General features: G+C 72.1%; 216 protein-coding genes, 1 tRNA gene, 1 pseudogene and 1 riboswitch (1 of these 219 running past the window's edge). Of the genes and pseudogenes, 135 read left to right on the plus strand and 83 right to left on the minus strand.

Annotated elements, in window-relative coordinates; genetic code table 11:
* Window positions 1-331: 331 nt before the first annotated feature.
* The 7 genes from ASG70_RS20260 to ASG70_RS16260 all read right to left on the minus strand — a co-directional run bounded on the left by ASG70_RS20260 (window position 332) and on the right by ASG70_RS16260 (window position 10495).
* Window positions 332-3208 (minus strand): LuxR family transcriptional regulator, encoded by a 2877-nt coding sequence (locus ASG70_RS20260; RefSeq protein ID WP_162253932.1) that lies wholly within the window; start codon window positions 3206-3208, stop codon window positions 332-334.
* A 260-nt stretch (window positions 3209-3468) separates the two neighbouring features.
* Window positions 3469-4131, minus strand: coding sequence for a DUF4386 domain-containing protein (locus ASG70_RS16230; protein WP_056884904.1), 663 nt, complete (start codon window positions 4129-4131; stop codon window positions 3469-3471).
* A 59-nt stretch (window positions 4132-4190) separates the two neighbouring features.
* On the minus strand, window positions 4191-5189 hold the full coding sequence (locus ASG70_RS16235; RefSeq protein ID WP_235531552.1) for an NAD(P)-dependent alcohol dehydrogenase: 999 nt from the start codon (window positions 5187-5189) through the stop codon (window positions 4191-4193).
* Between the two features lie 64 nt (window positions 5190-5253).
* Window positions 5254-6057: an ABC transporter permease subunit gene (locus ASG70_RS16240; protein ID WP_056884905.1), complete on the minus strand. Its 804-nt coding sequence runs from the start codon at window positions 6055-6057 to the stop codon at window positions 5254-5256.
* Complete coding sequence (locus tag ASG70_RS16245; RefSeq protein WP_056884906.1) at window positions 6054-6953, minus strand: ABC transporter ATP-binding protein; 900 nt, start codon at window positions 6951-6953, stop codon at window positions 6054-6056. Before ASG70_RS16245 ends, ASG70_RS16240 begins: the two co-directional genes overlap by 4 nt.
* Window positions 6954-7119: 166 nt before the next feature.
* Window positions 7120-7920 carry a DUF4386 domain-containing protein gene (locus tag ASG70_RS16250; RefSeq protein ID WP_200949313.1) on the minus strand — a complete coding sequence of 267 codons (801 nt, stop codon included), beginning with the start codon at window positions 7918-7920 and terminating at the stop codon, window positions 7120-7122.
* Between the two features lie 1624 nt (window positions 7921-9544).
* The gene (locus ASG70_RS16260) at window positions 9545-10495 is read right to left on the minus strand and encodes a helix-turn-helix transcriptional regulator (protein ID WP_235531553.1); all 951 of its coding nucleotides are present in this window, start codon (window positions 10493-10495) and stop codon (window positions 9545-9547) included.
* A gap of 313 nt (window positions 10496-10808) precedes the next feature.
* Between ASG70_RS16260 and ASG70_RS20155 the strand changes: the two are divergent.
* The 6 genes and pseudogenes from ASG70_RS20155 to ASG70_RS20235 all read left to right on the plus strand — a co-directional run bounded on the left by ASG70_RS20155 (window position 10809) and on the right by ASG70_RS20235 (window position 16294).
* Window positions 10809-12119 (plus strand): annotated as a pseudogene (locus ASG70_RS20155) (MFS transporter).
* On the plus strand, window positions 12116-12904 hold the full coding sequence (locus ASG70_RS16270; protein WP_056884909.1) for a flavodoxin: 789 nt from the start codon (window positions 12116-12118) through the stop codon (window positions 12902-12904). Before ASG70_RS20155 ends, ASG70_RS16270 begins: the two are co-directional and overlap by 4 nt.
* A 112-nt stretch (window positions 12905-13016) precedes the next feature.
* Complete coding sequence (locus ASG70_RS16275) at window positions 13017-13895, plus strand: aldo/keto reductase (protein WP_056884910.1); 879 nt, start codon at window positions 13017-13019, stop codon at window positions 13893-13895.
* A gap of 35 nt (window positions 13896-13930) precedes the next feature.
* Window positions 13931-14674, plus strand: coding sequence for an SDR family oxidoreductase (locus ASG70_RS16280; protein ID WP_056884911.1), 744 nt, complete (start codon window positions 13931-13933; stop codon window positions 14672-14674).
* A gap of 32 nt (window positions 14675-14706) precedes the next feature.
* On the plus strand, window positions 14707-15696 hold the full coding sequence (locus ASG70_RS16285) for an aldo/keto reductase (RefSeq protein ID WP_056884912.1): 990 nt from the start codon (window positions 14707-14709) through the stop codon (window positions 15694-15696).
* Window positions 15697-16162: 466 nt separating this feature from the next.
* Complete coding sequence (locus ASG70_RS20235; RefSeq protein WP_255353862.1) at window positions 16163-16294, plus strand: hypothetical protein; 132 nt, start codon at window positions 16163-16165, stop codon at window positions 16292-16294.
* A gap of 621 nt (window positions 16295-16915) precedes the next feature.
* Here the strand turns inward: ASG70_RS20235 and ASG70_RS16295 are convergent.
* The 8 genes from ASG70_RS16295 to ASG70_RS16330 form a co-directional block, all read right to left on the minus strand.
* Window positions 16916-17686 (minus strand): DUF4386 domain-containing protein, encoded by a 771-nt coding sequence (locus tag ASG70_RS16295; protein ID WP_056884914.1) that lies wholly within the window; start codon window positions 17684-17686, stop codon window positions 16916-16918.
* A gap of 313 nt (window positions 17687-17999) precedes the next feature.
* Window positions 18000-19109 (minus strand): sensor histidine kinase KdpD, encoded by a 1110-nt coding sequence (locus ASG70_RS16300; protein ID WP_056884915.1) that lies wholly within the window; start codon window positions 19107-19109, stop codon window positions 18000-18002.
* Window positions 19106-19783: a response regulator transcription factor gene (locus ASG70_RS16305; protein ID WP_056884916.1), complete on the minus strand. Its 678-nt coding sequence runs from the start codon at window positions 19781-19783 to the stop codon at window positions 19106-19108. The genes ASG70_RS16300 and ASG70_RS16305 overlap by 4 nt, the downstream gene beginning before the upstream one ends.
* Entirely contained in the window at window positions 19776-20201 is a 426-nt protein-coding gene (locus ASG70_RS16310) for a hypothetical protein (RefSeq protein WP_082590938.1), read from the minus strand. The genes ASG70_RS16305 and ASG70_RS16310 overlap by 8 nt, the downstream gene beginning before the upstream one ends.
* Entirely contained in the window at window positions 20198-21367 is a 1170-nt protein-coding gene (locus ASG70_RS16315) for a molybdopterin-dependent oxidoreductase (RefSeq protein WP_235531554.1), read from the minus strand. Before ASG70_RS16315 ends, ASG70_RS16310 begins: the two co-directional genes overlap by 4 nt.
* Window positions 21364-22077 (minus strand): class I SAM-dependent methyltransferase, encoded by a 714-nt coding sequence (locus ASG70_RS16320; protein WP_056884917.1) that lies wholly within the window; start codon window positions 22075-22077, stop codon window positions 21364-21366. The genes ASG70_RS16315 and ASG70_RS16320 overlap by 4 nt, the downstream gene beginning before the upstream one ends.
* Window positions 22074-22757, minus strand: a complete 684-nt coding sequence (locus tag ASG70_RS16325; protein WP_056884918.1) for a DUF2064 domain-containing protein — start codon at window positions 22755-22757, stop codon at window positions 22074-22076. The genes ASG70_RS16320 and ASG70_RS16325 overlap by 4 nt, the downstream gene beginning before the upstream one ends.
* Complete coding sequence (locus ASG70_RS16330; RefSeq protein WP_056884919.1) at window positions 22754-23413, minus strand: glycosyltransferase family 2 protein; 660 nt, start codon at window positions 23411-23413, stop codon at window positions 22754-22756. Before ASG70_RS16330 ends, ASG70_RS16325 begins: the two co-directional genes overlap by 4 nt.
* A 111-nt stretch (window positions 23414-23524) precedes the next feature.
* On the opposite strand from ASG70_RS16330, the gene ASG70_RS16335 reads away from it, so the two are divergent.
* The 3 genes from ASG70_RS16335 (at window position 23525) to ASG70_RS16345 (ending at window position 27479) form a co-directional block, all read left to right on the plus strand.
* Window positions 23525-24946, plus strand: coding sequence for a hypothetical protein (locus tag ASG70_RS16335; protein ID WP_156400065.1), 1422 nt, complete (start codon window positions 23525-23527; stop codon window positions 24944-24946).
* A gap of 11 nt (window positions 24947-24957) precedes the next feature.
* On the plus strand, window positions 24958-26004 hold the full coding sequence (locus ASG70_RS16340; RefSeq protein WP_056884921.1) for an NAD(P)-dependent oxidoreductase: 1047 nt from the start codon (window positions 24958-24960) through the stop codon (window positions 26002-26004).
* Between the two features lie 200 nt (window positions 26005-26204).
* The gene (locus ASG70_RS16345; RefSeq protein ID WP_056884922.1) at window positions 26205-27479 is read left to right on the plus strand and encodes a hypothetical protein; all 1275 of its coding nucleotides are present in this window, start codon (window positions 26205-26207) and stop codon (window positions 27477-27479) included.
* A 116-nt stretch (window positions 27480-27595) separates the two neighbouring features.
* On the opposite strand, the gene ASG70_RS16350 is transcribed toward ASG70_RS16345, so the two are convergent.
* From ASG70_RS16350 to rocD, 3 genes are all read right to left on the minus strand, one after another.
* Complete coding sequence (locus tag ASG70_RS16350) at window positions 27596-28399, minus strand: DUF2182 domain-containing protein (protein ID WP_056884923.1); 804 nt, start codon at window positions 28397-28399, stop codon at window positions 27596-27598.
* 5 nt (window positions 28400-28404) lie between these two features.
* Window positions 28405-29007, minus strand: a complete 603-nt coding sequence (locus ASG70_RS16355; protein WP_056885310.1) for a DUF1326 domain-containing protein — start codon at window positions 29005-29007, stop codon at window positions 28405-28407.
* Window positions 29008-29075: 68 nt separating this feature from the next.
* Entirely contained in the window at window positions 29076-30341 is a 1266-nt protein-coding gene (rocD, locus tag ASG70_RS16360; RefSeq protein WP_369818941.1) for an ornithine--oxo-acid transaminase, read from the minus strand.
* Window positions 30342-30440: 99 nt separating this feature from the next.
* On the opposite strand from rocD, the gene ASG70_RS16365 reads away from it, so the two are divergent.
* The 5 genes from ASG70_RS16365 to ASG70_RS16385 all read left to right on the plus strand — a co-directional run bounded on the left by ASG70_RS16365 (window position 30441) and on the right by ASG70_RS16385 (window position 34075).
* Window positions 30441-31826: a cyclic 2,3-diphosphoglycerate synthase gene (locus tag ASG70_RS16365; RefSeq protein WP_056884924.1), complete on the plus strand. Its 1386-nt coding sequence runs from the start codon at window positions 30441-30443 to the stop codon at window positions 31824-31826.
* Window positions 31827-31831: 5 nt separating this feature from the next.
* Window positions 31832-32644, plus strand: coding sequence for a polyphosphate kinase 2 (gene ppk2 / locus ASG70_RS16370; protein ID WP_056884925.1), 813 nt, complete (start codon window positions 31832-31834; stop codon window positions 32642-32644).
* A 131-nt stretch (window positions 32645-32775) separates the two neighbouring features.
* Entirely contained in the window at window positions 32776-33144 is a 369-nt protein-coding gene (locus ASG70_RS16375; protein WP_200949316.1) for an MmcQ/YjbR family DNA-binding protein, read from the plus strand.
* 149 nt (window positions 33145-33293) lie between these two features.
* On the plus strand, window positions 33294-33719 hold the full coding sequence (locus ASG70_RS16380) for a VOC family protein (RefSeq protein WP_056884926.1): 426 nt from the start codon (window positions 33294-33296) through the stop codon (window positions 33717-33719).
* 2 nt (window positions 33720-33721) lie between these two features.
* Window positions 33722-34075 carry a VOC family protein gene (locus ASG70_RS16385; RefSeq protein ID WP_056884927.1) on the plus strand — a complete coding sequence of 118 codons (354 nt, stop codon included), beginning with the start codon at window positions 33722-33724 and terminating at the stop codon, window positions 34073-34075.
* 46 nt (window positions 34076-34121) lie between these two features.
* On the opposite strand, the gene ASG70_RS16390 is transcribed toward ASG70_RS16385, so the two are convergent.
* Both ASG70_RS16390 and ASG70_RS16395 read right to left on the minus strand, forming a co-directional pair.
* The gene (locus ASG70_RS16390) at window positions 34122-34970 is read right to left on the minus strand and encodes an ABC transporter permease subunit (RefSeq protein WP_082590940.1); all 849 of its coding nucleotides are present in this window, start codon (window positions 34968-34970) and stop codon (window positions 34122-34124) included.
* The gene (locus tag ASG70_RS16395; protein ID WP_200949317.1) at window positions 34967-35869 is read right to left on the minus strand and encodes an ATP-binding cassette domain-containing protein; all 903 of its coding nucleotides are present in this window, start codon (window positions 35867-35869) and stop codon (window positions 34967-34969) included. The genes ASG70_RS16390 and ASG70_RS16395 overlap by 4 nt, the downstream gene beginning before the upstream one ends.
* A gap of 195 nt (window positions 35870-36064) precedes the next feature.
* Between ASG70_RS16395 and ASG70_RS16400 the strand changes: the two genes are divergently transcribed.
* The gene (locus ASG70_RS16400; protein WP_056884929.1) at window positions 36065-36994 is read left to right on the plus strand and encodes a hypothetical protein; all 930 of its coding nucleotides are present in this window, start codon (window positions 36065-36067) and stop codon (window positions 36992-36994) included.
* Window positions 36995-37050: 56 nt separating this feature from the next.
* Here ASG70_RS16400 and ASG70_RS16405 read toward each other — a convergent pair whose 3' ends face one another.
* The 4 genes from ASG70_RS16405 to ASG70_RS16420 form a co-directional block, all read right to left on the minus strand.
* A complete protein-coding gene (locus ASG70_RS16405) occupies window positions 37051-38592 on the minus strand; it encodes a phosphatidylserine/phosphatidylglycerophosphate/cardiolipin synthase family protein (RefSeq protein WP_082590941.1) in 1542 nt (513 codons plus the stop codon).
* Between the two features lie 150 nt (window positions 38593-38742).
* Window positions 38743-39558 carry a DUF6299 family protein gene (locus ASG70_RS16410; protein ID WP_162253933.1) on the minus strand — a complete coding sequence of 272 codons (816 nt, stop codon included), beginning with the start codon at window positions 39556-39558 and terminating at the stop codon, window positions 38743-38745.
* Window positions 39559-39750: 192 nt separating this feature from the next.
* Window positions 39751-40173 carry a nuclear transport factor 2 family protein gene (locus tag ASG70_RS16415; protein WP_082590942.1) on the minus strand — a complete coding sequence of 141 codons (423 nt, stop codon included), beginning with the start codon at window positions 40171-40173 and terminating at the stop codon, window positions 39751-39753.
* A gap of 54 nt (window positions 40174-40227) precedes the next feature.
* Window positions 40228-41355: an acyltransferase gene (locus tag ASG70_RS16420; protein ID WP_082590943.1), complete on the minus strand. Its 1128-nt coding sequence runs from the start codon at window positions 41353-41355 to the stop codon at window positions 40228-40230.
* A gap of 196 nt (window positions 41356-41551) precedes the next feature.
* Here ASG70_RS16420 and ASG70_RS16425 point away from each other — a divergent pair, with 196 nt between their 5' ends.
* Complete coding sequence (locus ASG70_RS16425; RefSeq protein WP_162253934.1) at window positions 41552-43144, plus strand: alkaline phosphatase; 1593 nt, start codon at window positions 41552-41554, stop codon at window positions 43142-43144.
* Here the strand turns inward: ASG70_RS16425 and ASG70_RS16430 are convergent.
* Window positions 43137-45233: a hypothetical protein gene (locus tag ASG70_RS16430; protein WP_156400066.1), complete on the minus strand. Its 2097-nt coding sequence runs from the start codon at window positions 45231-45233 to the stop codon at window positions 43137-43139. The genes ASG70_RS16425 and ASG70_RS16430 overlap by 8 nt on opposite strands.
* A 182-nt stretch (window positions 45234-45415) precedes the next feature.
* Here ASG70_RS16430 and ASG70_RS16435 point away from each other — a divergent pair, with 182 nt between their 5' ends.
* The 15 genes from ASG70_RS16435 to ASG70_RS16505 all read left to right on the plus strand — a co-directional run bounded on the left by ASG70_RS16435 (window position 45416) and on the right by ASG70_RS16505 (window position 59020).
* Window positions 45416-46159 carry a GntR family transcriptional regulator gene (locus ASG70_RS16435; RefSeq protein WP_056884935.1) on the plus strand — a complete coding sequence of 248 codons (744 nt, stop codon included), beginning with the start codon at window positions 45416-45418 and terminating at the stop codon, window positions 46157-46159.
* Between the two features lie 99 nt (window positions 46160-46258).
* Complete coding sequence (locus tag ASG70_RS16440; RefSeq protein ID WP_056884936.1) at window positions 46259-47437, plus strand: mandelate racemase/muconate lactonizing enzyme family protein; 1179 nt, start codon at window positions 46259-46261, stop codon at window positions 47435-47437.
* Window positions 47434-48312, plus strand: a complete 879-nt coding sequence (locus ASG70_RS16445; protein ID WP_082590946.1) for an SMP-30/gluconolactonase/LRE family protein — start codon at window positions 47434-47436, stop codon at window positions 48310-48312. The genes ASG70_RS16440 and ASG70_RS16445 overlap by 4 nt, the downstream gene beginning before the upstream one ends.
* A 70-nt stretch (window positions 48313-48382) precedes the next feature.
* A complete protein-coding gene (locus tag ASG70_RS16450; RefSeq protein WP_056884938.1) occupies window positions 48383-48850 on the plus strand; it encodes a nuclear transport factor 2 family protein in 468 nt (155 codons plus the stop codon).
* A gap of 63 nt (window positions 48851-48913) precedes the next feature.
* Window positions 48914-50293: an ABC transporter substrate-binding protein gene (locus ASG70_RS16455; protein WP_056884939.1), complete on the plus strand. Its 1380-nt coding sequence runs from the start codon at window positions 48914-48916 to the stop codon at window positions 50291-50293.
* Window positions 50294-50356: 63 nt separating this feature from the next.
* Window positions 50357-51253, plus strand: coding sequence for a carbohydrate ABC transporter permease (locus ASG70_RS16460; RefSeq protein ID WP_056884940.1), 897 nt, complete (start codon window positions 50357-50359; stop codon window positions 51251-51253).
* On the plus strand, window positions 51250-52140 hold the full coding sequence (locus ASG70_RS16465; protein WP_056884941.1) for a carbohydrate ABC transporter permease: 891 nt from the start codon (window positions 51250-51252) through the stop codon (window positions 52138-52140). Before ASG70_RS16460 ends, ASG70_RS16465 begins: the two co-directional genes overlap by 4 nt.
* A gap of 2 nt (window positions 52141-52142) precedes the next feature.
* Window positions 52143-52889 (plus strand): sulfite exporter TauE/SafE family protein, encoded by a 747-nt coding sequence (locus ASG70_RS16470; RefSeq protein ID WP_162253935.1) that lies wholly within the window; start codon window positions 52143-52145, stop codon window positions 52887-52889.
* Window positions 52886-53917, plus strand: a complete 1032-nt coding sequence (locus tag ASG70_RS16475; RefSeq protein WP_056884943.1) for a dihydrodipicolinate synthase family protein — start codon at window positions 52886-52888, stop codon at window positions 53915-53917. The genes ASG70_RS16470 and ASG70_RS16475 overlap by 4 nt, the downstream gene beginning before the upstream one ends.
* A gap of 62 nt (window positions 53918-53979) precedes the next feature.
* Window positions 53980-54681: a GntR family transcriptional regulator gene (locus tag ASG70_RS16480; RefSeq protein ID WP_056884944.1), complete on the plus strand. Its 702-nt coding sequence runs from the start codon at window positions 53980-53982 to the stop codon at window positions 54679-54681.
* Window positions 54681-55496: an SDR family NAD(P)-dependent oxidoreductase gene (locus ASG70_RS16485; protein WP_056884945.1), complete on the plus strand. Its 816-nt coding sequence runs from the start codon at window positions 54681-54683 to the stop codon at window positions 55494-55496. Before ASG70_RS16480 ends, ASG70_RS16485 begins: the two co-directional genes overlap by 1 nt.
* Window positions 55493-56167 (plus strand): SDR family NAD(P)-dependent oxidoreductase, encoded by a 675-nt coding sequence (locus ASG70_RS16490; protein WP_082590948.1) that lies wholly within the window; start codon window positions 55493-55495, stop codon window positions 56165-56167. The genes ASG70_RS16485 and ASG70_RS16490 overlap by 4 nt, the downstream gene beginning before the upstream one ends.
* Window positions 56168-56203: 36 nt before the next feature.
* Window positions 56204-57067, plus strand: coding sequence for a fumarylacetoacetate hydrolase family protein (locus tag ASG70_RS16495; protein ID WP_056884946.1), 864 nt, complete (start codon window positions 56204-56206; stop codon window positions 57065-57067).
* A 41-nt stretch (window positions 57068-57108) separates the two neighbouring features.
* Window positions 57109-57618 (plus strand): metallophosphoesterase, encoded by a 510-nt coding sequence (locus ASG70_RS16500; RefSeq protein WP_056884947.1) that lies wholly within the window; start codon window positions 57109-57111, stop codon window positions 57616-57618.
* Window positions 57619-57748: 130 nt separating this feature from the next.
* The gene (locus tag ASG70_RS16505) at window positions 57749-59020 is read left to right on the plus strand and encodes a PP2C family protein-serine/threonine phosphatase (protein ID WP_056884948.1); all 1272 of its coding nucleotides are present in this window, start codon (window positions 57749-57751) and stop codon (window positions 59018-59020) included.
* Here the strand turns inward: ASG70_RS16505 and ASG70_RS16510 are convergent.
* Both ASG70_RS16510 and ASG70_RS16515 read right to left on the minus strand, forming a co-directional pair.
* Entirely contained in the window at window positions 59017-60267 is a 1251-nt protein-coding gene (locus ASG70_RS16510) for an NAD(P)/FAD-dependent oxidoreductase (RefSeq protein ID WP_056884949.1), read from the minus strand. The genes ASG70_RS16505 and ASG70_RS16510 overlap by 4 nt on opposite strands.
* A gap of 45 nt (window positions 60268-60312) precedes the next feature.
* Window positions 60313-61098 carry a DeoR/GlpR family DNA-binding transcription regulator gene (locus ASG70_RS16515; RefSeq protein WP_082590949.1) on the minus strand — a complete coding sequence of 262 codons (786 nt, stop codon included), beginning with the start codon at window positions 61096-61098 and terminating at the stop codon, window positions 60313-60315.
* Between the two features lie 148 nt (window positions 61099-61246).
* On the opposite strand from ASG70_RS16515, the gene ASG70_RS16520 reads away from it, so the two are divergent.
* From ASG70_RS16520 to ASG70_RS16565, 10 genes are all read left to right on the plus strand, one after another.
* A complete protein-coding gene (locus ASG70_RS16520) occupies window positions 61247-62176 on the plus strand; it encodes a PfkB family carbohydrate kinase (protein WP_056884950.1) in 930 nt (309 codons plus the stop codon).
* Window positions 62177-62271: 95 nt separating this feature from the next.
* The gene (locus ASG70_RS16525) at window positions 62272-63159 is read left to right on the plus strand and encodes an aldolase (RefSeq protein WP_304437986.1); all 888 of its coding nucleotides are present in this window, start codon (window positions 62272-62274) and stop codon (window positions 63157-63159) included.
* The gene (locus ASG70_RS16530) at window positions 63156-64622 is read left to right on the plus strand and encodes a hypothetical protein (RefSeq protein ID WP_056884951.1); all 1467 of its coding nucleotides are present in this window, start codon (window positions 63156-63158) and stop codon (window positions 64620-64622) included. Before ASG70_RS16525 ends, ASG70_RS16530 begins: the two co-directional genes overlap by 4 nt.
* Window positions 64619-65926: an ABC transporter substrate-binding protein gene (locus ASG70_RS16535; protein ID WP_056884952.1), complete on the plus strand. Its 1308-nt coding sequence runs from the start codon at window positions 64619-64621 to the stop codon at window positions 65924-65926. Before ASG70_RS16530 ends, ASG70_RS16535 begins: the two co-directional genes overlap by 4 nt.
* A 9-nt stretch (window positions 65927-65935) precedes the next feature.
* Window positions 65936-66892 (plus strand): carbohydrate ABC transporter permease, encoded by a 957-nt coding sequence (locus ASG70_RS16540; protein ID WP_082590950.1) that lies wholly within the window; start codon window positions 65936-65938, stop codon window positions 66890-66892.
* 12 nt (window positions 66893-66904) lie between these two features.
* A complete protein-coding gene (locus ASG70_RS16545) occupies window positions 66905-67720 on the plus strand; it encodes a carbohydrate ABC transporter permease (RefSeq protein WP_056884953.1) in 816 nt (271 codons plus the stop codon).
* A 2-nt stretch (window positions 67721-67722) separates the two neighbouring features.
* Window positions 67723-70038 carry a TIM-barrel domain-containing protein gene (locus ASG70_RS16550; RefSeq protein ID WP_056884954.1) on the plus strand — a complete coding sequence of 772 codons (2316 nt, stop codon included), beginning with the start codon at window positions 67723-67725 and terminating at the stop codon, window positions 70036-70038.
* Window positions 70031-71122: a Xaa-Pro peptidase family protein gene (locus tag ASG70_RS16555; protein WP_056884955.1), complete on the plus strand. Its 1092-nt coding sequence runs from the start codon at window positions 70031-70033 to the stop codon at window positions 71120-71122. Before ASG70_RS16550 ends, ASG70_RS16555 begins: the two co-directional genes overlap by 8 nt.
* Window positions 71123-71190: 68 nt before the next feature.
* Window positions 71191-72618 carry an NAD-dependent succinate-semialdehyde dehydrogenase gene (locus ASG70_RS16560; RefSeq protein ID WP_056884956.1) on the plus strand — a complete coding sequence of 476 codons (1428 nt, stop codon included), beginning with the start codon at window positions 71191-71193 and terminating at the stop codon, window positions 72616-72618.
* Window positions 72619-72628: 10 nt separating this feature from the next.
* Window positions 72629-73351, plus strand: a complete 723-nt coding sequence (locus ASG70_RS16565; protein ID WP_056884957.1) for a TSUP family transporter — start codon at window positions 72629-72631, stop codon at window positions 73349-73351.
* A gap of 27 nt (window positions 73352-73378) precedes the next feature.
* Here ASG70_RS16565 and ASG70_RS16570 read toward each other — a convergent pair whose 3' ends face one another.
* On the minus strand, window positions 73379-74017 hold the full coding sequence (locus ASG70_RS16570) for a polysaccharide deacetylase family protein (RefSeq protein WP_255353872.1): 639 nt from the start codon (window positions 74015-74017) through the stop codon (window positions 73379-73381).
* A gap of 64 nt (window positions 74018-74081) precedes the next feature.
* Between ASG70_RS16570 and ASG70_RS20160 the strand changes: the two genes are divergently transcribed.
* Both ASG70_RS20160 and ASG70_RS16575 read left to right on the plus strand, forming a co-directional pair.
* The gene (locus tag ASG70_RS20160; protein ID WP_235531556.1) at window positions 74082-74318 is read left to right on the plus strand and encodes a hypothetical protein; all 237 of its coding nucleotides are present in this window, start codon (window positions 74082-74084) and stop codon (window positions 74316-74318) included.
* Window positions 74319-74492: 174 nt separating this feature from the next.
* Entirely contained in the window at window positions 74493-75887 is a 1395-nt protein-coding gene (locus ASG70_RS16575) for a GAF domain-containing protein (RefSeq protein WP_056884959.1), read from the plus strand.
* 9 nt (window positions 75888-75896) lie between these two features.
* On the opposite strand, the gene ASG70_RS16580 is transcribed toward ASG70_RS16575, so the two are convergent.
* Together ASG70_RS16580 and ASG70_RS16585 are read right to left on the minus strand one after the other, a co-directional pair.
* Window positions 75897-76814, minus strand: a complete 918-nt coding sequence (locus ASG70_RS16580; RefSeq protein ID WP_056884960.1) for a class I fructose-bisphosphate aldolase — start codon at window positions 76812-76814, stop codon at window positions 75897-75899.
* On the minus strand, window positions 76811-77026 hold the full coding sequence (locus ASG70_RS16585; RefSeq protein ID WP_056884961.1) for a hypothetical protein: 216 nt from the start codon (window positions 77024-77026) through the stop codon (window positions 76811-76813). Before ASG70_RS16585 ends, ASG70_RS16580 begins: the two co-directional genes overlap by 4 nt.
* A 145-nt stretch (window positions 77027-77171) precedes the next feature.
* On the opposite strand from ASG70_RS16585, the gene ASG70_RS16590 reads away from it, so the two are divergent.
* The 15 genes from ASG70_RS16590 (at window position 77172) to ASG70_RS16660 (ending at window position 91482) form a co-directional block, all read left to right on the plus strand.
* Window positions 77172-77636 carry a hypothetical protein gene (locus tag ASG70_RS16590; protein ID WP_056884962.1) on the plus strand — a complete coding sequence of 155 codons (465 nt, stop codon included), beginning with the start codon at window positions 77172-77174 and terminating at the stop codon, window positions 77634-77636.
* A 38-nt stretch (window positions 77637-77674) separates the two neighbouring features.
* Window positions 77675-78646: a hypothetical protein gene (locus tag ASG70_RS16595; RefSeq protein ID WP_156400067.1), complete on the plus strand. Its 972-nt coding sequence runs from the start codon at window positions 77675-77677 to the stop codon at window positions 78644-78646.
* The gene (locus ASG70_RS16600) at window positions 78633-80138 is read left to right on the plus strand and encodes a V-type ATPase 116kDa subunit family protein (RefSeq protein WP_200949318.1); all 1506 of its coding nucleotides are present in this window, start codon (window positions 78633-78635) and stop codon (window positions 80136-80138) included. Before ASG70_RS16595 ends, ASG70_RS16600 begins: the two co-directional genes overlap by 14 nt.
* Window positions 80132-80584, plus strand: coding sequence for an ATP synthase subunit C (locus ASG70_RS16605; RefSeq protein WP_056884964.1), 453 nt, complete (start codon window positions 80132-80134; stop codon window positions 80582-80584). Before ASG70_RS16600 ends, ASG70_RS16605 begins: the two co-directional genes overlap by 7 nt.
* Window positions 80581-80826, plus strand: a complete 246-nt coding sequence (locus ASG70_RS16610; protein WP_056884965.1) for a hypothetical protein — start codon at window positions 80581-80583, stop codon at window positions 80824-80826. The genes ASG70_RS16605 and ASG70_RS16610 overlap by 4 nt, the downstream gene beginning before the upstream one ends.
* Entirely contained in the window at window positions 80823-81368 is a 546-nt protein-coding gene (locus tag ASG70_RS16615; RefSeq protein WP_056884966.1) for a hypothetical protein, read from the plus strand. Before ASG70_RS16610 ends, ASG70_RS16615 begins: the two co-directional genes overlap by 4 nt.
* Window positions 81353-83086, plus strand: a complete 1734-nt coding sequence (locus ASG70_RS16620) for a V-type ATP synthase subunit A (RefSeq protein WP_056884967.1) — start codon at window positions 81353-81355, stop codon at window positions 83084-83086. The genes ASG70_RS16615 and ASG70_RS16620 overlap by 16 nt, the downstream gene beginning before the upstream one ends.
* Window positions 83083-84492: a V-type ATP synthase subunit B gene (locus ASG70_RS16625; protein WP_200949319.1), complete on the plus strand. Its 1410-nt coding sequence runs from the start codon at window positions 83083-83085 to the stop codon at window positions 84490-84492. Before ASG70_RS16620 ends, ASG70_RS16625 begins: the two co-directional genes overlap by 4 nt.
* Window positions 84489-85133: a V-type ATP synthase subunit D gene (locus ASG70_RS16630; RefSeq protein WP_056884968.1), complete on the plus strand. Its 645-nt coding sequence runs from the start codon at window positions 84489-84491 to the stop codon at window positions 85131-85133. Before ASG70_RS16625 ends, ASG70_RS16630 begins: the two co-directional genes overlap by 4 nt.
* A 54-nt stretch (window positions 85134-85187) precedes the next feature.
* Window positions 85188-87023 carry an acetate--CoA ligase gene (acsA, locus tag ASG70_RS16635; protein ID WP_082590953.1) on the plus strand — a complete coding sequence of 612 codons (1836 nt, stop codon included), beginning with the start codon at window positions 85188-85190 and terminating at the stop codon, window positions 87021-87023.
* Complete coding sequence (gene pdhA / locus ASG70_RS16640; RefSeq protein ID WP_200949320.1) at window positions 87020-88078, plus strand: pyruvate dehydrogenase (acetyl-transferring) E1 component subunit alpha; 1059 nt, start codon at window positions 87020-87022, stop codon at window positions 88076-88078. The genes acsA and pdhA overlap by 4 nt, the downstream gene beginning before the upstream one ends.
* A complete protein-coding gene (locus ASG70_RS16645; RefSeq protein WP_082590954.1) occupies window positions 88075-89127 on the plus strand; it encodes an alpha-ketoacid dehydrogenase subunit beta in 1053 nt (350 codons plus the stop codon). The genes pdhA and ASG70_RS16645 overlap by 4 nt, the downstream gene beginning before the upstream one ends.
* On the plus strand, window positions 89120-90514 hold the full coding sequence (locus ASG70_RS16650) for a 2-oxo acid dehydrogenase subunit E2 (RefSeq protein WP_056884969.1): 1395 nt from the start codon (window positions 89120-89122) through the stop codon (window positions 90512-90514). Before ASG70_RS16645 ends, ASG70_RS16650 begins: the two co-directional genes overlap by 8 nt.
* On the plus strand, window positions 90511-90765 hold the full coding sequence (locus tag ASG70_RS16655) for an acyl carrier protein (RefSeq protein ID WP_082590955.1): 255 nt from the start codon (window positions 90511-90513) through the stop codon (window positions 90763-90765). The genes ASG70_RS16650 and ASG70_RS16655 overlap by 4 nt, the downstream gene beginning before the upstream one ends.
* A 75-nt stretch (window positions 90766-90840) precedes the next feature.
* Window positions 90841-91482, plus strand: a complete 642-nt coding sequence (locus tag ASG70_RS16660; RefSeq protein WP_056884971.1) for a GyrI-like domain-containing protein — start codon at window positions 90841-90843, stop codon at window positions 91480-91482.
* A gap of 46 nt (window positions 91483-91528) precedes the next feature.
* Here ASG70_RS16660 and ASG70_RS16665 read toward each other — a convergent pair whose 3' ends face one another.
* The 7 genes from ASG70_RS16665 to ASG70_RS16695 all read right to left on the minus strand — a co-directional run bounded on the left by ASG70_RS16665 (window position 91529) and on the right by ASG70_RS16695 (window position 97585).
* The gene (locus ASG70_RS16665) at window positions 91529-92707 is read right to left on the minus strand and encodes a DUF2157 domain-containing protein (RefSeq protein WP_056884972.1); all 1179 of its coding nucleotides are present in this window, start codon (window positions 92705-92707) and stop codon (window positions 91529-91531) included.
* Window positions 92686-93012, minus strand: a complete 327-nt coding sequence (locus tag ASG70_RS16670) for a hypothetical protein (RefSeq protein ID WP_056884973.1) — start codon at window positions 93010-93012, stop codon at window positions 92686-92688. The genes ASG70_RS16665 and ASG70_RS16670 overlap by 22 nt, the downstream gene beginning before the upstream one ends.
* An 88-nt stretch (window positions 93013-93100) precedes the next feature.
* Window positions 93101-94792 carry an FAD-dependent monooxygenase gene (locus tag ASG70_RS16675; RefSeq protein ID WP_156400068.1) on the minus strand — a complete coding sequence of 564 codons (1692 nt, stop codon included), beginning with the start codon at window positions 94790-94792 and terminating at the stop codon, window positions 93101-93103.
* Window positions 94768-95415 carry a hypothetical protein gene (locus tag ASG70_RS16680; protein WP_200949321.1) on the minus strand — a complete coding sequence of 216 codons (648 nt, stop codon included), beginning with the start codon at window positions 95413-95415 and terminating at the stop codon, window positions 94768-94770. Before ASG70_RS16680 ends, ASG70_RS16675 begins: the two co-directional genes overlap by 25 nt.
* Window positions 95416-95426: 11 nt before the next feature.
* Window positions 95427-95942 carry a DsrE/DsrF/DrsH-like family protein gene (locus ASG70_RS16685; RefSeq protein ID WP_056884974.1) on the minus strand — a complete coding sequence of 172 codons (516 nt, stop codon included), beginning with the start codon at window positions 95940-95942 and terminating at the stop codon, window positions 95427-95429.
* A gap of 38 nt (window positions 95943-95980) precedes the next feature.
* Window positions 95981-96295 carry a TusE/DsrC/DsvC family sulfur relay protein gene (locus ASG70_RS16690; protein ID WP_056884975.1) on the minus strand — a complete coding sequence of 105 codons (315 nt, stop codon included), beginning with the start codon at window positions 96293-96295 and terminating at the stop codon, window positions 95981-95983.
* A 6-nt stretch (window positions 96296-96301) separates the two neighbouring features.
* Window positions 96302-97585: an NAD(P)/FAD-dependent oxidoreductase gene (locus ASG70_RS16695; protein WP_056885324.1), complete on the minus strand. Its 1284-nt coding sequence runs from the start codon at window positions 97583-97585 to the stop codon at window positions 96302-96304.
* Window positions 97586-97689: 104 nt separating this feature from the next.
* Between ASG70_RS16695 and ASG70_RS16700 the strand changes: the two genes are divergently transcribed.
* Together ASG70_RS16700 and ASG70_RS16705 are read left to right on the plus strand one after the other, a co-directional pair.
* Window positions 97690-98151 carry an SRPBCC family protein gene (locus ASG70_RS16700; protein ID WP_056884976.1) on the plus strand — a complete coding sequence of 154 codons (462 nt, stop codon included), beginning with the start codon at window positions 97690-97692 and terminating at the stop codon, window positions 98149-98151.
* Window positions 98148-99185 carry an FUSC family protein gene (locus ASG70_RS16705; protein ID WP_082590956.1) on the plus strand — a complete coding sequence of 346 codons (1038 nt, stop codon included), beginning with the start codon at window positions 98148-98150 and terminating at the stop codon, window positions 99183-99185. The genes ASG70_RS16700 and ASG70_RS16705 overlap by 4 nt, the downstream gene beginning before the upstream one ends.
* Here the strand turns inward: ASG70_RS16705 and ASG70_RS16710 are convergent.
* Entirely contained in the window at window positions 99167-99601 is a 435-nt protein-coding gene (locus ASG70_RS16710; RefSeq protein ID WP_056884977.1) for a hypothetical protein, read from the minus strand. The genes ASG70_RS16705 and ASG70_RS16710 overlap by 19 nt on opposite strands.
* 195 nt (window positions 99602-99796) lie before the next feature.
* On the opposite strand from ASG70_RS16710, the gene ASG70_RS16715 reads away from it, so the two are divergent.
* From ASG70_RS16715 to ASG70_RS20165, 3 genes are all read left to right on the plus strand, one after another.
* Window positions 99797-100498, plus strand: coding sequence for a GAF and ANTAR domain-containing protein (locus ASG70_RS16715; protein WP_056884978.1), 702 nt, complete (start codon window positions 99797-99799; stop codon window positions 100496-100498).
* A 95-nt stretch (window positions 100499-100593) separates the two neighbouring features.
* Entirely contained in the window at window positions 100594-101061 is a 468-nt protein-coding gene (locus tag ASG70_RS16720; protein ID WP_056885325.1) for a GNAT family N-acetyltransferase, read from the plus strand.
* Between the two features lie 4 nt (window positions 101062-101065).
* Window positions 101066-101215 (plus strand): hypothetical protein, encoded by a 150-nt coding sequence (locus ASG70_RS20165; RefSeq protein WP_235531557.1) that lies wholly within the window; start codon window positions 101066-101068, stop codon window positions 101213-101215.
* Between the two features lie 124 nt (window positions 101216-101339).
* Here the strand turns inward: ASG70_RS20165 and ASG70_RS16725 are convergent, their stop codons facing one another.
* Genes ASG70_RS16725 through ASG70_RS16735 form a run of 3 tightly spaced genes read right to left on the minus strand, consistent with a single transcriptional unit; the run spans window position 101340 to window position 104838 of the window.
* Window positions 101340-101867, minus strand: a complete 528-nt coding sequence (locus tag ASG70_RS16725) for an HPP family protein (RefSeq protein ID WP_056884979.1) — start codon at window positions 101865-101867, stop codon at window positions 101340-101342.
* Window positions 101864-102325 (minus strand): hypothetical protein, encoded by a 462-nt coding sequence (locus ASG70_RS16730; protein ID WP_056884980.1) that lies wholly within the window; start codon window positions 102323-102325, stop codon window positions 101864-101866. Before ASG70_RS16730 ends, ASG70_RS16725 begins: the two co-directional genes overlap by 4 nt.
* The gene (locus tag ASG70_RS16735; RefSeq protein ID WP_056885326.1) at window positions 102325-104838 is read right to left on the minus strand and encodes a molybdopterin oxidoreductase family protein; all 2514 of its coding nucleotides are present in this window, start codon (window positions 104836-104838) and stop codon (window positions 102325-102327) included. The genes ASG70_RS16730 and ASG70_RS16735 overlap by 1 nt, the downstream gene beginning before the upstream one ends.
* 282 nt (window positions 104839-105120) lie before the next feature.
* Between ASG70_RS16735 and ASG70_RS19750 the strand changes: the two genes are divergently transcribed.
* From ASG70_RS19750 to ASG70_RS16760, 5 genes are all read left to right on the plus strand, one after another.
* Entirely contained in the window at window positions 105121-105522 is a 402-nt protein-coding gene (locus tag ASG70_RS19750) for a hypothetical protein (RefSeq protein ID WP_200949322.1), read from the plus strand.
* An 80-nt stretch (window positions 105523-105602) separates the two neighbouring features.
* The gene (locus ASG70_RS16745) at window positions 105603-106277 is read left to right on the plus strand and encodes a DUF6766 family protein (RefSeq protein ID WP_056884981.1); all 675 of its coding nucleotides are present in this window, start codon (window positions 105603-105605) and stop codon (window positions 106275-106277) included.
* Window positions 106278-106327: 50 nt separating this feature from the next.
* Entirely contained in the window at window positions 106328-108034 is a 1707-nt protein-coding gene (locus ASG70_RS16750) for an alpha-amylase family protein (protein WP_056884982.1), read from the plus strand.
* Between the two features lie 48 nt (window positions 108035-108082).
* Complete coding sequence (locus tag ASG70_RS16755) at window positions 108083-109117, plus strand: SDR family oxidoreductase (RefSeq protein ID WP_056884983.1); 1035 nt, start codon at window positions 108083-108085, stop codon at window positions 109115-109117.
* A gap of 39 nt (window positions 109118-109156) precedes the next feature.
* Window positions 109157-110662, plus strand: coding sequence for a carboxylesterase/lipase family protein (locus tag ASG70_RS16760; RefSeq protein ID WP_056884984.1), 1506 nt, complete (start codon window positions 109157-109159; stop codon window positions 110660-110662).
* Window positions 110663-110683: 21 nt separating this feature from the next.
* Here ASG70_RS16760 and ASG70_RS16765 read toward each other — a convergent pair whose 3' ends face one another.
* The gene (locus ASG70_RS16765; RefSeq protein ID WP_056884985.1) at window positions 110684-111364 is read right to left on the minus strand and encodes an alpha/beta hydrolase; all 681 of its coding nucleotides are present in this window, start codon (window positions 111362-111364) and stop codon (window positions 110684-110686) included.
* Window positions 111365-111538: 174 nt separating this feature from the next.
* Between ASG70_RS16765 and ASG70_RS16770 the strand changes: the two genes are divergently transcribed.
* Window positions 111539-111718: a hypothetical protein gene (locus tag ASG70_RS16770; RefSeq protein ID WP_056884986.1), complete on the plus strand. Its 180-nt coding sequence runs from the start codon at window positions 111539-111541 to the stop codon at window positions 111716-111718.
* 10 nt (window positions 111719-111728) lie between these two features.
* On the opposite strand, the gene ASG70_RS16775 is transcribed toward ASG70_RS16770, so the two are convergent.
* The 5 genes from ASG70_RS16775 to ASG70_RS16795 all read right to left on the minus strand — a co-directional run bounded on the left by ASG70_RS16775 (window position 111729) and on the right by ASG70_RS16795 (window position 118462).
* Window positions 111729-112718: a YafY family protein gene (locus ASG70_RS16775; RefSeq protein WP_056884987.1), complete on the minus strand. Its 990-nt coding sequence runs from the start codon at window positions 112716-112718 to the stop codon at window positions 111729-111731.
* A 40-nt stretch (window positions 112719-112758) separates the two neighbouring features.
* A complete protein-coding gene (locus ASG70_RS16780; protein ID WP_056884988.1) occupies window positions 112759-113103 on the minus strand; it encodes a hypothetical protein in 345 nt (114 codons plus the stop codon).
* On the minus strand, window positions 113100-114635 hold the full coding sequence (locus ASG70_RS16785; RefSeq protein ID WP_056884989.1) for a DUF4389 domain-containing protein: 1536 nt from the start codon (window positions 114633-114635) through the stop codon (window positions 113100-113102). The genes ASG70_RS16780 and ASG70_RS16785 overlap by 4 nt, the downstream gene beginning before the upstream one ends.
* A gap of 86 nt (window positions 114636-114721) precedes the next feature.
* A complete protein-coding gene (mgtA, locus tag ASG70_RS16790; RefSeq protein WP_082590959.1) occupies window positions 114722-117391 on the minus strand; it encodes a magnesium-translocating P-type ATPase in 2670 nt (889 codons plus the stop codon).
* 129 nt (window positions 117392-117520) lie between these two features.
* Entirely contained in the window at window positions 117521-118462 is a 942-nt protein-coding gene (locus tag ASG70_RS16795; protein ID WP_056884990.1) for an acetamidase/formamidase family protein, read from the minus strand.
* Window positions 118463-118555: 93 nt separating this feature from the next.
* Between ASG70_RS16795 and ASG70_RS16800 the strand changes: the two genes are divergently transcribed.
* The 3 genes from ASG70_RS16800 (at window position 118556) to ASG70_RS16810 (ending at window position 123832) form a co-directional block, all read left to right on the plus strand.
* Complete coding sequence (locus ASG70_RS16800; protein WP_056884991.1) at window positions 118556-118843, plus strand: DUF1905 domain-containing protein; 288 nt, start codon at window positions 118556-118558, stop codon at window positions 118841-118843.
* A 67-nt stretch (window positions 118844-118910) separates the two neighbouring features.
* Entirely contained in the window at window positions 118911-121346 is a 2436-nt protein-coding gene (locus tag ASG70_RS16805; RefSeq protein ID WP_082590960.1) for a glycoside hydrolase family 31 protein, read from the plus strand.
* 83 nt (window positions 121347-121429) lie between these two features.
* Window positions 121430-123832, plus strand: coding sequence for an excinuclease ABC subunit UvrA (locus tag ASG70_RS16810; protein ID WP_056884992.1), 2403 nt, complete (start codon window positions 121430-121432; stop codon window positions 123830-123832).
* A 273-nt stretch (window positions 123833-124105) separates the two neighbouring features.
* On the opposite strand, the gene ASG70_RS16815 is transcribed toward ASG70_RS16810, so the two are convergent.
* Window positions 124106-124933: a hypothetical protein gene (locus tag ASG70_RS16815; protein ID WP_156400069.1), complete on the minus strand. Its 828-nt coding sequence runs from the start codon at window positions 124931-124933 to the stop codon at window positions 124106-124108.
* A gap of 242 nt (window positions 124934-125175) precedes the next feature.
* Here ASG70_RS16815 and ASG70_RS16820 point away from each other — a divergent pair, with 242 nt between their 5' ends.
* Window positions 125176-126081, plus strand: coding sequence for an NADP-dependent oxidoreductase (locus ASG70_RS16820; protein ID WP_056884994.1), 906 nt, complete (start codon window positions 125176-125178; stop codon window positions 126079-126081).
* Window positions 126078-127046, plus strand: a complete 969-nt coding sequence (locus tag ASG70_RS16825; protein WP_056884995.1) for an aldo/keto reductase — start codon at window positions 126078-126080, stop codon at window positions 127044-127046. The genes ASG70_RS16820 and ASG70_RS16825 overlap by 4 nt, the downstream gene beginning before the upstream one ends.
* Here the strand turns inward: ASG70_RS16825 and ASG70_RS16830 are convergent.
* Together ASG70_RS16830 and ASG70_RS16835 are read right to left on the minus strand one after the other, a co-directional pair.
* Window positions 127016-128077 carry a hemolysin family protein gene (locus ASG70_RS16830; protein ID WP_056884996.1) on the minus strand — a complete coding sequence of 354 codons (1062 nt, stop codon included), beginning with the start codon at window positions 128075-128077 and terminating at the stop codon, window positions 127016-127018. The genes ASG70_RS16825 and ASG70_RS16830 overlap by 31 nt on opposite strands.
* Window positions 128074-129462: a hemolysin family protein gene (locus ASG70_RS16835; protein ID WP_056884997.1), complete on the minus strand. Its 1389-nt coding sequence runs from the start codon at window positions 129460-129462 to the stop codon at window positions 128074-128076. Before ASG70_RS16835 ends, ASG70_RS16830 begins: the two co-directional genes overlap by 4 nt.
* A 252-nt stretch (window positions 129463-129714) precedes the next feature.
* Between ASG70_RS16835 and ASG70_RS16840 the strand changes: the two genes are divergently transcribed.
* Window positions 129715-130887 carry an acyl-CoA dehydrogenase family protein gene (locus ASG70_RS16840; protein WP_156400070.1) on the plus strand — a complete coding sequence of 391 codons (1173 nt, stop codon included), beginning with the start codon at window positions 129715-129717 and terminating at the stop codon, window positions 130885-130887.
* Window positions 130888-130961: 74 nt separating this feature from the next.
* Window positions 130962-131183, plus strand: coding sequence for a hypothetical protein (locus ASG70_RS16845; RefSeq protein ID WP_056884998.1), 222 nt, complete (start codon window positions 130962-130964; stop codon window positions 131181-131183).
* Between the two features lie 125 nt (window positions 131184-131308).
* Here the strand turns inward: ASG70_RS16845 and ASG70_RS16850 are convergent, their stop codons facing one another.
* Genes ASG70_RS16850 through ASG70_RS16860 form a run of 3 tightly spaced genes read right to left on the minus strand, consistent with a single transcriptional unit; the run spans window position 131309 to window position 132782 of the window.
* Window positions 131309-131854, minus strand: coding sequence for a hypothetical protein (locus ASG70_RS16850; protein ID WP_056884999.1), 546 nt, complete (start codon window positions 131852-131854; stop codon window positions 131309-131311).
* 52 nt (window positions 131855-131906) lie between these two features.
* Window positions 131907-132344, minus strand: coding sequence for an SRPBCC family protein (locus tag ASG70_RS16855; RefSeq protein ID WP_162253936.1), 438 nt, complete (start codon window positions 132342-132344; stop codon window positions 131907-131909).
* A 30-nt stretch (window positions 132345-132374) separates the two neighbouring features.
* Window positions 132375-132782 carry a nitroreductase family deazaflavin-dependent oxidoreductase gene (locus ASG70_RS16860; protein WP_056885001.1) on the minus strand — a complete coding sequence of 136 codons (408 nt, stop codon included), beginning with the start codon at window positions 132780-132782 and terminating at the stop codon, window positions 132375-132377.
* 245 nt (window positions 132783-133027) lie between these two features.
* On the opposite strand from ASG70_RS16860, the gene ASG70_RS16865 reads away from it, so the two are divergent.
* The gene (locus ASG70_RS16865) at window positions 133028-133699 is read left to right on the plus strand and encodes a hypothetical protein (protein ID WP_056885002.1); all 672 of its coding nucleotides are present in this window, start codon (window positions 133028-133030) and stop codon (window positions 133697-133699) included.
* Window positions 133700-133714: 15 nt separating this feature from the next.
* Here ASG70_RS16865 and ASG70_RS16870 read toward each other — a convergent pair whose 3' ends face one another.
* Window positions 133715-135952: an ATP-binding protein gene (locus ASG70_RS16870; RefSeq protein ID WP_156400071.1), complete on the minus strand. Its 2238-nt coding sequence runs from the start codon at window positions 135950-135952 to the stop codon at window positions 133715-133717.
* A 205-nt stretch (window positions 135953-136157) separates the two neighbouring features.
* On the opposite strand from ASG70_RS16870, the gene ASG70_RS16875 reads away from it, so the two are divergent.
* Entirely contained in the window at window positions 136158-137852 is a 1695-nt protein-coding gene (locus ASG70_RS16875) for a glycoside hydrolase family 13 protein (protein ID WP_056885329.1), read from the plus strand.
* A gap of 189 nt (window positions 137853-138041) precedes the next feature.
* Complete coding sequence (locus tag ASG70_RS16880; protein ID WP_156400072.1) at window positions 138042-140108, plus strand: SpoIIE family protein phosphatase; 2067 nt, start codon at window positions 138042-138044, stop codon at window positions 140106-140108.
* Between the two features lie 10 nt (window positions 140109-140118).
* Here the strand turns inward: ASG70_RS16880 and ASG70_RS16885 are convergent, their stop codons facing one another.
* Entirely contained in the window at window positions 140119-141099 is a 981-nt protein-coding gene (locus ASG70_RS16885; RefSeq protein WP_056885005.1) for a universal stress protein, read from the minus strand.
* A 144-nt stretch (window positions 141100-141243) separates the two neighbouring features.
* Between ASG70_RS16885 and ASG70_RS16890 the strand changes: the two genes are divergently transcribed.
* The gene (locus tag ASG70_RS16890; RefSeq protein WP_056885006.1) at window positions 141244-141879 is read left to right on the plus strand and encodes an HPP family protein; all 636 of its coding nucleotides are present in this window, start codon (window positions 141244-141246) and stop codon (window positions 141877-141879) included.
* 186 nt (window positions 141880-142065) lie between these two features.
* Here ASG70_RS16890 and ASG70_RS16895 read toward each other — a convergent pair whose 3' ends face one another.
* Complete coding sequence (locus ASG70_RS16895) at window positions 142066-142662, minus strand: hypothetical protein (RefSeq protein ID WP_056885330.1); 597 nt, start codon at window positions 142660-142662, stop codon at window positions 142066-142068.
* A gap of 138 nt (window positions 142663-142800) precedes the next feature.
* Window positions 142801-143280 carry a hypothetical protein gene (locus ASG70_RS16900; protein ID WP_056885007.1) on the minus strand — a complete coding sequence of 160 codons (480 nt, stop codon included), beginning with the start codon at window positions 143278-143280 and terminating at the stop codon, window positions 142801-142803.
* A 92-nt stretch (window positions 143281-143372) separates the two neighbouring features.
* Between ASG70_RS16900 and ASG70_RS16905 the strand changes: the two genes are divergently transcribed.
* Together ASG70_RS16905 and ASG70_RS16910 are read left to right on the plus strand one after the other, a co-directional pair.
* Complete coding sequence (locus ASG70_RS16905) at window positions 143373-145106, plus strand: GAF domain-containing sensor histidine kinase (RefSeq protein WP_056885008.1); 1734 nt, start codon at window positions 143373-143375, stop codon at window positions 145104-145106.
* A gap of 64 nt (window positions 145107-145170) precedes the next feature.
* Window positions 145171-145830 carry a response regulator transcription factor gene (locus tag ASG70_RS16910; RefSeq protein WP_056885009.1) on the plus strand — a complete coding sequence of 220 codons (660 nt, stop codon included), beginning with the start codon at window positions 145171-145173 and terminating at the stop codon, window positions 145828-145830.
* Between the two features lie 64 nt (window positions 145831-145894).
* Here the strand turns inward: ASG70_RS16910 and ASG70_RS16915 are convergent, their stop codons facing one another.
* Entirely contained in the window at window positions 145895-146401 is a 507-nt protein-coding gene (locus tag ASG70_RS16915) for a pyridoxamine 5'-phosphate oxidase family protein (RefSeq protein ID WP_056885010.1), read from the minus strand.
* Window positions 146402-146492: 91 nt separating this feature from the next.
* Window positions 146493-147365, minus strand: a complete 873-nt coding sequence (locus ASG70_RS16920) for a universal stress protein (protein ID WP_056885011.1) — start codon at window positions 147363-147365, stop codon at window positions 146493-146495.
* Window positions 147366-147517: 152 nt separating this feature from the next.
* Between ASG70_RS16920 and ASG70_RS16925 the strand changes: the two genes are divergently transcribed.
* Together ASG70_RS16925 and ASG70_RS16930 are read left to right on the plus strand one after the other, a co-directional pair.
* Window positions 147518-147955, plus strand: a complete 438-nt coding sequence (locus tag ASG70_RS16925; RefSeq protein ID WP_056885012.1) for a pyridoxamine 5'-phosphate oxidase family protein — start codon at window positions 147518-147520, stop codon at window positions 147953-147955.
* Window positions 147952-148371 carry a hypothetical protein gene (locus ASG70_RS16930; protein WP_056885013.1) on the plus strand — a complete coding sequence of 140 codons (420 nt, stop codon included), beginning with the start codon at window positions 147952-147954 and terminating at the stop codon, window positions 148369-148371. The genes ASG70_RS16925 and ASG70_RS16930 overlap by 4 nt, the downstream gene beginning before the upstream one ends.
* A 12-nt stretch (window positions 148372-148383) precedes the next feature.
* On the opposite strand, the gene ASG70_RS16935 is transcribed toward ASG70_RS16930, so the two are convergent.
* Window positions 148384-149676 (minus strand): acetyl-CoA hydrolase/transferase family protein, encoded by a 1293-nt coding sequence (locus tag ASG70_RS16935; protein WP_056885014.1) that lies wholly within the window; start codon window positions 149674-149676, stop codon window positions 148384-148386.
* 159 nt (window positions 149677-149835) lie between these two features.
* On the opposite strand from ASG70_RS16935, the gene ASG70_RS16940 reads away from it, so the two are divergent.
* The 4 genes from ASG70_RS16940 to ASG70_RS16955 all read left to right on the plus strand — a co-directional run bounded on the left by ASG70_RS16940 (window position 149836) and on the right by ASG70_RS16955 (window position 155320).
* A complete protein-coding gene (locus ASG70_RS16940; protein WP_056885015.1) occupies window positions 149836-150753 on the plus strand; it encodes a slipin family protein in 918 nt (305 codons plus the stop codon).
* Window positions 150754-150875: 122 nt separating this feature from the next.
* Complete coding sequence (locus tag ASG70_RS16945; protein ID WP_156400073.1) at window positions 150876-153707, plus strand: hypothetical protein; 2832 nt, start codon at window positions 150876-150878, stop codon at window positions 153705-153707.
* A 105-nt stretch (window positions 153708-153812) separates the two neighbouring features.
* Window positions 153813-154817, plus strand: coding sequence for a patatin-like phospholipase family protein (locus tag ASG70_RS16950; protein ID WP_235531558.1), 1005 nt, complete (start codon window positions 153813-153815; stop codon window positions 154815-154817).
* 116 nt (window positions 154818-154933) lie between these two features.
* The gene (locus tag ASG70_RS16955; protein ID WP_056885017.1) at window positions 154934-155320 is read left to right on the plus strand and encodes a hypothetical protein; all 387 of its coding nucleotides are present in this window, start codon (window positions 154934-154936) and stop codon (window positions 155318-155320) included.
* Between the two features lie 59 nt (window positions 155321-155379).
* Here ASG70_RS16955 and ppdK read toward each other — a convergent pair whose 3' ends face one another.
* Window positions 155380-158148, minus strand: a complete 2769-nt coding sequence (gene ppdK, locus ASG70_RS16960) for a pyruvate, phosphate dikinase (RefSeq protein WP_082590962.1) — start codon at window positions 158146-158148, stop codon at window positions 155380-155382.
* Between the two features lie 257 nt (window positions 158149-158405).
* Here ppdK and ASG70_RS16965 point away from each other — a divergent pair, with 257 nt between their 5' ends.
* On the plus strand, window positions 158406-159422 hold the full coding sequence (locus tag ASG70_RS16965) for a universal stress protein (protein WP_082590963.1): 1017 nt from the start codon (window positions 158406-158408) through the stop codon (window positions 159420-159422).
* A gap of 48 nt (window positions 159423-159470) precedes the next feature.
* Here ASG70_RS16965 and ASG70_RS16970 read toward each other — a convergent pair whose 3' ends face one another.
* From ASG70_RS16970 to ASG70_RS16980, 3 genes are all read right to left on the minus strand, one after another.
* Entirely contained in the window at window positions 159471-160841 is a 1371-nt protein-coding gene (locus ASG70_RS16970) for an MBL fold metallo-hydrolase RNA specificity domain-containing protein (protein ID WP_056885019.1), read from the minus strand.
* A 118-nt stretch (window positions 160842-160959) separates the two neighbouring features.
* Window positions 160960-163608: a cation-translocating P-type ATPase gene (locus ASG70_RS16975; protein WP_200949323.1), complete on the minus strand. Its 2649-nt coding sequence runs from the start codon at window positions 163606-163608 to the stop codon at window positions 160960-160962.
* Window positions 163609-163727: 119 nt separating this feature from the next.
* A complete protein-coding gene (locus ASG70_RS16980; RefSeq protein WP_056885021.1) occupies window positions 163728-164282 on the minus strand; it encodes a hypothetical protein in 555 nt (184 codons plus the stop codon).
* A gap of 190 nt (window positions 164283-164472) precedes the next feature.
* Window positions 164473-164713: riboswitch (cobalamin riboswitch) on the plus strand.
* Between the two features lie 125 nt (window positions 164714-164838).
* Between ASG70_RS16980 and ASG70_RS16985 the strand changes: the two genes are divergently transcribed.
* The 3 genes from ASG70_RS16985 (at window position 164839) to ASG70_RS16995 (ending at window position 168574) form a co-directional block, all read left to right on the plus strand.
* Window positions 164839-167241, plus strand: a complete 2403-nt coding sequence (locus ASG70_RS16985) for a ribonucleoside-diphosphate reductase subunit alpha (RefSeq protein WP_056885022.1) — start codon at window positions 164839-164841, stop codon at window positions 167239-167241.
* The gene (locus tag ASG70_RS16990; protein ID WP_056885023.1) at window positions 167238-168293 is read left to right on the plus strand and encodes a ribonucleotide-diphosphate reductase subunit beta; all 1056 of its coding nucleotides are present in this window, start codon (window positions 167238-167240) and stop codon (window positions 168291-168293) included. Before ASG70_RS16985 ends, ASG70_RS16990 begins: the two co-directional genes overlap by 4 nt.
* A gap of 83 nt (window positions 168294-168376) precedes the next feature.
* Complete coding sequence (locus ASG70_RS16995; RefSeq protein ID WP_056885024.1) at window positions 168377-168574, plus strand: hypothetical protein; 198 nt, start codon at window positions 168377-168379, stop codon at window positions 168572-168574.
* On the opposite strand, the gene ASG70_RS17000 is transcribed toward ASG70_RS16995, so the two are convergent.
* The 7 genes from ASG70_RS17000 to ASG70_RS17030 form a co-directional block, all read right to left on the minus strand.
* Window positions 168559-169542 carry a CorA family divalent cation transporter gene (locus ASG70_RS17000; RefSeq protein ID WP_056885025.1) on the minus strand — a complete coding sequence of 328 codons (984 nt, stop codon included), beginning with the start codon at window positions 169540-169542 and terminating at the stop codon, window positions 168559-168561. The two genes, ASG70_RS16995 and ASG70_RS17000, sit on opposite strands and share 16 nt — an antisense overlap.
* Before the next feature lie 7 nt (window positions 169543-169549).
* Window positions 169550-169978 (minus strand): OsmC family protein, encoded by a 429-nt coding sequence (locus ASG70_RS17005; RefSeq protein WP_056885026.1) that lies wholly within the window; start codon window positions 169976-169978, stop codon window positions 169550-169552.
* Window positions 169979-170012: 34 nt separating this feature from the next.
* Window positions 170013-170780, minus strand: a complete 768-nt coding sequence (locus ASG70_RS17010) for an SDR family NAD(P)-dependent oxidoreductase (RefSeq protein WP_056885027.1) — start codon at window positions 170778-170780, stop codon at window positions 170013-170015.
* Between the two features lie 53 nt (window positions 170781-170833).
* Window positions 170834-171367: a flavodoxin family protein gene (locus tag ASG70_RS17015; RefSeq protein WP_056885028.1), complete on the minus strand. Its 534-nt coding sequence runs from the start codon at window positions 171365-171367 to the stop codon at window positions 170834-170836.
* Between the two features lie 67 nt (window positions 171368-171434).
* A complete protein-coding gene (locus tag ASG70_RS17020; RefSeq protein ID WP_056885029.1) occupies window positions 171435-172085 on the minus strand; it encodes an FMN reductase in 651 nt (216 codons plus the stop codon).
* Window positions 172082-173239, minus strand: a complete 1158-nt coding sequence (locus tag ASG70_RS17025; protein WP_056885030.1) for a CE1758 family FMN-dependent luciferase-like monooxygenase — start codon at window positions 173237-173239, stop codon at window positions 172082-172084. The genes ASG70_RS17020 and ASG70_RS17025 overlap by 4 nt, the downstream gene beginning before the upstream one ends.
* Window positions 173240-173338: 99 nt before the next feature.
* Entirely contained in the window at window positions 173339-174529 is a 1191-nt protein-coding gene (locus ASG70_RS17030) for a CapA family protein (protein ID WP_082590964.1), read from the minus strand.
* A gap of 35 nt (window positions 174530-174564) precedes the next feature.
* On the opposite strand from ASG70_RS17030, the gene ASG70_RS17040 reads away from it, so the two are divergent.
* The 11 genes from ASG70_RS17040 to ASG70_RS17090 all read left to right on the plus strand — a co-directional run bounded on the left by ASG70_RS17040 (window position 174565) and on the right by ASG70_RS17090 (window position 182861).
* Entirely contained in the window at window positions 174565-175593 is a 1029-nt protein-coding gene (locus tag ASG70_RS17040; RefSeq protein ID WP_056885033.1) for a chorismate-binding protein, read from the plus strand.
* The gene (locus ASG70_RS17045) at window positions 175590-176432 is read left to right on the plus strand and encodes an aminotransferase class IV (RefSeq protein ID WP_056885034.1); all 843 of its coding nucleotides are present in this window, start codon (window positions 175590-175592) and stop codon (window positions 176430-176432) included. Before ASG70_RS17040 ends, ASG70_RS17045 begins: the two co-directional genes overlap by 4 nt.
* Complete coding sequence (locus tag ASG70_RS17050) at window positions 176429-176905, plus strand: TIGR02611 family protein (protein ID WP_056885035.1); 477 nt, start codon at window positions 176429-176431, stop codon at window positions 176903-176905. Before ASG70_RS17045 ends, ASG70_RS17050 begins: the two co-directional genes overlap by 4 nt.
* Window positions 176906-176980: 75 nt before the next feature.
* Window positions 176981-177057, plus strand: a tRNA-Val gene (locus ASG70_RS17055).
* A gap of 131 nt (window positions 177058-177188) precedes the next feature.
* Entirely contained in the window at window positions 177189-178253 is a 1065-nt protein-coding gene (locus tag ASG70_RS17060) for a sensor histidine kinase (RefSeq protein WP_056885036.1), read from the plus strand.
* 72 nt (window positions 178254-178325) lie between these two features.
* Window positions 178326-179084, plus strand: a complete 759-nt coding sequence (locus ASG70_RS17065; protein WP_056885037.1) for a dienelactone hydrolase family protein — start codon at window positions 178326-178328, stop codon at window positions 179082-179084.
* Between the two features lies 1 nt (window position 179085).
* Window positions 179086-179346, plus strand: a complete 261-nt coding sequence (locus ASG70_RS17070; RefSeq protein ID WP_056885038.1) for a DUF6295 family protein — start codon at window positions 179086-179088, stop codon at window positions 179344-179346.
* A gap of 2 nt (window positions 179347-179348) precedes the next feature.
* Entirely contained in the window at window positions 179349-179696 is a 348-nt protein-coding gene (locus tag ASG70_RS17075) for an MOSC domain-containing protein (RefSeq protein WP_056885039.1), read from the plus strand.
* Between the two features lie 32 nt (window positions 179697-179728).
* Window positions 179729-181144, plus strand: coding sequence for an FAD-binding oxidoreductase (locus tag ASG70_RS17080; protein WP_056885040.1), 1416 nt, complete (start codon window positions 179729-179731; stop codon window positions 181142-181144).
* Entirely contained in the window at window positions 181141-182442 is a 1302-nt protein-coding gene (locus ASG70_RS17085) for a class I SAM-dependent methyltransferase (protein WP_235531559.1), read from the plus strand. Before ASG70_RS17080 ends, ASG70_RS17085 begins: the two co-directional genes overlap by 4 nt.
* Window positions 182442-182861 carry a VOC family protein gene (locus tag ASG70_RS17090; protein WP_056885041.1) on the plus strand — a complete coding sequence of 140 codons (420 nt, stop codon included), beginning with the start codon at window positions 182442-182444 and terminating at the stop codon, window positions 182859-182861. The genes ASG70_RS17085 and ASG70_RS17090 overlap by 1 nt, the downstream gene beginning before the upstream one ends.
* Before the next feature lie 51 nt (window positions 182862-182912).
* On the opposite strand, the gene ASG70_RS17095 is transcribed toward ASG70_RS17090, so the two are convergent.
* Together ASG70_RS17095 and ASG70_RS17100 are read right to left on the minus strand one after the other, a co-directional pair.
* On the minus strand, window positions 182913-184829 hold the full coding sequence (locus ASG70_RS17095) for an acyl-CoA dehydrogenase (protein WP_056885042.1): 1917 nt from the start codon (window positions 184827-184829) through the stop codon (window positions 182913-182915).
* A complete protein-coding gene (locus tag ASG70_RS17100) occupies window positions 184826-185488 on the minus strand; it encodes a TetR/AcrR family transcriptional regulator (protein ID WP_056885043.1) in 663 nt (220 codons plus the stop codon). Before ASG70_RS17100 ends, ASG70_RS17095 begins: the two co-directional genes overlap by 4 nt.
* A 76-nt stretch (window positions 185489-185564) precedes the next feature.
* On the opposite strand from ASG70_RS17100, the gene ASG70_RS17105 reads away from it, so the two are divergent.
* The 6 genes from ASG70_RS17105 to ASG70_RS17130 all read left to right on the plus strand — a co-directional run bounded on the left by ASG70_RS17105 (window position 185565) and on the right by ASG70_RS17130 (window position 191800).
* A complete protein-coding gene (locus ASG70_RS17105; RefSeq protein ID WP_056885044.1) occupies window positions 185565-186854 on the plus strand; it encodes an acetyl-CoA C-acetyltransferase in 1290 nt (429 codons plus the stop codon).
* Window positions 186854-188197, plus strand: a complete 1344-nt coding sequence (locus ASG70_RS17110) for a 3-oxoacyl-ACP reductase (protein WP_056885334.1) — start codon at window positions 186854-186856, stop codon at window positions 188195-188197. The genes ASG70_RS17105 and ASG70_RS17110 overlap by 1 nt, the downstream gene beginning before the upstream one ends.
* 1 nt (window position 188198) lies before the next feature.
* On the plus strand, window positions 188199-189062 hold the full coding sequence (locus ASG70_RS17115; RefSeq protein ID WP_056885045.1) for a MaoC family dehydratase: 864 nt from the start codon (window positions 188199-188201) through the stop codon (window positions 189060-189062).
* A gap of 66 nt (window positions 189063-189128) precedes the next feature.
* The gene (locus tag ASG70_RS17120; protein ID WP_056885046.1) at window positions 189129-190349 is read left to right on the plus strand and encodes an aromatic acid exporter family protein; all 1221 of its coding nucleotides are present in this window, start codon (window positions 189129-189131) and stop codon (window positions 190347-190349) included.
* A gap of 91 nt (window positions 190350-190440) precedes the next feature.
* Window positions 190441-191016 (plus strand): dihydrofolate reductase family protein, encoded by a 576-nt coding sequence (locus ASG70_RS17125; RefSeq protein ID WP_056885047.1) that lies wholly within the window; start codon window positions 190441-190443, stop codon window positions 191014-191016.
* A gap of 121 nt (window positions 191017-191137) precedes the next feature.
* Window positions 191138-191800, plus strand: coding sequence for a Type 1 glutamine amidotransferase-like domain-containing protein (locus tag ASG70_RS17130; protein WP_056885048.1), 663 nt, complete (start codon window positions 191138-191140; stop codon window positions 191798-191800).
* Window positions 191801-191828: 28 nt separating this feature from the next.
* Here ASG70_RS17130 and ASG70_RS17135 read toward each other — a convergent pair whose 3' ends face one another.
* Both ASG70_RS17135 and ASG70_RS17140 read right to left on the minus strand, forming a co-directional pair.
* Window positions 191829-192377, minus strand: coding sequence for a GNAT family N-acetyltransferase (locus tag ASG70_RS17135; RefSeq protein ID WP_235531560.1), 549 nt, complete (start codon window positions 192375-192377; stop codon window positions 191829-191831).
* A gap of 8 nt (window positions 192378-192385) precedes the next feature.
* Window positions 192386-193042, minus strand: a complete 657-nt coding sequence (locus ASG70_RS17140) for an NAD(P)-binding oxidoreductase (protein WP_056885049.1) — start codon at window positions 193040-193042, stop codon at window positions 192386-192388.
* 192 nt (window positions 193043-193234) lie between these two features.
* Between ASG70_RS17140 and thrS the strand changes: the two genes are divergently transcribed.
* The gene (gene thrS, locus ASG70_RS17145; protein WP_056885050.1) at window positions 193235-195220 is read left to right on the plus strand and encodes a threonine--tRNA ligase; all 1986 of its coding nucleotides are present in this window, start codon (window positions 193235-193237) and stop codon (window positions 195218-195220) included.
* 93 nt (window positions 195221-195313) lie between these two features.
* Here thrS and ASG70_RS17150 read toward each other — a convergent pair whose 3' ends face one another.
* Complete coding sequence (locus ASG70_RS17150; protein WP_162253937.1) at window positions 195314-195826, minus strand: GNAT family N-acetyltransferase; 513 nt, start codon at window positions 195824-195826, stop codon at window positions 195314-195316.
* 71 nt (window positions 195827-195897) lie between these two features.
* Here ASG70_RS17150 and ASG70_RS17155 point away from each other — a divergent pair, with 71 nt between their 5' ends.
* Window positions 195898-196518, plus strand: coding sequence for an HIT domain-containing protein (locus tag ASG70_RS17155; RefSeq protein WP_082590966.1), 621 nt, complete (start codon window positions 195898-195900; stop codon window positions 196516-196518).
* An 807-nt stretch (window positions 196519-197325) separates the two neighbouring features.
* Here ASG70_RS17155 and ASG70_RS17165 read toward each other — a convergent pair.
* A complete protein-coding gene (locus ASG70_RS17165) occupies window positions 197326-197880 on the minus strand; it encodes a hypothetical protein (RefSeq protein ID WP_156400074.1) in 555 nt (184 codons plus the stop codon).
* 37 nt (window positions 197881-197917) lie between these two features.
* On the opposite strand from ASG70_RS17165, the gene ASG70_RS17170 reads away from it, so the two are divergent.
* The 6 genes from ASG70_RS17170 to pdxS all read left to right on the plus strand — a co-directional run bounded on the left by ASG70_RS17170 (window position 197918) and on the right by pdxS (window position 202761).
* Window positions 197918-198325 carry a thiol-disulfide oxidoreductase DCC family protein gene (locus ASG70_RS17170; RefSeq protein ID WP_200949324.1) on the plus strand — a complete coding sequence of 136 codons (408 nt, stop codon included), beginning with the start codon at window positions 197918-197920 and terminating at the stop codon, window positions 198323-198325.
* A 12-nt stretch (window positions 198326-198337) separates the two neighbouring features.
* Window positions 198338-198952: a phosphatidylinositol phosphate synthase gene (gene pgsA, locus ASG70_RS17175; RefSeq protein WP_056885053.1), complete on the plus strand. Its 615-nt coding sequence runs from the start codon at window positions 198338-198340 to the stop codon at window positions 198950-198952.
* Window positions 198949-199923 (plus strand): phosphatidylinositol mannoside acyltransferase, encoded by a 975-nt coding sequence (locus ASG70_RS17180; protein ID WP_056885054.1) that lies wholly within the window; start codon window positions 198949-198951, stop codon window positions 199921-199923. The genes pgsA and ASG70_RS17180 overlap by 4 nt, the downstream gene beginning before the upstream one ends.
* Window positions 199920-201131, plus strand: coding sequence for a glycosyltransferase family 4 protein (locus ASG70_RS17185; RefSeq protein WP_056885055.1), 1212 nt, complete (start codon window positions 199920-199922; stop codon window positions 201129-201131). The genes ASG70_RS17180 and ASG70_RS17185 overlap by 4 nt, the downstream gene beginning before the upstream one ends.
* Entirely contained in the window at window positions 201131-201712 is a 582-nt protein-coding gene (locus ASG70_RS17190; RefSeq protein WP_056885056.1) for a hypothetical protein, read from the plus strand. Before ASG70_RS17185 ends, ASG70_RS17190 begins: the two co-directional genes overlap by 1 nt.
* A 122-nt stretch (window positions 201713-201834) precedes the next feature.
* Window positions 201835-202761 carry a pyridoxal 5'-phosphate synthase lyase subunit PdxS gene (gene pdxS, locus ASG70_RS17195; protein ID WP_056885057.1) on the plus strand — a complete coding sequence of 309 codons (927 nt, stop codon included), beginning with the start codon at window positions 201835-201837 and terminating at the stop codon, window positions 202759-202761.
* Window positions 202762-202871: 110 nt separating this feature from the next.
* Here the strand turns inward: pdxS and ASG70_RS17200 are convergent, their stop codons facing one another.
* The gene (locus tag ASG70_RS17200; protein WP_235531561.1) at window positions 202872-203402 is read right to left on the minus strand and encodes a GNAT family N-acetyltransferase; all 531 of its coding nucleotides are present in this window, start codon (window positions 203400-203402) and stop codon (window positions 202872-202874) included.
* 31 nt (window positions 203403-203433) lie between these two features.
* On the opposite strand from ASG70_RS17200, the gene pdxT reads away from it, so the two are divergent.
* The 10 genes from pdxT (at window position 203434) to ASG70_RS17250 (ending at window position 213740) form a co-directional block, all read left to right on the plus strand.
* On the plus strand, window positions 203434-204057 hold the full coding sequence (pdxT, locus tag ASG70_RS17205; protein WP_235531584.1) for a pyridoxal 5'-phosphate synthase glutaminase subunit PdxT: 624 nt from the start codon (window positions 203434-203436) through the stop codon (window positions 204055-204057).
* Entirely contained in the window at window positions 204054-204815 is a 762-nt protein-coding gene (locus ASG70_RS17210; RefSeq protein WP_056885059.1) for a YebC/PmpR family DNA-binding transcriptional regulator, read from the plus strand. The genes pdxT and ASG70_RS17210 overlap by 4 nt, the downstream gene beginning before the upstream one ends.
* Window positions 204816-205010: 195 nt before the next feature.
* Entirely contained in the window at window positions 205011-205622 is a 612-nt protein-coding gene (gene ruvC / locus ASG70_RS17215; protein ID WP_056885060.1) for a crossover junction endodeoxyribonuclease RuvC, read from the plus strand.
* Window positions 205619-206221 carry a Holliday junction branch migration protein RuvA gene (gene ruvA / locus ASG70_RS17220; RefSeq protein ID WP_056885061.1) on the plus strand — a complete coding sequence of 201 codons (603 nt, stop codon included), beginning with the start codon at window positions 205619-205621 and terminating at the stop codon, window positions 206219-206221. Before ruvC ends, ruvA begins: the two co-directional genes overlap by 4 nt.
* 29 nt (window positions 206222-206250) lie before the next feature.
* Entirely contained in the window at window positions 206251-207330 is a 1080-nt protein-coding gene (ruvB, locus tag ASG70_RS17225; protein ID WP_056885338.1) for a Holliday junction branch migration DNA helicase RuvB, read from the plus strand.
* Window positions 207331-207513: 183 nt separating this feature from the next.
* Entirely contained in the window at window positions 207514-207837 is a 324-nt protein-coding gene (gene yajC, locus ASG70_RS17230; RefSeq protein WP_056885062.1) for a preprotein translocase subunit YajC, read from the plus strand.
* A 12-nt stretch (window positions 207838-207849) separates the two neighbouring features.
* The gene (gene secD, locus ASG70_RS17235) at window positions 207850-209673 is read left to right on the plus strand and encodes a protein translocase subunit SecD (protein ID WP_056885063.1); all 1824 of its coding nucleotides are present in this window, start codon (window positions 207850-207852) and stop codon (window positions 209671-209673) included.
* Window positions 209670-210839, plus strand: coding sequence for a protein translocase subunit SecF (secF, locus tag ASG70_RS17240; RefSeq protein ID WP_082590968.1), 1170 nt, complete (start codon window positions 209670-209672; stop codon window positions 210837-210839). The genes secD and secF overlap by 4 nt, the downstream gene beginning before the upstream one ends.
* 1 nt (window position 210840) lies before the next feature.
* A complete protein-coding gene (locus ASG70_RS17245) occupies window positions 210841-211401 on the plus strand; it encodes an adenine phosphoribosyltransferase (RefSeq protein WP_056885064.1) in 561 nt (186 codons plus the stop codon).
* A gap of 32 nt (window positions 211402-211433) precedes the next feature.
* The gene (locus tag ASG70_RS17250) at window positions 211434-213740 is read left to right on the plus strand and encodes a bifunctional (p)ppGpp synthetase/guanosine-3',5'-bis(diphosphate) 3'-pyrophosphohydrolase (protein WP_056885065.1); all 2307 of its coding nucleotides are present in this window, start codon (window positions 211434-211436) and stop codon (window positions 213738-213740) included.
* 157 nt (window positions 213741-213897) lie between these two features.
* Here ASG70_RS17250 and ASG70_RS17255 read toward each other — a convergent pair whose 3' ends face one another.
* The 4 genes from ASG70_RS17255 to ASG70_RS17270 are packed head-to-tail and all read right to left on the minus strand — an operon-like array spanning window position 213898 to window position 217513.
* Window positions 213898-214326, minus strand: coding sequence for a hypothetical protein (locus ASG70_RS17255; protein ID WP_056885066.1), 429 nt, complete (start codon window positions 214324-214326; stop codon window positions 213898-213900).
* A gap of 2 nt (window positions 214327-214328) precedes the next feature.
* Window positions 214329-214955 (minus strand): FMN-binding negative transcriptional regulator, encoded by a 627-nt coding sequence (locus ASG70_RS17260; RefSeq protein ID WP_056885067.1) that lies wholly within the window; start codon window positions 214953-214955, stop codon window positions 214329-214331.
* 10 nt (window positions 214956-214965) lie between these two features.
* Complete coding sequence (locus ASG70_RS17265; RefSeq protein WP_235531562.1) at window positions 214966-216699, minus strand: DUF349 domain-containing protein; 1734 nt, start codon at window positions 216697-216699, stop codon at window positions 214966-214968.
* 1 nt (window position 216700) lies between these two features.
* Window positions 216701-217513, minus strand: coding sequence for a peptidylprolyl isomerase (locus ASG70_RS17270; protein WP_056885068.1), 813 nt, complete (start codon window positions 217511-217513; stop codon window positions 216701-216703).
* 44 nt (window positions 217514-217557) lie between these two features.
* Between ASG70_RS17270 and ASG70_RS17275 the strand changes: the two genes are divergently transcribed.
* The 3 genes from ASG70_RS17275 to ASG70_RS17285 are packed head-to-tail and all read left to right on the plus strand — an operon-like array spanning window position 217558 to window position 220907.
* The gene (locus ASG70_RS17275) at window positions 217558-218259 is read left to right on the plus strand and encodes an MBL fold metallo-hydrolase (RefSeq protein WP_056885069.1); all 702 of its coding nucleotides are present in this window, start codon (window positions 217558-217560) and stop codon (window positions 218257-218259) included.
* Complete coding sequence (gene hisS / locus ASG70_RS17280; protein WP_082590969.1) at window positions 218256-219605, plus strand: histidine--tRNA ligase; 1350 nt, start codon at window positions 218256-218258, stop codon at window positions 219603-219605. Before ASG70_RS17275 ends, hisS begins: the two co-directional genes overlap by 4 nt.
* Before the next feature lie 3 nt (window positions 219606-219608).
* Window positions 219609-220907 (plus strand): 4-alpha-glucanotransferase, encoded by a 1299-nt coding sequence (locus ASG70_RS17285; RefSeq protein ID WP_082590970.1) that lies wholly within the window; start codon window positions 219609-219611, stop codon window positions 220905-220907.
* On the opposite strand, the gene ASG70_RS17290 is transcribed toward ASG70_RS17285, so the two are convergent.
* Window positions 220881-221489, minus strand: coding sequence for a hypothetical protein (locus tag ASG70_RS17290; RefSeq protein ID WP_056885071.1), 609 nt, complete (start codon window positions 221487-221489; stop codon window positions 220881-220883). The two genes, ASG70_RS17285 and ASG70_RS17290, sit on opposite strands and share 27 nt — an antisense overlap.
* Here ASG70_RS17290 and xerD point away from each other — a divergent pair.
* From xerD to ASG70_RS17315, 5 genes are all read left to right on the plus strand, one after another.
* On the plus strand, window positions 221488-222438 hold the full coding sequence (gene xerD, locus ASG70_RS17295; protein WP_056885072.1) for a site-specific tyrosine recombinase XerD: 951 nt from the start codon (window positions 221488-221490) through the stop codon (window positions 222436-222438). The genes ASG70_RS17290 and xerD overlap by 2 nt on opposite strands.
* A 205-nt stretch (window positions 222439-222643) precedes the next feature.
* Entirely contained in the window at window positions 222644-223459 is an 816-nt protein-coding gene (locus ASG70_RS17300; RefSeq protein WP_056885342.1) for a ParA family protein, read from the plus strand.
* A 4-nt stretch (window positions 223460-223463) separates the two neighbouring features.
* Complete coding sequence (locus ASG70_RS17305) at window positions 223464-224405, plus strand: ScpA family protein (RefSeq protein ID WP_056885343.1); 942 nt, start codon at window positions 223464-223466, stop codon at window positions 224403-224405.
* Complete coding sequence (gene scpB / locus ASG70_RS17310; RefSeq protein ID WP_056885073.1) at window positions 224398-225093, plus strand: SMC-Scp complex subunit ScpB; 696 nt, start codon at window positions 224398-224400, stop codon at window positions 225091-225093. The genes ASG70_RS17305 and scpB overlap by 8 nt, the downstream gene beginning before the upstream one ends.
* On the plus strand, window positions 225090-226070 hold the 5' portion of the coding sequence (locus tag ASG70_RS17315) for a pseudouridine synthase (protein ID WP_056885074.1). Its footprint extends 63 nt past the window's final position; 981 of the gene's 1044 nt are visible here — the first part of the coding sequence; its start codon is at window positions 225090-225092; its stop codon lies beyond the right edge, outside the window. Before scpB ends, ASG70_RS17315 begins: the two co-directional genes overlap by 4 nt.

Here is a 226070-nt window from a genome sequence, read left to right on the forward strand (position 1 = left end):
CCGCACCTGCGTCTACGCCCGGGCCGTCACCACGTCGTACACCACTCTGCTGGACTCAACTCCGCGGGTGTGCGTGGACATCCGGAACTCCGGTTGTCACTTCCCACGCAGGGAAGAAGGCACGCGAGCCCGCGTGGAGCGGCGGGGGCTCTCATTGAACTCCATGGAGGGTGCGGTCGTCCACGATGCGACTGTTCCCGTCTGGCGTGCCCTGCTCAGACGCACGGCGGCGGACTCGCGGACGTTCGAGGGCGTCGACGAAGCCGAGTCTGCGACCCGAAACCCCGAAACGGCCAATGTGCGATGGGCTGCGGGGACAGCGAGCTGGCGTCTAGTCCCCCCGGGCGTTCACGCGCCGGGCGACCTGAGCCAGTTCGACGCGGCTGTTGGTACCCGTCTTGCGAAGCATGTGGGAAATGTGGCTACTGACGGTCTTCTCGCTGATGAACAGCGCGTGCGCGATTTCTGCGTATGTTCGACCGCCGACGAGAAGGGCAAGAATCTCGCGCTCCCGGGGGGTGAGGTTGGGAAGCGCCGCGGCCACAGCAGGGCCGATGTCGCTGGGAGCCGACAAGTTCACTCTGCACTGATGGGCGAGGGCTTCGACCTCTCTCACCAGAGGCATCGCCGCGAGTGCAGTGCTCAGTTCGAACGCGCGCCGCAAGGCCGCCCTTGCTCTCTCGTGACGCGATGAGGACCGAAGAAGAGACTCAGCCGCGCGCCACCAGCAATACGCCTCGTCCCAAGCCAAACCGGCATCCGCGCTGGCTCCGGCGGCCCGCTCCCATATGTCATAGGTGCCTTGCCCGTTGCCGGCACGATCGACCTCTGCGTCGTACAGGACTGTCATGGCCTCGATCTCGCGAGCGTGTGCAGGCCCCGGGCCGACGACGACCACGATGGTCGGGTGGCTCTCACGGAGGGCCCTCAGCCGAGCCAATGCCGGTTCAGGATCCTCTCCCTGGTCGCGAAGGGCTTGCGCCTCATCGGCGAGAGCTCGCGCGGCCAGGGGCATGAGGTGCTCCGTCAGGTTGGCGTGTCCCACGCCGACCCCGGCCATTGCAGCCTCGAAGCCAGCAAGGGGGTCCCCCTGCGCAATCAGCAGCTCAGCGCGGATTGCGTGGTAGCCGAAGAACTCGAAGCGCGAGCCCGACAGCTCCGCCACCCGGGCCAGGTGCGCCTCGGCCTGGTCCCACCGCCCCTGACGCGTGTCGAGAAGCGACGCGGTGAGTCTGGCGATGCCGTCGGCCCGCGGACCAGGTGACGATCCCAGGGCTACGCGAAGCCGCTCGACGCAGACCTGCCATCGTCCGAGCATGAGCAGGGCGTAGGCCTCCTGGGCGCAGAGCTTGGCCACATAGCGGTGGGGAGCGCCGAGAAGCTCCAACCTTTCGCGACTCCGGCTGAGCAGCGCGGTCGCGTCCAGACTGGCCGCACCGATGTCAATGCAGTTGGAGGCCCATGCAGCCGCATTCGCGAAGACCGGGAAGTCGCGAGCCTCGGCCGCCGCGGCCATGGCCGCCAGGGCGTCGTCGAGTCCGCCTTGGCCACCGGCGAACACCGAAGCGGTGCACCGCACGACCAGGGCGCGTGCCAGGGCGGTGGCCGAGCCGCAGTGCCGTGCAAGTTGGACGGCTCGCTCGGCACGCTCTCCCCCTGACGGCACCCCCCTCCACAGTTCCTTTTCGGCCAGTTCGGCCGTGGCGATGGCATGCTCAGGGCTGTCTGGATACGGCGCGGAGAGCGTCACGGCGTCACTGGCTCTCTCGACCCCGGCGGACGGCCGGCCGAGCTCGTCCTCGAGGTCGATGCTCCGGACCAGCAGTTCACTCGTGAGAAGCGGTTCGTCCACCCGATCCAGGATCACGAGGAGGCGCGCGACAGCCTCAAGCTCCGCCTCCACATCTCCCGCCCGGTCAGCGGCCGCCTGGATGCGTCGCAGAACCTCGGTCTCGGTCATGCCGGGGTCTGGGACCGCTGGCCACAGACGGAGCGCGCGCCACAGCAGCCGCAACTCCTCCGCCGCGCCCCCGGCCTCCCCGGATGTCCTCGCTGCGATGAGTGCCCAGCGGAACGCCTCCTCATGACGCTCCGCCCCCGCGTGGTGGTCAGCGACTGCCACCACAGAATCCACGTCGCGTCGCATCTCAAAGGAGTCGTCGGCGAGAATCGCGTCAGCGAGCACTGCGTGGATGGCCTGTCGTTCCTCGGCCAACAGACTGTCTTCCAAGACCTCAGCCAGCAGGGGATGGACGAACCAGTATCTGCCGTCGAGGACCACCTCAAGCACGGCACCGTCCACCGCTTCTCGGAGTAGCGGCACGATGTCCTGGCCGACCCCGACCCTTGAGGCGAACTCCTTCAGCCTAAGTCCACCCTGGGGCCGGCCGGCCAGGGCGAGCATCCGGATCAAGACCTTGGCGGCAGGAGAGAGCCGGTGCCAGTGCTGAGTTGCTGCTTCGCGCAGTTCGTGGGGCAGGCCAGCCGGTAGCGATGTCGCATCCTGGCCAAGCCCGCGGGCGATGAGCTGCGTCAGGTACGGATTTCCCCGGCTGCGTTCGTAGACTTGGTCCACCAGGCTCTGGTGCGGTGGTCGACCGAGAAGCGAGGTCAACTGCCCTGCGACACCCAGCCGGTCCAACCGTCCGACGTGTAGTTCCTCGACACCGGGGAGCCGACGGACGTTGCACAGCCAGGACGTCACCAGCGGACCCTCTTCGCCATCGCGCAGTGACGCGACAACCAGCAGCCGGCGGTCTCCAGGACCTGCGAGCACGTAGAGCAGGACGTCGAGTGTGCTCTCGTCTGCCCATTGCAGGTCGTCGACCACCAGCATCACGGGCCGCTCACGGCACCGCTCGTCCAGCCACGCGTCGAAGGTCACGGGTGCATAGCCGACGGACCCGTCGAGGCCGCCCGGTCCTGCGGGGACCCCAGCAGCTCGCCGTTGCAGGGCTGAAGCCAAGGGCAAGAGGGGCACGGAGAAGGAGCTCATTGGCAGGCAGGCCGCCCAGATGACCTCGGCGGACTCCGACACGTGCTTGGTCACCTCGCGCAACAGGGCCGTCTTACCGACGCCTGGTTCGCCGGACACCAGAAGCGTCCTGGACGTGCCGTCGGCCGCCCCCGCCATCCGGGCGGCAATGTCGCCGAACTCCTGGGCGCGACCGAAGAGCACCGGTTGCGCTCCGGTAAGGGTGGATGTCACCGTTCGATTCTCCCATTGAGCACGCCTGCATGCCCCACATGCGACCATCCGGTCGTGCTGCTGATCGAAAACACGTCAATCTGCACGAAGTGGGCGCACTCCGGCGCGAATGTGCCCCGGTACATCCGTAGCCAGTACGAGAGCGTGCGCCAGCTCGGTGTCGCTGACGCTTGGGCCACGCGACTTGGGATCGGGGTGAGTGACCAAGTGAGTGACAACGACCGCGGATATGCACGGGCCCCGGCGGGGGCGCGCAGTCGTCATGGGGTGCCGGCCCGGGTGGCGGTGGTGTCGAATGGTGTGGCGTGCTGCGAGAGCCGGCGGCTGCGAACGAGGAGCCACACTGCAAGGAGGAACTCACCGACGAAGGTGAACGTCGAGACGACGATCGGGGGCCCCGAGGTCAGGACGGCGGCCATGGTGTCGAAGGCGTACCCCAGCCCTGCGATGGCGAGCAGGACGCCTAGCAGCCAGGGCATCTGTCTGGAGGTGTAGGTCAGGTAGCCGAGCAGAAGCAGGTGCAGCTGGCTGATGGCGACGAGGAAGACCGCCGCGTAGGCGAGCCTGAACCAGGCCGCGAGCCGCGAGAGCGCCTCGTGAACCGGACGGAAGACCTGGAACAGCGCCCAGGCAACCAGCATGTCGAGGGCTGCCGCGGCGTAGAGGCTGGCGACACCGAGGCGGAACGTGCCTTCGGATGCCACGATGTCTCGCGCCGTCCTGGCGGGGTCGCCCTTGGTCACCAGCCCTTCGACGACCACGAGGTTGCCGAACGCGGCCAGGGCTGCCAGCAGGAGGATGCCCATGCCCGCGACGAGGGCTGCACCGCGCCGCGAGCTCAGGAACGCGGCCGCGGGTCGTGCAGTCGGCGGCCGGGATCGGACTTCGTGCTCGACGGGCGGTTGTGCGATGCGGTTGGACATCTTGGGTTCCTTCAAGGACGTTCACGTTCATGCGACGGGTGACCCGTTGACGGTGGCAGTCAGACAGTGATGACGACCTTGCCGCGGGCCCGGCCGGCGGCGAGGTGTCGGATCGCGTCCGGGGCCTGCTCCAGGGGGTAGGTGCGGTCGAGGCTCGCCGTCACCGCACCGGACTCGATGAGGGCGGTGAGGCGCTCGAGGTCGCTGCAGCGCTGGTTGGCGATGACCATCGTCAGCCGCTGCCGGATGAACAACGACAGCGTCATGGCTCGCAGCTGGCGGTCCATGCTCCCGGTCCAGCTGCCGCCCTCCTCGCCTCCGACGATCACGACGGTCCCGGCCGGATTCAGGGCTCGGCGAAGCCGCCTGATGGTGGGGTTTCCGGCGATGTCGATGATGAGGTCGTACCGGCGGGTGCCGTCGGCGAAGTCTTCGCTGGTGTAGTCGATGAGGTGGTCGGCGCCGAGGGACCGCACGAGGTCCACCTTGGTGGTGCTGCATACACCGGTGACGTGTGCACCGAACGCCTTGGCCAGCTGGACGGCATACGTGCCGACGCCGCCGGAGGCGCCGATGACGAGCACCGTCTGCCCCGGCCGGACACGGCCGGCGTCCATGGTCTGCAGGGCCGTGGCGGCCGACACCGGCACCGCAGCGGCCTGCTCGAACGAGATGTTCACCGGTTTGCGGGACAGCTTGGCCTCGCGCGCAAGGGCGTACTCGGCGAACGTGCCCTGCCCGAAGCCGTAGACCTCGTCTCCTTCGGCGAGCTTGGTCACGCCCGGACCGAGGGCGACGACGGTGCCCGCGACATCGAGACCGAGGACCGGGTTCTTGGGGCGGCGCAACCCGAATGCGAGACGGCCCGCATAGGGTGTCCCGGTCATGGTGTGCCAAACCCCTCGATCGAGGCCGGCCGCGTGCACCCGCAACAGCACCTGCCCTGTGCCGGGCACGGGTCGCACGGCTTGTCCCACGTGCACGACGTCGGCCGAGCCGTACTCCTCGTACGTGACGGCCTGCATGGTGGTGGTCGGGCGCGGGATCGCGGTGGTCATGATGGTGCTTCTCTCAGGCTGGTGCGGATTTGGGAACGACAGCGGCGCGCGGGTGACCGGGCAGCTACTTGACCTCTGCGCGCATGACGAGTCGGAGCCCGACGAGGAGGGGGAGGACGAGCCAGATGAGCCCGGTGACTCCGATGTGGGCCCACTGCTCACCTGTCAGGGACTTGTCGAAGACGAAGAGCCCGCTCTGGGCGAACTGGGAGTCGACCCAGGGCTGGAGGGTGTGGAACCACTGCGCGCTGCTGGCCAGCAGGCCGAAGAGCGTGGGCAGCAGGAAGGTGAGGATGAAGTAGGCGACGATCGCTCCGGTCGAGGCCCGGATGAGGACGCCGAGCATGAAGCCGACCAGCAGGCTCAGGACCATCCCGAAGACGTAGTACAGGCACTGGGTGAGGGTCACGTCCCACACCAGGGGGGCGCCCTTGACGCCCGCACCGAGGAGGTTGCCGAGGGCACCGACCGCGAAGGTCAGTGCCATGGCCGCGATGGCGATGATGACCGAACCGATGGCCTTGGCGCTGATGATCCGGTATCGGTGCGGGATAAGGGTGAAGGTGGTGAGCCCGGTGCGTTGGCTCCATTCGCTGGTGACGGCCAGGATGGCGATGAGCGGCAGGATGATGACGACGGGGAACCGGATCGCGGTCGCGAACGTGGAGTAGGTGAGCTGGCCGTCGGGGGCCCAAACGATGACGCCCCCAGCGGCCAGGACGGCGGTGATGGCGATGCTGGCGATCAACCAGAAGCCGGAGCGGGTGTCGAACATCTTGCGCAGCTCGACCGCGGTGATCCGGGTGAGGGGGACTGGATGGACGGCCGTTCGTGGAGTGTGACTGCTGCCTGCGGCGATGGTGGTCATGCCGGTACTCCTTCTCGCTGGGTGGCGGAGGTGAGCTCGAGGAACATCTCTTCGAGGCCGGCACCTTCGGCGGCACGGAGCTCGGTGAGTGCGACACCGGCTTGGAGGGCGACCTTGCCGACGAGACTGGCGTCGGCCTCGGTGCGCAGGGCCCCGTCGCCGGTCGGGTGCGTGGTGAGTCCCCAGTCGGTCAGGGCGAGCTCGAGCTGGATGGCGTTGTCGGCGCGGACGATCGTGCCGGCCTCGTGCAGGAGCTCGGTCTTGGTTCCCTGGGACACGATCCGCCCGTGCCCGATCATGACGATGTCGTCGGCGATGACCTCGATCTCGTGGAGCAGATGCGATGAGAGCAGGACCGTGCCGCCGCGGTCGGCGTACCCTCGCAGCAGGTCGCGCATCCATCGGATGCCGGCCGGGTCGAGACCATTGGCGGGTTCGTCGAGGATCAGGACCTCCGGGTCGCCGATGAGGGCTGTGGCGATGCCGAGGCGTTGACGCATGCCGAGGGAGTAGTCACGCACTCGACGCGACGCTTCGTCGGGGGTGAGGCTGACCACCTCCAACATCTCCTCAACCCGGGTGCGCGGAAGGCCCATGAACTGCTGGGCCAGGACGAGGATCTCGCGGCCGGTGCGGCCGGCGTGCTGGGCGGACGCGTCGAGCAGCACACCGACTTCCAGTCCCGGGTTGGGCAGGTCCGCGAACCGTCGTCCGTCGATGGTGACCGTCCCCTGCGTGGCCCGGGTCAGTCCGACCATGATCCGCATGGTGGTCGACTTGCCGGCGCCGTTCGGTCCGAGGAACCCGGTCACCCGGCCCGCGGAGGCCGTGAAGCTGATGTCGTCGACGGCGAGGGTGCGCCCGTACTTCATGGTGAGGCTTTCGACGGTGATCATGCGGTGACTCCTGACAGCAGTTAGCGGTGCTCGGGGGTGGGATGTTGACCGGAGCGGCCCACCGGTATGCGGTGGACCACTTCGGCGAGGGTGGGCGGCGACACCCGGATGCCATCCGCGGTTGCGGGAGCGATGCGTGCTCGGCTGTGGTGGTCCGTCCCGTCGCTCACGCGACGGGGAGCGCTTCGTGCTTGGGCACAGCCGGCGGAACTGGAGGCCCCGCGGGCGTGAGGATGGGGGAAGGCTTGAAGCCCTTGACGACCAGGTAGATGCCGAGCGAGAGCTCCCATACGGCGATCGGGAGTGCCGCGACCAGAGCCACGGATCCGACCCGGTCGATAGCGCCGAGCATCGTCAGAACGACGGCGGTGATGTGGAAGGGGGCGCCGATCAGTCCTATCGCGGGAAGCACGCGTGGTACGAGGCCAGATCGGTACAGCAGGGTGCCGAGCAGGATGGCGTTCACGCCGGGCATGAGGCTCTGTCCGAGGGTGAACGCCCAGTTGTAGGTCGCGAGGTGCGACGCCCCGGTGACGATCATGGCGGCCCGGTCCGCTCCACCTGCTGTTCCGAGATCGTGTCGCAGGGTCAGGAGCGACAGGAGGCTGGCGACGCAGGTGAAGATCATGGCGGCCTCGAGGGTGCGTGAGGCGACGAAGCCCAGCGCCATGCCTTCGTTCTGCCGCTTGACCACGGGGAACAGCGTGACGGCCGTGCCGATGCCGGCCAGAGCGACGAGGACCTCGAGGAAGCAGCCCAGGAGCACGCCCGTGCTGGCGCCGGTGCTGGTGATGAAGTCCGCCTTCTTCGCCGGGCCGTACAGGAAGAGTGTGGGAATCGAGACGAAGGTGATGATGTAGAAGACACCCGCAACGAACGCGGTGCGCCTGCTGTCGATCATGGCTGAGCGCCGGGTCGAATGGCCCCGCGCGTCGGCAGGTCGTCCTGCCGTCACGGTGTTGCTCATGTCATGTGCTCCTAGCGAATACGCCGAAATAGGTTCCCCGCGGCCAGCATGGGCGCACCCGTGCCGTGGTGGCATGGCTCGTGTGAGGCGTTGCGTTTCATCACTCAAGGGCAGACAATGCGCGCGACAGTCAGGTTCCGGAGGCAAGGGGACGCTCGAGGCGTTGCTTCCGCCAGGGACGAAGGCTCATGGCGCGGAGGTTTCTGGCGGTCTCGCACAGCGCGTCCGAGTGCGAGCGCGACCCGCGTACTGTGGCTGGTGTCGCTTCTCAGGCCTGCCAGGCCCCGCGACAGAGGTGAGGCCCCACCATGGATACCGACAGTGCCGTACGCACACCGAACCCCCTGGCACTACCGACGCTGGCCGAGCTGGCAGGGGAGGTGCGCACAGCCCGCGAGAAAGTCAGCGCCGGGCGCCTGGCACCGGTGGACTGGCCCAGCCTCCTCTCTGCCCGCCAGACATTGCTGGGCGCCATGGAGGTGTATGCCCGTGAGCTGACCGCCCGACGGCTGCCGGTCCCTCGCCAGCTGCGCGACGACCTGCGCCTGCAGCGCGGCATCCGGCGGCAGCCCCAAGCCAGCGGTTGGGATCGTCACGACCGACTCCAGTCACCGGCACAGAGGTAGAGCTCTACCGCGACGAGAGGCGACGCGCTTCTGGGGACTCTCTCGAGCGAGCGCAGTGGAACGTAGCGCCGACGGGGGTTCTGGTGGGGGCCTGTGACGACTGCTGTCGAGACATGTGCGGGGTCTAGCTTCGTTCGGCGAACGTAAGTAGCTGTGCGCACGTCCCCGCGGCAGGCTCGGACATTGGCTGCGAAGCTTGCTGCCACCGATTGCGGTCGTGCCGGTCCAGCGGGCAGCTGAACGGCTCACGGTCTCGCAGCCCGACGGCGTTGAGGTAGCGCACTACCCCGGCTGGCCTCGGTGTAGGCCACGCCGTTCCAGCGGCGGGCGCACGCGATGGCGATGAGCACTTACCGGCTGAAGGAGTTCTGGCAACAGACGATTGGACTGCTTGACTAAGTGCTTGACAACAGAGGCGAGTTCGGACGGATGCGGGCGGACGTCGGGGGAGTGGCTCGTGCCCAACTGCACGTCAGGCGACGCTCACGGACTGTCCCGGAATGCTTGACACGGAAGAGGTCACTGGTTCAAACCCAGTATCGCCCACCAGCACGAAACAGCCCCTGACCAGCGGAGACGCAGGTCAGGGGCTGTCTGGTTCTGAACCCGCGAACGGGTCCGCTTGACCAACTGAGTGACCACGGACTGCGGGGCATCAAGGTCCGGTCCGTCGGTGGTTCTGGGTGTGCGTGGACGTCCGGAGGACCCGGCGTCACTTCCCATGCAGGGAAGAAGTCAGTCCGCGACACTGAGCGGGGCCCGGTGGGGCCGGAATCGCTTCGAGACGGGCTCCAGTGACGTGGCGCGGTATTGCTGCGCGTCGCGTCGGGGTGGGTGCCAACGACGGCTGGAACCGGCCTCTTGCGACGAGCGGGGTGCTCGTCAACGCCAGTGAGCTGGGAAGGGACTGGACGCCAACTCGAGCCGAAACGAAGTCCACGCGCACAGCGGAGAATCGAGCCGCTCCTACCGCCGACGATCCGCCTGGCTCGACTTGCTCAGGGCGCGGTCCCCGGTTCTGACGCGGCCGGGTCGCTGGCCTCGGCGCGGGCAACGGTCTGGCTGGTCCAGCTGGCGAGGAAGTCGAGAGCCTGCTCCGATGCGCTGTGCGGTGCGACGGTGTACGTGATGATCGTGAGTCCGCCGTCGCCGGGCAGGGCGAGGGCTTCACCAGTGAGCTCGAGCTCCCCAACGACCGGGTGGTGCATCACCTTGGTGGAGGTGCGGTGCAGGCGGACGTTGTGGCTGGCCCACCAGATGCGGAACTCCTCGCTGCGGGTCGACAGCTCCCCGACGAGGTCAGTGAGGCCCCGGTCGTAGGGGTTCCGGCCCGCTTCGATCCTGAGCGCTGAGACGGTGTCCCTGGCGACAGCGGTCCAGTCGACGTAGAAGTCGCGGGAGCGGTCGTCGAGGAACATGTAGCGGGCGAGGTTCGGGGGGGAGCCTGAGCTGCCCAGGGAGGCGTCGACCCGGTACAGATCGGTCAGCAGCGCGCGTCCGAGCCGGTTCACAGCCAATAGGTCGAGACGGTTGTTCCGGACGTAGGCGGGTGCGCCGATCGTGTCGAGGATGCGCAGTACGCCTTCGCGGACCTGCTGCCTGGGGGTGGTTCGGCGCTGCCGGGAGCCGGTGTTGGCGGCGCGGGCGAGGTCGAAGAGGTGGGTGCGTTCGGACTCGTCGAGCTTGAGTGCTGTGGCCAGGGCTTCGAGGACGGATTCGGAGGCGCCGGTGAGGTTTCCGCGCTCGAGCCGGGTGTAGTAGTCGGTGCTGACACCGGCCAGCATGGCGACCTCCTCGCGGCGCAGTCCGGCGACGCGGCGGTTGGTGCCGTAGAGCGGCAGGCCGGCCTGCGCCGGGGTGATGCGCGCCCGACGTGAGGTCAGGAAGTCGCGCACCTCGGCGCGGTTGTCCACGCGCTTGCTCGCATCGCGTCCGGTCTGGTCAGCCATGCCGTCGACGGTACGGGGTCGGTGGTGCCCGAGGGAGGGTCTGGCAGTACCTGTAAAGACCGTCACTGCCACGCGAGAGCAGGTGCGGCTTTGCTTGGTGGCAAGCACCGACTCGGTCCGTATGACGCCCATGGTGCTTTCCGTCTTCACCCGTCCGGGAGTTCTTCACATGCCAGCCACCGCGCCAACCGTCACGTCGCAGTCCGGGACTCCCTTCCCCGACCCCCACGTGGGCCCAGAGCCCGCCCTGGAAGCCGTGCGGGTGGCTGGTCGGGCTCGTGACCTGGGCCGCTTGGCGCCGCTCGGTGTCGCCATGCTCGGGTTCTTCGTCGTGGCCCTGGACGCCCAGATCGTCAACGTGGCCCTGCCCGACATCGGTGCTGCCCTCGGTGGCGGGTTGGCGGGGCTGCAGTGGGTGGTGACCGGCTACACGTTGACGTTCTCCTCGCTGCTGCTGTTCGCCGGCACGCTGTCGGACCGCGTCGGCGCCCGCCGCGCCTACGGGCTGGGCATGGCAGTGTTCGTCCTCGCCTCGGCCCTGTGTGGTTTCGCGCCGACCCTTCCGGTGCTGGTCGCCGCGCGGGTCGCCCAGGGGGTGGGTGCCGCGCTCATCACACCCACGTCCCTGGCCCTGCTCCGGGAGGCTTACGAGGACGCACGGGCGCGGGCCAAGGCGGTCGCCTACTGGGCGCTGGGCGGCTCGGTCGCAGCGGCTGCCGGCCCCGTCCTCGGCGGCCTGCTGACGCAACTCGACTGGCGGATCATCTTCTTCATCAACCTGCCCGTCGGAGGCCTGGCGCTGGCGCTGCTGGTCCGGGTCCCAAACTCGCCGCGCCGCTCCCACCGCTTCGATCCGTTCGGCCAAGTGACGGCCCTGGCGGCGCTGGTGGGGTCCACCTACGGGGTCATCCAGGGAGGCAGCGGCTCCTACGGCGACCCGGACGTGATCGCCGCGTTCGTGGTGGCCGCGGTCGGAGCCGCCGGGTTCGTGGCCTCCTAGGCGCGCGGTCGGCACCCGATGGTGCCGCTGCACCTGTTCCGGGCACGGCCGGTGGCCATCTCGCTGGCAGCCGCGTTCGTCACCATGGCGGCCTTCTACGGGATCGTGTTCGTCCAGAGCCTGTACTTCCAGCAGGTCCGCGGGGCGTCGCCGCTGCAGACCGGTCTGCTGTTCCTCCCGATGACCGCGATGGTGGCGATCCTGAACCCGACCGCCGCCAGGGTCGCGCTGCGGTTCGGCTCCCGCGTGCCGATCATCGGTGGGCAGGTCGTCATGGTCCTCGGGCTGGTGGGACTCGCGGTGGCCCCGGCTGACCTGCCCCTGGCGGCCGTCGCCGCGCTCATGGTGCCGGTGGGTGTCGGCGGCTCTTTCACGGTGCCACCGCTCACCTCGTTGCTCCTCGATGCCGTGCCCGCCCCGCAGGCGGGGACCGCCAGCGGCGTCCTCAACACCGCCCGCCAGGTCGGCGGCTCTATGGGGGTGGCCGCGGCCGGCGCGGTCATCGGACACATGGCCGGGTTCATGGACGGACTGCGCCTCAGCCTGGTGGCTCTCGCCGCCTTGTTGGTGCTGACCACCGCTGTCAGCCTGCTGCTGCCGTCGGGGAAGGACACCGGCCGATGAGCCGCGCCCTCCAGCCGCAGCTCGGTCGCAGGATCGCCCTGCGGGGGGCGCTCCTCGGCGGCGGCCTGGCGCTGGTCACCGGGCCGGCCGCGTGCTCCACCGGGACGTCCGGCGCCCAGCCAGACCGCCCGTCCGGTGCGGCCCGATCTTCCACCGCCGGCGACACCACCCCCTCCAAGCCCCGCGACGGCACCGGCACCAGCCCGCCGGGGCCCGCACCGGGCGATGAGGGCCGGGCACGGGTTCTGCTCGCGTACTTCTCCCGGGCCGGGGAGAACTACCACTACGGCGACCGTGTCGACCTCGCGGTCGGCAACACCGAGGTCCTCGCCGGCATCATCAGCGCCCGCCTGAGTCAGCTGGGCGTCAAGCACGACGTACACCGCCTCGACGCCGCCGACCCGTATCCGGACGACTACGACGCCACCGTGGCCCGCAACGTCCGCGAGCAGGACGCGGACGCGCGCCCCGCGCTGGCCAACCCGGTGGAGTCGATCGACGGCTACGACGTCGTCCTGGTCGGCAGCCCCATCTGGAACGTTCGGCCGCCGATGCTCATGCACACCTTCACTGAAGCTCACGACTTCACCGGCAAGGACGTCCACCCGTTCGTCACCTTCGCCGTCAGCGGCCTGGGCGCCACCGAGCGGGAGTACACCCGGGCCTGCCCCGGCGCCAACATCGGCGAGGGCCTCGCCGTCCAGGGCGAGACCGTCCACGCAGACGGTCCCACCGCGGCCGCCGACTGGCTGGGCCGCATGAGACTGCCCGGCCAGCGGACCTGACCGACGCCACCAAGAGGGGGTATGACAGGCCCTCCCACCACGTCGTCCGACCGGCATACGTTCGAACCCACCAAGCGAAGAGAACCCAGAAACGAAGCATGGAGAGGAACTCATGGACCAGCTGAAGCTGAACAACGGCGTAGAAATGCCCGCCCTCGGGCTGGGGGTGTTCCAGACCCCGCCGGAGGAGACCCGCGCCGCGGTCCAGGCGGCGCTGAGCACCGGCTACCGGCACATCGACACCGCTGCCGCCTACGGCAACGAGCGCGAGGTCGGGCAGGCCATCCACGCCTCAGGACTCGATCGGGACGAGGTGTTCATCGAGACGAAGATCTGGATCAGCGACTACGGTTACGACCAGACTCTGCACGGGTTCGACAAGAGCGCCGGCAAGCTCGGCGTCGACCAGATCGACCTGCTCATCCTGCACCAGGCGCTGCCCTCGACCTTCGACAAGACCCTCGAGGCGTACCGGGCCCTGGAGACACTGCTCGAGCAGGGCAAGGTCCGCGCCATCGGCGTCAGCAACTTCATGGTCGAGCACCTCAACCGCCTGCTCGAGAAGGCGACGGTCGTGCCGGCGGTGAACCAGATCGAGGTGCACCCGTACTTCCAGCAGCGTGAGGTCCAGGCCCTCGGCGCCGACCGCGGCATCCTGACCCAGGCTTGGTCACCCATCGGCGGCATCACCTTCTACCGCGACGGCAGCCACGGCAGCACCCTGGAGGACCCGGTCATCGGCGGCATCGCCGACGGGCACGGCAAGTCCCCGGCCCAGGTGATGCTGCGCTGGCACCTCCAGCAGGGCCGTTCGGTCATCCCGAAGTCGACCAAGGCGCACCGCATCGCCGAGAACTTCGACGTCTTCGACTTCCACCTCACCGCCGACGAACTCGCCGCCATCGACGCCCTCGACACCGGCCAGCGCGGCGGCCCCGAGCCCCAGGCCATCACCCTCGAGGCATTCGGCCGCGACATCCCCGAAGCCTGACCGACCCGCAGCCCATCTGAAGGAACACCCAGCCCATGAACGACACCACCAACAGCCGACGGGTCGCGGTCGTCACCGGCGCCTCCTCAGGCATCGGGGCAGCCACCGCCCGCGCGCTGGCCGCCGACGGCTACCGCGTCGCGCTCCTCGCGCGGCGAGCCGACCGCATCGAGGGGCTCGCGCAGGAGCTCGGCAACGACTCCATCGCCATCACCGCCGACGTCACCGACCGTGACAGCCTCGTCGCCGCCGCGCGGCGTGTCCAGGACGAGCTCGGCGGGGCCGACGTCCTGGTCAACAACGCCGGCGTCATGCTCCTCGGCCCCTTCGACACCGACCAGCGCGCCGACTACCGGCCGATGGTCGAGGTCAACCTCCTCGGCGCCATCACCGCCACCGAGGTCTTCCTCGACCAGCTCAAGGCCGGCGCCGCCGACCGCGGTGGCGACATCATCAACATCTCCTCTGTCGCCGGTCACACCGCCCGCGCCGGCAACGGCGTCTACGCCGCCACCAAGTGGGGCCTCAACGGCTGGTCGGAGTCGCTGCGCCAGGAGCTGCTGCCCGACATCCGGGTCACGCTCATCGAGCCCGGTGTCGTCGCCACCGAGCTGCCCAACCACACCACCCACCCCGAGACCCTCGAAGGGGTCCAGCAGCTGTACAGCGGGCCCGAAGTGACCGCGGAGGACGTCGCCGAGATCATCGCCTTCACCCTCAGCCGGCCCCGCCGACTGGCCATCAACGAGGTTCTGCTCCGGCCCGCCGGCCAGCTCTGACCACCACCCACATCGACGAAGGAGAACCACCGATGCACGAACGCACTCTCGGGACACCGGGCCTGAAGGTCTCCGCCCTCGGGCTGGGCTGCATGGGCATGAGCCAGTCGTTCGGCCCGCGGCCGCCGCGGGAGGAGATGATCACGTTCCTGCGGGCAGCGGTCGACCGGGGCGTGACCCTCTTCGACACCGCCGAGGTCTACGGCCCCTTCCACAACGAGGAGCTCGTGGGCGAGGCCCTGCAGCCGGTCCGCGACGATGTCGTCATCGCCACCAAGTTCGGGTTCGCCTTCGACGAGAACGGCGGCCAGACCGGCGTCAGCAGCAGGCCGGAGCACATCCGCGCCGCCGTCGACGGCTCGCTGCGACGCCTGCGAACCGACACCATCGACCTGCTCTACCAGCACCGTGTGGACCCCGACGTCCCCATCGAGGACGTCGCCGGCACGGTCAAGGATTTGATCGAAGCCGGCAAGGTGCGCCATTTCGGGATGTCGGAGGCCGGCGTCAACACCATCCGCCGCGCCCACGCGGTGCAGCCGGTCACCGCCCTGCAGAGCGAGTACTCCCTGTTCTGGCGGGAGCCCGAGGACGAGATCCTCCCCGCCCTCGAGGAGCTGGGCATCGGGTTTGTGCCCTTCAGCCCACTCGGGCGCGGCTTCCTGACCGGTCAGGTGACCGCCGAGTCGCAGTTCGGCGAGGGTGACATCCGCGCCTCCCTGCCCCGGTTCGACCGAGTGGCCCTGCAGGCCAACCTCGCCCTCGTTGACCTCATCAGGACGGTCGCCGAGCGCAAGGGCGCCACGGTCGGACAGGTCGCCCTGGCCTGGCTGCTCGCCCAGAGGCCCTGGATCGCCCCGATCCCGGGAACCCGTCGACTCGAGCGCCTCGAGGAGAACCTCGCCGCCGCCGAGCTCGAGCTCACCTCCGAGGACCTCGGCGAGCTGGACTCGGCATCCGCCAGCGTTCAGGTCCAGGGCGCCCGCTACCCCGAGGCGATGCAACGCATGATCGACCGCTGATCGTTCCGTCCAACCTTGCCGCGTCGTTCCCACAACGGCGCCCGCAGGCGACAACGGCAGCGCAATCTCGGCAAGGAAGTCGTCCGCGAGATGGCACGAAGAACGGGTGCGCGTCGGCACGTCTGGTGAACATCGCCGCGACCGACAGCAACTCGAAGGACGTCTCGCGACGTCAACGCGCCGCCGCGAAAAGCCAAATCCAGTGGAAGGGAAACAGGATGACCGAAGTCACTGTCGTCATCGGAGCAGGTTCGATCGGCAGGCGATCGCCCGCCAGGTCAGAGCCGAGAAGGACGTACTTCTGGCCGATCTACGGGAGGAGAACGCTCGGGCGGCCGCAGAGGTCCTAGCGGACGCCGGCTTCGCCACGAGAGCGAGCACAGACTCGCGGGAGGAAACGTCCACGATGGCATGGCTGACGGCCAGCCAGTCAGGCGAGCATCGAGCAGATCCTGAACGTCGATGTATGGCAACGCGCTTTGTGCTCGAGGAGTTCGGCCACGTGATCGCCGCCGGCGGTGCTGGAGTGGTCATCGCATCCCAGTCCGGTCACCGGCTGACGAGCCTGTACGCGACGTGTAGATCGCTCAGGATGTGAGTGCGATGCACTTCCAGAGCATGCAGGATGTCTGTTCGTGCCCCACGATTCCATGCCGACGCTCGAGTCCCGACTCCGACAGATGGCCTCAGAGGAGCAGCGTCGGACGGCGACCGAGCTCGCGTCCGTCGTACTTCCCCTCGCAGAACTGGGTTCGCTCGGACTGCCACCTGGGGGACTTGGTCCTATCGCCGACGCGATTCGGGCGCGGACCAGCATTCCATCAGTAGACGCGGCACGCCACGCTCTGCNAAATGGACCGGGACGAGGAGCCCGAGGATCCTGCCTCCTGGTTCGCGTTCGGGGCACTCGTCGCCTGGGTCTACGCGGCCGATGCAAACACGACCTCAGCCTCCGACGGGGTCGTCCACACCTTCAACCGCGTGTCCGAACTTCTGGACGAGATCGACAACGATCTCGGGGATACCCAGCTGCTGAACAAACTGCTGCTCGTGATGAACGGCCTGGGCGGGACGGCCGAGTCGTGGGCCACGCTGTCCCAAGGCGTACGGGAAGCCGTCGATCGGCTTCGCTCTCGCTACCAGCGAAGACGCAGGGTCAGGGGCTGTTTCGATGTCTGAGATGAGGGCTGGAGGCGGCCGGCTGGTCCGACGGTGGAGCTCACCCGGTCAGCTGGGCGCCCTTGTCTCGGCGGGATGCCGGGACGACTTGCCTCGTGGGTCGACCAGCGTCGCCCACACGGATGCCGTCCGCGTCGACGTCCGAGGGGTTGAATCCCTTGGCCAGCAACCAGGCGGCCAGGACCATCTCCTGCAGGGCGATCGGGATGTTGAGCACCGTGTTGACGGTGGAGAAGCCGAAGTCCTGGGTGTACCCGGAGTAGACGGTGGCGACCAGGCCCAGCGCGGCACCGGCCAGTCCCCAGCCCGAGAGCCACCGGGGCACGAGCCGTGCACGGTAGAGCACGAAGTAGTACATCAGGGCTGCGGTGAGGAAGGGCAGCATCCCGACGAACCCGGTTGTCCAGTCGCGCACCGCGAGCAAGGCGTCTCCGGTTGCACGGAAGGCCGCTGCGTCGGCTCCCGCCGCGAGCGAGTCCTGGCTGACCGTCAGGAGCACCAGCAGGCCGAGCGTCCCGATGAGGACCATCACGCCCTCCACCACCCTTCCGGCCACGGATCCGAGAGCCAGCGCACGGTTGTGGCGTCGGATGACGGGGTACAACGCGATGGCGATGCCCGCGCCGGTGGCAGCCCACGCGAACTCCAGGAGAGCCGTCCAGATGACACGGCTGTCGCTGACTGCCAGCCGGTCCAGGTAGTCGGAACCCTCGAGGGTCGCGCCCAGGGGCACGGCGCTGAGGATGCTGGTGGCGGTGCAGGCGATGAGCAGGAGTCCCACCGCGATGGCGTTGCCACGGTATCGGTTCATGATCTTCTGCCCTTCTCCTGAGGTGGTGCACGCAGACGGTGGTGTGCGCAGTCCGTGGTGCCCGCAGACCGGCTCAGGCGCGGGGTCGTGAGCCATCACCGGTTTGCGTGCCTCATCGCGGCCAGCGCCTGCCTGGCGGCCAACCGCGGCGAATGCCGACAACACCGCGCCCCGCGGATTCCCACGCTATGACGCTCCTGTGGCCAAGGAAGGGTCGATGGTCCCGGCTACGTCCCGGCACCACTCCGGAAACGGGCTCCGAGCCGCTCACGTGGTCTGGGACCCAAGCGATCCCGGCCGGGGATGTGGTGCGTCAGGCGGGCAGGCGGACGACGAAACGGCACCCGCTGCCGTGGTTGCCGACGGTGACGGTGCCGTGGTGCGCCTCGACGAGTCCGCGCACGATGGCCAGGCCGAGCCCGGCGCCGCTGTCGGGGCCCGGTGTGCGGGCCCGGGTGCCGCGCCAGCCCACCTCGAAGACGGAGTCGAGGTCGTCGGGGTGGATCCCGCCGCAGCCGTCGGTGACGGTGAGCTCCACCAGGCCGCCGGCGGTGCGGCCCTCGACGAGGACGACCCCGTCAGCGGGGGTGTGGCGGATGGCGTTCATGACGAGGTTGGCAACCACGCGCGACAGGGCTGTGGCGTCGGCGCGGAGCTCGACGTCGGGGTGCACGTGTCCGCCGAGCTGCACGCCGTGGGTCCTGGCCACCGGGGCGGCTCCGGCGATCGTCTCGCTGACCACGTCGCGCAGCACCATGGGTTGCAGGGTGAGGTTGAGCGATCCCGCGTGGATGCGGGAGAGCTCGAAGAGGTCGTCGACCATGGTCGCCATCCGGTTGGTCTCCTTCAGCATCTGCCGGTGGTAGCGCTGCGGGTCGGTGGCGATGCCGTCGTCGAGGGCCTCGGCCATGGCGCGCAGCCCGGCCAACGGGGTCCTCAGGTCGTGCGAGACCCAGGCGACGAGCTCGCGCCGGGACTGCTCGAGCCGTCGTTCGCGGGCCTGCGAGGTGCGCAGGCGTTCACTGCTCCGCGCGAGTTCTTCGGCGACGGCGCGCAGCTCGGCCGAGTCGGCACCGGGCGGGTGGACGTCCTTGCCGGCGCCGACAGCGGAGGCCATGCCCCGCAGCCGTCTCGCGGAGAGGGCCAGGGTGCGAGCCAGGAAGAGCGCGAACGCCGCAGACACGAGGCCCGAGACGCCACACACGAGGACCACCACGCCGAGGTCGTGCGTGGACAGGAACATGGCACGCGCCGTGCCCACCACGCCGGCCACCACACCGCCGACCGCGACGACGGCGATGAGGCCCACGGACCAGCGGATGGGGGCTCGTCGCAGGCGCCAGCCGACGAGGGCGCCGATGACACCCACCCCCAGTGACCACCCTGCGGCGATGAGCACCACGCTGACCTGGTCATGGGTCATCGAGGTTCCCACCGGTAGCCGACCCCCCACACGGTGAGCAGGCGCGTCGGCCTCCGTGGGTCGGTCTCGACCTTCTCCCGCAGGCGACGGACGTGGACGGTCACGGTCGACTGGTCGCCGAAGGACCAGCCCCAGACCTCGCGCAGCAGCGCGTCGCGTGACCACACCCGGCGTGGGTTCGCGACGAGGAAGTGGAGCAGGTCGAACTCACGGACGGTCAGCGGGAGGGCGGTCCCGGCCAGGACGGCCGAGTGCTCGGCGGGTTCGACCACGAGGTCGCCATCCGTGACCGTGGCGCCCTTGGGGTGCCTCTGCCCGACGCGGCGCAGGACCGAGTCGACGCGAAGGGCCAGCTCGCGCGGGCTGAACGGCTTGGTGACGTAGTCGTCGGCGCCCAACCGCAGACCGACCAGGCGGTCGGTCTCTGCCCCGAGGGCGGTGAGCATGATGACAGGGACATCGGTGCTCTCGCGAAGCCGGCGGCAGACCTCGAGCCCATCGACGCCGGGCAGCATGAGGTCGAGGACCACGAGGTCCGCACCCCTGCCCCGCATCGACCTGAGCGCGTCCTCGCCGTTGCCGGCTTCCTGTACGTGGTGGCCGGCGGCGCGCAGGTAGGACACGACGACCTCCCGGACGGTGAGGTCGTCGTCGACGACGAGTACCTCAGCCACGCGCTGCTCCCTTGCGTCGACCGCGGACGGCGATCGCGACCGCTGCGACCAAGACTAGGACGGCGACGCCGACCCAGCCTGCTGCGTACGGGCGGTCCAACAGGGTGGGGTTGTCGGCCTTGGCGCCGAACCGGCCGAGCACCGGCACAGCCACGAGGGTGACCGCGCCCAGGACCACCACCGCGAACACGGCGGCCGGACGGGACCAGGCCGGCAACGTCCGAGCGGCGGCGACCCCGGCCACCACGACCAACGGGGCCAGCACGCCGTCGTGGACGACCACGACACCAGCCAGCCACGGGAGGGTGGCCAGCAGGTTGGTCCACCCGAGGCCGAGGAACCGGACGACGCCGTACAGGCCGACCAAGGCCCCGAGGGCGGCCATGGTGGTGCGGACCAGTCGAAGCTCCGTGCTCACGGCCGCACCTCCAACCGGCTGACCCACTTGGTCTGCAAGGCGCCGGGACGGTTGGGGGCGATGACCCGGCACGGGTAGCCGTGGTCGAGCGAGAGGGGTTCGCCGGCCAGGGTCAGGGCGAGGATCGCCTCACGGTCAGCAGCTACGTTGCCCGGAAGTCGGCTCCGGCTGGACGCTCCGACCCGTTGGAGCGACTCGACGAGCACTGCCGACCCGGTGGGGGCGCCGACCAGGTCCACGAGGTCGGCCACGCGGACCCCACCCCACACTCCCGAGGCGCTCCATCCCTCGACGCACGCGATGGGCAGGGTGGCTGTGGTCTGGGGCATCGCCTCGAGGTCCGCTCGGGAAAGGCGTCGCTCCGTGTCGCCCCAGGCGACCACGAGGGCGAAGGCGGGGTCGGCTGCAGCCCTCGCGACGCCGGCCGCAGCCGCGGTCTTGTTGACGGGTATGCCGCCGGGTCCGGTTCCGGTGCGCGTCGCGAGGACCGACAACCGGCGGACTCCGGGCACACCGGAGGCTGCGGTGGTCACGACGGCGACCGCTGCTGCCGCCCACGTGACACCTAGGACGGTACGTCGCGAGACGGTGCCTTGCGCCGGCTGCCCCTGGGGCTCGAGCCACGCCGTGCGGATGACGGGCAGCTTCACGGCGACGTGCACGAGGAGCGCACCCATGGCCACCCAGCCGATGGCGAAGTGTGTGGCGCGGAACGAGAAGGACCACGGGTACCACTGGGCGGAGTTCGCCAGGCCGCTGACGAGCTGGAACGAAGCACTGGACACGAGGACGAGGACCGACAGGCGTTCGGCGGCGTCGAGCACCTGCGCGCGCCTCACGGCGGGCGGGCGGCGGAACAGCTGGGGGAAGACCGACCACAGCTTGACGAGCAGCAGGGGGACGGCGGCGGTGCCGGCGGCGACGTGCACGCCCTGCGTCACCCGGTACAGCCAGACGGGTCGCGTGGGCAATGGCAGGACCGGGTCCGGCAGCTGCGCCAGGTGGCTCCAGACGCCGGTGAGGAAGGCGAGCAGGAAGCAGGCGCCGAGCCACGTGCCGACGCGGGCGGTGAGCTCGCGGTTGCGCGCGGTGCTCGGGAAGTCATCGGGTTCCGGCAGTGCGTCGACGAGCCTGGTCAGGGCATCGGTGAACCGGGTGCTGCTCAACGGCCCTGCTCCCGTGCGTGGGTGAGGACGGCGACGGTGCGTCCACGCCGACGAGTGACCTGGGCGATGGTGAGCTGGGCGGCGGCAGCGGTCTCCGGCAACGCGTCAGGGCCCAGCTCCGCCCAGGGGAACGAGGTGGAAGCCAGCCCACCTGCCCGCAGGTGGAGCTGGTGGACGCGAAGACCGGTGCCTGCAGGAGCGAGGTCGACCACGATTCGTCCGTCGGGGCGGATGATCCGGCCGGCACGGACGAGCAGTCCGGCGGGGTCGCCGCCGATGCCGATGTTCCCGTCGGCGAGGAGCGCGGTGCCCCAGCTGCCCTCGCTCGGTACGGGGTCGAACAGGCTTCCGCAGACGACGGGGATGTCGCGACGCCTGGCCTCGGCGATGGCTGACCGCGAGGCGTCGACGCCCAGCACGTCGTGGCCGCGGTCTCGGAGCTCCGCCGCGAGGCGACCGGGGCCGCAGCCCAGGTCGATCGTGGATCCGTGGCAGTGGTCGAGCAGGAACCGGTCACTGCGCGAGGCGCGACCGGTCCAGCTCCGGACTGGGAGCTGGTGGTGGGTGCCGCGACCGTCTATCACCGCCGTGAGGGTCCCGAGGGTCAGCGCGACGGCGAAGACCTTCGCTGGGGACACACGTCCGTGGGCGCTTGCCGCTGTGGTGTCGGCGTCTGCATCGTCCAGGCTCGTGCTGGCCAGGGTGCTCACGACGTCCCTCCCGTCCCGGAGGCGAGGAGCTCGCGCCAGCCGCGGGCGAACCTGGTGTTCGGCGCTGCCGCCGCAGCGACCTCGGCGTCGGCCGCGGTGTCGACGTCGTTGAGCTCCTCGGTGGGCAGCACGGTCCCTGCTGTCCTCTCGACGCAGTCCCGGGTACGGGCCCAGGTGTCATGGCGCGACATCGGCACGCGCCGCAGCTGTGTGACGTCGCCGGGGGCCGTGGTCGCCAGCACCCACCATCCGCCGTCCTGTGCCCTGCCCAGCACCGGTCGTCCGCTCCTGGTGGCTGCGACGACCTGCTCCAGGTGGCGTGCAGTGAGGTGTGGGGTGTCCATCCCGATCTGCACCACCGGACCACCGTGGGTGACATGAGCGTCTCGGTGCGCGGTCTCGAGCCTCTCCGCGAACGTTGCCCCTTCTTGGGCGACCACGTCCCAGCCGGACAGCGCACGGTCCAGCTGGGCAGGCTCGACCGATCTCGCAGGCGCCCCGGCCAGCGCGATGACACGTCGCCCTGGTGGGAACACGGACTCGCAGACGGCGAGCGTGTCCAGCAGGGCCGCATGCGCCAGACGTGCAGCTGCCTCGGGGCCGATCGTGGCGCCGAGCCTTGTCTTGACGGCCCCCGGTACGGGCGCCTTGGCCATGACGAGAACCGTCGCCGTGGTCACGGCAGCGACCTGACGAGGTCATGGGCTGCCTTGGCCGAACCGCGCAGGGACCCGGACACCTTGGACGTGGTGCCAGCGGCCCGGGCCCGGTACGTCATGTCGTGCTCGACCACGGACCAGCCAGCACGGTGCGCCCGGACGAGAACCTCCACCGGGTACCCGAAGCGCAGGTCCTGGACCCCTAGCGCCATCAGGTCTGTGCGACGGGTCACCCGGACCGAGGGGATGTCGTGCAGTCGCAGGCCCGTGCGTCGGCCGATCCACCAGGCTGCGGCCGCGTTGAACAGCCGGGCATGCACGCCGATGACGCCGCGGGCGACGGGTCGACGTCGCCCGACCGCCATCGTCGCCCGTCCTTGCGCGACGTCGTCGAGCAGTGGCGCCAGCTCGGCGGGGTCCAGTGACCCGTCACCGTCCATCACCGCGACGTACCGCGCCGCGGCGGCCCTGATCCCGGCCTGGACCGCCGCGCCGTACCCGGGTTGGTGTTCGACGACGACTCGCGCGCCCAGACCGCGGGCGACCTCGGCAGTTCCATCCGTGGAGCCGTTGTCGACGACGAGCACCTTCATGCCTGACGGGACTGCGGCGAGCAGGGCGGGCAGTGCGAGCGCCTCGTTGCGGCACGGGAGGATGAGTTCGCAGTCCAGGCTCATGCCACGACGCTAGGCGCGCGACCGATGCTGTTGCGGTGCCAAAGATTACGAGAGTCTGACCAGTCGTCTGTGGACTCCTCGCCGAGGCAAGGGGTCTGCGAGTGTCGGGACGTGACCTCCTCACGGCTCTCCGGACCCAGTGCCACCACTGCGACCCGCCCGCCTTCCGGACCAGCTCCTGACGCCCCTGCGGACGGGCGCGCCGGCGCCGTCCTGGCCGCTGGAGCCGGCGTCGCGACCGCGCTGTTCGCGGTGGCCGTCGTGGTGGCGAGGCTGCCCGGGGTCGACGTGCACGCCGGTCTGGCCGCCCCGATGCTGGCGACGTGGGGCCCACGCGTCGGGCTGGGTTCGGTGCCGGTGCTGGTGCTGGTGTGGTGGTCCGCCACTGCCAGGCCCTGGGGGTGGGTGCTGCGGCTGAGCTGGAGCCGACTCATGGTCGTGGCGTGGGCGTCATCTGCGGCCTGGATGGTGTCGCTGGCCCTCGTCGACGGAGTCGACGGCATCGGCGCGGTGCTCGACCGTCCCAGCGAGTACCTCTCATCGGCGCGCGCGGTCGATGACGTCGGTGACCTGCTGCGCTCCTTCGTCAGCCGGATCCCGTTGACCGCGAGCGACAGCTGGCCGGTGCACGTGGCCGGCCACCCGCCGGGCGCGTTGCTGTTCTTCGTGGCGCTGTCTCGGATCGGCATGGGCTCAGGGCCGGCGGCCGGCCTCGTCGTTGTCGCGGTCGCGGCGACCGTGCCGGTCGCGGTAGCCGTGACCTGTCGGGGCCTCGGTGAGCAGGCTCGTCTCCGCCCAGTGCTGCCGTTCCTGGTGATGGGTCCGTTCGCGGTGTGGCAGGCGGTCTCGGCCGACGCGGTGTTTGCCGCGGCAGCCGCGTGGACCGTCGCCCTGGCGGCGATGGCCGGTGCTGCCCGCCGTCGGCCCGTCGCGAAGGCCTGGGCCGGCGCTGCGGGCGTCGGGCTCGGCGCGTGCGCCATGCTGTCGTACGGCCTTCCCCTCATGGCCGTGGTGGTCCTCGCCGTCCTGGCCGGCGCGCGAGGCTGGACGCGCGAGGTGGCTCGCCTGCTCGGGGTGGTGGCGGTGGGGGTGGCCTCCGTGATGGGTGGTTTCGCCCTGGCTGGGTTCGCGTACTGGGATGCGTACCCCGTTCTGCACCAACGGTACTGGGACGGTCTGGCCACGGCGCGACCGGCCGCATACTGGCTCTGGGCCGACGTGGCCCTGCTGGCGGTGTGCGCGGGACCGGTACTGTTCGGGGCCCTCGCCCTCTCCGGCCACCGTCTCCTGGACGCCTTTCGTCACCCGCAGCGAGATCCGCTCATGACGCTGGTCGCCGGCGCCGTCGTCGCGGTGGTGCTCGCGGACCTGTCGTTGATGAGCAAGGCCGAGGTGGAACGGATCTGGCTCCCGTTCGTGCCGTGGCTGCTGCTCAGCACGGTGACGCTACCCGCCCGTTGGCGTCGGTCGGCCCTGGTCGGACAGGTCGGCCTGGGGCTGCTGGTCCAGTCGCTCCTGGTGACGCCGTGGTGACCCCATCCACGATGAAGGTGCTGTTGACCGGCGCTGCCGGGTTCATCGGCACGGCCACGGCTACGGCCCTGCGTGGAGTCGGTCACGAGGTAGTACCTGTGGACGCACTGGTTCCACAGGCCCATGCCCGTCCCGTGACCGAGCCTGAAGGCGTCCACGTCCTCGACGTGCGTCAGGCTCGCGACTGGTCGGGCCTTCTGAGCGGTGTCGACGTGGTGTGTCACCTTGCCGCCATGGTCGGTGCAGGGGTGACGGTATGCGACCTGCCGCTGTACGCCGCGCACAACGACCTCGGCACCGCCGCGCTGTTGGCGGCCATGTCCGAGTCGGGCGTGTCCCGGTTCGTGCAGGCGTCGTCGATGGTGGTGTACGGCGAGGGGCGTTACCGCTGTCCGGCACACGGCGACCAGTCACCGGCCCCAAGACGCGTGGAGCACCTCGACGCCGGCCTGTTCGACAACGGCTGTCCCTTGTGCGGGCGCCTTCTGGGATGGGAGGCGGTGACCGAGGACGCCGTGCTCGACCCGCGCAGCAGCTACGCCTCGAGCAAGGTCGCGCAGGAGCACTATGCCGCAGCCTGGGCAAGGCAGGCCGGCGCCTCGGCGATCTCCCTGCGCTACCACAACGTGTACGGGCCCGGCATGCCCAGGGACACCCCGTACTCGGGGGTCGCGGCCATCTTCCGTTCGGCCATGGAGGCAGGTCGCGCCCCGCTCGTCTTCGAGGACGGTCTGCAGATGCGCGACTTCGTCCACGTCGAGGACGTGGCCCGGGCCAACGTTGCCGCGGTCGAGGCCGTGCTGGGCCGTCACCGGGGGAGCCACACGGCCTACAACGTGTGCTCCGGGCAACCAGTGACCATCCTCGACGTGGCACGCATGGTCACGGCCGCTGCACCCGGCTCCCCGCTGCCGGTCGTCTCCGGCGACTACCGGCTCGGCGACGTCCGGCACGTCGTCGCCTCGCCGGCGCGCGCCAGTGCCGAGCTCGGCTTCACCGCGCGGATCAGCCCCGAGATCGGGCTGGCCCGGTTCGCCCGCGACCCGTTGCGCGCGTAGCGAGCTCGGCTGGCAGCCGTCGGTGCGAGACCCGAGTCGGGACCTTCGGCTGTGACGATGTCGCAGGCCGCGACATACGGTGAAGGTGTCGGGGAATGAACGAGCCCCGGAGACACCGGGGTGGGCACTCGGCCAGTTGTGGCGGGGACACGGTGGCCTCGGCAGGGGGGATCCCTCATCCCCGTGGAAGGAACACTCCCATGCGCAAGGTCCTGACATTCCTGTCGGCCTTCCTGCTCGGACTGAGTGGCCTATCCATGGCACCCGTCGTGGCGATGGCTGACCCGAGCCCGATCGCGGGGCCGACGATCGGATACGCCGTAGGTGACGCCGTTCTCGGCACCGGCGGGTCGGCTCAGCACCTGACCTTCTCGATGATCGACAGGAGCAGCGGAGACCGGGGCACGGTCTCGTATGCCAACGCTTCCGCTGCAGTCGCCTATGACGCCAGCGTGATGGCCGTCCGGGCCACCAACACCGGAGCCCGCTTCGCCTACACGATCCCGTCCACGGCGCCCGCTTCGGTCGCCGGCCTGATCATCGTCTGGCAGGTCAAGGACAGCTCGCCTGACACCGCGGCCTTCTCGGTCGCCGCCACCCCGAGCCAGGCCCTGACCATGGTGGCCAGTGGCTTCACGCCGTCCAACGGCTACACCGTGAGCAACGGTGGGCTGGACACCAGGAGCACCGGCAGCACCGGGCTGCGGGGCTATGCCTTCGGCAACGGCGCCTTCGGCACCAGCCCCCGCCAGCACGTGGCGTTCGCGGTGTTGGACTACGGCCCGACGATGGACACCGGGGTCGCCTTCTACGCGAACCTCGACAGCTCGCTCCTCTATGAGGCTGCGACCCCTGTCGTTCGGGTCTCGTACGCCCAGGCACGGTTCGCCTACACCATCCCAGCCGGGTTCCCCGGGCTGAGTGGGCTGCCCCTGGCGTGGAAGGTCGCGAACGGCGCTCCTGACTCCGCAGGCTTCTCGGTCGCGACGTCGGCCACCGCCGCCGCCGCCATGGTGAACGCGGGCTTCACGCCCACGTACGCCTACCGCCTCACCGCGGGGGACATCACCGTCGTGCAGCTCTACCTGCTGCTCGGCCACGCCACTGGTGGCGTGTGGTTCGGTCCTGCCGGTGCCAGCCAGCAGATGACCTTCCAGGTCTCCGACTACGCATGGACCGCTGACCACGGTTACGTGTCGTACCGGAACCTCAGTGCCGCTGTCGCCTACCGGGCCTCGGTTCACCGTGTCAGGGTCACACCACATGTGGCCTGGTTCGACTACGTGATCCCGTCCGGCTCGCTCAAGGGCACCGTCGTGGTCTGGAAGGTCGTCGACGTCCTCGGCGGCCCCGACCAGGTCGGATTCTCGGTCGCGTCGTCGCTCACGACGGCTGACTCGATGGTCCTGCACGGCTTCACGCCGACGAACCAGTACACCGTGACGCACGGCAACCTGACCGTCCACATGCCATAGGACCCGAAGCTGCTTCGCTCACCACGCTGCCCGTCCCGGCTCGACCGGGGCGGGCAGCACCCTGTGTGCGTATGGCGCTCACGACCGGCGTGAGCGCCAGGCTCGGCGGGAGGCGCTCACATCGTCATGCCCGACGGTGTCGTCAGGCCGGGCAGCGCCTCGGGTGCCAACAGCAGGAGGAGACCGATCAACAGGAGCAGACCGGCGGTCGCCCAGGTCACCACAGCACGCCAGGGCAACAGCTTCTCGACGGCGACCAGCCCCGCCACGAGCGCCATCCACGTCACGCTCATCACCCCGAGGGCGAACAGCGACGCCATCAACGCCCAGCAGCAGCCGACGCACCAGGCGCCGTTGCGCACACCCATGCGAACCGCGCCCAACGACCCGTCCCGCCACGACCCCAGGAGGGCGCCGAGCGGAGTGCGGCAGTGGCCCAGGCACACGTCCTTGAGCGGTGTGACCTCGTAGACGGCTGCGGCAGCGAGCGTCACGCCGGCGATCGTGCGCCCGGCCCGGTCCCAGCTCAGGGCGTCGCCCAGGACGAGGCGGGCCATGGCCCCGATGCCGTAGGCCAGCAGCCCGGCGGCCGCCCATGCCAGCAGGTAGCCCCCGGCGAAGAGCCACGGCGAGACCGGCGACGCCGTCTTGGTCAGCCGCGCGTACAGCGCGATGGTGGGGGCCACCGAGGGCAGCATCATCGCGGCCATCATCACGACCCAGGTGCCGAGGAACCAGCCGAGGCTGCCCAGGCCGGACCAGGGACCGGCGTCCATGCCCTGCATGGCGTGGACGCTCCAGACCCAGCCGAGGGCCGCGACCAGGAACAGCGCCGCCACGAGCCCCAGCCGCACGCGGACGGCGGCGTAGGCGGGGGTGAGGGCCGACCTGCCGCCCTCCGGGGCAGCCACCGCACGCATCAGCGTCAGGCGGCCCAGGTGAACGACGAGGTCGACAGGCCGGTCCTGCCCTCGTAGGAGATGCCGAACGCGTTGATGCGCGTGTGCCTGGCCTCGGCCATGGTCAGGTCCGGCGCGACGGGGTGGAACATGCCCTGGAACCGGACCGGGACCCCGGTCTCCACGCCGAACGGGACGATGTCCTCGATCTCGAAGTCGATGGTGTCCCCGACCCGCACGCGGTGGAGCAGCCCGTCGTCGGTCACCTCGATGGCGGCGCGCTCCACGCCCACCACCTCGCCCACGAGCGGCGCGAGTGCCCCCATCGGACCGCCGAGAGACCCGCCGAACACGCCGACCAGCTTGTCGAACTGCTCGTCGCTGGCCCCGTCGTCGATGTAGACGCCCAAGCGCCAGTTGCCCTCGGTCATCACCTTCGGGGTGTCGGCGATCAGCGCGACCCTGCGACCCGAGACGTCCGTCCCCTCGACCTGCCCCTCGCGGAGGTTGAACACCAGTGTGACCCGGCAGAAGTCGTAGGTGGCGCCGTGGTCGAAGGAGAGGTTGCACGGGCACATCAGCTCGCACGAACAGGTCTCGACGTAGCTACCGGTCAGATTCCACGCCATGGCGCACCCCATTCCTCCGACCATCCAGTCTCGTCAGGGTCGACCGAGCCGTCAATGGATCGGGAGCATCAGTGCCGCAGAACGGTCGACAGCGCCTCGAGGACGATGTCCACCTCGGCCTCGCCGACCACGAGCGGCGGCGCCAGGCGGATCGTGGAGCCGTGGGTGTCCTTGACCAGGACGCCCTGCTCGAGGAGCCGGTAGGACGCCTCGCGCCCACTCATCATCCGTGGGTCGATGTCGACGCCGGCCCACAGCCCGCGGCACCGGACCGCGGCCACACCATGGCCGAGCAGCGCCTCCAGGCCGGCGTGCAGCGCCACGCCGAGCGTACGCGCCCGCTCCTGGTACTCGCCGGTGGCGAGGAGACCCACCACGGCCTGGCCGACGGCCGCGGCGAGGGGGTTGCCGCCGAACGTGGACCCGTGGCTGCCCGGGGTGAACACGCCGAGCACGTCGCGGTCGGCGACGACGGCCGACACGGGGAGGATCCCGCCGCCGAGGGCCTTGCCCAGCACGTAGACGTCCGGGACGACACCCTCGAGGTCGCAGGCGAAGGTGGCTCCTGCGCGGCCGAGCCCCGACTGGATCTCGTCGGCGACCATGAGCACGTTGCGGCGCCGCGTCAGCTCGCGCACGTCACGCAGCCAGCCGTCCGGCGGGATGATGACGCCGGCCTCGCCCTGGATCGGCTCCAGCAGCACCGCCACGGTCTCGTCGGTCACCGCCGCCTCGAGCGCCGCGATGTCGCCGAACGGCACCAGGTCGAAGCCCGGGGTGTAGGGACCGTAGTGCTCCCGGGCCAGGGGGTCGTCGGAGAAGCCGACGATCGTGGTCGTGCGGCCGTGGAAGTTGCCACGCATGACGATGATCCGCGCCCGGCCGTCCGGGACGCCCTTGACCTCGTAGCCCCACCGCCGAGCAGCCTTGATCGCCGTCTCGACGGCCTCGGCCCCGGTGTTCATGGGCAGGACGAGGTCCTTGCCCGCGAGTGTGGCGAGGTCGCGGCAGAACACTCCGAGCCGGTCGCTGTGGAATGCCCGGCTGGTCAGGGTGAGGCGCTCGAGCTGGGCCCTCGCGGCGGCGACGAGCGCCGGGTGCCGGTGGCCGAAGTTCAGGGCCGAGTAGCCGGCGAGGGCATCGAGGTAGCGACGCCCCTCCACGTCGGTGACCCACGCGCCCTCGCCGTGCGCGATGACCACCGGCAGCGGGCCGTAGTTGCTGGCCACCCACTCGTGCTCCATCGAGATGAGCGCGTGCGTGGGGGAGCCGCTGGCGCCAGGTCGTGTCGGCGCGCCACTCCCGGTCCCGGTGCGTGCCGCGGTGTCGCTCACCCTCCGATCGTGCCACCGACGAGGCGACCACGGGACCCCCCTCGGGGGTAGTCCTCGTGCTGGTGCCCACGCGGCCTCCCGGGTGGGAGAGTCGGCGCCATGACGGCCAGCCCGACCCCGCGTACGCGCGTCGTCATCCTCGGCGCGGCCGGACGTGACTTCCACGACTTCAACGTCGTCTTCCGCGACGACCCGGGCCACGAGGTCGTGGCCTTCACCGCGACGCAGATCCCCGACATCGACGGCCGGCGCTACCCGGCCGAGCTCGCGGGTTCCCTGTACCCACAGGGCATCCCGATCGTCGCCGAGTCCGAGCTCGGCGACCTGGTGCGACGGCAGGCTGTCGACGTCGTGGTCTTCGCCTACTCCGACGTCCGGCACGAGCGCGTCATGCACCTCGCCTCCCAGTGCATCGCGGCGGGGGCCGACTTCCGGCTCCACGGCGCCCGACGCACGATGCTGCGCAGCACCAAGCCGGTCGTCGCCGTGACGGCGGTGCGCACCGGGGTGGGCAAGAGCCAGACCACGCGCTACCTGGCGCGGCTGCTGCGCGACCGTGGACTGCGCGTGGTGGCGGTGCGCCACCCCATGCCCTACGGCGACCTCGTCGCGCAGGCCTGCCAGCGCTACGCCTCGTACGACGACCTCGACCGGTACGACTGCACGATCGAGGAGCGCGAGGAGTACGAGCCGCACCTCGACGCCGGTGGCGTCGTCTATGCCGGGGTCGACTACGAACGCATCCTGCGCCAGGCCGAGCAGGAGGCGGACGTCGTGCTCTGGGACGGGGGCAACAACGACCTGCCCTTCTACGCGCCGGACCTGCACCTCGTGCTGGCCGACCCGCTGCGACCCGGTGACGAGGCGGCGTACCACCCGGGCGAGGCGAACGTCCGGATGGCCGACGTCGTGGTCGTCGCGAAGTGCGACTCCGCACGGCCCGAGGACATCGAGGCGGTCGAGTCGTCGGTGCGGGCCCTCAACCCCGACGCGACCGTCCTGCGGGCGGACAGCCCCGTGACCGTGGACGACGAGGCCGCCGTCCGTGGGCGGCGCGTCCTGGTCGTCGAGGACGGGCCCACCCTCACCCACGGGTCCATGACGTACGGCGCGGGTGTCGTCGGCGCCCGCGCTGCCGGGGCGGCCGAGGTCGTCGACCCGTCGCCGTACGCGGTGGGCTCCATCGCAGACACGTACGCGAGGTACCCGAACGCGCGCGCGGTCCTGCCGGCCATGGGGTACGGCGCGGCCCAGGTGCGCGACCTCGAGGCGACCATCAGCGCGGCGGTCGAGGCGGGTGCCTGCGACGCCGTGGTGAGCGGCACGCCGATCGACCTGACGCGGGTGCTGTCGGTGCCGGTGCCGCTGGTGCGCGCCCGCTACGAGCTGCGGGAGCAGGTTGCGGGAGGGCTGGCGGCGCTCCTGCAGGAGGCCATCGGGGACACCGTGCCTGGCGTCCCGGTCCCCGGTGCGGAGAGGTCCTGAGCGGGATGGCGAAGGACGAGGCTTCGACGCGGTCGTTGCCCGTCAAGGTCTACGAGGCCGAGCTGTTCCGCCTCCAGGCCGAGCTGGTCAAGGTGCAGGAGTGGGTCAAGGCAGAGAAGCAGCGGGTCGTGGTGGTCTTCGAGGGGCGCGACGCGGCGGGCAAGGGCGGCACGATCCAGCGGATCACCGAGTACCTCAGCCCCCGCAACGTGCGGATCGTGGCGCTGCCGACGCCGACGGAGCGCGAGCGGACGCAGTGGTACTTCCAGCGCTACGTCGAGCACCTGCCAGCCGCCGGCGAGATCGTCCTGTTCGACCGGTCCTGGTACAACCGCGCCGGGGTGGAGCGGGTCATGGGGTTCTGCACGCCGTACGAGTACCGGCGGTTCCTGCACCAGTGCCCGATCTTCGAACGGCTGATCGTCGAGGATGGGATCCTCCTGCGCAAGTACTGGTTTTCCGTCAGCGACTCCGAGCAGCAGCGGCGGTTCACCTCGCGCCTGCGGGACCCGATGCGCCAGTGGAAGCTCTCGACCATGGACCTGGAGTCCATCACCCGGTGGGAGGACTACTCGCGCGCCAAGGACGAGATGATGGTGCACACGGACATCCCCGAGGCCCCGTGGTACGTCGTGGAGTCCGACTCCAAGAAGCGCGCGCGGCTCAACATGATGGCGCACCTGCTGTCCACGATCCCGTACGTCGAGGTGCCGTCCCCGGTGCTGAGGATGCCTGAGCGCCCCGAGCCCAAGGGGTACGAGCGGCCTCCGCGGGAGCAGACGACGTACGTGCCCGACCACAGCGCCACCCTGGGCTGACCCGCCGTCCGGGCGGGTACCCGGTCAGAAGAGGGCGGGCGCGTCGCGCGCCGCCGTGTAGGCCGCCCCGAGGACCGGGCCACGATGGAGAGGCTCTTCCTCACGCTGGCCTGAGCGTGGAGGATGCGTCCATGGACGAGAGGGGCGGCAGCGGCCGGCTGACCGGCTCGGACGTCCTAGCCCACTGCCTCGCCAAGCCCGGCGCCTGGCGCGACGAGCCCTGGGAGGGTGACGTCGTCGTCAAGGTGGCCGACAAGATCTTCGCCTTCGCCTCGGAGTCATCCCGTTCCGTGGGGCTCAAGTGCGCGCCCACCAGGATCGAGGCAGACGAGTGGCTTCGGCAATTCCCCGACGACGCCCGCACGATGCCCTACATCGGCCGTTCGGGCTGGAACACCCTCGACCTCGGCGGCGCCATACCCGACCGCGACCTGTTGGCTGCGGTTGACGAGTCCTACCGGCTGGTCGTCAGCAAGCTGCCGAGGTCGCGACGGCCTTGACCGGGGCCGTGAGTGCGACGTCAGTGGGTGGGTACGACTGAACCGACGGTGGGCGCGAGCCCTGCGGAGCTCTCCCGTTGCGAGGTGTCTGGTGGGGAGCTCACGGTGGGGCGTAGCGTCGGCCACCCGGTCATAGGGAGGGTATCATCATGGCGAACCTCGTCGTCCACTTCGAGATCCACGCGTCCGAACCGCAGGTGCTCATCGACTTCTACTCCCGCCTGCTCGGGTGGACGTTCACGCAGTTCGGTGACATGCCCTACTGGGCGATCGACACCGGCGAGGGAGCAGCCACGGTGGACGCGCCCGGCCAGGGGATCAACGGCGGCCTCACCCAGCGGAGAGGGCCGCGGCCGGAGCCGGGGGCGCCCGTCAACGGCTGCAACGTCGTGGTGGGCGTCGACGGAGACGTCGACGAGGTGTTCCGCACGGGACTCGAGCTGGGCGCCGCCGAGGCCCTCCCACTGTCCGACATGCAGGGCATCGGCCGTGTGGGCTACCTGCTCGACCCCGACGGGAACGTCCTCGGGCTGATCTCACCCGTGCTCTCCGACGGCACGAACGCGATGGGGTAGGCATGGAACGCGTACTGGGTGTGGGTGGGTACTTCGTGCGGTCCGCCGACCCCGAGAGACTGGGCGCCTGGTACCGGGACTGCCTGGGGCTCGATGCCGACGAAAACGGGCTCTGGCAGCCGCAAACCGGGCCCATGGTCTTCGCACCCTTCGAGACCGGCACCGACTACTTCGGTTCGGCGGACCAGAAGGTGATGCTCAACTTCCGGGTCCGCGACCTCGACGCCATGCTCGCGCAGCTGCGGTCGAAGGGGGCCGACGTGGTCGAGCAGACGCAGGAGATGGAAGGCGTCGGACGCTTCGGCTGGGTCACTGACCCTGATGGCAACCGCATCGAGCTCTGGCAGCCCACATGACGAGCCGGCCGGTCGGGTGTCCCGACCGGCCGGCCACGTCATCTCCTCACTTGACCTCGGCGCGCCGTACGATCAGGAGGCCGATCGCCAGGGGGAGCAGGAACCAGAGCGACCCGGCGACGCCGAGGTGCTGCCACTGCTGGCTCGAGAGCCGGCCGTCGAACAGCGGCCCCTGCGCGTAGGTGTAGTCGACCCACGGCCGCAGGTCGGCGAACCATTTCTGGTTCGCCGCCAGCAGGCTGAGCAGCGGGGGCAGGACCAGGGTGACGACGAAGTAGGTGACGATGGCGCCGGCAGAGCTGCGGATGAGCAGGCCGAGCATGAAGCCGAACAGCATCCCGAGCACGCTGCCGAGGACGATGAGGGCGAAGTGGGCGGCGGTGACGTCCCACACCGGGTCGACCCCGGCGATGGCGCTGCCGCCGACGGTGCCGAGCACACCGACGACGAGCGCGATGAACATCGACCCGATGCCGACGGACGTGGCCGCGAGGAACTTGGCGCCCAGCACCCGCCCGCGGTGCGGCACGAGGGTGAAGGTCGTCAGCCCGCTGCGCTGGCTCCACTCGCTCGTCACGGCGAGGATCCCGACCATCGGCAGGATCACCGTCATCGGTGCCCCGATGGCGGCCGCGAAGCTGTCGAACGTGAGCTGGTCGTCCGGCGCGAAGACGATGATGGCGGCGGTCGCGAGGAGGCTCGTGATGACGATGCTCGCCATGAGCCAGAAGCCCGACCGGGTGTCGAACATCTTGCGCAGCTCGACGGTGACCAGGCGCTGCAACGGGATTCGCGCCGGAGTCGACCGGCGTGGGGACCCCCCACCTCCGCCGCCCAGTGTCGCCCTGCGGGTGGTGGGCGGTGTGATCGGTGTGGTCTGGACCGTGGTGGTCATGCTGCTGCTCCTTCGCGCTGGGTGTCTGCGGTGAGCTCGAGGAACATCTCCTCGAGCCCTGCCCCGTCTGCGGTACGGAGCTCGGTGAGGACGACGTGGGCGGAGAGGGCTGCCTCCCCGACCTGGTCGGGTGTGGCGTCGGTGTGGACGCTGCCGTCGGCGTGCGCTGAGAACGCGAGTCCGGCGTGGCGCATGGCCTGCTCCAGCGCGGCGGTGTCGCGGGCCCGTGCCACGGTGCCGGCGGCGGCGAGCAGCTCGGCCTTGGTGCCCTGGGCGACGATCCGGCCGTTCCCGATGACGACGAGGTCGTCCGCGACGACCTCGATCTCGTGCAGCAGGTGCGAGGAGAGCAGGACGGTGCCACCGCCGTCGGCGAAGCCGCGCAGCAGGTCGCGCATCCACCGGATGCCGGCAGGGTCCAGGCCGTTCGCGGGCTCGTCGAGGATGAGCACGTGCGGGTCCCCGAGGAGGGCGGTGCCGATGCCGAGGCGCTGGCGCATGCCCAGCGAGTAGTCGCGCACGCGCCGGTCGGCCTCCTCGGAGGTGAGGCTGACGAGGTCGAGCATCTCCTGGACGCGCGTCCGGGGCAGGCCCATGGTGCGCTGGGCGAGCGTGAGGATCTCGCGGCCGGTGCGCCCGGCGTGCTGCGCGGAGGCGTCCAGCAAGACCCCCACCTCCCGGCCGGGGTTCGGCAGCTCGGTGAACCGGCGACCGCCGACGGTGGCCGTCCCCGAGGTGGCGGGCGTGAGGCCGACCATGATCCGCATGGTGGTGGACTTGCCGGCCCCGTTGGGGCCGAGGAAGCCCGTCACGCGGCCACTGGCCGCGGTGAAGGAGACGTCGTCGACGGCGGTCATCCCGCGGCCGTAGGTCTTGGTGAGTGCTTCGACGGTGATCATGGCGAGCATCGTGTCGGTGGCGAGCAGGTCGCCACATCGGGGAGAGGCCGGATCCGCACCCTGAGGCGACCCTGAACGGGTCTCAGGGGGAGCGGCTCTTGTGCGGGTCCACGGCAGGGCGGAGTCTGGTGCGGGGGGCGGGTGAACCACCACACCGAGGCATCGCAGGGCTGCCCTGACAAGAGAGGTACCTCGATGACTGCACTGAGGAAGGCATCCGCCCTGGCCGCGGCTCTCGCCGCGATGGCCGCGCTGGCGTTCACGGGGCCGCCCGCCGGGGCGGCGTCCGCCCGCGCCGACGTCGCCATCACGCTGCCGGGGGCGACGGGGACCGAGGGGGTGGCCAAGGGCGCAGGGTCCACCTTCTACGCCGGGGACCTGCTCACCGGCGACGTCTACAGGGGCGACGCACGCCACGGCACCGCCACGAAGTTCGTGCACGCGCCGGCTGGCCGCTTCGCGACCGGTATGAAGGCGGACCTGCGCCACCACCTGCTGTTCGTGGCCGGGGGCCCGACCGGTCAGGGCTACGTCTACAGCACCCTCACCGGTGCGCCCGTCGCGTCCTACACCTTCGCCGTCGCGCCGACCTTCATCAACGACGTGGCCCTCACCGATGCGGGGGCCTGGTTCACCGACTCCTCACGGGCGGTGCTGTACTTCGTGCCGGTCAGGGGCGGCAGCCCCCGCGCCTTCTCCACGCTCCACCTCAGCGGACCGGCTGCCGACCTCAGCGGCGCCTTCAACAGCAACGGGATCCAGGCCACCGCAGACGGCTCCCGGCTCCTCGTGGCCCACAGCGGGCAGGGCGCGGTCAATGTGGTCAACCCCCGCACGGGGGCCAGCCGCGCCATCGCCGGCCTGAGCGTCCCCAACGTCGACGGCATCCTGCTCGACGGCCGGACCCTGTGGGTGGTCCGCAACAACGACAACCTCGTGGTGAAGGCCCAGCTCTCCGACGGCCTGCGCAGCGGGACGGTGCTGCGGACCATCACGTCGAGCCTGTTCGAGACCCCGACGACGGTGGCACTGGTGGCCGGAAAGGTGCTCGTGGCGAACGCCAAGTTCGACACCGGGTTCCCGCCCACCGCCACGAGCTACGAGGTGGTCGCCATCGACCGGTGACCGTACGGCGCGTCGGGTGAGCATCCGTCGTGGCGACAGCCCCCACGTAGGGTTGCTCAGCCGTCGACGAGCAGCCCCCGCAGCGGCCCCTGCAGCAGGTCGACGCGCCGGGAGAGCGCCTGCAGCCGCTCGATGCGGTGGACCGGTTCCCTCCCGGCCGCGCTCGCCTCGTCCTGCTCGTCGCAGATGGGACGCCAGACGGTGTCGACGACCTCGGCGACCGGGCCGTCGAGGTCCTCCAGCGGTCGTCCCGTGTGTTCCGCCCACAGACGCAGGCGGGTCGAGCGGGCCAGCTCCCGGTCGAGGGTGAGGACGTTGACCTCGGTGTCGTTGAAGAGGGAGTGCTCATTGAGGTTGGCGGAGCCGACGGTCAGCCACCGGTCGTCGACGATGCCGATCTTGGCGTGGACGTAGACGCCCGGGCTATCCCGGGTCGGGCCGACCAGGGTGGTCGCGAGCAGGTGGTCGCGTCCCGCGTCGGCGGCGAGGAGCCGGGCGAGCTGCCCCCGGGTGGTGTCGCGCCCGTTGTTGGGTCGGCGGGGAAGCACCAGCAGCACACGAAAGTCGTTGCCCGGTGGGTGCTCCAGCTTGGCGACCAGGACGTCGGTGACCTCGGGAGACCAGAGGAACTGGTTCTCGAGGTAGATGTGGGATCGGGCCGAGCGCAGGGCCGCGAGGTAGCCGGACAGGATGCTGAACTCCCCTCGCGGCAGGAAGTCGTACATCTTCTCCGGGACCGTGCGCACGAGCTCGACCTCGACCTCACCGGCGGGCGGGGCCGGCTCGGGGTCGTCGAGGGTGACACCCGTGACAGCACCCCAACGAGCGTTGAAGTGGGCCGCGACGTCGGCCACCGCGGGCCCCTGTAGGACCGTCGACGCGTCGTGCCAGCCGAGGGAGCCGGTACGCGGGTGCGCAGGGGAGTCGAGGCGGTTCCCCGCGAGTGCCGTGAGGTCGATGCCGCCCACGAAGGCGATACGGTCGTCGACGACGACCAGCTTCTCGTGGTGGCAGTGCATGGTGAACTCGCGGGTGTCGAGGGCGCACTCCACGGAGGTGCCGCTCATCAGGCCGGCGGCCGCGGCACGGACGTCGCGACGGCTCGGCTTGAACACGGGCACCGGTGGGCCGCCCCACATGAGCACCCGCACCGGCACCCGGTGCGCCACCGTCCCCAGCAGCTCGCGCAGGGTCAGGCTGCCGGGTCCCTCGACGAGCCGGAAGTCCGGGCTGCAGTGCCACCCGGCGATGTGGACGCTGCGCTGCGCGCCGAGGATCGCAGCCTGCACCTCCGCGAGCGCCTCGGCCCCGTCGACCAGGACGCGCAGGCTGTTGCCCGAGCGGACCCGCGACGGCGTCACCCACGTCGGCTCGGGCGCGGTGGGCGCGCCGGTTGCCCCGGTGTCGTCGCCCACCTCGGTCCGCGAGGGCATCCCGGACGCCGCGTCGAGCGCGGCCACGTGGCCGAGGCGCTGCAGCCGGCGTCGGTGCCTTGCCTCGACGAGGTGCTCGAGGCCGGCGCCGAGCCAGCTGTCGGCGGGCCCGGTGAGGGAGCCCAGGACGGCGCGGGACCCGGCAGCCCTGCCGTTCGGCGCCATTCCTGCACGGGATCGTGGTGCTCGCTGGGCCATGGTGGCGATCGTGCCATGTCGGGAGCCGACGAGACGGCGAGTCGGCGGCGGTCCCGGCCATGCCCGGCGTCCGTCCCGGCCCCAACGCCAGGGGGACCGAGACGGACGCCCGGGTGGCTACTTCTTGTTGGTGCTCAGCTGCACCTTCTGCTCGGCATACCCCAGGGAGCAGTCGAACAGGCCGCACGCGAAGCCGAACGTCACGCTGGCGCCCTTGCCGCCCCGGAAGAGCCCGTTGCTGCTCGTAGCCATGCCGACCCACTGGTGCACGACACCATCGCACTGCAGCGGGTAGACGAAGAAGTCACCGGTGACCTTGACCCGGCCCACCCGCTGGGTCAGGGTGCCGTCGATCTCGCTGGAGAAGTCGTCGGCGTTGGTGCAGGAGTAGGTGCCGGTGAGCTTTGCGGAGCCGTCCTTGTACGCGGTGCCGCGCGGGTTGACCGTGACGCTGATCTCGGGCGGCGGCGGCGCGGTGTCGAAGGTCACCGCGAGCTGTCCGCCGTTGGTGACGGTGTCGCTGAACGCGACGATGTAGTAGGTCTGCCCGGCGGTGGTCGGGAAGCCGACGGCCTCCGGACCGCAGGCGACGAGCGCCCCGTTCGAGGGGTCGCCCTCAGTGGCCATGAACCCGCCGGTGTAGTCGGAGGCCGACATGTCCGCGACGAGTCCACCGTCGGCGGGTGCGGTGTAGCGGAACCAGACGCTGGCGTTGGTGAACGGTGCCCCGCAGTTGGCGTTGAGGGCGGCGTCCAGGGAGTCGGTGGTCGCGCCGGTGGTGTCCTCGCTGAACGAGGACGGCAGGGTGCTGATCGTGGTGGCGGTGGCCGCGGTGTCGTTCGTCACCGGTGCCGCGACGGCGGCGGTGGCCAGTGACGGCAGGAACAGTGCTCCTGCGGCGACGGCCGTGAGGGTGGTGCGCAGCATTCTCATGGTTCCCCCAAGCTCTGAGCAGACCCCGGGTTGGGTCCTGGCCCGGAGGATGGCGCAAGGGCGCAGCCAGCGCCAGAGTCTCGTGAGGGAGATCCGGGACCTTTGCGCGGGCGGGGAGCGGATCCAGTGCGGCGTTGGGGGGACTCGCGGGTGTTTGTCCGGACTCGGGCTCCGCGCCACGGTCGGTGCGGCTCAGGTGTTCTCGTCGGCACTGGTCGGGGGTCGGTACAGCGTCTCCACGGCGGCCTCGATGTCCTCGTCGCCGCGGTCGACGGGCTCGACGTACAGCCGGGCGTCGGCGATGAGTCCGTCACGGACGGTCAGGATGATGACACCGCACATGGCGAAGGTCGACCCGTCGGTGTGGTGGCCGTGCCATGACAGCTCGCCCCACTCTGTCGACCCCTCGCGCACGTGGGTGACGAGGTCACCGCGGAAGTCGGGCACGCCCTGGAACACCGCGGTCCAGTTGGCCAGCACCTGTGCCCTGCCGGTGAACTCGCGGCCGGGGTGGGCCGGCTGCGAGCTCCGGTAGTCCTCGGCGAAGCAGACCGCCATGCGCTCTGCGTCGTGAGCGTTCTGCGCCTCGGTGAGGCGCTCCAACATGCTCCTCATGCTCCGACGGTAGTCCGTGGGACGACGGCGCGGGAGGGCCTTGGAGCATCGCCGTCACAGCACCTTCGCGACGCCGGGGACGCGCAGCACCGCGGAACCGACGGCGAACGACAGGGCCACACCCACGACGGCCACGAGGACGAACCGCGCCTCGGTCGGCCAGGCCAGGTGCCGGCTGGCGAGGATGAGCAGCACCAGGACGCCCTGGTGGACGAAGAAGGTCGCGTACGCCGCGCGGCTCAGCTCCTTCGCCAGCGGACCTTGGCGGACAGCGCGGCGCCGGAACGCGTCGACCACCCAGACCGAAACCGTGACGAGCACCATCGCCTCGACGGTCGCGAAAGCCATGGACTGCCAGGTGCCCCCGCCGCCGAAGCCGTCCACGTCGGCGTCTGCGGTCGACAGGGCCGCGACGAGAGCGGCACAGCCGGCCATGGAGGACCAGGCGGCGTGTCGTACCCGCGTGGCGAGCTGCGGGTCGAGGTGGTCGAACCAGCCGCGTTCGCCGGCAAGGACGCCGAGCGTGAACCCCGCCACCCAGCCCGGCGCCTGAGCCACTGCGAGGTGCCAGCGCTCCTGTCCGAACGGTGCCCAGATCCGCACGACGTAGGACATCACCGCCACCAGTACCACCGTCCCGGCCAGGTCCCGTCCGCCGAGCCGGCGCCCCGTCCCCGGGTGCCACGGGCGGCTCCGGCGGACCACGGCATACACGGCCGAGAACACCAGGAGCACGCCGAGGAACCATGTCGGGCCGGGGGGAGGGGGAAGTGGCCACCACGAGTGCGGGATGTACTGCCAGAAGCTTCCGCGGAAGCCGGCGTTGCTCGAGTCGACGAACTCGATCGGCGGGGTGAGCAGGAGCACGAACGCGACACTGGGCACCAGCAGCCGGATCGTGCGGTCACGCAGGAACAACCGGGTTCCCCTGCGGTGCAGGGACTTCGGCGTGAACACGCCCGCCACCATGAAGAACAGGGGCATGCCGAACGCGACACCGACGATCGCCACCAGGAGCAGGATGCTGAGCAGCGGTTCGCGGACGGTGGGCTCACTGAGCACCCAGGCGCCCTCGAGGCCGTTCCACGCCAGGATGACGAGGGCGAGGACGACGCCGGCGACGAGGGCGACCTTGAGGTTGTCCGCCCAGGCGAGTCGCTGCGGCCCCGTCTCGGCGTGCAGCTGTGGTCGGGTTCAGGGAACGGTCATGGGGCACCTCCACCACTTCGCGTCGACTCTCAGGATCGAGGCACGGGGGAGGAGGAGGGCAGAGTCCTTCGTCCCCGCGCGTGGCCGTGCTCGAGCGTCACCACGTGGACGGACGAAGTTATGCAGAATGTATTGTTTTGTCGCCTTTGCCTGCCTAGCATGCGACGACATGAGTCCTTCGTGGGAAGACGAGTCCGCTGCAGTTATCGCCCAGGGGCTACGGCGCCGGGGGTTCCTCACCGCCGCCGGGCTCGCTGCCACGGCCGCGCTCGTGGCCGGGAGGCCGGAACGGGCGCACGCGGCAGTCTCGGGGTCGCGGGCCATGCCCTACCCCTTCACCCTGGGTATCGCCTCGGGTGACCCGCTGTCGACGGCCGTGGTCCTGTGGACCCGCTTGGCACCCAGCCCATTCGAGGTCGACGGGGGCATGGCGACGGACAGCTTCCCGGTGCAGTGGGTCGTGGCCGAGGACGCGTCGATGGCCACAGTGGTGCGCCGAGGCACCGCCCTGGCGCACGCCGAGTACGCCCACAGCGTGCACGTCGACGTCGGGGGTCTGCGCCCGGATCGCGAGTACTGGTACCAGTTCCGCTGCGGTCCGCACCTCAGTGGCGTGGGCCGCACGCGCACGGCGCCGGCGCCAGGGGCGCACCTCGACCACCTCGACCTCGTCGTCGCTTCGTGCCAGTCGCTCGGTGCGGGCTGGTACCACGCGTGGAAGGACGCCGCGTCCGAGCCTGCGGACCTCGTGTACTTCGCCGGCGACTACATCTACGAGTACGCCACGGATGCCACCTCAGTTCGGTGGCCGTACACGCCTTCCCTGCCCGCCGACTTCACCCGGCAGACCGACACGCTCGGCCGCTTCCGTCAGCAGTACGGGCTCTACAAGTCGGACCCCGACCTCCAGGAGGCGCACCGGGTCTCGCCGTGGATGGTGACCTGGGACGACCACGAGGTCTTCAACGACTACGACGCGGAGGACCCGTCGCTCTACCAGCTGCGGGCCAACGCCTACCGCGCCTTCTGGGAGCACATGCCCCTGCGGTCACCGCAGCGCCCCAGTGGCTACACGGCGCGGATGTACCGGCAGCTCGACTACGGCGACCTCGCGCGCTTCCACGTCATCGACGCGCGCCAGTACAAGACCGGCCAGCTCCCGGGCAGCACGGTGGGCGACACCGCGGAGCGACGCGACCCCAGCCGCCAGATCCTCGGCACGGCGCAGGAGGCCTGGCTGCTCGACAGCCTCGGGTCCGGCGCGACGACCTGGGACGTCATGGCCAACACGGTGCTGTTCAGCCGGCTGGACAGCGACGACACCGCGGGAGAGCGGTTCTCCACGGGCCAGTGGGATGCCTACCAGGCTGCGCAACAGCGGGTGATCGACACGGTGGCGGCCAAGGACGCGGGCGGCTTCGTGGTGCTGACGGGGGACATCCACCGCAACTACCACCTCAACGTCCTGAAGGACTTCGAGGACCCCGACTCGGCCGTCGTGGGCGTGGAGTTCGCCGGTACCTCGATCTCGAGCGGCCGCGACGGTGGCGAGACCGACTCCGGGCTCGAGGTCCGCACGCGGGCGAACCCGCACCTGGTCAGCGCCGACCTGCGACGTGGCTACCTGCGCTGCCGGATCAGCCACGACGTGTGGACGACGCAGGTGCGGGCCATCGACCGGATCTCGACCCTGGACTACCGCGCCTGGACGTCGCACACGCTCGTGACCGAGCCGCGGCGGCCCGGGCTCCAGGTCAGCTGAAGAGCAGCACGCGCAGCCCGTCGGGCTCGACGACCCCCTCGTAGCCGGCGGTCACCGCCCCGTCGGCAGGCGTGCCGTCGAGAGCGACGACTCGCGGGGCGTCCGAGAGCGTCCGACCGCCCCAGTCCTCGGGTCGCACCGCGACCGTGGCGCTGCTGGGCGCGTCGGTGGGGTTGACCAGCACCACGAGCACCTCGTCGCCGTGGCTGTAGGCGCGCGCGTGGCACCCAGACGTGGAGAGCCCCTCGACGTGGCGGTACTGTCCCTCGCAGAAGAACCGCAGGAAGCGCCTGCGCAGCGTCGCCAGCTGCCTGAGCGTCGCCACCAGCTCGGGGTGCTCGGCGAGTCGGTGGCTGTGCATCTGGCCAGGCATCACGTTGATCAGCCCGCCGTCGGCAAAGGCCAGCAGCGAACCGCGCGGGTGCTCGTTGACGTTGGCGTTGAGCCGGAACTGTGGGAAGACGTAGCGGAACGGTGCGTCCTCGTCGAGGTCTGCGCCGTTGCGCCAGTCCCAGGTGTAGTCCAGGACCGGGACCTTCTGCTCGGTGACCATCTCACCGGAGAAGGTGCCCCGGGGGTTCTTGCTGCGCACGAGCTCGTGGATGGCCCGGCCCACGTCCAGCAGCCGGTCACCCTCCTCGTCCGGTGCCCCGTCCGCGGACGGGTTGTAGTTGGGCTCGAACCAGGACCAGTACTGGTCCCAGCAGGTGGAGGTCGCCCCCAGCTCCAGGAGCCTGGCGTGCTCGGCCAGGATCGCGTCCCGCATACCCCGTGCCAGCAACGAACCGCGCACCATCGCGTGCGTCCCCATGAACGGGACCCGGAACCGCGGCAGGAAGTCCAGCCCGTAGGTCCAGTCGTCCCCGACCGCCTGTCCCGCGGCGTTGAGGTGCTTCCACTCCTGCAGTGACTCGTCGGTGTCGCGCAGCAGGTGGTGGCTCACGAACAGGGAGACGGGCACCCCGAGCCCGCGGCACCGGGTCAGCGCGGCCCGCAGGTCGTCCTCGGTCCCCAGGCGGGGGTTCAGGATGATGGGCAGGCCGTTCTTCTCCCACCAGTGCCAGACGCAGAGCTCGGCGAGGCCGAGTGAGGGGTCGGCGAGCTCCTCGGCGTACTCGGGCAGCTCCTCGAGCGTGAAGTTGACCGGCGCGTGCCGGATCGCGGGCCACACCGACCGGATCCCGAGGGCCTCGCGGATGTGGGGCGGTGCGTCGTAGGGGTAGGCCTCCGCGGCGAACTCCTGGAAGGCCCGGGCGCCGGCATACCAGTCGCCCTCATGCAGGACGATGACGAAGTCGCCACTGTCCCAGGTGGATCCGGGCGCGATCGTCGGGAAGTGCAGCCACCTCAGGGCGAACTCGTCCCGCGCCCGGTCGGGCCGCTCGAGCAGGAGGCCCTGGGCGCGGTAGCGCGGGTCTCGGGAGTAGAGGGTGAGGCCGCCACGGGAGTCGCCGTAGTCGAGCCACTTCATGCTGAACTCGAAGGCGCCGTAACCGTAGTAGCGCTGGAGGGGTGTCTCGAGGAAGGACGCGTCGTCGGGCCGCATCGAGAGCTGGCGCAGCGGCCACACCGTGCCGCGGCTGAGCCGCAGGCGCGTCTCGTCCGACCCGCTGACCCCGACTCGTGGCGGGTGGCCGGCTGCCGAGGCGTGCAGCGACACGCGCGCCGCCGGGTCCTGGCCGCCTGCGGACAGTCCGAGCACCTGAGGGAAGGCGACCTGCGGGATCGGGAGGTCGCCGTCGTTGCGCACCTGCGCACGCACGACGAGCCCCTCGGGGGCCGACCGGAGCTCGACCTCGACACGGACGGGTGCGGTGTGGTGGGGGGTGGTGAGCCGGGACCACGTGAGTCGGACGGTGTCGTCGTCCTCGCGGACGACCTCCGGGGCGCCGTGCGTGCCCGTCTCCGTGAAGTGCGAGCCGTACCCGGGGATCGGCAGGGCCAGCCGAAGGAGCCCGACGCCGGTCGTGCCACCGATCAGCTCGCGTCCGTCGGGACCGAGTGCGGCGCTGCACAACGCCCCCGAGCCGGTGTCGACACCGACCCGGCCGCCGCGCACCTCGATCCACTCGATGGGGCTGGTGGGCATGCCGGGCTCCTCGGGTTCTGATGCGGTGGACCAGGTGGTGTCGATCATGAGGCATTATGCATACTCATGACGACCATGGCCGCGGGCGCACCCGCGACGTGCCCGCCCGACCGATCATGCATGACGCATCAGGCAGGCCGACGCATTGCGCGCGGCAGCGGCTCGTCCCGATACTGGGCGTCATGACCGACCTCGGGGTGCTTCAGGGGCTGTCCGACCGGGGCAGCCTGGTCGACCAGGTGCGCGAGTCGATCCAGGCGGCGATCACCTCCGGCCGGCTCGACCCGGGTGAGCGGCTCCGCGAGATCCCCCTGTCCAAGCACTTCGGGGTGTCGACCACTCCGGTGCGCGAGGCCCTGCGCCGGTTGGAGAGCGACGGCTTGGTGCAGGTGCACCCGCGGCGTGGCGCCGTCGTCACCGCGCTGCAGGACGGTGTGGTCGCGGACCTCTACGACCTGCGCCTGGTCCTGGAGGCCGAGGCGGTGCGACTTGCGGTGGCCCGCACCGAGCTCGAGCTGGGGCCGGTCTACAGCCTCCTCGGCGAGCTCGAGCGGCTGGTCGACGTCGGCGATGCCGCCTTCGCCGAGGTGGACGTGCAGTTCCACCGCGCGATCGACGACCTCTGCGGCAACCGCGAGCTTGCCGCCGAGGCCGAGCGCATCCACCGCCGGATCCAGGCGGCGAGGGTGCGTGCCTCGGTGCCGGGACGCCTGCGCGTCGCGCAGGACCAGCACGCCGAGATCGTCGAGGCCCTCCGCAAGCGCGAGCCGGAGCAGGCGCAGGAGGCAGTCCGCCGTCACATCACCTCCGCCAAGGACAACGTCCTGGGCTTCCTCAAGGCCCGTGCGGCCGCAGCGGACGACGTGGCGCCTGGCGACGGAGAGGGCCCGGCACTGGCCGGCACGGCAGCGGCCGGCGGCTGGTAGACATTATGCAGAAAGACGTCGGAATCCCTTCCTGAGCGGCGTCGGCGTGGTTAGGCTGGCCGGGCACCGAGACCCCCCAAGGCAGGAGTCGGGCCACCGATGAGGATCACGAAGATCACCGGCTACGCGGTGAAGTCCGACAACGCCTACGCGATGTCGGGGGCGGTCCGTCCGGGGGAGCGACTCCCCGGGACGGACTACCGCCGGTTCGCCCCCCACCGCCAGCTCTACTCCGACCGCTCGGAGGCGGCGCTCGTACGCGTCGAGACCGACGAGGGGCTCGTGGGGTGGGGCGAGGCCCAGGCGCCGATCGGGCCGGAGGTCGTCCTGGTCGTCGTCGAGAAGGTGCTCGGCCCGACCCTGCTCGGCCTGGACCCCCTGGCGACCACGGCCCGCGCGGGGGACATGTACGAGACGCTCCGGGTCCGCGGTCAGGTGGGGGGCTTCCAGCAGGACGCGATCGCTGCCCTGGACACGGCCCTGTGGGACCTGCGTGGGCAGGCTGCGGGACTGTCGCTGGCGGAGCTGGTCGGGGGTCGCCTGCGCGACGAGCTGCCCTGCTACGTCACCGGTCTGCGTGAGAAGACTGCAGAAGGACGTCGCGAGGAGGCGGCCGAGTGGGCCCGCCGGGGCTTCGGTGTGAAGCCGTGCCTGGGCTTCGGTGCGCGCCCTGACGGCCACGAGGTGACGGGCCTGCGCGAGGCCATGGGCGACGAGGCGTGGCTCGCGGTGGACGGGATGTGGGGCTACACGCTGCCGGAGGCCAAGGCGCTGGGACGGGTGCTGGCAGAGGCCGGCGTCGCGTTCCTGGAGTCGGCCCTGGCCCCCGAGGACGTCCTCGGGCACCGCGAGCTGGTGCGCAGCCTGGACATCCCCGTCGCGGTGGGTGAGCCGTTGCGCACGCGGCACCAGTTCGTGCCCTGGCTGGCCGCCCGGGCGATGGACGTGGTGCAGCCCGACCTCATGCGCAACGGGGTGGGGGAGACCCTCGCCATCGCCACGCTGGCCTCGGCGCAGCACCTGCCCGTCGCCCTGCACACCGGCGTCGTCACGGCCGTCGGGATGGCTGCGTCGTGGCAGTTGGCGTCAGCCCTTCCGAACTTCCTGGTGCAGGAGTTCCAGCCCGTCATGCTCGAGACCTTCGGGCACCTCGTGGAGGAGGGCCTCACCGTGGCGGATGGGGTGGTGCAGGTGCCAAGGGGGCCTGGGATCGGCGTCACGGTGGACGAGGGGCGCGTCCGCGCGATGAGCGGCTCGGTCGTCGAGATCGGGCTGTGAGTGCACCTGCACGGGTGCGTCCCGACTGGCAGGAGCTGCCGCTCGGCGACCACCTCCTGGCCGAGAGCCCCCGGTGGGACGAGGTGCGGCAACGGCTCTCGTGGGTCGACATCCTCGGCGGGACGGTGTCGGTCGCCGGTCACCGGGATGGCGCGTGGGAGGCGGTCGAGCGCCGCAGCGTCGGGAGCGTGCCGACTGCTGCCCAGCCCTTGGCGGACGGCTCGCTTGCTGTAGCCGTCGACGGCTGCGTCCAGGTCCTCGATACGGGGGGAGTCGCCGTGCCACCGGTCGTCGTGTGCGAGGACCCGTCCACCGTGCGCACCAACGACATGGTCGTGGACCCAGCCGGGCGGCTGCTCGTGGGCCTGTTCACCCAGGACCGCGTGACCCCCCGTGGCGGCGTGGTGGCCGTCGACCTGCGAGCGGGGACCGCGACACCGGTCGTGCAGGGCTATGTCACCGCCAACGGCCTGGCCGTGACGGCCGACGGTGAGCACCTGTACGCCGTCGACACGGCGGCAGGGACGGTGCGCCGGCACCCGCTCGCGGGGACGGGACAGCCGGCCGAGGCGCCGGTGCTCGTCCGGCACCGGGGCCAGGGCGTCCTCGACGGCATCGCCCTGGGCCCCGACGGCGACCTGTGGGTGGCGGTCTGGGGCTGCGGGGTCCTGCACCGCTACACGCTCGAGGGGCGCCTTCGGCAGGTCGTCGAGGTGCCGGTGCCGCGCCCGAGCGCACTCGCCCTCGTGACGACGGTGGCCGGCGTCCAGCTGGTCGTGACCACCGCACGGTCGGACCTGCCGGCGACGAGGCCCACGGGTCCACCGGACCCCAGCCGTGAGGGCCGCCTCTACGCCACCGCCTTCCCGGAGTGACGCGGGCGCACTCGGCGACACCCGTACACGGCTGCCTGACCACGCACGACCCCAACCGAGGAGGACCCTGGTGGATGCGCTCGAGACCCTGGTCGCGGAACGGGACTGTGCCCGGCTGACCTACCGCTACTGCCGGTTCGCCGACGGGGGTGAGGCGTCACGCCTGGCCGAGCTCTTCACCGAGGACGGCGTCTTCCAGACCCCGGAGATGCTGCTGCGCGGTCGGGCGCAGATCGCTGCCACGTTCACCGAGCGCGAGGCGCTGACCGACCTGCAGACGCTGCACCTGTGCACCAACATCGACATCGAGGTGCTCGGGCCGTCGACCGCTCGCGGCTGGGTCAACCTCTGCCTCTTCCGCCGCTGGCGTGAGGTCGGTTCGACGGCCCCCGTGGTCGTCACCGCGCCGTCTCTCGTGGCCTCCTACGACGACGCGTACGCCCAGGTGGGTGGCCGGTGGCTCCTGTCCAGCCGGGTCCAGCGGGTCATCTTCGCCGACCCCTCGGACACGGGGTGGGTGCGCCCTCAGGATCGTTGACACCACATTATGCATAAGATATAACGTTCCTACGTTTCAGCAACGGCGCTGGGGAGGCACGCAATGGGTGGTCAGGACGGTTTCACGGGCGGTTTCGGCGGCTTCGACCGCAGGACGTTCTTCAAGGGGGCGGGGCTTGCCGGTGCGACGCTGGCCGTCCCGTCGCTGCTGGCCGCCTGTGGCGGGGACAGCGGTGCGGGGGGCGCCGGCGGCGCGCAGAAGCTGCAGTTCTGGTGGAACCCGAGCGTGGAGTCCGCCGACCAGATGACGGCGTGGATGAACGGTGTGATCAAGGAGTTCACCGCGGCCAACAAGGGGACGACCATCGAGTCGACGACCCAGCCGTCCGAGCAGCTGGCGAGCAACTTCCGGACCGCCTGCCAGTCCAAGTCCGGGCCCGACCTGCAGCACGAGTACTCGGGCACCTACACGATGCAGTTCGTGTGGGAGAAGTGCATCGCCCCGCTGGACGGGACGTTGGACGCCGAGGAGATGAAGCACGTCCTGCCGCCGCAGGCGCTCGACATCTACAAGTTCAAGGGCAAGACGTGGGCACTGCCCTGGTACAACGCGCCCATCCCGCTCATGTACAACAAGGCGCTCTTCCGCAAGGCCGGCCTCGACCCCGACAAGGCGCCCGCCACGATGGACGAGATGATCACGGCGGCCGCGGCGCTGCGGAAGATCGGCGTCACCCCTTGGGGCTACGGCGTCAAGAACCTCACCGGTATCGGCAACTTCTCGGGGATGTTCAACACCCAGAACCTCAACGACCCGCGCGAGCTGCTGCCAGTGGTCCTGGGCGAGCAGAGGTACACCGACCCGAAGTTCTCCGAGTGGCTCACGTGGACCAAGGAGATGATCGACGCCAAGGTCTTCAACCCCGACGTCACGTCGCTGGAGTACCAGGACGCGATGAACATGTTCCTCGCCGGCAAGTGCGCCTTCGCGATCACCAGCAGCCTGACGAAGTTCCAGCAGGCCCTCGGCGACGACCTCGGGGTGATGGCGCCGCCCAAGCGCGGCAGCGGTTCGCTCGCGGGCAAGGTCCACTTCAACTCGCACCCGCTGTTCATCACGGCCTTCGCCGAGCACAAGGAGATGGCGGCCAAGTTCCTCGCCTACCTGCACCGGCCGGAGTCGCTCAACGGGATGTACAAGGCCACCGGCTTCTTCCCCGCGGACGACCGCTTCGACAGCAGCACCATGAACTCCCCGCAGGACAAGGCCCTCTGGGAGCTCCAGAGCAACCAGTCGACCATCGGCTACCAGAACTTCTGGCCGTCGAAGATGGACCGCGAGAACAGCTTCCTCGCCGTCCAGGCGGTGTTCTCCGGCACGTCTCCCACCAAGGCGGCCGCCGACGTCGAGAAGCGTCTCGACGGGTGGCGCAAGGCCTCTGCCAACGAGCTGAAGAACTTCAAGGACTGGTCCGGCAGCTGAGCAGGCGGCCGTCGGACGGCCTGACCCGACCGCGCACGACCGACCCCTGAGGTGACCTCACCGATGACATCGATCTCCGCATCCCGTGCGCCGCAGCGCAAGCGGCGCCGGGACGCGCAGGCGGCCATGGTCTTCCTGCTGCCCGCCGTCCTGTTCCTCGCCTTCGTCTTCCTCTACCCGATCGTGTCGGTGGTGCGGACGAGCTTCCTCGACCCGTTCACCGACGAGTTCGCGGGGCTGAGCAACTATCGGGCTCTGTTCGCGGACCCGATCTTGCACGCGGCCGTCATCAACAACCTCAAGCTGTTCGTGGTGCTGCCGGTCCTGGTCGTGACGTCGATCGTCATCGCGCAGGTGCTGCACGACCAGATCCGTGGATGGCGGGTCTACCGGGCGATCATCTTCATGCCGTACGTCGTGCCCGTCGTGGTCGCTGCCCTCGTGTTCGGCCAGATCCTGCAGAGCCGGGGCCTGGTCAACAGCATCCTCGGCTCGGTTGGCCTGGGTGCGCTGGCCCAGAACTGGCTCGGTGACCCGAAGACGGCGGTGTGGTCGGTCGCCGGGGTGATCCAGTGGCGCGAGCTGGCCTTCGGCGTGATCCTCTTCCTCGCCCGCATGACCCAGCTGCCCGAGGACCTCTACGACGCGGCCAAGGTGGACGGGGCCAACTGGTGGCAGCGGCTGCGGCACGTCACGGTGCCGCAGATGTCGACCATCATCGCCTTCTACGCAGGCATCGTCGTCGTGGCCCTCTTCAACTGGGTCTTCAACTACGTCTTCGTCCTCACCAAGGGCGGGCCCGGCACCAGCACCTACGTCATGGAGTACTACATCTACAGCCGCGCCTTCATCTACGGGGACTTCGGCAACGCCGCCGCGCTGTCCACGCTCATGCTCGGGGTGATCCTCGCCTTCATGGTCGGGTTCCTCACCTGGCTCAACCGGCGAGGTGAGCTGTGAGCACCGCAGCGCGGTCGGCGGCCAGGCCGGTGACCAAGCCTGCGGCGCAGCCGGCCAGGGCCACCCCGGGCGCGGTGGCGGGCGTCGTCGCCAAGCACGGGTCGGTGCTCGTCGTGACGCTGGCTGCCATCGTGCCGCTCTACTTCATGGTGTCGACGTCCTTCAAGACCGAGGTGCAGTACGCCGACAGCCAGCTGGCCCTGCCGACGTCACCGACGCTGCACAACTACCAGCAGATCCTCGGCAACCCGATGTTCCTGACCTGGATCCGCAACAGCTTCCTGCTCACGGTCCTCTCGGTGGGGATCGGGATCACCATCTCCGCGCTGGCTGCATATGCATTGGCCTGCATGGACTTCCCGGGCCGGCAGGCGGTCTTCATGGTGTTCGTCGCCATGCTCGGTGCACCTGCGGTCACGGTGGCGATACCGCTGTTCAGGGTGATGGTCGAGACCAAGCTGATCAACACGTTGCAGGGGGCGGTGGTCGCCTACGTGGGGCTCATGATCCCCTACACGACCTACTTCCTCACCGGGTTCTTCCGCAGGCTCCCGCCTGCCCTGTTCGAGGCGGCGCAGCTCGACGGCGCCAACCACCTCATGATGTTCCGCAAGATCGCCCTGCCGCTGTCCCGCCCGGGCGTCATCACGCTGGCCATCGTCAACACCTTGTGGGTCTGGAACGAGCTCCTGATCGCCATCATCTTCCTGCAGCGCAACGACAAGCGGACGTTGATGGCGGGTCTGACCCTCTTCCAGGGCGAGTTCTCGAGCAACGTGCCGGCGGTCATGGCCGGCCTCACCATCGCCGCGCTGCCCATGTTCGTGCTCTACGTGACAGGCGTGCGTTACTTCCTTTCGGGCTTCATGGCCGGCTCGGAGAAGTGACCGTGTCCTTCGTGGTCCCGGTCGTCATCGTCTTCCTGGCCGGCATCCTCACCGGGGTCACCGGCTTCGGCTTCAGCGTGCTGTCGGTTCCGCTGCTGCTGCTGGTGTTCCAGCCCCACGAGGTCGTCGTCATCGCGCTGTGCCTTGTGCCGATCACGAGCGTGGTGCTGCTCCTGGCCCCGGGGCTGCGCGGGCAGGTGCGGCAGCGGACGTTCGGCGCCCTCACGGCGTTCTCGGTGGTGGGCCTGCCCGTGGGCATCCTGCTGTTCGAGCACTTCGACCCGATGTGGGTCACCGGCCTGATGGGGCTCGTGCTGCTGGCGTACGCGGTGTACGGCCTCGTCGGCACGGGCACCGTGGCGCTGCGCGGGCACTGGGTGGCGCCCAGCGGCATCCTCGGTGGGATCCTGGCCACCAGCACCGGCCTGAGCGGACCTGCGGTGGCGATGTACGTGCACGGGCGCCGGGTCTCCACCCGGGAGCAGACGGCCACCATGTCGGCGTACGTCGGGGCCATCAGCGTGCTGGGGCTCGGCCTGCTGGCCGTGCGTGGCGCGGTCTCCGAGGACGACCTGCAGCAGGTGGCCCGCCTTGCCGGGGGAGCGGTGGCGGGGACGCTGCTCGGGCGCTGGTGGGCGTCGAAGAGGCACGACACCCTCGACCGGGTCATCCTCGTGGCGCTCGGGTCGATGGGGGTCTGGACGGTCGGACGGTCAGTGATGTGGTTGACGAGAGGAACGTGGGGATGACGGAGCAGGGTGCAGCCATGGGCGCTGGCACGGAAGCAGGCATGGACGCAGACGCCGGCCGGGACGCTGGCGTGGGTGCGACGGGTGCCGACCGGGACGCGGGGCGCGGTGACCACGAGGCCGCAGAGGGCAGGGGGCCCGACGCGCCGACGTTGCGAGGGGTCGTGCCGATCCCGGTGACGACGTTCGGGCCCGACGGCTCGCTCGACACGGACGGCCTGCGGTCGCAGGTGGAGTTCTGCCTCGACCACGGCGCGGACGGCATCCTGTACCCCGGGGTGGTGAGCGAGTTCTACACCCTCACCGACCAGGAGCGGCGGCACGCCGTCGAGACGGTCGTCGAGTCGGCCGGGGACCGGGTGCCGGTGGCGGTCGGGGTGACCGGTGCGAGCACCGAGAGCGCGGTGGAGTTCGCGCGGCACGCGGCGGGCCTCGAGGTCGCCGCCGTGATGACGATGGTGCCCTACGTGCAGCACTTCTTCGGTCCCTCGGCCCAGTTCGTCGGCGAGCACACCCGCAGGGTCGCCGACGTGGGGGTGCCGGTGATCATGCAGAACGCACGCGTGGGCTTCCCGCTCGGCGCGCAGGCGCTGGCCGAGGTCGTGGCCGCGGTGCCGGGAGTCCGATACGTCAAGGAGGAGAGCAACCCACCCACACACGGGATCTCCGCGGTCGTCAAGGCGCTCGGGGACGCCATCGAGGGCGTGTTCGGCGGCATCGGGGGCGTGTACCTGGTCAACGAGCTCGAGCGAGGTGCCATCGGCACGATGCCCTCGCCCGCTTTCGTCGACCGGGTGGTGGGTGCCTACCGGACGTGGGCCGCCCAGGGGCCGGACGCCGCGCAGGAGGACATCGACTCCATGGGCTCGCTGTTCACCCGGGAGGTGCTCTACAACGTCGCCTTCCACAAGGAGGTCCTGCGGCGGCGCGGTGTCATCCGACACACGACGGTGCGCATCGCCAGTCCCTCCCTCGACCAGGTGGACCACGCCGACCTCGAGCGGATGATGAGGCGGGCCGGGCTGTGACCACGCACGCGCCGGCACGCGGAGGAGGGCCGCGGCGCGAGGCGCTGCAGGGAACGGCGCCCATGCACGCGGTCGTCCGGGCCGACCTGCACGAGGCCATCCGCAGCGGACGGTTCAAGCCCGGCGACCAGGTGCCCACCGAGCCGCAGCTCATGGAACGGTTCCAGGTGAGCCGCACCACCGTGCGTCGAGGTCTGCGCGACCTGGAGACCATGGGCCTCATCGTGCGCCACCCCGGGCGCGGCAGCTTCGTCACCCGTCCCACCGTGGAGGCACGTCTGGACCGGCTCACCGGGTTCGTCGAGGACATGGAGGCACTGGGCCTCACGGCGACGGCGAGCGTCGAGCTGGTGGAGACGGCGCCCGCGCCGGAGCGGGTGGCCGACGCTCTGCGGTGCGCGGTGGGGGAGCCCGTCGTCCACATCGAACGGGTGCGACTCGCCAACGGGACCCCGATCTCCTTCGACGACAGCTACTTCGTGCGGTCGCTCGGGTCGCGGGTCGCACGCGAGAACCTGCGCGACGAACCGTTCTACAGCATCCTCGAGCAGAAGTACGGGACCCCGCTGGCCGGGGCCGACCACGTCATCCGCGCAGGCGTGGCCGACCAGCGCGTGGCCGGTCTCCTGCATCTGGCCAAGGGCGACCCGGTGCTGCTCCTGGAGCGCACCTCGTGCCTCGCGCCCGACCGCGAGCCTGTGCTGTTCGAGTACCTCCACGTCGCGGCGTCGCGCGTCACCTACCGCCTGTCCCTGGACCGCTGATGTCGCAGCTGCACGAGGGGCGCCGGCCCGACGGGCCCACTCCCGCTGGGGGCCCGGGCCGCGCTGTCGTCGTGGTCGGTTCGAGCTCGGCGATCGGGCTGGCCATCGTCGGGAGGTTCCTCGCGCGCGGGGACCGGGTCCTGGGCATCAGCCTCACGCCGGCCGACGACCTGTGCGAGCACCTCGTGGCCGACTGCTCCGACCCGGACGAGGTCCGCCGGGTGTTCGACGAGGTGCTGCGACTGTTCGACGGACGCATCGACGTCCTCGTGGCCGCCGCAGCCGTGAACCCACGCGCCCGCGCGGTCGACCAGACCGACGAGATGTGGCGGAGCGCGCTCGGGGCGACCCTGGACTCGGCCTTCTACAGCGCACGGGCTGCGTTGCCCCACATGCCCGCCGGCGGCTCGGTCGTCGCGGTGTCGTCGGTAATGGCGCGCCTCGTGTCACCCGGCGTCGCCGGGTATGCGGCGGCCAAGGGCGGGCTGGAGGCGCTCGTGCGCGTCCTTGCACTCGAGCACGGGGCCGCGGGGATCCGTGTCAACGCGGTGGCGCCCGGCCTCATCGGCGGCACCGACCTCGAGCGCGCGACCGAGGGCTACGCGGTGGGGCGCACCGGCACCCCGGACGAGGTCGCTGCCGTCGTGGACTTCCTCGCATCCGGCGACGCCTCGTTCGTCACCGGAGCGGTGGTGCCCGTCGACGGCGGGCTCTCGGTGTCGCAGACGGGCGCGTGGGCGCGGCCTGACCTGCGTGCCCTCATCGACCCCGGGACACCAGACGGGTGGCCCGACGAGCCCGGAGGTGGCCAGTGAGACGAGCAGTCGTGACCGGCGGGATGAGCGGGCTGGGTGCGGCCTGCGCCGAACGCCTTTCCAAGGAGGGCCTCGAGGTGGTGCGCCTCGACGTGGCCCCGGGGGCCGACGAGGTCGTCGACGTCACCGACGAGCAGGCCCTGCTGGCCGTGCTGGCACGTGTGGGGCCCGTGGACGTGCTCGTCAACAGTGCCGGGGTCGTCGGACCCAACGCGGCGCTGTGGGAGGTCTCGACCGCCGACTGGGAGCGCACGTTCGCCGTCAACGTGACGGGGACCTTCCGGTTGTGCCACGCGGTCGCGCCCGGCATGGTCGAGCGCGGCTGGGGGCGCATCGTCAACCTCGCCTCGATGGCGGGCAAGGACGGCAACCCCAGGCTGAGTGCCTACTCGGCGTCCAAGGCGGCCGTCATCGCCATGACGAAGTCGCTGGGCAAGGAGCTGGCCACGACCGGGGTCCTGGTCAACGCCGTGGCGCCAGCGGTCTTCGAGACACCGATGAACGCGACGACCGCGCCAGAGGTCCTGGAGCGCCTCGTGTCGCTGATCCCCATGCAGCGGCTGGGCCGGGCGGAGGAGCTGGCCGCGCTGGTGGCGTGGCTCGCGTCCGACGAGTGCAGCTTCTCGACCGGTGCTGTCTACGACATCAGCGGCGGCCGTGCGACGTACTGAGGACCCGACCACGCGTCGGAGAGGGAGGACGGCACCGTGCGGCTGTTGAGGATCGGACCGGTGGGCGAGGAGCGACCCGCGGTGCTGGTGGGTGACTCCACCTACGTGGACGTCGCGGACGCGGTGCGCGACTTCGACGCCGCGTTCTTCGAGAACGGTGGGATCGACGCGCTGCGGTCGCTGGTCGGCGACCGCGCTGCTGCTGGCCAGGTGCGTGATCTGGCCGGACAGCGCGTCGGGGCGCCGGTCGCGCGGCCGCACCAGATCCTGTGCATCGGCCTGAACTACCGCGACCACGCCGCCGAGACGGGCCAGGCCGTGCCCGAGGAACCCATCGTCTTCACCAAGTCGCCCAACACGCTGGTGGGACCTGACGACGAGGTGGTCATCCCGCGCGGGTCGACCAAGACCGACTGGGAGGTGGAGCTCGCCGTCGTCATCGGCCGGCGGTGCAGCTACCTGCCCGACCTCGCCGCTGCCGAGGCGGCGATCGCGGGGTACGCCGTGTGCAACGACGTGAGCGAGCGCGCGTTCCAGATGGAGCGTGGCGGCCAGTGGTGCAAGGGGAAGTCGGCCGCGACCTTCAACCCGATGGGACCGTGGCTGGTGACGTCGGACGAGGTGGGCGACCACCGGTCCCTGGACCTGTGGCTCGACGTCAACGGGACCCGCAGGCAGACCGGATCGACCGCGACCATGGTGTTCGACGCGGTGACGGTGGTCCATTACCTCAGCCAGTTCTTCGTGCTGGAGCCCGGCGACGTCGTCAACACCGGCACGCCACCCGGCGTGGGGATGGGCCAGGACCCGCAGGTGTTCCTGCGTCCGGGCGACGTCATGGAGCTCGGCATCGGAGGTCTCGGCCGCCAGCGCCAGGTGGTCCGCGCCCACGCGGGGTAGCGCTGTCGCCGTCGGTGGGGCTGCACGGTTGACTGGGCCCCATGACGACGCGTCTGCTGCTGCTCGCCGACACGCACCTGCCGAAGCGGGCCAAGGACCTCCCGCAGGAGGTGTGGCGCGCGGTCGACGAGGCCGACCTGGTCCTGCACGCCGGTGACTGGGTCGACGTCGCCCTCCTCGACGCCCTGCAGTCGCGGGCTCGCCGCCTCGTCGGTGTGGCCGGCAACAACGACCACGGCGTCCTGCGCGACCGGCTGCCCAAGGTCGCCGAGCTCGACGTGGAGGGGCTGCGATTCGGCGTCGTGCACGAGACGGGGCAGGCCTCTGGGCGCGAGCTGCGTTGCGAGGCGGCCTATCCCAAGCTCGACGTCCTCGTCTTCGGCCACAGCCACATCCCCTGGGACTCGACGACGCCGCGCGGCCTGCGGCTGCTCAACCCCGGTTCGCCCACCGACCGCAGGCGCCAGCCGACCTGCACCTACATGACCGCGACGGCGCACGACGGTCGGTTGGGTCCGGTGGCCCTGCACGAGGTCGACCGCCGCGCGTGACCGGGTACGGGACGGCTCGCGCGACCGGGTTCGAGCGTCCACGCCGAGGTGGGCAGCGACCCGCCGCAGCACATGCGGCGGTCTTCCCGAACACTCCCACCGCGGTGCCCCCACGCCATAGGGTGCGGGGATGCCCCCGGCAGACCGCGCCGACGCCGACCCGACGCGACCCTCCGCGCCCACCGGCCTGGACTTCCAGCTGGTCTTCCGCGCGGTGCCGACGGCCTGCGTCGTCCTCGACGACCAGCTGGTGATCCAGGACTGCAACGACGCCTACCTGCGCGTCGCCGGCCAGGACCGGGACCAACTGGTGGGACGGGCCCTGTTCGACGCGTTCCCCGAGGCCCGAGTGCCCGCGAGCGCCGTCGACGGCGTGCGCTCGGTCATGCAGACTGCGCTGGCCACGGGCCGTCCGGCGATCCTCGGGACGCAGCGGTACGACATCCCCTCCGCCCGGGTGGCCGGCGAGCTCGACGAGCGGTACTGGGCGGGCACCGCGGTGCCGTTGCCCCGGGGCGAGGACCCCGGCTGGGTGCTGTTCAACGTCTTCGACGTGACGGCCCTGGCCCGGGAGATGGTGCGCGCCGGCGCTTCGCCGAGCGACGCTGCATCGCCCGAGGAGGCGCTGCACGCGGCCTGGGCGGTGATGGAGCAGGCCCACCTCTTCGACGAGGCGGTCGAGGCCGAGCGACGGCTGGGGGTGGCGGTGCAGTCCGCGATGCTGCCGGCGGCCGTGCCCGAGGCCGTGCTCGAACGGGTGGCGGTCGCGGTGCGCTACCGGCCCGCCTCGGCGGCGCTGTCCGTCGGCGGCGACTGGTACGACGTCACCGACATCGGTGACGGGCGCGTCGCCGTCGCGGTCGGAGACGTCGTCGGCCACGGCCTCGTCGCCGCCTCCGTCATGGGACAGCTGCGCAGCGCCCTGGCCGCACTGACCGTCGCCGACGTGGGGCCGCCGCAGGCACTCGCCGCGCTGGACCAGATCGCACGGCACAACCCCAACGCCACGGCCTCCACCGCCGTCAAGGTGGTCCTGGACCCGCACCTGGGCTTCGCGGCGTACAGCAGCGCCGGGCACCTCCCGCCGCTGATGGTGCACCCGGACGGCACGGTGGAGGCCCTCGACGCCGCCCTGGGGCCGCCGCTGGCGGTCACGACCGACATCGAGCGGCGCCCCCTGGGGACCGCCACCCTCGCCCCGGGCAGCACCCTGCTCCTCTACACCGACGGCCTCGTGGAGCGTCGCGGGGAGGACCTCGACGTCGGTATCGCGCGGCTGAGCCGGGTGCTCGCCGAGCACCGGTCGCTCGACGTGGAGGAGCTCGCCGACCGGCTGCTGCTGGAGCTCACCGCCGAGGACGGCCTGCGCGACGACGTGGCCCTCGTGCTCCTGCGCCCCTAGCCGAGGTCCAGAACCCGGGTGTCCCGGGAAGCCCACTGCGGCGACCCGCCCGCCAGGCCGCCCCAGAGCCCGCGCAGCAGCCTCGGCGTGAGGACGCCGCGCCCCAGCCCGAGCTCGACCAGGTCGTCGAAGACCTCTTGGTCACGGGCCGCCGCGGACAGGCCGGCAGCGAGGACCCGAGGGGAGGCGGTCAGCCTGCCGGCGGCCGCCGTGCTCGCGAGGTTGCCGCGCAGCAGCCTCCGCAGCGCCCGTCGGTACCCGCTGCCGGGCCCTTCGTCGACGGCGCCGCGGCCCGCGACGACCGGGAAGAGCGGGTGCCGGTCCTCGCCTGGCGCCTGGACGGCGAGGCGGCCGGCCATGGCTCCGGTCGCGACGGCGTAGTAGATCCCCTCGCCGGTCAACGGGTTGACCAGTCCTGCAGCGTCGCCCGCGAAGAGCACGCGGCCGTCCGGCTGCTCCCGACCAGTGCCTGCGGTCGACAACGGCAGGTGGTGCCCGCGCCACGAGGCGGCACCGGCGGTCGAGCCGGGGAGCAGCGCCTCGAGCCGGTCCACCATCAGGGCGTGCGTCGGCGGGTGGTGGCGGCCGCCGAGCACCTCCCCGTAGCCGACGTTGGACCAGCCGTCGCCGCGGTCGAAGGACCATGCGTAGGACGGCTGGCGCTCTTCGCCGAACCGGATGACCTGTCGACCTGCCCGGTGCCGCGGCGTGGGTGCGTAGCCCCGCAGCCCCAGGGCCGTCCGGCCGCGCAACGGTGCACCGAGCGCGCGCCGTACCTCCGAGCGGGCCCCGTCGGCGGCGACCACCACGCGCCCCCGGACCGAGCCGTCGAGCACCACCTCACCGGCAGCGGTCGCGACGTGCCGGACCCGGTGGCGGCGCAGCACCGCACCGGCGGCGACGGCCGCGTCCACGAGGCGGGCGTCGAGATCCGCGCGCGGCACCACGAGCGCGGGACGTCGCATGGCGCGCTCCACCTCGAGGCCGCCTAGGGACAGCTGGAGCGTGGACACGGGGGAGTGGTCGCGGCGCAGGCGGTCCGCCACGGCCCCGGCACCCACGTGCCCCAGCACGTCGAGCACGTGGGGCGCCACCCCGTCGCCGCAGGACTTGTCACGAGGGAAGTCGGCCCGATCCAGCAGCAGGACGCGGGCGCCCGGTCGCTCGTGCAGGGCGCCGAGCGCAGCAGTCGCGCCGGCCGGACCCGCACCGACCACGACCAGGTCCCACAGCGGCTCGGCGGTCATGGCCCCACCGTACGGACAGGTCCTGCGACTGCGCCGTGGTCGTGCTCAGGACGCGATGACGATCCGGGTGCCGGTGGTGCGCAGGTGCTCGGCCGCCGCCGCAGGGGGCTCGGCGTCGGTCACGAGCGTGGTGACCTTCTCGTGCGGGCAGAGCAGGACGGGTGCCGACGTCGCGAACTTCGTGTGGTCGGCCAGCAGCACGACCTGGTCGGCCACATCGATGAGTGCCAGCTTGGTGGGCCGCTCGGTGTCCGTCGCGACGTAGACCCCGCGCTCGTCGACGGCCGCGGCCCCGAGGAAGAGCGTCGTGACGCGCAGGCCGCGCACGGCGTCGACCGTCATCTGGCCGACGAACGCCTGGCTCTCGTGGAGCAGCTCACCCCCGAGCCCGACCACGCGCCCGTGGCCGCGGCTCAGCAGCAGCTGGACGACGGGCACCGAGTGCGTGACCACCGTGCCGTCGAAGCTCGGGGGCAGCGCCTGCGCCAGTGCGTACGTCGTCGTGCCGGCATCGATGGCGATGGTGTCCTTGTCGGCGACGAGGGTGCGGGCCGCCGAGGCGATCGCCTTCTTCGCGTCGGAGTCCATGCTCGCGCGCCCGACGAAGGCCGCGGTGTGGAGCGGACCGTGCAGCGCGCTCACGCCGCCGTGCACGAGCCGGACCTCGCCCTGCTGCGCGAGCTTGCGCAGGTCACGACGGACCGTCATGTCGGAGACGCCGAGGTCCTCGGTGAGGCTCGCGACCGAGACGAAACCGCTCTCGCGGAGGCGCTCCATGATGAGTTGCCGGCGGTCCGGCGCCGTGTCGTAACGCAGTGCTTCGCGGCCCACGGCCCCTCCGTCTCCCCAGGGCGGCCCCGCCCCGGTCCAGTGAAGAATAGATCACACAAGGTGTTGACTTTCCAACATCCGTTGTTAATCTAACACCATCCGAGACCGCGACGTCAGTGTGGACGTCGACATCCGCCGAGGAGACCGCATGTCCGACAGCGCAGTCACCCGCTCGACCGGTGGTCCGGTGGTGTTCGTCGGGGCGGCGACCATCGACTCGATCGCCCTGGTCGGGGACTTCCCGGGTCCGGACGACCGCGTGGTCGCCGAGGACCTCGTGTTCGCTGGCGGGGGGCCTGCGGCCACCGCGGCCGTCGCTGCGGCCCGGCTCGGTGTCGCTGCGGCCTTTGTCGGCACCGTGGGTGACGACGCGGACGGACAGCTCATCGTCGACTCCCTGGCAGCGGAGGGCGTGGACGTCTCCGGGGTCTCCCGTCGTGCAGGCGCCCGCTCGGCCGCGAGCGTCATCGTCGTCGACCAGCGGCGCGGCACCCGCGCGATCTGCGCCCGTACCGGGCCCGAGGTCGACACCAGCCGTGCGGCTGACCTCCTGGACCGCGCCGAATGGGTCCACGCCGACCACCTCGGGTGGGCGGCGGTCCGCCACCTCCTCGAGCGCCCGGTAGAGCAGCGGCCCCGCCTCTCGGTCGATGCCGGGAACCCCATCCCCGGGTTCACCCCCGCGGGCGTGGACCTGTACGTGCCGACCGTCGAGGCACTGGGACGCATCCACGGTGCGCGTGACCCGCAGCTGCTGCTCGACCAGGCGCTCCGCGCCGGTGCCCTGCGGGTCGTGGCCACCGACGGCGGCCGGGGCTCCCTGGGGGCCGATGCCTCCGGTGAGCGCGCCGCCGCCCCCGCTGAGGCCGTCGACGTGGTGAGCACCCTCGGAGCCGGTGACGTGTTCCACGGCGCACTGGTCGCTGCCCACGTCCGGCGTCTCCCGCTGGCCGATGCCCTCGCCTACGCCAACACCGTGGCGGCCCTGTCCTGCCTCGGCCTGGACGGCCGCTCGGCGATCCCCACCCACGACGACGTCGAGGCCCACCAGCGGGCGCGCACCGCCCGGCCCGCCTGACCCCAGCCGCCTGACCCGTAACCCGCCTGACCCCGCACCCGCCTGACCCGAACCCGCCCGACCCGCACCCGCCTGACCCGAACCGAGGAGCCCCTGTGAGCAGCAGCCCCAGCCCGACGGCGTACACGCTGTCGTCGATCGCCCGCCCCAGCGGCGCCTTCGCGATGCTGGCCGTGGACCAGCGCGAGGCGATGCGGGGGATGTTCGAGCAGCACCAGGACGCCCCGGTCATCGACGAGCAGCTGAGACGGTTCAAGGTCGCGGCGACCCGGATCCTCAGCCCCCACGCCTCGGCGGTGCTCGTGGACAAGCAGTTCGCGTTCGATGCCGTCGTGGAGGAGTCCGCCGTCGCGCCGGCCTGCGGGCTCATCGCCGCAGCAGACCACTTCATCGCGGGCAACGGCGAGTACGTCACCGCCGTCGAGATCGACCGGGCGGTCGACCCCACCGAGGTCAGGGCGCAGGGCGCGGTCGCCATGAAGCTGCTCGTGATCCACCGACCGGACGAGGACCCCGCCGGCCGGGTCGAGATGGTCCGGGAGTTCCGCGAGCGATGCCGCGAGGCAGGCCTCGTGAGCATCATCGAGCCTGTGGCCAAGGCGCCCAGGGACGGACGTGACTGGGACTGGGACGCATGCGTGGTCGAGGCGGCGCGCGAGCTCGGGGACCTCGGCGTCGACCTCTACAAGGCCGAGGTGCCCGGCAAGGGGTTGGGCGACGAGAAGCAGATGCGCCGGCGGTGCGCCGAGATCACGGATGCGGTGTCGTCACCCTGGGTGGTGCTCTCCTCCGGCGTGCCGGCCGACGTGTTCCCCCAGGCCGTGCGGATGGCCTGCGAGGAGGGCGCGTCGGGGTTCCTCGCCGGACGCGCCGTCTGGGCGTCGGTCATCGGCAGCGACGACCTCGAGCGCGACCTGACCGAGGTGTCCGTGCCGCGCCTGCAGCAGCTGGGCGAGCTGGTCGACGAGGCGGTGTCACGATGACCACGGTGCCTGCCCCCTCGCGCAGCACCCGCGTGGTGGTGGTGCCCACGGCACGACCGACCTTCGCCGTCGACGTCGCCGCGCAGCGAGCCGCCGAGGCGCGAGCGCTCCTGGTGGAGCTCGGCGCCGACGTCAGCGGGCCCACCGAGCTCGTCATGACGCCCGAGGACGTGGAGAAGGCGAGCACGTACGCCCTGTCGGAGGCGGACCTGGTGGTCAACGTCTGCGCCTCCTTCTCCGACGCGACCCCCGCCCTGCGGCTCTATGCCGACCTCGACGTGCCGGTCCTGCTCTGGTCGTTCCGGGAGCCGGGCCCCGTCGGCGACCGGCTCTGGCTCAACAGCCTCTGTGGCGCCAACCTCTTCGGGCACGCCCTGGTCACCCGCGCGGGCCGCGCGCCGCGGCTCGTCTACGGCGACCCCGGGGAGCCGCAGGTCCGCGCGGCCCTGGAGGCCGCCCTCGCCGGCCGGCTCCCGGACGCGCCCGCTCTCCCGACCACCCGGGGAGCGCGCTCGGACGACGAGCCCGGCGTGGGCGCTGCCCTCGCCTCACTGCGTGGTCGCACCCTCGGCCTCGTCGGCGACGCCCCCTCCGGCTTCACGCCCAGCCACTACGACCCGGACCTCGTCGAGTCCCTGTTCGGCATCCGGGTCGAGGAGATCACCGTCGAGGACATGTTCGACCGGGTGGGCGCGGTGCCCGACGACGAGGCGGACGCAGAGCACGCCGATGCCCTGGCCGCCCAGCCCTCGCTCGGTGCGGTCGACCCGGCCCAGCAGCAGCTGTCCGCGTGCGTCACCACGGCCCTGCGCGGCTGGCAGGCCGCGGCCGGGCTCTCCGCCATGGCGATCCGGTGCTGGCCGGAGTTCCCGGGGTCGCTGGGCGTGTGCCCGTGCTCGTCGCTGTCCCGGATGGCCGATGCCGGGACGCCCACGGCCTGCGAGCGCGACGTGTACGGGGCCATCACGATGACCCTGCTCGAGGCCTTGGGGTCCGGCTCCACCTACCTCGTCGACACCGTGGACCTCGACGCTGCCGCCAACGTGGTGCGGCTGTGGCACTGCGGTGCCGCGGCCACGTCGCTGGCCGCAGACCCCTCCGAGGCCACCCAGTCGGTGCACTGCAACCGCAAGATCGGCGTGGCCGGCAACTTCCCGCTGAGGACCGGTCCCGTGGTCATGGCGCGGCTCACCGAGGACCCCGCACGTGGCCTCAGGCTGCTCATCGCCGCCGGCGAGTCGGTCGCCGAGCCCAACCGTTTCCAGGGCAACACGGCGGCCGTGCGGTTGGACACCCCGGCCGAGGACTTCGTCCGGTCGCTGGTCACCCACGGCTTCCCCCACCACACGGTCCTGGCCTGGACCGATGTCCGCCCCGCCCTGCGGACCGCTGCCGACCAGCTCGGCATCCCCGTCGTCGAGTTCGCCCCCGCCCCCACCCAACCCACCGAGGAGCAGTCATGAGCACCACGTCGAAGGCACCGCACATCACCCGTCGCACGGTCCTGCAGGTCCTCGGGATGGGCGCGGTCGGCGCCACGGCCGCAGCCTGCGTCGGCCCGGGCAGCACCGCCGGCAAGGCCAGCGCCACAGCGCCGAAGTCGGGCGCGTCGGCCAGCGGCGACATCTCGTTCGCCCACTGGCGGGCCGAGGACAAGGAGGTCTTCGACAAGCTGATCAAGGACTTCCAGACCAAGCACGCGGGCGTGACCGTGCGCCAGGACATCTCGCCCTCGAACGACTACCAGTCCTCGGCGCTGCAGCGCATCCGCGGCGGCTCGGTCGGCGACGTCTTCACGGCCTTCCGCGGCGCCCAGTTCGTCGACATGGCCAAGGCGGGCATCTACACCGACCTGTCCGGCCAGCCGTGGGCGAAGAACTTCAGTGCCGACCTCATCGCGGCAGGCAAGTCGGGCGGCACCCAGCTCGGCTTCCCCTACCAGGTCGTCTTCAACATGCCGGTGACCAACAAGGAGCTCGTCGCCAAGGCAGGCGGCAGCACACCGCCCAAGGACTGGGACTCCTTCCTGGCGCTGTGCGACAAGCTCAAGTCGCAGGGGGTGGTGCCCATCGCCTGGCCCGGCGGCGACCCGGGCAACGCGGGCCAGCTCTTCAACTCGATGGTCATGAACAACGCGCCCAGCGACGACATGTGCGCCAAGATCGAGGCCGGCGAGCTGAAGTGCACGGACGACTGGTTCCTGCAGACGCTGAAGCAGTACGTCGAGCTCAAGCCCTACTTCCAGGCCAACAGCACCGGCACGGCCGTCGAGCCCTGCCAGCAGATCTTCGCCACCGGCAAGGCCGCCATGCTGGCCACCGGCTCTTACCACATCGCCGCGGTGCGGGCGCTCGGCGCGAAGTTCGCGATGGACCTGGTGTCGCCCATCACGACGACGGCCGACAAGGCGAAGTACGAGGGCATCTACAACGCGACCTTCGTGCTCGGCGTCAACAGCAAGTCCAAGCACCAGGCGGCCGGTGTCGCGTGGCTGGAGTACCTGTCGACGCCGGAGGTGGCCGGCCAGTACGCCAACGGCACGAGCCAGCACGTCACGGTGAGCGGTGTCGAGTACACCAACCCCGACCTCAAGGCGCTCTCGCCGTGGCTGGACAAGAAGACCCTGCTCGCGCCCCGGTTCCAGTTCAACAACCTGGACGTCCGCTCGGCGGTCGAGGGCGCCTGCGTCGCCGTCGTCGGGGGGAAGAAGCCGGAGCAGGCCGCTGCCGACGCCCAGCGCGTCGTGGACCAGCAGCGCAAGGGCTAGGAGCTTCAGATGTCCGTGTCTGAGAAGAGCCCTGCCGTCCGCACGGGAGAACCGCGCGTGGCGCTGCGGAGGAACCGTGGCGGCGGCCGGGCGCCCAAGGTGCACCCCGCCCTCTGGTTGTTCCCGCTGCCGGCCGTGGTGATCTACGTGATCTTCTTCGTGGGGCCGACGCTGCAGGCGTTCCAGTACTCCGTGACCGACTGGGACGGCATCAGCTCGGCCTTCTCCAACGTCGGTGGCGGCAACTTCAGCAGGATCACGACCAACGACGACCTGTTCCGCGGGGCGCTGACCAACAACGTCAAGTTCCTGCTGGTCGTCGTCATCGCGCAGACCGCGTTGTCGCTCCTCCTGGCCTTGCTGCTGCAACGCAACTCGAAGTCCTCGACCGCCCTCCGGGCCCTGTTCTTCCTTCCCGCGATCCTGTCGTCGGTCTCGGTCGCGTTCGTCTGGAAGTTCATGTACGACCCCAACTTCGGGCTCATCAACCAGGTGCTCGGGGGAGTGGGGCTCGACCGCCTGCAGGGCGCCTTCCTCGGTGACGCGTCCAAGGCCATCTACTGGGTCGCGCTGGCCCAGGTGTGGGCCCACGCGGGCCAGCTCATGGTCATCTTCGTGGCGGGCCTGCAGCAGATACCCGAGGAGCTGTACGAGTCGGCCGAGCTCGACGGTGCCGGCACCTGGGCGCGGTTCCGCTACGTCACCTGGCCGCTGATCGCACCGGCCACCGCCATCGTGGTCGCCTACACGACCATCCAGTCCTTCAAGGCGTTCGACCTCATCCTCGGCCTGGGTGGCAACCCCCCCAAGGGTTCGCTGGACATCCTGTCCACGCGCATCTACACGACCTTCACCAACTCCCGGTTCGGTTACGCCGCAGCGGAGTCCGTGGTGTTCATGGTCATCATCGCCCTCGTCAGCTTCCTGCAGCGGCGGGCCGTCCGGCTCACCCAGCACGGTGTGTGAAAGGAGCTCCTGATGGCTGGTTCGATCGGTCGACGCGTCATCCTCGGCATCTACGCCCTGCTCATCATCGTCCCCCTCTTCGTCGTCCTGAGCGGCTCGTTCAAGTCGACCAAGCAGCTGTTCGACGCGCCGTTCGCGCCGCCCTCGTCGCTGTCACCGGGCAACTACCGGGCCGTCCTCACCGACGCGAGCATGGCGACGGCGTTCGTCAACAGCACCGTCGTGACCCTGTCGGCCGTCGTCATCACCCTGGCGGTGGGCAGCCTCGCCGCCTACGGCCTGGCGCGGATCCCGGGCTGGCGCGGGATGGTCGTCTACGGCTTCCTCGTCCTGGGCATGGCCGTCCCTGCGCAGTCCAACATGATCCCGCAGTACGTGCTCTTCCAGAGCCTCGGGCTGCTCGACAGCCGCATCGGGCTGGTCCTCATCGAGATCGTGGCCACCCTGCCGGTGGCGGTCTTCATCATGACGGGGTTCATGCGCACCCTGCCCCGGGAGCTGTTCGAGGCCGGGTCCATCGACGGGGCGGGCCCTTGGCGCACCTACCGTTCGATCGCGCTGCCGGTCTCGGTCCCGTCGCTCGCCGCCACCGCCATCTTCCTGTTCGTCATCCAGTGGAACGACCTGCTCTACCCGCTGCTGTTCATCCACGACCCGGCCAAGACGACGCTGCCCCTGGCCCTGCTCAACTTCCAGGGCGAGTTCCTGACCAACTACCCGCTGCTGTTCACGGGAGTCATCGTCGCCTCGGCGCCGCTCGTCGTGGCGTACGTCTTCCTGCAGCGCTACTTCGTGGCCGGCATCACGGCAGGCTCGGTGAAGGGATGACCGTGGGCCAGACCCTCCTGCTGCGGCGCGTCACGTCGGTGCGCCGCGACGACTCCGGCTCCGTGCTGGTGTCGGTCGACGCCCTCCCTGCGGTGCAGCTCGGCATCATGCCCGGCTGGCTGACTGGGGAGCCGCCCCTCGAACAGGGCATCGAGACGTCCATGCCCAACCTGCCGGACCTCGACCTCCCGCCCACTGACGCGACGGCCTACGAGCTGCGTGTCAGCGCGCCCTCGCCCGAGGCGCTCCGGCTCACGCTGGCCCCCGCCGGCGCACAGGTGCTGGCCGACGACGGCACCTGGCTCGGCATCGTGACCGACCCCTCCCCGCAGGCCGCCCCGCTGGTGGTCGAGGAGACGGCAGGCGAGGTCGTGGTCTCGACCGCCGGGGCCCGGCTGCGCATAGGGCGTGCGCCGTTCACGCTCACGCTGGAGGACCCGGCGAACGGCCGGACGCTGCTGCGTTCCGCCCACCGCCTGCGGCAGGTGGCAGGGCTGATGATGGCGCCCACCGCCATCGCGGACCCGAGCGGCCTGACCCTCAACCTGGAGCTCGCCCCCGACGAGGACGTCCTCGGCTTCGGTGAGCAGTTCAGCCGCCTCGTGAAGAACGGCCAGCGCCTCGTCCTGCGCGGTGAGGACGCGTGCGGCACCGGGACGGGCATGGCCTACAAGCCGGTGCCGGTGTGGCACTCGACCGCCGGGTACACCGGCTTCGTCAACACCGGTGCCGTCGTCACGGCGGACGTGGGCCACCGGCGGCCGTCGGTGCTCGGGCTCGGCGTGGACGACGAGGCCGTCGACCTGTACCTCGTCGCCGGCGGCACGCCCAAGACGCGCCTCACGGCGTACACCGCCCTCACCGGCCGACCACCGGTGCCGCCGTTGTGGGCGTTCGGGTACTGGATGGGTCGCTGCCGCTACCACAGCCGCGACGAGGTGCTCGAGGTCGCGCACACGATGCGTGAGCACCAGGTGCCGCTGGACGTCGTCCACCTCGACCCCGACTGGCTCGTGGTCGACCGCCTCAACTGCGACTTCATCTGGAACGAGAGCCGCTTCGGCGACCGCCGTGAGCTCGTGCAGACGTTGCGGGAGCTGGGGATCCGCCTGTCCGTTTGGGAGCTGCCCTACCTCGACCCGGCAAGCCCGCGGTTCGAGGACGCCCGCGACAAGGGCTACCTCGTCCGGCGCACCGACGGCAGCCTCGCCGGCATCCAGAAGACACCGACCCCCGACGGGCGGATGCGCGCGCTGGTCGACTTCACCAACCCGGACGCCGTCGCCTGGTGGCAGGGCATGCACGAGGCGTTCCTCGACGACGGCGTGGCCGTGTTCAAGACCGACTTCGGCGAGGCCCTGCCCGACGACGTGCAGCTGCACGACGGCACACCGCCCAACCATGCCCACAACGTGTACGCGTTGCGGTACAACGGCGCCGTCAGCGACGCCATCGCCCGCTGCACGGGGCGCGCCCCCCTCGTCTGGGGACGCAGCGGGTGGGCCGGGTCGCAGCGCTACCCCGGCCAGTGGGGAGGCGACGCCGAGTCGACCGTCGCCGGCATGCAGGCCACGGTCCGGGGCGGGCTCTCCTACGCCGTGAGCGCTCCAGGCTTCTGGAGCCACGACATCGGCGGGTTCTTCGGCCCGGAGCTGACGCCCGGCCTCTACGTGCGGTGGACCCAGTTCGGGGCGTTCTCCCCGCTCATGCGTGCCCACGGCCTGCGCCCGCGTGAGCCCTGGGCCTTCGGGGAGGTGGCACTCGAGGCGGCCCGGCGGTGGGTCCGCCTCCGCTACGAGCTGCTGCCGACGCTCTGGCAGGTCGCCCACGAGTCCGCGTCCCGCGGCTGGCCGGTGATGCGGCCGCTGGGGCTGGAGTTCCCCGACGACCGCGTCGCCCAGTCCGTCGACGACGCCTTCATGCTCGGGTCCGACCTGCTGGTCGTGCCCGTGTTCGACGACGGCGACGCCCCGGTGACCCGCCGCTTCTACGTGCCTGAGGGGCAGTGGCACGACCTGCTCACCGACGAGACCTGCACGGGCCCCGGCTTCAGGGAGGCCACCGTGGCGCTCGACGCCATGCCGGTGCTCGTGCGCAGCGGGGCGGTTCTACCCAGGGTCGAGGTCGACGGCGAGGTCCGCTCCACCGACGACCTGCTCGGGCGGCCGTGGACGCTCCACGCGTACGGGGAGGCCGCCGACACCGACCTCACCCTCACCGGCTTCGACGGCAGTGCCACCCGTGCCCACCTCACGGGCGACGCTGTGGAAGTCATTGGCACGCAAAAGGTCTCATCACGGGTTACTCGTCATGGATGACCGTCGCGCGGCCTTCGAGGGCCGGCTGGCCGGTCTCGCCGACGTGGCCTCGGCCGCCGGCGTCCGGACCCTCGTGCTGCGTGACCCCGCGACGCTCGCCTGGCTGCTGGAGTCGCGGGTCCACGTGCCCCTCACGCTCGACAGCGCCTGCCTCGACGTGGTGGTCGACACCGAGGGGGCGACACCGAGGCCGACCGTGGTCACGAACGCCATCGAGGCCCCGCGGCTGCGCGACACCGAGCTCGGCGACCTGCCGGTCGAGTGGCAGGTCGTGCCGTGGTGGGAGCCCCGTGACGCCGCCCTGCCCTCGGGCGACGGCACGGGCAGCGACCGCCCGACGCCCGGGAGCGTCGACGTCGCGCCGGCCGTCACCGGGCTGCGGCGGACGCTGTCACCACGGCAGCGCTCCCTGCTCGCCGAGGTCGGCCGGGACGCGGCGGCGGCGGCCACCCGTACCGCGGCGCGGCTCACCCCGGGGACGACGGAGTACGCGGCCGCGGGGCTCTTCGCGGCCGAGCTCATGGCTGCCGGGATGGACCCTGTCGTGCTCATGGTCGGCGGCGGGGCTCGCCCGGGGCCGCACCGACACCCGCTGCCCACCCTCGAGGTGCTGGGCAGCCGTGCGATGTTGGTGTGCTGCGCCCGCCGCCACGGCCTCGTGGCCAGCGTGACCCGGATCGTCTCCTTCGGCCCGCTCGGCACCGAGGCGCAGGACGCCTACGCGAGGCTGCTCGCCGTGGAGCAGGCGTTCCTGGACGCCAGCCGACCCGGCCGCCGCCTGGGCGACGCCTTCGCCGAGGGCGTCGCCGCCTACGCACACCACGGCTTCGACCCCGAGGAGTGGCACCGCCACCACCAAGGGGGGCTGTCGGGCTTCCAGCCACGGGAGTTCCCGGCGCACCGAGGCAGCGACCTCGGGCTGACCGACGGGTCGGTCGTGGCCTGGAACCCCAGCGCGGCGGGGCTCAAGGTCGAGGACACCGCCGTCGTCGGGACGTCCGGTCCGCAGGCCCTCGTGCACGACCCGGCGTGGCCGTCGCTCGAGGTCGGCGGCCGCCTCCGGCCCGACGTGCTCGTCCGCTGACCGCGCCCCAGCCAGGACCCACCCCCGAACCCGGCCGTGAACGGCCGCCGGCACCAAGGAGAGACACCGTGACCGCTCTGGCGAAGTCCCTGATCGACGGGCGCTGGGAGACCCACGACGAGCAGGTGGACGTGACCAACCCCGCCGACGGCAGCCTCGCCGGCCACCTCGCGTGGGGTGGCCCGCGGGACGCGACCCGTGCCGCCGACGCGGCGGCGACGGCCTTCGAGGACTGGGCAGACCTGCCGGCGAGGTCGCGGGCCGACATCCTGCGCGAGGCTGCCGACCTCATGACCGCCCGGGCGGACGACATCGGTCGCCTGCTCGCCGTCGAGGCGGGCAAGCGGCTCCCGGAGGCGGTGGGGGAGGTCGCGTTCTCGGCGGAGTACTTCCGCTGGTTCGCCGAGCAGGCGCGGCGCCCGGCAGGGGAGGTGGTGCCGCACGAGGCACCCGGGCGACGTCACCTCACCCTGACGCGCCCGGTGGGGGTCGTGGCATCCCTCACCCCGTGGAACTTCCCGTGCTCCATCCAGGCCCGCAAGCTCGCCCCCGCGCTGGCCGCCGGCTGCACCGTGGTCGCCCGCGTCTCGGAGAAGGCGCCGTTGGCCGTCACCGAGCTGGTCCGCTGCCTCGTCGACGCCGGCGTGCCCGCCGGAGTCGTCAACCTCGTGCACGGGCCGGCGCGTGCGGTCACCCAGGCGCTGCTCGACCACCCCGCAGTCCGGGCCGTGAGCTTCACCGGCTCGACCGAGGTGGGCCGCGAGATCATGGCGTCGGCGTCACGCCGCATCGTGCGTCCGCTGCTCGAGCTCGGCGGTGACGCGGCCTTCGTCGTGTTCGAGGACGCCGACCTCGACGCAGCGGTCGAGGGCGCGATGCTCGCGAAGTTCCGCAACACCGGCCAGTCGTGCATCGCAGCCAACCGCTTCGTGGTGCACGAGTCGGTCCGTGAGGAGTTCACCGGCCGGTTGACCGAGGCCATCGACGCCATGAGCGTCGGCAACGGCCTGGCGGACCCGTTGCCGGACCTCGGACCCGTCATCGACCAGAGCCGTGTGGAGGCCGTCCAGGGCATGGTGGACGGGGCGCTCGGCGCAGGTGCCACCCGCCTGACGCGGTCGTTCGACCTCCCGGCCCAGGGCACGTACGTTGCCCCCGCCCTGCTGGCCGACGTCCCCGACGACGCCGACCTGGCGCGCAGCGAGGTGTTCGGGCCCGTGGCCGCGGTGTTCTCGTTCCGCGACGAGGCCGAGGCCCTGCGGCGTGCCAACGGCACGGAGATGGGGCTCGCCGGGTACTTCTGGTCGCGCGACGTCAGCCGCGTCTGGCGGATGGCCGAGCGGCTCGAGGTGGGCATCATCGGGGCCAACAACGCCCTCCCGTCGGTGTGCTTCGCGCCCATGGGTGGGGTCAAGCAGTCGGGCCTCGGCCGCGAGGGCGCGGCCCTGGGGCTCGAGGAGTTCCAAGACGTGCGGTACCTGTCCCTGGGGCTGTGAGCGAGCGACGATGACCGCGGACCTGCTCTTCCTGCCGCTCGGCGTCGCAGCGGGCGCGGTGACCCAGCGAGTCACCGGGGTCGGGTTCGCCCTGGTGGCCGCGCCGCTGCTGGTCCTCGCCACCGGGGCGTTCGACGGGATCATCCTGGCCAACGTCCTGAGCCTGCTCGTGGGGGTCGTGGTGCTCGCACGCACCTGGCGTGACGTCGAGTGGCGTCGAGGGATCCTGCTTGCCGTACCCGCCCTGGCCGTCGTCCCGCTCGGCGCGTTCGTCGCGCGATCGGTGCCCGCGCCCGTGCTGCTCGTCGTGACCGGCACGATCGTGCTCCTGGCCCTCGGCCTGGTACAGCTCGGCCCGCGCACGGCCGTGCTGCACGGCACGACCGGAGCGGTGGGGGCCGGAGCGGCGAGCGGCTTCATGAACGTCACCGCGGGGGTCGGCGGACCGGCGATGGTGCTGTACGCGGTGAGCACCCGCTGGGAGCACCACCGCTTCGTGGCGACGTTCCAGTTCTACGCGGTCCTGGTGAACCTCGCCTCGCTCGCGACCAAGGGACCCCCGCACCTTCCGCCCTCGGCGCTGGCGGTGTCCGTGGGCGCACTCGGTGTCGGCCTGCTGCTCGGCGAGCTCCTGTCGCGACGCGTGCCCGCCGACCGGGCGAGCAGGGCCGTCGTGGTGCTCGCGATGGCCGGCGCCCTGGCCACGGTCGTCAAGGGAGTGGTGGCGCTGTGACCCGCCGGGCCACCTGCCTTCACGGCCTCAGTGGGTGAGCACCGTCAGGGTGGTGAAGCCGTAGCCCGCTGCACGGTAGCCGGCGATGATGCGCGGCAGCGCTGCGGCGTCGAAGGTCGTGCCGTCGTCAGGGTTGGCACCGACGTGCATCAGCACGACCTGGCCCGGGGTGCGGCCGGCGAGCACGCGGGCGACGACGCTGTCCACGGTCATGCCGCCGGACGTGCCCTTCCACCCCAGGGAGTCGGTGGTCCACCCGACCGCTCCATAGCCCTGGGCGTGGACGAGGCCCAGCACCCGGGAGTCGTAGGCGCCGAAGGGGAACCGGAACAGGGGTCGGGGGTCCTTGCCCGTGGCGGCCAGGATGGCGCTGCGCGTGAACGACAGCTCCTGCTGCAGGGTGCTGCTGCCGACGGTGGTCAGGTCCGGGTGGCTCCACGTGTGGTTGCCCACAGGTCCGACGGCCGCCATCTGGCGTGTGGTGGAGGGGTTGGCCGCGGCGAACTTCCCGGTGACGAAGAACGACGCCGGCACGCCCTGGGCCCGCAGCGTCGCGAGGATGGTGGCCGCGCCCTGGCTGCCCGCCCCGCCGTCGAAGGTCAGCGCCACGACCCGCGACGAGGTGGGCAGGCGGGTGACGACGCCGTCGCGCAGGGCCGGCGGCAGGCTCGTGACCGGCGGGGTGGTCCTGCTGGACGTCGAGGGGTGAGGTGAGGGCCTGGGGGACGGGGTGGTCGGCCGCGCGGACGGGCGGGTCGCCGTGCTGCTGGTCGTGGTGCGGCGCGGGGTCGTCCGGGTCGTCGGAGGAGTCGTCGTCGAAGTGAGGGAGGACGTCGTGCTGGAGGACGTGGCGGCGGTCGTGGGCCCCACCGTCGTGGACGGCGCTGGTCCTCCACCGGTGCTGCACCCGGCCATCAGCAGGGCCGCTACGGCCGTTGCCCAGGTCGATCTCATGCTCCAGGAGTAGTCCTGCTGGGGATGCACAGGTAAGGGGCGAACGTCCCCGCGGCGGTGGTCGTCAGGGCCGCCTCGAGAGTTTGTGGGCAAGCGTCTGACCAGTGCCTATGCTGGAGGTCCGGGCGCCGGTGACCACGGTGCTGTTCCGCACGGAGATCGGGGTCGATCGTGGCGGAGGTGCGGAGTGGATGACGGCAGGAACGACCATGGGGCCGGGCGCGACGGGTCGGGGCCGCCGAGGCTGACCTTCCCGGACGCCCCCCGGCTGGCGCTCGAGGAAACGCTGCTCGCGCTGACCAGCCAGGCTGCGGACGTCCTCGCGACACAGGGGCGCCTCCGGGCACTGCTGCGTGCCATCGCCGCCTTCAGCGGCGACCTCGACGTGCACGTGGTGCTTCGCCACGTCGTCGAAGCCGCACGGGAGCTCGTCGACGCACGGTACGCCGCCCTGGGCGTGGTGCGGGGTGGCCACCTCGTGGAGTTCATCCACTCTGGCATGGATGCCGAGACGGTGGCGCTGATCGGAGACCCGCCGAAGGGCCTCGGCCTGCTCGGCCAGCTGGTCGAGCACCCGGAGGCGTTGCGGCTGCGCGCCCTGGCTGAGCACCCGGCCGCCGTCGGCTTCCCCGAGAACCACCCTCCGATGCGCAGCTTCCTCGGGGTGCCCATCCGCGTCCACGACCAGGTGTTCGGCAACCTCTACCTCACCGAGAGCGCGAACGGCGAGTTCAGCGACGAGGACGAGCAGCTCGTGACCGCCCTGGCGCACAGTGCGGCCACGGCGATCGCCAACTCCCGCGTGCACACCGAGGTCCAGGAGCAGCGCCGGTGGCTCTCCGCGTCGACGCTGCTGACCCAGGATCTCTTCAAGGGTGGCGAGCGCGCCACCGCCCAGGTGGCCAGGCACGCGGCCCTCGGGGCCGACGCCGACCTCGCCGCGATCGCCGTCCCCGGGGTCGAGCCCGGCACCCTCCGGGTCGACGCCGCGGCCGGGATCCTCGCCGGCCAGGTCTCCGACCTGCCCATCGACATCGACGGCAGCCATGCCGGCCGGGTGTTCACGACCGGGGCCCCGCGCCTCATCCAGGACTACGGCAGCACGCTCGGTGACGGCGACACCGCGATGCTCGGCCCGCTGGTCATCGTCCCGCTCCAGGCCCGCGACGAGGTGCTCGGCACCCTCAGCGTCGCCCGGCTCGCCAACCGGCCCGTCTTCACCGCGTCGGACGTCGAGCACCTCTCCCTCTTCGCCGCCCACGCCGGGCTGGCCATCGAGCTCGACCGCAGCCGGTCCGACCAGGAGCTGATGAACCTGCTGCTGGACCGCGACCGGATCGCCGCGGAGCTGCACGACGACGTGATCACCGAGCTGTTCAGCGTCGGGATGGGGTTGCAGGGACTGGCCGGCAGGGTGCAGACCGACACCGCCGTGCACTCCCGCGTCCTCGAGATGGCCGAGTCGCTCGACACGACGATCCACCGCATCCGGACCACCGTCTACTCCCTGCGGTCCGCCCAGCCGGGCAACCGCTCACCCGGGCCGTCGCACGGGCCGTCGCACGGGCCTCCGCCAGGCTGACGCCGGTCGTTACTCGCCCAGGTGGATGTCCATCACGTTGTGCAGCAGCTGGATCGCCTCCTGGTGGGGCCGCTGGAACGAGTTCCTGCCCATGATGGTCCCGAAGCCGCCACCGAGTGCCGTCTGCCGGTTCTCCTCGAGCACCGCTGCGGTCTCCTTCGCCGCGCCCCCGGAGAAGATGACGATGCGGTGGCCGTCGAAGGCCGACTGCACCACGTGCCGTACCCGGTCCGCGAGCGTCTCCAGCGGCACACCTGCCTTCTCCAGCGCGGCCCGTGCGGCGTCGTTCTCGATGAGGTGCGTCGGGGGCTTCACCTTGACCACGTGCGCGCCGAGCTGGCAGGCGAGGTGCGCCGCGTACGCGACGACGTCGACCGCGGTGCGTCCCTCGGTCGAGACACCGGACCCGCGCGGGTAGGACCACACCACGAGGGGCAGCCCCGCCTCGGCCGCGTCGCGCGCGAGCCGGCGCAGGTCCTCGTACATGTGGTTGCGGGCGGCGGAGCCGGGGTAGATCGTGAAGCCGACCGCGGCGCACTCCAGGCGCAGCGCGTCCTCGACCGTCGCGACGACGGCGGGCTCGGGGTCGGCCCCCGTGTAGAGCGAGTCGGAGCCGTTGCACTTGAGGATGAGGGGCAGCTCGGTCGCGTACGTCGGGGCGACGAGCTCGGCTGCGCCGAGGGGCAGTGCGTGCGCGCTGCACCCGGCGTCGAGCGCGAGCCGGGCGTGGTAGCGCGGGTCGTAGCCCGCCGGGTTCGCTGCGAAGCTCCGCGCCGGCCCGTGCTCGACGCCCTGGTCCACGGGCAGCACCACGAGCTTGCCGGAGCCGCCGGTGCGGCCCTGCTCGAGGATGCGGCGCAGGTTGGCCAGGGTGCGGTGGCTGGAGGCGGGGTACCACGACAGGATCTCCTCGACCCGCCGAGTCATGACCGCGGCTCCTGCTCCGTCGACGCGTGCTCAACGGGGCCTGCCGTGGGAGATCGGCGGGCGTCCTTGCGACGGCGCAGCGCGTCGAACATCGCGATCCCGAGGTAGCGCCTCAAGGCGGTGTCGACGGCCTGGTCGGAGTCGCGTGGTGCCCGCGCCGTGACGGCGTCCGCGGCTTCCTTGCGTATGCGGCTGCGCTCGAGATCTGACATCGCTCACCTCGCTGGGTCGGCCGGGTCACCGGTCGCTGGTCCTGCCTCTTCAGGCTAGGAGCGGCGGGCCCCTGCGGCCCGGGACCTATGTCCCCTCGGGACGTTCGGTGCGCTGCCTACCGTGGCGAGGGGAGAGGAGGACCGCGTGCCCCGAGTCCGTGACCTGCTGTACCGGTTCCGCCCCGCGGGCGGGCCGGGTTCGGCCACGCCGGCCGGCGTGCCTGCCGACCGGGCGCGTGACCTCGCCGAGGAGCTGGAGCCGGTGTTCACCGCGCTCGCGCCGACCCTGGCCCACTGCCGCGAGGTCGTGGAGCAGGGGCGCCGCGACGCCGACCGGGCGCGCACCCGCGACGCCCTGGCCGTCGAGCGGCTGCTGGCGGACTCCTCCGCCCGGGCGGCGACGGCACGGGCGCATGCCAGGGCTCAGGAGCTGGCCGAGGCGGACTCCCGTGGCGCGGTGGTGGAGGCCGATGCAGCGGCCCACGCCTCCCGGCTCGGCGTCCGCCTGGGCGAGCTCCTGCCGACGTACCGGGAGCAGGTCGTGGCCTCGGTGAGGGCGCTCCTGGCGGAGGCACCGGGACGTGACACCGGCCCCGGTGGTCGACCATGAGTGCGGGGTGGGTGGCCGTCGGCGTCCGCGCTCGCGCCATGACCAGCCGCCGACTCGGGTCGGCCGGTGCCACCCGCCTCGGTGAGGCCGGTTCGTGGGAGGACGCCGTCGAGCTCCTCGCCGCCTCGACCTACGGCCACGACGTGCGGGCGGGCCAGACGCTTGCCGAGGCGCAGCACGCGGTCGTCGACACCATGGTGTGGAACCTGCGGGTCCTCGCCGGCTGGTCGCCGCGTGAGGGCGTGGCGATCCTGCGCGCGATGGTGGCGCCGGTCGAGGTCGCCAACACCCTCGACCACCTCGAGTCCCTGGCCGGTCGCCGGCCGCGCGCCCCGCACCGGCTCGCCGGCCTCGGCACCGCCTGGCAGCGGGTGCAGGGGGCCACGACGCCCGCGGAGGTGAGACAGGAGCTGGCCACCTCGGCGTGGGGTGACCCCGGCAGCGACGACCTCCGGGCCGTCGGCGTGACGATGGAGGCCGTGGCCGCGGACCGGCTCGTGTCGGTGGTGCCGGAGGCGACGCCCTGGGCTGCGGGCTCGGTGGCCCTGCTGCTCGCCCGCGAGCTCGAGGCGGGGCAGGGGCCGCTGCCGGAGCCGTGCCGGGTCGCAGCAGCCCGGGTGGTGGGCTGGGCCGCCGTGCGCGCGGGTTCGGTGCAGGAGCTCGTGGGGGCCCTGCCGCGGACGGCCTCGTGGGCCCTGACCGGGGTGTCCGGGCCCCACGACCTGTGGCGCGCCGAGGCGCGGTGGTGGCGGCGGGTCGACCGCGACGCCGGCGCCATGGTGCGGCGCAGCCCTCCCGGCCACGAGGTGCTCGTGGGGGCGGTGGCCCTGCTCTCGGTCGACGCCTGGCGGGTGCGGGCGGCCCTCGAGCTCGCCGCCCTCGGCGGCAACGGTGGGTCGGCCCAGGGGTCCGCTCGCGAGTCGGCTCGCGGTTCGGGAGTCGGGTCGGACCTCCGGTCGGCGCTGGGGTCGGCCCTCGGCCCGGGGGAGGACGCCCATGAGGTGGCGTGAGGCCCTCGAGCCCGTCGTCATGCAACGGGTGGCGCTCGCCGCGTGCGCCGACGCGCTGCGGGACGTGCTGGTGCAGGCCGCCGACGAGGGGACCCTGCAGCTCGACGACGCCGTGCCGGACGGTGACAGCGTGGGCGCCGCGACGGCCGCCGCCCGGCGGCTCGGGCGGCTGCAGCCCGGCGACCGCCCGGCACCGGCCCTGTCGCCGCAGGGACCCGACCTCGACCGCTGGGAGCGGCTCGGGAGGCTCGACCTCGTGGCGGGGGAGGCGGAAGTCGAGGAACGGGTGGCGCAGGCCCTCACGCGCAGTGGGGTGTCGGCCCTGGTCGGGTGGGTGCCGGCCGACCGCATACCCGCCCTGGCTCACCGCGTGGGGAGGTGCGGGGGAGCGGTCGTGCCACTGGCTCGGCCGCGCGGCCTGCAGCCGCCGACCCTGCTCGGCGAGACCGGTGCCTCCCGCGACTTCGCCCCCCTCGTCGAGACGTATGCCACCGTGCCCTACGCCGACGTGAACCCCTCGCTGCTGGCGGGCCTCGCCTACGTCGTGATGTTCGGGATGATGTTCGCCGACGCCGGCCACGGGCTGCTGCTGCTCATCGCGGCGCTCGTCCTGCGCTGGCGGCCCCGGCCGTGGATGCGGGCGGGGCGCCGGGTCTGGCTCTTCCTGGCCGGCGCGGGCTTGTGCAGCATCGTCTTCGGCGCCCTCTACGGCGAGGTCTTCGGACCCACCGGCGTCCTGCCGACCCTGTGGCTGGACCCGGTCGCCAGCCCGGTCGAGCTGCTGGCCGCGAGCGTCGGGGTGGGTGGCGTCCTGCTCGCGGGCGCGTACGCGCTGGGCACGGTCAACCGCTATCGGGAAGGCGGGTGGCGACGCGCCGCCTACGCCCCGTCCGGGCTCGCCGGCTCGACCCTGTTCCTCGCGATGGTGGCCGCCGTGGCCGGCGCCTACCTCGGGTACGGCGCCCTCTTGGCTGCGGCGGTGGTGCTCGCGGTGGCCGGGCTCACGACCGCGTACGTGGGGCTGCTGGCGCGTTCAGGGGGCGGCGCCGGCGGGGCGGCGGAGGCAGCGGTGGAGCTGTTCGACCTCGTCGTGCGGCTGGGCTCCAACCTCGTCAGCTTCGCCCGGCTCGCGGCGTTCGGGCTGACGCACGCGGCGCTCGGGGCCGTGGTGTGGGACGGCACCACCGGGCTCTGGTCGGGCGGTGGCCTCGCCGTCATCGGTGCGGTGGTGCTCTTCGTGGTCGGCAACGCGGTGACCTTTGCGCTCGAGGGTCTCGTCGCGGCCATCCAGGCCCTGCGGCTGGAGTACTACGAGCTGTTCTCCCGCGTCTTCGACAGTGAGGGCGTCCCGTTCCGACCCTGGCACGTGCCGATCACCACCGACCCCGTCGACCCCGTCGAGCCGGCCACGAGCGAGCCCTCCGGCGGGCCCTCCACCGAGCTCTCGACCGAGCTCTCGACCGAGCCCCTCACCCAGGAGGTCCCATGTTGACCTGGCTCATCGCCCTGCCGGCCGTCGCCGTCGTCAGCGCGTCGACGCACCTGCTCCTGCGCCGCGGCGGCCGACGGCTGCGGTGGGTCGCGGCAGCCAACGGCGTCCTGCTCGTGGGCGCGCTGGTGCTCGTCGAGCTCGCGACCCGCGCCGGCCCCTCGGCAGCGGCACAGCACCCCGGCACCGCCACGGCGACGGTGACCGCCGCGACGACGGCGGCGTCGGCAGGGACGGCCAACGGGTCGGCACTTCTGGGTGCGGCCATCGCGGTGGCGGGCTCCTCGATCGGTGCGGCCATCGCCGTCGCCTACACGGGTTCGGCGGCCCTCGCGGCGATCAGCGAACGGCCCGAGCTGTTCGGGCGGGCGATGGTCATCGTGGGGCTGGCCGAGGGCATCGCCATCTACGGGCTCATCGTCTCCGTCATCCTCATCGGCCGGGCATGACCACCCCGGCGACCGGGCGCGACGCCCGCGACGTGGCCGCCCTGGGCGAGGAGACGGCCCTCGGCGCCCTGCGCCTGGTGGGCGTGGCGGTCCACGCGGCCGAGACACCCGACCAGGCGCGAGAGGGCTGGGCCCGCCTGCAGGGCAGCGGGCTGGTGGTGCTCACCTCCTTGGCATCGGCGGCGTTGGGTGACGCGCGACTGGCGCCGGGTGCGCCCCTCACCGTGGTGGTGCCGCCATGACCGCGGTGACCCGCTCGCGCCCTGCTCCAGACCCGGCCCTCGACCCGGCGGCGTCCGCGCTCGAGCCCCTCGTGGGTGCGCTCCTGCGTCGCGCGACGCACGAGGCCGCGGAGCTGGTGTGGACGGCCGAGCACGAGGGCACGACGTCGGTGGCCGAGGTGCGTCGCAGGATCGACGCCACGGTCCTTGCCGCCGCCGAGCAGGGGCGCGCCGAGGGTGCCGACTTGGTGGCGGCCGACCTCGCCGCGGCGCGACGCCGGGGACGCACCACGCTCCTGCAGGCACAGGCGGCCCTGCACGCGCAGGTGCGCGAGGCGGCAGGTCAGGCCGTCCGGGACCTGCTCGACCGGCCGGGCAACCGGGACCGGCTCGAGGCCGTCCTGCGGGACGCGCTCGGAGGGCCGGCGCAGGTGCGGGTCACGGCAGACGGTGGTCTGCAGGCCGTGGCCGCGGACGGCCGGGTGCTCGACGCCTCGGTCGACGTCCTCGCCCGCCGGGCCGTCGACGGGCTGGACCTGGAGGCGCTGTGGACGACCTCCTGAGCACCGGCGCGAGGGTGTCGCGGGTCAGTGGTCCGCTGGTCGAGGTCGACGGGCTCTCGGAGGTGGCCATGTCCGAGCTCGTCGCCCTCGGCGGCCTCGGGGTGCCGGGCGAGGTCGTCGCGCTGCGCGGCTCGGTGGCCACCGTCCAGGCCTACGAGTACACCGGCGGCCTCGCGGTGGGTGAGCCCGCGCGCGCCCTGGGCCGGCCGCTGTCGGCGCGGCTGGGGCCGCACCTCCTCGGTGGCGTCTTCGACGGCCTGCTGCGCCCGCTGCTCGGCGCCTCCACCTGGCTGACGGCCGATGCGGGCAGGCCCGCGGCCGGCACCGCCCGGGTTCAGTGGGAGCCGGGGGTGGCGGTGGGTGCGCAGGTCTCTGCCGGCACGCGGCTGGGGACCCTGCCCGGTACCGGTGCCCTGGAGCACCGCGTCCTCGTGCCGCCGGGCCTGACGGGCACCGTGGACTGGGTCGCGCCGGCCGGCGTGCGGGCGGCTGCCGAGCCGCTCGTGACCGTCGGTGGTGAAGCCGTGCGGGCGGTCGAGGACTGGCCCGTGCGCCGGCCGCGGCCGGTCCGCGCGAGGTTCGGGGCGTCCGAGCCGCTGCTCACCGGCCAGCGGGTGCTCGACGCGGTGTTCCCGGTGGCCCGCGGCGGCACCGTGGCGGTGCCCGGCGGGTTCGGGACGGGGAAGACGATGCTGCTGCAGCAGATCGCGAAGTGGTGCACCGCCGAGGTCATCGTCTACGTCGGCTGCGGCGAGCGCGGCAACGAGATGGCCGACGTGCTGGCCGAGCTCCGCGAGCTCACCGACCCCGCGACCGGCCGGCGGCTGGCCGAGCGCACCGTCATCATCGCCAACACCTCCAACATGCCCATGATGGCGCGCGAAGCAAGCATCTACAGCGGGGTCACCGTCGCCGAGTACTTCCGCGACATGGGGTACGAGGTCGTGGTCATCGCCGACTCGACGTCGCGGTGGGCCGAGGCGCTGCGCGAGTTCGCGTCCCGCTCCGGTGCCCTCCCCGCCGAGGAGGGGTACCCGGCCGAGCTCCCGTCGGCGCTCGCGGCCTTCTACGAGCGGGCCGGTCGGGTGGAGACCCTCGGTGGGGACGCGGCGTCGGTCACGATCATCGGCGCGGTCTCCCCGGCCGGTGGAGACCTCACCGAGCCCGTGACCGCCCACACCGAGCGGTTCGTCCGGGCGGTGTGGGGCCTGGACCGCGACCTCGCGTACGCGCGCCACTACCCGGCGGTCGCCTGGTCCGGCAGCTTCTCGCGCGAGGCGGAGGCGGTGGGCGCCTGGTACACCCGCCACGGCGACCCGGAGTGGGCGGTGCGGCGCGGGCGGGTGGTCGGGCTCCTCGCCGAGGCTGACCGGCTCGGCGCGCTGGCCGCCCTCGTCGGCGTCAACGCCCTGCCGGGGGCCGAGCGCGTCGCGCTGCTGGCCGGCCGCCTCCTGCGTGAGGGGGTCCTGCAGCAGAGCGCGCTGTCGCCGCACGACATCCACTGCTCGGCAGCCAAGACGGCCGCCCTGGTCGACCTGGTGCTCGCGGTCGTCGACGAGTGCCAGGACCTGGTGGCGCAGGGGGTGACGGCGTCCGAGGTGGAGGAGGTCGACTTCTCCCCGGTGCTGCGGGCGGCGCAGGAGTGCCCCCCGGACGAGAGCGGTCCGGTCGTGGAGCGCCAGCAGGTCATGCTCCAGCGCCTGGGGATGCTGCGGTGAGCCCGCGCCCCCGCGGCCCGGCCCTGCTCCGTGTTGAGCACCACGGCGTCGTGGCGGTGCACGGCCCGCTGCTGGTCCTCTCGGCGGTGCAGGGCACCGGGTGGGACGAGTTCGCGCAGGTCCGGGTGCGCACCGACGGGACGCAGCGCGGTGACCGCCACGGGGTCGTGCTCGAGGTCGACCGGGACGTCGCCGTCGTGCAGGTCCTCGAGGGCACCGACGGGCTGGTGCCCGAGACGACGGGCGTGGTGTTCACCGGGAGCCCGCTGCGGGTGCCTGTCGGCCCGGGCTGGCTGGGCCGGGTGTGCAACGGCCGCGGCGAGCCCGTCGACGGCGGCCCGCCCATCACCGGCACCAGCACCGCCGCGGTCGCCGGGGCCCCGCTCAACCCCACCCGCCGGGTCTCACCGGCCGAGCCCGTCCTCACCGGCATCTCCGTCATCGACGCCCTCACCACGCTGGTCCGCGGCCAGAAGCTCCCGGTCTTCTCCGCCGCCGGCCTGCCCCACCTGGAGCTCGCCGCGCAGATCGCCGCCCAGTCCACCGCCGGCGGCGACCCCTTCTCGGTGGTGTTCGCCGGCATGGGGCTGACCCACGCCGACGCCGATGCGGTGCGCGACGTGCTCGAGGAGCGCCTCGACGCCGGCGAGCTGGTGCTCATGCTCAACACCGCCGACGACCCGGTGATCGAGCGCATCCTGACGCCCCGCATCGCCCTGACCGTGGCCGAGCACCTGGCGTTCGAGCTAGGCCGGCACGTCCTCGTCGTGCTGGCCGACATGACCAGCTACGCCGAGGCGCTGCGCGAGGTGTCCTCCGCCCGCGGCGAGCTGCCGGGCCGGCGCGCCTACCCCGGCTACCTCTACAGCGACCTCGCCAGCCTCTACGAACGCTGCGGGCGCATCGAGGGGACACCCGGCTCGGTGACGGTCGTGCCGGTCCTGACCATGCCCGCGGGCGACATCACCCACCCCGTGCCCGACCTCACCGGGTACATCACCGAGGGACAGGTGGTCCTCAGCCGCGAGGCCCACTCGCGCGGCGTCTACCCTCCCGTCGACCCGCTGGGGTCGTTGTCGCGGCTGATGCGCAACGGCGCCGGGGCGGGGCACACCCGCGAGGGACACGTGGAGGTCGCGGCGCAGCTGCTCGCCGCCCTGGCCCGGGCCCGCGACGTGGCCGAGCTGGCAGAGCTCGTCGGCACCGAGGGCCTGAGCGCCACCGACCGGCTCTACCTCCAGCTCGAGGACCACCTCGAGCGCGACCTCGTGCACCAGGCCCGGACCGAGCGGCGCACCCTCGACGAGACCCTGCGGCGGTGCTGGCAGGTCGTCGGCACGCTTCCGCGCCGCGAGCTGGCCATGCTGCCGTCGGACCTGCTCGACCGCTACGGGGTGGGGCCGTGACCACGGGCCACCGTTCGGTCCCACCCGGGCGGGCGGGGCGCGTCTGGCTGCGGCGTCGGCTGCAGACCGCGCGGCGCGGCCGTGAGCAGATGGACCGCCGGCTGCGCATCCTGCTGCCCGAGCGGCGGCAGCTGGTGGCGGTGCTGGACCAGCAGCGCCACGACTGGTCGGGGGCGTGCGAGGACGCCGCGACCTGGCTGCGCCGGGCGGCCCTGCTCGGCGGGGAGGACGCGCTCGAGCTGGCGCGCAGTGCCCAGCAGGTGCGTGTCACCGTCGCGTGGGCGAGCTCGATGGGCGTGACGTACCCCGTCGAGGCGAGCCTGACCCGCGCCGGCCCGCAGCTCGAGCGCCTGTGGTCCAACGCCGCCCTCGCGCCCGCGACCACCGCGGCCTGGCGGATGGTGGAGGCCGGGGCCGCGCTCGCCGTCACCGAGGAGGCGGTGCGCCGCCTCGATGCCGAGGTCACCCTCACCCGGCGCCGGCTGCGCGTGCTGGACCAGCGGTGGTTGCCCGAGCTCACCGGGGCCCTGCGCGACCTCGAGCTGGTGCTGGAGCAGGGCGAGCTCGAGGACGGCATCCGGCTGCGGCACGGCGGGGCGGCAGGTGGCGAGGGAGGTCGGCCCCGGGGCGGCCGGCCCTAGGGAGCGTGCCTTTGGTCCCTGCTGGCCTCTCGGGCGCCGGTGCATCGTGGGCTCATGGCGGACACCTCGACCCGCACCGACCGCGAGATCCGGCACGTCCCGCTGCTCGAACCGCTCGTCGGCGACTACGAGGAACGCTGTCGCACGTTCAGCTGGGAGCAGGCTCGGGGCCTGCTCGCCGGGCTGCCCGGAGGCGGCCTCAACATGGCCCACGAGGCGGTGGACCGGCACGCCACCGGACCGCTGCGGGACGTGGTCGCCCTGCGGTTCCTCGACCGCGGGCAGCTGGTCACCGAGCTGACCTACGCCGAGCTCCGGCGGGCGAGCGACGCCGTGGCCGTGGGCCTGCAGGCGCTCGGGGTGGACCCGGGCGACCGCGTGTGCACGTTGTTGCAGCGCTCGCCCGAGCTGTACCTGACCGTCCTCGGCACGCTCAAGGCCGGCGCCGTCTACTGCCCGCTCTTCCCGGCCTTCGGCCCGGAGCCGGTGTTCGAGCGGCTGTCCCTGGGGAAGGTCCGGGTCCTGGTCACGGACCGGATCTCGTACGAGCGCAAGGTCGCCCAGTTCCGCGACCGCCTCCCGCACCTGGAGACGGTGCTCCTCGTCGACGGCGCCGCGGCGCCGGCCGACGACGACGCGGACGCTGCATCCGGCGCGCGCCCCGAGGACACCGGCTCGTGGGCGGCGATGGTGGAGTCGGCCACCGCGGCGCTGGACCGCGACGGCTTCAGGATCGCCCAGACCCGTCCGGACCAGGCGGCCCTGCTGCACTTCACCAGCGGCACCACGGGGAAGCCGAAGGCGGCCGTGCACGTCCACGAGGCCGTGGTGGCGCACCACGTGACCGCGATGTACGCCCTGGACCTGCGGCCGGGGGACGTCTACTGGTGCACCGCCGACCCCGGGTGGGTGACGGGCACGTCGTACGGCATCATCGGGCCGCTGTGCCGCGGGGTCACGGTGGTCACGGACTCGGCCGACTTCGACGCCCGGCGCTGGTACCGCACCCTGCAGGACGAGCGGGTCACCGTCTTCTACACGGCGCCGACCGCGCTGCGGATGCTCATGCGGGTCGGGTCCCAGATGGCCCACGAGTACACCTTCCCGGCGCTGCGGCACGTGGTCAGCGTCGGTGAGCCGCTCAACCCCGAGGCCGTCGTGTGGGGCGTCGAGGCGTTCGGGCTGCCGGTGCACGACACGTGGTGGCAGACCGAGACCGGCGCGATCATGGTGAGCAACTACCCCGGTATGGCGATCCGCCCCGGGTCCATGGGGCGGCCGGTGCCGGGCATCACCGCAGCCGTCCTCGAGCGCGGGCCGGACGGCCGGGCCGCGGTGGTCCACGGGCACGTTCGAGTCCTCACCGAGCCCGACGCTGTGGGGGAGCTGGCGCTGCGACCGGGGTGGCCCTCGATGTTCCGCGCCTACCTCGACGACCCCGACCGCTACGGCGCCTGCTTCGCCGACGGCTGGTACCTCAGCGGCGACCTGGCCCGCTTCGACGCCGACGGCTACGGCTGGTTCGTCGGGCGGGCGGACGACGTCATCAAGTCCGCCGGCCACCTCATCGGCCCCTTCGAGGTGGAGAGCGCCCTGATGGAGCACCCCGCCGTCGCGGAGGTCGGCGTGATCGGCAAGCCCGACCCGCTCGCCGGCGAGATCGTCAAGGCCTTCGTCACGCTCCGGGCGGGGTACGAGGCGACGCCGGCGCTGCAGCGCGAGCTCATCACGTTCGGGCGGCACCGGCTCGGGTCCGTGGCCCCGCGGGAGATCGCCTTCGACCCGGCACTCCCTCACACCCGCAGCGGCAAGGTGATGCGGCGGCTGCTCAAGGCCCGCGAGCTCGGGCTGCCCGAGGGCGACCTCTCGACGGTGGAAGGACAGCCATGACCGCGACCGAGCAGAGGAGCGGGACCGCGACCGAGCGTGCGGCCGCGGACACCACCGAGCAGGCGACCGGGACGAGCGGCGCGGACACGCCCGCCGGCCTGCTGCGGGCGATGCTGCGCATCCGGCGGTTCGAGGAGAAGTGCGCAGAGCTCTACAGCGCCACCAAGATCCGCGGCTTCCTCCATCTGTGCATCGGCGAGGAGGCAGTCGCCGTCGGGGTCGTGGGCGCGCTGGCAGCCGAGGACGCGGTCGTGTCGACCTACCGCGAGCACGGGCACGCCCTGGCGCGTGGGGTGCCGATGACGGCGATCATGGCGGAGATGTTCGGGAGGTCCACCGGCTGCAGCGGCGGACGCGGCGGCTCGATGCACCTGTTCGACGCCGGCCGCCGGTTCTACGGGGGCAACGCGATCGTGGCGGGGGGCCTGCCGGTCGCGGTCGGCCTGGCGCTGGCCGACCACCTGACCGGCAGCCCTGCCGTGACGGCGTGCCTGTTCGGCGACGGGGCGTTCGCCGAGGGGGAGTGGCACGAGAGCGCGAACCTGGCTGCCCTGTGGCACCTCCCCGTGCTGTTCTGCTGCGAGAACAACCGCTACGCCATGGGGACGTCGCTGGCCCGCGAGCACGCGCAGACCGACCTCGCCGCGCGCGCCGCGTCGTACGGCATGGTCTCGTGGGCGGTCGACGGCATGGACGTCACCCAGGTGCGGGAGGCGACGACCAAGGCCCTCGCCTACGTCCGTGACAGCGGGCAGCCGTGCTTCCTGGAGCTGCGGACCTACCGCTTCCGCGCCCACTCGATGTACGACCCCGACCGCTACCGCGACCCGGCCGAGATCGAGCAGTGGAAGCGGTCCGACCCGATCCCTGCGCTGACCGAGCAGCTCGTGCAGCGGGGTCAGGTGACCACCGCCGACGTCGAGCAGTGGGAGCGGGAGATCGGCCAGGAGATCGCCGCGGCGGTCGCTGCCGCCGACGCGGCGCCTCTCGAGCCCGTCGAGGACCTCACGCGCCACCTCACCAGCACCGGGCCCGGCGAGGGGAGCGCGTCATGAGCCCGCGGACGGCCACCGCGACCCACCGCCGCGGCCGCAAGGCATCGGCCCCACCTGCGCCGACGGCCACGGCCACCACGTACCGCGAGGCCCTGAGGGAGGCGCACCGCGAGGCGATGCGTCGCGACCCGCGCGTGTTCCTCATGGGCGAGGACGTCGGCCGCTACGGCGGGGCGTTCGCGGTGAGCCTCGGGCTGCTCGAGGAGTTCGGCGAGGACCGGGTGCGCGACACGCCCCTGTCCGAGGCCGCGTTCACCGGGGCGGGGATCGGCGCCGCGATGCGGGGCATGCGTCCGGTCGTCGAGATCATGACGGTCAACTTCAGCCTGCTGGCGCTCGACCAGGTCCTCAACAACGCAGCCACGCTGCGCCACATGTCCGGAGGGCAGCTGTCGGTGCCGCTGGTCATCCGCATGACGACCGGCGCCGGCCGGCAGCTCGCTGCTCAGCACTCCCACAGCCTCGAGGGCTGGTACGCGCACATCCCCGGCCTTCGCGTGCTCGCCCCCGCGACCCTCGAGGACGCCCGCGGCATGCTGTGGCCCGCGCTGCAGGACCCCGACCCCGTCGTCATCTTCGAGCACGGCTCCCTCTACAACCTCTCCGGCCACCTCCCGGCGGACCCCGGACCCGTGGACATCGAGCGTGCAGCCGTACGGCGCAGCGGCACCGACGTCACGCTGGTCGCCTTCGGCGGCACCCTCGGCAAGGCGCTGACGGCTGCGGAGTCCCTTGCAGCACAGGGGATCAGCGCCGAGGTGGTCGACCTGCGGGTGCTCCGGCCGCTGGACGACGCGACCATCCTCGAGTCCGTCGCCCGCACCCACCGGCTCGTCGTCGTCGACGAGGCCTGGCGCACCGGCAGCCTCGCAGCGGAGGTCAGCGCCCGCGTGGCCGAGCAGGCGTTCTTCGAGCTCGACGCACACGTCGAACGGGTGGGCGCGGTCGAGGTCCCGGTGCCCTACGCCCAGCACCTGGAGGAGGCGACCCTGCCCCAGGTGCCCGGGATCGTGGAGGCGGCACGACGGGCGGTGGGTGAGGATGGCTGAGTTCCGCATGCCCTCGCTCGGCGCCGACATGGACGAGGGCATCCTGCTCGAGTGGCTCGTCAAGGCCGGTGACGCCGTCCACCGCGGCGACATCGTGGCCGTGGTCGAGACGCCCAAGTCCGCGGTCGAGGTGGAGACCTTCGACGACGGCACGGTGCAGCAGCTGCTCGTCGAGGAGGGCCAGACGGTCCCGGTGGGGGCCCCGCTCGCGGTGATCGCGGACGGTCACGGCGCCGCGCCCGTCGAGGCCGTGCCTGCTGTGGCCGCAACGCCGCCCGTCGTCGCCGTGCCCGCCGTCCACCCTCCCTCCCCGGTCCTGCGCCACCGTGCCAGGGAGCTCGGCGTCGACCTGGACCAGCTCACCGGCACGGGCCCCGACGGAGCGGTCACCCGCCAGGACGTCGAGCACGCGGTCGCCGTACACGCGGTGGACCGGCACCCGCTCGACCGGCACGTGGGACGTCCCCGGGGCCGTGGCCGGGTACCTGCGGCGGCACCCACCGGGCGAGCCGGCAGGCTTCGCGTCTCCCCGCTGGCGCGCCGGCTGGCTGCGGAGCAGGGGGTCGACCTCGCCACGCTCGCGGGATCGGGGCCAGGGGAGAGCATCCGCGCTGCCGACGTCAGGGACGCGGCCGCCGCCGGCCGGGACGCGGCCGCCGCAGGCCGGGACGGTCGCCCGGTCGAACCGCCCGCCACAACCCCGCCCCGCGCGGAACACGCTGCGCCGCAGGACATGCGGACCGCCATCGCGGCGCTGATGAGCCGGTCGAACCGCGAGGTCCCGCACTACTACCTCAGCACCACCATCGACCTCCACGCCGCCCTGCAGTGGATGCACGAGCGCAACCGCGAGCTGGAAATCGCCGACCGCCTCGTCCCCGCAGCGCTGATGCTGGCGGCCACCGCGCGCGCCGCCCGTCAGGTGCCACAGCTGAACGGGCACTGGGTCGACGGCGGCTTCGTGCCCGCCGTGCAGGTGCGACTCGGGTTCATCGTGTCGCTGCGCGGCGGGGGCCTGCTCGTGCCGGCCATCGCCGAGGCCGACTCGGTGTCGGTCGTGGAGACCATGGCCAGGGTTCGCGACCTGACCCGCCGGGCGCGCAGTGGACGGCTGCGCGCCTCCGAGCTGGCCGAGCCCAGCATCACGGTGTCCAACCTGGGGGAGCAGGGGGTCGAGAGCGTCCAGGGCGTGATCTACCCGCCGCAGGTGGCCCTCGTGGGGTTCGGGACCCCGGTCGAGCGCCCGTGGGCGGTCGACGGGCTCATCGGGGTGCGCCCGCTCGTCACGGCCACCTTGGCCGGCGACCACCGCGCGAGCGACGGGGCCACCGGGGCGAGGCTGCTCAGGGCCATCGACGCGTTGCTACAGAGACCGGAGGAGCTATGACCCCACAAGAGGCCCGCAGCATGCTCGAGACGACGCTGCGGGAGATCGTGCCCGACGCCTCGCTCGCGGAGCTGGGTGGCTCAGCGGACCTGCGCCAGGAGCTCGAGCTCGACTCCCTCGACTTCGTCGAGCTGGTCGACCGGCTCAGCAAGCGCGCAGGCTTCCGGATCGAGGACGACGACGCCGACGAGCTGCGGACCGCTGACTCGGCCACGTCGTTCCTCGTCCGCGGCTCGGCCGGCCGCTCCTGAGCCACCCTGACGCCGGCCGTCGTCCCGGGACCTTCGCCCCCTGTCCCGCGCCCGGGGGCGTCCCACGCTGGGTGGATGACCGTCGCCACGCAGCCCCTGTCCGCGCTGTACAAGCCCCGCCGCGGCAGGGTGGAGCTCGTCGACGTGCCGGAGCTGTCCTACCTCGTCGTGCCGGGGCAGGGCGCCCCCGAGGGCTTCGACTTCGCAGCTGCCATCCAGGCGCTGTACGCGGTGAGCTGGGGCGCGCACTTCCTGTCGCGCAAGGCGTTCGGCGAGGCGCCTGCGGTGATGCCGCTGGAGGCGCTGTGGTGGGTGGAGGGTGAACGACAGCAGGGCATCGTGGAGGAGGTGGCCCGCGGCGGCGCGACGATGGCCGACACCGACCGCGGCGAGTGGCGCTGGGAGGCGATGATCGTGCAGGGCGACCCGATCGACGCCGTCGTCGTCGCCGAGGCCGTCGCCCAGGCACGCGGCAAGAACCTCACCGCGCTGGACCGGATCGAGCTCCGCACGTGGACGGAGGGCCGGTGTGCGCAGCTGCTGCACGTGGGTCCGTACGCCGAGGAGGCCCCGTCCCTGGCGCGGCTCCACACGGCGATCGCGGACGGCGGGCTGCGGCCGCGGGGGCGGCACCACGAGATCTACCTCGGCGACCCCAGGCGCGCTGCGCCGCAACGGCTCCGCACCATCCTGCGCCAGCCGGTCGAGCCGGCCTGAGCAACGCGGCTCCCTGAGCGACGCGGCTCCGAGTGCCTGACGCCCCTCAGGTCACGGCGAGGAGCGCGACGGCAACAGCCACGACGACGGCGAAACCGGCGATCGTCGGCACGCCCAGGCCCGGCAACGGTGCAGGTTCACGTCTGGCCACCACACCCGTACCCCGATGCCGGCCCCACCCCTTGGTGGTCGCCAGCGCCGCGAGCACCAGCACGATGCCGACGGCGAGCAGGGCGAGGGGGGCTGCGACGGTGTCCGGGAAGTAGCGCTGCATGACCCCCGGCACGACGCCGAGCGTCGCCAGCGAACCGACTGCGAGCAGGACCAGGCTGCGCAGGCGCACCCCCGCGAGGACCAGCAGCACCGCCGAGGCCACCGCGAGCACCGAGCCCCAGTCGTGCTCCATGGTGATCTCGGAGCCCACCGACAGCGTGATGCCACCCAGCAGGTCGGTGCCGTAGCGCGGCCGCAGGTGCCGGCCCCATCCCAGCATCAGCCACACCCCGCCGAGTCCCCAGATGGCAAGGCCGGACGCGTCCGAGCCGCCGTCGCCGAGGAAGGCAGCGGTCCCCGAGCCGAGGGCGACCGCGAGGCCGACCAGTACCGCGGCCTGCTGCGGCAGCCAGCGGTGGCGACGCCAGAGCTCGGCGGCCCCGAGGGTGGTCGCCGCCGACGTCACGAAGGCCACCTCCTCGCCCGCCAGGTGGAACGTCTGGTCCGCCAGCAGCCCCGTGAAGAGCCCGGTGCCCATGACGGCCAGCACCCACAGGACCGAGCGCAGCCGGCCGGTCGCAGGACGGTCGGCCGCGACGGGCACGAGGAAGCCCGCCACCACCAGGGCCGTCGTGGCCGTGAGGGTGACGGCGAGGCGGCCCACCCGTCCGAGGTCGTCGAAGTACAGGCCCCCGATGACCATGGCCGCGATGAGGATGAGGATGCCTCCGACGTAGCCGAGGGCCTCCGTCACGAGGCTGCCGGACGGCGTGGTGGGAACGGTCACCGGCAGGCCGGGGGCAGGTGTGGCCACCGCGGCCGCCGGGCCCGGCTCGGACACGGTCGGCCCGGTCGCGACCGCTGCGGCAGCGGTCTCGCCGTGCTCCTCGGCCAGGATGCGACGCCCCTGCTCGGGGGTGATGAGGCCGCGTTCGACCCAGCGCCGGACGTGGGCGTCGAGGCTGACGGCGCCGGTCGGCCCGGCGGTCGTCACCATGGCGGTGGCGGCCACGCCGCCGAGGGCGCGCGCCGCGAGTCACCGCCCAGCAGCCGCGAGGCGGCCCGGCGACGGCGCAGCTCCCGCACCAGGGCGCCCTGCTGGCGCCGGATCATCTCCGTGGTGTCGTCCAGGCCCGGGCCGGGGGCGGTCTCGGCGAGGACGTCGGGGGCGTCCGAGCCCAGTGTGGCAAGGGCCTCCTCGGTGGCCATGAGCCGCTGCAGCAGCTCACGCAGCGGGGCGCTGTCCAGGCCGTCGTCCTTCCGGGTGGCAAGGCGACGCGCCCGGAGTCGGGCGTCGGGCTGCGAGTGCTTCTTCATCCTGTCGTCCCGATCCTGCGGTCGCTCAGTGGATCTCCACGCGGGTGGCCTTGGACTCGGCCACCTTCGGCATCGACACTGCTGGTCGTCATGGTCGTTGACTCGATCCGGGCCTGTGCCCATCGTGACCCCTCGAGGTCCAGTCCATCCGGGGAGACGCCCGGGCGGGAGGGTCGTTGGTCCCGGGAGCACGGGTGCGGGCCACGGCACGGGCATCGCTGCGGGTGCGTGTAGTGGTGCGGTCCAGCCCGTTGACGAGGTCGAGCCACCGGTCCAGCCCGGTCAGGTCGCCGCGAGCCGACCGGTAGCCCACGTGTCCGTCGGGCCGGACCGCCACCACGCCGCAGCCCGGTGCGTCGTCGAGGCGGTGGAGGACCACGTGCTGCCCCGTGCGGGAGGGTGCGGAGGCGTCGCGGTCGAGCAGCACGTGGATGCCGGGCCGGGCGGTGAGCTCGTGCAGGCTCCGCGTCCGTCCGTCGACGAGGACCTCGCGGTCGGGAAGGCGGTCCCCGGGGCGTGGCCCGGCGGCGTACGGGGTGTCGTCGAGGGACAGGACGCTGTGCCGGTAGCGGACCCAGCGCTGGGACAGGACCGCGGCGACGGTGGCGGAGAGCCGGCGCCGCCCGAGCAGGTGGGGCAGCAGCGGCACGAGCCCGGTAGCGAAGTGGGCGCGGCCGAGCTCCGCCACCGGCGAGGTCGACGCCTCGGCGAAGAGCACGAGCCTGGTCAGCGCCACCACCTGCCGGGCGACGGGGCGGCGCTCGTCGCCGTAGGAGGCGAGTAGCGGCTCGGCCGCGTCGTGACCGGCCGCCAGGGCGAGCTTCCACCCGAGGTTGAGGCCGTCGACCAGGCCGGTGTTCATGCCCTGCGCGGCTGCCGGGGAGCTGGTGTGGGCGGCGTCGCCCGCGAGGAAGACCGGCCCCTCGCGGAACGTCGACGCGACCCGGTGCTGCAACGGCACGACCGACGACCAGGCGCACCTCGTCACCACGGCCGGTAGTCCCGCGCCCGCCACCAGTCGATCCAGCTCGTCGTCCTCCACCCGCGTGGGCGGTTCGCCGCCGGCGCGTGCGGGGCGGGTGGCCAGGAGCCGCCAGGGCGCCCCGTTCTCACCGAGCGGGAAGAGGAAGGCGAGGCCGTGCCGCCCGACGGTGACGTGCAGGCGGTCCGAGGTGAGCGTGGTCGCCAGGTCGACGTCGGCCAGCACGACCTCCTCGGCGTGCCCTGCCCCGGCGAACTCGACGCGGGCGCCACGGCGGACGGTGCTCGTCGAGCCGTCACACCCCACGAGGAAGCGGCAGCGCGCCTGCTCGTCCGGGCCGTCACGGCGCAGGCGCACCTGCGCCCCGTCCTCGTCGGCGTGGTGGGTGACGAGCTCGGTACCGCGCTCGACGGCGACGCCGCGCCGCTCCAGCGCCTGCGCCAGCACGTCCTCGACGTCCGCCTGGCGCACCAGGGCAGGGTGGGGGAACGGGCTGTCCGGCAGCCCGAGGTCGGAGAGGCGCACGGAGAGGGTGCGGCGCCCGAGGTGCAGCTCGGCCCGCGGGTCGCCGTCCGTGCGGTCGAGCAGCGCCTCCGTGACGCCCAGTGGACGCAGGGCCTCCAGCGTCCGGGGGTGCACGACCATGGCGCGCGACGGCCGGAAGGCGCGTGGCCGGCGCTCGACCACCCGCACCGAGGCGCCGTGGTCGTGGGCCTGCAGTGCAGTGACCAGGCCTGTCGGCCCGGCCCCGACCACGAGGACGTCGACGTCGCTCAGGAGACCTCGGTGACCCGCCACCAGCCGTCCTCCTCCATGACCTCGTCGTCCGACAGACGCTGTGCAGCAGTCGGGTCCGGCCGCTCCGCCGCGGCGAACGCTTCGACCCTGCTGCTGCCGGGGACCACGCGGTGGTGGATCGACGCCCGGTGGCTGACGAGTGCGAGCACCCACCACAGGGCGCGCGCATACGCCTCGGCGAGGTCGGGGTCGTCCCAGTCGTACAGGCCCCGGTACACGCCCCGCTCGTCCGCTGCGATCCACAGCTTGGAGACGAACCCCGGGAACCCCACGAACAGCGGGGTGTTGAGCAGGCTCTCGACCTCGAAGGCACGGTGGCCCAGGCCCCTCACCCCGCGCAACCGGAACGACACCACGAGCACGCACCGTTGCGTGCGGGGTGGGTGGGCGACCACGGTCTCGCGGTAGACCCTTCCGATGCTGCCGTCGCCGAAACGCAGGCGCAGCCCCACGTTCCCGCGCGGCAGGTGCACCTCCCGGCGAGCCAGCAGCACCGCGGTCCGGCCGGCGCACCGGGCCACGGCGACCGCGGCGACGCGCAGCGGCAGGGGAGCCGGGTCCGCGGGCCCGGACGGCGGGGCGTCCCGGCCCGGTGACGCAGCGGGCACCAGCTGTCCGTCCACGACCGCGCCGTTCAGATGAACAGGAGCTGGGCGCCCTCGGTCTTCTCGATGAAGTCGCTGGCGCTGATGATGGCCTCCACCTCGTCGTACAGGTCGTCCTCGGTCAGGTGGTTCATGTCCGCCGACATGCGGCACGCCCACAGGTGCCCGCCGGAGGCCACGATCTGCTCGAGGAACTCCGGCACCTCGGGCACGTCGAGCTCCGCGATCGACTTCTTCAGCTTCGACGTCGCCATGTGGGTGATGCCGGGGATGCCGCCGAGGCCTTGCGGCATGTGGGTCGCAGGGTTGCCGAGGGGCGTGAACTTCAGGTCGTGCATCGTCTGCTTGTTGATGATGTCGAAGCCCCAGAAGGTGAAGAACATGTGGGTCTCCACGCCCTCGCCGAGCGCCGCGTTGGCCAGGATGAGCCCGGGGTAGGCCATGTCGAGGCTGCCCTTGGAGCAGATGATGGCGAGCTTGCGCCCCTGGCTCGACGCGGTGTCGAAGCTCGGCACGATGGCGGGTGCGGTGTCGGTGGTGGTCATCAGGACTCCTCCTGGGTTCGGGGAACGGGGCGGTGGGCCTAGACGCAGCCGTGGGGCTTGGGCAGGCCGGCGACGTAGGCGAGCTTCTTGGCGGGCTTCTGGGGGAAGAGCGTGAACAGCTCCTTGGTGGGTATGCCGCCGGCGACGGTGACGCGGCGCAGGGTCGGGGTCTCGCCGCGGGCGGCGAAGTCCTCGCGCAGGAAGCGGATCGCCTTCCAGTGCGCCTCGCCGAGCGAGATACCGATCTGGGCGGCGAGGGCGGTGGCGAGGTCCTCGTCCCACTCACCCGGGTCGGTGAGGAAGCCTTCCTGGTCGACGTGCACCGGACGGCTGTCGATGGTGGTGACGGGCATGGTCTCTCAGTCCTCTTCTCGTGACGGGGTGGGTGAGCCCTGGGTGGGGGAGCCCTCGGCGGGAACGACCTTGCCCGCCATGGACATCAGGGCCGGGAGGGGCAGCGGTCGACCGGGCAGCAGGACGTTCCAGTAGACCCAGCGGAACGCCAGCTTCCCCAGGTGGTTGGCGCGGGTCTCCTTGAGCAGGCTCAGCGGCCCGACCACGGGCAGCGGGTACCTGCCGGGCAGCGGCTGGGTGTCGTAGTTGAAGTCGATGAGCAGGCCCTTGCCGTCACCGGTCTCGACGAAGCAGTTGGCGTGCCCGTCGAAGGACCCCGTCATCGGCCGGCCGTGGACCAGCTGCAGGAAGTTGTCGACGAAGACCTCGACCGAGAAGTGCGCGACCGAACCGGCCTTGGAGGCGGGGATGTCGGAGGCGTCACCGATCGCGAAGACGTTGTCGTGGGCCGTGGACTGCAGCGTGTGCTTGTCGACGGGCACGTAGTTGAGCTCGTCGCCCAGGCCCGAGCGCGCGACGACCTCCGAGCCCATGTTGAGCGGGACCGTGACCAGCAGGTCGAAGGGCACCTCGCGCTCGTCGTAGGACACGAGGAGCTTCTGCACGTCGTCGATGCGCTCGACCATGAAGTCCGGCTCGAGCAGGATCTTGCGCTCCTCGAGCATGGCGCCGAGCTGGTCGGAGGCGATGGGCTGGGTGAACGCCCCCGACAGGGGGGTGACGAACACGAGCTCCACCCGGTCTCGCAGCCCCCGGTCACGCAGCCAGGCGTCGGCGAGGAAGGTGAACTCCAATGGGGCGACGGGGCACTTGACCGGCATCTCGGTGACGTGGACGACGAGCCGCCCGTGGTCGAAGGAGCGCAGGGCCGTGGCCAGCGCCACCGCGCCGTCGTAGGAGTAGAAGTCGAAGATGCTGCGCCGCCACTGGCTGCCGAGCATGCCCGGGGTCTGGTCCGGGCGCGGCACGGTCCCGGTGGCGATGACGAGGTAGTCGTAGCCGAGGCTGCGCCCGTCGGTCAGGAGGACCTCGTTGGTGTCGGCGTCGACGCGTTCCACCTCTGCGAGGACCAGGTCGACGCCGTCCGCGATGAAGGTGTGCCGCTTCCGGGTGACCTGGTCCGGCGTGTAGGTCCCGAAGGGGAGGAACAGGTAGCCGGGCTGGTAGCGGTGGTCGTCGTCGCGGTCCACGACGGTGATCTCCCACTCGGACCGCGGCAGTGCGCGCCGCAACCGGTTCACCACCATCGTCCCCGCCGTGCCGCCTCCGAGCACCAGCAGCCGTCGCATGTCCACCACTCCTTCGTGTCGTCCTGCTCCCGACGCTATGAGCGCCCGGTCGCCGGCCACAGGGCACTACGTCCCGCCGGCTCCGGGTGAGGGACCATGGAGTCATGGGAGTCGATGTCGAGGTGGAGTGCACGATCGCGCGACCGCTCTCGGTGGTTGCCGACTTCGCGGGGGACCCCGGCAGGGCGCCCGAGTGGTATGCCAACATCCGGTCCGTCGAGTGGGAGACCCCGCCACCACTCACCCTCGGCTCCAGGATGTCCTTCGTCGCGCACTTCCTCGGTCGGCGTCTTGCCTACACCTACGAGGTGGTCGAGCTCGAGCCCGGTCGCAGGCTCGTCATGCGGACCGCCGACGGCCCGTTCCCGATGGAGACCACGTACTCCTGGGACGTGACGGGGGAGGGCCGGACCCGGATGACGCTGCGCAACCGGGGGGTGCCCTCGGGCTTCGCCCGTGTGGCCGCACCGGCGCTGGAGCGGGCGATGCGTCGTGCCACCACCAAGGACCTCGCCCGGTTGAAGGCCCTGCTCGAGTCGGCCGCCGGCGCGGGGAACGGCCGGTGACCAGGCTCGACCTGCTGCACCTGCGCCCGCACCAGGGGGCGCACCGGGTCGCCGCCCGGGCGGCGGTGTCGGTCTTCGTGCCACTCGCCGCGGTGACGCTGGCGGGTCGTCCGGAGTGGTCGGCGTACGCCGCGTTCGGTGCCTTCACCTCCCTCTACGGCCGCAACCACCGGCACCTGTCGCGAGCGACCATGCAGGCCACGGCGGGTGCCGCCCTCACGGTCGCGGCGGTGACGGGTGTGCTCGTGGGCTCCCTGCCGTCTCCGTCGTCGTGGGCCGTGCCGGTTGCGGGCCTGGTGGCCTTCGCCGGGTCGCACCTGGCCCGTGCCCAGGACTGGCACCCACCGGGGTGCCTGTTCCTCGTCTTCGCGTTCGGCGGGTGCTCGTCCGCGCCGCACGTCCTTCGTGACGTCGTGCCGGCACTGCTCGTGACCGCTGCCTCAGCGGTGTTCGCCCTCGTGGTGGGTGCCGTCGGGGGACTCTTCTCGGCCAGGAGCCGCCGCCCGAAACCGCCGCCCCTTCCCCTGGCGTGGAGCTGGTCGTGGCTGCCCGTGCGTGACGCCGTCGCGGTCGTGGTGGCGGGCGGTGCCGCGGTCGCGCTGGGCATCGGCCATCCGTACTGGGCCATGGTCTCGGCCGTGGCGCCGCTGGGGGTCCGCGGGGTGACGGGCCAGCTCGGACGGGCTGTGCACCGTGTCGTGGGCACGCTGCTCGGGCTGCTGCCGAGCGCGGCGCTGCTCGCCCTCGACCTGCGGGGCGTCGCGCTGGTGCTGCTCGTCGCGGTGCTGCAGTTCGTCACCGAGCTGCTGGTGGGTCGCAACTACGGGCTGGCGCTGCTGTTCATCACGCCGCTGGCCCTGCTCATGGGCCAGACCGCGCGCCACGTCCCGGCGGCCGGCCTCGTCCTCGACCGAGGGGTGGAGACGGTGGTGGGCAGCCTGGTCGGTGTCGTGGTCCTCGCCACCGTCCATGGCTACGGACGCCGGGCCGCTGCAGCCTCCCCGGGTGGGAGCGGTCAGCCGAACGTCAGGTAGCCGTTGTCCGACGCGCCGCCGACCGTCGCGGTGACCGTGACCTTCTGGCCCTTCTTCGGGTTCTTCACGACCAGCTCGGCCGAGCAGACGCCGCTGCTGTTGGTGGTGCACGGGTTCTGCCTCAGGCGGAAGTGCGCACTGGTGGCGTTGTCCGTCCACTTGACCGTCACCCCGGCGGCCGCGCTGCCGTCAGCCTTGCGGACCTTGGCGGTGTAGGTCTGCGTCCCGTCGGGCACGTAGTTGAGGCAGGAGTCGGGGGCGAGCTGTCGCTCCGGCTGCCTCTTCGGCACCGAGCAGGTGACCTCCACCCTGTAGCCCGTGGCGGCCCCGGCGGGGGCGGCGAGGACGACGGTACCGGTGGTGGCGGTCAGGGTGACGGCGAGCGCGGCAAGGGTGCGGATTGCGTGGGTTCGCATGGCCCCGAGGTTAGGAGCGCCGGCGCCGGCGCACTTCCGTCATCTGCATGAGCTTCCACGGGCGGTGACCTGCGGCGGTGGGGTCCTCTCGTGGGCAGGGCGGGTCCTGGCCGCATGGACGGGGCGGCCCGTGGGTAGGGAGCCGGTGACCCACGAGTGGCGCCGCCGGTGCCGCGGTCGACCGGAGGTGATCAGGTGACGACGGCAGAGGTGTACTCCGCCCTGGCACGGGTGGTGCTGGTGAACCGTGGGCTCGACGATGTGCTCACGGAGGTCGTGCAGATCGCCCGGGACGCGCTCCCGGGGGCCGAGCAGACCTCGATCACCCTGATGCGCGGTGACCGGGCCTGGACCGCGGCGTATGCCGGCCGGCTGGCCTACGAGGCCGACGAGCTGCAGTACTCCACCGGGCACGGCCCGTGCATGGACGCGGGGCGGACCGGCCTCATGCTGGTCGCCAACGACCTGGCCACCGAGACGCGCTGGCCGGGCTACACCCCGCGGGTGGTCGGCGAGCTCGGCCTGCACAGCTCGATGTCGGCGCCGCTGCCGTTCCAGGGCTCGACGATCGGCGGCCTCAACGTCTACTCCAGCAGCGCCGGCTCGTTCACCGACGAGTCGGTGGCGGCAGCGGAGGCGGTGGCCGCCCACGTCGCCGTGGCCGTCATGAACGCCGACGCCCACGCCGAGGCGATGGCCCAGGCGGAGAACCTCAAGCGGGCCCTGGAGTCGCGCAAGGTGATCGACATGGCGCTGGGGATCCTCATGTCGACGCACCACTGCAGCGCCGACGAGGCGTTCGCGATCCTCTCGAAGGCGTCCCAGAACCGGAACAAGAAGCTGCGGGAGCTGGCGGCCGGGCTCGTGGAGTCGACGGTGGGCCAGGGCGTGCGCTGACGGCCCGCTACCCTCGGCCGGGTCCACTGTCCTGGGCCGGGTCCACTGTCCTGGGCCGGGTCCACCGTCCCCGGCCGGGTCTAGTGTCCTCGTCCATGGGGACCGTCATCACCCGTTCCACGAGCGACGACCTGCCGGCGTTGCTGCCGCTGCTGCACGGCTACAGCTCCTTCTACGGTGCCGCGCCGCAGGACGACGCGCTCCTGGCGATGGCCCGGGCCTTCTGCGAGGACGGCCCGGACGGTCTGCAGCTGGTGGCACGGGAGGAGTCGGGGCGGCTGGTCGGCTTCGCCACCCTGCTGTGGAGCTGGGACACCACCAGCGCGTCCCGGCTCGCCGTGATGGAGGACCTGTTCGTCGCCGACGGGACCCGCGGCCAGGGCGTGGGGAGGCTGCTCCTGGAGGCCTGTGCCGAGCGCGCTCGAGAGCGGGGCTGCCCCGCCCTGTCGTGGATGACGGCTCCGGGCAACACCCGCGCGCAGCGCCTCTATGACGCGGCCGGGGCCGAGCGCTCCAGCTGGCTCACCTACCGCCTGTCCCTGCGCGAGCCCGGGAAGGACTGATCCCATGGAGGTCACCGTCACCCCCGTCCTCGTCGCCGAGCTGCTCGCCGAAGGCGAACGCGTGCTGGCCGGGGCCGACGTCGTGGTCAACACTTACCACCTGCACTTCGACCACTGCGGCGGCAACCACCTCTTCGCCGGCAAGCCGGTCTAGCTCGACGAGCCGCGCACCGAGGCCCGCGGCTGGACCGCGCTGGACCCGGTGCAGGTCTGGCTCGCCCACGAGCACGAGCCGTGGCGTCCGCAGCGCGGTTCGCGCGGCGGTCCGGACGCACCTGTCAGGCCCTGATCCGCTGACCCAGCAGCAAGTTCAGGGCCCAGCCGAGGGAGGTGACCAGCAGGACCGCCAGCACCATGGTCAGCAGCTGCGACGGGCTCGACAGGATGCCCAGGCTGACGATGAGCGTGGACGCGCCCGCCGGTGGGTGCTGGTGCTTCACGGCCACGAGGACAAGTGAGGTGAGGGCGACCGAGAGCGCCCCGGCGAGGACGTGGCCCGCGGTGAGGGCACCCACCGGCGCCGGCGGCAGGCCCTGCAGCGCGAACAGGTGCAGCATCGCCCAGCCCACCGCGATGCCGACCAGGTGGCCCACCAGCGTGTGCCCGGGACGTGACGACTCCTCGCCGGGGCTCTCGAAGAAGAGCATCACCGTGGGGCCGAGGCTGGGGAAGAGCCACGGCTGTGACAGGCCGAGCCCGACGGCGCCGGCGACGGCGAGCAGCGCGAAGGCGAGGACGGCGGCATACAGACCAGCGCCGAGCGCCCCCGCGCGCTGCTGTGCCCGTTGCAGGACAGTGATGCTCATGGGCTGACGATCAGGGCCTGCGGGGCCGCGACCTTCATGCGGGTCTGCAACCACGCGATCTGGCGCCGGGTCTCCGCCGCGGACGCCTCCGCCACCTCGAGGAGCTCCCGGTCGCGCAGTCCCTGGGCGCCCTGCCGAATCACTGTCCAGGAGCTGAGGACGAGGTGGGCGAGGACGTGGAGGTCCTGCAGGTCGCGGAGCAGCCCCAGCGGGCCGGTGCGCGCCTCGCCGAGCCCGGCCGCGTGCAGCCGCTCGGGCTCGGAGGCGTCGTCCTCGCCGTAGCGCTCGACCACCGGCGCGAGCTCCTCGCGGTGGGCGTCGGACATCTTCGCCAGCGTCTCGCACATGAAGTGGATGTCCGGGTGCTTGGCCTGGGCTTCGGCGACGGTGCGCAGCGACTCGGCGAGCACCTGCTCGGCGTGGTCGACGAGGCCGACGTAGGTGGCGAGCCGGGGCATCAGTGGTCTCCGTCCTGCGCCGGGTCCAGGGGGAAGCGTGGCGGGTCGTCGACCAGGGTGCTGGAGGTGGCGTCGCCGCCGGCGGTCTGCGGCACCGAGCGTCGGCCTGCCGTGCCGGCGTCCGCTGCGGGTCGCGAGGCGGTCGTCGTGGGGGCCGGGCTCGGTCCTGCGCCGTCGCGCACCTTGGTGACACGGCACGCCGCTGTCTTGAAGTAGGGCTGCTTGGACACCGGGTCCCAGACGGCCATGGTCAGCTCGTTGGCCTGCCCGGGACCGGCGCCGGCCGTCGCTCCCTGCTCGGGCTCCCAGCTGCCGTAGTGGAACGGCGCGAAGACCGCCCCCGGCATGACCTCACCGACGCGGGCCGGGACCTCGATCGACCCGCGCGGCGACTCGACCCGGACGACGTCGCCCTCGGCGACGCCCAGCTGCCGCGCGTCGTCCACCGACAGCTCCACCCAGGCGGCCGGCGCAGCCTTCTGCAGCGACCTCGCGCGACCGGTCTTGGTGCGCGTGTGGAACTGGTAGGCGGTGCGGCCGGTGGTGTAGAGCAGCGGGTACTCGTCGCTCGGCTCCTCGTGCGGGGCCGAGTACTCCGCGCCCTTGAGGAAGGCGCGACCGCCGGGCGCCATGGCGCGGTGCTCCTCCTCGGTGACCTCGGCGCCGGTGAGCAGGTCGTGCCCGTAGGTCTCGCACACCTCGGTGTCCGAGGGGAACTGCGCGTCGGCATACAGCCGGTCGGTGCCGTGGGGAGCCGACTCGTTGACCGGCCAGGGGATGCCGCTGCCGCCGCGGAGCATGGCGTAGGTCAGTCCGCTGTAGTCGACCGGCCGCCCGCGGCTGGCTTCACGCCACGCGTCGAACACCTCCTCGGGTGTCTCCCAGGCGGCGAGCGGTGCGCCGTCCTTGTCGGTGAACCCCATGGCGCGGGCGTACATGAGGAAGATCTCGAGATCGCTGCGGGCCTCGCCGGGGGGTCGTACGGCGTCCTCGGACAGGTGGACCGTGCGGTTGACGTTGGTGAACGTGCCGGTCTTCTCCCCCCACCCGGCCGCGGGCAGCACCACGTCGGCCAGCTGGGCGGTCTCGGTGAGGAAGAGGTCCTGCACCACGACGAAGAGCGACTCCTGGGCGAGGATCCGGCGGATGCGCCCCGACTCGGGCATCGACACCGCGGGGTTGGTCGCGCTGACCCACAGCCACTCGATGCTGCCTGCCTCGGCATGGTCGAAGATCTCCATCGCGTGGGTCGGCGGCGCCCAGTGGGGGATGGTCAGCGGGTCCACGTTCCACAGCCTGGCCAGCTCGTCGATGTGCTTCGGGTTGTCCCAGTTGCGGAAGCCGGGAAGGTCGCCGTCGGCCCCGCACTCGCGGTTGTTCTGTGCCGTGGGCTGGCCGTTCATCTGCAGGATCCCGCAGCCTGGCCGGCCGATCATGCCCCGCAGGAGGTGCAGGTTGTTGACCGCGACGGAGGACGCCGTCGCCTGGTGCGACTGGTAGAAGCCCTGGAGCACGGTCGACAGCACGGCCCCGCTCTCCCCGAAGATCCGCGCGGCCCGACGCAGGTCGTCGGCGTCGACCCCGCAGATGCCCGCCACCCGCTCGGGGTCGTAGGACGAGACCGTCTCCCACAGCTCCTCGCGTCCGAGGGTGTGTGCGGCCACCCACTCCTCGTCGACCCAGCCGTTGGCGAACACCTCCCGCGCCAGGCAGTTCACCAGGGCGAGGTTGGTCCCGACCTTCGGTGCCAGGTGCACGCCGCCGGTGCGCTCCGCCTCCCGGGCCACTGGTGTCCGCCGCGGGTCGACGCAGACGACGCGAGGTGGGTCGTCCCCGCGGGTGCGGTCGAGCACCCGCGACCAGAGCACCGTCTGGGTCTCGGCCATGTTGTGGCCGTAGAGGAAGATCGCGTCGCAGTGCTCGATGTCGGTGTAGCTGCCCGGCTGGCCGTCGGCGCCGAACGACTCCTTCATCGCGGCTGCGGCCGTGGCGGTGCACAGGCGCGTGTTGCCGTCCATGTGCGGGGTGCCGAGGCCTGCCTTGCCGATCGTGGCAAGGGCGAAGTACTCCTCGAGGAAGAGCTGCCCACTGGTGTAGAAGGCGTGCGTGAGCGGACCGGCCTTGTCCAGCAGGCGCTTCGACTCCTGCACGACCCGGCCCATGGCGGTCTCCCAGTCGGTCTCCACCAGCCTGTCGCCGTCGCGGACCAGGGGCCGGGTCAGGCGGTCGGGGGCGCTCGCCCAGGGGGTGCTGCCGTACAGGCCCTTGGGACCCAGCCGCCCGTGGTTGACGACGTCCCCGGCCCGGCCGCGCACGCCGACCATGCGGCCGTCCTTCACGGCGATGTCGACGCCACACCCGTTGCTGCACAACAGGCAGGCTGACTGCACCCACTGCTCGACGTCGGCCTCGGCCACGCCCTCGTGGAGGTGCTGGTCGACCCGTACCGGCCACACAGTGCCCCGCGCGTGGGGGGTGGGTGCACCCCATATGTCTGCGATGCGATCCACGATCGTGGGCCTTCCGTCCGTGCCGCCACCGACTCTCGCCGAGTCGTGGTGCGGCAGGGGATCCCGTCGCCGGGATCGATCCCTGCCGCAACGGATCCCGTACCCGGGCGCATCGGCGGACAAACGCCCGGCGGGGGACACCGCCCACCCCGCGCCGTTGGAGGTGGACGTCGCCATGGCGGGCGACTACCAGCGCTTCCGCCGGGCATGCGCGGCAGGTGGTTAGAGTCAGGTTTCGTGAAGCGTCCCCGTCTTCGGCGGTCGTCAGCGACTCGGCGCTGGACCGTGCACCGGTGTCCCGCACCGGCTCTGCTCGCCGCGACCGTCCTGGTGCTGGCCGGCTGCGTGGGCCAGGGCAACGTCGAGAACCACAACGCCGGCTCCGCGGCCCTCGCGTTCGCGTCGTCCGCCAAGGCCTCGCCGGCCACTGCCTGCGACCTTCTGGCACCCGAGACGCGCAAGGAGCTCGAGTCCACCGACGGTCCCTGCGACAGCTCGCTGCCCCTGCAGGTGGGTCCGGCCGGCGGCATCGTCCGCCAGGTCCAGCTCTACGGCAAGGACGCCATCGTCCACCTCTCCACGGACACCGTCTTCCTCGCGCGGTTCCGGGACGGCTGGCGGGTCACGGCTGCGGCTTGCACGTCCCGGGGCGACCGCCCCTACGACTGCAAGATCAAGGGGGACTAGGTGCGCACGCTCTTCGCCGGCTACCTCGCGTTCATCGTCCTGGGTCTCGCCTACTGCATCGCGATCGGGGTGGCGCACCGATGAGGCGGTGGCTGCGGGAGAACAGCCTCACGCTCGCCTTCACGCTGCTGCTCCTCGGGGCGCTGGTGGGGCAGGCGGTGTCGGGGCAGGCCTTCTACAACGAGAACGCCCTCGATGCGGGGCTGCCGACCCTGACCATGCTCGAGTACGTCACGTCGTCGCAGTTCGCCGTCGACGTGGCGGAGAACTGGCAGTCGGAGTACCTCCAGTTCCTGCTCTACATCCTGCTCACGGTCTGGCTGCTGCAGAAGGGCTCTCCGGAGTCCAAGCCGCTCGACAAGGCCGGCCGGGAGTCCGACCAGGACCAGAAGGTCGGGCGGTACGCCGAGGACAGCTCACCCCTCTGGGCCCGGGTCGGCGGCTGGCGGACCTCGCTCTACTCGCGGTCCCTCGGCCTGGTCATGGGCGTGGTCTTCCTGGGGTCGTGGAGCGCCCAGCTGGTGGCCGGCCGCAGCGCCTACAACGCCGAGCAGCTCCAGGACCTTCAGGACCCCCTCAGCTGGACCGGGTACCTCACCGCCCCCGACTTCTGGAACCGCACGCTGCAGAACTGGCAGTCGGAGTTCCTCGCCGTCGGCAGCATGGTCGTCCTCAGCATCTACCTGCGTGAGCGCGGCTCACCGGAGTCCAAGCCTGTGGGGTCCTCCCACGAGGCGACCGGCGTCGAGGGGTAGCGCGCCGCACGAGGGTGGTCGAGCCGCGCGGACGGTGGTAGTCAGGTCCGGTGCAGATGTCCAAGACGGCAGACCTGTGGTGGAAGACGGCGGTGTTCTACTGCGCCGACGTCCAGACCTTCCTCGACACCGACGGCGACGGCCAGGGTGACCTCGTCGGCATGGCCCGGCGCATCGACTACCTCGCCGACCTCGGGGTGACGTGCCTGTGGCTCATGCCGCTCTACCCGACCCGTGACGTCGACGACGGCTACGACATCACCGACTTCCTCACCGTGGACCCGCGCCTGGGCGACCTCGGCGACTTCGTCGAGCTGGTGCGGACGGCACGGTCGCGCGGCATCCGGGTCATCCTCGACTTCGTCATGAACCACACCTCGGACCACCACCCGTGGTTCAAGGAGGCGCGCAAGAGCAGGGACAACCCGTACCGCGACTACTACGTGTGGCGCTCGACGACGCCGCCGGACACCTCGGCCCTGGTGGTGTTCCCCGACCGCGAGGACAGCATCTGGGAGAAGGACGAGCGCACCGACGAGTGGTACCTGCACAACTTCTACCGGACCCAGCCCGACCTCAACACCGCCAACCCCGAGGTGCGCGAGGAGATCGTCAAGGTCATGGGCCTGTGGCTCGAGCTCGGGGTCTCGGGCTTTCGCATCGACGCCGTGCCGTTCCTGTTCGCCCGCGACGTGCTGCCCAAGAAGGACGAGAAGTTCGTGTGGGACCCGCACGAGACGCTGCGCCACGTGAAGGCGTTCTGCGGCCGGCGGGGCAGTGACGTCGTCCTGCTCGGTGAGGTCAACGTGCCCCGCGAGGAGCAGGAGGCGTTCTTCGGCGGGGCCGACGGCGACGAGCTCACCATGCAGTTCGACTTCATCGGCATGCAGGCCACCTGGCTGTCGCTGGCCCGCGGCGACGCGCGCCCACTGGTCGAGGCCCTCGAGGGGAGGCCGCCCGTCGACGAGGAGAGCCAGTGGGTCAACTTCCTGCGCAACCACGACGAGCTCACCCTCGACAAGCTCAGCGACGAGGAGCGGCAGGAGGTCTTCGACGCGTTCGGCCCCGACCCCGCCATGCAGCTCTACGGGCGCGGCCTGCGACGCCGGCTGCCCCCGATGCTCGACGGCGACCCGAGGCGGATCCGGCTCGCCTACTCGCTGATGTTCTCCCTGCCGGGCAGCCCGGTGCTCTTCTACGGCGAGGAGATCGGCATGGGGGAGAACCTCGAGGTCCCTGGCCGCTACGCCGTGCGGACGCCGATGCAGTGGAGCGAGGCCCGCAACGGAGGGTTCTCCAGCGCGGCACCGAGGCGCCTGGCACGACCGCTGACCGAGGGCGCGTTCGGGCCCGAGCACGTCAACGTGTCGGCCCAGCGCAACGACCCCGACTCGCTGTGGACCTTCATGGCCCAGCTCGTGCGCCGCTACCGCCAGTCGCCGGAGCTGGGGTGGGGCGCGTTCGAGGTGATGGACCAGCCGTTCCCGGCGGTGCTGGCCCATGTGGCCCGGCTCGACGAGTGGGCCACCATCGCCGTCCACAACCTCGGCTCCGAGGCCTGCCGGGTGCCGCTGTCGCTCGCTGCGCTCGAGGGTGAGGGGCTGCCCCCGGTCGTCCTCCTCACCGACCTGCTCTCGGACTACCGGCTGGAACCGGAACGCGGCGGTGCGGGCACGCCCACCGTGGAGGTTGACCTCGACGGTTACGGGTACAGGTGGCTGCGGGTCATCCGCGAGGGTGACGAACGCATCGCCTGAGATCCCGGGCAGACCGGACACCAGGCACGGACAGGAACGAGGTGGCGCATGAGCCGAGTGGTAGCCGTGACGGGGGCCAGCGGGGGAGTAGGGCGCGCGTGCGTCCAGGAGTTCGCCCGACGGGGTGACCGGCTCGCACTGCTCGCGCGCGGCACCACCGGGCTCGACGCGGCCGCCGACGAGGCGCGGCGCGCGGGGGCGGCGGAGGTCATCACCGTGCCGGTCGACGTCGCGGACGCCGGGGCCGTCGAGGAGGCCGTGGCCCAGATCGAGCAGGATCTCGGGCCCGTCGACGTGTGGGTCAACAGCGCGTTCACGTCGGTGTTCGCGCCGTTCCACGAGATCACCGCGCAGGAGTACCAGCGGGCGACCGAGGTGACCTACCTCGGCTACGTGCACTGCACGATGTCGGTGCTGCGGCGCATGCGCGAGCGCGACCGGGGCGTCATCGTCCAGGTGGGGTCCGCGCTGGCCTACCGAGGCGTCCCGCTCCAGACGGTCTACTGCGGCGCCCGGCACGCCGTGCAGGGCTTCCACGAGTCGCTGCGCTGCGAGCTGCTGCACGACCGCAGCGGGGTCAGCGTGACCATGGTGCAGATGCCGGCGCTCAACACCCCGCAGTTCACCTGGGTGCTCTCGAAGCTGCCGCAGAAGGCCCAGCCCGTGCCGCCGATCTACCAGCCGGAGGTGGCGGCCCGCGCCGTCGCCTTCGCGGCCGACCACCCGCGGCGGCGGGAGTACTGGGTGGGGGCCTCCACCGTCGGCACCCTGGTCGCCAACGCAGTGGCGCCCGGCCTGCTCGACCGCTACCTGGCGCGGACCGGGTACTCCTCGCAGCAGACCGGGGAGCCGCGCGACCCCGACCAGCCCGTCAACATGTGGGAGCCGGCCGACGGCCCCGAGGGACGCGACTTCGGCGCGCACGGCACCTTCGACGCGCGCGCGAAGACGCGCAGCTGGCAGCAGGTCGTCGCCCACCACTACCCGCAGGTCGCCGCCGCGGCCGTCGGTGCCACGGCGGTCGCCACCGTCGCCTCCATCGCCTCGGGGCTGGGTAGGAGAGCCGGACGCGGTCGCGCCTAACCCGTGCGGGACGTATGCCCACGAGGTTGGATGGCAGGTATGGACGCTGCAGGCACGCCCCCCACAGACACCCGGACCGCCGTCGCCAAGGTGAGCGGCGGCGCCGTCCGCGGCTCCCGACGCGAGGGCGTGGACACCTTCCTGGGCATCCCGTACGCCGCCCCCGCCGTGGGTGCCGACCGCTACCGCGCGCCTCGTCCCGTCGAGCCGTGGGAGGGGGAGCGGGACGCCACGAGGCACGGGCCGACCGCGGCACAGTCGCCGTACCCGACACCGATGGACCGGTTGCTGCCGAGCTCGGTGACCCCGGGTGACGACTACCTCAATGTCGACGTCTGGGCGCCCTCAGGCGGCTCTGGCCTGCCGGTGCTCGTGTGGATCCACGGTGGGGCGTTCGTCCGCGGCGCCAACTCCGTGCCGACCTACGACGGCACCGCCTTCGCCCGTGACGGCGTGGTCGTGGTCGGCGTCAACTACCGGCTCGGCGTGCCGGGCTTCGCCGCGCTGCACGGCGCGCCGACCAACCTCGGCCTGCGCGACCAGGTGGCCGCGCTGGAGTGGGTGCGCGACAACGTCGCCGCCTTCGGGGGCGACCCGGGCCGGGTGACCATCGTCGGCGAGTCGGCCGGAGCCATGAGCGTCGCGACCCTGATGTCCTCACCGGCTGCACGAGGGCTGTTCCACCAGGCGGTGGTCCAGAGCGGTGGCGCCGCGGCCGTGTGCACGCTGGACGACGCCCGGCTCGTGGCGGCGGAGCTGGCCACGATGCTCGGCGTGCCGCCCACCGCGGAGGCGTTCGGCGCGCTCGACCCGCAGGCGGTCGTCGCCGCCCAGACCGCCCTCGCGCTGGCCATCCAGTCGGCTCCCGACCCGCGGCGCTGGGGCGCCAGCGTCCTGCGCGGCGGCCTCGGCATCATGAGCACCTTCCCGGTCGTCGACGGGGACGTCGTGCCGGACGTGCCGCTGTCGGCCCTGGCGGCCGGTGCCGCGGCGGGGGTGCCCCTGCTGCTGGGCACCACCCGGGAGGAGTTCCGGTTGTTCCTCGTGCCCACCGGCATCGCCGGGACGGTCACCGAGGCTGCGCTGCCGGTCCTCGCCGCGCGGTACGGGTGGCCGGCCGGGGCGGTCGAGACCTACTCGGCGAACCGTCCGGACGCCTCTCCCGGTGATGTCGCCGCGGCCATCCTCACCGACGCCGGCTTCCGCGCCCCCACGCGTGACCTCGCCACCGCGCAGCACGGCGCGGGCGGGGCCGTCCACCAGTACGAGTTCGCCTGGCAGACCACGGTGGCCGACCTCGGCGCGAGCCACGCGCTCGAGCTGCCGTTCGTCTTCGACACCGTCGGCGACGGCGGCTTCATGGTCGGCCCGGACGCCCCCCAGGGCCTCGCCGACGAGATGCACGCCGCCTGGGTGCGGTTCGTCACCGACAGCGACCCCGGGTGGCCGCAGTGGAACCCGCAGGACCAAGCCGTGATGACGTTCGGGACGCCCTCGGAGGTGGTGCGCGCACCGCGCGCCGACGAGCTCGCGCTCTGGCCCTGACCGGAGCGCCGACGGCAGGTCTCAGACCTCGAACCACCGGTCGCCGGACAGCACCCTGCCCACCGCGCCCCCGACCTCGGCGCCGAGCAGGGTCGCGGTGGCGAAGTCCGCTGCAGCGCCGTCGAACACGTGGTGCCGCCGCAGCATCGCGTGCCGCCCACCCGCCACCGTGACGTAGCCGACGTCCGCGGTGCGCTCGAGGTCCCTGGCGACGCTGGCCGACCGCGACGGGCTCGCGACCCGGTCGCCGTCGCCGTGCACGAACAGCACCCTCTTGCCGCGGAGGCCGACGTGCCCCTCGTGCGGGTAGAGCCACGGCGCCAGTGCGACGACGCTGCGCACCGCCGGGGCGCCACCCGCGAGCAGCGCCGCGCGTCCACCCAGGGAGTGGCCGACGAGGCACACGGGCATCTCGGGGCCATACCGCTCGGCGAGCTGGGCCAGCGCCCACTCGACGTCGCGCACCGGGGTGTGGTGGGCGTCCCAGCCCCGCCGGGAGTTGAGCAGCCGCTGCACGACGAGCCGGCCCCGGCCGGCCACGGCGACCCGGGCGGCGATGGGCACCATGCGGAGCACGGACTGCTGGGTCGGGCTCACCCGCATCATCCCGCGTCGCGCGGCGCCCCCGTGCAGCAGCAGCACGGCACCGTGCGGCGACGAGGGCGCCGTCGTGGTGATCAGGCGTGGTCGCAGCTCGACCATGGGGTTCCTCTCGTGCGGTCGACCGGTGTCCCACCAGCCTCGCCGACGGTCGGGGTGGTCGCGAGCCGGGCGTCGCGGGCGGGGCGTGGGAACAGCGGGGCCAGACCCGGTTTGGGCGTGGCGAAGAGGGGCATCATGGGAGGTGACCAACCCCGACGACCCAAGGAGGACATCGTGCCCATCGACCCGTGGTTCGTGCTGGTCGGACTGGGAGTCATCCTGCTCCTGATGGCTCTGTTCGTCTTCCTCAGCCGTGGCGGCACGAGGACCCCGCCCAAGGACCGCTCGCACCGGCACCGCGGCCACGGCGCCAGTCACGGGGCGGCAGGCTCGGACGGCCCTGCGCGTCACTGACCGCGGCCCCTCAGGGCATGGCTCGGTCGACCTCGTCCTCGGTCGCGCCGGCCGACCACAGGCGTGCGCCGAGCTCGCGGGCGGCCGCCTGGAGCTCCGGTCCGCCCACGACGCGGTAGGGGGCGCGCAGGCGCACCAGCTGCTGGGCGTACCACCACGGGTCGCTCGTGCTGCCGACGAGCCGGGAGGTCGTCGCGTCCACCTGCTCGAGGCGCCCGAGGCCCCCGGGCAGGTGGTGAGCCACCTCGTCGGCCGGGGCGTCGACGACCACCTCGGTGGAGTGCTCCCACCCGCTGGCCAGGTGCTCCTCGAGCAGCGCGACGGGGTCGATGCCGGTGGGTGGGGTGAAGGGGTCGGCCAGCACCTCGAGCTCGCGGATGCGGTCGACCCGGTAGGTGCGGACCCCGGCGTCCTGCTCCGCCGGGCGAGCCAGGCACAGCAGGTACCACCGGCCGTGGCGCACCACCACGGCCCACGGGTCGACCTGGACCGTCCACTCGCGCCCCGACTCCGAGGCGTAGGACAGCCGCACCCGGTGGTGCTCGGAGCTGGCCCGCACGAGGGCAGCGGCAGTCGCCGGGTCCGGTCGGACCGCCGCGCGGTCGGGGGCGGGCGAGGTGGCCCGGCGGACCGCTTCCGCCTGCGCTGCAACGTCTTCCGGCAGGGCGCGGATGATCTTGGCCAGCGCGCTCCCCACGGGGTCGGTCGTGTCACCCGCGTCATGGTGCCCGTCCAGCACCGCCATGACGAGGCCGAGCGCCTCCGAAGCGCTGAACGTCAGGGGCGGGAGCCGCAGCCCGCGACCGACGCGGTAGCCGCCGTAGGGCCCACGCACCGACTCGACCGGGATGCCGGCCTCACGCAGGATCCCCACGTAGCGCCGGGCCGCCCGTGAGGAGACGCCCAGCCGCTCACCGAGCCGCTCGGCCGTGGTGCCAGGGGACTCCTGCAGCAGCTCCAGGCACAGCAGGGCGCGGGCCGTCGGGTTGGTCGCCTCCACGTGTGAAGGCTCCCACACGAAGCGGACGCGAACCGTCCGCTCAGGCGGGTCCCGACGAGCGGCGGGCCGGCCTCCCGGCGCGGCTCCTCGAGTCACGTGCGGCATAGCTCCCCGACCGCCCGACGCTCGAGAACACCACGGACGCGCCGAACAGGAACCCGAAGTCGTACCACCCACCGGAGTTGCGCACCGCGTAGATGCCGACGTCGTCGCGGAAGAGGGAGACGATGAACGTCACGGGGCTGATCACCCCGTGCCACAGCCCCAGCCAGAACCCCGGGATGTCCTTCCCGGAGGCGGCCAGGTCGTTGCCGGCAGCAGCGCACGACGCCAGGAGCAGCACGAGCGCGGCAGCCGCCGTGACCCGCAGCGTGCGGCGAGTCACGGCTGGGCCGCCGGACGGGTCGAGGCGCGCAGCACGGCGACCGAGACCATGACGACCCCGAGGGCGAGGACCAGCAGTCCCACGACGAGCAGCACGGTACCGGCGGTGCCCAGCCACGGGAGCTCGGCACCGGCCACGACGTTCGCGCTCAGCGCCGCCGAGCCGTCGGCGTTCATGACGACCAGGCCCCAGTCACCGTTGCGCGGTGACCAGGAGAGCTCGGCGCCCGGAGAGCCGGTGGCCCGGGCCACCCACGTGTCGAGCGCGGTCGGAGGGGTGCTCGGCGCGGCCCCCGCGATGTCGCGGTCCAGGGAGGCTCGACGCCCGGGCACCGTGCGGGCGACGCCTGAGAGGTAGCGCTCGACGTCGGCGCTGGGGGCGATCCCGACGAAGACGTCGGGTCCACTGCCCTGGCGCGTCACCTGGATCCGCATCCGTCCCAGCACCCGGTCGGCGATGTCGTTGCCGGACGCGATGGTCTGCAGGTCCAGCGAGGTGGCCGACACGGCATACCCAGCGGTGTCCACCGGGCGGTCGAGCACCGTGACGTAGCCGTCGTGGCGCATGGTCCGGTCGGCCACGAGCAGCGCGCCGCCGCCCACGGCGATCGTCAGCGCCACGATCGACACCAGGGCGCCGAGCACCACGGCCACGGTGCGCCCGGGCGTCCAGCCCGGGCGCACTGCAGCCGTGGGCGTCGATGGCGTGGGTGCCGCGACGGGCGTTGCCGCGAGGGGTGCCGCGGTCATGGGTGCCGCGCCGGCGGGCGCCGCCGTCATCGGTGCCGCGCTGGAGGGCGCAGGGCCCGTGGGAGGCGCCGGGTCCGGCGACAGCGAGGCCATGACGTCCGGCTCGTGGGGGCCGAGGTCGAGGCGGAACGGCGGGTAGGCGTCGGTCATGAGGGCGGCGTACGCGGCGACCCGCAGCACCCAGCGGTTGAGCCCCAGGACGAGGTCGTAGAGGGGGCGCGGGTAGGTGCCGGTCACGCCGAGCACGACGGCGGCCACGAGCACCAGCAGTCCGATCAGGCCACCCTCTCCCCACGAGGTGCGCCAGCGCGTGTCGTCGGTGGCGATCCACGAACCGGTGCCGACGAGCAGGCCGACCACGACGTAGTGGGGGAGAGCGAGCAGCCACCACTTCACCAGCACCAGCCCGCGCGAGAGGTGCTCGGGGTAGTCGACCTCGAAGTGCGCGGGGTAGTCCGGGACCTCCGCGAGGGTGAACGGCGGGTAGCGGTCGGTGCCGAGGGCGCCATACGCGTAGTAGGAGACCCGCCAGCTCCACCGCAGCACGCCGGCGTTGAACTCGAACAGCGCGCGGGGGTAGTGGCCGGTCACGAGGATGGCGACGAAGGCGACGATGCTGAGCACCGCGAACGCGATCCACAGCACGGTCAGGACGATGATGTGGGGGATCACCAGCAGCCACTTCACGAGCCACAGCCAGCGTGAGCCGGTCGGCGTGGTCGCGCCGTCGACGTGGACGGGGTAGCGGGGCTGGGCGGTGGGACTCAGGGTTGCGGTCGTCATGGCTGTCTCCTCGGGTCCCCTCCACCGTCGCGTCCGGGGCCGGTGCAGGGGAGGGACCTTCGCCCCGCGACCTCAGGGTGCGGCGGTCAGGCAGGGCCGCGGCCGTCCCGGCCGGGTACGGAGGGTGCCGTGGGTGGCAGGTGGTGGCCCGTGGTGAACCGCCACACGCGGCTGCGCAGGTGGCGGGTGGTGCGCGCCGGCAGGACCGGCACGACGGGGGCCGCCCGGTAGAACCAGGTCTTGCCCACCTCGACGAGCACGAGGTAGGCGGCGACCATGCCCGCGAGGGTGAGGAAGAAGCCCATGGGCAGGGGGCGGAAGCCCAGGGCCGGCCCGAGCGGGCTCGAGGGCAGCACGGCGCCCACGCCGAGCGCCCCGAGGACCGCGACCACCAGCGGCACGCTCGGCCGGCTGCGGAAGAACGGCACGCGCCGGGTGCGGATGGAGATGATGATCAGGGTCTGGGTCGCGAGGGACTCCACGAACCACCCCGACCGGAAGAGCGCAGGGCCGGCGTGGAAGACGTGCAGCATCACCCAGAACGTCGCGAAGTCGAACACCGAGCTGAGCGGCCCGAAGACGAGCATGAAGCGGCGGATGAACCCGATGTCCCAGTGCGACGGCCGTCGGAGCTGCTCCTCGTCGACGCCGTCGGTCGGGATGGCCAGCTGGCTGGTGTCGTAGAGCAGGTTGTTGAGCAGGATCTGCGACGGCAGCATCGGCAGGAAGGCGAGGAACAGCGAGGCGCCCGCCGCCGAGAACATGTTGCCGAAGTTGCTCGACGTCCCCATGAGGACGTACTTGATGGTGTTGGCGAAGATGCGCCGTCCCTCCGCGACCCCGTCGGCGAGGACGTCGAGGTCCTTCTCCAAGAGGATGACGTCGGCGGCGTCCTTGGCGACGTCGGTGGCCGAGTCGACCGAGATCCCGACGTCGGCGGCGTGCAGGGCGAGGGCGTCGTTCGCCCCGTCGCCGAGGAAGGCGACCCCACCGGTGCTCAGCCGCTGCACCCGGACGATGCGGGCCTTCTGCTCGGGGCTCACGCGGGCGAACACCGACGTCCGGCCGATGGCGCTGGCGAGGGCGGCGTCGTCGAGCGCGTCGAGGTCGCCGCCCTCCAGGGGGACGTCCTCCGGACCGCCCGACAGGCCGAGGTCGCGGCACACCTTGGTGGCGACGGCCACGTTGTCCCCGGTGACGAGCTTGACGGTCACGCCCAGCCCGCGCAGGCGGGCAAGGGATCGCTCGACGCCCCGCTTGGGCGGGTCGAGGAAGACGAGCAGGCCCACGAGGTGCAGGTCGACGGCCGGGAGGTCCACGGCGCGACCGGGCGCGGTCGCCACCGCGACGACGCGGCTGCCGGCATCGAACTCCGCCGCGAGCCGTGCCCGCGCGGAGGCGGGGACGTCGCGGCACCGCTCGAGGACCGCCTCGGGGGCGCCTTTGGTCACGGTGGTCACCGCACCCGCCGCGTCCCGGACCACGACCGACATGGTGCGCGTGTGGTGGCTGAACGGGACGCTGTGCAGCCGGGTGTGGCCCGCGAGCCAGGCGGCCATCGCGTCCACGGCGGGAGCCGCCCAGAGGGCCTGGTCCAAGGGGTTGGCACCCAGGGCGGCACCGGGTGCGGAGCCCTCCTCGGTGCACAGCAGCCCGAGGCGTATGACGTCGAGCGCCCGGGACCCCTCCGCGGGGATGGCCCGCGCGAAGCTGACCCTCCCGTCCGTGAGCGTCCCGGTCTTGTCGGTGAACAGGACGTCGACGTCGCCTAGGTCCTCGATGCAGACGAGGCGCTTGACCAGGACCTTGCGGCGGCTCATCCGCCGCGACCCGGCGGCAAGGCTGGTCGCGACCACGGCGGGCAGCAGCTGGGGCGTGATGCCCACGGCGATGGCCAGCGAGAACAGCAGCGAGTCCATGACCGGCCGGTGGAGCAGGAGGTTGACCACGAAGATCGACGTCGTCAGCGTGCCGGCGACGCGGACCAGGAGGAGCGAGAACCTGCGCAGCCCGGTCTGGAACGTCGTGTCGAGCTGGTGCGTGCTCAGGCCCGTGGCGATGGCGCCGAGCTCGGTGGCGGTGCCCGTCGCGACGACCGCGCCCAGGCCCGCGCCGGCGTGCACGACGGTGCCCATCAGGGCGACCCCGGTCAGGTCGGCGAGGGGGGTGCCAGGCCCGACGGGGTCGGTGCCCTTCGTCACCGGCAGGGACTCGCCGGTGAGGACGGACTCGTCGCACTCGAGCTCCTCGGCCTCCACCAGGCGCAGGTCGGCAGGCACGACGTCACCGACCCGCAGCCGCACCAGGTCGCCCGGGACGACCTCCTCGACGTCGACCAGCGCCGACCCCCCGTCGCGGACGACCAGCGCGCGGTGCCGCACCTGGCTGTGCAGGGCGGCGGCGGCCCGTTCGGCGCGGTACTCGTTGCCGAAGCCCAACCCGACCGAGAGGGTGACGATGACGCCGATGATCAGGGCGTCGCGCCCCTCGCCGACGAGGGCCGACGCCGCCGCGGCGAGCACGAGCAGCAGGAGCAGTGGCGAGCGGAGCTGGTGGGAGAGCACCGCCAGCGCGCTCGCGCGGTGGGTGGCGACCGCGTTGGGCCCGTATGCCTCGCGGCGCTGCGCGGCCTCTGCCGCGGACAGCCCGTGCCCGGTGGTGACCCCGAGCGAGGCGAGCACCGCCTCCACGGACTCGGTGGCGGCGCGCCCCACGGCCGAGCGCGGTGCGCGGTCGACGGCGGTGGTCAGGGTCATGGCGTCCTTCGACGACGGGTGCACGGACGCCCGGAGGCGCCGGGGGGCGCCGGGGGCGCCGTACCCGTGTCCAGCAGACTGCCCGCGGCAGCCCGGCCTCAGGGCCCTAGGTCCCGCGTCGCGACCCGCTCAGGCGCGGTCGAGCACGCCGGGGGGCAGTGCGTCGTGATGGAGCGTTGCGTGCACGCCCCACGTGCGGTTGGCGACCTGGGTGACGTGCAGGTCGACGACCGCGCTGGCCAGGGCCAGCGCCTGGGGCCGGGGCACGGACAGCAGGTGCTCCAGCCAGGTCAGCATGTCCGACAGCGCGGCGGCGGTGGCGGCGTTGAGGTCGGCGTCGAAGCCGAACGTCAGCCTCGCGTCGGGGGTGAGCGCGTGCACCGACCGCAGGGGCGGGTCGTCGGCGAGGTCGAGCACCAGCTCGGAGGTCATGGGGCACTCGATGGCGGTGCCGCCGACCTCACCGTGGCCCTGCGCGGCGTGCCCGTCGCCGACGGTGAGCAGGGCCCCGGGCACGTTCACCGGCAGGTACAGGGTGGACCCGGCCACGAGGTCGCGGCAGTCGATGTTGCCGCCGCTCTCGGGGCGCGGCGGCACGGTCGACAGCTCGCCGGGGACGTCGCACGCGACCCCCACGACGCCGAGGAACGGCGCGAGCCGCACCTCGTGCCCGAGCTGGTTGCGGGCCACCCCGGCCGCTGCGTCGATGGCGTAGAGCAGGTCGCCGCGGGCGGTGTCGACCCCGAGGCGCTGGTTGAGCCAGGTGTCGGTGCCTCCGGAGGCCGTCCACCCCCACGGGCCCGGGACCAGGGCCGCGAAGTGCACCGACAGGACGTCGCCGGGTCGGGCGCCGACCACCTCCACGGGGCCGGTGAGGCAGTGGCCCTCCCGCGGGACGAACATCCGGGGCCGCTCCTCACCAGGGACCTGCTGGGGCTCGAGGTGGCCACCGGAGTCCAGCGACTCGACCACCACGGTGTCGCCGGGCAGCACCCGCAGGGCCGGCGGGGAGTCTCGGGAGATGGTCTGGACGACGTGGTCGCGGGTGGGCGTGAGGTGGTGGCGGGTCACGGTGACCCAGTCTCACCTGCGCCCGACTGGCCCGCACCTCCGGGTGTTCGCGAGGTGACGGACCTCGCCTGACCGCGCTCCTATCCTGCTTCCATGGAGCTCGAGTTCACCGGTCCCGTGTGGTTCTGGAAGGGACCCGCGCCGTGGCACTTCGTCTCCGTCCCCGACGACGAGTGCGGGGCGCTCGAGGCCGTCTCGGCCCAGGTGAGCTACGGGTGGGGCATGATCCCCGTCGCCGCCCGCATCGGGCGGACGCGGTGGACCACCTCGCTGTTCCCCAAGGACGGTGGGTATGCCGTCCCGCTCAAGTTCGCGGTGCTGCGTGCGGAGGAGATCGAGGTCGGTGACGTCGTCTCCCTGCACCTGACCGTCGACGCCTGAGCCGGTCCGGGGAGCAGTAGCCTCGACCCGCACGCACTGCCCGGCACCCGGCGCGAAAGGCACCACCGTGATCGAAACCGACCACTTCGTCCGCTTCGAACGGGTGGGGGCGGTCACCGAGACCGCTCGCGGCCTGCTCGCCGAGGTCGAGACCGAGCAGCTGCGGGTCGACCTCGTCGCCGACGACGTCGTGCGCGTGAAGATGAGCCGTGGTGGCGTCTTCGACGAGTCGCCCACCTTCGCGGTCTGCGTCGACCCCCTGGCGGCACCGGTCGAGTTCACGGTGGAGCGCGACGACGAGCGGGTGCGTGTGGTCACCCCGGCGATGGTCGTGTCGCTGTGGCTCGACCCGTTCCGCCTGGACGTGCACCGGGCGGACGGCTCACCCGTGGTGGAGACCGCCGCCGACGAGCAGGGTCGCTACTGGGCGTATGCCACGCTCAACGACACCTTCACCCTGCGCCGCCGGTGCCGGCAGGAGGATGCGTTCTTCGGGCTGGGGGAGAAGGGCGGCCGCCACAACCGCAAGGGCCGCGACTTCACCATGTGGAACACCGACGTCCTCAGCCCCAGCGAGACGGTGGAGTTCACCGCCGGCAAGGAGCCGGGCGACCCTCGAGGCGACCGCACCAGCGTCGACTTCGACCCGTTCTACGTGACGGTCCCGTTCCTCTACCACCAGACCTACCCCTCGGGGACGATGTCCGCCTCGTTCCTCGACAACGGCTACCGCGGCGAGTACGAGCTGTCCCCGCACGAGGAGTACCGGGTCACCTTCGCCGGCGGGCAGTACACCGAGTACATCTTCGCCGGGCCGGACATGCCGGCCGTCCTCACGCAGTACACCGCCCTGACCGGTCGCGCCGAGCTGCCCCCGCTGTGGTCGCTCGGCTACCACCAGTGCCGTTGGTTCGCCTACACCCAGGACGCGGTCGAGGAGATCGGCCGCAGGCACCGGGACGCCGAGATCCCTTGCGACGCACTGTGGCTCGACATCGACTACATGGACGGCTACCGCGTCTTCACCTGGGACCGCCAGCGGTTCCCCGACCCGCCGGGCATGTTGCAGCGCCTCACCGACCAGGGGTTCCGGGTCATCACGATCATCGACCCGGGCGTGAAGTGGGACCCGGGCTACCCGGTGTTCGACCAGGGCCTCGAGCGCGACGTGTTCTGCCGCACCGAGGGTGGCGACACCTACATCGGCCAGGTCTGGCCGGGCAACACCGCCTTTCCCGACTTCGTGACGCCCGAGGCGCGCGAGTGGTGGGGCGAGCTCAACGCAGCCCACGTCCGGTCCGGGCTCGCCGGCATCTGGAACGACATGAACGAGCCTGCGACCGGGACCATCCCGTCGCGGGCGATGCGCTTCGGCCACGGAGAGCACCCGCACGAGCGCTACCACAACCAGTACGCCCTGCTCATGGCCATGGGGACGCGGCAGGGGCTGGTCGAGGCGATGCCCGAGCTGCGCACCTTCATCCTCTCCCGGGCCGGCTTCGCCGGGATCCAGCGTTACGCCGCCAACTGGATGGGCGACAACCTCTCCCGCTGGGACCACCTGCGCATGAGCATCGCCATGGCGTCAGGCTTCGGGATCTCGGGCCAGCCCTTCGTGGGGGCCGACATCGGCGGCTTCGCCGGCGGTTCCAACGCCGAGCTGTTCACCCGCTGGATGCAGTACGGCGTCCTGACGCCGTTCTGCCGCAACCACTCCATGATCGGCAACGTCGACCAGTACGCCTGGGCGTTCGGTGACCTCGTGCAGGACATCGTCCGTGAGGCGCTGGGGCTGCGCTACCGGCTGATGCCCTACATCTACAGCGCCTTCGTGCGGTCCTCCGCGACCGGCGAGCCGGTGCAGCGGCCGTTGGTCTTCGACCACCAGTACGACGGCACGGTGCGCGACCTCGACGACCAGTACCTCTTCGGGACCGACCTGCTCGTCGCCCCGGTGACCGAGCCGGCGGCGACCTCGCGGCAGGTCTACCTGCCCGAGGGCGACTGGTACGACTGGCACAGCGGGTCGCTGGTCGGCGGGAGGGGGTTCGTCATCGCCCCGACGCCCATGGACCGCATCCCCCTGTACGCGCGCGGCGGCGCGGTCGTGCCGATGTGGACGGAGGCCCCCGCCTCGACGGCCGGCTACCACCCCGAGGTGGTGGAGCTGCACCTGTTCGTCCCCACCGGCGACGGCGAGCACGTGTCCCGGCTGACCGAGGACGACGGCCTCACCACCGCGTCGCCGCAGGGCGCCTGCCACCGCACGACGTTCACCGTCGTGCGAGAGGGTGGCAGCCTGCGGCTGACGGCGCAGGTCGAGGGCGATGGCTACCCGCAGTTCCGGCGCACCGCCTACCACCTGCACGTCCACGGGGCCGCGCCCGACCGGCTCGAGCTGCAGGGGGAGGGGCTCGACGTCGACGCGGTCCCTGCGGACGGCGACGGTGTCTTCGTGCTGCCCGTGGCGGCACGGCCGTTCACGGCGGTGCTCGAGGTCTGAGGGCGGCTAGCGTGGGTCCCGCCGGGGGACCGCCGGGCGAGGGAGCCCGTCGGCAGCGGCGGGCGCGAGGGGAGACGGAGACGATGGGGACGACGACGGTGGGGGCGACGACGGAGCAGGCGCCGCAGACGGGACGGGTCGCCGACCGCCACGACCTGATCCGGGTCCAGGGCGCGCGGGAGAACAACCTCAAGGACATCAGCGTCGAGATCCCCAAACGCCGGCTCACGGTGTTCACCGGGGTCTCGGGGTCGGGCAAGAGCTCCCTGGTGTTCGCGACCATCGCCGCCGAGTCGCAGCGCATGATCAACGAGACCTACAGCGCCTTCGTCCAGAACTTCATGCCGACCCTGTCGCGCCCGGACGTCGACGTCCTCGAGGGCCTGACGACGGCGATCATCGTCGACCAGGAGCGGATGGGCGCCAACCCCCGCTCCACCGTCGGCACTGCCACCGACGCAAACGCCATGCTGCGGATCCTGTTCAGCCGCATCGGTGTTCCACACATCGGGCCGTCGACGGCGTTCGCGTTCAACGTGCCCACGCGCGTCGCGAGCGGGGTGATGCGCACGGACAGAGGCGGCCGTGAGGAGAAGAGCATCGTCCGCGACGCGGTCTACCAGGGCGGCATGTGCCCCCGCTGCGAGGGCATGGGTGCCGTCAACGACTTCGACCTCACGGCGATCTACGACGGCAGCCGGTCGCTTTCCGAGGGTGCGCTGCTCGTCCCGGGCTACAGCATGGACGGCTGGTACGGCCGCATCTTCAGCGGCGCCGGCCTCCCCATGGACAAGCCGGTCGGCCAGTTCACCGCCAAGCAGCTCGACAAGCTCCTGTACGGCGCGCCCGAGAAGATCCGCGTCGAGGGGGTCAACCTCACCTACGAGGGCGTCCTGACCAAGGTGCAGAAGTCGATGCTCTCCAAGGACGTCGAGGCCATGCAGCCTCACGTCCGGCGGTTCGTCGAGCGGGCGGTGACGTTCACGACCTGCCCCGACTGCGGTGGCACACGGCTGTCCAAGGAGGCGCTGTCCTCGAAGGTCAACGGCAAGAACATCGCCGAGCTCTGCTCGATGCAGATCAGCGACCTCGCGCTCTGGCTCCGCGACCTCGAGGATGCGTCGGTGGCCCCGCTGCTGGGCGGCCTGCGGCACCTGCTCGACTCGTTCACCGAGATCGGCCTCGGCTACCTCTCGCTCGACCGGCCGGCCGGCACCCTCTCCGGCGGCGAGGCCCAACGCACCAAGATGATCCGCCACCTCGGCTCGTCCCTCACCGACGTCACCTACGTCTTCGACGAGCCGACGATCGGGCTGCACCCGCACGACATCGCGCGGATGAACACCCTGCTCCTTCAGCTGCGCGACAAGGGCAACACCGTCCTGGTCGTCGAGCACAAGCCGGAGACGATCACCATCGCCGACCACGTCGTCGACCTCGGCCCGGGCGCGGGCTCAGCCGGCGGCACCGTCTGCTTCGAGGGCACCGTCGACGGCCTGCGGGCCAGTGACACCACCACCGGGCACCACCTCGACGACCGCGCGACCCTCAAGGAGCAGGTGCGCGAGGCGACCCGGGTCATGGAGGTCCGGGGCGCGTCGACCCACAACCTCAAGGACGTCGACGTCGACCTGCCGCTCGGGGTGCTCTGCGTCGTGACCGGGGTCGCCGGCTCCGGGAAGAGCAGCCTGGTCCACGGTTCCATCGCCAAGCGGGACGGCGTCGTCGTCGTCGACCAGGGCGCCATCAAGGGGTCGCGCCGCAGCAACCCGGCGACCTACACCGGGCTGCTCGAGCCGGTGCGCAAGGCGTTCGCCAAGGCCAACGGAGTCAAGCCGGCGCTGTTCAGCTCCAACTCCGAGGGCGCCTGCCCGACGTGCAACGGCGCCGGGGTGATCTACACCGACCTCGGGGTCATGGCGACGGTGGAGTCGACGTGCGAGGAGTGCGAGGGCCGGCGGTTCCAGGCCTCGGTGCTCGAGTACACCCTCGGCGGCAAGAACATCGCCGAGGTGCTCGCGATGCCGGTGACCGAGGCGGAGGCGCTCTTCGGCCCCGGCGGCGCCGCGGCCACCCCGGCGGCGCACAAGGTGCTGGTCCGGCTCGCCGACGTCGGGCTCGGCTACCTCACCCTGGGCCAGCCGCTGACCACGCTGTCCGGGGGAGAGCGTCAGCGGCTCAAGCTGGCGGCGCAGATGGCCGAGAAGGGCGAGGTCTACGTGCTGGACGAGCCGACCACGGGCCTGCACCTGGCAGACGTCGCCAACCTGCTCGCGCTCCTCGACCGCCTCGTCGACTCGGGCCTGTCGGTCGTCGTCATCGAGCACCACCAGGCCGTCATGGCCCACGCCGACTGGATCGTCGACCTCGGACCCGGCGCCGGCCACGACGGCGGCCGGGTCGTCTTCGAGGGCACCCCGGCCGACCTCGTCGCCGCGCGCTCCACCCTCACCGGCGAGCACCTCGCCGCCTACGTCGGCGCCTGACCGCGACCCGGGGGATCTGGCCGGGGGGACGACAGACCCACACCCCAGGCCGCGACAACCGGATCATGCCCCGTCAGGACGCGGCCCAAATCCGGGTCGCGCCCCGCGACGGTCATAGCCCCCTATGCGCTGCGTCGCGGGGCGCAACAACCCCGGGGTTCCCCGCGCATCCGCAGGTCAAACCACCCGCCACGAATCCTCGACCGAACGGATGACCCATGTGGCCCGGCCTGGGGTCACGAAGTCGCGGGATGAGTCCGGTGCGGAGGGGGGTCAGGTCCAGCCGGGGGTGTGCACCGGGCAGCGGTCCGGGGCGTGGGTGCTGTGGCGGCGTACGAGGGTGCGCACCGCCCACCGGATGCGGCGGCGCCCGATGACGAGCACCACCGCCACCCAGAACGCGACGGCCCACGGGCGCGGGCCGACCGGCGGGTGGGGAGGCGGGGCGTAGCCGCCCGCGTCGAGACCCGCCGACTGCTCGAAGTGGTTCTCCGAGCCGGGGTAGACGGTGCTGTCGACGAGGTAGGCGACCGGCAGCAGCCCGATGCCCCCGATGGTGCTGCACACCGCCCACTGGTCGACGTGCCTCGACTCGTGCCTGGCCAGCATCGCCGCGCGGACGGGGTTGATGCGCGGGGTGGGGGAGGACAGGAACACCTCACCCACCATGCTGCCGGGGTGGTCCTTCGACTGCGGCACGAACGCCAGGGTGATCGGCGGGTCGCCCACGCTGCACAGGCCACGGCCACGCACCTCGGCGAAGGCCAGGGCCAGCCCACTGACCGGGGCCGTGAGCACCGAGCGCACCGTCGAGCGCAGCGAGCCCCGGCGCGGCACCTGCGGGTCGATGACGCGCCGCCCCTCGCTGATCGAGACGTCGGCCACGCAGGCCGGCAGCTCCCGGGCCTTCTGCGACGCGCGCAGCCCGAACCCCGTCACCGACAGCGCCGCCAGCAGCACCATGGCGACCAGCAGCCGCCGGTGCCTGCGCTGGCACAGGTCGCACGCCAGGACACGGCGCGGCCGCAGGAACCGCAGCCGCGGCAGGACGAGGACGAGGCCGACGATCCCGCCGCCGAGGAAGCCGACGACCGTCCACACGACCCGCATCCCTGGCGACGTCGGGCGCCGACGTCGCGCACGAGCGGGACTGTCCACTCACATCTCCGGGGAACGGACCCGCGACCGGGTCGACTCTGGCCCGCGGGGGCGTCGCGGACCCTCCCATGATCCCGCGCGCGCGGCGCCCCCACCAGTACCGACCACCGTCCGAGCCGCCCACCTGCTGGGGCGGGGCTGCTCGGGTAGTTTCGCCAGAGAGGCACCGAACGAGGAGACGTCGCATGCGCGCACTGCAGTTCACGGAGTACGGAGGCCCCGAGCGGCTGGAGTGGGGACAGGCTCCCGAGCCGCACGCGGGACCGGGACAGGTGCGCGTGGCCGTGCGCGCCGCCAGCGTCAACCCGATCGACGTGAAGATGCTGTCCGGTGCCATGGCGCAGGACGAGCGCCCCGCCCAGCCGGTGCTGCTCGGGTTCGACGCGGCCGGGGTCGTCGACGAGGTGGGCGACGGTGTCGAGGGAGCTGCCGTGGGCGACGAGGTCTTCGGCCGGGGCAGCGGCACCCAGGCCGAGCTCGCCGTGCTCGACGCGTGGGCGGCCAGGCCCCCGGGCGTCGACTGGGCCGTCGTGGCTGCTGCCGGAGTCGCGGGGGAGACCGCCGAGCGAGGGCTGCGGCTGCTCGGGGTCGAGGCCGGGACGACGCTGTTCGTCGACGGCGGCGCAGGAGGCGTCGGCGCGGTCGCCGTCCAGATGGCCGTGGCCCGGGGCGCCACGGTGGTGGCGTCGGCCAGCGAGGCCAACCACCCGCTGCTGCGCGACCTCGGCGCGACGCCGGTGCTCTACGGCGAGGGTGTGGTCGACCGCGTCACCGACGCCGCCGGTGGCACCGTGGACGCCGTCTTCGACGTGGCCGGCAAGACGCCGGCGGAGGACCTGGTCCGGCTCGTCGTCGACCCGGCGCAGGTCGTCTCGATCGCCAACTTCGGCGCGGGCTCCGCCGGCGCCCGCGTCACCGGCGGTGGCGACGACAGCCGGCCGGTGGAGGCCCTGGCCCTCACCGCCTCGCTGCTGGCCGACGGGCGCCTGGAGATCCCGGTCCAGACGTTTGCCTTCGAGCACGCCGCAGACGCCTACCGCACCATCGCCACCGGGCACGTCCGCGGCAAGCTCGTGCTGGTGCACGCATGAGGTACACCAAGCTCGGTCGCACCGGCCTCGACGTCTCCGCGCTGGTCCTGGGCTGCATGAGCTTCGGCGACCCGCAGCGGGGCAACCACGCCTGGACCCTCGACGAGGAGGCCAGCCGGCCGCTCATCCGCCAGGCGCTCGATGCAGGCATCACCTTCTTCGACACGGCCAACGTCTACTCCGCCGGCAGCAGCGAGGAGATCGTCGGCCGGGCGCTGAAGGAGCACGGTCGTCGCGACGAGCTCGTCATCGCGACCAAGGTGCACGGCCGGATGCACGACGGGCCCAACGGGGCAGGCCTGTCCCGCAAGGCGATCCTGTCCGCGATCGACGCCAGCCTGACCCGCCTCGGCACCGACTACGTCGACCTCTACCAGATCCACCGGTGGGACCCCCACACCCCGATCGAGGAGACGCTGGAGGCGCTGCACGACGTCGTGCGCGCCGGCAAGGCCCGCTACCTCGGCGCCTCGTCCATGTGGGCGTGGCAGTTCTCCAAGGCGCAGCACACCGCCCGCGCCCACGGGTGGACCCCGTTCGTGTCGATGCAGGACCACTACAACCTGCTCAACCGCGAGGAGGAGCGGGAGATGTTCCCCGTGTGCGCGGACGAGGGTGTCGGCGTGATCCCGTGGAGCCCGCTCGCCCGCGGACTGCTCACCCGCGAGTGGGGCACCCGCACCAGCCGCAGCGAGACCGACGAGTTCGGCAAGACCCTGTACGGCGACGACGACCGAGCCGTCGTCGACGCCGTGGGGCAGGTGGCCGAGGCGCGCGGCGTGCCGCGTGCGCAGGTCGCCCTGGCGTGGGTGATGCGCAACCCCGTGGTCACCGGCCCGATCATCGGCGCCACGAGACCCGGCCACCTCGAGGACGCCGTGGCAGCGCTCGACCTGGTGCTCGACGACGCCGAGGTGGCCCGGCTCAAGGGGGGCTACCTGCCCCACGCACCCGCCGGCTTCTGAGGCGCGGGGTCCAGGGGCGCGGGGTCCTGGGGCCGGGGGAGCAGCCGGTCGAGGATGTCGGGCACCCCGACGACGCCGAGGGTGTCACCGGCCTCGTCGGTCACCACGAGCAGCTGGGTGCTGGTCTGGCGCATGTGGCCGAGCGCCTCGTGCACCAGGGCGCTGCCCGGCAGCGTCTCGGCGGGACGCACGACCTCCGCGACGGGCAGGTCCGGCGCCGCGGTGAGCACGTCCCGGACGTGCACCACGCCGCGTACGGCGCCGTCCTGGCGGACCAGCAGCCGCAGGTGCCCGGTCCGATAGGAGACCTCCCACAGGTCGCGTGCGGTGGCGTCGCCGTCGACCGTGGTGACGGGCGCGCCGGGCCGGAGGAGCTCGCCGAGCGTGAGCGTCTGCAGCTCGAGCGCCCCGGCGAGCTGGGCCGAGTAGCCGGTGTCCAGCACGCCCATCTGCGAGGAGTGCTCGACCAGGTGCCGCAGGTCCTCGGGGCTGCGTCCGGACACGACCTGGTCGGTGGGCTCGACGCCGACCCGCCGCAGGCACCAGTTGGCGACGGCGTTCAGGGCACGCAGCAGCGGACGGGTGAGCCACATGAAGCCGCGCATCGGCAGCGCCAGCAGAGTCGCCGACCGCTCCGGGTGGGAGATGGCCCACGACTTCGGCGCCATCTCCCCGACGACCAGGTGCAGGAACGTCACCACCAGCAGGGCCAGCACGAACGCCAGGGAGTCGGCCGCCCAGGAGGGCAGCGCGGTGGCCTCCAGCGGCGGCAGCAGCCAGTGGTGGACCGCGGGCTTGGTGACGGCACCGAGCGCCAGCGTGCACACGGTGATGCCCAGCTGCGACCCGGCGAGCAGCAGCGTCAGCTCGTGCGAGCTGCGCAGGGCGGCCCGGGCGGCGCGGCTGTGGTGCGCCGCATCCTGCAGGCGGTGCCGCTTCGCAGCCATCAGGGAGAACTCGACGGCCACGAAGAACGCCGAGAGGCCGATGATGGCGACGGTCGTGGCCAGGACGACCCACGGGTTGCTCACGACCGCTCCTCGGTCAGGGCCGCGGCCGGGTCGGCCGCCTCCGCGATGCGGACCCGGACGGTCGCGGGCACGTGGCGCTGGACGGTCAGCACCTCCACGTCGGCGACGTACGGCGTCGGCTCACCCTCGCCGGCCAGCTCGGCGGCGTCGAGGGGCAGAGGCACCACGACGTGCTGGCCGGGCCCTGGCAGGGCGCCGTGGTGGCCGATGACCAGTCCCGAGAGGGTCTCGTAGTCGCCCTGCGGCAGGTCCCGACCCAGGAGCCGCTCGGCCTCGTCGACGGGCAGGTCGGCGGCCAGCAGCCACGACCCGTCCGGCTGGGCCGCGGGGACCGCTACCCGGTCCACGTCGTGCTCGTCGGTGAGCTCGCCGACCAGCTCCTCGGCGCAGTCCTCGAGGGTGAGGATGCCGGCGAAGCTTCCGTACTCGTCGATGACGCAGGCCAGCTCGCGGCGGCCGCCCACGAGGATGCGCACGACGTCGGGCAGCGCCATCGACTCCGGCACGACGACCGGTGGCTGCATCAGTTCCGTCGCCCGGCGCCGGTCGTCCGAGGCCGTGGCCAGCACGTCGTGCAGCTCGACGACGCCAAGGACCTCGGTGCCCTCCGCGTCGAGGACGGGGTACCGCGAGTGGCCGGCTGCCATGAGCGCCCTGACGTCGGCGACGGTGTCCTCGGGGCCGACGACGTCGACCCGCACCCGGGGCACCATCGCGTGCCCGGCGTCCCGCGTGGGGAAGTCGAGGATGCGGTCGAGCAGCAGCGACAGCTCCGGCGACAGGTCGCCGGTCTCGCGCGACTCCGCGACGATGTGCTCGAGGTCCCGGGCGCTGGCCGAGTGCTCCACGTCGTGCACCTGCTCGATGCGGAGCAGTCGCAGGAGGGCCGTCGAGGCGCGGTCGAAGACGTGCACCAGCCAGCCGAACACGCCCAGGTACAGCGTCGTCGAGCGTCCCAGCCACAACGCCACCGGCTCGGGGCGGGCGATGGCGAGGTTCTTGGGGAACAGCTCGCCGAGCACCATCTGGACGACTGTCGAGAAGCCCAGGGCCACGACGGCGCCGACGGCCAGGCCCACACCGGTAGGCACGTCGACACCACCGAGCAGGTCCGACAGCGACTCGCCGATCAGCGGCTCGGCGACGTAGCCGACGACGAGGCCGGTGACGGTGATCCCGAGCTGTGCGCCGGACAGCATGAACGAGGTGCGCCGCGTGACCGCCAGGGCCCGCGCCGCCGCGGTGTCACCGGACGCCGCCCGCGCGGCGAGGCGGCTGCGGTCGACCGCGAGGTAGGCGAACTCCTGGGCCACGAAGTAACCGGTGAGCGCGGTGATGAGCAGGACGACGAGGATCCCGAGGAGGAGGGACAGCACGGCGGTCACGCGTCAGCCCCGGTGCAGGAGGGGTCGGACGGGGCGTCGCCGCGCTGTCCCGGCGTACTGGGGGGTTCCATGCGTCTCCGTGGTCGGCGGCCTCGGGGCCGTGGGCTGGTCGCGTCAGGTGGCTCGCTGTGGCAAGAGGTCGTTCGCTGGGGCCAACGACGACCCCGGCGGTCCGGTTCCACCTAGGGTGGGCCGCACCGAGCGGCTCGTCACGGGACCGCCACGTCGACGACGACTCCCCGGAGGCACCGCATGGCCGTGCAGACCACCGACTTCTACGGGCTCGAGGATCTGCTCGACGACGGGGAGCGCGAGATCCTGCACCGGGTCAGGGAGTTCATGGCCCGCGAGGTGGCGCCGATCATCACGGACCACTGGGTGCGGGCGACCTTCCCCTTCGAGGTGGTCCCCGGACTGGCCGCGCTCGGCACCGCCGGGCTGGCCTCCGACGGCCCGGGTGGCGGACGTCGCCGCTTCCTGCTCGACGGCATGATCGCGATGGAGATGGCGCGGGTCGACCCGTCTATCGCCACGTTCCACGGGGTGCACAGCGGGCTGGCCATGGGGTCGATCCTCCTGTGCGGTTCACCGGAGCAGCAGGAGCGCTGGCTGCCCGCGATGGCGCGGTGGGAGAAGATCGGCGCGTTCGGGCTGACCGAGCCGGAGGCCGGCTCCGGGGCGGCCGGGGGCCTGACGACCACCGCCACCCGCGACGGTGACGAGTGGGTGCTCGACGGCGAGAAGAAGTGGATCGGCAACGCCACGTTCGCCGACCTGACGGTCATCTGGGCACGCGACACCGCCAGCGACGAGGTCCTCGGGTTCGTGGTCGAGAAGGGTGCGCCGGGCTTCACCACCGAGGCCATCGGCGACAAGATCGCCCTGCGCGTGGTGCAGAACGCGCACATCACCCTCGACGGCGTCCGCGTCCCCGAGGCCGACCGGCTGCAGGGCGCCCGCTCGTTCGACGACACCGGGCGGGTGCTGCGCGCGACCCGCGCCGGGGTCGCCTGGATGGCCGTCGGCTGCGCCCTGGGCGCCTACGAGCACGCCCTGGCCTACGCCAAGGAGCGAGAGCAGTTCGGTCAGAAGATCGCCGGCTTCCAGCTCATCCAGGACCTGCTCGTCCAGATGCTCGGCAACACCACCGCCTCGGCAGCGCTCTGCGTCCAGCTGAGCCGCCTGCAGGACGCCGGCGAGGAGACCGACGCGCAGGCCTCGCTGGCCAAGGCCTTCTGCACGGTGCGCATGCGCGAAACGGTCGGGTATGCGCGAGAGCTGTTGGGCGGCAACGGGATCCTGCTCGACCACCAGGTCGGGCGCTTCGTCGCCGACGCCGAGGCCATCTACTCCTACGAGGGCACCCGCGAGATCAACACGCTCATCGTCGGCCGCGAGATCACGGGCGTCGGCGCGTTCGTCTGACGAGGCGACCGAAATGGAGGCGATCCCCTCGACAAACCGGCGATTGCCGAGCTGGTCCGAGAGATACTGAAGGGGTGTACACCTCCGTGCTGGGTGGCCTACTCGTGGTCGTGGTCCTCGGCGCTACCAGCCTCTGGGTGCTGCAGGATGCCCGTTCACGGGTCCAGCTCCACCGCCCGGTCGTCGCGACGTTCGGTGGTCTCACGGTTGAGAGGCCGGAAGTGTGGGCGGCCTTGTGCCTGCTGCTCGTGGTGCTGTTCCTGCCGCTCTACCTCGTGGCCCGGAGCGCGCAGTGAGCCAGCACGGCTCCTGCGCTTCCTCATCGGCCTGACCCCGCGGCAGCGGACGTCGCGCTCATCGTCATGACGTGTCCGGTCTCCGGCTGCACGGCCGTCCAGTGCTGTGGAGAGTCCACATGCGGTCACGAGAACAGGAGCACCGCGAGCAGAGAGATCCACACCACGAGCGCGACATAACCGGCTGCGAGGGCGCCGGCGAGAGTTCGGGAGGGCCGCGCCGTCGTCCCGAGGTCGCCCCCCAGCAGAAGGAGGCTGCCGGCTACACCCAGCCAGGCGACCGCGGGCCAGGTGCGGTCGACCACCATGAGGCCGCTGAGGACGAGAGCGCCGCCCATCAGCCCTGACCGGCCGGACAGCTTCGTGATCACCAGAAGCGGGACCCCTAGGACAGGCTGGGCGATGGCGAGCGTCATCCACCAGGCATGGCTGGTGGCGGGCCCGGGCCAGAAGCCGGCATACGTCGCCCCGACGAGCAGGAGCAGCGCGACGTCAACGGCTCGGACGCCGCGCAACGCGTCGCGGGGGGTGACCCGGTACCGCGCGTTGAACCCGAAGAAAACCGTCAACCAAGGGGACCACCGGGCACGGCCCAACGCCATGTGTGGGACCCCCGCGAGCAGTGTGGCGGCCGCGAGCACCGCAGCCATGCCGCCGAGCACACGGATCACGGCGGTCCTGCACCTTGGGCTGCCAAGTAGTGGCGCACAGTTCGCCGCCAGCTCAGCGCCGACCGGACTCGATGTACCGCTTGAGCCCCTCCCAGTTGCGACACTCCCATCGCGGTCCGATCAGGGCCAGTACTGGCGTCAGGAACTTGCTCGGTCCGGTCAGTCTCATGTCCCAGTCCCACCACATCAGTGTCCCGTCACCCTGGGCGCTGAAGTGGAGCATGCCGTCGACCTGCATGTACGACGACCGGATGACGTTGTGCAACTGGTGCGGCCTGTCGTACTCCAGCACCTCGACCGTCATGACACCTTTGGCGCCTGCTCCCAAGGGTTGTGCGGCGAAGCGTGAGCCCTTTCCGATCGAACCACCGGTCAGCTGCTCGGCGTGAGCGATCCTCGGGTTGTACTTGGGCTCGTTCCGTTCGTCGGCGACCACGTCGAACACCTCCTCGACGGGAGCGTCGATCGCGACCTCACCGCGGATGTGCACCATCGCGTACTCCTTCACGTTGAGCCCGCGTCAGGTCGTCTGGCCTGCCCGGACGACCTGGAAGACCGGATGGTCCGCTGGGGCAGGCATCTGGGCGAAGCACCTGTCCACGGAGTGGCCGGCGACCGCGCGGTACCGCGCGATGATGGCTTCTCGCTGCTCGGGTGGGACCTCGCTCGCGTTGAAGTTCTCGGCGTGACCCTTTCGGCTCAACGCGCCTCTTCCGGCAGCTCTGAGGTTGCGCACCCAGTCGGACTCGCCGTACGGGGACACCAGATAGTGCTTCTCACCGATATCGACGGGGATGACCGGGACCTTGCGAGGTCTGCCAGTGCGACGACCGGTGACGGTGAGCGTGGCGACGCCGCGTCCGCCGAGCCGCATGGCCAGCGGATTGGCAACGTGCCGCGTCAGTGGCGGCGGCTTCAGGTATGCCATGGTGACTCCCTCCCGATGATGCATCGGCATCGTCTCCCCGGCGCGAGAGCGCTGCGCAGTGCCGGAGGTCCTGCTCCTTGCTGGAGCGGGCGGCTGGCCGGCGAGTACAGGACCTTCGCCCCGGTGGCGCTGCCAGCGGCCGCAGGCAGGCTGTTGACATGAGTGCGCCACCGACCGGACCGTCCGGACCGCGCGAACAGGGATCAACCGCTGCAGCCCGCACACCGGCTGTCCCACGGCTGCTCATGGAGCAGTTCTCGCCTCACTTCGACATTGCCGTCGTGCACTCCGAGGTCTTCCGGGCAGTCCCTGCCGACTGCTACCGGGCTGCCACGCAGGTGGACCTCTTCGAGGCCCCCTTGGTTCGGGCTCTGCTCGGCATCAGAGCCCTGCCACGACATATCGCGGGAAGGCTGAAGGTGCGCCCCTCGGCGACTTCGGCTCGAAGCACATCGCCGCCCACCTTTCGGCTCAAGGACCTGGTCGGTCTGGGTGGGATCCTTCTCGGTGAGACACCAGGTGTCGAGATGGTCCTCGGTCAGGTGAGCCGCCCCTGGAGGGCGGTCGCAGACCCCGCCGACGCACCGACCGCGCCAGATGGGTTCACCCACTTCGACAAGCCGGGGTACGCCAAGATCACCGCCGGCCTGAGGATCGATCCCTACGGGAACGACTCATCGATCCTGACGATCGAGACACGGGTGGCCCTGACGGACGAGGAGAGCCGGCGCCGATTCAGGCGGTACTGGCTCCTGATCGGCCCCTTCAGCTCCTTCATTCGCCGCATGGCGTTGCGCCTCGTGGCGACCGAGCTCGACAGGGGACGTCCGGTCGTCGGTCGGGACATCCGGAACTCAGCAGGTCCGGTGCGCGCGCAGGCAGGCGGCGAGCAGTCTCAACAGCGAGACACCCAGTGAGGTGCGACGGACCGGTCAGCGCGAGTAGCTGGGGTCGACGTCGTCGGTCTCGATGTCGACCGGGTCGTCCTTCTGGGGGCCGTCGGCGAGGGGGAGCGTGATGGAGAAGACCGACCCGCCGCCGGGCCGTGGTGCGTAGCCGACCTCACCGTGGTGCGCGTGGGCGATGGAGCTGACGATCGTGAGGCCGAGGCCGGTGCCCTGGATCGCCTCCGACTGGGCCGTGCTCGAACGGAAGAAGCGCTCGAACAGTCGGTGGGCCTCCGCCTCGGGGACCCCCATACCGGTGTCCTCGACGGCGATCCGCACCTCACCGATGTCCACCCGGAGGCGGACCGTGACCTCGCCGCCTGCAGGCGTGAACTTGATCGCGTTGGAGATGAGGTTGATCAGGGCCCGCTCGAGCTGGGCCGCGTCGCCGAGGACGTGGAGGCTCCCGCTCGGCGCGGCGACGGCGAGCCGCAGGCCGGCGTCGAGGGCCTGCTTCTCGAGGGACTCGCAGGCCGCCCAGGCGCAGGACCGGACGTCGACCCGGCCCAGGGTGAAGCTGAAGCTCCCGGCGTCGACCCTCGACACGACCAGGACGTCCTCGATGAGGCTGAGCAGGCGACCGGCGTTGCGCTGCACCTTCTCCACCATGCCGAGCTGCAGCCGGTCGAGGTCTCCCGCGTCGCCGGTGGCGAGCATCTCGGCATAGCCGATGACGCTGGTGATGGGGGTCCGCAGCTCGTGGCTGATGTTGGTGACGAAGTCGTCCTTGGCCTGGTCGAGCTCGGTGAGCCGCTCGACCGCGCGGCGCTCCTTCTCCAGCGCGGAGCGCAGCTGCTCCTCGGCGGACCGGCGCTCGGTGACGTCGACGAGCTGGGCGGTGTAGAGGTCGGCGGAGTACTCGATGAGGGGGGAAAGGGTGACCTCGAGCCAGGCGTGCGAGGGCGGTGCGACCCGGACCTCGCCCTGCCACCCGGTGGCGTCGGGCGGGAGCGGGCCGTGGACCGGGGCCGGCAGCACGTCGTCGACCAGCCGTGCACTCGCGGGGCCGAGCAGCTGCGACCAGCTCTGGCCGAGCAGGTCGTCCTCCGTGCGCCCGTCGCCACCGGTGAGCAGCCGCAGCGCCACGGCGTTGATCTCGACGACGCACAGGGCGTGCTCCTCGCGCTTGAGCAGCAGCATCCCGACGCGGGCACCGTTGAAGCCGTGGCGGAACAGCGCCTCGCTGCGCTGCAGCTCGGTCATCGTCTCCTGCCGCTGGCGGATGGCGACCGACAGGGGCAGCACGAGCAGGGCCGCGCACACGACGAACGCCTGGACCAGCATCGAGACGACCTCGGGTGGCCGGCCCGCCGAGATGTGCGCGAAGGGCCCGCCACCCAGCGCGCTGAGCACGGTGGCGAGGACGCCGGCCGTGACGAGCTGGGCGTACACGGTGCGCTGGCCCATGCGCACGGCGCCCCACATCAGCGGGACGAAGGGCACGAAGGCGAGAGGAAGGCTCTGCCGCGGCGCGAACACGGCCACGACCACGGCGACCAGGACCAGCCACTGCGCGACGCGCTCGGCGCGGCGCCGCTCCGGCGCGGGTGAGGACCCGAGGAACCAGGGGAGCACCAGCAGGAGGGCGGCGGCGTGCGACGCGCCCACCGCACGGCCGACGGCGAAGAGGTCGGCGCCCTCGCTCACCGCAGCCGTGACCCCGGCGCCGACGGCGATGACCGCCGCACCGGCGGCGCAGGCCTGCAGGAACTTGCCGAGCCCGGCCATGCTGGCCAGCGTCGAGCGAGCGCCCCCGGCGCGCAGGAGGAGCAGCGTGACGACCACGGTCTCGAGGAGGTTCGACACGGCATACCCGATGGACACCGCCAGCGTGCGGCCGCCGAGGAGGTTGGCGACCACGGAGATGGCGAGCAGCCCGAGGGCCATGAGCCAGCGCCGCGTGCCGCGCGTCCACAGGAGGGCGACGACCGACAGGCCCGACGCCGGCCACCACGCGGCCACGTGAGAGCCGGCCGGGGCCAGGACCACGGAGGTCGTCATCAGTGCGAACACGCCGGCCAGCAGCACCACGAACGTCAGCACGTCACGGGTCGCGGCGGGCAGGGACCAGTACCAGCCCTGCATGCCGTGCTGCCCGGCCGACCCCGTCGGAGGCTTCGTCGCCGGCGCGCCGCGCTCGACGAGGCGCAGCGAGGCGGGGCGCTCCTGGGTGGGGCGCTCCGGGGTGGGGCGCTGAGCACGGCGCTCAGGGGTGGGGCTCACCGGCGGCGACCCGTCCTCGAGGTGACGGAGCCGCACGCGAAGGACACAGCTGACACCGGACTCCTCGGATCACCCCTCGTGGACGCGGGCCAGTCTGCCGCACCACCACCGTTCGGGCGGTCATTTCCGCGGTTGCGTCCACTAGGTTCGGGACCGGGCCAGGCGCAGGCGCCGGCCGTGAGCCGCAGGAGGAGCCATGAGTGCCATGAGCAGCGCGCCCCAGTCACAGGCACCCGAGGCAGGAGGGCCTGCGGGTGGCACCTCCCCGGCTGACGCGTGGTGGCGCAGTGCGGTGATGTACCAGGTGTACCCGCGCAGCTTCGCCGATGGGAACGGCGACGGGGAGGGCGACCTGCTCGGGCTGCGTGAGCGGCTGCCATACCTCGCCGACCTCGGGGTGGACGGGCTGTGGATCTCGCCGTGGTTCCCTTCGCCGATGGCCGACGGCGGCTACGACGTCAGCGACTTCCGCGACATCCACCCCATGTTCGGCACCCTCGCCGACGCGGACGCGGTGCTGCGTGAGGCCCACGACCTCGGCCTGCGCGTGATCATCGACCTGGTGCCCAACCACACCTCCGACCAGCACCCGTGGTTCCTCGCGGCCCTCGCCGGCGGCCCGCAGGCGCCGGACCGGGCGCGGTACTTCTTCCGCGACGGCCGCGGCGACTCCGGCGAGCTGCCGCCCAACAACTGGATCAGTGCCTTCGGCGGCCCTGCGTGGACCCGGGTCACCGAGCCGGACGGGTCGCCGGGGCAGTGGTACCTGCACCTCTTCGCCCCCGAGCAGCCCGACCTCGACTGGACCAACCACGAGGTGCTCGAGGACTTCGACGAGGTGCTGCGCTTCTGGTTCGACCGTGGGGTCGACGGCCTGCGCATCGACGCGGCGCCCGCGATGTCCAAGAAGGCAGGGCTGCCCGACGCCGACTACGGCGGTGTCCTGCAGTTCCGCACCGTCGACTGGGACGACAACCCGCACTGGGACGTCGAGACCGTGCACGACATCTTCCGGCGCTGGCGGGCGATCGCCGACACCTACGACGGCGACCGGGTCTTCGTCGCCGAGGCCGTCGTGAGCACGGCCGAGCGGCTCAGCAACTACCTGCGCCCGGACGAGATGCACACGGCGTTCAACTTCCCCTACCTCAAGGGCCCGTGGGAGGCCGGGGCGCTGCGCGAGGTCATCGACGCCACCCTCGACTCGTTCACGCCACGCGGGATCCCGTCCACGTGGGTGCTGACCAGCCACGACGAGACCCGCCCCGTGACCCGCTACGGCAGGAAGACCACGAGCTCGTACTTCATCACCGACGGCGAGGGGGAGGTCCCCGACCTGGCCCTCGGCACCCGGCGTGCCCGCGCTGCGGCCATGCTGATGCTCGCGCTCCCCGGTGGCGCCTACATCTACCAGGGCGAGGAGCTCGGCCTGCCCAACGTGGACGACCTGCCCGACGAGGTGCTGCAGGACCCGATGTTCCTGCGCAGCGGCGGGCAGATGCGCGGCCGTGACGGCTGCCGCGTGCCGCTGCCGTGGAGCGGGCAGGAGCCGCCGTTCGGCTTCTCCCCGCAGGGAGTGCGCCCGTGGCTGCCGCAGCCGGCCGGATGGCGCGAGCTCACCGTCGAGGCGGAGTCGGCCGACCCGGCATCCATGCTGCAGCTGCACCGGGCTGCCCTGCGGCTGCGCCGCGAGCTGCCCGGCCTGCACGAGACCGGCCTCACGTGGCGCGACTCGCCCGAGGGGGTGCTCGACCTCGAGCGGGGTACGGCGCTGCGCTGCGTCGTGAACCTGTCGCGGGCACCGTACGCGCTGGGCTCGGAAGCCGTTCTGCTGTCGAGCAGTCCGCTCGAGGACGGGGCGCTGCCCGTCGACGCGGCAGCGTGGCTGCACGTCGGGTGAGGCTCGGCGGGACGGTCGTCCCCGGGCCGGCTGACGACCTTCTGCACCACCTCTGCCGCACCTCTGACGCACCTCTGCAACAGCCTTGCGACACCTCTGCGTCACCCTTGTCACACCTCGTGCCGGGTGTCACAAATCCGCCGCGTCACTAGTTTCCGAGGGGGAGCCGAGCCGGGGTATCTTCGGTCCGTGAACCCACGGAACACCGCCGTTGGTGCAGGTCAGGACCTCATGGCTGCAGTCGCCGACACCCCTGAGTCAACGCCCGCGCTCGACCACACTGCCGGCGCCGCCGAGGTCGTGCGGGAGGTCTTCGACCAGCTGCCAGTGATGGTCGTGGCCTGGGAGGGACCCGACCACGTCGCGGTCGCGGCCAACGAGGCCTACCGCCGTTACGTCGGCCGGCCCGGTTTCATCGGCTCCCCGTGGAGCGAGGTGATGCCGGAGATCCGCGGGCAGCAGTTCTTCGAGATCCTCGACGCCGTCTACACGACGGGCAGGACGCAGGTCGGCTCCGAGTGGCGTTTCCAGATCCGGCGTGACGACACCGACCGACTGCACGAGATCTTCGTCGACTTCACCGTCTCGCCGCGGTTCGGCCCCGACGGCGAGGTCGTGGGCTCCACCTGCTTCGTCACCGACGTGACCGACCGGGTGCACGAGCGCCACGAGGCGGCCCTGCGCACCGCCCACGTGCAGGAGCGCTACGAGGCCGTGCACGACGTCGTCGTCGAGCTGCAGCGCGCACTGCTGTCCATGGCGCTGCCGGTGATGCCGACGGCGCACGTGGCGGCGCGATACCTCGTCGCGGCTGAGGACCAGGCCGCAGGTGGTGACTGGTTCGACGCCCTTGTCCTCGACAACGGGCACCTCGCGCTGGTGGTCGGCGACGTCGTCGGCCACGGCGTCGCCGCGTCGGCCGCCATGGGCCAGCTGCGGGCGGTCCTGGAGGAGCTGCTGCGCACCGAGACCGAGCTGAAGACGGTGCTCGAGCGCCTCGACGCCTACGCCTCTCACAGCCCCAGCATGCGTGCCGCGACCGTGGCCGTCCTCGTCCTGGACCCCGAGACCGGTCAGGCGGTCTACGCCCGGTGCGGGCACCCGGCCCCGCTCGTCGTCTCCGAGGACGGGTCTGTCCGCCACCTCGACGCGGCCTCGGGCGGTCCGCTGGGCACCGGTGCGCCGCACCAGCTGGCCCACGCCACCATCGCCCCGGGCGAGCTGGTGCTGATGTACAGCGACGGGCTCGTCGAGAGGGCCGGGCACTCGCTGGACGAGGGTGTGGCCGACCTGGCGAGGGTGGCTGCCGATGCGATGACCAACAGCAGCATGCCGCTCGGGGCGTCAGCCGTGGTGGCAGACCGCGTCGCCGAGATGACCATGGAGCTGATGACGCGCGGCGGCCACGAGGACGACGTCACGGTCCTCGCCGTCCAGCGCCTCGCCGAGCCCGTGCCCGGCCTCGACCTGCGGCTCACGGCCACGCGCGACAGCCTGCACCAGGTCAACGCAGCCTTCGGCACGTGGCTGGCGAGCTTCGGTGCCTCACCGGCCGACCGGTTCGCCCTCGAGCTGTCGGTCACCGAGGCCGTCACCAACGTCATCGAGCACGCCTACCCTGCGGGGCGCCCCGGTCCGCTCACCGTCACCGGTGCCGTGCTGCCCGCTGGCGGCGTCAGCGTACGGGTCGTGGACGAAGGGCGTTGGCGCTCACCGGATCCCGCGTCCACCACCGGTGGTCGCGGACTGCTGCTCATGACCCAGGTCGTCGACGAGGCCGAGGTGATCCACCCGCCGCAGTCGGCCGGGTCGGCCGAGGGCAGCCGTGGCACCACGGTGGTGCTGCGCCACCACGCGCACCGGCAGGCGGTCATGGCCTCCGGTCGCGGGCTGATCGACGACGAGCTGGACGACGACCGCCCCATCGCCGACTTCGACGTCGTCGGGCACGAGGACGACGACGGCCCGGTCGTGAGCTTCCGTGGCACGGTCGACCTCGACACCGCCGAGCGCGCCCGCGCATCCCTGCTCGGCGCGTCGCGCGGGGGAGTGCGTTCGCTGACCGTCGACCTCACCGAGGTCACCCAGCTGGCCAGCGCCGGGGTACGGTCGCTGTTCGAGGTGCGCGAGCAGCTCGCGGCCAACCGCAAGGAGCTCGTCCTCGTCGCCGAGCCGGGCAGTGCAGCTGCCGTGGTGCTCGAGCTCGTCTCGCTGCCCTACCAACACCCGGTCCCCACGCGCCCGACCCCCGCCTGAGCAACGTCGGCTAGAGCCGTTCGCGCACCGGCGGCACGGGGAGGCGGAAGCCCTCACCGTCGCCTGCGTGGTGCGCCGCCGCGTGTGCCGACTCGGGGTCCGGGTGGACGACGGCGACGGGGCAGTGGGCGGCGCGGATGAGGGACTGCGAGACCGAGCCGGCGAGCCAGCCCGACACAGCGCCCCGGCCACGGGTTCCGACCACGAGCAGCGCGGCGTTCTCGCTGAGCCGGGCCAGCTCGTGCACGGGGTGGCCCTGGGTCACCACGCGGCGCACGTCGACCGACGGGTACTGCTCGGCGAACCCCGCCACCGCCTCGGCGACGAGCGAGCGCTCCTCCTCGTTGATCTCGTCCATGTCGACGCTCCACGCCATCGCGGCCGCAGCACCTTCGACGCTGTCGAGCTGCCACGTGTGGGCGACGGTGACGCCGACACGCCGGGAGTCCGCCTGCTCGAACGCGAAGCGGATGGCGGCGGCGGAGACCTCCGAGCCGTCCACGCCCACGACGACGCGGGCGTCGCCCAGGCTGTGGGTGGGTGCCTCGTGGACGACGACGACCGGGCAGTGGGCGTGGGCCGCGACGTGCGTCGACACCGAGCCCAGGACCATGCCCCTGACGGCCCCGAGCCCTCGGGCACCCACCACCACGAGCGCAGCCTCCTTCGACGCGTCGACGAGAGCCTCGCCGGGTGAGCCGGTGCTGGTCACGGTGCTGACGGCCAGGCCCGGGTGGCCTGCGCGCACCTTCTCGGCCGCCTCGGAGCAGGCCTCGAGGGCCGTCTCGCGGAACACCCGGTCCAGGTCGGGCGGCAGGGGAGCGCCCGGCACCCCCGCGCGCACCGCGGGGTAGCCCATGGCGGAGTACGTGTGGACGACGACGAGCGGCGTCGCGCGCCGGCTCGCCTCCTCGGCCGCCCAGTCGAGGGCGAGGTCGCTCGTCCCGGACAGGTCGATGCCGACGATGACCGGACGGTGGGTGGTGTCCATGGCGTGCTCCTGGGTCGTGGGTTCCCTGCTGCCTCCACCGTCGGCCACACCCTCGGGACCGGACAGGGCACTAGGTCCCTGTCCGGGGTCACGTAGGAGCGGGAGCCTTGCAGCGCAACGTCCGTCGACCGCGGGGAGGCCGCCATGCTGGTGCGCGAGATCATGACCGTCCCGGCACACAGCCTGCCGCTGGGTGCCTCGATGGAGGTGGCGATCCAGCTCTTGGCGCGCGCGCACGTCTCCGCCCTCCCGGTCGTCGACCCCGACCGCCGCGTCGTCGGCATCGTGAGCGAGGCCGACGTCCTGCGCGTCCACCTGGTGCCGGACCCGCGGGCCCACCTGCGGCCCGTCGAGGCGCCGGAGGACCCGTGGCCGACCACGCTGGACGAGGTGATGACGCCCGACCCGGTGACGGTGATGGAGTCCGCGGACGTGGCCGACGTGGGGCAGCTGCTCGCCGACACCGGGTGGAAGAGCGTGCCCGTGACGCACGACGGCCGGCTCGTCGGCATCGTCAGCCGCAGCGACATCCTGCGGGCGCTGACCACCTCCGACAGCTCGATACGCCGGCACCTCACGCGCGAGTTCGCGGAGCTGGGCCGTGCCCGCTGGGTCGTGTCGGTGAACGAGGGCCAGGTGACCGTGTCCGGCACCCGCGGCAAGCGGGAGGCGCGGCTCGCCGAGGTGATGGCCTCCGCGGTCGCCGGTGTACGCCGCGTCGTGGTCACACCGTCCAACCCGGCGCAGAGCCGGGCGGAGGGCCACCAGCCCGCTCGGTGACACCTGCACGCTCAGTGAGCGCAACGTGTCGGAATGCATGTCCCATGACGGCACCTTGCGCTCACTGAAGCGCGCACTGAGCTGAGGTGCGTCGTACGGCGCCCCGCGGGACCGCACGAAAGGGGCCCGTCCCCGCGGGGCGGGAACGGGCCTGTCGGTGCTGGCCGGCGGAAGGACCGCGGAGGGCTACCGGAGCCAGTGGTGGTGGCGGACGATGTCGAGCCGGTTCCACGCGTTGCCGAGCCCGAGGTGGTGACCCGCGCCGGCGAGCAGCAGGACCACGAGGGACAGCGCGTAGACGAGGTGGTCGTCCATGAACGGGTTGTTGTCGGGTGCCAGGTAGGCGCTCCACATCATGACCAGCATGACGACGCCGGACCACACGGCGACCCGCATGCCGATGCCGAGCATGAGGGCGAGCCCGATGCCGAGCAGGCCGATCATGAACGCCCAGTCGGCCCACGCCGCACCGGCGAAGCTGCCGTAGAAGTCCTTGAGCGGACCGGCGGTGCCGAACTTGAGGAAGCCCTCGGTGGGGGATCCTCCATGGATCCAGGCGGCGTCACCGAAGCGGTCGACGACCCCGGTCTTGGCGTCACGGCCGGTGGCGAAGCCGAGGGCGAACGTCTTGTCCAGGAACGCCCACAGGAAGATCCACCCGAGGGAGAGGCGCAGGATCCCCAGCACCGGGCCCAGTGCTGACGAACCGGTCGTCTCGGTCAGGTCATGGTGCGTCGTCGCGGCCGCAGAAGCCGTGCCGCGCGGACGCGAGGTGGTGGTCATGGTCGTCTCCTTCTTCATCGGGTGGTGCAGGGGAGCCGGAGGGGTTGCTCCTCCTCGTCGGCGATGGTGCTGCCTCCGAAGGTCTCCAGCTCGAACGCTAGGGCCGGATGTGCCTGCCACGTATGGGCTTAGGTCCTGCTAACTCGTGAGTCCGGCCGCGGGACGGCGCTCAGCTGGCGTCGCACCGTTGGGCCGGGGGACCACGTGGACCGGGCACCGCGCGTGCGCCAGGCAGTACGCCCCGACCGTGGCACCGTCGCCCGCGCCGGGGGGTGCGTCCGGTCCGAGCCTGTCCTCGCCGATGACCAGGGCGATGGCCCGGGCGCTGCGGTCGACGAGCAGGCGACCCGGGTCGCCGACGGGTGACTCGAACGTGGCGCCGCGGTGCCGGCCGTGGTGCAGGGCGTGGAGCCCGGCCGCGAACGTGGCGGTCTCGGCATCGGCCCGCTCGAACGAGTCGAGGGCGCTCGGCACCACCTGGACGAACCGGATGGGCGCCTCGTGGAGGTTGGCGAGGTGGACGGCCGCGGCGGCGACGGCGGCGGCTGAGCCGTCGTTGACGAGGCCGGCCACGACCTCGGGTCCCGAGGGGTGGGTGTGGGTTGAGCGCGTGGTCATGCGGCGAGTGTGTGCCCATCGCAACGGGACCGGACACGGCCGAAGGTCCCGGACCGGCACCCAACAGGCACGAGTCGGCCTATCCTGCGGCCATGCCCTGGCACACGTCGCCCGACGGACCACCGCGCACTGCCCTGCAGGCGGAGGGTCTTCTCGACGCCGTGCTGGCCGTGAGCACCGGACTCGAGCTGTCCGAGGTGCTGCGCCGTATCGTGCGCTCGGCGTGCCAGCTCGTGGGGGCGCGGTACGGCGCGCTCGGGGTGCTCGCCCCCGACCGCGACCACCTCATGGAGTTCATCACCCACGGCCTCACGGACGAGCAACGTGCGGAGATCGGTGACCTGCCGCGGGGGCACGGCGTCCTCGGGCTGCTCATCCGCGACCCGAGGCCCCGGCGCATCGGCGACATCCGGACCCACCCCGACTCCTACGGCTTCCCGCCGCACCACCCGCCCATGGCCAGCTTCCTCGGGGCCCCGATCCGCGTTCGGGACGAGGTCTTCGGCAACCTCTACCTCGCAGACACGGAAGGGTCGGCGGCGTTCACCGAGGAGGACGAGAGCCTCGTGGTGGCGCTGGCCGGCGCGGCCGGTGTCGCCATCGAGAACGCACGGCTCTACGAGCGCAGCCGCGCCCAGCGCCGGTGGGCGCAGGCGATCGGTGACGTCAGCCAGGCCCTGCTCGAGAGCGAGACCGAGCTCGACGCCATGGCGGTCACCGCCGAGCAGGTGTGCCGCGTGGCTGGCGCGCGTGGCTGTGCCGTCGCCCGCGACCGCGAGGGCGACGCGCCGGTCGTCGTGGCCGTCCACCGCACCGACGACGAGCCCGCACCGGACCGGTTCATGGCGGGTGACCACGGGACCGGTCTGGGCGTGCTCGACGGTCCTCACTGGGAGGCCGTCCGCGACGTGCGGCACTCGCTGCTGCTCATTCCCGGAGAGGAGCGAGCAGCGGTCGCCGCCATCGTCGACGACGTCCGGGCGATGACGGGGCTGGACAAGCCGGGCCCCACGGCGCTCGTCCCGGTGACCGCCGGCGTCGGCCACGTCGGCCTGCTGCTCGTGACGTGGGACGCGGCCGACGCGGACACCGCGTCCGAGGTGCTCGGCCACCTCGACGATTTCGCCCAGCACGTGGGTCTCGCCCTGGTTGCTGCCAGCGCGCAGCACGACCGGGCCGCCGTCGCGATGTTCGAGGACCGTGAACGAATCGCCCGCGACATGCACGACCACGTCATCCAGCGGCTCTTCGCGACGGGGCTCTCGTTGCAGGCAGGCGAACGGCTGGCACAGCACCCTGTCGTGCGCGGCCGCATCGAGGAGGCGGTGAGCGAGCTCGACCTCGCGATCAAGGACATCCGCCGGGCCATCTACCAGCTCACCCCCGCCCAGCCGGTGGCCGGGCTGCGGGGGCGGCTGGCGGAGCTGGTGGCGGGGTATGCCGACGTTCTCGGCTTCGGGGCACGGTTCAGCCTTTCGGGGGAGGCCACCGGGATCGGCCCCGCGCTGGAGATGGACGTGTCCGCGGTGATCCGCGAGGCCCTCGCCAACGTCGCCCGGCACGCCCACGCCACGGAGGCGTCCGTGCGGGTCTTCATCGGCCCGAGCATCGAGGTCGTCGTCACCGACGACGGGACGGGGCTCGGCAACGGCGACCGGCGCAGCGGCCTGGCCAACCTCGCCGAACGCGCGACCGCCCGGGAGGGACGGTGCGAGGTCGAGGCCGTGCACCCGCACGGCACCAGGCTCACGTGGAGCGTGCCTGCAGGCAGCGCAGCGCGGCACACCGGGTGGACAGGACCATGGTCCCGCGAGGAGCACGGCTGATGCGGCATCGTGGACGGGCAGGGTGCGACCGCCCCTGCGCTGGCAGCGGCGGAAAGGGCGCCCCATGACGACGATCTTCCTTCTCGACGACCACGAGATCGTGCGGCGCGGGCTGCGGGAGCTCCTTGAGGGCACCGAGGGGTTCACCGTCATCGGCGAGTCGGGGTCTGCCCTCGAGGCGGCCCGGCGCATCCCGGCGCTGCGCCCCGACGTCGCGATCTTCGACGCCCGCCTCCCCGACGGGTCGGGGATCGACGCCTGCCGCCAGGTCCGGTCGGTCGACCCCTCGATCGCCGGGCTCATCCTCACCTCGTTCGACGACGACACCGCCCTCGGTGCCGCGATCCTCGCCGGCGCGGCCGGATACCTCCTCAAGGACATCCACGGCAACGGCCTCATCGAGGCCATCAGGCGGGTCGCCCGCGGCGAGAACCTCCTCGACCCCGAGCGCGCGCGCCGGGTCCGCACGGGCTGGCGCGAGGACCGCGACGCCGACCCGCGGCTGCGGTCGCTCAGCCCGCAGGAGCGCCGGATCCTCAACCACATCGCGGCCGGGCTCACCAACCGGCAGATCGGCGAGGAGATGGCCCTCGCGGAGAAGACCGTGAAGAACTACGTCACGTCGGTGCTCGCCAAGATGGGGATGGAGCGCCGCACCCAGGCCGCCGTGTATGCCGCGACCCACGTGCCGTCGGGGCCGAACGGGCGTACCGCGCGACGGTAACGTGCGTACCGCGCGACGGTAACGGGCGTACCGCGCCACGGTAGGGCTCCGCGGACGCCCCGGGTCAGCGGCCGGACGTCTCCCGTCCGGTGACGTCCCTGGTGGAGATCCGGATCCACCGCGTCGAGGACGGGTCCATGGCCACCCACGGGGGGCGGGAGATCGCCACGAGCCGGGCAACCTGCTGCTCGTCGTCGACGACCCCCGCCGTCCCGTGGACCAGGACCGACCAGCCCCAGCGCCGGGACGGGTCGAACCCGTCGACCTCGAAGGACACCCGGTCGCCGTCGATGGCGGCCTGGATCTTGGAGCCGCCCGCGGTGCGGAAGCAGATGTCGAGCCCGTCGAGGGTGTGGTTCACCGGCAGCACGGCGATCTCGCCGTCGAGGGCGAAGGCCACGCGTCCCACCGGCGCCGAGCCGATCCGGGCCAGGCAGTCCTGGAGGGTGAGCACGCGCATACCCGTGTGGTCGGTCGGCTCGGTCACCTCGGTGACCGGACCGGTGACCGGACCGGGGGCGGGGCTGGTGACGGGGCTGGTGACGGGGCCGGTGCTGTCGGTGTCGGTCATGGGACCCTCCGGTGCGCTGGTGGTGGGCGCCGCCGGGTCGGCCGGCGGCGCTGGATCTGTCGGCCGGGGCCTCTCGGCCCCCGGCCGTCGGTCAGGTCGAGCGGGGCGAGGGGACCACGAGGACGGGGCAGCTCGCGTGGGCGATGAGGTGGGCGCTCACCGAACCCAGGAGCAGGCCGGTGAAGCCGCCGCGACCCCGGGTGCCCACGACGAGCAGCTGGGCCCCGAGGGACTCCTCCGCCAGCGCGGCCACGGTCTGGGCCCGGACCAGCGTCGTGGAGACCTCGACGTCCGGGTACTTCTCGTGCCAGCCGGCGAGCATCTCGGCCACCTCGAGGCGCTGGGAGTCCACCACCTCGCGCCAGTGACCTTCCCACTCGTAGCCGGACAGGAACGGGTCGGGCTCCTCCCACCACCACGAGTGCACGGCCACGAGCTTGGTCCCGCGGGCCTGGGCCTCGGCGAAGGCCCACTCGACGGCGGGCGCGGAGTGCCTCGAGGCGTCCACCCCGACCACGACCGGGCCGGTGTGGGTCCACTTGCCGTTGTGTGGCGTCACGAGCACGGGGCAGTGCGAGTGCGCCGCCACCTTGTGGGTCGTCGCGCCGAGCAGGACGCCGGCCGCGTGGCCGAGGCCGCCGGCGTCGAGGACCAGGACGTGGGCGGTCTGGCTGGCCTCGACGAGTGCCGCGGCCGGGTCGGCGACCACGGTGTCCCTCGTCACGCGGAGGTCGGGGGCCAGGGTGTGGGCGCGGTCGCTGAACTCGTCGGTGGTGCGGTCCTGCGCCTCGAGCCGCTCGACGGTCCACGGGACGATGCCGATGCCGGTGGCGTGCAGGATGTGCAGGGGCCGGTGCATGCGCTGGGCCTGGACGACTGCCTCGTCGAGCGCGTGGTGGGCTGCCGCGGAGCGGTCGACACCCACGACAACGGCGTCGCGGGGCTGTGCGTCCAACCTGGTCATGGCCTGTCCTCTCGGTGGTGGTCACCCTCACGGTCGCGCCCCGCAGGGGGTGGTGGGAGGGGCGAAGGTCCTGCCCGCACGCCACTGGCGGAGGGCCGGATTCGGGACCTTGGACCCCACCCCGCGCCGCCCGGCGACGCCACCGTGGACGTATGGCGACGACGACCGACACCCCCATGACCGAGATGCCGATGCACGAGTGCTGGGCCCTGGTGCGCGAGGCGGTGGTCGGACGGCTCGCCACCGTCTTCGACGGCCACCCGGAGATCTTCCCCGTCAACCACGTGGTCGACCACGGCAGCGTGGTCATCCGGACCGCGGCGGGCGCCAAGCTGGAGAGCGCGGTGGGGCGGCTGGTGGCGTTCGAGGTGGACGGCTACGACGTCGAGAACCGCAGCGCGTGGAGCGTGGTGGTCAAGGGCCGGGCCGTCGAGCTGACCAGGCTGCACGACGTCCTCGACGCCATGAGCCTGCCCCTCTTCCCCTGGCACGGCTCCTCCAAGCCGCACTTCCTGCGTATCGAGGCCAGCGAGGTGACAGGTCGGCGCTTCGTGGTCGCCGGCGGGACCGAGCACGCGGGGACCTCGTGACCGCTGGGCCGCAGGACACCGCCACGCGGCGACCGGTCCGGCACCACCGCCTGCTCTCGTGGTCCCTCGCCTCGCCCCTGCACCAGCTCCTCGGGCGGCTCGCGCTGCTGGAGTACACCGCCTCGGACGGGCGCACCGTCCGGCTCCCCGTGCAGTACGCCCGCACGGGGAGCGACCTGGTCGTCGCGGCCGGGGGAGCGTCGCACAAGCGGTGGTGGCGCGCCTTCCGCTCCTCACGCCGGGCCGTCGTGCTCGTGGACGGTCGGCGGTATGCCGTGACCGGCGAGGTGGTGCCCCGCAGCTCCGCCCCGTGGGCGGTGGTGGCCGCGGCCTACCGGTCGGCCTTCCCCCTCGCGCGGCTCGAGGACGCCGAGCTCGTCCTGCTGCACAGGGCCACCGACCTGCGCCCGGTCTGACGCGCGCTGAGGTCAGCGCGCAGCCAGGCCCATCGCCTCGGCCTCGTCCCACAGCTCGTGCCGCACCCGGGGGCGGGCTGCCTGGTCGATCAGCGCCCGGGCCTGCTGCGCCGAGTCGGCACCGAACATCTCCGCCGTGCCTTGCTCGGTGACCACGGCCGTGTGCTGGAACGAGGTGACCGGGCCCTCCAGCAGCGGCACGATGGCGGAGGCGTCGGCCTTGGGGTGCCAGGAACGCAGCGCGATCAGCGACTGGCCGCCGTTCGACTGCATCGCACCCGTGACGAAGTCGCACTGGCCACCGAGCCCGGAGTGCAGCCGCGAGCCGAGGTGGCTGGCGTTCGCCTGGTCGTAGAGGTCGACGGTCAGGGCGCTGTTGATGCTCGTCATGGCCGGGTTGGCTGCGATCCTCGTGGGGTCGTTGACGACCTCGGTGCGCAGCATGCGCACGCCGTGGTTGCGGTCGAGCCAGCCGCGCAGGCGCGCGCCGCCGATGGCGAACGAGGTGACCACCGGCCGGGACGGGTCCAGCGCGCCGGCGTCGGCGAGGTGGAGCACACCGTCGGAGACCATCTCGGTCCAGACGGCCAGGGCCCTGCGCCCGGCGAGCCGCGGCACGACGGCGTCGGGAACGGCGCCGATACCCATCTGCAGCGTCGCCCCGGACGGCACGCGGTCGGCGATGCGACGGCCGATGGCCTCGATGGGGTCCCCGGACACGGGGGACCGTTGCGTGCCAGGAGCGTTCGCGGCGCGAGGCAGGTCGTTCGCGACCTCGCCCTCGGCGCAGGGCGGTCGCCAGAGCACGTCGAGCTGGTCGAGCACGAGCTCACCGTCGCCGAACGTGTAGGGCACGTCGTCGTGCTCCTCGGCGAGGACGCTCCCGCCGTGGGCGCGGCAGGACTCGATCGCCGCGGGCAGGATGTTGACCTCCATCCCGAGCGAGGCGCGGCCCTTCCACGGTGCCGAGGTCGTCACGAGCACCAGGTCGGGCACGAAGGTCGTCGAGAGCAGCCTCGGCACGTGGGACAGCCGGGCGGGGAGGTAGCGCGTGGCGGGGTGCCGCCGCATGCCCGGCCCGGCGAACGGGGTGACGGGGACGATGCCGGCGTGGTCGGGGATGCCCAGGGGCGCGTTGAGCATGAACAGCTCGACGTCCTGGCCCCGGGTCGCCGCGTCGAGCTCGCGCAGGAGGGCCCACGGCGCGGCGGCGTTGCCGGACGCGACGACCCGCAGCGGCCGGCCGGGGGTGGCGGCCCGGGCGAGGACCCGGCGGACATCGGCCTGCGACGACGTACTCGGCATCGCGCACCTCCGGATCAGTCGGCCGGCCGACGGGGGTCGCGACGGCGGGGCACCACGGTGGCAGTGCGCCTGGTCGTCCGGTCGGGCCCTTGGTCCCGATCCGCTTCCGAGGCGTCGGCGCATGCTGGGAACACCAGTACCAACCCCTCGGAGCCCACCATGTCCACCACCGCCACCGTCCTGGTCGTCATCGGCGTCGTCGTGCTCGTCGCCCTCGCCCTGTCCCTGCGCATCGTCAAGCAGTACGAGCTCGGGGTCCTGTTCCGCCTCGGCCGGGTCATCGGCGTCCGCAAGCCCGGGCTGCGGGTGATCATCCCGATCGTCGACGTCCTGCGCCGGGTGTCGCTGCGGATCGTCACCATGCCGATCCAGTCGCAGGGGATCATCACCCGCGACAACGTCAGCGTGGACGTGTCGGCCGTCGCCTACTTCCGCGTCGTCGACGCCGTGAAGTCGGTCGTCGCCATCGAGAACGTGTATGCCGCGATCGACCAGATCGCCCAGACCACCCTGCGCAAGGTCGTCGGCCAGCACTCGCTCGACGAGACGCTGTCGGAGACCGACCGCATCAACGCCGACATCCGCGCGATCCTCGACGTGACCACCGTGGAGTGGGGTGTCGAGGTGACGCTCGTGGAGCTCAAGGACATCCAGCTGCCCGACAGCATGAAGCGGGCCATGGCGCGCCAGGCCGAGGCCGAGCGCGAGAAGAGGGCCAAGATCATCAACGCCGAGGGCGAGTCGCTGGCCGCGTCGGCTCTGGGCGAGGCCTCGGACACGATGATGGCCCACCCGCTGGCGCTGCAGCTGCGCAACCTGCAGAGCCTCGTGGAGATCGGGGTCGACAAGAACACGACCGTCGTCTTCCCCGCGCCGTTGATGAGCACCATCGAGGAGCTCGGCAGCTTCCTCGCCCGCGAGGGTGCGGCGGCCACCCGCCGAGCACCCCAGGTGGCCAACGGCGCCCCTCGCCCCGTCGTGCTGGCGGACATGGCGGACGGGGCCCCCGGTCCGAGCCCGGCCGGGCTCGGCGAGAAGGCGGACGGCGCGCCGGTCGAGGGCGGCGCCCTGGTCTGACCGGGCGCCCTCGGCCGAACGGACCAGGTTCGAGCACCTGACGGCGCCTGCGCGGCGGCGGCCCCTACGATGTGCCGGGCTCGCATCGAAGGGGTGCGTCGGTGCTGGAGCAGGGGTGTGTCGTGCGGGTGACTCGGACGGTCGCGGCAGGGGTCGTCCTGGCGTTGGGGGTGCTGGGCGGGGCCGCGGCCGCCGCACCGGGTGCCAACGCATCAGCAGCTGACGCATCAGGAGCCGGCGACATCGCCCTCATCGGCGACCACGACAACCCGGCCCCGCTGTCCAGCGGCTACAAGTACTTCAGCGCCGGGCCGGTCGCCGGGGCCCCCACCGCTCGGGTGGATGCCGCCGACGCGACGGTGACGGTGTCGGTGACGGACACCTCGCACGGCGGTACGGCCAGCATCACGATGGCGTGGCCCGCGCGACCGGGGACATGGTCGCTGGACTTCACCGGACCCGACCCGGAGCAGACCATGAAGCTCACCCGGGGCTCGGCGGGCTGCACCTTCACCGCAGGCAGCCTGACCATCTACCGTGCCGACGCCACGGCCACCGGCGACGTCGCCGCGCTGTCGGCCGACGTCGACGGTTCCTGCTCCATCTCCGGCGGCGGGACCTACTCGGGTGCGCGGATCCGTATCGCTGACCCTGATCCCACGCGGCTGGTCGCCATCCCTCGCGCCACTCCCGCCAGCATCTCGACCGGCGCGCTGGCGGGCACCCCCGTCGCCCAGGACGTGACGGTGGGCAACACCGGCTCCAAGCCGTGGAAGGTGGGGGCCGTCGCCGTCGCCTCCACGAACTCCTGGAGCCCGCGCTTCAAGGTCGCCGCGGAGGCGAACCACTGCACCGGGGTCACGTTGGCCACGGGCGAGACGTGCACGGTCCAGGTCAGCATGACCGCCCCGGCATACCTGGTCACCGAGAACCTCATGGTGGGAGGCGACGCCGGGGCGACGCTGGTCGTGCCGCTCCGCTTCGAGGGCTACAACCCCGTCGAGCCGCCCTCTTCTCTCACTGCGCAGCAGGGCCGGGCCTCCGCGACCCTCTCGTGGCAGCCGCCCAGCGTCCTTCCGCGTGTCGGGTACCGGGTCTACGACACGACGTCGGGAGCGCGGACCCTCGTGGCGTCGGCAGCGGCGTCGGCCACCTCGGTCAACGTCCCGGGCGCCGGGCCTCGCACACTGGCCCTGGTGGCCGCGAACGGCACGTTCGCCGAGTCCACGGACGTCACGGTGAGCCCTGCGAAGGTCGACAGCGAGGTCGTCGGGAACGACTGGTACGGAGCCTCGCAGAGCGTGGTGACCGACGCGACCACCTCGCAGGCGAGGACCCTGTCGCTGGAGCGCGTCGACCTCGACCCCTCCCGCACGCTGTGGGTGACGCCGGCCTACTCCGACGTGCGCGTCTGTCCCGTGGCGACCGAGGAGTGCACGACCGTGCCCGGCACCACGAGCACCAGTGACGCTGACACGCCGTACGAAGCGATCTGGATGCCGGACGGGACCATCGCGTTCCTGCGCGGTTGGTCCTCCGAGCTGCGCGCGCTGTGGGTGGTCCGCCGTGACGGCTCGGGCCTGCGGAAGGTGGCCAGCGTTCCCGAGCGGTCACAGCTGGCTGCGGTGCCGACCGGTGGTGAGGTCGTGCTGCGCAACTCGCGCGACGACAGGCTCGAGCGCGTGCGCCTGAGCGACGGCCGGACCACGGTCGTCCCTGCCACCAGCTGGGTCGACGACTTCACCGTCTCGACGCAGGGGCTCCTGGTGCTCGAGCGGCGGGCCGACCCCGCCGCCTGGCTCGGTGACCGGGTCACCACGGTGATGCGGTTGGACGGCACGGGCGCCCGTCGTCTCGCACTTCCCGCCGGGGACAACCGGGAAGTGGTGTTCGACCCCACGGGCACCAAGGTGGCCTTCGCCCGCTACACCGACACGTACGAGGCGACCCTCTGGGTCGCAAGGGCCGACGGGTCTGCTGCCCGCGAGCTGTCTCCTGCGTCCACCGGGTGGCGTGACCTGAAGTGGTCGACCGAGGACGTCAGCACCCCTGGCGTCTCGGTCACAGTGCCGGCTTTCACGACGCGCACCGCGACGCTCAGCGTCAGCGCCACCGACGCCGACGACGCATCCGGGTCCCTGCGCAGGCAGTGCCGGCTGGACGCAGCCGCCGCGTGGGCGGACTGTGGGTCCACGGTGACCTACAGCGGGCTCGCGGCGGGGTCGCACCGAGTCACGGCCCGCAGCATCGACCCCGCCGGCCGGGTCTCGACCGAGGCGAACCGCAGCTGGTTGGTCGACGCGAGCGCACCCACCGCGTCCCTGGCAGCGCCCGCTTCCGTGCAGACCACCGTGCCCACGACCTTGAGCTGGACCGCTGCGGACACCGGAGGTTCGGGTCTCGCCACGTACGACGTGCGCGCCCGGGTCGCCACGCGATCGGCCGGCTTCGGCGCCTACCAGTACCCGGCGGCGTGGCAGGGGCTGACCGCACGCACCATGCGCGTGACGCTCACCCGGGGGAGCCAGTACTGCTACTCGGTCAGGTCGCACGACAAGGCCGGCAACGTGGGCGCGTGGAGCGCCGAACGGTGCACGGCCCTCCCACTGGACGACCGCGACCTCGCTGCAGGCCGCGGCTGGACCCTCGGCTCGTCGCCTTCCTACCTGTTCGGCACGTACTCGCGCACCACCACGTTCGGCGCCCAGCTCAGCGTCGGCGGCGTGCGAGGTCGCCGCCTCGTGGTCGTCGCCACCACCTGCTCGACCTGCGGCAGCATCGACGTCTACCACGCAGGCGTGAAGCTGGGTCGGGTGAGCCTCTACTCGGCGACGACCAGGACCCGTCAGGTGCTGTGGCTGCCCCTCGAACCCGTCACCCGGTACGGCACGGTCGTGGTCCGCAGTGCCGGCACGAAGCAGGTCGTCGTCGACGGCGTCGCAGTGGGCCACTGACCGGTCCTGTCCTGGCACCGGCGGCGCCGCGAACGTCATCGTTCCCCGCGACGGTCGGTGAAAAATGGCGGGTGCGACCCTGCCTGGCTCCTCTAGCCTCGGGACGTGGCGCGCGTGGACCCCGATGACGACAGCATCCGTCGCCTGAGCGCCGAGATCGAACGACGGCGCCGCGCAGGCGGCGAGCCCGACCCGGCGGCACCTGACCGACCTGGTCGTCGTGCCCTGGTCCTCGCCGGCGGGGGAGCGGCTGGCAACGCCTGGGAGCTCGGTCTCATCGCCGGGCTCCACGACGCAGGCGTCGACCTGACGGAGGCAGACGTCATCATCGGCACCTCCGCCGGGTCGACGGTTGCCGCGCAGGTCACCAGCGGCACGTCGCCGGCCGACCTGTATGCCCCGATCCTCGCGGAAGTCCCTGCGTCGCCGCCGGCGACCGGCCGAGAAGGGCTGCGGCACAGCGCGTCTCGCGGCGTCTCCGGGCAGAGCTACCTCGAGTGGTCGAACGCCGTCATCGCCTCCGCCGCCGACGCGCCGGACATGCGTCGCAAGATGGGGGCGGCTGCGCTGCAGGCGGATTCGTCGCAGGGATCCGGCGCGGCTCGCTGGCGCGACATCGTCGCAGCCCGGCTCCCCAGCCACCAGTGGCCGGACCAGCATCACCTGGTGGTCGTAGCCGTCGACGCCCGCACGGGTGAGCCGGTCGTGTTCGACCGGCACAGCGGCGTCGACCTGGTGGACGCGGTGGCGGCCAGCACGTCGGCGATGACGCCCTACCGGATCGGTGACGGCCTCTACATCAACGGGGGCTACCGGCGCAGCGAGAACGCCGACCTCGCAACGGGCTACGAGCGCGTGCTCGTGCTGTCACCGTTCAGCGGCCGGTCGCGCATGCCGCTCGAGTGGCGCATGGACCTGGCCGCGCAGGTCGAGGAGCTGCGGGGGAGCGGGAGCCGGGTCGAGACCGTGTTCCCCGGTGCCGGCGCGGGTGAGGTGTTCGACGCGAACGCACTGGACCCCTCGACCCGACGGCAGGCGGCTGTCGGCGGTCACGAGCAGGGTCGAGCCCTCGCGGCGACGCTCGCCGAGTTCTGGGGTCGTCCGGCATGACGCTCAGCGCCAACGTCGCACCGTGCGCGGCCCCCTGCCGTCGCCCGGGCCTTCGCCGACAACGGGTCCGTGAGAGCGTGGGCGGGCACCGACCACGGGTGAGCTGAGGAGGGCCAATGGCAGAGCTCGTTCTCGAGGGTGACCAGGTCGTCCTCAGGCTGACCACGCGGGAGCGCCTCCTCGCGGCACACCGTGACGTGCGGGTGCCGCTGTCTGCCGTCACCAGCGTCGAGCTCGTCGAAGCACCCATCCAGCGGATCCGAGGGCTGCGACCCAGGTGCTCCAAGGTGGTCGGCGGGTACTGGCCGGGCCTGTTCGCCTACGGGTCCTTCTTCGACGGCACCGTGCACAGGCGGCTCTTCGCCGCGGTCGGTGGCCGCACGCGCAGGGGCGTGGAGGTCGGCCTCGACGACGCCCGGTACAGCCGGCTCGTGGTGAGCCTCGACCAGCCCGAGGTGACCAAGGCCGCCCTGACCGCCCGGAGGCCGCCACGGCCGTCCTGATCACCAGCAAGTGGCCATCGCCCTCCTGACCACCTGAGGCCGCTACGGCGCGAACGCCCTCAGCGGGTGTCCGATCCCCTGGCCCCGCCGTCCGACGTCAGGACGGCATACCGACCGGCCTCGAGCCGAGCCACGGGCACCCGCGGCGGCGAGCAGGAGAGGTAGTCGACGCCGGCCGCCAGCAAGCGGTGGATCGACTCGGGGTCACCGGCGTGCTCGCCGCACACACCGAGCCCCAGCGTCGGCCGGGCGAGTCGGCCCTCCTGCACCGACAGGCGGATGAGTCGGCCGACCCCGACGTCGTCGAGCGTCGAGAACGGGTCGGTCGTCAGCGTCCCGGACTGGCGGTAGGCGGCGAGGAAGCTCGTCTCGGCGTCGTCGCGCGACATGCCCCAGGTGGTCTGCGTCAGGTCGTTGGTGCCGAACGAGAAGAACTCGACCTCCTCCGCGAGCCGCCCGGAGGTGAGGGCTGCCCGCGGGAGCTCGATCATCACGCCGAGCGGGATGCGCAGCTCCACGCCCTCGGTGGTGGCGACGTCGTCCACCTCGGCGCGGATGCGCACGAGTGCGGCGGTGAGCTCGCGGGCGTCGGCCACCAGCGGCACCATCACCTCGGGGCGCGGGTCCCGGCCCCGGTTCCGCAGCGACACCGTGGCCTCGGCCAGCGCGCGCACCTGGGCGGTCACGAGCTCCGGCACGGCGGCGAGCAGGCGCACGCCACGCAGGCCGAGCATCGGATTCTGCTCGTGCCAGCGGCGCACCATGGCGAGACGCCGCTCCGCCTCGGTGTCCGGGGAGCCGACGGCCCTGGCTACCGCCGTGCGCACCTCGAGTTCGACCAGGTCGGGAAGGAACTCGTGCAGTGGCGGGTCGATCAGCCGGATGACGGTCGGCAGCCCGTCCATCTCCTCGAGCACCTGCTCCAGCTCCAGCCTGGCCAGCTCCTCGATCCGCGCCAGCGCCGCAGCGCGCTCGTGGCCGGTGACGACCTGCTCCACGAGGGTGCGCCGGTCGCCGAGCAGCATGTGCTCGGTCCGGGCGAGCCCGATGCCCTGCGCGCCGTACTCCCTCGCGGCGCGGGCGTCGGTCGGCGTCTCGGCGTTGGCGCGCACCCCGGCGGTGCGGCGCAGGTCGGCGTGGGCGAGCAGCCGGCCGACGGAGCGCACGGTGGCGTCCGGGTGCGAGAGGTACGGCGCGCCGTCCTGGCCGCGGCTGGTGGACCAGCTGCGGATGGCCACGGCACATGCGCTGGGGACGACCTCGCGCGCGCCGAGGAACACCTCACCGGTCGAGCCGTCGACGGACAGCGAGTCTCCCTCGTTGAGGACTCCGCCCCCGGGAAGCGTTGCCCTGCGTGCGGACTCGTCGACCTCGAGGCCCTCGACGCCGGTGACGCAGGTCCGGCCGAGCCCTCGCGCCACGACGGCAGCATGCGACGTCAGCCCACCGCGGGCGGTGACGACGGCTGCCGAGGCCAGGAGGCCGCCGAGGTCGTCCGGGCTCGTCTCGGGGCGCACGAGCACGACGCGTTCACCGCGCCCCGCCCACTCCATCGCAGTAGCGGCGTCGAAGACGGCCCGACCGGTGGCCGCCCCGGGGCTGGCCGCCAGCCCACGCGCGACCGGCTGCTCGCCTTCGCCAGCCGCCGGCCCCTCTCCGGCGCCCGTCACGAACCCCGGGTGCAGCAGCGACGCCAGCTGGTGCCCCTCCACCCGGCACAGCGCCTCGTCGAGGTCGATGACACCCTCGTCCACGAGGTCGCACGCGATGCGGAACGCCGCCGCCGGGCTCCGCTTGCCCACCCGGGTCTGCAGGATCCACAGCCGCCCCTCCTCGACGGTGAACTCCACGTCGCACAGGTCCCGGTAGTGCCCCTCCAGGGTGGCCAGGTGGCCGAGCAGCTCGCGGTGCACCGCGGGTTCGCGGACACCGAGCTCGCCGAGGTCCATCGTCCGGCGGCTGCCGTTGACGACGTCCTCACCCTGCGCGTCGACGAGGTAGTCGCCGTAGGGCTCCGGGTCACCGGTGGCCGGGTTGCGGGTGAAGCAGACGCCGCTCCCGGAGCGCCGGCCGCGGTTGCCGAACACCATCTGCACGATGTTGACGGCGGTGCCCAGGTCCTCGGCGATCCCCTCGTGCGCCCGGTAGCGGCGCGCGCGGTCGCCGGTCCACGACGCGAACACGGCCAGCACCGCACGGTGCAGCTGGTCCCGTGGGTCCTGGGGCAGGTCCTCGCCGGCGTTGTCGCGCAGCAGCCGCCGGAAGTCGCCCGTCACCTCCTCGAGGACGCCCGCCGAGAGCTCCTGGTCGGTCGCCACCCCCGCGTCCGCCCTGGCCCGGGCCAGCCGCTCCTCGAACAGGGCGGCGTCGACCCCCAGCACCGTCCGCCCGTACATCTGCACGAGGCGCCGGTAGGAGTCCCAGGCGAAGCGCGCCCCCTGGCGGGCGGCCACGGTCGCCACGACCTCGTCGGTGAGCCCGACGTCGAGGATCGTCTCCATCATCCCCGGCATGGAGAACCTCGCCCCCGAGCGCACCGACACGAGCAGCGGGTCCACCGGGTCGCCGAGGGCCCGCCCTGCGGTCCGCTCCAGCCGGGCCAGTGCCGCAGCCAGCTCCCCGGCCAGGGCGGCAGGCTCGTGACCCTCGCGCAGGTACTCGCGGCAGGCTGCGGTCGTCACCGTGAACCCGGCAGGCACGGGCAGCCCCAGCCGGGTCATCTGCGCCAGCCCGGCACCCTTGCCCCCGAGGACCTCCGCCATCGTCCCGTCGCCGTCGGCGAAGGAGACGACCAGCGGGGTCGAGGTCGCGGTGGTCAGTGCGGTCATGGCGAGTCTCCCGTCGTCGCATCGCGGCGGCCGCAGGCACGACCGCCACCGGGAGCCGGCGATCCCTCGCGCTCCCTACCGCCGACGATCACGCGCCCCGGCAGGACGGGACAGTGCCGAAGGTCCCCGGCGGCCCCGCGGAGGGTGTGAGCCTCGCAGGGGACCTATGGCCCTGTGGGCTCCCCGGGCCCCACACCACGCTGAGGGTGCGGCATGCACATCCCCCCACCCGCCCCTACGCCCACCCGGAGGCTGCCATGGTCGACAACGAAGCTCCTCGCCGTACCGAGCCGCAGGCCGAAGGGTGTGTCGTCGTGGGTTGCGACGGTTCGTGGGAGTCGCTGGAGGCGGTGGACGTCGCCGCCCGTGAGGCCCGCTGGCGCGGGCAGGAGCTCGTCGTCGTGACGCTGGAGGAGGGTATGGGGCGCGGTGCCCACGGCCCACGCGACTGGGCCGGGTCGGCGCGCGAGGTGGCCGAGGAGGTGCGGTCGGCCGGTGCCCGCGCCCTGGAGCGGCTGCGCACCACGGACGTCCCGGCGCGCACCGTCACCGCCACCACCGCCGCCTCGCCCGCGCTCGAGCCCCTGGCGCAACGGGCGTCGGTGCTCGTGCTGGGGCGCCATGGCGCGCGGGGCGTCGGGATCTTCACGATGGGTTCGCCGAGCGAGGCGCTGGCTCGCAGGCTCGGGTGCCCGGTCATGGTGGCGGGGCCGACCGGTCCGCAGGCGGAGCCGACGGGCTCCGCGGGCGCGGGCGGGCAGCACGTGAAGCCCAACGCCGCGAAGGCTGCTGCCCTGGCGCGTCGCCACCCGGTCGTCGTCGTGGGGGTCGACTCCTCACCCTCGGCGGACGCGGTGCTCGGTGTCGCCGTCGCCCAGGCGCAGACCCGCGGCTGGCCGCTGACCGTCGTGCACTCCGTCGGGCGGGCGGAGGCCGAGCTGCACGTCGAGGCGTCCGTGATCTGGGACCGCCACGCCGACCTGCTGCTGGCGCAGCGGGACCCCGACCACTCGCTCGCACGGGTCGTGGTCGACCTCGACGACCCGGTGCCGGCGCTGCTGTCCCACAGCGGTCCTCGTGACCTGCTCGTCGTGGGCACCCGGGGGGAGGGGCGCCTGGCCGGGCTCATCGCCGGCTCGGTGGCCCGAGGCGTCCTGGACGCCATGCCCTGTGACGTCCTCGTGGTGCCCCGCCACATGACGTCCGCCACGGCCCAGCAGGGCCGGGCCGCGACCGACACCGTGGTCGAGCCCACCACCAGCGGCGCCCGCTAGGGGTCCGCCAGCTAGGGGTCCGCCCGGTAGGGGTCGGCCCGGTAGGGGTCAGAGCAGGACGCGCTCGCCGAGCCGGGGCACCACGACGGTGGCGCCGGTGCGCTCGCGCACCTGGTCGGCCAGGGCGTGGGCGGCCTCCGGTTCGCCGTGGGTGACGAACACGGTCTCGGGCTCCTCCGGCAGCCCGAGCAGCCACTCCAGCAGCTCCTCGGCGTCGGCGTGCACCGAGAACCCCTCGTCCTGCACGATCTCGGCGCGCACCCGGACGTACGACCCTGCGATCTTCACCTCCCGGGCGCCCTCGGCCAGCGCCCGCCCGCGGGTGCCGACCGCCTGGTACCCCGTCAGCACGACCGTGTTGCGCCGGTCGGGCAGCAACGCCCTCAGGTGGTGCACCACGCGCCCGCCGGAGGCCATGCCGGAGGAGGACACGATGATGCTCGGCTCGTGGGGCCGGTTGATGCGCGTCGACTCCTCCGCCGTCGGCAGCGTCCGCAGCCCCGGCAGGCTGACGAGCTCGGTCCCGAGGCCGGGGCGCAGCTCCTCGCGGTGCCGGGAGTCGCGGTACACCTCGAGGACCGCGAGGGCCATCGGGCTGTCGACGTACACGGGCACGTCGGGGATCCGGCGGCTGCGCCAGAGCTCGCTCAGGGCGTGCAGCACGAGCTCGGTGCGGTCGACGGCGAACGCGGGGATGACGACCGAGCCGCCGCGCGCGATGGTGCGCGTGATGGCCTGGGCCAGCTCGTCGTGGCCGGGGTCCGGCGGTGGGTGGCTGCGGTCGCCGTACGTCGACTCCACCACGACCGCCCGCGCCGCCGGCGGTGTCTCCCGGGGCAGCAGGACCGGGTGGGCGGGCCGGCCGAGGTCGCCCGAGAACAGCACCGTGGTGTCCGCCGTCGTGAGGTGGGCGTTGGCCGAGCCGAGGACGTGGCCGGCGCGCACCAGCACGAGGGTGCCCTGGCCGCCCAGGGGGACCGGGGCGGCGTACGCGGTCTCGTGGAAGAGCCGCACGGCCCGCTCCACGTCGCCACCGGTGTAGAGCGGCATCGGTGGGTGGTGCTTGGAGTAGCCGCTCGTGCGCGCGTACGACGCCTCCTCCTCGAGCAGGTGCGCGCTGTCACGCAGGACGATCGGCGCGAGGTCGGCCGTTCCGCTCGTGCACCGGACGGGTCCGTCGAATCCCTGTCGTACCAACGCAGGCAGGTAGCCGCAGTGGTCGAGGTGGGTGTGGGTGAGCACCACCTCGTCGATGGTGTGGGCGCCGACCGGGAAGGGCTCCCAGTTGAGGCGACGCCACTGCCGTTCGCCTTGGTAGAGGCCGCAGTCCACGAGGGTGCGCCGGCCGGAGTGCTCCACCAGGGTCCGGCTCCCGGTGACCGTGCCCGCCGCCCCGAGGAACGTCAGCACGGTGCTCATCGGTGGTTCCCGCCGTCCGCTTCCCCAGCTCCCATGGTGGGCTCCCTTCGCTGGCCCCACGGTCCCGGTCGCGACGTGGACCGGACAGGGGCCTAGGTCCCGCCGGCAGTGCGCGGGCTCAGAGGCTCGAGGGACGCACCAGGCGCGCGGCGACGTATGCGGCCAGCCCGCTGCCCGCTGCCCATGCCCAGGACGAGAGCGGGGGAAGGTGCGCACCGAGGAGCTGGGCGAGGGGTGGCACCGTCACCGCGGCGACGAGGAGCAGGCCGGCTGCTGCGAGGGCGCCCGGGAGGACCAGCCGCTGCCGCCCGAGGTGACGTGCCGTCCGGGACCGCAGGGCCAGGGCGACACAGAGCTGGCCGACACCCAGGGCGAGCAGGGCGGTGGAGGGCCCGAAGTGGTCGCCGGCCACGACGGCCCCGGCGAGCGCCGCGGAGGCCACGACCGCGGCGAGCAGCCCCAGCCGCCACCACAGGCCGTCGAGAGCGTTCTGGCGCGGCGGACGGGGGCCGCGGGTCATGGCGCCGTCCTCCAGCGCCTCGGCGCCGAGTGCGGCTCCGGCGAACGAGTGCGTCACGAGGTTGACCCACAGGATCTGCGCCGGCAGCAGGGGCAGCGGCACCCCCACCAGCGGCCCGGCCAGCATGAGCAGGATCTCCGCCGCGCCGCCGGAGATGCCGTAGAGCAGGAAGCGGCGGATGTTGGCGTAGACGCGACGCCCCTCCTCGACCGCGGCGACGACCGTGCCGAGGTTGTCGTCGGTGAGGATGACGTCGGCCGCCTCTCGCGCCACCTCGGTGCCGCGGCGGCCCATGGCCACGCCGATGTCGGCGCGGTGCAGCGCCGGGGCGTCGTTGACGCCGTCGCCCAGCATCGCCACCACGTGGCCGGCGTGCTGCCACGCGGAGATGAGCTCGAGCTTGTCGGCGGGGGTGGCCCGTGCGATGACGCGGTGGCGGCTGACCTCCGCGACGCCCGGTGCCCCTGCCGGTGTCTGTGGTTCGGGCACCTGGTGCAGCGCAACGGGTCCCGACCCGACGGGGATGTTGACCGCGCGAGCCACGGCCCACGCCGTCGCGGGGTGGTCGCCCGTGACGAGTCCGACCTCGATGCCGGCGCGCTGGCAGGCGGCCACGGCCTCGGCGGCGGCAGCGCGCGGCAGGTCCCGCAGGGCCACCAGGCCGGTCAGGTGCAGCCGGGGCACGTCAGCGGCGAGTGCGGGTAGGGCGCCGACGCGGCCGATGGCGACGGCCAGCACGCGTTCGCCGGCGGCGGCCAGGGTGCTCGCCTGCTCCAGCGCCTCGGCCACCAGCTCGGGCGGGTCGTCGAGCACGTCGGGACGGAGCATGACCTCGGGCGCCCCCTTCGAGACGACCAGCACCCCGCTCCCGGGGCCCTGCACCGAGGTGCCGGTGGCGAGCGGGTCGGTACCGGTGGCTTGCGGGTCCGGTGCGTCCGACGCCCACGGCGACTCCTGCGGTACGGCATGCCAGGTGGTCATCCGCTTCGTGCGGCTGTCGAAGGGGACCTCGGCCAGCCGCCGGTGCGCCGCCCGCAACCCCACGGTGTCGACCCCCGCGGCGCCGGCCGTGTCGAGGAGCGCCGACTCGGTGGGGTCGTGGCGCAGCCCGCCGTCGACCCCGTCACCGACGTCGTTGCACAGCACCACTGCTCGCATGAGGGACTCCGGCGAGGCGCCCTCGGGCTGCCAGGTCGACGAGACCGCCATCAACCCTTCGGTCAGGGTGCCGGTCTTGTCCGTCGCCAGCAGCGTGACCGAGCCCAGCGTCTCGACGGCCGCGAGGTTGCGCACCACCGCGTGTCGCGAGGCCATGCGTCGTGCTGCCAGGGCCATGCTCAGGGTCACCACCAGCGGCAGCGACTCGGGCACGGCCGCGACGATGAGGCTGACCCCGGTGAGGAGCATCCGCTCGACGGGCTCGCCGCGCAACAGCCCGAGTGCGAAGACCAGGGAGCACAGCACGACGGCCGCGACGGCGAGGTGGCCGGAGAGCCGGCTCATCCGCAGCTGCAACGGGGTGCGGCGCTGCTGCGTCCCCACCATCAGGGCCGCGATGCGACCGGTGGCACTGGCGGAACCCGTGGCCGTGACCCGGGCCGTGCCGCGTCCGCGGACCACCGCGGTCCCGGCGTAGAGCGTGGCGGCCTCCAGCGCCGCCGCCTCGACCGAGGGATCGACCGTGGCGTCGAGCTGCGCGTCAGGCGTCGTCCGCGGGCCGGTTGGGGGCGCAGGCGCCTTCCCGACCGGCTCCGACTCACCGGTCAGCATCGACTCGTCGACCGTGACGCCGGTGCCCGCCACGAGCACCGCGTCGGCGGGCACGAGGTCGCCCTGGCGGAGGTGGACGAGGTCGCCCGGCACGAGGTCGCGGACCGACACCGTCTGCTCGCGCCCGTCGCGGGTCACCGTCGCCGACGGCGTCACGAGCGAGGACAAGGCCCGAACCGCCCGGTCGGCGTTGACCTCCTGACGGACCGCGAGCGTGGTGTTGACGACCACCACCAGCGCGATCACGGCTGCGTCGGTGAGGTCAGTCGTGACGAGGGTGAGGACCAGGGCGGCGAGCAGCACGAGCACCAGGGGGTCGCGCAGAGAACGCAGGACCCGCACGCCGACTGATGGCGGCCGGGCTTCGGGGATGGCGTTGGGGCCGTGGACTGCCCGCAGCCGGGCCACCTCGGCGCTGTCGAGCCCGGGCATGCCCGGTGCCGCTGCCGGGTCCGCCGATGCGGCGCGGGTGGGCACGGGTCAGCCCCGCTGCCGCAGGAACCCATGGTGGGCGTCGACGCCCACCACTGCGGGTCCGGTGGAGGTGGGGGGGTGGGCCGTCCGCCCGGCGCCCAGGGCGAGGGCGGCCGGAGTGCTCATGCGCCCGGGGGGCTCGAGGGGTCGATGCCGGTCGGTGACACCAGGACCACCGTGGTGTCGGGGTGGTCGCGGCAGACGCGGGCGACGGCCCGGGCCAGCGTCCGCGCCCGGTCGGCCGACGTCGTGCCCAGGGCGATCACCACGGCGTCACAGCCGGGGTCGTCGGCGAGGGCGTCCACGGCCGCGGCGAGGCTCCGTGCTGAGCAGTGCCTGGTGAGGTCCACGTAGTCCCGGACGCTGGCGGCGGGGGAGGAGCAGTGCCGGATCCGCATCTCCGTCTGCTGGCGCAGGTCGGGTGAGCGCGCCGGCGTGCCGCGCAGCACGCTGACCGCCTCGTCGCCCAGCTGGGCCTCGTCCGTGACGACGGCAACGCGTGGCGGACGGCTCCCCGCCGGCCGTCGCTGCAGGTGGTCGCCGGCCCCGGCGAGGTCGCCGACGGCGACGGGCAGCGCCCCGGGTGCGCGGTGACGGCCCACCACGTCCGTCCGGACCCGCCAGTGGCTCCCGTCAGCGAGCCGGTACGGCACCAGCCGCCGCGTCTGGTCCGACATCACCGAGCTCCTCACGTGACGGGGCGGCCGGGTCGCTCGTCCCGAGTCCACTGTCACCCCGGCGCGGCGCCGAAGGCAGAGACCTAGGTCCCTTGGGAGCACCCCCGCGGTGTGCGAGACCACGGAAGGGCGAGCGGCCGGCTGCGACACGCTGACCCCACATGTGGTGCCGCACCCCGGCCGCGTTCCCGCATATGGTGTGCCTGCTGGTCCGGACCCCGCGCAACGGGGTCCGGGGCAAGAGGGAACCCGGTGCGAGTCCGGGACTGCCCCGCAGCGGTATGCGGAAACGACCGCCGTCACACAGCACTGCGCGCCCCGGCGTGTGGGAAGCGACGGCCAGTAGGTGCCGTGGACGCCTCGAGCGAGAGCCCGGGACGGCCTCGGAGGGTCCGTGAGTCCGAAGACCTGCCAGCGACCGCGCACGCCGTGCGCGGTGAGTCGTGGCCTCGCGGGTGGGTCACACGGCTTGGCGGTCCGACGTCCCTGCGACGTGGTCGCCCCGTCGTCCCCTCCGGCGTCCGCGGCACCGAACCGCTCGCGAGGAGAGAGCAGGATGACCCAGGCGCCCGTGGTCGAGGACTCGACCACAGAACCGACCCCACCCACCGCACGCCGCACGACGATGGCGGTGCGCAAGCGCAACGGCGACAGCGAGCCCGTCGACGTGATGAAGATCGTCCGCGCCGTCGAGCGCTGGTGCGACGACCTCGACGAGGTCGACCCGACGGTGATCGCCACCCGCACCATCAGCGGGCTCTACGACGGCGCCACCACGGCCGAGCTCGACCGGCTCTCGATCCAGACCGCCGCCGAGATGACCGCCACCGAGCCGCAGTACTCCAGGCTGGCCGCCCGGCTGCTGTCCAACTACATCGACAAGGAGGTGCGCGGCCAGCAGATCGCGTCGTTCAGCCAAGCCGTCCGGCTCGGGCACCTCGAAGGCCTCATCGGCGACGACACCGCGGCCTTCGTCGAGGCCAACGCCCGCAAGCTCGACCACGCTGTCGACGTGGCGCACGACCGGCGGTTCGAGTACTTCGGGCTGCGCACCGTCTACGACCGCTATCTGCTGCGGCACCCCGAGACGCGGAGCGTCATCGAGACGCCGCAGTACTTCCTGCTCCGTGTGGCATGCGGCCTGGCCAGCACGCCGCAGGAGGCCATCGCGTTCTACCGCCTCATGGCGTCCTTGGCCTACCTGCCGAGCTCGCCGACCCTGTTCAACTCCGGCACCCGCCACACGCAGATGTCGTCCTGCTACCTCGTGGACTCGCCGCGCGACCAGCTCGAGTCGATCTACGACCGCTACACCCAGGTTGCAAGGCTGTCGAAGTTCGCTGGGGGCATCGGCATCTCGTGGTCGCGGGTGCGCTCGCGCGGTGCCCTGATTCGGGGCACGAACGGCCACTCCAACGGCATCGTCCCGTGGCTGCGCACCCTCGACTCGTCGGTGTCGGCGGTCAACCAGGGCGGACGCCGCAAGGGTGCGGCCTGCGTCTACCTCGAGCCGTGGCACCCCGACATCGAGGAGTTCCTCGAGCTGCGCGACAACACCGGTGAGGACGCCCGGCGGACCCACAACCTCAACATCGCGAACTGGGTCCCCGACGAGTTCATGCGCCGGGTCGAGGCCGACGAGCAGTGGAGCCTCGTGGACCCCGACCAGGTGCCCGAGCTGCCAGACCTGTGGGGGCCGGCCTTCGAGAAGGCGTATGCGGCCGCGGAGCGCGACGGCCGCGTCGTGCGCACCGTCAGCGCCCGCGAGCTCTACGGGAAGATGATGCGCACGCTGGCCCAGACCGGGAACGGCTGGATGACGTTCAAGGACGCCAGCAACCGCACCTGCAACCAGACCAGCGACGAGCAGGGTCCCGGCGCGCCCGTAGTGCACCTGTCCAACCTGTGCACGGAGATCATCGAGGTCTCCTCGGACACCGAGACCGCGGTCTGCAACCTCGGCTCGGTCAACCTGGCGCAGCACCTCACCGCGCCCCGTAACGGCGTGGACTGGGAGCGGCTCCGGGAGACCGTGCGCACCGCGGTGACCTACCTCGACCGCGTCATCGACATCAACTACTACCCGAGCGAGGAGTCCGGGGCCTCCAACCCGCGGTGGCGCCCGGTCGGGCTCGGCGTCATGGGCCTTCAGGACGTCTTCTTCGCCCTGCGCCTGCCGTTTGACTCGGACGAGGCGCGGGAGCTGTCCACCCGGGTCGCCGAGGAGGTCTACCTCTCGGCCCTGGAGCGGTCGGCAGAGCTGGCCTCCGAGCACGGTCCCCACCCGGCGTACGAGCAGACCCGCGCAGCACGCGGCGACCTGCAGCCGGACCTGTGGAGTGTCACCCCGACCCAGGCCGAGCGCTGGGCGGCGCTGCGAGCAGCGGTACAGGACAATGGACTCCGCAACTCGCTGCTCGTCGCCATCGCACCGACGGCGACCATCGCGTCCATCGCCGGTGTCTACGAGTGCATCGAGCCGCAGGTGTCCAACCTGTTCAAGCGCGAGACGCTCTCCGGCGAGTTCCTCCAGGTCAACACGGCCCTCGTGCGAGAGCTCAAGGCCCGGGACCTGTGGACCCCCGAGGTGCGCGAGGCCATCAAGCGCAGCGAGGGGTCGGTGCAGGGCATCTCCGCGATCCCGGCCGACGTGCGGCACCTGTTCCGGACGGCCTGGGAGCTGCCGCAGCGGGCGCTCATCGACCTGGCCGCCGCGAGGCAGCCGTTCATCGACCAGAGCCAGTCGCTCAACCTGTTCCTGGCCGCGCCGACGATCGGCAAGCTCAGCTCGATGTACCTCTACGCGTGGAAGGCCGGCCTCAAGACGACCTACTACCTGCGGTCGCGACCGGCGACCCGCATCCAGCAGGCGACCGTCTCGGTCGCCGTCAAGCCCACCGACCAGGAGGCCGTCGCCTGCTCCCTGGAGAACCCCGAGACCTGCGAGGCCTGCGAATGAGCACCACGACCGACACCACCCACACCACCGCGGACGCGGTCGCCACGGACAGGAGGATGCTGCTCGACCCGGGGATGAACCTCACCCTGCGGCCGATGCGCTACCCGCACTTCTACGAGCGCTACCGCGATGCCATCAAGAACACCTGGACCGTCGAGGAGGTCGACCTGCACAGCGACCTCAAGGACCTGCAGCGGCTGACCGCGGCGGAGCGCCACCTCGTCAGCCGGCTCGTGGCGTTCTTCGCGACTGGTGACACCATCGTCGCCAACAACCTCGTGCTCAACCTCTACCAGCACGTGAACTCGCCCGAGGGACGCCTCTACCTCAGCCGGCAGCTGTTCGAGGAGGCGGTGCACGTGCAGTTCTACCTCACCCTCCTCGACACCTACGTGCCCGACGAGAAGGAGCGGCACGCGGCGTTCGCGGCGGTCGACAACATCCCGTCGATCAAGGCCAAGGCCGACTTCTGCTTCGAGTGGATTGACTCGGTCTTCGAGCTCGACCGGCTCGAGACCCGCGAGCACCGGAGGGCGTTCCTGCTCAACGTCATCTGCTTCGCGGCGTGCATCGAAGGGCTGTTCTTCTACGGCGCCTTCGCCTACGTCTACTTCCTGCGGTCGCGGGGGCTGCTCAACGGCCTGGCCAGCGGGACCAACTGGGTGTTCCGCGACGAGTCGATGCACATGGCGTTCGCGTTCGACGTGGTGCAGACGGTCCGCGAGGAGGAGCCCGACCTGTTCGACGACGACCTCGCCGGTCAGGTGCGGGCGATGGTGCGGGCGGCTGTCGACGCCGAGGCGCAGTTCGCCGAGGACCTGCTGGGCGGGGGAGTGGCGGGGCTCTCGACGGCCGACATGCGCACCTATCTCGAGAGCGTTGCTGACCGCAGGCTCGAGCAGCTGGGCCTCGAGCCCGAGTACGGCGCGACCAACCCGCTGGCGTTCATGGAGCTGCAGGACGTGCAGGAGCTGTCCAACTTCTTCGAGCGCCGGGTCTCCGCCTACCAGGTGGGGGTGAGCGGGGCCGTCGGGTTCGACGAGGACTTCTGACGGGGGAGGGCCGCCGAGACGTCTGCGGGCCGGGGCACCACCGACAGCGGTGGTGCCCCGGCCAGCGGGGTTACGCTCGACCGATGAAGCCGGTGCGCGTTGCCTTCGGGGCCTTCCTCGTCCTCGTCGGGGTCGTCTGGCTCCTGCAGGGCATCGGCGTCCTGGGCGGGAGCGTCATGAGCGGCGTGACCCTGTGGGCGGTCGTCGGACCGGTCGTCGCCGTGGTGGGGCTCTACCTGGCGGTCAGCGGGCTGCGCGGCGGTCGTCACCACCAGCCCTGACGGCGGGCCCACCGCAGCAGCCACAGGCTGATCGAGGTCATCACGGCCAGCACCACGGCGAGCTGGACCCAGTGGGTCTGCGCGTTGACGATGACGTTCATCCCGTAGACCGAGGCGATGGCGGTGACGGGCAGCGTGATGGCCGCGATCACCGCGAGCCGCTCCATCGCCACGGTCATCTTGGTCGTGACCCGGGTCTGGTAGAGCTCGATCACCCCGAACAGGAACCCGCTCTCGTCGTCGGCCATGCTGCGTACGCGGTCGAACTGCTCGCTGAGGTCACGGGCGTGGCGTCGGGACTCCTCGGAGGAGAAGCGCTCCAGGGAGGCGAGCCGGCCGAAGACGTCGTGCGCCTGCCCGGCCTGCGTCCGCGAGATGAGCAGCTCGTGGCGCAGCAGGAACAGCTCCTCGAGCAGCGCCTCCGGCTGGTGGAAGTCCGAACCCATGACACGCATCTCGAGGGCCGGCAGGCGTTGGGCGACCGAGCGGACGACCTCGCTCTGCCGGCGCGCGACCGCCGACCCGATGGCGTAGGACAGCTCGCCGGGGGTAGTGGGGCGCAGCCGACCCGCCAGCAGGCGCTCGCGTACCGCGTCCGTCTGCGCCGTCGCGTCGGCTGCCGACACCGCCGGGTTCCGCGGCCCGTGGACGGTCACGAGGTAGCGCGTGCCGACGAGCTGGTCGAGCTCGAGCATGTGCACGTGACCGCCCTCACCGGGCAGCGGCGTGTGCACGATGACGAACACGTGCTCCTCGTAGGCGTGCACGGTGGGGACGAAGTTGCGCTCCCGGCAGGCCCGGAGCACCAGCGGGTGCGCGTGGAGGTGCTCGGTGAGCACGTGCTCCACCTCGTCGTCGAAGTCGGGTGCATCGACCCACACGAACCCGTCGGTGCGCTCGAGCAGCGCAGGGATGTCCGAGGACGGGTGCTCCTCGAGCGCCCCGGCGGTCACCAGCCAGGCCTGCACCCCGCACCTACCCGGTGAAGCTCGTCTCCAGGGTGATGGGCACCGCCGCGAGGGCCTGGCTCACCGGGCAGCCGGCCTTGGCTGCCTGGGCGGCCTCCTCGAACTGCTCGGCGGTGATGCCGGGCACCGATCCCGTGACGGACAGGGCGATCCCGGTGATGCCGGTGCCCGGCTGGAACGTCACGTTCGCGGTGGTGTCGATGGTGGTGGGCGGCGTGCCGGCCTGCGCGAGCCCGTGGGAGAGGGCCATGGAGAAGCAGGTGGAGTGGGCCGCGGCGATGAGCTCCTCCGGACTGGTCTTGCCGTTCGCCTCCTCGGCGCGCGAGGGCCAGGAGACGGCGTAGGTGCCGATGCCCGAGGACTCGAGGGTCACCTCCCCGGAGCCGTCCATGAGGGAGCCCTCCCAGTGGGCGGAGGCGGTACGCGTCGTGGCCATGTCTTCTCCTGCGGGTCGGTGGTGCCGGGTGATCTCAGAACGCCGTGTAGCCGCCGTCGGCGACGAGCACGGAGCCGGTGACGAACGAGGAGGCGTCGCTGGCGAGGAAGACGACGGCCGGGGCCAGCTCCTCGACCGTGCCGTAGCGCTGCATGGGCGCGTCCTCGATCCAGTGCCGACGGAACGCGGGGTCGTCGACGGGGGACATGTCGGTCTTGATGTAGCCGGGGGCCAGCGCGTTCACGCGCACGCCGTACGGTGCCCACTCCGCCGCGAGGCTCCGGGTCAGGTGGTGGACCGCGGCCTTGGAGGCGTTGTAGGCCGGCTGCCACTGGGGGCGGTTGACGATGATGCCGGACATCGAGCCGATGTTGACGATGGTGCCCGCGCGCTGCTCGACGAAGTGACGTCCGAACGTCTGCGAGCAGGTCCAGACCGCGTCGAGGTTGACGTCCATGACGGCACGCCAGTCCTCGGGGGTGACGTCGAGCGCGGGTGCGTGGACGCAGGCCCCGGCGTTGTTGACCAGGACGTCGACGCGGTCGAAGCGGTCGAGCGTCGTCGCCAGCACGCGCTCCACGTCGGCGCGGGACGTGACGTCGGCTGCGACGAACTCAGCCCGGATGTCGCTGTCCCGCAACGACTTCAGCACGCCATCAGCTGCACCCTCGTCACGTCCGACGAGCATGACCGCTGCACCTGCGTCCCCGAGCGCGGCGGCGAACCCGGCACCCAGGCCGCGCGTCCCGCCGGTGACGACGGCGACCTTGCCGGTCAGGGAGAAGCGCTCCAGTGCACCCATGGAGCCAATGTATGGGGTCCGTGTGCCGGACGGGAGGTGGAGAGGTGCCGCGGTCAGCCTGCGAGCTCGCTGGAGCCGTGCCGCCGCCACTGACGGGCCACGCTCTGGCCCCACGCCCTGGCCCGCTCGAGCTCACCGTCCGACAGCGGGCCCTCACGGCCCTGCACGTGGAACGTCTCCGGTGGGCAGACCTGCCGCACACCCAGCCGGCGCAGCCGCCGGGCGACGGCGTGGGCCGCGGACCCCGGCAGCCTCGGCCGGGCGACCTTGGTGTCGAACGTCGCCAGCGCCACCTGGGTCGTCGGCGCGCTCAAGGCCTCGGTCCACTCCCGGATGCCCCGGCGACCGGAGACCACCGGCCGGGCGGCGCTGCGGGCGGCGTCCTCACGGGTGCTGGCGCGCGACATGCCGAAGGCGTGGGTCGGCCCGCCGACGACGAGCAGCTCGACGTCCGGAAGCGTGTCAGGGGCGACACCCACCTCGCAGACGATCGCGTCGACGTGGTCGCGCAGCCCCTCGGCGATGGCCTGGGCGACACGTCCGGTGTTCCCGTACATGGACTCGTAGACGACCAGTGCTGTGCCCATGCGTCCATGCTGCGCGTGGCCACGCCGGGGGACCCGGGTCGAACGTCCCCCGGCGTGGGCGGTCGCGTCAGCCGGCCAGCAGCTGCTCGAACGGCACCGGGTCGGCGAGCTCGCCGTCGAGGCGAGCCGGGGCCCGGCGGGCGGAGCCTGCCCCGCTGACGAGGTCGGCCAGCTCGCCCGCAGCGACGTCCACCCGGGCAGCGAGACCGTGGTCGAGACCACCCGAACCCCAGTCCTCCGACGCCGCGAACACCGCGGTGGGCACGGTGACGGCCTTGAGGTGGGCGAACAGCGGGCGCATCGCGTGCTCCAGCACCAGGGAGTGCCGGGCGGTGCCGGCCGTCGCCGCGAGCAGCACGGGGGTGCCCCTGAGGGCGTCCGCGTCGAGGATGTCGACGAAGCTCTTGAACAGGCCGCTGTAGGACGCCTGGTAGACCGGGGTGGCCGCGATCAGGGCGTCGGCGCCGCGCACGGCCTCGACCGCCTCGGCCAGGGCGCCGGAGGCGAACCCGGTGAGCATGGCGTTGGCGAGCTCGTGGACGTGCAGGCGCAGGTCGACGTACTCCACCACCGACTCCTCGCCGCGCTCGAGCAGGGCGTCCCCGGTGGCGGTCGCGAGGCGCTCGGCCAGCAGGCGCGTGGAGGACGGCTGCCCGACCCCGGCCTGGACGACCACGAGGCGGCGCGGCGTACGGGTGGTGCTCGTGGACGTGCTCATCGGGCGACCTCCTCGGTCTGCCGGGTGGGGGACGTGGCGGCGGCTGCGGTTGCGCCGGCCCCGACGCCTGCACTGACGCTGCGGGTCGCGGCGAGGCGGCTGGCGTGGGTGGGGGCGTCGGGGACGTGGGCGGGCTTGCGGGCGGCGGCGATCTTCCGCACCTCGGGCACGACCTCGCCACCGAGGATGTCGAGCTGCTCGAGCACCGTCTTCAGCGGGAGCCCGGCGTGGTCGATGAGGAACAGCTGGCGCTGGTAGTCGCCGACGTGGTCGGCCATCGCGGCATACCGCTCGATGACCTGCTGCGGCGACCCCACGGTGAGCGGCGTCTCCCGGCTGAAGTCCTCCAGCGACGGCCCGTGCCCGTAGACGGGGGCGTTGTCGAAGTAGGGCCGGAACTCGCGGACTGCGTCCTGGCTGTTGGCCCGCATGAACACCTGGCCGCCGAGGCCGACGATGGCCTGGTCGGCGGAGCCGTGGCCGTAGTGCTCGAACCGGCGACGGTACAGCGCCACCATCTGCTTGGTGTGGCTCATCGGCCAGAAGATGTTGTTGTGGAAGAAGCCGTCGCCGTAGTAGGCGGCCTGCTCGGCGATCTCGGGGCTGCGGATCGACCCGTGCCAGACGAAGGGCGCGACACCGTCGAGCGGGCGCGGTGTCGAGGTGAACCCCTGCAGCGGCGTGCGGTGCTTCCCGGACCAGGTGACGTTCTCCTCGGTCCACAGGCGGCGCAGCAGCGCGTAGTTCTCCACGGCCAGCCCGATGCCGTCGCGGATGTCCTTGCCGAACCACGGGTAGACCGGGCCGGTGTTGCCGCGACCCATCATCAGGTCGACGCGGCCGTCGGCGAGGTGCTGGAGGTAGGCGTAGTCCTCCGCGAGGCGCACCGGGTCGTTGGTGGTGATGAGGGTGGTGGACGTCGAGAGGATGATGCGCTCGGTCTGGGCCGCGACCGAGGCCAGCAGCACGGGCGGGTTGGCCGGGGCGGCGAACGGCGGGTTGTGGTGCTCGCCGGTGGCGAAGACGTCGAGCCCGACCTCCTCGGCCTTCTTCGCGATGGCGACCGTGGCCTTGATGCGCTCGTGCTCGGTGGGGGTGGTGCCGGTGGTCGGGTCGGTGGTGACGTCCCCGACGGTGAAGATCCCGAACTGCATCTGTCCTCGCGCTCCTTGATTGGTAGTTGCGAATTCAACTACATCAACCCGGCGGCTGTCACGTTCATTCCACCGCCGGCGAGGCGCTCAGTCAGGCGCTCAGCTGGGTGACGACTCCAGCCCGGTGCAGGCGTTCGCCTGATTCCACAGCCCCATGAGCCGGGCGGTGTCCGCGGTCCCCGGCCGGCGGGGTATGCCGTCAGCGCCGATGAGCATCGGCGTCCAGCCGGCCTTGCGCACCAGGCTGTGCCCGTCGTCCGCGCGGGCCTTGGCGCGCCGTACGTCGAGGGAGAGGGTGAGGACACCCGAGCGGGAGTCGGGCTCGTGGCTGCGCCACCAGACGAAGTTGCCCAGGCCGTACGCGACGTACGAGCGCCCGAGCCACCCGGCACCGTTCACGCGGTGGGAGTGCCCGCCGACGATCACGTCGGCGCCGGCCTCGGCGAGGGCCTGGGCCGTCTCCGCCGAGAGGTTGTCCGGGCACTTCTGGTAGTCCAGGCCCCAGTGGAGGACGACGACGACGACGTCGTACTTGCGGTGGGCGGCGGCGACGGCCTGGCGCAGGCGGGTGACCGGCGCGGCGCTGGCGATGCCGCCCTTGCCCGGCCCGGCGGAGTACCGCGCCAGCGTCATCTCGAACACCTCGGAGGCGCCGAACACCGCCACCTTCAGGCCCTTTGCCGACAGGACGGCCGGCGCATAGGCCTCTGCCTCGTCGGCCCCGATCCCGACGACGGGGATCGGGCTGCTCTTCTTGGCGGCCAGGGTGTCCTGCAGCCCGACCGGGCCGTAGTCGACCCCGTGGTTGTTGGCCATGCTCACGGCGTCGACGCCGGCGTTCTGGACGGTCACCAGGGCCGAGGCGGGTGCGCGGAAGTGGAACTCCTTGCCGATCTTGGTGCCCCGCTCGGTGATCGCGGTCTCGAGGTTGACGACGGACAGGTCGGCAGCGCCCAGCGTGGACCGCAGCTCGGCCAGTCCCTGGGGGTCCCGCGCGAGTGGCGCGAGGTAGTCCTCGAAGTGCACGTCACCGGCGAACGCCATGGTGAGCACGTCGGGGTCGGAGGGCAGGGTCGTCGTGGCGCTCGGGGAGGCCGGAGCGGTGGCGGAGCCGGTGGACGAGCCACCCGCGGTGGTCGCCGAGGAGGAGGGGGACGCGCTCGCCGAGCTGCCGGAGGTCGTCCGCGAGCCGGTCGACGTCGAAGCAGCGGGGGCCGCGGCGCTGCCGGAGCAGGCGGCGGTGAGGGCGACCACGAGGCCGGCCGCGGCGAGGGGGGCGAGAGCGCGCATGAGGGGGGAGTGTAGGTCGCCCTAGGATCGCCGTCGTGGAGGCGGCCGCATCGGGACACGTCCGGTTCGGGTCCCTCGTGGCGACCGAGCCCGTCGAGGTGCGCCACGACCTCGGCGGGGTGACGTCGGGGTTCTGGGCGGTCGTCGCCGAGTTCGAGGGCCACTTCACGGCCGTGCGCCTCGACCACGTGGTCCGCGACGCCCCGCCGCCGCGACCGGTCGCCTGGGCGCCGCTGGAGGGGGAGTGGGCGACGAGCCTGGACCACGCGGCGTACGTCGAGGGCGTGCAGGAGGTGCGCCGCCGCATCGCCGACGGCACCGTCTACCAGGTCAACCTCTGCCGCGTGCTCTCGCACGAGCTGCCCGAGGAGGCCGACCTCGACGGGCTCGCGTCGCTGCTCGCCCGGGGCAACCCGGCCCCGCACGCCGGCCGGGTGCACCTGCCCTCCGCGGGGCTCGACGTCGTGTGCGCCAGCCCGGAGGCGTTCCTGCTGCGCGACGGCGACCGGCTGGAGTCGCGGCCCATCAAGGGCACCGCGACGTCGATGCCGGCCATGCTGCCCAAGGACTACGCCGAGAACGTCATGATCGTCGACCTGGTCCGCAACGACCTCTCCCACGTGTGCCGACCCGGGACGGTGCAGGTCGACCACCTCTGTGCCCCCGAGCAGCACCCCGGGATGGTGCACCTCGTCTCCTCGGTCGCGGGCCGCCTTCGCCCGGAGGCGGGGTGGGACGAGGTGCTGGCGGCGACGTTCCCGCCCGGGTCGGTCTCCGGGGCGCCGAAGCACACGGCCCTGCAGGCCATCGGCGACCTCGAGCCGGTCGCGCGCGGGCCATACTGCGGCGCCGTCGGGTGGGTCGACCTCGACCGCGGCACCGCCGAGCTGGCCGTCGGCATCCGCACGTTCTGGGCCGACCGCGGTGGCGACGGTCGGCGGTGGCTGCGCTTCGGCACGGGCGCCGGCATCACCTGGGGGTCGGACCCCGAGGGTGAGTGGGAGGAGACACGGGTCAAGGCCGCGCGGCTCGTGGGGCTCGCATCTGGGAAGGTTGACCCATGACGGATGTCAGGGTCTGGGTCAACGGCCGGCTGACCGGGGTGGACGAGCCGTCCATCGCGGCGCTCGACCACGGGGTCACCGTCGGTGACGGCGCGTTCGAGACGGCCAAGGTCGACCGGGGGCAGGTCTTCGCGGCCACCCGGCACGCGCGGCGGCTCGACCGCACGCTCGCGGGGCTGGGCCTGCCGCCCGCCGACCACGAATTCATCGCCGAGGGCACCAAGGCGGTGCTCGAGGCCGGTGCGCCGATCGAGTTCGGGCGCCTGCGCTACTCCGTCACCGGCGGGGCCGGCCCGCTCGGATCGGACCGCGACGACAGCCCGCTGACCTACATCGTCACCGCCGGCCCGCAGCCGCGACCACCGGCCAGCGCCAAGGTCGCCGTCACGCCGTGGACGCGCAACGAGCGGTCCGCGGTCGCGGGACTGAAGACCACGTCGTACGCCGAGAACGTCGTCGCGCTCGCGTACGCCAAGGAGCGCGGCGCGATCGAGGCGGTCTTCGCCAACACCCGCGGCGAGCTGTGCGAGTGCACGGGTTCCAACATCTTCGTCGTCGTCGACGGGATCATCCGCACGCCGCCGCTGGGCTCCGGCTGCCTGGCGGGCATCACCCGCGAGGTGACCATCGAGTGGTGCCGTGAGGAGGGGATGGAGGTCCGCGAGGAGGCGCTGCCGCTCGACGTGCTCCAGCACGCCGACGAGGTCTTCATCACCAGCAGCACCAAGGACGTCCTGCCGATCCACGCCGTCGACGACCGCGACCTCGAGGTCGGCCCCGTCACGCGGCGCGCCGCCGAGGTGTTCGCCCGCCTCTGCGCGGAGAGGCTCGACCCGTGACCGACCAGCGCGGCTCGGTCACGACCGACGGTGGGGGCGCCGACGGTGACGACCGCCGGCCGCGCCAGCAGCGGGAGGACAAGGACTGGGAGTGGCGGCGCCGCATCCGCTCCAACCCGCACAGCCACCGCATCTACAAGTGGGTCGTCGGCATCGTGGGCGGCCTCGTCACCATCGCCGGGCTCGTCGCCGTCCCGGCACCGGGGCCGGGGTGGCTCATCGTCTTCCTCGGCATCGGGATCCTGGCGTCGGAGTTCGAGCGCGCCCAGCGGCTGCTCGACTGGGGCCGGGCCAGGCTCGACGACTGGAACGACTGGCTGCGGCCCAAGGCCTTGTGGTTCAAGGGACTGGTCGGCCTGGCCACGGCGGTGCTCGTCGCGCTCGTGTTCTACGGGCTGTTCCTGCTGTCCGGGGTGCCGACGTTCTTCCCGGACGTCGTCGAGGACCGGCTGACGAGGCTGCCCGGGCTCTGACGCGCGGAGGTCGGCACCCGATTTCGCCCCGGGCACCGGGTCCGGCTATTCTTCGGCAGGCCCGCAAGGGCACCTGGACGTGTAGCTCAGTTGGTTAGAGCGTTCGCTTCACACGCGAGAGGCCATGGGTTCGAGTCCCTTCACGTCCACCACCGCGTCGGTCCGCCGGCCGCACGACCAAGCCCCTCCCGGGTCCACCGGAGAGGGGCTTTCGTCGTCTTGGTCCCGGGTCGCGAAAATCATCGACCCCCGGTGCCGACGGGAGTAGCGTGGCCGGAAGACGGTGGCACCGTGCGCCGGTCGCTTCCGACCGGCCCTGGCGGAGGGAGCTGTCACGTCGCAGCAGGGCGAGCAGGTCACGAGCCGCACGGGGGTCGACGCGGCTGACCATCCGCTGCGTCCCGCCAGGCCGAGCCACGACGGCTACCGGCACGAGGCGTTCCTCTGGTCGGGCGACGAGCAGTTCGTCGCCGGCACCGAGTGGTTCGTCCGCGAGGGCCTCGACGCCGGGCAGGCCGTCATGGTGGCGGTGACCCGGCCGCAGACCGAGCTCCTGCGCGAGGCCCTGGGGCCGGACGCCCGGAGCGTCGAGTTCGTCGACATGGAGGAGCTCGGCGCCAACCCCGCGCGCATCATCCCGGCCTGGCACGCGTTCACCGACGAGCACGCCGCCGAGGGGCGTCCGGTCCGGGGGATCGGCGAACCCATCTGGGCGGGCCGGCGGGCGGTGGAGCTCACGGAGTGCCAGCTGCACGAGGCCCTGCTCAACATGGCGGTCCACCCCGACACCCCGCTGTGGCTGCTCTGCCCGTACGACGTGGAGAGCCTGCCAGCGTCGGTGGTGGAGGAGGCACACCGGTCCCACCCCGTGGTCCTGGACGTCGAGGCGCACCGCGGCAGCACGGCGTACGGCGGCGCCCACCACGTGGGCACCATGTTCGAGGCGGACCTGCCGTGGGTCGACGTGGTGGTGGCGCACCGGTCCTTCGGTGACGGCGACTACGCGGCGGTCCGTCGTGACGTGGCCGCCCACGCCTCGTCGGCGGGGGTGGGCGCCGACCGCTGCGACGACCTCGTCCTCGCGGTGCACGAGGTGGCGGTCAACAGCGTGAGGTACGGCAGCGGGGTGGGGGAGCTGCGCATCTGGCACCAGGACGAGGCCCTGGTCTGCGAGGTGCGGGGGCGCGGGCAGATCTCCGACCCGATGACCGGCCGCCGCCGCCCCTCCCAGGAGGTGTCGCGGGGGCGGGGGCTCTGGATGGCCAACCAGCTGTGCGACCTCGTGCAGGTCAGGTCGGGCTCGACCGGGACCACCGTGCGGATCTACACGTGGCTGGGCCGGCCGTAGCAGACGGGGCCACCGGCCGACGCGGCGCGGGCCGCCGAACCCGCCGGGAGGCGCAGGCATAGCATCCGAAGGGTGAGTGACTCCCTGCGTGCGACGACGATCCGGATCACGGGCGACGGTGGTGACGAGGTGGAGGCCTACCTCGCGCGCCCCGACGGTCACGGCCCCCGCGGTGGTGTCGTCGTCATCCACCACATGCCCGGCTACGACCGCGCCACCAAGGAGATCGTGCGCCGCTTCGCCGAGATGGGGTACGACGCGATCTGCCCCAACCTGTACTGGCGGGAGGCGCCCGGTGCGGCACCCGACGACGCGGCAGCCACGGTGCGCGCCGCTGGCGGTGTGCCCGACGCGCGGCTCGTGGGGGACGTCTCAGGCGCGGCCGCGTACCTGCGCTCGCTCCCGAGCAGCAACGGGCGCGTCGGCGTCATCGGCTACTGCTCCGGCGGCCGCCAGAGCGTGCTGGCCGCCTGCCGTACGGACCTCGACGCCGCGGTCGACTGCTACGGCGCGTTCGTGACCGGACAGCCGCCGGAGGGTTTCCCGTTGCGCGTGACCAACCTCGTCGACGAGCTGCCCGACCTGGCGGCGCCGCTGCTCGGGCTCTTCGGGGTGGAGGACAAGACCCCGAGCCCTGAGCACGTGGCCGAGCTGGAGGAGATCCTGACCCGGCTGGGCAAGCCGCACGAGCTGCACTCCTACGACGGCGCAGGCCACGCCTTCTTCGCCACCGACCGCCCGTCCTACCGCGTCGCGGCGGCCAACGACGGCTGGGAGCGCATCGGCGACTTCTTCGCGACCCACCTGTCCGTGCCGTCCCCGGAGGCCTGAGATGTGCACCTACGCCACCGTCACCGAGTGCGTGGACGCGAGCGCCAAGGGCCCGGGGGGCCAGTGGTTCCACGTCACCGACGCCACGGTCTACTACGACCACCCGGTCCACGTCATGGCCGAGCACAGCCTCAACATCGACCTGTCCGACCCCTCGCGCGGACCGGGCGCGCGCCTCGCCGTCGAGCTGACGCGCGAGTCGGCCGAGCGGCTCGTCGCTGCGATCCGCACGGCCCTCGACTCCGCGCCGGCAGGGGGGTGAGCGTGGCCGAGCTGCTGGAGATCCACACCTACCCGGTCAAGGGCGAGCCCGGCCACGACCACGCCGAGTCGCTCGTCGAGGTCGACGGACTCGAGGGCGACCGACGCAAGAAGGCGCCGGTCCATGTCGTCGCGGCTGGGGAGACCCGTCCCGACACGCGCGCCAACCTCGTCGTGTCGCTGCCCGCGGCCGACCTGGTCGCGGCCATCGGGTCGCGCCTGCACGTGGGGGACGTCGAGCTCGCGGTGACGGGTACGGCGCGCGACTGCCCCGGTGTCTACGCGGACGTCGCGACCGGTGGCCGGGTGCGTGTCGGTGACCCGGTGACCACGAGGCGGGAACCCGCGTGACGACCCCGACGACGGCGGCATAGGGTCCGGTTGTGGCTGACTCCACGGCGGCAGGGACCGCGCGACAGGCGACCCCCCGGGAGGGGCGGCTCGCAGCCCACGAGCAGGCGGTGGCCAGGCTGGCCGCCAGCTACCGCGCCATACCCGCGCACGTTCCGGTGCGGCTGGCGAAGAAGACCTCCAACCTCTTCCGGGCCCGCGCGAAGACCGACGCCCCCGGGCTGGACGTCTCGGGGCTGACCGGCGTCATCGACGTCGACCCCGACGCGCGCACCGCCGACGTCCAGGGCATGTGCACCTACGAGGACCTCGTCGACGCCACACTGCCCCACGGCCTGGCGCCGCTGGTCGTCCCGCAGCTGAAGACGATCACCCTTGGCGGCGCCGTCACCGGGCTCGGCATCGAGTCGACGTCGTTCCGCAACGGCCTTCCCCACGAGTCCGTCCTCGAGATGGACATCCTCACCGGCTCCGGCGAGATCGTCACGGCCCGGCCGGAGGGCGAGCACGCCGACCTGTTCCACGGCTTCCCCAACTCCTACGGCACCCTCGGCTACGCCACCCGGCTGCGCATCGCGCTGGAGGAGGTCGATCCCGCAGTCGCGTTGCGGCACCTGCGCTTCCACGACCTCGACGAGCTCGTGGCCACGATGGGCGTTATCGCCGAGACGTCGCAGCACGACGGCACGCCGGTGGACTACCTCGACGGCGTGGTCTTCTCGGCGACCGAGGCCTACCTCACCCTCGGCACCAAGTCGCCGCTGACCGGTCCGACCAGCGACTACACCGGCATGGACGTCTACTACCGGTCACTGCAGCACGACGGGCCCTCGCCGCGCACCGACCTCCTCGCCACCCACGACTACCTCTGGCGCTGGGACACCGACTGGTTCTGGTGCAGCCGCGCCTTCGGGGCCCAGAACCCCTGGGTCCGTCGCTTCTGGCCGCGCCGCTACCGGCGAAGTGCCTTCTACTGGAAGCTGATCGCGCTCGACCACCGTTTCGACGTCGCCGACCGGCTCGAGGCCCGCAAGGGGCGACCGCCGCGCGAGCGCGTGGTCCAGGACATCGAGGTGCCGCTCGGGCGCACCGCCGAGTTCCTGCACTGGTTCCTGCGCGAGGTGCCCATCGAGCCGATCTGGCTGTGCCCCGTGCGCAGCCACGACCGGTGGCCCCTCTACCCGCTGCGACCGGGGGAGACCTACGTCAACGTGGGCTTCTGGTCCAGCGTCCCCCGCGACCCGGCAGACCCGGGCGCGACCAACCGGCTCGTCGAGGCAGAGGTCACCCGGCTCGACGGCCACAAGTCCCTCTACTCCGACGCGTACTACAGCGAGGACGAGTTCTGGCGGCTCTACGGCGGCGACACCTACGCCGACCTCAAGCGCCGCTACGACCCCGGTTCCCGACTGCTCGATCTCTACTCCAAGGCGGTGCGACGCAAGTGACGATCCTCAAGAGCAACCATCCCGACGCCGGCACCAGGTTGTCGATGGCCGAGATCCTCGACGCCGTGACCAGGGGCGAGGTGCCCCTGCGCTTCAGCGCGTACGACGGCTCCCGCACAGGTCCCGACGACGCCGAGTTCGGCCTGCACCTGCGCACCCCGCGCGGGGCCAGCTACCTCGCGACCGCTCCCGGCGACCTCGGTATGGCGCGCGCCTACGTCGCGGGCGACCTCGAGCTGGTCGGTGTGCACCCCGGCGACCCCTACCCGCTGCTCGCGGCGCTGGGCGAGTTGCACTTCCAGGTCCCGTCCGCGAAGACCGCTGCCACCATTGCCCGTTCGCTCGGCATCGAGCTGCTCAAGCCGCCGCCGCCCCCGCCGCAGGAGACGCTCCCGCGCTGGCGCCGGGTGGCCGAGGGACTGCGCCACACGCGCACCCGCGACGCCGAGGCCATCCACCACCACTACGACGTCTCCAACGCCTTCTACGAGAAGGTGCTGGGCCCGTCGATGACCTACACGTGTGCGGCCTACCCGACGGAGTCGGCGACGCTGGAGGAGGCGCAGGAGTACAAGTACCGCCTGGTCTTCGACAAGCTGCGGCTCAAGGAGGGCGACCGGCTGCTCGACATCGGCTGCGGCTGGGGTGGCATGGTCCGCTACGCCGCCCGCCGGGGCGTCCACGTCATCGGCGCGACGCTGTCGGCGGAGCAGGCGTCCTGGGCGCGCGACGCCATCGAGCGCGAGGGACTGTCGCACCTCGCGGAGGTCCGGCACTCGGACTACCGCGACATCACCGAGACCGGGTTCGACGCGGTGTCCTCGATCGGGCTCACCGAGCACATCGGCGTCCGCAACTACCCGTCGTACTTCCGGTTCATCGAGTCCAAGCTGCGTGAGGGGGGCCTGCTGCTCAACCACTGCATCACCCGGCCCGACAACAAGCGCACCTCGACCGGCGCCTTCATCGACCGCTACGTCTTCCCCGACGGCGAGCTGACCGGGTCGGGCGCGATCATCAGCGCCATCCAGGACATCGGCATGGAGGTGCGCCACGAGGAGAACCTGCGCGAGCACTACGCCCGCACGCTCTCCGGCTGGTGCGACAACCTGCGCGACAACTGGGACGCGTGCGTCGCCGAGGTCGGCGAGGCCACAGCGCGGGTGTGGGGCCTCTACATGGCCGGGTCGCAGCTCGGGTTCGAGCGCAACGTCGTGCAGCTGCACCAGGTGCTGGCAGTCAAGCTCGGCGACAAGGGCGCGGCCGGCCTGCCGCTGCGCCCCTGGTGGCAGGGCTGATGGACCAGCGGCTCTCGCTGGTCACCCTCGGCGTGCGCGACCTCGCGCGCGCCGAGGCGTTCTACTCGGCCCTGGGTTGGCAGCGCGGCAACGAGGACGAGGAGGTCGCGTTCTACCAGTGCGGCGGCCTGGTCGTCGCCCTGTGGGACCGGGCGTCGCTGGCCGAGGACTCGGTGGTCACCGACTCCGGGGGGTGGGGCGGGGTGACGCTCGCCCTCAACGTCGGCGGCCCGGGCGAGGTGGACGCGCTGCTCGAGGAGGCGCGCGCCGCCGGCGCCACCATCGGGCGTGCCGGTGCCGAGACGGCTTGGGGCGGCTACTCGGGCATCTTCGTCGACCCGGATGGCCACCCGTGGGAGGTCGCCCACAACCCGTTCTGGACGGTCACCGACGACGGTCGGACCTTGTTGCGCGGCTGAGGAACTCGGGGTTTCAGGGCCGCGGTGCTCAGGGTTGCAGTGCGAGGGGACTCAGGCCACGGGCTCGAGTAGCTCGGTGCCCAGCCACTCCTGCGGGATGCCGAACGCATCGACGAGTGTCTGCGCGTGTGGGCGCAGGACGGCGCAGAGGTCGTTGACCGCCGCGGTGACCTGCTTGCTGCGGGCCGGGGTGATCCGGCCGTGCTCGAGGTACCAGCCCTTCTCGGCCTCGATCGTCGACAGCGCGTAGAGGTCGCACACGGTGCCGAGCATCGCCGCGGCCGCCTGGTCGGTGCATTCGTCGATGGCCGCCACGAACGCCTCGAGGACGGTCCGGTCCACGTGGGCCCGGGCCGCCTCGACGACGTGGTCCTGGGCGTCGTTGAACACGGCGAAGGCGTCGGCGCCCGGCTTGCCGGCTGCCCGCAGCCGACGCGCGAGCGTCTCGAGCAGGTGCTTCTCTCGGTCCTCGAACAGGTCGAGCTGCCACCCGCGGTCGGTCGGTCCCTTCTCGCTGTCGCGCCCCGGTGCCGCCGCGATGAGCCGCTGGACGAGGCCACGTGCCGCGGTCCGCTCGATGACCACGCCGGTCAGCTGTCGCGCCCCGAACCGCACCATGCCGAGCGTGTCGAGGTTGCCGAAGGTGTCGCGGTAGTCGGTCAGCAGCCCCTTGGCGACGAGCTGCAGCAGGACGGTGTTGTCGCCCTCGAACGTCGTGAACACGTCGGTGTCGGCCTTGAGCGACGGGAGCCGGTTGACCGCAAGGTATCCCGCGCCGCCGCAGGCCTCACGGCACATCTGGATCGTCGTGGTGGCGTGAGTCGTGGCGACCGCCTTGATGCCGGCAGCGCGCGCCTCGAGCTCGCGCTGGCGGTGCTCGTCGGCGTCGTCGCCCTGGGTCTGGACGTCGTGCATCAGCGAGACCAGATCGTTCTGGGCCAGCTGCAGTGCGTAGGAGCGCGCGAGCGCCGGCAGCAGCTTGCGCTGGTGGGTGCGGTAGTCCAGCAGCACGACCTCCTCGTCGGTCCCGGGCGGCGCGAACTGGCGCCGGTGCCCGGCATACGTGACGGCCAGGGCCAGCGCGGTACGGGTGGCGGAGCCGGCCGCTCCGGCGACGCTCACCCGCCCGCGGACGAGCGTGCCGAGCATCGTGAAGAACCGACGGGTCGGGTTGTCGATGGGGGAGGTGTAGCGGCCCTGGTCGTCAAGGTTGCCGTAGCGGCCCAGCAGGTTGGTCCGCGGCACCCGGACGTGGTCGAACGACAGCCGCCCGTTGTCGACGCCCGCCAGCCCCGCCTTCGCGCCGCAGTCGCCGATCGTGACGCCCGGCATCGGGGCGCCCTCCTCGTCACGGATGGTTACGAGGACGCAGTGCACGCCATGGCTCTCCCCGCCGGTCACCAGCTGGGCGAACACCGCCGCGAGGCGCCCGTCCCTGGCCGCGCCGCCGATGTAGTCCTTGCGGCTGCGCAGGTCCGGCGTGTGCACGACCAGCTCGTCGGTCTCGGGGTCGTACGTCGCGGTCGTGCCGAGCGACTGGACGTCCGAGCCGTGCCCGGTCTCGGTCATCGCGAAGCAGCCGGGGAGCGTCGCGTCGATGATGCGCGGCAGGTACTCCGCGTGGTGGGCAGCGGTGCCGAGGTTCGCCACCGCGCCCCCGAACAGGCCCCAGTGCACACCCGCCTTGACCATGACGGAGAGGTCGGCGTGGCCGAGCATCTCGAACGCCGTGACCGACCCACCCAGGTCACCGTTCCCGCCCACCTCGGGGGCGAAGCCGCGAGCGGGGTGGCCGGTGGCGGCGATCTTCTGCACCTGCTCCGCGACGCGGGCGCGGTACTCCTCCATCGTGAGCTCCTCACGAGGAGCCGCGAAGTCAGCGGGGGACAGGTCGGTGCGCGCCTCCTCCCGGATGTGGGCCCAGCGGCCGTCGAGGACGTGGCGCAGCTCGGTGGCGAGGTCGGTCATCGTTGCTCCTGCGGGGTCCAGGCGGACGCGAGTCCGCTCCAGGCGAGGTTGGTGAGGTGGTCGGTCAGCTCTTCCCGGGGCATCGGTCCCGGGCTGGAGAGCCACTGGTCGGCAGCGGCGCGGACCATGCCGACGAGGCCGGCGGCCCACACGCTCGCAGCGCGCGGGTCGCGGCCGGCGGCCAGCAGCGCCTCGTCCAGCACGGTGGCCAACCGTGCTGCGATGTGGCTCGTCACCGGGCCCGCCGGGTCCCCGCTCGACGGCGCGTCCAGCAGGGGAGCGGTGACGACGAAGCGGTAGACCTCCGGGTCGCGCTCGACCAGCCGAAGGTAGGAGTCGATGGCTGCGGCGATGAGGGCCCGGGGGGAGACGTCGACGTCGGCCAGGTCCGCACCACTCGACACGCCGAGGGCCCGCTGGAGGTCCCGGAGGATGCGGGCGTCCACGCTCTCGGACACCGCGGCGTACAGCCCGGCACGGTCGGTGAAGTGGCGGTAGAAGACCGTCTTCGAGGTGCCGGCCACGGCAGCGATGTCGTCCATGCCCACGCCGGCACCGTGCTGGCGGATGGCGCGCAGCGTGGCCTCGACGAGCTCTCGTCGCCTGGTGGCCCGGTGCTCGTCCCAGCGGGTGCTGCGGCCGTCGGTGATGGTGCCCACGTCCGGGACCGTAGCAGGTACGAGGGGTACCTGCTACCGTCCGTAGCCAGTAATCGAGTCGACCCCAGGAGCATCCGTGGCCACCACCGCGCCCCGCCGCGCCGCCGTCATCGGCGGCAACCGCATCCCCTTCGCCCGCGCCAACGGCGCGTACGCGAAGGCCTCCAACCAGGACATGCTCACCGCGGCACTCGAGGGGCTCGTCGCCCGCCACGGCCTCGCCGGGGAGCACGTGGGGGAGGTGGCTGCCGGCGCGGTCCTCAAGCACAGCCGCGACTTCAACCTGACTCGCGAGTCGGTCCTGGGCTCCAGCCTCGCCGCCACCACCCCGGCGTACGACGTGCAGCAGGCGTGCGGCACCGGGCTGGAGGCGGCAGTCCTCGTCGCCAACAAGATCGCCCTCGGCCAGGTCGAGTCCGGCATCGCGGGGGGCACCGACACCGCGTCCGACGCCCCGATCGCCGTCCACGAGGGCCTGCGCCAGGCGCTGCTGTCGCTCAACCGGGCCAAGACCCCGGCGCAACGGCTCAAGGCGGTCTCGAGGCTGCGTCCCGGCCAGCTCGTCCCGGAGGTGCCGCGCAACGTCGAGCCGCGGACGGGCCTGTCGATGGGCGAGCACATGGCCCAGACGGCGGCGCAGTGGGGCGTCACCCGCGAGGCGCAGGACGAGCTCGCGGTCGAGAGCCACCGCAACCTCGCCGCCGCCTACGACCGCGGCTTCTTCGACGACCTGGTCACGCCCTACCTCGGACTCACCCGTGACCAGAACCTGCGCCCCGACTCCTCGGTCGACAAGCTCTCCAAGCTCAAGCCGGTCTTCGGCCGTGGGGACGACGCCACGATGACGGCTGCCAACTCCACCCCGCTCACCGACGGCGCCTCCGTGGTGCTGCTCGGCAGCGACGAGTGGGCCGCCGAGCGCGGCCTGCCGGTGCTGGCCCACGTCGTCGACGCGCAGACCGCGGCCGTCGACTACGTCACGGGTCACGAGGGCCTGCTGATGGCCCCCGCATACGCCCTGCCTCACCTGCTCGAGCGCCAGGGGATGAAGCTGCAGGACTTCGACCTGGTGGAGATCCACGAGGCGTTCGCGGCCACGGTCCTGTGCACCCTGGCCGCCTGGGAGAGCGAGTCGTTCTGCCGCGACCGCCTCGGCCTCGACGCCCCCGTGGGGGCGCTCGACCGGAGTCGCCTCAGCGTCAACGGGTCCTCCCTCGCGGCTGGGCACCCCTTCGCCGCCACCGGGGGACGGATCGTTGCTTCGTTGGCAAAGGCGTTGCACGAGAAGGGATCCGGCGCGCGTGGCCTGATCTCGATCTGCGCTGCCGGTGGCCAGGGCGTCATGGCGATCCTCGAGGCCGCGTGATGGCCGGCGCCTACGCTGGTTTCGTCAACAGCGCCGTCGGCGCACGGCTCGCAGCGCAGCTCGGGCTGCCTCGCCCCGTGCGGCTGCGCCGGTACTCCGCGGACGCACCGCTCGTCGACAGCCCCGTCGTCGTGGCCGGGCTCTCGGAGGCGCCGGTGGCGGCTCGCGCGCGTGCGCTGCTCACCGGGGAGGGTGTCGAGGTCGTCGCCTCGGTGCCGGAGGGTGCCAAGGTCGGAGCCGTCGTGCTCGACCTCACGGCCGTCCGTGAGCCGGCCGACCTGTCCCTGGTGCGCGATGTCCTCGGCCCGGCGGTCAAGGCCCTCCGGCCCTCGGGTCGCGTGGTGCTCGTCGGTGCCGCCCCCGCCGAGGCGTCGACGGTTGTCCAGGCTGCGGCACGGCGTGCGCTCGAGGGCATCAGCCGGTCGGTGGGCAAGGAGCTGCGTGCCGGGGCGACGGCCAACCTGATCCTCGTGGCCCGGGGCGCGGAGGACCATGCCGACGCCACCCTGCGGTTCCTCCTCTCTGGCCGGGCTGCCTACGTCGACGGGCAGGTGGTGCGGGTCGGGGCAGGCGCGCCCACGGAGCCCGCCGACTGGAGCCTCCCGCTGGCGGGGAAGGTCGCCGTGGTGACCGGGGCGGCGCGCGGTATCGGTGCCTCGATCGCCCAGGTGCTCGCCCGTGACGGTGCCCGCGTGGTCTGCGTGGACATCCCGGCAGCCGGTGAGGCGTTGGCGCGCACGGCCAACCGCGTCGGTGGCACCGCGCTGCAGGTCGACGTCACGGCGCCGGACGCCGGGCAGCGGATCCTCGACCACGCCACCACCCGCCACGGCGGGCTCGACATCGTCGTCCACAACGCCGGCATCACTCGCGACAAGCTCCTCGCCAACATGGACGAGTCGCGCTGGGCCTCGGTGCTCGACGTCAACCTCGGGTCGATCCTGCGCATGAACGAGGTGCTCCTGGCCGACGGTGGGCTCCGCGACGGCGGCCACGTCGTCCTCGTCTCCTCGATCGCGGGCATAGCCGGCAACCGGGGCCAGACCAACTACGCAGCGTCCAAGGCGGGCGTCATCGGGCTCGTCGACGCCCTGTCGACCGATGAAGACCTGCGCCGACGCCGCATCACGGTCAACGCGGTGGCACCGGGGTTCATCGAGACGGAGATGACGGCCAAGGTGCCGTTCGCGACCCGCGAGGTGGGTCGCCTGCTCAACTCGCTGAGCCAGGGTGGGCTGCCCGTGGACGTCGCGGAGACCATCGCGTGGTTCAGCCAGGACGCCAACGCCGGAGTGACCGGCAACGTCGTCCGGGTCTGCGGCCAGAGCCTGCTGGGAGCCTGAGGTGGAGCTGCGCGAGGTCGCGTCCGCGCCCTCCCTCGGACCGCTGTTCGCCCGAGCCGCGTTGTCGCAGAAGGGTCGTGGTGGCCAGCTACCCTCCCACGGCCTGCGGCTGGCCCGCCTCGAGGTCGACCGTTGGCGGCTGCTGGACTACCAGCACCTGTGCCGGTTCACCGGGGGAGACGTCCTGCCGCACACCTACCCGCACGTCCTCGGGTTCCCGCTGCAGGTCGCGCTCATGGCCGACCGCGGCTTCCCCCTGGCGCTGCCGGGGCTCGTGCACCTCGAGAACCACATCACCGTCCACCGACGGCTGACCACTGCCGACCGGCTCGACATCGTCGTGCACGCCGCCGACCTCCGCCCGCACCCCAAGGGCACGCTCGTCGACCTGCTGACGGAGGTCGAGGTGGCTGGCGAGCGGGTGTGGGAGGGCCGCAGCACCTACCTGCGCCGCGGCCGCAGTGCGGCGGACGAGCAGGGTGCGGCTCCAGCCGGGGGCGCCGGCGCTCCGGACATGCCCGGGGGGCCGCCAGCAGGCCTCCTGCGGGTGCCGGAGGACCTGGGGCGCCGGTACGCAGCCGTGTCCGGGGACGTCAACCCGATCCACCTGCACGCCCTGACCGCCAGGACGATGGGCTTCCCCCGCGCCATCGCCCACGGCATGTGGAGCGCAGCGCGGACCCTGGCGGCGCTCGGTCCACGCGCCGACGGGCCGTCCTCGTCGTCGGTGTGGTTCCGCAAGCCCGTGCTGCTGCCCTCGACGGTCGAGCTCCTGGTCCACGACTCGCCCCACCGGGCGGTCGCGGGCCTGGTGTCCGGGCGGGACGAGCGGCGCGAGCACCTCGTCCTCGAGCTACATACCTGAGTCGCTCGTGAGCGCCTCCGCAGCGGCTTTTTGCCGCCGCGGAGGCGCTCACCTATCGTCGGCGGGATGCAGTCCTCCGCCGAACACCCGCCGCAGTCCTGGCCGGCACGGGTCCTGGACGAGGTGAGCGGGTGGGTCCGCACGGCGGGTCATGCGTTCCGCCACGCGGGTCCCCAGCGCGACGCAGCCCTGCTCATGGGCAAGGCCGCGCTGGCAACGGTGCTCGCCTGGCAGTTCGCCGTCCGCGTCCTCGACAGCCCCAACCCCTTCTACGCCCCGATGGCCGCCCTCCTCGTCGTCGACCGCACGATGGTCCGCTCGATCGGCGCCAGCGCCCAGCGCGTCGTGGCCGTCATCGTGGGGATGAGTGCCGCGTGGCTGGTCGGGTCGGTGGTCGGCGTGCACTGGTGGTCGATGCTGCCGGTGCTCTACCTCGCCCTGCTCATCGCACGCTGGCGTCGACTCGGTGACCACGGCATCCAGGTGCCGACCATGGTGCTGCTGTCGCTGCTCACGGTCGGCGGCACCGACATGGAGTTCACCTACCTCACCATCGTCGAGACCCTCGCCGGCGGCGTCATCGGGGTGCTGACCAACGCGGTCGTCCTCGCGCCCCTGCACGTGCAGCAGCCCCGCGAGCAGATCAAGACCCTGACGGCGCGGGTGTGCAAGCTGCTCAACGACATCGCGGCCGGGCTGCGCGAGGGCTGGGACGGTGACGACGCGCGGGAGTGGTATGACACGAGCACCGAGCTGATCCACCTCGCACCCGACATCCAGGCCGAGATCGAGACCGGCCGGGAGAGCCTGCGGTTCAACCCCAGGGACAACCTCCGCGGGCTCCAGATCGACTGGACGGGATACGCCCAGGCCGTCGAGGCCGTCCGCCGCACCCAGTGGCAGGTCTCGGGCATCGCCCGCACCCTGGTCGACGCCGCCGACGAGGACGAGAGCCAGCCCTCGCCGACGCAGCAGTTCCTCGAGCGCTACGCCGAGGTCCTCGACAAGGTCGCCGGCGCCATCTCGCACTTCGGCCGCTCCGAGGACGTCGAACGCGAGGCCGTGTCCGACTACCTCGGCTCGGCCAGCAAGATCATCGATGACCTGGGTGCCCAGGTGCGTGAGGCCGAGCTCGAGGACCCCCGCGCGTGGCCGGCCTACGGCTCGCTGCTGCTCGACGCCCAGCGCCTCATCCGCGAGCTCCAGGTGCACGGCCAGCGGGCCGTCGTGCCCACCGACAGCGGACCGATCCGCAAGCCCGGGCGCAGGATCGTCGGCATACGCTGATCCGCACTGCCGCCCGTGGTGACGGGCGATGAGTTCTGCTCCCGGTCCGGGTCAGAGCCTTCACACACACCCACACCTGCCGGAGGCCGCCGTGCGCAAGATCGTGCTCTACACCCTGATGTCCCTCGACGGGGCGGTGGACGACCCTGACCGGTTCTTCATCCAGCCCGGGGAGCGCACAGCGGTGCCCGAGTTCGACGAGGCCATGGTGGAGAACGAGGAACGGGTCATCGCGGCGCAGGACACGGTGCTGCTCGGTCGGGGCATGTACGACCAGTGGGCGCGGTTCTGGCCGACCGCCGACGACCAGCCCTTTACCCGCTTCATCAACAGTGTCCAGAAGTACGTCATCACCTCCTCGCCCCTGTCGACCGCGTGGCACAACGCGGAGGCGGTCCACGAGCCCGTGGTGCAGTTCGTCCAGGGACTCAAGGCCCGACCCGGCGGCGACATCGGCATCCACGGCAGCATCGAGCTGGCCCAGTCGCTCCTGGCGGCCGGGCTCGTCGACGAGCTGCAGCTGGTGGTGGGGCCCACCGTCGGGTTCTCTGGGCGCCGGCTGTTCACCGGTGACGACCAGGTCCGCCGACTCGACCTCGTCCGAGCGCGGCCGACCCCCAGCGGGGCCGTCCTGCTGACCTACTCCGTCGGTCGGGAAGGCGCCTGAACTCCTGAGCGGGCGATGGGTCATGCGTCGTGCATCGCCAACGGCTGCCAAGGCGATGAGTTCCGCGAGGTGGCAGGGTCTACGCAACGTACGCAGTCCGCACTGACCTCGGGAGGCATCGGTGAAGCTCCTTCTCACCTCTGGCGGCATCACGAACCAGAGCATCCGCGACGCCCTCGTGGACCTGCTGGGCAAGGAGATCGCCGACTCGAAGGCACTCTGCATCCCCACGGCGCAGTGGGGACACCCGATGTGCGGCCCGACCTCGGTGCGCGGCTTCGTCAGCGGCCTGCCGCCGTGGGGTGGGATGAGCAGCCTCGGCTGGGCCTCACTGGGCGTCCTCGAGCTCACCGCGCTGCCCAGCATCGGGGAGGAACGCTGGGTCCCGTGGGTGTTGGACGCCGACGTGCTGCTGGTGGACGGCGGTGACGCGACCTACCTGTACCACTGGATTCGGCAGTCGGGGCTGGAGGCCTTGCTGCCGTCCCTCACCGACACCGTCTGGGTGGGGGTGAGCGCGGGCAGCATGGTCACCACGCCGCGGATCGGTGACTACTTCGTGGAGTGGCCCTCCGCGCCTGACGACCGCACGCTGGGGCTCGTCGACTTCTCGATCTTCCCCCACCTCGACCTCTTCCCGGGCAACTCCATGGAGCATGCGGAGAAGTGGGCCGCTGACATCGCTGGCCCGGCCTACGTCCTGGACGAGGAGTCGGCCGTCATGGTGGTCGACGGCGCCGTGGAGGTGGTGTCGGAGGGCCGGTGGCGGCGCTTTCCCTCCTGAGGTGCGCCGGAGCGTGCGTCGGGGCCGTTCAATCGGTGCGAGTGCCAGTGGCCGGGAGGCGCTTGCCGTAGCAGCGTGAGAGGTCGGAGTCGGCGTAGTGGCCGAAGTCGATCGTCCGGGCGTAGCCGCTGGAGGTGTAGAGCGCGATGGCGTCCTGCTGCACGACACCGGTCTCCAGGACGATCATCGTGACGCCGGCGGCCGCCGCGGTCGCCTCGAGCTCGGCGAGCACCAGCCGTGAGATGCCCAGGCGGCGGGCCCGCGGGGTGACATACATGCGCTTGACCTCGGCGGTTGTCGCGTCGAACCACGCGTCGAGGTCGGGGCGCAGCCGCCACCCGCCGGTGGCGACCGGGCCGTCGTCGTCGCGCGCCAGCACGAAGTGACCGGCCGGCGGGGTGAACTCGTCGTGGTCGATGGGGGAGTCGTCCGGTCCGCCGTAGATCGTGACGTAGTAGGCCTGCACCTCCGCGACCAGCTGCTGCACGTCGGGGTCGTCGAAGCGGCTGGCCATGAGCTGCACCGGACGGTCCGTCACTGCGCGGTACGCCGCCGCGGCGCTGTCGTGGTCGGTCACGTCCGGTCTCAGTCGTGCAGGGCAGCCGCAGCTTCGGCCAGGGGCACCGACCCGCTCACGACCTCGAGCTGGGCACGGAGGCCGGCGCCGGAGCTCAGCAGCTCGGCGAGCAGCGCTGCGACGTCGGCCCGGGGCACCTCGCCGCGCCCGACGGACTCGCCCACCTGCACGCGTCCGGTGCCGGGGTCGTCGGTGAGCCGACCCGGACGCACGATGGTCCAGGCGAGGTCGGTGCGGGCCCGCAGGTCGGCGTCCGCGGCACCCTTGGCCCGCAGGTAGACCTGGAACACGTCGTCGGAGTCGGGGTCTGCGGAGTCGGCGCCCATCGACGAGACCATGACGTAGCGCTCGACCCCTGCTGCGACGGCCGCGTCGGCAAGCAGTACGGCCGCACCACGGTCAACGGTCTCCTTGCGCGCCGCGCCGCTGTCCGGACCTGCCCCTGCGGCGAACACGACGGCATCTGCGCCTGCGATCGCGGCCGAGAGCGCCTCGACGGTGGTGTGCTCGAGGTCCACGACCGCGGCGCGCGCACCCTGCTTCTCCACGTCCGGGACGTGGTCGGGGTTGCGCACCAGCGCGACGGCCTCGTGGCCGCGCCCGGTGAGCTCCTTCTCGAGCAGCAGGGCGATCTGTCCGTGTCCTCCGGCGATGGCGACGATCATGGTCCCTGTCTACAACCTCGCCGCCGGGACCGCGCGGCCGGGCGCCGCCGGACGTGCCGAGGGGGCTGCGTATCTCGCGCGCGGGCGCCGAGCGGCGGCCGATAGCATCGGAGGGCTGCGTACGGGTCCCGTGTGCGGCACCCCGACGGGGCCGGTCACCGGTCCCACCCCCTGAACCGAGGAGAGCGCACCGTGTCTGCCCAGATCACCGTCACCATCGCCGGGAGCGAGCGACAGGTGCCGGAGCAGACGACTGCCGCCGACCTGTTCGAGGGTGACCGCGCGGTCCTGGTCGCCCGAGTCAACGGCGAGCTGCGCGACCTGGCCCACGTGGTCGCCGACGGCGACGTCGTCGAGCCGGTGACCGCCCAGGAGCAGGACGGCCTCGACGTGCTGCGGCACAGCGCCGCCCACGTCCTCGCGCAGGCGGTCCAGGAGCTCAACCCCAAGGCGCGCCTCGGGATCGGCCCGCCCATCCGTGACGGCTTCTACTACGACTTCGACACCGAGGAGCCGTTCCAGCCCGAGGACCTCAAGGCCCTCGAGAAGACCATGCAGCGCATCGTCAACGAGGGCCAGACCTTCGTGCGGCGCGAGATCAGCGACGCCGACGCCCTCGCCGAGCTCGCCGACGAGCCCTACAAGTGCGAGCTGATCGGGCTCAAGGGCGGCTCCGCGGGCGACGCGGCCGAGGGCGCCGACGTCGAGGTGGGTGGCGCGCAGCTGACCATCTACGACAACGTCAAGCGCGACGGCAGCCGGGCCTGGGGTGACCTGTGCCGCGGACCGCACGTGCCCACCACCAAGGTGCTCGGCAACGCCTTCAAGCTCATGCGCAGCGCCGCCGCCTACTGGCGCGGGTCGGAGAAGAACCCCCAGCTGCAGCGCGTCTACGGCACCGCCTGGGCGACCAAGGACGACCTCAAGGCCTACCTCGACCGCCTGGCCGAGGCCGAGAAGCGCGACCACCGCAAGATCGGCGCCGAGCAGGACCTCTTCAGCTTCCCCGACGAGCTCGGCTCCGGCCTGCCCGTGTTCCACCCCAAGGGCGGCGTCATCAAGCGGGAGATGGAGGACTACGTCCGCCGTCGGCACATCGAGGAGGGCTTCCAGTACGTCGGGACCCCCCACATCAGCAAGGACGGGCTGTTCCACACCTCGGGGCACCTGCCTTACTACGCGGACACCATGTTCCCGGCCATGGAGTTCGAGGGCACCGAGTACCGCCTCAAGGCGATGAACTGCCCCATGCACAACCTCATCTTCCGCTCCCGCGGCCGCTCCTACCGCGAGCTGCCGTTGCGGCTGTTCGAGTTCGGCTCGGTCTACCGGTTCGAGAAGTCGGGTGTGGTGCACGGCCTGACCCGCGTGCGGGGCATGACGCAGGACGACTCGCACTCCTACGTCACCGCCGAGCAGGCTCCGGGCGAGATCAAGCACCTGCTGGACTTCGTGCTGTCGCTGCTGCGTGACTTCGGGATGGACGACTACTACCTCGAGCTGTCGACCCGCGAGACCGAGGGCGACAAGAAGGACAAGTTCATCGGCTCCGACGAGCAGTGGGAGCACGCCACCGAGGTGCTGCGTGACGTCGCGACCGGATCGGGCCTCGAGCTGGTCATGGACCCGGGCGGCGCGGCCTACTACGGCCCGAAGATCTCCGTCCAGGCCCGTGACGCGATCGGCCGCACCTGGCAGATGTCGACCATCCAGTACGACTTCAACCAGCCCGAGCGGTTCGGGCTGGAGTACCAGGCTGCCGACGGCTCCCGCCAGCAGCCGGTGATGATCCACTCGGCCAAGTTCGGCTCCATCGAGCGGTTCCTCGGCGTGCTCGTCGAGCACTACGCCGGTGCGTTCCCGCCCTGGCTCTCCCCGGTGCAGGTCCTCATGGTGCCGGTCGCGGAGGAGTACTCCGACTACCTGCACGACGTGGCGGACCAGCTGCGGCGCAAGGGGATCCGCGTCGAGATCGACGACAGCGACGACCGGTTCCCCAAGAAGATCCGCAACGCCAGCAAGTCGCGCGTCCCCTTCACGCTCATCGCCGGCGAGGAGGACCGCTCCGCCGGTGCAGTCTCGTTCCGCTACCGCAGCGGCGAGCAGAAGAACGGTGTCCCGGTGGCGGACGCGATCGCCGAGGTCGTGGCCGCAGTGGAGTCCCGCACCCAGGTCTGAGCGCGGTCTGGGGTCGGTGCCACCAACTCCCGCCCCGACTCAGTGAGCGCGAAGTGTCGGCAACCGACCCCGGTTCCGACACTTCGCGCTCACTCAGTGTGTGGAAGCAGCGGTACTGCGCCTGCTCGACCGGCCGCGTGGACGCCAGACCATGCGCACGTCCGGCGCGCCCTCCTCGTTGTCGCCGTCCGTGTGCTCGACGGGCACGAAACCGTGCCGCTCGTAGAACCGCAGCGCGTCGGTGTTGCTCTCGAACGCCCACAGCTGCAGCCCCTCGGGGAACCGTTGCTTGGCGACGTCCAGCAACCGCATCCCGAGGCCGTGGCCGGTGTGGTCGGCCCTGAGGTAGAGGTGGCCCAGCACGTCCGGAGCGACCACGGCCAGGAACCCGACCAGCCGGCCGCCCGACTCGGCCACCCAGACCTCGAACTCGGCCAGCAGCACGTGCTCGACGAAGGGCAGGACGCTCTCGCGGGGGTGCACGATCATCGGGATGTGCGGCACCGACTCGCGGCGCGCCTCCCAGAAGAGCTCGGCAAGGTCCTCGGCATCGGCAGGGGTGCCTCGACGCAGGCTGGTGCGGGCAGGCTCGGTACGGGTGCTCACCACCCCATTCTGCCGAGGGGGGACCACGTCGTACCCGGCCCCCTGCGCCGTGCCCTGCATAGGATCGGGGCATGAGCCACCCACCCGAGCCGCACACCGACTTCGCGAGCGTCCCGGACGGGTTCGAGCGGCTGTGGACCCCGCACCGCATGGCCTACATCTCCGGCGAGCGGCCGAGCGAGGACGCCGGCGACGGCTGCCCGTTCTGCGCGGCCCCCGGGCGTGGTGACGCGGAGGGGCTCGTCGTCCACCGCGGCGAGCACTGCTACGTCGTGATGAACCTGTTCCCCTACAACCCCGGGCACGTCCTGGTGTGCCCCTACCGCCACGTCTCGCTCTACGTCGACCTCACCGACGAGGAGACCCTGGAGCTGGGTCGCCTCACCAAGGAGGCCATCGGCGCACTCGACGCGACCTCCCAGCCCATGGGCTACAACATCGGCATGAACCAGGGCGCCGTCGCGGGCGCGGGCGTGCAGGCGCACCTGCACCAGCACGTCGTCCCGCGATGGGGCGGCGACATGAACTTCCTGCCCATCATCGGGCAGACGAAAGCTCTTCCGATGCTGCTGGAGGACGTCCGGAGCCGGCTGGCGGCGGCGTGGCCCTCCGCCGTCCCGGGAGGCGCGACAGGAGCCGGGACCGGCCCCGCGACCGGTTCCGCGACCGCAGCCGCTCCCACGGACGGGTAGACCACCACGGCCCGAGCCGCTCCAGCGGCAGGAAGCTGAGCAGGCACACGACCAGCGGCAGGAAGTGGATCTTGAGCATGAGGTAGGTGCTCAGGTGGAACCCGGCCCAGAAGGCGAGTCCTGCATACAGCGCCCGGCCGCGCAGCCACAGCAGGACAGGCGAGCAGAACTCGGCGACCAGCACCACCCACTGCAGGGCGTGCGTGAGGGCGGGGTGCGAGCCGACCCAGGGGCCGATCCCGTTGGGACGCCTGGTGAGCGCCCAGATGAGGGTCGCACCGTTCGCCCAGCCCCACCCGCCGAACCGCATCTTCGCGCTGGCCGACAGCCAGTAGATGCAGACTGCCCCGACCTGCACCATGCGGACCGCCCAGCCGGCGGCCTGCGAGCGCACGTCGACGTCGGCCACCCGCGCCCGGCCCGCGGTGGGCAGCACGAACAGCGCCAGCACGAGGGCGAAGTGGTCGTGGTCCACCTTGGAGTAGGCGAACGCGTTGCTCACCCAGTCGAGCATCCCCACGGCGCAGACCCAACCCGCGATGCGAGGCAGGCGGCCGGTCGCCGCGACCAGCGCGCTGAGGACGATGACGCCGAGGAGCACGTGCACGTAGGTGTGTGACGGTGCCGGCAGGTGCAGGGCGTCGCGCACCACGAGCCCGCGGTAGAGGCTTGGTGGCACGTCGCCGTGGGGGATCGGGTCGGTGACGATCCACAGGACATCGAGCAGGACGAACGGGTAGATCACGTGCCGGAGCCACGCGACCCGGGCCAGCGGGACCGCGGGGACGAGGAACCGCTCGAGGGCGTTCACCTGCCGTCCTCCCCGCCCGGTATGCCGCTGGGGCGCGGGTCGAGGGGGTCGCGCACCTGCCAGGTGGCGAGGGTCGACGTGGTGGCGTTGCCCGTGGGGATGTTCGTCGAGGTGTTGCGCAGCCAGATGGTCCGGTAGGCGGCCTCGAGGGGGAGCCGGCGCCGGTGCAGCACCGCGATGTCCTGGAGCAGGGCCGGGTCGGCAATGATCCGTGGCGCCTGGCCCTCGATCTCGGAGCGCTCGATACCGATCATCTCCTTGGACAGCGGCACCCGGACCACCTCGCCGTCCACGGTGAGCGCGTCCATCGTGAGGGAGTTGATGACGCCGTCGTTGCGGACCGAGAACGCGTACTGCGACATCGGCCCGAACGGCCACCACTGGTCGTTGCCCACCCAGGTGCCGAGGCACACGGTCGTCACGACGGCGGCGGTGGTCGCGAGGCGCCACAGCACGGAGTAGGAGCCCAGCTCACCGGACCGCGGCTGGGGCAGGGCGCCCGACGAGGCCGGTGCGAGCGTGCCCGACGACCCTGCGCGACGCCCCCTCATGGCCGTCATGGTGCCACGCGGATGAGAGACTTCGGCCATGGACATGGCCAGGGACAGGGAACGAGGCCTGCTCATCTTCGACGGGGACTGCGGCTTCTGCACGACCAGCGCCCGCTTCGTCTCGCGCTGGGTCGACCGCCGCGACCGCTACGACGTGCGGCCGTGGCAGGAGCTCGACCTCGGCTCCCTCGGGGTGACCGAGGCCGACTGCATCGAGGCCGCCCAGTTCGTGCGCCGCGACGGGTCGGTCCTGGCGGGGCACCGCGCCATCGCCGCGGGGCTGACCCACGGGGCGCCGCTGTGGCGGCCCCTGGGGCACCTGCTCACGCTGCCGGGCGTCTCGCAGCTGGCTGCCCGTGTCTACGCCTGGGTCGCCGACCACCGCTACGCCCTTCCCGGCGGCACCGCGGCGTGCGCGCCCGGGATCCCCGCCCAGCCTCAGTAGGCTGCCCCCACCATGCTCAACAAGTACGCACGTGCCCTCTTCACGACCATCTTCACGCCGGTTGCCAGGCTGTTCCTCAAGCTGGGGATCAGCCCCGACGTCGTGACCATCGTCGGGACCCTCGGCGTGTGCTTCGGCGCCTTGGCGTTCTACCCGCGCCACGAGTTCTTCTGGGGCACGATCGTCATCACGCTCTTCGTGTTCTCCGACACCGTCGACGGCGTCATGGCCCGCATGTCCGGCCGGTCCGGCCGCTGGGGCGCCTACCTCGACTCCACCCTCGACCGGTTCGGCGACTCGGCCATCTTCGGCGGCCTCGTCCTCTGGTACGCCGGCCGCGGCGACGACTTCCTCATGGCCGGCCTCGCGCTCGCGTGCCTCATCCTCGGCAGCGTCGTGTCCTACGCCAAGGCGCGCGCGGAGGGGCTCGGCTTCTCCGCGGACGTCGGCATCGCCGAGCGCGCCGACCGCCTCGTCGCCGTCCTGGTGACCACGGGCCTGGTCGGCCTCGGCCTGCCCGAGGTGGTGCTGACGATCGTCCTGGCGCTCCTCGCCGTGGCGAGCCTGGTCACTGTGGTGCAGCGCATGCTCATGGTGCGCCGCCAGGCGCTCACCGCAGCCCAGTGAGCCGGCTCGGCGACCTGCTCGCCGTGAGCGGCTTCCGCCTCGGCTGGGCCACCGTACGGCGCCTGCCCGAGCGCGCCGCGTACGCCGCCTTCGACCGCGTCGCCGACCTCACCGTCGCCCGAGGGGGCAAGGGGGTGCAGCGCCTGCGGAGCAACTACGCGCGGGTGCGTCCCGAGCTGGACGACCCAGCCCTCGATGCGCTGGTGCGCGCCGGCATGCGGTCCTACATGCGCTACTACTGCGAGGCGTTCCGGCTGCCCGACCGCAGCCGGGCCGGCATCGAGGCCCAGGTTGTCGTGCACGGCGACGCCCCGGTGCGCGCCGAGCTCGCCGCGGGCCGTCCCGTCGTCTGCTTCCTCGGCCACCTCGGCAACTGGGACATCGCCGGTGCGTGGGGGACCATGGCGATCGCGCCGGTCGTCACCGTCGCCGAGCGCCTGGAGCCGGAGGAGGTCTTCACCGAGTTCCTGGAGTTCCGGGAGTCGCTGGGCATGACGATCCTGCCGCTGACCGGAGGCGGTGACGTCTTCGCCCAGCTGCGCGGGCACCTGGCCGCGCCGGTGCTGATGCCCCTGCTCGCGGACCGCGACCTGACGGCCCGGGGGATCGAGGTCGACCTGTGCGGCCACCGCTCGAAGATGGCCGCCGGCCCCGCCGCCCTCGCGCTCGCCAGCGGGGTGGCGCTGCACCCGGTGTCCATCCACTACGAACCCGTACCCGGGTCCTGGCGGCACCGCGTCGTCATCACCTTCCACGACCGCGTCGAGGTGCCGGCGACCGGCACGACCCGCGCCAAGGCCGTGGCCATGACCCAGCAGTGCGCCGATGCCCTCGGGGCGGCCATCGTCGAGCACACCGCCGACTGGCACATGCTGCAGCGGGTGTTCCTCGAGGACCTCGAGCCGAGGTCGGCGGCGACCGAGGCCGCTGGGGCCGCGGGGGCCCCGGGGTCCGCTGGAGCCGCGTCGTGAGGATCGGGATCGTCTGCCCCTACTCCTTCGACGTGCCCGGGGGAGTGCAGTTCCACGTGCGCGACCTCGCCGAGCACTTCCTCGCCCAGGGACACCACGCGTCGGTGCTGGCGCCGGCCGACGACGACACCCCGCTGCCCGACTACGTCGAGTCGGTGGGCCGGGCCGTCCCCGTCCGCTACAACGGCTCCGTCGCCCGCCTCAACTTCGGGCCCGTCACCGCGGCTCGGGTCGGGCGTTGGCTCGAGCGTGGCGAGTTCGACGTGCTCCACATCCACGAGCCGGTGACCCCCTCGATCGCCCTGCTCGCCCTGTGGTCCGCCGACGGCCCGGTCGTCGCCACGTTCCACACGTCCAACCTGCGCTCGCGCGCCATGCAGGCCGCCTACCCGCTGCTGCGGCCCAGCCTCGAGAAGATCAGCGGCCGCATCGCCGTCTCCGAGGACGCGCGCCGCACGGTCACCACCCACCTCGGCGGTGACGCCGTCGTGATCCCCAACGGTGTCAACGTCGCCCGCTTCGCCGAGGCAGCGCCCGAGCCGGCCTGGCAGGGCACGACCGACGCGCCGACCCTGGCCTTCCTCGGGCGGATCGACGAGCCCCGCAAGGGCCTCCCGGTGCTGGCGGCCGCGATGCCTGCGGTGCTGGCGCGGCACCCCGGGGCGCGCGTGCTCGTCGCCGGCCCCGGTGACGTCGAGGCTGCCCGCGAGCGGATGGATCCTGCGGTCGCCTCTGCCACCGAGTTCCTCGGCATGGTCAGCGACGAGGAGAAGGCGGCCCTGCTCTCGTCCGTCGACGCCTACGTCGCCCCGCACACCGGCGGCGAGAGCTTTGGCATCGTCCTCGTCGAGGCCATGAGTGCCGGAGCGCCCGTGGTCGCCTCCGACCTCGCGGCGTTCGTCCGGGTCCTCGACGGCGGCCGGTGCGGGGCGATGTTCACCAACGAGGACCCCGGAGACCTGTCGCGACAGCTGCTCCGCGTGCTCGGCGACCCCGGCGAGCGCGAGCGCCTGGCCGCACTCGGCAGCAAGCGCGCGATGGTGTTCGACTGGTCGGTCGTGGCCGAGGACGTCATGGCGGTCTACGAGACGGTCACGCACGGCATGGACGACGTGCGCACCGACCACACCGGCCACCTGCGGGCCGACCCGACCGACACGCGGTGGACGCGACTGCTGCGCGGTGCGCGGCGCGGAGGTGAGGACTGATGGAGCTCCTGACGTATGCCGCGGTCGGGGTGGCCGTGCTCCTCGGCGTGGCGTGGTACCTCTCCTACAACGCCGCCCGCCTCGACCGCCTGCACACCCGGGCCGAGGGTGCGTTGTCCGCGCTGGACGCCCAGCTGGTCCGCCGGGCGGAGGCGACCCTGGAGCTCGCCAACTCCGGTGCAGTCGATCCCGCCACCGCCCTGATGCTCGCGGGCGCGGCCTCGGACTCCCTCGAGGCCCACAACGAGCGCGCGCTCGAGGACGACCTGCTCGAGGGGCAGAGCTTCGGTGCCCGCGAGGGGCTGGAGAGCGACCTCACCGCCGCGCTGCAGGCGGCGCTGACGCCCGACGTGGTTGCCGAGATCAGGGCCGAGGACGCCGCGGGCGCGGCCGCCCTCCAGCGCGTCGAGGGAGCCGGGGTCCGGGTGCAGCTCGCCCGGCGCTTCCACAACGACGCCGTCACCGACGTACGCCGCGTGCGCCGCAAGGCGGTCGTGCGCCTCTTCCGGCTCGCCGGGCACGCCGACCTCCCGCGCACGGTCGAGTTCGACGACGAGCTGCCTCCCGCCGTCCGCGACTGACCCCGGCCACCGGTCCCAGCCGGGTCGCAGGGGCGGTCGGAGGCACGGGACGCACCAACTAGCATGGGATGCGAAGCGCGTCCCCTGCGCTGCGCCCTGAACAGAATCTGGAGCACGTCGTCATGTCCGCCGACACCACCACCCCCGCCAGCCAGCCCTCGTCGCAGCCCACCACCGGCACGTCCCGCGTCAAGCGCGGCATGGCCGAGATGCTCAAGGGCGGCGTCATCATGGACGTCGTCAACGCCGAGCAGGCCAAGATCGCCGAGGACGCCGGTGCCGTCGCCGTCATGGCGCTCGAGCGGGTCCCCGCCGACATCCGCGCCCAGGGCGGCGTCTCGCGCATGTCCGACCCCGACATGATCGACGGCATCATCGAGGCCGTCTCCATCCCGGTGATGGCCAAGGCCCGCATCGGCCACTTCGTCGAGGCGCAGGTGCTGCAGTCCCTCGGCGTCGACTACATCGACGAGTCCGAGGTCCTGACCCCGGCCGACTACGCCAACCACATCGACAAGTGGAACTTCACCGTCCCCTTCGTCTGTGGTGCGACCAACCTCGGCGAGGCCCTGCGCCGCATCACCGAGGGTGCGGCGATGATCCGCTCCAAGGGTGAGGCCGGCACCGGTGACGTCTCCAACGCCACCACCCACATGCGCCAGATCCGCCAGCAGATCCGCAAGCTCCAGAACCTCCCCGAGGACGAGCTGTTCGTCGCGGCGAAGGAGCTCCAGGCTCCCTACGAGCTCGTGAAGGAGGTCGCCGAGGCCGGCAAGCTGCCTGTGGTGCTGTTCACCGCCGGCGGCATCGCCACCCCCGCCGACGCCGCGATGATGATGCAGCTCGGCGCCGAGGGCGTCTTCGTCGGCTCGGGCATCTTCAAGTCCGGCAACCCCGCCCAGCGGGCCGAGGCGATCGTCAAGGCCACCACGTTCTTCGACGACCCCGACGTGATCGCCAAGGTCTCGCGCGGCCTCGGTGAGGCCATGGTCGGCATCAACGTCGACGAGATCCCCGAGCCGCACCGACTCGCCGAGCGCGGCTGGTAGCCACCCGCTCCCGGCACTTCCGGCGCCCATTGCAACGAAGGGTGGGAAGCGGCTGCTCCAGCACCACCTGAGGCAGCCGGTTCCCACCCTTCGTCATCGCCGTCGGGGCTTCAGCCCCTGTCGTCGGGGAGCGCCATGAAGAGCACGGGCAGGTGGTCGGCAGGAAGCCACCAGGGGCGGCCCTCGCCGACCACCTCCCACCCCGTCCTGCGGTAGAGCTCGACGGCAGCGGTCGTCTCCTGGACCACGTCGAGGACGGGGGTCCGGCCGCTGGCCCGGATCGCCTCGACCGCTGTCGCCAGCAGCCCACTGCCGACGCCCCGGCCGCGCGCGGTGTGGGCCACGAACAGCACCGAGACCGCTGCCAGCTCCTCGGCCCCGCGCCCCGTGCCGGCGGTCCAGAGGTCCGCCTCCATCCCCGTCCCGACCCCGCAGACCGACACGTGGCCGACGACCTCGGCGTCGAGGTCTGCCACCCAGGCGGCGTCCTCGCCGTCGCGGCGGATGAAGTCCTCGGCAGGGAAGGGCAGGGGCCAGCGCTGGGGGTAGCCGGAGTACGGCCGTTGCGCCGCGAGCATCTCGGCAAGAGCGGGGAGGTCGTCGGGGGTGCGGGCGCGGATGCGCGCGTCGGGCAGGGGCACGGTGACCAGCCTAGGTGGGCGCCCCCGTAGCATTCCGGCCGTGACGAATCCCTCCAGCCCGACCATCGGTGTCCTCGCCGTCCAGGGGGACGTGCGCGAGCACCTGTACGCCGTCGAGCAGGCCGGCGCGCGCAGCGCCACGGTCCGCCGCCCGCGCGAGCTGGAGGCGGTCGACGCGCTCATCATCCCCGGTGGCGAGTCGACGACGATGGACAAGCTCGTCCGCGCCTTCGACCTGTACGACCCGCTGCGGGAGCGCCTCGCGGCAGGCATGCCGGCCTACGGGTCGTGCGCGGGCATGATCATGCTCGCGGACCGCATCGCCGACGCCCGACCCGACCAGCAGACGCTCGGCGGTCTCGACATCACGGTGCGGCGCAACGCCTTCGGACGCCAGGTCGACTCCTTCGAGGAGGACCTCCACATCCGAGCCATCGGCGGGGCCCCGATGCGGGCCGTGTTCATCCGCGCCCCGTGGGTCGAGGAGGTCGGCGAGGGCGTGGAGGTCCTGGCCCGCGTCGAGGACGGCCCGGCCGCAGGTAGGATCGTCGCCGTTCGTCAGGGGTCGGTGATGGCCACCTCCTTCCACCCGGAAGTGACCGGTGACCACCGGTTCCACCAGTTGTTCGTCGAGATCGTGAGAGGCAAGGCATGAGCGGCCACAGCAAATGGGCGACCACCAAGCACAAGAAGGCCGCCATCGACGCCAAGCGCGGCAAGCTCTTCGCCAAGCTGATCAAGAACATCGAGGTCGCGGCGCGCACGGGTGGCGGTGACCCCACGGGCAACCCGACGCTCTACGACGCCATCCAGAAGGCCAAGAAGTCCTCGGTCCCCAACAACAACATCGACAACGCGGTCAAGCGTGGCTCGGGCGCCACCGCCGGCGGCTCGGACTGGGAGACCATCACGTACGAGGGCTACGCGCCAGGTGGCGTGGCCGTCCTCATCGAGTGCCTGACCGACAACCGCAACCGCGCCGCGGCCGAGGTCCGGACCGCGCTGACCCGCAACGGCGGGCAGCTCGCCGACCCGGGCTCGGTCTCCTACGTGTTCGACCGCAAGGGCGTCGTCGTGGTGCCCAAGGGTGACAAGACCGAGGACGACATCCTCGAGGTGGTGCTCGAGGCGGGGGCCGACGAGGTCAACGACCTCGGCGACTCCTTCGAGATCATCTCCGAGGCCACCGACTTCGTCGCCGTGCGCAAGGCGGTCCAGGACGCCGGCATCGACTACGACTCGGCCGAGGCCTCATGGGTCCCCAACCTCCAGGTGCCGCTCGACGCCGACGGCGCCCGCAAGATGATCCGCGTCATCGAGGCCCTCGAGGACTCCGACGACGTGCAGGACGTCTTCGCCAACGGTGACATCAGCGACGAGGTCCTCGCCGAGCTCGACGAGGACGACGAGTAGACGACATCGAGCAGGCGGCACACCGAGTGGGCGGCGACCAGACCGGTCCGCTCGCTGCCACCAGCCGGACGCCCCGTCCTCCCCGCGTGTTGCTGCGGGGGAGCCGGGGCGTCGTCCGTGTAGCGTTCACCGAACAGGTGTTCGGATGACGAGACGGTGGAGCGGCAGCGCCCGCCAGGACGAGGGAGCAGCGCAGTGCGCGTACTCGGGGTCGACCCCGGACTGACCCGGTGCGGGCTGGGTGTGGTCGACAGCAGCCGCGGCCGCAGGCTCACCATGGTCGCGGTGGGGGTCGTCCGGACGCCGGGCGACCGCGACACGGGGGAGCGGCTCGTTTACCTCCAGGACCAGGTCGACGCCTGGCTCGACCGGTTCGATCCCGACGCCATCGCCCTCGAGCGCGTCTTCGCGGCAGACCACGTGCCCACTGTCATGACGACCGCCCAGGCGTCGGGCCTGGTGCTCCTGGCCGCCGCGCGCCGCGGCCTGCCGCTCGTCACGCACACGCCCAGCGAGGTCAAGGCCGCCGTCACCGGGCAGGGCCGCGCCGACAAGGCACAGGTCACCGCCATGGTCACCCGCATCCTCGAGCTCGAGGTCGCCCCCAGGCCCGCCGACGCTGCCGACGCCCTGGCCCTGGCCATCTGCCACCACTGGCGCGGCGGCGGCGACCAGCGCCTCGCCCTCGCCGCGGCCTCCGAGCGTGCCCGGCTCAAGGCCGTGGGCGCCCGGGCCCCCGGCGCCGTTCCCAGCGGTGTCCCGTCCGCCCACCCGTCCGCGCGCCCGTCCGGGGCGGTGTCGCGGTGATCGCCTCGGTGCGTGGCGCGGTCCAGCACATCGGCCTCGACCGGGTCGTCGTCGAGGTCGGGGGAGTCGGCATGCTCCTGCACACGACCCCCGCGACGGCCTCGGCGCAGTACCTCGGTCGCGAGGCGACCCTGGCGACCACGCTCGTCGTGCGCGAGGACTCACTGACCCTCTACGGCTTCGCCTCCGACGAGGAGCGCGACATCTTCGAGCAGGTCCAGACCGTCTCCGGGGTGGGGCCGCGACTCGCCCTGGCCATGCTGTCCGTGCTGGCGCCCGACCGGCTGCGCGCCGCGGTGACCGGCGCCGACCTCGCCACCCTGACCAAGGTGCCGGGCATCGGCAAGAAGGGCGCCGAGCGCATCGTGCTCGAGCTGCGGGACAAGATCGGCGTGCCGTCCGGTGTCGCCGGCACGACCGCTGCCGCACCCGCCGCCGCGGGGCCGTCCTGGCGCGACCAGGTCACCGACGCCCTCACCGGGCTCGGCTACTCCGGCAAGCAGGCCGAGGACGCTGTCACGTCGGTCGCGGCCACGGCCCCGGCCGACGCCAACGTCTCCGAGATGCTGCGCGCCGCGCTGCGTGAGCTCGGGCGGTAGGAGTGTCCGGCGACGGCTTCAGCTCCGAGATGTACGAGGACTCCTCCCTCGACGCCACCGCCCGCATCGTCGACCCCTCGGGCGAAACCGACGAGCGCACGGTCGAGATGGCGCTGCGACCGCGCCGGCTGAGCGAGTTCTCGGGGCAGTCGAGGGTGCGTGACCAGCTGTCCCTCGTGCTCGAGGCGGCGCGCCGCCGAGGCACCCCGCCCGACCACGTCCTGCTCTCGGGGCCGCCCGGCCTCGGCAAGACGACCCTGGCGATGCTCATCGGCACCGAGCTCGAGCGCCCGATCCGCATCACCAGCGGCCCGGCGATCCAGCACGCCGGCGACCTCGCAGCGGTGCTCTCGTCCCTGACCGAGGGGGAGGTGCTCTTCCTCGACGAGATCCACCGGATGTCCCGCTCCGCCGAGGAGATGCTCTACCTCGCCATGGAGGACTTCCGCGTCGACGTCATCGTCGGCAAGGGCCCGGGGGCCACCGCGATCCCGCTCGAGCTCGCACCGTTCACCGTCGTCGGGGCGACCACGCGGGCGGGCCTGCTCCCCGCGCCGCTGCGCGACCGCTTCGGCTTCACCGGCCACCTCGACTTCTACGCCACCGACGACCTCGTGGCGATCCTGCACCGCTCCGCACGGCTGCTCGATGTCGCCGCCGACCCCGACGGAATCACCGAGATCGCCCGCCGGTCGCGGGGCACACCGCGCATCGCCAACCGCCTGCTGCGTCGGGTCCGCGACTGGGCGCAGGTGCACGGCCGCCACGTCGTGGACGAGGCCGCCGCCCACGCCGCCCTGGCCCTCTTCGACGTCGACGACCGCGGCCTCGACCGGCTCGACCGAGCCGTCCTCGACGCCCTGTGCCGCCGGTTCGGCGGGGGACCGGTCGGGCTGTCGACCCTCGCGGTGGCCGTCGGCGAGGAGGCCGACACCGTCGAGACGGTCGCCGAGCCGTTCCTCGTGCGCGAGGGCTTCATGGTGCGCACCCCGCGTGGCCGCGCCGCCAGCGCGCTGGCGTGGGAGCACCTGGGGCTGACGCCGCCGGCCGGCCTCGACCGCCAGCCGGCCCTGCCGCTGGACACCGGCGAGGGCCGCTTCGGCGCCTGAGGACCCGCCCGGGTGGCACCGCCCGCGAAATGGTCACAATTGGAACGCGGTTGCGGCAGGGCACGTTGGTCGGTATGCCGTGCGTCACCTACACTCGGGCGGTCACCCGGCTGGTGCCGGGGACCTGTGCGTGCCCGGTGATGCGGCTGCGCGCACCACCAGCCAACTGTGAAGGGATGCTCCATGTCGAGTGGCGGCTCACCGCTAGCCAGCCTGCTGATCTTCGCCCTGCCCGTGCTGCTGATCGTGTTCATGGTGTTCAGCCAGCGTCGACGGCAGCGCGAGGCGCAGTCCCTGCAGGCGGGTCTGACGGTCGGTGACGAGGTCTGCACGACCTCGGGCCTCTTCGGCCGGGTCACCTCGATCGAGGACCAGGTCGTCACCCTCGAGGTCGCCCCGGGTGTGGTGCTGCGCTTCGACCGCCGCGCGATCGGCCTCAAGACCCCGCAGTCCCCTTCCTCCACGACGGCGTCCGACCAGCCGTCCGGTCCCGTCAGCCCCGAGTAGAGGTCACCCCACGTGGCAACCAACCCGTACAACCGCAAGCCGCTGAAGGTCCTGGCGGGCCTCGCGGCCGTGAGCATCGCCCTCTACGGGCTGCTCTTCGCCGCCGTGACCTGGGGCGACGCCCAGTTCAAGCCGAAGCTCGGCCTGGACCTCGCCGGCGGCACCCAGCTCGTGCTGGCACCGCGCCTCGTGGGCAACGCCAAGGTCTCCAGCGACCAGCTCAACCAGGCGCGCGACATCATCGTCCAGCGCGTCGACGCCAACGGCGTCGCGGGTGCCGAGGTGACCACCAGCGGTGGCCGCAACATCGTGGTGAGCATGCCCGGTACGCCGCCGAAGGCCACCGAGGACGCCATCCGTCGCTCCTCGCAGATGCAGTTCCGGCCGGTCCTCGCAGCCGCGCCCGGCACCAACCAGCCGGTGCCGACCGGCACCTCGACCACGGGCGGGACCCCGACGGGTACGGCGACCGGTACCGCCACGGGCACCGCCACCAAGCCGGCCGTGCCGACCGCCACCGGCGCGACGACGACCAAGGCCGGCAGCGCCGTGCCGGGCGCGTTCGTCCGAGCGACGACGACCCCCGCCGCCGGTGCGAGCACCACGCCTGCCCCGACGGCCACGACGGGCGCCGCGACCCCCACCACGCCCGCCGCGGGGAGCACCGCCGCGCCCAAGGACGCCAGCGACCTCGCCCAGATCACCCCTGCGCTCACCCAGGAGTTCCAGGCCCTCGACTGCGCCAAGGACGGCGTCCTCGACGGCATCGTCGACGACCCGGCCAAGCCGCTGGTCACCTGCTCCGACACCGGCGCCGAGAAGTACATCCTCGGCCCGGTCGAGGTCCGCGGTGACCAGATCAAGGACGCTGTCGCCGGCTACCAGCCGCTGTCCAACGGCCAGCCGTCCAACATCGTCGAGATCCGCCTGTCCTTCAACAGCAGCGGCACCAAGGCGTTCGGCAACGTCACCAAGCGCCTGGTCAACCTGGAGGACCCGCGCAACCGGTTCGCCGTGACGCTGGACTCGCAGGTGCTCACCGCACCGACCGCGCAGGCAGCCATCCTCGACGGCCAGGCCAGCATCACGGGCAGCTTCACCATCGAGAGCGCCCGCGACCTGGCCAACCAGCTCAAGTTCGGCGCCCTGCCGCTGTCGTTCGACCTGCAGACCCGTGACGAGATCAGCCCGACCCTCGGCAGCGAGCAGCTGCGCATGGGCCTGGTCGCCGGCGTCATCGGCTTCGCCCTGGTGTTCCTGTACTCCCTCGGGCAGTACCGCGCACTGGGCCTGGTGACCGTCGCCTCCATCGTCATCGCCGCGCTGCTGACCTACGTCGCCATCGCGCTGCTGGGCTGGGCGCAGAACTTCCGCCTCGACATGGCGGGCGTGACCGGCCTGATCGTGGCCATCGGTGTCACCGCCGACTCCTTCATCGTCTACTTCGAACGCATCCGCGACGAGGTCCGGGAAGGCCGTCCGCTGCGTGCTGCGGTCGACACCGGCTGGCGCCGCGCCCGGCGGACCATCCTGGCCGCCGACGGCGTCAACTTCCTCGCCGCGTTCGTGCTCTACCTGCTGGCCTCGTCCAACGTGCGCGGCTTCGCGTTCACGCTCGGGCTGACCACGCTCATCGACCTCCTGGTCGTGGTGCTGTTCACCCACCCGGTCGTGGCGATCCTGTCGAGCACCAAGTTCTTCGGCGGCGGCCACCGCTGGTCCGGCCTGGACCCCCAGCGCCTCGGGGCCAAGACGAACAGGGCCCGGTATGCCGGGCGCGGACGGGTCGCGATGCCTGCGACCGCCTCCGCCACGAGCGACGGGAGCGCGCTGTGATCAACTTCGCCGCACTGGGCAACGACCTCTACACCGGCAAGCGCTCGATCGACTTCGTCGGCCGCTACAAGCGCTGGTACGTCCTGTCGGGCATCTTCGTCCTGCTCGCGACGCTGGGCCTGGTCTTCCAGGGCCTCAACCTCAGCCTGGAGTTCTCGGGCGGCTCGGAGTTCCGGGTCTCGAAGGTGACGATCGGCGACACCTACGAGCAGAAGGCCAAGGACGCCGTGACCTCGGTCGCCCCGGCCGCTGCCCCTGAGGTGACGACCATCGGCTCCGGCACGGTCCGCGTGCAGACCGAGAAGCTGAGCGACGCCAAGATCCGCGACGTGCAGTCGTCGCTGGCCAGGGCCTTCGACACGACCGCCGGTGACGTCTCCGCGTCGTTCGTCGGTCCGTCGTGGGGTGCCTCGGTCAGCCAGAAGGCGCTGCAGGCCCTTGCCGTCTTCCTCGCGCTGGTCGCGGCGGTGATGGCGATCTACTTCCGCACCTGGAAGATGGCTGTCGCAGGCCTCGCCGCCCTCGTCCACGACCTGTTCATCACGGTCGGCATCTACGCGCTTGCCGGCTTCGAGGTGTCGCCGGCGACGATGATCGGCTTCCTGACGATCCTCGGCTACTCGCTCTACGACACCGTCGTGGTGTTCGACAAGGTGCGCGAGAACACGGGCGAGGCGCGCGGCAACGGACGCATGTCCTACGCCCAGGCGGCCAACTTGGCCGTCAACCAGACTCTGGTGCGCTCCATCAACACCACCGTCGTGGCCCTGCTCCCGATCGCGTCGATCCTGGTCATCGGGTTCCTGTTCCTGGGCCCGGGCACCCTGCTCGACCTCGCGCTGGCGCTGTTCGTCGGTATCGCGGTGGGTGCCTACTCCTCGATCTTCATCGCGACGCCGCTGCTCGTGCACATGCGCGGCAAGGAGCCGGAGATGGTGGAGCTCGCCAAGAAGGCGCAGCGCTACCAGGCCCGTCACGGCGGCCAGGTGCTGGCCTCGGACGTCGCCCCCATCGAGCACGGGCGCGACGACGAGCCGTCCGAGACCGGTTCGCTGGAGTCGGCCGGGGTCGGTGCGACCGCGCCGAGCATCGCCCGGGGCACGCACAAGTACGCCACGTCAGGACCGCGCAACCAGCCGCGCCGGCCCCCGAAGTCGCGGCGCTGACATGACCCAGGCCGTGCCCGAGTCGCTGCCCGGCCCGCTCGTCGAGCTCCTCGAGAGCCGGCTGCGCGACATCCCGGACTTCCCGAGCCCGGGTGTGGTGTTCAAGGACGTCACGCCGCTGCTCGCCGACGGCAAGGCCTTCGGCGCGGTCGTCGCCGACATGGCCGACCGTCGGCGGGGGAGCATCGACCTGGTCGTCGGCATCGAGGCGCGGGGCTTCATCTTCGGGGCGGCGCTGGCCCAGCACCTGGGCATCGGCTTCGTGCCGGTGCGCAAGGCGGGCAAGCTCCCCGGGCGCACCCGCGGTGTCTCCTACGACCTCGAGTACGGCAGCGCGACCATCGAGATCCACGAGGACTCCTTCGTCGGCGGCGAGCGGGTCCTGGTCGTCGACGACGTCCTGGCCACCGGCGGCACGGCCGAGGCGGCGTGCCGCCTGCTCGAGGACGGAGGGGCCGAGGTGGTCGCCTTCGAGGCCCCGATCGAGCTCGAGTTCCTCCATGGTCGCGACCGCCTGAAGGGGCGCGACGTGCACACCACGCTGGTCGTCCGGGGCGGCTGATCCGGGGCCCCCGGATCACGTAGGCTCAGTCCATGAGCGAGGACGTCGTCACCGGCACGGTGGGGCAGAGCACGTCCTCCTCCAACCGGGTCCGCGCGCGCCTCGCCCGGTTCGGCAGCCGCGGGGCGCCGACCAACCCGGTGCTCGAACCGCTCCTCCAGACGGTGCGTGCCACCCATCCCAAGGCCGACCTCACCGTCATCGAGCGGGCCTACGTCGTCGCCGAGGAGGCCCACCGGGGCCAGAAGCGCAAGTCCGGCGACGCCTACATCACCCACCCGCTGGCCGTCACCACGATCCTCGCCGAGCTCGGCATGACCCCGGCGACGCTGGCGGCGGCGCTGCTGCACGACACCGTCGAGGACACCTCCTACAGCCTCACCCAGCTGGAGAAGGACTTCGGCCGTGAGGTCGCGATGCTCGTCGACGGCGTCACCAAGCTCGACAAGGTGACCTACGGCGACGCCGCCCAGGCCGAGACCGTGCGCAAGATGGTCGTGGCCATGGCCCGCGACATCCGCGTCCTGGTGATCAAGCTCGCCGACCGGCTCCACAACGCCCGCACCTGGCGCTACGTCTCCGTCGAGTCGGCCCAGCGCAAGGCCCGCGAGACCCTCGAGATCTACGCACCGCTGGCCCACCGGCTCGGCATGAACACCATCAAGTGGGAGCTGGAGGACCTGTCCTTCGCGACCCTCTACCCCAAGGTGTACGACGAGATCGTCCGGCTGGTGGCCGAGCGGGCGCCGGCGCGGGAGGAGTTCCTCTCGGGTGTCCGCGAGCAGGTGAGCGAGGACCTCAAGACCGCGAAGATCAAGGCGACGGTCACCGGCCGCCCCAAGCACTACTACTCCGTCTACCAGAAGATGATCGTGCGCGGTCGCGACTTCGAGGACATCTACGACCTCGTCGCGGTGCGGGTCCTCGTCGACTCGGTGCGCGACTGCTACGCGGCGCTCGGTGCGCTGCACGCGCGGTGGAACCCCCTGCCCGGGCGGTTCAAGGACTACATCGCGATGCCGAAGTTCAACATGTACCAGTCGCTGCACACGACGGTCATCGGGCCCGAGGGCAAGGCCGTCGAGATCCAGATCCGCACGCACACCATGCACCGCCGGGCCGAGTACGGCGTCGCCGCCCACTGGAAGTACAAGGAGGACGGGACCGCCCCCGCCTCCGGTGCCAAGGACGGCGAGACCGGCCCCATCAACGACATGGCGTGGCTGCGCCAGCTGCTCGACTGGCAGAAGGAGACCGCCGACCCGGGCGAGTTCCTCGACTCGCTGCGGTTCGAGATCAACGCCCGCGAGGTCTACGTCTTCACGCCCAAGGGCGAGGTCGTGGCGCTGCCTGCCGGGGCGACCCCCGTCGACTTCGCCTACGCCGTGCACACCGAGGTCGGCCACCACTGCATCGGCGGGCGCGTCAACGGCCGGCTCGTGCCGCTGGAGTCGACCCTCGAGAACGGCGACGTCGTCGAGGTGCTCACCTCCAAGGCCGACGGCGCCGGTCCCTCACGCGACTGGCTGACCTTCGTCAAGTCACCGCGGGCCCGCAACAAGATCAAGCAGTGGTTCTCCAAGGAACGCCGCGAGGAGGCCATCGAGACCGGCAAGGACGCCATCGCCAAGGCGATGCGCAAGGAGGGCCTGCCGCTGCAGCGCCTCCTCACCGTCGAGACCCTCACCGGGCTCGCGTCCGAGCTGCGCTACCAGGACATCGACGCCCTGTATGCCGCCGTCGGCGAGGGCCACGTGTCGGCCCAGCACGTCGTGGGCCGGCTCGTGGTCTCCCTCGGCGGCGAGGAGGGCGCCTCCGAGGACCTCGCCGAGGCCACCACACCGACGCGGTCCATGCGCCGGCGCTCGGGCGACCCGGGGGTGGTGGTCGTCGGGACGGCAGACGTGTGGGTCAAGCTCGCCCGCTGCTGCACCCCGGTCCCCGGTGACCCCATCATGGGGTTCATCACCCGCGGCAACGGCGTCTCGGTGCACCGCACCGACTGCACCAATGCGGAGTCCCTTCTCTCGCAACCGGATCGGATGATCGAGGTGGAATGGGCGCCGTCGTCGGCGTCGGTGTTCCTCGTGCAGCTGCAGGTCGAGGCGCTCGACCGCAACCGGCTGCTCTCGGACGTCACGCGGGTGCTGTCCGACCAGCACGTCAACATCCTGTCGGCGTCGGTGCAGACGTCACGCGACCGGGTGGCGATCAGCAAGTTCACGTTCGAGATGGGGGACCCGAGCCACCTCGAGCACGTGATGAAGGCGGTGCGCAAGATCGACGGCGTCTTCGACGTCTACCGCATCACCGGTACCAAGGCTTCTGCAAAGGCCTGAGGTCGTCCTTCGCTTGAGGCCGTTCCTTCTCGTCCCGGCGTCTACGTCTCGCCGTCGGGCGGTGGTGTGGCCCTTGGGCCTGTCCATCCGCACTCCGCTTGGCTCCGCGCTCCCGCCAGGCCCGCCACGCCCCTGCGGGCCACGCCACCGCCCTCCTTCAGTGCTGCTGGGCCCAGTTGAGCAAGGCCCCTGCGGTCGCCACCAAGGCTCCTGCCGCTCGCACCTTGTCTGCGAGCAGGAGGCGGTGGATGGCCTGTGGGGTCTTGCCGTCGCGGCCCAGGTGGGCGTGGGTGGGGGCTGCCACGAAGGCGGTCGTCGCGAAGGTGACGGTGGTCCCGAGCAGCGCGAGGAGCAGGCCTGGGGTCATCGGGGTGGTGAGCAGGGCCCAGGTCCCGGTCGCCAGCAGGGCGCCGTACGTCGCCACGACGAGCGGGACGATGGCTCGGGAGTGGGCGTCGTGGGCTGGTGACCAGGCGTCTGCGGGGACGCGGGACAGGGCGGGGTACACCAGCACGGTCACGGTGAGCTGGAAGCCGAGGTGCAGGGTGGCGGCCGCGAGCAGCGCGGTCGCGGCGGGGTCGGCCACCGTCAGCCGCGCAGGTCGGGCTGCATCAGCTCGGCGACCTGGTGGGCCGCGGGAGACAGCTCGGTACGCAGGCCCTCGACCACGCCGGCGCGGTCCTGCTCGGACCGGTTCTGGCTCAGCTTGGCCTTGCCCTCGACCCGCTCCACCACGAGCTCGACGCCGACGATCCCGCGCAGCTGCCCGTCGACGTACGCGTCGGGTGCATCCGTGACCGCCCACGGGTGTTCGCGAGCGCCCTCGTGGGCGTCGGTGAGGGCGGTGACCAGGTCACGCAGCCAGTCGACGTCGTCGTGCACCCGCACCCGGCCGGTCAGGTGGACGGTCGTGTAGTTCCAGGTCGGCACGACGCGGCCGTGCTCCGCCTTGGACGCGTACCAGGAGGGCGACACGTAGGCCTGCGGGCCACCGACGACCAGCAGGCCGGGGGAGCCCGCCGTGATGGACCGCCAGTGCTGGTTCGCCCGCGCGAAGTGTGCCCTGACGGTGTCGCCGGTCCAGAGCACCGGGAGCCGGGTCGCCGCCGGGTACCCGTCGGGACCGACGGTCACCAGCTCGCCGGCACCGGCCTCCGCGACCATCCGGCGGACGGCGTCCTCGTCGTCCACCCGGTTGAAGGCCGGTGCGTACACGGGTGACCGGTCAGCCGCTGAACTCGTCGAGGTTGCCGCGAGCCTGGGCGAGCCACTGCTCCTGCGCCTCGAGCTTGTTCCGCGCGTCCTTGAGCTTCTTGTCGTTGCCGGAGGCCTCGGCCTTCTCGACGTCGGCACGCAGGGACGCGACCGAGGACTCGAGCTGGTCGACCATGCTCTGGGCGCGCGCGGCCACCTCGGGGTTGGTCTTGTGCCAGCGCTTCTCGTCGGCGTCACGGACGGCCTGCTCGATGCGGCGCATGGCCTTCTCCATGCGGTCGACGTCGCCTCGCGGGACCTTGCCGGCGGCCTCCCAGCGGTCCTGGATGCCGCGCAGCGACGCCTTGGCTGCGTCGAGGTCGGTGACGGGCAGGATCGCCTCGGCCTCCTTGAGGATCTCCTCCTTCACAGCGAGGTTGCCACGGAACTCCTCGTCCTCCTTGGCCGCCTCGGCGTCCTTGGCGGTGAAGAAGGCGTCCTGGGCGGCCTTGAACCGCTCCCACAGCGCGTCGTCGTCCGATCGCGAGGCCCGACCGGCCTGGCGCCAGCGGTCCATCAGTCGTTTGAAGGCGCCGGCGGTGGCGCCCCAGTCGGTGCTGGTGGCCAGGGCCTCGGCCTCGGTGACGAGCGCCTGCTTGGCGGCCTTCGCCTCGCCCTGCGTGGTCTCGAGCTGGGCGAAGTGGACCCGGCGGGCCTTGTCGAAGGAGTTGCGGGCCTGGCTGAACCGCTGCCACAGGGCGCCCTCGGTCTCGCGGTCGAGGCGGGCGCCACTGCGCTGGTGCTTCTTCCACTCCTCGAGCAGCTCACGCATCCGGGCGCCGCTGGTCTTCCACTGGATCTTGTTCTCGGGCTGGCCGGCGATCTTCTCGGCCTCCGCGACGATCGCCTCGCGCTCGGTGGCGGCAGCGGCGCGCGCGGCGCTGCGCTCGGCGTTCTCCGTCTTCTTGCGCTCCTCGACCGCCGTCGCGATGTCGGCGATCTTGGCCTCGAGGGCGGCGAGGTCGCCGACGACGTTGGCCTCGGCAGCGTGTTCACGCACCTTCGCCAGCCCCTCGGCGGCGTCCTTGGCGGACAGGTCCGTGGTGGTCAGGCGCTGGTGCAGCAGGTCCGCGGAGGCGAACAGCTCGTCGTACTTGCGGGCGAAGTAGTGCAGTGCCTCGTCGGGCGTGGCGCCCGGGTAGGCGCCGACCTCGCGCTCCTCGTCGCCGACCTTGACGAAGACGGTGCCGTCGTCGGCCACCCGTCCGAAGGACTCGGCCGGCGGGCCGCTCGGCGGCGCCGCGGTCAGGGTGGGAAGCGGGTGGGCGACCTTGCGCACCGCCGCGGGGGACGGGACCGTCGCAGGCTTGGGCACCGGTCGCGGCCGCGGGCTGGGCGTCGGCGCAGCCGCGGGCGCTGCCTCCTCGGCCGCCGCCACGGGCGTCTCCTCGACAGGGGCGGGCGCTGCCTCCTGGACAGCAGCTGGCGCCGACTCCTCGACCGCGGGCGCTGCCTCAGCCGCGGGGGCCTCCGGCTCGTCGGCTGGTGCCTCCGGCTCGTCGGCTGGTGCCTCTGGCTCGGCGGCTGGTGCCTCGCCGTTGGTGGGGCCCTGCTCGGCCTCCGGAACCTCGGCTGCTGGTGCCTCGGCGGCGCTGGGCTCCGGGTCGGTGGCCGTGGGCTCCGGCGCGTCGGCCACGGCGGTGGCCTCGGTCGGGGCGCCGTCCTGCGGCTCGGTGGGGTCTGCCGGGGGCGTCTGCTCGGTCACGTCAGGCCTTCTTCTCGGTCACAGCAACCTTGAGGATGCTGATGGGTGCAGCCGGGGCGCCATCGGTGGCACCACCACTCACACCTGCTGCGGCGATCTTCTCGACAATATCCATTCCACCGGTCACCGTGCCGAAGATGGAGTACCCCTCGGGCACACTGCTGAGGTCGGTGTCCTTGTAGACCAGGAAGAACTGGTCGGCGTTCGACTTCGGGTCGCTGGTGCGCGCCATCGCCAGGGAGCCGGCAGGGTACTGGCCGTTCTTGGGCGCGTTCTCGATGCCGTAGGAGTAGCCCGGGCCGGTGCCGGTCCCGCCGAGCGGGTCGCCGCACTGGAGCACGTAGATGCCCTGCGTGGTCAGGCGGTGGCACGGGGCGTCGTCGAAGTAGCTGCTCTTCGCCAGGGCGACGAACGAGGCGACGGTCTGGGGAGCCTTCGCGCCGTCGAGCTGCAGGGTGATGTCGCCGCAGTTGGTGGTGAGGACGGCGGTGAACGTCTTGCCCGCGGCGGTCGCCTTGTCGGGGAGTCCCTGCGTCTTGATCGTCGTGGGGCGCGGCGGGGGAGCGGTGCACCCTGCGACCGAGGAGGAGGCGGTCGTGGACGGGGTCGTCGTCGCGCTCGGTGAGGCTGCGGGGGAGTCGTCACCGCCGAGCTTGGTGGCCAGGACGACGAACGCCAGGACGACGACCAGCACCGCGGCCACGACGGCGAAGGCCTGTCGGTTCCTGGCGGCATCGCGCTCGCGTTGCGCCGCGCGGGCGTCCAGCTTTTCCTGGCGTCGACGCGCCCTGGCTCGTTCCTGCTCCTTGGTCACGCGCGCCAGTCTAGGCAGGCAGCCCGGTCGCTAGGCTGCCGCCCGTGCTGACCGTCGCCTTTCCCGCCGCCGCCTTCGACACGAACTGCTACGTCCTGGCCCCGGCAGCGGGGGAGGAGTGCGTCATCGTCGACCCCGGGATCGGTGTGGAGGAGACGTTGCGCGCCGTGCTCACCGAGCACCGGCTGCGCCCGGCCGCCGTCCTGCTCACCCACGGCCACATCGACCACGTCTACTCGGTGACGCCGGTCTGCGGCGCCGACACGGCGGCGTACATCCACGAGGAGGACCGCTACCGCCTCGTGGACCTGCTGGCCCACGCCAACCCCGGTCTCGTCGGGATGCTCGAGCAGCAGTTCGGGGCCAAGGCCACGTGGACCGAGCCGAGCAACGTCGTGGAGATCCGTGACCGCACCCGGCTCGACCTCGCAGGCCTGTCGCTGGAGGCGCTGCACGCGCCCGGGCACACCGAGGGCTCGGTCATGTTCGCGGTCGACGCAGTGCCGGACGGGGTGGCCGACCAGGTCGACGTGGACCGTACTGTCCTCAGCGGCGACGTCCTCTTCGCCGGGTCGATCGGCCGCACCGACCTGCCCGGTGGCGACCCGGCGGCCATGGACCGGAGCCTGCGCGACGTCGTGCTGCCCCTGCCGGACACCACGCTCGTCCTCCCGGGGCACTACGGGGCCACCACGATGGAGCGCGAGCGGGCGACCAACCCCTACCTGCAAGGATTGGGCGCGTGAAGATCACGCCGATCAGCGGTTTCCCCGAGTACCTGCCCGCCGAGCGGATCGTCGAGCAGCACTTCCTCGACATCATCCGCGAGACCTTCGAGCTGCACGGGTTCCCCTCGATCGAGACCCGGGCCGTCGAACCCGTCGACCGGCTGCTCGGCAAGGGCGGCGACGCCGACAAGGAGATCTACGGCGTGACCCGGCTGGCCGGCGAGGAGACCACCGACGCCGAGCTGGGCCTGCACTTCGACCTCACCGTGCCGTTCGCGCGGTACGTCCTCGAAAATGCCGGCCACCTCGCCTTCCCGTTCCGCCGGCACCAGGTCCAGAAGGTGTGGCGCGGCGAGCGGCCGCAGGAGGGCCGCTACCGCGAGTTCACCCAGGCCGACATCGACGTCGTCGACGTGGGGGAGCTGGCGCCGCACTTCGAGGCCGAGATCCCGCTCGTCATGGCCGAGGTGTTCGCCAAACTGCCGATCGGCCGGATGGTCATCCAGGTCAACAACCGCAAGATCCCCGAGGGCTTCTACCTCGGGATCGGCGTCACCGACGTCATCGGGACGCTGCGCATCGTCGACAAGCTCGACAAGATCGGGCCGGCCAAGGTCGCCGACCTCCTCGTCGAGTCGGGCCTCACGCGCGAGCAGGCCGACCGGTGCCTCGCGCTCGCGGCGATCCGCACCGAGGACCTGTCGTTCGTCGAGCGCGTCCGCGAGCTCGGCGTCGAGCACCCGACCCTCGACGAGGGCTTGGAGGCGCTGACCCGCGTCATCGACACCGGTATGGCGAACGCCCCCGGAGCGCTCGTCGCCGACCTGCGCATCGCCCGCGGCCTCGACTACTACACCGGCACGGTCTACGAGACCCAGCTCGTCGGCCACGAGTCGTGGGGGTCGTTCTGCTCCGGGGGCCGCTACGACTCGCTCGCGTCCGACGGCAGGACGACCTACCCCGGGGTCGGCATCTCCATCGGCGTCTCCCGGCTCCTCGGCCTCCTGCTCGGCCACAAGATGCTCAGCGCCAGCCGCTCGACGCCGGCCTGCGTCCTGGTCGCCGTCAACGACGAGGACAGTCGGCCCACCTCGACGCGCGTGGCGACCGCCCTGCGCGCCCGCGGCATACCGTGCGAGGTCGCGCCCAAGCCGGCCAAGTTCGGCAAGCAGATCCGGTACGCCGAGCGGCGGGGGATGCCGTACGTCTGGTTCCCCGGCGCGGGCGAGCCCGCCGACGGCAGCGCCACGGGCCCCGACCAGGTCAAGGACATCCGCTCCGGCGAGCAGGTCGACGCCGACGCCTCGGTGTGGACGCCACCTGCCGAGGACCTGCACCCCCAGATCCTGCGCGCGGAGGCCTGACCCATGGACACGACCGGCACGAGCCCCACGGCCCCGACCCCTGAGGGCCCCGACGGGACCCACCCGCTGACCGCCGCGCGCGCCAGCGGTGTGCAGCTGCACATCACCTCGCTGCCCGGCGGACGCCTCGGCGAGCCGGCGCGTGACTTCGTCGACTGGCTCGCCGAGGCCGGCCAGTCGGTCTGGCAGGTGCTGCCCGTCTCCGTGCCCGACCAGCACCGCTCGCCCTACAAGTCGCCGTCCGCGTTCGCCGCCTCCGCGGCGCTGCTGGAGGAGCCGGACGCCCCAGTGAGCCAGGCGGAGCTGGACGCCTTCGCCCAGCGGGAGGCCTACTGGGTCGACTCGTGGACGAGCTTCGGCGGCGACCTCGCCGACCAGGTGCGTTTCGACCGTGAGTGGTCGGCCCTGCGCGCCCACGCCCACGAGCGGGGCATCCAGATCCTCGGGGACGTCCCCATCTACGTCGCGCCCGACGGTGCTGACGAGCGCGCGTGGCCGCAGTTCTTCCGTGACGACGCGGTCGCCGGCTGCCCGCCGGACGCGTATGCCGCGACCGGCCAGCTGTGGGGCAACCCGCTCTACCGCTGGGACGTACTGGCGCAGGACGGCTACCGCTGGTGGGTCGAGCGGCTGCGGCGGACGTTCGCGCTGTTCGACCTGGTGCGGGTCGACCACTTCCGCGGCTTCGCGGCGTACTGGGCGATCCCGGCCGGTGACGAGACGGCGCTCGGTGGACAGTGGGAGACCGGGCCCGGTCGCGCCGTGTTCGACGCCGCGCGCGAGGCGCTCGGGACGCTGCCGGTGCTGGCCGAGGACCTCGGCGACATCGACCAGCCGGTCATCGACCTGCGCAAGGCCCTGGGTTTCCCCGGCATGGCGGTGCTGCAGTTCGGGTTCGAGCCGGCCTACGAGTACAACACCCACGACCTGGCCAACCTCGCGCCCGACCAAGTGGTCTACACCGGCACCCACGACAACGACACCGTCGCCGGCTGGTGGGCCGAGCTGCCCGAGCACCGCCGTGAGCTCGTCCGCGTCGCCTGGCGCGAGCAGGGCGTCGCCGCCGACGGCGACGCCGAGCCCGGCTGGGCGATGGTCGAGCTGGCGCTGGGTACGCCGTGCGGCCTGGCCATGATGCAGGCGCAGGACGTGCTCGGGCTGGGCTCGTCGGCCCGGATGAACGCCCCCGGCATCGAGGGCGGCTGGTCCTGGCAGCTGGAGCCCGGTGCCCTCACCGCCGAGCACGCCGCCCGGCTGCGCGAGCTGACCGAGTCCTCAGGCCGCGGGCGGGTGCAGGCCTGAGTCGCGCAGCTCCAGCAGCGCCAGCGCCCTGATCGTCGGCGCCTCGCCGCGCCGCCAGGCGCCGGTGGGGTCGGGGGAGATGGCGGCGAGCTTGCGCATCGGCTGGCGGGCCATGGCGCGCAGGGCGAACAGGTCGAGGTCGGCCGCCTCGTCGATGAAGCGCTGGGCTGCCGTGGCCCGGCGCACGAAGCGCCCCCGCAGGAACAGCCAGATGAGCCCGACGATGAGGATGGGCACCAGGGCGGTGACCCACCCGAGCACGTTCGCCAGCCGGGTCACGGCGTCGACCAGGTCGCTCCCCGCCTGCTGGATGGTGGTGCCGGCGGTGCCTGCCTTCCGGAACGGCGTGGCGATCTGGTCGCCGACCAGCGGCACGTCGCGCACGGCGTCGCCGGCTCCGTTCATCTGCTGACGGAAGCCCGAGCCGGCGTCCTGCAGCTGGTGACCCGGCGCCGCGAGCTCCATCGTCGTGTCGTGGACCAGCCGCCCGACCCAGGCCCACAGGCAGACCCAGGCCACCAGGCCGAGGTCGGCGAGGATCTGGAGGGTGCGGCGGCCCGGCAGGTCTGCGTAGAGCTTCATGCCGCCTACACTCCCATCCGTGCCACCGACCAGCGCGATGGAGCGTGCCGTCCGCAGCTGGCTGGCCCACCTCGACGTCGAGCGCGGCGTCGCCGCCAACACGCTCACGTCCTACCGTCGCGACCTCGGCCGCTACACCGAGTACCTCGCCGGGCGCGGGGTGCTGGAACCGGCGGAGGTGACGCAGGCCCACGTCGCCGACTTCCTGGCCACCCTGCGCGAGGGGAGCGCCGACCACCCGCCGCTCGCGGCGTCGTCGACCGCGCGGACCCTCGCGGCCGTCCGCGGGCTCCATCGCTTCCTGGCCCTCGAGGGTGAGGTGCGCACTGACCCCGCCAGTGCGGTCAGCCCACCGAAGCCACCGGCCCGGCTGCCCAAGGCGATCGCCGTCGACGAGGTCGAGCGGCTCCTGGAGGCCGCCAGCGTCGGCGACACACCGGCGTCACTGCGCGACCGCGCGCTGCTCGAGGTGCTGTACGGCGCGGGCGCCCGCATCTCCGAGGCCATCGGTCTCGACATCGACGACATCGACACCGGCGAGGGCGTGGTGCGGCTCTTCGGCAAGGGCAGCAAGGAGCGCGTCGTCCCGCTGGGCTCGTACGCCGCCGAGGCCGTCGGCGCCTACCTCGTCCGGGGACGTCCCGCCTTCGCCGCCAAGGGGCGGGGGACGCCCGCCGTCTTCCTCAACCAGCGCGGAGGCAGGCTCTCCCGGCAGTCCGCCTGGGCGGTGCTCAAGGCGGCGGCGGAGCGGGCCGACCTGACCGCCCACGTCTCGCCGCACACCCTGCGGCACTCCTTCGCGACGCACCTGCTCGACGGCGGCGCGGACGTGCGCGTCGTGCAGGAGCTGCTCGGCCACGCCTCGGTCACGACGACCCAGATCTACACGCTGGTCACGGTGCAGAGGCTACGTGAGGTCTACGCCCAGAGCCACCCCCGTGCCCGCTGATAGGGTCGTCCCGATCAGCGCGAGGCTGACCGTCGAACGCCAACTCACCGGGAGTGAAACGCCTGTGGAACCTGAGGTGACCACGCAGTCGCAACCGTCCGCCCAGGGCACCCCGGAGACGTCCAGCAGCACCGAGCGCGACCACGCGCGGCTGCCCGGCACGGAGACGGTGGGTCCCGGCCTGCTCGGCCCGACCGGTCGTGCCATGCCGGACTTCCCCGACCCCGCACCCCTGCCCAGCCACGGTCCTGCGCGCATCATCGCCATGTGCAACCAGAAGGGTGGCGTCGGCAAGACGACGACCACCATCAACCTGGGTGCCGCCCTCGCCGAGGTGGGTCGCCGGGTGCTGCTCGTCGACTTCGACCCCCAGGGTGCGCTGTCGGTGGGCCTCGGCGTCCGTGCCAACGAGCTCGACGTCACCATCTACAACCTGCTCGTCGAGCGCGGGCACGACGTCCGTGACGTCATCCAGACGACCGCCACCCACAACCTCGACGTCATCCCGGCCAACATCGACCTGTCGGCCGCCGAGGTGCAGCTGGTCGGGGAGGTCGCCCGCGAGCAGATCCTCGCCCGGGTCCTGCGCCCGGTCATGGACGACTACGACGTCATCCTCATCGACTGCCAGCCCTCGCTGGGCCTGCTCACGGTCAACGCCCTCACCGCGGCGCACGGCGTGATCATCCCGCTGGAGTGCGAGTTCTTCGCCATGCGCGGGGTCGCCCTGCTCGTCGAGACGATCGACAAGATCACCGACCGCCTCAACCCGCGCCTGCAGGTCGACGGCATCCTCGCGACGATGTACGACTCGCGCACCCTGCACAGCAAGGAGGTCGTGCGCAGCGTCGTCGACCACTTCGGCGACCAGGTGTTCCACACGGTCATCAGCCGGACGGTCAAGTTCCCCGACGCCACGCTCGCCGCCGAGCCGATCACCACCTACGCGTCCACGCACGGCGCCGCCGCGTCGTACCGGCAGCTGGCCCGAGAGCTGATTGCCCGTGGTGGGGCGGCCTGACGAGGTGACCGAGGCGGCCACCGCCGTCGAGGGGCCGTCTGCCGGACAGGTCACCCCCGGCGGCGTCATCACCCGTCGCAGCGGCGGTGCCCCGTTCGAGGTGCACCTGGACGTGTTCTCCGGACCGTTCGACCTGCTGCTCGGGCTCATCAGCAAGCACAAGCTCGACATCACCGAGATCGCCCTGGCGAAGGTGACCGACGAGTTCATCGCCCACATCAAGGCCGCCCAGTCCTCGGACTCCGAGTGGGACCTGGGGCAGGCCTCCGAGTTCCTGCTCATCGCCGCGACGCTGCTCGACATCAAGTCGGCCCGACTGCTGCCGCAGACCGGTCCGCAGGACGAGGAGGACCTCGCCCTCATCGAGGCCCGCGACCTGCTGTTCGCGCGGTTGCTGCAGTACCGCGCGTTCAAGGACATCGCGTTCACCTTCGCCGAGCGGATGGCCACCGCCGGGCGGATGACCCCGCGGCAGGCCGGTATCGAGCCGCAGTTCGCCAAGCTCCTGCCCGAGCTCGTCATCAACATCACCCCCGAGCAGCTCGCCATGGTCGCCGCCCGGGCGATGACCCCGAAGGTGCCGCCGACGGTGGGGCTCGAGCACCTGCACGCGCCACAGGTCAGCGTCCGCGAGCAGGCCGGCCTCATCGGGACCCGGCTGCGCACCGAACGGGTCTGCTCGTTCCGGTCGCTGGTGGCCGACGCCGACTCCACGCTGGTCATCGTGGCGCGGTTCCTGGCCCTGCTGGAGCTGTTCCGGGAGGCGGCCATCGCGTTCGAGCAGGCCGAGGCCCTCGGCGAGCTCACCGTGCGCTGGACCGGCACGGACGACGGCGACATCGAGGTCAGTGACGAGTTCGACGAGGGCGACGAGTTGGACGAGGGCGACGAGCGCGACGGCACGACCGACGACGCAGGCGACGAGGAGAAGACGACCGATGAGTGAGCAGCAACCTGAGCCCGTCGCGGCGGCCGGACCCGACGCGGCGGTCGAGGTGGACGCGGGGGTGGTCGCCGACGAGACGCCCGTGGAGCCAGAGGTGGTCGCCGAGGAGCAGATCGCCTTCGACGTCAACGACTTCCCGGGCGGCGCCCGTGGCGCGATCGAGGCCGTGCTCATGGTCGTCGACGAGCCCGTCACCGAGATGGCGCTCGCCTCCGCCCTGGAGCTGCCCGTCGACGACGTGCGCAGCCACCTCGAGAAGCTCGAGGCCGAGTACGCCGCGCAGCAGCGCGGGTTCACGCTGCGGTCAGTGGCCGGCGGGTGGCGGGTCTACAGCCGCTCCGACTACGCACCGGTGGTCGAGAAGTTCCTCCTCGACGGCCAGCAGGCCAAGCTCACCCAGGCGTCCCTCGAGACCCTTGCGGTGATCGCCTACCGCCAGCCCATCTCCCGGTCGCGGGTGTCCGCGGTGCGTGGCGTCAACGTCGACGGCGTCGTGCGCACCCTGGTCAACCGTGGCCTCATCGAGGAGCTCGGCACCGAGACCGAGGGCGGCGCCGTGCTCTACGGCACCACCGCCTACTTCCTCCAGCGTCTGGGGCTCGGCAGCCTCGACGACCTCCCGGCCCTCGCGCCGTACCTTCCCGAGATCGACGTGCTCGACGAGATAGCAGAACAGGGACGCGGATGACACCCCCACGCAGCAGAGACAGCGGAGCCGGATCGGGCCGAGGCGGCGGAGGTGGTCGCGCCGGAGGCTCCGGTGCGAGCCGTTCCGGCGGTGGTCGCCCGGGGTCCGGTGCCGGGCAGGGCGGCGGCCGCGGAGCCGGTGGCCGCGGCGGTGCTGGTGGCCGTGGTGCCGGCGGCACGGGCGGTCGGCCAGGTCCGCGCGGTGGCGCGCAGGGCCGGCCCGAGCGGCCCCAGCGCGGCAGTTCCGGCACGACCAAGCGCAGCCAGCCCACCCGGGTCCCGCGCGAGCAGCCCGTGCCGACCGTCGACGTCCACGACCCCGACGGCGTCCGGCTGCAGAAGCTGCTCGCGGCGGCGGGCGTCGGCTCGCGCCGGGTCTGCGAGAACCTCATCAGCGAGGGGCGCGTCGAGGTCGACGGGCACGTCGTCACCGAGCTCGGTGTCCGCATCCGTCCCGACCAGACCGTCCACGTCGACGGCGTCAAGGTCCAGCTCGACGAGAGCCGCGTCTACTTCGCCTTCAACAAGCCGCTCGGCGTCGTCACGACCATGAACGACGAGCTCGGCCGGATCAACATCGGCGACTACGTCGGCAACCGCACCGAGCGTCTCTTCCACGTCGGCCGGCTCGACGCCGACACGGAGGGCCTGCTGCTGCTCACCAACGACGGCGAGCTCGCCCACCGCCTCCAGCACCCCCAATACGGCGTCCTCAAGACCTACCTGGCGCAGATCCCCGGCCCCGTGCCGCGCGACATCGGCAAGCAGCTGCGCGAGGGCGTGACCCTCGAGGACGGTCCGGCGTCGGTCGACTCGTTCAGGATCATCGACTCCCAGCCCGGCAAGGCGCTGGTCGAGGTGGTCCTGCACGAGGGGCGCAAGCACATCGTGCGGCGCCTGCTCGAAGCCGTCGGCCACCCCGTCCTGTCGCTGGTGCGCGTGCAGGTCGGCCCGATCCACCTCGGCGACACCAAGCCC

It is taken from the genome of Phycicoccus sp. Soil748, assembly GCF_001428025.1.
Classification (GTDB): domain Bacteria; phylum Actinomycetota; class Actinomycetes; order Actinomycetales; family Dermatophilaceae; genus Pedococcus.

Excerpts from the sequence above, each read along its gene's own strand:
- ASG70_RS16230 (WP_056884904.1), bottom strand. The coding sequence starts at position 4,131 with ATGTCCAACCGCATCGCACAACCGCCCGTCGAGCACGAAGTCCGATCC.
- ASG70_RS16235 (WP_235531552.1), bottom strand. The coding sequence starts at position 5,189 with ATGACCACCGCGATCCCGCGCCCGACCACCACCATGCAGGCCGTCACG.
- ASG70_RS16240 (WP_056884905.1), bottom strand. The coding sequence starts at position 6,057 with ATGACCACCATCGCCGCAGGCAGCAGTCACACTCCACGAACGGCCGTC.
- ASG70_RS16245 (WP_056884906.1), bottom strand. The coding sequence starts at position 6,953 with ATGATCACCGTCGAAAGCCTCACCATGAAGTACGGGCGCACCCTCGCC.
- ASG70_RS16250 (WP_200949313.1), bottom strand. The coding sequence starts at position 7,920 with ATGAGCAACACCGTGACGGCAGGACGACCTGCCGACGCGCGGGGCCAT.
- ASG70_RS16260 (WP_235531553.1), bottom strand. The coding sequence starts at position 10,495 with ATGGCTGACCAGACCGGACGCGATGCGAGCAAGCGCGTGGACAACCGC.
- ASG70_RS16270 (WP_056884909.1), top strand. The coding sequence starts at position 12,116 with ATGAGCCGCGCCCTCCAGCCGCAGCTCGGTCGCAGGATCGCCCTGCGG.
- ASG70_RS16275 (WP_056884910.1), top strand. The coding sequence starts at position 13,017 with ATGGACCAGCTGAAGCTGAACAACGGCGTAGAAATGCCCGCCCTCGGG.
- ASG70_RS16280 (WP_056884911.1), top strand. The coding sequence starts at position 13,931 with ATGAACGACACCACCAACAGCCGACGGGTCGCGGTCGTCACCGGCGCC.
- ASG70_RS16285 (WP_056884912.1), top strand. The coding sequence starts at position 14,707 with ATGCACGAACGCACTCTCGGGACACCGGGCCTGAAGGTCTCCGCCCTC.
- ASG70_RS20235 (WP_255353862.1), top strand. The coding sequence starts at position 16,163 with ATGGCAACGCGCTTTGTGCTCGAGGAGTTCGGCCACGTGATCGCCGCC.
- ASG70_RS16295 (WP_056884914.1), bottom strand. The coding sequence starts at position 17,686 with ATGAACCGATACCGTGGCAACGCCATCGCGGTGGGACTCCTGCTCATC.
- ASG70_RS16300 (WP_056884915.1), bottom strand. The coding sequence starts at position 19,109 with ATGACCCATGACCAGGTCAGCGTGGTGCTCATCGCCGCAGGGTGGTCA.
- ASG70_RS16330 (WP_056884919.1), bottom strand. The coding sequence starts at position 23,413 with ATGAGCCTGGACTGCGAACTCATCCTCCCGTGCCGCAACGAGGCGCTC.
- ASG70_RS16340 (WP_056884921.1), top strand. The coding sequence starts at position 24,958 with ATGAAGGTGCTGTTGACCGGCGCTGCCGGGTTCATCGGCACGGCCACG.
- ASG70_RS16345 (WP_056884922.1), top strand. The coding sequence starts at position 26,205 with ATGCGCAAGGTCCTGACATTCCTGTCGGCCTTCCTGCTCGGACTGAGT.
- ASG70_RS16350 (WP_056884923.1), bottom strand. The coding sequence starts at position 28,399 with ATGCGTGCGGTGGCTGCCCCGGAGGGCGGCAGGTCGGCCCTCACCCCC.
- ASG70_RS16355 (WP_056885310.1), bottom strand. The coding sequence starts at position 29,007 with ATGGCGTGGAATCTGACCGGTAGCTACGTCGAGACCTGTTCGTGCGAG.
- ASG70_RS16365 (WP_056884924.1), top strand. The coding sequence starts at position 30,441 with ATGACGGCCAGCCCGACCCCGCGTACGCGCGTCGTCATCCTCGGCGCG.
- ppk2 (WP_056884925.1), top strand. The coding sequence starts at position 31,832 with ATGGCGAAGGACGAGGCTTCGACGCGGTCGTTGCCCGTCAAGGTCTAC.
- ASG70_RS16375 (WP_200949316.1), top strand. The coding sequence starts at position 32,776 with ATGGACGAGAGGGGCGGCAGCGGCCGGCTGACCGGCTCGGACGTCCTA.
- ASG70_RS16380 (WP_056884926.1), top strand. The coding sequence starts at position 33,294 with ATGGCGAACCTCGTCGTCCACTTCGAGATCCACGCGTCCGAACCGCAG.
- ASG70_RS16385 (WP_056884927.1), top strand. The coding sequence starts at position 33,722 with ATGGAACGCGTACTGGGTGTGGGTGGGTACTTCGTGCGGTCCGCCGAC.
- ASG70_RS16390 (WP_082590940.1), bottom strand. The coding sequence starts at position 34,970 with ATGACCACCACGGTCCAGACCACACCGATCACACCGCCCACCACCCGC.
- ASG70_RS16395 (WP_200949317.1), bottom strand. The coding sequence starts at position 35,869 with ATGATCACCGTCGAAGCACTCACCAAGACCTACGGCCGCGGGATGACC.
- ASG70_RS16400 (WP_056884929.1), top strand. The coding sequence starts at position 36,065 with ATGACTGCACTGAGGAAGGCATCCGCCCTGGCCGCGGCTCTCGCCGCG.
- ASG70_RS16405 (WP_082590941.1), bottom strand. The coding sequence starts at position 38,592 with ATGGCGCCGAACGGCAGGGCTGCCGGGTCCCGCGCCGTCCTGGGCTCC.
- ASG70_RS16410 (WP_162253933.1), bottom strand. The coding sequence starts at position 39,558 with ATGAGAATGCTGCGCACCACCCTCACGGCCGTCGCCGCAGGAGCACTG.
- ASG70_RS16415 (WP_082590942.1), bottom strand. The coding sequence starts at position 40,173 with ATGAGGAGCATGTTGGAGCGCCTCACCGAGGCGCAGAACGCTCACGAC.
- ASG70_RS16425 (WP_162253934.1), top strand. The coding sequence starts at position 41,552 with ATGAGTCCTTCGTGGGAAGACGAGTCCGCTGCAGTTATCGCCCAGGGG.
- ASG70_RS16430 (WP_156400066.1), bottom strand. The coding sequence starts at position 45,233 with ATGCCCACCAGCCCCATCGAGTGGATCGAGGTGCGCGGCGGCCGGGTC.
- ASG70_RS16435 (WP_056884935.1), top strand. The coding sequence starts at position 45,416 with ATGACCGACCTCGGGGTGCTTCAGGGGCTGTCCGACCGGGGCAGCCTG.
- ASG70_RS16440 (WP_056884936.1), top strand. The coding sequence starts at position 46,259 with ATGAGGATCACGAAGATCACCGGCTACGCGGTGAAGTCCGACAACGCC.
- ASG70_RS16455 (WP_056884939.1), top strand. The coding sequence starts at position 48,914 with ATGGGTGGTCAGGACGGTTTCACGGGCGGTTTCGGCGGCTTCGACCGC.
- ASG70_RS16460 (WP_056884940.1), top strand. The coding sequence starts at position 50,357 with ATGACATCGATCTCCGCATCCCGTGCGCCGCAGCGCAAGCGGCGCCGG.
- ASG70_RS16475 (WP_056884943.1), top strand. The coding sequence starts at position 52,886 with ATGACGGAGCAGGGTGCAGCCATGGGCGCTGGCACGGAAGCAGGCATG.
- ASG70_RS16480 (WP_056884944.1), top strand. The coding sequence starts at position 53,980 with ATGCACGCGGTCGTCCGGGCCGACCTGCACGAGGCCATCCGCAGCGGA.
- ASG70_RS16485 (WP_056884945.1), top strand. The coding sequence starts at position 54,681 with ATGTCGCAGCTGCACGAGGGGCGCCGGCCCGACGGGCCCACTCCCGCT.
- ASG70_RS16500 (WP_056884947.1), top strand. The coding sequence starts at position 57,109 with ATGACGACGCGTCTGCTGCTGCTCGCCGACACGCACCTGCCGAAGCGG.
- ASG70_RS16505 (WP_056884948.1), top strand. The coding sequence starts at position 57,749 with ATGCCCCCGGCAGACCGCGCCGACGCCGACCCGACGCGACCCTCCGCG.
- ASG70_RS16510 (WP_056884949.1), bottom strand. The coding sequence starts at position 60,267 with ATGACCGCCGAGCCGCTGTGGGACCTGGTCGTGGTCGGTGCGGGTCCG.
- ASG70_RS16520 (WP_056884950.1), top strand. The coding sequence starts at position 61,247 with ATGTCCGACAGCGCAGTCACCCGCTCGACCGGTGGTCCGGTGGTGTTC.
- ASG70_RS16530 (WP_056884951.1), top strand. The coding sequence starts at position 63,156 with ATGACCACGGTGCCTGCCCCCTCGCGCAGCACCCGCGTGGTGGTGGTG.
- ASG70_RS16535 (WP_056884952.1), top strand. The coding sequence starts at position 64,619 with ATGAGCACCACGTCGAAGGCACCGCACATCACCCGTCGCACGGTCCTG.
- ASG70_RS16540 (WP_082590950.1), top strand. The coding sequence starts at position 65,936 with ATGTCCGTGTCTGAGAAGAGCCCTGCCGTCCGCACGGGAGAACCGCGC.
- ASG70_RS16545 (WP_056884953.1), top strand. The coding sequence starts at position 66,905 with ATGGCTGGTTCGATCGGTCGACGCGTCATCCTCGGCATCTACGCCCTG.
- ASG70_RS16555 (WP_056884955.1), top strand. The coding sequence starts at position 70,031 with ATGGATGACCGTCGCGCGGCCTTCGAGGGCCGGCTGGCCGGTCTCGCC.
- ASG70_RS16565 (WP_056884957.1), top strand. The coding sequence starts at position 72,629 with ATGACCGCGGACCTGCTCTTCCTGCCGCTCGGCGTCGCAGCGGGCGCG.
- ASG70_RS16580 (WP_056884960.1), bottom strand. The coding sequence starts at position 76,814 with ATGACTCGGCGGGTCGAGGAGATCCTGTCGTGGTACCCCGCCTCCAGC.
- ASG70_RS16585 (WP_056884961.1), bottom strand. The coding sequence starts at position 77,026 with ATGTCAGATCTCGAGCGCAGCCGCATACGCAAGGAAGCCGCGGACGCC.
- ASG70_RS16595 (WP_156400067.1), top strand. The coding sequence starts at position 77,675 with ATGACCAGCCGCCGACTCGGGTCGGCCGGTGCCACCCGCCTCGGTGAG.
- ASG70_RS16600 (WP_200949318.1), top strand. The coding sequence starts at position 78,633 with ATGAGGTGGCGTGAGGCCCTCGAGCCCGTCGTCATGCAACGGGTGGCG.
- ASG70_RS16605 (WP_056884964.1), top strand. The coding sequence starts at position 80,132 with ATGTTGACCTGGCTCATCGCCCTGCCGGCCGTCGCCGTCGTCAGCGCG.
- ASG70_RS16610 (WP_056884965.1), top strand. The coding sequence starts at position 80,581 with ATGACCACCCCGGCGACCGGGCGCGACGCCCGCGACGTGGCCGCCCTG.
- ASG70_RS16615 (WP_056884966.1), top strand. The coding sequence starts at position 80,823 with ATGACCGCGGTGACCCGCTCGCGCCCTGCTCCAGACCCGGCCCTCGAC.
- acsA (WP_082590953.1), top strand. The coding sequence starts at position 85,188 with ATGGCGGACACCTCGACCCGCACCGACCGCGAGATCCGGCACGTCCCG.
- pdhA (WP_200949320.1), top strand. The coding sequence starts at position 87,020 with ATGACCGCGACCGAGCAGAGGAGCGGGACCGCGACCGAGCGTGCGGCC.
- ASG70_RS16645 (WP_082590954.1), top strand. The coding sequence starts at position 88,075 with ATGAGCCCGCGGACGGCCACCGCGACCCACCGCCGCGGCCGCAAGGCA.
- ASG70_RS16650 (WP_056884969.1), top strand. The coding sequence starts at position 89,120 with ATGGCTGAGTTCCGCATGCCCTCGCTCGGCGCCGACATGGACGAGGGC.
- ASG70_RS16655 (WP_082590955.1), top strand. The coding sequence starts at position 90,511 with ATGACCCCACAAGAGGCCCGCAGCATGCTCGAGACGACGCTGCGGGAG.
- ASG70_RS16660 (WP_056884971.1), top strand. The coding sequence starts at position 90,841 with ATGACCGTCGCCACGCAGCCCCTGTCCGCGCTGTACAAGCCCCGCCGC.
- ASG70_RS16670 (WP_056884973.1), bottom strand. The coding sequence starts at position 93,012 with ATGAAGAAGCACTCGCAGCCCGACGCCCGACTCCGGGCGCGTCGCCTT.
- ASG70_RS16685 (WP_056884974.1), bottom strand. The coding sequence starts at position 95,942 with ATGACCACCACCGACACCGCACCCGCCATCGTGCCGAGCTTCGACACC.
- ASG70_RS16690 (WP_056884975.1), bottom strand. The coding sequence starts at position 96,295 with ATGCCCGTCACCACCATCGACAGCCGTCCGGTGCACGTCGACCAGGAA.
- ASG70_RS16695 (WP_056885324.1), bottom strand. The coding sequence starts at position 97,585 with ATGCGACGGCTGCTGGTGCTCGGAGGCGGCACGGCGGGGACGATGGTG.
- ASG70_RS16700 (WP_056884976.1), top strand. The coding sequence starts at position 97,690 with ATGGGAGTCGATGTCGAGGTGGAGTGCACGATCGCGCGACCGCTCTCG.
- ASG70_RS16710 (WP_056884977.1), bottom strand. The coding sequence starts at position 99,601 with ATGCGAACCCACGCAATCCGCACCCTTGCCGCGCTCGCCGTCACCCTG.
- ASG70_RS16720 (WP_056885325.1), top strand. The coding sequence starts at position 100,594 with ATGGGGACCGTCATCACCCGTTCCACGAGCGACGACCTGCCGGCGTTG.
- ASG70_RS20165 (WP_235531557.1), top strand. The coding sequence starts at position 101,066 with ATGGAGGTCACCGTCACCCCCGTCCTCGTCGCCGAGCTGCTCGCCGAA.
- ASG70_RS16725 (WP_056884979.1), bottom strand. The coding sequence starts at position 101,867 with ATGAGCATCACTGTCCTGCAACGGGCACAGCAGCGCGCGGGGGCGCTC.
- ASG70_RS16730 (WP_056884980.1), bottom strand. The coding sequence starts at position 102,325 with ATGCCCCGGCTCGCCACCTACGTCGGCCTCGTCGACCACGCCGAGCAG.
- ASG70_RS16745 (WP_056884981.1), top strand. The coding sequence starts at position 105,603 with ATGAGGCGGTGGCTGCGGGAGAACAGCCTCACGCTCGCCTTCACGCTG.
- ASG70_RS16755 (WP_056884983.1), top strand. The coding sequence starts at position 108,083 with ATGAGCCGAGTGGTAGCCGTGACGGGGGCCAGCGGGGGAGTAGGGCGC.
- ASG70_RS16760 (WP_056884984.1), top strand. The coding sequence starts at position 109,157 with ATGGACGCTGCAGGCACGCCCCCCACAGACACCCGGACCGCCGTCGCC.
- ASG70_RS16765 (WP_056884985.1), bottom strand. The coding sequence starts at position 111,364 with ATGGTCGAGCTGCGACCACGCCTGATCACCACGACGGCGCCCTCGTCG.
- ASG70_RS16785 (WP_056884989.1), bottom strand. The coding sequence starts at position 114,635 with ATGACGACCGCAACCCTGAGTCCCACCGCCCAGCCCCGCTACCCCGTC.
- mgtA (WP_082590959.1), bottom strand. The coding sequence starts at position 117,391 with ATGACCCTGACCACCGCCGTCGACCGCGCACCGCGCTCGGCCGTGGGG.
- ASG70_RS16800 (WP_056884991.1), top strand. The coding sequence starts at position 118,556 with ATGGAGCTCGAGTTCACCGGTCCCGTGTGGTTCTGGAAGGGACCCGCG.
- ASG70_RS16810 (WP_056884992.1), top strand. The coding sequence starts at position 121,430 with ATGGGGACGACGACGGTGGGGGCGACGACGGAGCAGGCGCCGCAGACG.
- ASG70_RS16820 (WP_056884994.1), top strand. The coding sequence starts at position 125,176 with ATGCGCGCACTGCAGTTCACGGAGTACGGAGGCCCCGAGCGGCTGGAG.
- ASG70_RS16825 (WP_056884995.1), top strand. The coding sequence starts at position 126,078 with ATGAGGTACACCAAGCTCGGTCGCACCGGCCTCGACGTCTCCGCGCTG.
- ASG70_RS16840 (WP_156400070.1), top strand. The coding sequence starts at position 129,715 with ATGGCCGTGCAGACCACCGACTTCTACGGGCTCGAGGATCTGCTCGAC.
- ASG70_RS16860 (WP_056885001.1), bottom strand. The coding sequence starts at position 132,782 with ATGGCATACCTGAAGCCGCCGCCACTGACGCGGCACGTTGCCAATCCG.
- ASG70_RS16865 (WP_056885002.1), top strand. The coding sequence starts at position 133,028 with ATGGAGCAGTTCTCGCCTCACTTCGACATTGCCGTCGTGCACTCCGAG.
- ASG70_RS16875 (WP_056885329.1), top strand. The coding sequence starts at position 136,158 with ATGAGCAGCGCGCCCCAGTCACAGGCACCCGAGGCAGGAGGGCCTGCG.
- ASG70_RS16885 (WP_056885005.1), bottom strand. The coding sequence starts at position 141,099 with ATGGACACCACCCACCGTCCGGTCATCGTCGGCATCGACCTGTCCGGG.
- ASG70_RS16890 (WP_056885006.1), top strand. The coding sequence starts at position 141,244 with ATGCTGGTGCGCGAGATCATGACCGTCCCGGCACACAGCCTGCCGCTG.
- ASG70_RS16895 (WP_056885330.1), bottom strand. The coding sequence starts at position 142,662 with ATGACCACCACCTCGCGTCCGCGCGGCACGGCTTCTGCGGCCGCGACG.
- ASG70_RS16900 (WP_056885007.1), bottom strand. The coding sequence starts at position 143,280 with ATGACCACGCGCTCAACCCACACCCACCCCTCGGGACCCGAGGTCGTG.
- ASG70_RS16905 (WP_056885008.1), top strand. The coding sequence starts at position 143,373 with ATGCCCTGGCACACGTCGCCCGACGGACCACCGCGCACTGCCCTGCAG.
- ASG70_RS16910 (WP_056885009.1), top strand. The coding sequence starts at position 145,171 with ATGACGACGATCTTCCTTCTCGACGACCACGAGATCGTGCGGCGCGGG.
- ASG70_RS16915 (WP_056885010.1), bottom strand. The coding sequence starts at position 146,401 with ATGACCGACACCGACAGCACCGGCCCCGTCACCAGCCCCGTCACCAGC.
- ASG70_RS16920 (WP_056885011.1), bottom strand. The coding sequence starts at position 147,365 with ATGACCAGGTTGGACGCACAGCCCCGCGACGCCGTTGTCGTGGGTGTC.
- ASG70_RS16925 (WP_056885012.1), top strand. The coding sequence starts at position 147,518 with ATGGCGACGACGACCGACACCCCCATGACCGAGATGCCGATGCACGAG.
- ASG70_RS16935 (WP_056885014.1), bottom strand. The coding sequence starts at position 149,676 with ATGCCGAGTACGTCGTCGCAGGCCGATGTCCGCCGGGTCCTCGCCCGG.
- ASG70_RS16940 (WP_056885015.1), top strand. The coding sequence starts at position 149,836 with ATGTCCACCACCGCCACCGTCCTGGTCGTCATCGGCGTCGTCGTGCTC.
- ASG70_RS16955 (WP_056885017.1), top strand. The coding sequence starts at position 154,934 with ATGGCAGAGCTCGTTCTCGAGGGTGACCAGGTCGTCCTCAGGCTGACC.
- ppdK (WP_082590962.1), bottom strand. The coding sequence starts at position 158,148 with ATGACCGCACTGACCACCGCGACCTCGACCCCGCTGGTCGTCTCCTTC.
- ASG70_RS16965 (WP_082590963.1), top strand. The coding sequence starts at position 158,406 with ATGGTCGACAACGAAGCTCCTCGCCGTACCGAGCCGCAGGCCGAAGGG.
- ASG70_RS16970 (WP_056885019.1), bottom strand. The coding sequence starts at position 160,841 with ATGAGCACCGTGCTGACGTTCCTCGGGGCGGCGGGCACGGTCACCGGG.
- ASG70_RS16980 (WP_056885021.1), bottom strand. The coding sequence starts at position 164,282 with ATGTCGGACCAGACGCGGCGGCTGGTGCCGTACCGGCTCGCTGACGGG.
- ASG70_RS16985 (WP_056885022.1), top strand. The coding sequence starts at position 164,839 with ATGACCCAGGCGCCCGTGGTCGAGGACTCGACCACAGAACCGACCCCA.
- ASG70_RS16990 (WP_056885023.1), top strand. The coding sequence starts at position 167,238 with ATGAGCACCACGACCGACACCACCCACACCACCGCGGACGCGGTCGCC.
- ASG70_RS16995 (WP_056885024.1), top strand. The coding sequence starts at position 168,377 with ATGAAGCCGGTGCGCGTTGCCTTCGGGGCCTTCCTCGTCCTCGTCGGG.
- ASG70_RS17005 (WP_056885026.1), bottom strand. The coding sequence starts at position 169,978 with ATGGCCACGACGCGTACCGCCTCCGCCCACTGGGAGGGCTCCCTCATG.
- ASG70_RS17010 (WP_056885027.1), bottom strand. The coding sequence starts at position 170,780 with ATGGGTGCACTGGAGCGCTTCTCCCTGACCGGCAAGGTCGCCGTCGTC.
- ASG70_RS17015 (WP_056885028.1), bottom strand. The coding sequence starts at position 171,367 with ATGGGCACAGCACTGGTCGTCTACGAGTCCATGTACGGGAACACCGGA.
- ASG70_RS17020 (WP_056885029.1), bottom strand. The coding sequence starts at position 172,085 with ATGAGCACGTCCACGAGCACCACCCGTACGCCGCGCCGCCTCGTGGTC.
- ASG70_RS17025 (WP_056885030.1), bottom strand. The coding sequence starts at position 173,239 with ATGCAGTTCGGGATCTTCACCGTCGGGGACGTCACCACCGACCCGACC.
- ASG70_RS17030 (WP_082590964.1), bottom strand. The coding sequence starts at position 174,529 with ATGCGCGCTCTCGCCCCCCTCGCCGCGGCCGGCCTCGTGGTCGCCCTC.
- ASG70_RS17045 (WP_056885034.1), top strand. The coding sequence starts at position 175,590 with ATGACGGATGTCAGGGTCTGGGTCAACGGCCGGCTGACCGGGGTGGAC.
- ASG70_RS17070 (WP_056885038.1), top strand. The coding sequence starts at position 179,086 with ATGTGCACCTACGCCACCGTCACCGAGTGCGTGGACGCGAGCGCCAAG.
- ASG70_RS17090 (WP_056885041.1), top strand. The coding sequence starts at position 182,442 with ATGGACCAGCGGCTCTCGCTGGTCACCCTCGGCGTGCGCGACCTCGCG.
- ASG70_RS17095 (WP_056885042.1), bottom strand. The coding sequence starts at position 184,829 with ATGACCGACCTCGCCACCGAGCTGCGCCACGTCCTCGACGGCCGCTGG.
- ASG70_RS17110 (WP_056885334.1), top strand. The coding sequence starts at position 186,854 with ATGGCCGGCGCCTACGCTGGTTTCGTCAACAGCGCCGTCGGCGCACGG.
- ASG70_RS17120 (WP_056885046.1), top strand. The coding sequence starts at position 189,129 with ATGCAGTCCTCCGCCGAACACCCGCCGCAGTCCTGGCCGGCACGGGTC.
- ASG70_RS17140 (WP_056885049.1), bottom strand. The coding sequence starts at position 193,042 with ATGATCGTCGCCATCGCCGGAGGACACGGACAGATCGCCCTGCTGCTC.
- ASG70_RS17155 (WP_082590966.1), top strand. The coding sequence starts at position 195,898 with ATGAGCCACCCACCCGAGCCGCACACCGACTTCGCGAGCGTCCCGGAC.
- ASG70_RS17165 (WP_156400074.1), bottom strand. The coding sequence starts at position 197,880 with ATGAGGGGGCGTCGCGCAGGGTCGTCGGGCACGCTCGCACCGGCCTCG.
- ASG70_RS17170 (WP_200949324.1), top strand. The coding sequence starts at position 197,918 with ATGGACATGGCCAGGGACAGGGAACGAGGCCTGCTCATCTTCGACGGG.
- pgsA (WP_056885053.1), top strand. The coding sequence starts at position 198,338 with ATGCTCAACAAGTACGCACGTGCCCTCTTCACGACCATCTTCACGCCG.
- ASG70_RS17190 (WP_056885056.1), top strand. The coding sequence starts at position 201,131 with ATGGAGCTCCTGACGTATGCCGCGGTCGGGGTGGCCGTGCTCCTCGGC.
- pdxS (WP_056885057.1), top strand. The coding sequence starts at position 201,835 with ATGTCCGCCGACACCACCACCCCCGCCAGCCAGCCCTCGTCGCAGCCC.
- ASG70_RS17210 (WP_056885059.1), top strand. The coding sequence starts at position 204,054 with ATGAGCGGCCACAGCAAATGGGCGACCACCAAGCACAAGAAGGCCGCC.
- ruvB (WP_056885338.1), top strand. The coding sequence starts at position 206,251 with ATGTACGAGGACTCCTCCCTCGACGCCACCGCCCGCATCGTCGACCCC.
- yajC (WP_056885062.1), top strand. The coding sequence starts at position 207,514 with ATGTCGAGTGGCGGCTCACCGCTAGCCAGCCTGCTGATCTTCGCCCTG.
- ASG70_RS17245 (WP_056885064.1), top strand. The coding sequence starts at position 210,841 with ATGACCCAGGCCGTGCCCGAGTCGCTGCCCGGCCCGCTCGTCGAGCTC.
- ASG70_RS17250 (WP_056885065.1), top strand. The coding sequence starts at position 211,434 with ATGAGCGAGGACGTCGTCACCGGCACGGTGGGGCAGAGCACGTCCTCC.
- ASG70_RS17285 (WP_082590970.1), top strand. The coding sequence starts at position 219,609 with ATGGACACGACCGGCACGAGCCCCACGGCCCCGACCCCTGAGGGCCCC.
- xerD (WP_056885072.1), top strand. The coding sequence starts at position 221,488 with ATGCCGCCTACACTCCCATCCGTGCCACCGACCAGCGCGATGGAGCGT.
- ASG70_RS17290 (WP_056885071.1), bottom strand. The coding sequence starts at position 221,489 with ATGAAGCTCTACGCAGACCTGCCGGGCCGCCGCACCCTCCAGATCCTC.
- ASG70_RS17300 (WP_056885342.1), top strand. The coding sequence starts at position 222,644 with ATGCCGGACTTCCCCGACCCCGCACCCCTGCCCAGCCACGGTCCTGCG.
- scpB (WP_056885073.1), top strand. The coding sequence starts at position 224,398 with ATGAGTGAGCAGCAACCTGAGCCCGTCGCGGCGGCCGGACCCGACGCG.